The 230,686-nt window shown below is 38.9% G+C and carries 211 protein-coding genes and 3 pseudogenes; 152 read left to right on the plus strand and 62 right to left on the minus strand.

Annotation, left to right across the window (positions count from 1 at the left end):
- The 15 genes and pseudogenes from ACS604_RS00005 to ACS604_RS00075 all read left to right on the plus strand — a co-directional run.
- Positions 1 to 211 (plus strand): annotated as a pseudogene (locus ACS604_RS00005) (acetyl-CoA C-acyltransferase); the annotation flags it as partial.
- A gap of 2 nt (positions 212 to 213) precedes the next feature.
- Positions 214 to 1,572 carry a 3-carboxy-cis,cis-muconate cycloisomerase gene (pcaB, locus tag ACS604_RS00010; RefSeq protein WP_474769401.1) on the plus strand — a complete coding sequence of 453 codons (1,359 nt, stop codon included), beginning with the start codon at positions 214 to 216 and terminating at the stop codon, positions 1,570 to 1,572.
- Positions 1,569 to 2,354, plus strand: coding sequence for a 3-oxoadipate enol-lactonase (gene pcaD, locus ACS604_RS00015; RefSeq protein ID WP_004792023.1), 786 nt, complete (start codon positions 1,569 to 1,571; stop codon positions 2,352 to 2,354). Before pcaB ends, pcaD (ACS604_RS00015) begins: the two co-directional genes overlap by 4 nt.
- A gap of 42 nt (positions 2,355 to 2,396) precedes the next feature.
- Positions 2,397 to 3,752, plus strand: coding sequence for a 4-hydroxybenzoate transporter PcaK (pcaK, locus tag ACS604_RS00020; RefSeq protein ID WP_474769402.1), 1,356 nt, complete (start codon positions 2,397 to 2,399; stop codon positions 3,750 to 3,752).
- 15 nt (positions 3,753 to 3,767) lie between these two features.
- Positions 3,768 to 4,181, plus strand: a complete 414-nt coding sequence (pcaC, locus tag ACS604_RS00025) for a 4-carboxymuconolactone decarboxylase (RefSeq protein WP_004792026.1) — start codon at positions 3,768 to 3,770, stop codon at positions 4,179 to 4,181.
- Positions 4,182 to 4,191: 10 nt separating this feature from the next.
- Entirely contained in the window at positions 4,192 to 4,917 is a 726-nt protein-coding gene (pcaH, locus tag ACS604_RS00030; RefSeq protein WP_004792028.1) for a protocatechuate 3,4-dioxygenase subunit beta, read from the plus strand.
- 14 nt (positions 4,918 to 4,931) lie between these two features.
- Entirely contained in the window at positions 4,932 to 5,561 is a 630-nt protein-coding gene (gene pcaG, locus ACS604_RS00035; RefSeq protein ID WP_005306041.1) for a protocatechuate 3,4-dioxygenase subunit alpha, read from the plus strand.
- Between the two features lie 69 nt (positions 5,562 to 5,630).
- Entirely contained in the window at positions 5,631 to 6,458 is an 828-nt protein-coding gene (gene aroD, locus ACS604_RS00040; RefSeq protein WP_474770320.1) for a type I 3-dehydroquinate dehydratase, read from the plus strand.
- 19 nt (positions 6,459 to 6,477) lie between these two features.
- Positions 6,478 to 7,932, plus strand: a complete 1,455-nt coding sequence (locus tag ACS604_RS00045) for a right-handed parallel beta-helix repeat-containing protein (RefSeq protein ID WP_474769403.1) — start codon at positions 6,478 to 6,480, stop codon at positions 7,930 to 7,932.
- Between the two features lie 69 nt (positions 7,933 to 8,001).
- Positions 8,002 to 9,321, plus strand: a complete 1,320-nt coding sequence (locus ACS604_RS00050) for a carbohydrate porin (RefSeq protein WP_474769404.1) — start codon at positions 8,002 to 8,004, stop codon at positions 9,319 to 9,321.
- A gap of 81 nt (positions 9,322 to 9,402) precedes the next feature.
- On the plus strand, positions 9,403 to 11,832 hold the full coding sequence (locus ACS604_RS00055; protein ID WP_174739483.1) for a glucose/quinate/shikimate family membrane-bound PQQ-dependent dehydrogenase: 2,430 nt from the start codon (positions 9,403 to 9,405) through the stop codon (positions 11,830 to 11,832).
- Between the two features lie 651 nt (positions 11,833 to 12,483).
- Positions 12,484 to 12,942, plus strand: a complete 459-nt coding sequence (locus tag ACS604_RS00060) for a DUF6438 domain-containing protein (protein WP_080645698.1) — start codon at positions 12,484 to 12,486, stop codon at positions 12,940 to 12,942.
- 135 nt (positions 12,943 to 13,077) lie between these two features.
- On the plus strand, positions 13,078 to 13,491 hold the full coding sequence (locus tag ACS604_RS00065; RefSeq protein ID WP_474769405.1) for a YeeE/YedE family protein: 414 nt from the start codon (positions 13,078 to 13,080) through the stop codon (positions 13,489 to 13,491).
- Positions 13,492 to 13,495: 4 nt separating this feature from the next.
- Positions 13,496 to 13,909, plus strand: a complete 414-nt coding sequence (locus ACS604_RS00070; RefSeq protein ID WP_174740167.1) for a DUF6691 family protein — start codon at positions 13,496 to 13,498, stop codon at positions 13,907 to 13,909.
- A gap of 4 nt (positions 13,910 to 13,913) precedes the next feature.
- Positions 13,914 to 14,780, plus strand: coding sequence for an MBL fold metallo-hydrolase (locus tag ACS604_RS00075; protein ID WP_474769406.1), 867 nt, complete (start codon positions 13,914 to 13,916; stop codon positions 14,778 to 14,780).
- A gap of 94 nt (positions 14,781 to 14,874) precedes the next feature.
- On the opposite strand, the gene pcaU is transcribed toward ACS604_RS00075, so the two are convergent.
- Entirely contained in the window at positions 14,875 to 15,687 is an 813-nt protein-coding gene (pcaU, locus tag ACS604_RS00080; protein WP_004792039.1) for an IclR family transcriptional regulator PcaU, read from the minus strand.
- 42 nt (positions 15,688 to 15,729) lie between these two features.
- Positions 15,730 to 16,650 carry a LysR family transcriptional regulator gene (locus tag ACS604_RS00085; RefSeq protein WP_174758859.1) on the minus strand — a complete coding sequence of 307 codons (921 nt, stop codon included), beginning with the start codon at positions 16,648 to 16,650 and terminating at the stop codon, positions 15,730 to 15,732.
- An 88-nt stretch (positions 16,651 to 16,738) separates the two neighbouring features.
- Between ACS604_RS00085 and ACS604_RS00090 the strand changes: the two genes are divergently transcribed.
- The 4 genes from ACS604_RS00090 to ACS604_RS00105 are packed head-to-tail and all read left to right on the plus strand — an operon-like array spanning position 16,739 to position 20,576.
- Entirely contained in the window at positions 16,739 to 17,983 is a 1,245-nt protein-coding gene (locus tag ACS604_RS00090; protein WP_474769407.1) for an acyl-CoA dehydrogenase family protein, read from the plus strand.
- Between the two features lie 17 nt (positions 17,984 to 18,000).
- The gene (locus tag ACS604_RS00095; RefSeq protein WP_474769408.1) at positions 18,001 to 19,122 is read left to right on the plus strand and encodes a phosphotransferase family protein; all 1,122 of its coding nucleotides are present in this window, start codon (positions 18,001 to 18,003) and stop codon (positions 19,120 to 19,122) included.
- Positions 19,119 to 19,817: a histidine phosphatase family protein gene (locus ACS604_RS00100; RefSeq protein WP_009392107.1), complete on the plus strand. Its 699-nt coding sequence runs from the start codon at positions 19,119 to 19,121 to the stop codon at positions 19,815 to 19,817. Before ACS604_RS00095 ends, ACS604_RS00100 begins: the two co-directional genes overlap by 4 nt.
- Before the next feature lie 15 nt (positions 19,818 to 19,832).
- The gene (locus tag ACS604_RS00105) at positions 19,833 to 20,576 is read left to right on the plus strand and encodes an SDR family oxidoreductase (protein ID WP_474769409.1); all 744 of its coding nucleotides are present in this window, start codon (positions 19,833 to 19,835) and stop codon (positions 20,574 to 20,576) included.
- A 35-nt stretch (positions 20,577 to 20,611) separates the two neighbouring features.
- Here the strand turns inward: ACS604_RS00105 and ACS604_RS00110 are convergent, their stop codons facing one another.
- The 3 genes from ACS604_RS00110 to ACS604_RS00120 form a co-directional block, all read right to left on the minus strand.
- On the minus strand, positions 20,612 to 21,868 hold the full coding sequence (locus tag ACS604_RS00110; protein WP_474769410.1) for an OprD family outer membrane porin: 1,257 nt from the start codon (positions 21,866 to 21,868) through the stop codon (positions 20,612 to 20,614).
- Positions 21,869 to 21,977: 109 nt separating this feature from the next.
- A complete protein-coding gene (locus ACS604_RS00115; protein WP_100193540.1) occupies positions 21,978 to 23,327 on the minus strand; it encodes a spinster family MFS transporter in 1,350 nt (449 codons plus the stop codon).
- Between the two features lie 419 nt (positions 23,328 to 23,746).
- Entirely contained in the window at positions 23,747 to 24,214 is a 468-nt protein-coding gene (locus ACS604_RS00120) for a MarR family winged helix-turn-helix transcriptional regulator (RefSeq protein WP_009392094.1), read from the minus strand.
- A 149-nt stretch (positions 24,215 to 24,363) separates the two neighbouring features.
- On the opposite strand from ACS604_RS00120, the gene ACS604_RS00125 reads away from it, so the two are divergent.
- The 14 genes from ACS604_RS00125 to ACS604_RS00190 all read left to right on the plus strand — a co-directional run bounded on the left by ACS604_RS00125 (position 24,364) and on the right by ACS604_RS00190 (position 40,326).
- The gene (locus tag ACS604_RS00125; RefSeq protein WP_004792048.1) at positions 24,364 to 25,473 is read left to right on the plus strand and encodes an amidase; all 1,110 of its coding nucleotides are present in this window, start codon (positions 24,364 to 24,366) and stop codon (positions 25,471 to 25,473) included.
- Positions 25,474 to 25,509: 36 nt separating this feature from the next.
- The gene (locus ACS604_RS00130) at positions 25,510 to 26,658 is read left to right on the plus strand and encodes an acyl-CoA dehydrogenase family protein (protein WP_474770322.1); all 1,149 of its coding nucleotides are present in this window, start codon (positions 25,510 to 25,512) and stop codon (positions 26,656 to 26,658) included.
- 27 nt (positions 26,659 to 26,685) lie between these two features.
- Complete coding sequence (locus ACS604_RS00135) at positions 26,686 to 27,045, plus strand: hypothetical protein (protein ID WP_004792051.1); 360 nt, start codon at positions 26,686 to 26,688, stop codon at positions 27,043 to 27,045.
- A gap of 4 nt (positions 27,046 to 27,049) precedes the next feature.
- Positions 27,050 to 27,583: a nuclear transport factor 2 family protein gene (locus ACS604_RS00140; protein WP_081399504.1), complete on the plus strand. Its 534-nt coding sequence runs from the start codon at positions 27,050 to 27,052 to the stop codon at positions 27,581 to 27,583.
- A gap of 29 nt (positions 27,584 to 27,612) precedes the next feature.
- Positions 27,613 to 28,890 carry an aromatic ring-hydroxylating oxygenase subunit alpha gene (locus tag ACS604_RS00145; RefSeq protein WP_004792054.1) on the plus strand — a complete coding sequence of 426 codons (1,278 nt, stop codon included), beginning with the start codon at positions 27,613 to 27,615 and terminating at the stop codon, positions 28,888 to 28,890.
- Positions 28,891 to 28,900: 10 nt separating this feature from the next.
- Positions 28,901 to 29,386, plus strand: a complete 486-nt coding sequence (locus tag ACS604_RS00150; RefSeq protein WP_004792056.1) for an aromatic-ring-hydroxylating dioxygenase subunit beta — start codon at positions 28,901 to 28,903, stop codon at positions 29,384 to 29,386.
- 10 nt (positions 29,387 to 29,396) lie between these two features.
- Positions 29,397 to 30,134: an SDR family NAD(P)-dependent oxidoreductase gene (locus tag ACS604_RS00155; RefSeq protein WP_004792057.1), complete on the plus strand. Its 738-nt coding sequence runs from the start codon at positions 29,397 to 29,399 to the stop codon at positions 30,132 to 30,134.
- A 34-nt stretch (positions 30,135 to 30,168) separates the two neighbouring features.
- A complete protein-coding gene (locus ACS604_RS00160; RefSeq protein ID WP_474769411.1) occupies positions 30,169 to 31,122 on the plus strand; it encodes a PDR/VanB family oxidoreductase in 954 nt (317 codons plus the stop codon).
- A gap of 45 nt (positions 31,123 to 31,167) precedes the next feature.
- Positions 31,168 to 32,124, plus strand: coding sequence for a p-hydroxyphenylacetate 3-hydroxylase reductase component (locus tag ACS604_RS00165; RefSeq protein ID WP_174731631.1), 957 nt, complete (start codon positions 31,168 to 31,170; stop codon positions 32,122 to 32,124).
- A 198-nt stretch (positions 32,125 to 32,322) separates the two neighbouring features.
- A complete protein-coding gene (feaR, locus tag ACS604_RS00170) occupies positions 32,323 to 33,237 on the plus strand; it encodes a transcriptional regulator FeaR (RefSeq protein WP_151962956.1) in 915 nt (304 codons plus the stop codon).
- Positions 33,238 to 33,445: 208 nt separating this feature from the next.
- Positions 33,446 to 35,761 carry a primary-amine oxidase gene (gene tynA, locus ACS604_RS00175; RefSeq protein ID WP_474769412.1) on the plus strand — a complete coding sequence of 772 codons (2,316 nt, stop codon included), beginning with the start codon at positions 33,446 to 33,448 and terminating at the stop codon, positions 35,759 to 35,761.
- Between the two features lie 143 nt (positions 35,762 to 35,904).
- Positions 35,905 to 37,122, plus strand: a complete 1,218-nt coding sequence (locus ACS604_RS00180) for a hypothetical protein (protein WP_474770325.1) — start codon at positions 35,905 to 35,907, stop codon at positions 37,120 to 37,122.
- Between the two features lie 65 nt (positions 37,123 to 37,187).
- The gene (locus ACS604_RS00185) at positions 37,188 to 38,795 is read left to right on the plus strand and encodes a GMC family oxidoreductase (protein ID WP_474769413.1); all 1,608 of its coding nucleotides are present in this window, start codon (positions 37,188 to 37,190) and stop codon (positions 38,793 to 38,795) included.
- 43 nt (positions 38,796 to 38,838) lie between these two features.
- Positions 38,839 to 40,326, plus strand: a complete 1,488-nt coding sequence (locus tag ACS604_RS00190) for an NAD-dependent phenylacetaldehyde dehydrogenase (RefSeq protein WP_474769414.1) — start codon at positions 38,839 to 38,841, stop codon at positions 40,324 to 40,326.
- Between the two features lie 62 nt (positions 40,327 to 40,388).
- Here ACS604_RS00190 and pcaD (ACS604_RS00195) read toward each other — a convergent pair whose 3' ends face one another.
- The 7 genes from pcaD (ACS604_RS00195) to ACS604_RS00225 form a co-directional block, all read right to left on the minus strand.
- The gene (gene pcaD, locus ACS604_RS00195; protein WP_174759633.1) at positions 40,389 to 41,168 is read right to left on the minus strand and encodes a 3-oxoadipate enol-lactonase; all 780 of its coding nucleotides are present in this window, start codon (positions 41,166 to 41,168) and stop codon (positions 40,389 to 40,391) included.
- A gap of 10 nt (positions 41,169 to 41,178) precedes the next feature.
- The gene (pcaF, locus tag ACS604_RS00200) at positions 41,179 to 42,393 is read right to left on the minus strand and encodes a 3-oxoadipyl-CoA thiolase (protein ID WP_474769415.1); all 1,215 of its coding nucleotides are present in this window, start codon (positions 42,391 to 42,393) and stop codon (positions 41,179 to 41,181) included.
- Between the two features lie 470 nt (positions 42,394 to 42,863).
- Positions 42,864 to 43,517 (minus strand): 3-oxoacid CoA-transferase subunit B, encoded by a 654-nt coding sequence (locus tag ACS604_RS00205; RefSeq protein ID WP_474769416.1) that lies wholly within the window; start codon positions 43,515 to 43,517, stop codon positions 42,864 to 42,866.
- An 18-nt stretch (positions 43,518 to 43,535) separates the two neighbouring features.
- Positions 43,536 to 44,207 (minus strand): 3-oxoacid CoA-transferase subunit A, encoded by a 672-nt coding sequence (locus ACS604_RS00210; protein ID WP_005305950.1) that lies wholly within the window; start codon positions 44,205 to 44,207, stop codon positions 43,536 to 43,538.
- 134 nt (positions 44,208 to 44,341) lie between these two features.
- Positions 44,342 to 45,262 (minus strand): catechol 1,2-dioxygenase, encoded by a 921-nt coding sequence (gene catA, locus ACS604_RS00215; RefSeq protein WP_019458831.1) that lies wholly within the window; start codon positions 45,260 to 45,262, stop codon positions 44,342 to 44,344.
- Between the two features lie 160 nt (positions 45,263 to 45,422).
- A complete protein-coding gene (gene catC / locus ACS604_RS00220; protein ID WP_004701431.1) occupies positions 45,423 to 45,713 on the minus strand; it encodes a muconolactone Delta-isomerase in 291 nt (96 codons plus the stop codon).
- Between the two features lie 23 nt (positions 45,714 to 45,736).
- Entirely contained in the window at positions 45,737 to 46,843 is a 1,107-nt protein-coding gene (locus ACS604_RS00225; protein ID WP_039252198.1) for a muconate/chloromuconate family cycloisomerase, read from the minus strand.
- A 100-nt stretch (positions 46,844 to 46,943) separates the two neighbouring features.
- On the opposite strand from ACS604_RS00225, the gene ACS604_RS00230 reads away from it, so the two are divergent.
- Together ACS604_RS00230 and ACS604_RS00235 are read left to right on the plus strand one after the other, a co-directional pair.
- A complete protein-coding gene (locus ACS604_RS00230; protein ID WP_474769417.1) occupies positions 46,944 to 47,858 on the plus strand; it encodes a LysR substrate-binding domain-containing protein in 915 nt (304 codons plus the stop codon).
- Positions 47,859 to 47,939: 81 nt separating this feature from the next.
- On the plus strand, positions 47,940 to 48,734 hold the full coding sequence (locus tag ACS604_RS00235; protein WP_443272836.1) for a TorF family putative porin: 795 nt from the start codon (positions 47,940 to 47,942) through the stop codon (positions 48,732 to 48,734).
- Positions 48,735 to 48,802: 68 nt separating this feature from the next.
- Here the strand turns inward: ACS604_RS00235 and ACS604_RS00240 are convergent, their stop codons facing one another.
- Complete coding sequence (locus ACS604_RS00240; RefSeq protein ID WP_002113901.1) at positions 48,803 to 49,519, minus strand: FadR/GntR family transcriptional regulator; 717 nt, start codon at positions 49,517 to 49,519, stop codon at positions 48,803 to 48,805.
- An 83-nt stretch (positions 49,520 to 49,602) separates the two neighbouring features.
- On the minus strand, positions 49,603 to 51,336 hold the full coding sequence (locus tag ACS604_RS00245; RefSeq protein ID WP_474769418.1) for an IlvD/Edd family dehydratase: 1,734 nt from the start codon (positions 51,334 to 51,336) through the stop codon (positions 49,603 to 49,605).
- A 169-nt stretch (positions 51,337 to 51,505) separates the two neighbouring features.
- On the opposite strand from ACS604_RS00245, the gene abaQ reads away from it, so the two are divergent.
- The 6 genes from abaQ (at position 51,506) to ACS604_RS00275 (ending at position 59,033) form a co-directional block, all read left to right on the plus strand.
- Positions 51,506 to 52,810 (plus strand): multidrug efflux MFS transporter AbaQ, encoded by a 1,305-nt coding sequence (gene abaQ / locus ACS604_RS00250; protein WP_016140856.1) that lies wholly within the window; start codon positions 51,506 to 51,508, stop codon positions 52,808 to 52,810.
- Between the two features lie 10 nt (positions 52,811 to 52,820).
- On the plus strand, positions 52,821 to 53,819 hold the full coding sequence (gene araD1 / locus ACS604_RS00255) for an AraD1 family protein (RefSeq protein ID WP_016145444.1): 999 nt from the start codon (positions 52,821 to 52,823) through the stop codon (positions 53,817 to 53,819).
- 10 nt (positions 53,820 to 53,829) lie between these two features.
- Complete coding sequence (locus tag ACS604_RS00260; RefSeq protein WP_474769419.1) at positions 53,830 to 55,404, plus strand: aldehyde dehydrogenase (NADP(+)); 1,575 nt, start codon at positions 53,830 to 53,832, stop codon at positions 55,402 to 55,404.
- Positions 55,405 to 55,801: 397 nt separating this feature from the next.
- Positions 55,802 to 56,137, plus strand: coding sequence for a hydroxyisourate hydrolase (gene uraH / locus ACS604_RS00265; protein ID WP_474770328.1), 336 nt, complete (start codon positions 55,802 to 55,804; stop codon positions 56,135 to 56,137).
- A 50-nt stretch (positions 56,138 to 56,187) separates the two neighbouring features.
- Positions 56,188 to 57,561: a nucleobase:cation symporter-2 family protein gene (locus tag ACS604_RS00270; protein ID WP_474769420.1), complete on the plus strand. Its 1,374-nt coding sequence runs from the start codon at positions 56,188 to 56,190 to the stop codon at positions 57,559 to 57,561.
- Positions 57,562 to 57,737: 176 nt separating this feature from the next.
- Positions 57,738 to 59,033, plus strand: a complete 1,296-nt coding sequence (locus ACS604_RS00275) for a hypothetical protein (protein WP_474769421.1) — start codon at positions 57,738 to 57,740, stop codon at positions 59,031 to 59,033.
- 96 nt (positions 59,034 to 59,129) lie between these two features.
- Here ACS604_RS00275 and hpxO read toward each other — a convergent pair.
- The 3 genes and pseudogenes from hpxO to ACS604_RS00290 all read right to left on the minus strand — a co-directional run bounded on the left by hpxO (position 59,130) and on the right by ACS604_RS00290 (position 62,438).
- Positions 59,130 to 60,286, minus strand: a pseudogene (gene hpxO / locus ACS604_RS00280) (FAD-dependent urate hydroxylase HpxO).
- A gap of 192 nt (positions 60,287 to 60,478) precedes the next feature.
- Complete coding sequence (locus tag ACS604_RS00285) at positions 60,479 to 61,195, minus strand: FadR/GntR family transcriptional regulator (protein ID WP_474769422.1); 717 nt, start codon at positions 61,193 to 61,195, stop codon at positions 60,479 to 60,481.
- 229 nt (positions 61,196 to 61,424) lie between these two features.
- On the minus strand, positions 61,425 to 62,438 hold the full coding sequence (locus ACS604_RS00290; RefSeq protein ID WP_474769423.1) for an isopenicillin N synthase family dioxygenase: 1,014 nt from the start codon (positions 62,436 to 62,438) through the stop codon (positions 61,425 to 61,427).
- A 660-nt stretch (positions 62,439 to 63,098) separates the two neighbouring features.
- Here ACS604_RS00290 and ACS604_RS00295 point away from each other — a divergent pair.
- From ACS604_RS00295 to ACS604_RS00315, 5 genes and pseudogenes are all read left to right on the plus strand, one after another.
- Positions 63,099 to 64,091 (plus strand): ABC transporter substrate-binding protein, encoded by a 993-nt coding sequence (locus ACS604_RS00295; RefSeq protein WP_474769424.1) that lies wholly within the window; start codon positions 63,099 to 63,101, stop codon positions 64,089 to 64,091.
- A 50-nt stretch (positions 64,092 to 64,141) separates the two neighbouring features.
- Positions 64,142 to 64,963, plus strand: a complete 822-nt coding sequence (locus ACS604_RS00300) for an ABC transporter ATP-binding protein (protein ID WP_474769425.1) — start codon at positions 64,142 to 64,144, stop codon at positions 64,961 to 64,963.
- A complete protein-coding gene (locus ACS604_RS00305; protein ID WP_002113674.1) occupies positions 64,956 to 65,750 on the plus strand; it encodes an ABC transporter permease in 795 nt (264 codons plus the stop codon). The genes ACS604_RS00300 and ACS604_RS00305 overlap by 8 nt, the downstream gene beginning before the upstream one ends.
- Positions 65,747 to 67,216: an amidohydrolase family protein gene (locus ACS604_RS00310; RefSeq protein ID WP_474769426.1), complete on the plus strand. Its 1,470-nt coding sequence runs from the start codon at positions 65,747 to 65,749 to the stop codon at positions 67,214 to 67,216. The genes ACS604_RS00305 and ACS604_RS00310 overlap by 4 nt, the downstream gene beginning before the upstream one ends.
- A gap of 40 nt (positions 67,217 to 67,256) precedes the next feature.
- Positions 67,257 to 67,331: pseudogene (locus tag ACS604_RS00315) on the plus strand (hypothetical protein); the annotation flags it as partial.
- Positions 67,332 to 67,665: 334 nt separating this feature from the next.
- On the opposite strand, the gene ACS604_RS00320 reads toward ACS604_RS00315, so the two are convergent.
- Positions 67,666 to 68,406, minus strand: coding sequence for an SDR family NAD(P)-dependent oxidoreductase (locus ACS604_RS00320; RefSeq protein ID WP_474769427.1), 741 nt, complete (start codon positions 68,404 to 68,406; stop codon positions 67,666 to 67,668).
- Positions 68,407 to 68,596: 190 nt separating this feature from the next.
- Between ACS604_RS00320 and ACS604_RS00325 the strand changes: the two genes are divergently transcribed.
- The 5 genes from ACS604_RS00325 to ACS604_RS00345 all read left to right on the plus strand — a co-directional run bounded on the left by ACS604_RS00325 (position 68,597) and on the right by ACS604_RS00345 (position 74,805).
- Positions 68,597 to 69,403, plus strand: a complete 807-nt coding sequence (locus tag ACS604_RS00325) for an IclR family transcriptional regulator domain-containing protein (protein WP_474769428.1) — start codon at positions 68,597 to 68,599, stop codon at positions 69,401 to 69,403.
- A 311-nt stretch (positions 69,404 to 69,714) separates the two neighbouring features.
- Complete coding sequence (locus ACS604_RS00330; RefSeq protein WP_474769429.1) at positions 69,715 to 71,499, plus strand: FAD-dependent oxidoreductase; 1,785 nt, start codon at positions 69,715 to 69,717, stop codon at positions 71,497 to 71,499.
- Positions 71,489 to 71,821 carry an NIPSNAP family protein gene (locus tag ACS604_RS00335; RefSeq protein ID WP_081173719.1) on the plus strand — a complete coding sequence of 111 codons (333 nt, stop codon included), beginning with the start codon at positions 71,489 to 71,491 and terminating at the stop codon, positions 71,819 to 71,821. Before ACS604_RS00330 ends, ACS604_RS00335 begins: the two co-directional genes overlap by 11 nt.
- Positions 71,822 to 71,907: 86 nt before the next feature.
- Positions 71,908 to 73,260, plus strand: coding sequence for an MFS transporter (locus tag ACS604_RS00340; RefSeq protein WP_474769430.1), 1,353 nt, complete (start codon positions 71,908 to 71,910; stop codon positions 73,258 to 73,260).
- 210 nt (positions 73,261 to 73,470) lie between these two features.
- Positions 73,471 to 74,805, plus strand: a complete 1,335-nt coding sequence (locus ACS604_RS00345) for a carbohydrate porin (protein ID WP_474770329.1) — start codon at positions 73,471 to 73,473, stop codon at positions 74,803 to 74,805.
- Between the two features lie 38 nt (positions 74,806 to 74,843).
- Here the strand turns inward: ACS604_RS00345 and ACS604_RS00350 are convergent, their stop codons facing one another.
- Positions 74,844 to 75,461: a TetR/AcrR family transcriptional regulator gene (locus ACS604_RS00350; RefSeq protein ID WP_474769432.1), complete on the minus strand. Its 618-nt coding sequence runs from the start codon at positions 75,459 to 75,461 to the stop codon at positions 74,844 to 74,846.
- A gap of 101 nt (positions 75,462 to 75,562) precedes the next feature.
- Between ACS604_RS00350 and ACS604_RS00355 the strand changes: the two genes are divergently transcribed.
- On the plus strand, positions 75,563 to 76,771 hold the full coding sequence (locus tag ACS604_RS00355; protein WP_474769433.1) for an MFS transporter: 1,209 nt from the start codon (positions 75,563 to 75,565) through the stop codon (positions 76,769 to 76,771).
- A gap of 88 nt (positions 76,772 to 76,859) precedes the next feature.
- Here ACS604_RS00355 and ACS604_RS00360 read toward each other — a convergent pair whose 3' ends face one another.
- Positions 76,860 to 77,630, minus strand: coding sequence for an IclR family transcriptional regulator (locus tag ACS604_RS00360; RefSeq protein ID WP_174765151.1), 771 nt, complete (start codon positions 77,628 to 77,630; stop codon positions 76,860 to 76,862).
- Positions 77,631 to 77,839: 209 nt separating this feature from the next.
- Here ACS604_RS00360 and ACS604_RS00365 point away from each other — a divergent pair, with 209 nt between their 5' ends.
- The 6 genes from ACS604_RS00365 to ACS604_RS00390 are packed head-to-tail and all read left to right on the plus strand — an operon-like array spanning position 77,840 to position 85,009.
- Positions 77,840 to 79,195 carry an MFS transporter gene (locus ACS604_RS00365; protein WP_474769434.1) on the plus strand — a complete coding sequence of 452 codons (1,356 nt, stop codon included), beginning with the start codon at positions 77,840 to 77,842 and terminating at the stop codon, positions 79,193 to 79,195.
- A 37-nt stretch (positions 79,196 to 79,232) separates the two neighbouring features.
- Entirely contained in the window at positions 79,233 to 80,048 is an 816-nt protein-coding gene (locus ACS604_RS00370; protein ID WP_474769435.1) for a shikimate dehydrogenase family protein, read from the plus strand.
- Positions 80,038 to 80,865: a sugar phosphate isomerase/epimerase family protein gene (locus ACS604_RS00375; RefSeq protein ID WP_474769436.1), complete on the plus strand. Its 828-nt coding sequence runs from the start codon at positions 80,038 to 80,040 to the stop codon at positions 80,863 to 80,865. The genes ACS604_RS00370 and ACS604_RS00375 overlap by 11 nt, the downstream gene beginning before the upstream one ends.
- A gap of 5 nt (positions 80,866 to 80,870) precedes the next feature.
- Positions 80,871 to 82,646, plus strand: a complete 1,776-nt coding sequence (locus ACS604_RS00380) for an FAD-dependent oxidoreductase (protein ID WP_474769437.1) — start codon at positions 80,871 to 80,873, stop codon at positions 82,644 to 82,646.
- 12 nt (positions 82,647 to 82,658) lie between these two features.
- On the plus strand, positions 82,659 to 84,395 hold the full coding sequence (locus ACS604_RS00385; protein ID WP_474769438.1) for an FAD-dependent oxidoreductase: 1,737 nt from the start codon (positions 82,659 to 82,661) through the stop codon (positions 84,393 to 84,395).
- On the plus strand, positions 84,392 to 85,009 hold the full coding sequence (locus ACS604_RS00390; RefSeq protein WP_474769439.1) for an NIPSNAP family protein: 618 nt from the start codon (positions 84,392 to 84,394) through the stop codon (positions 85,007 to 85,009). Before ACS604_RS00385 ends, ACS604_RS00390 begins: the two co-directional genes overlap by 4 nt.
- 230 nt (positions 85,010 to 85,239) lie before the next feature.
- On the opposite strand, the gene ACS604_RS00395 is transcribed toward ACS604_RS00390, so the two are convergent.
- A complete protein-coding gene (locus ACS604_RS00395) occupies positions 85,240 to 85,716 on the minus strand; it encodes a MarR family winged helix-turn-helix transcriptional regulator (protein ID WP_474769440.1) in 477 nt (158 codons plus the stop codon).
- Between the two features lie 196 nt (positions 85,717 to 85,912).
- Positions 85,913 to 86,683, minus strand: a complete 771-nt coding sequence (locus ACS604_RS00400) for an enoyl-CoA hydratase/isomerase family protein (RefSeq protein WP_474769441.1) — start codon at positions 86,681 to 86,683, stop codon at positions 85,913 to 85,915.
- A gap of 277 nt (positions 86,684 to 86,960) precedes the next feature.
- On the opposite strand from ACS604_RS00400, the gene ACS604_RS00405 reads away from it, so the two are divergent.
- From ACS604_RS00405 to ACS604_RS00415, 3 genes are all read left to right on the plus strand, one after another.
- Complete coding sequence (locus tag ACS604_RS00405; RefSeq protein ID WP_474769442.1) at positions 86,961 to 88,268, plus strand: MFS transporter; 1,308 nt, start codon at positions 86,961 to 86,963, stop codon at positions 88,266 to 88,268.
- Between the two features lie 71 nt (positions 88,269 to 88,339).
- Positions 88,340 to 89,089, plus strand: a complete 750-nt coding sequence (locus tag ACS604_RS00410; protein ID WP_474769443.1) for an electron transfer flavoprotein subunit beta/FixA family protein — start codon at positions 88,340 to 88,342, stop codon at positions 89,087 to 89,089.
- A 17-nt stretch (positions 89,090 to 89,106) separates the two neighbouring features.
- The gene (locus ACS604_RS00415; RefSeq protein ID WP_474769444.1) at positions 89,107 to 90,039 is read left to right on the plus strand and encodes an electron transfer flavoprotein subunit alpha/FixB family protein; all 933 of its coding nucleotides are present in this window, start codon (positions 89,107 to 89,109) and stop codon (positions 90,037 to 90,039) included.
- A 51-nt stretch (positions 90,040 to 90,090) separates the two neighbouring features.
- Here ACS604_RS00415 and ACS604_RS00420 read toward each other — a convergent pair whose 3' ends face one another.
- The 3 genes from ACS604_RS00420 to ACS604_RS00430 form a co-directional block, all read right to left on the minus strand.
- Entirely contained in the window at positions 90,091 to 91,308 is a 1,218-nt protein-coding gene (locus ACS604_RS00420) for a CaiB/BaiF CoA transferase family protein (protein WP_474769445.1), read from the minus strand.
- A gap of 234 nt (positions 91,309 to 91,542) precedes the next feature.
- The gene (locus ACS604_RS00425; protein ID WP_474769446.1) at positions 91,543 to 93,255 is read right to left on the minus strand and encodes an electron transfer flavoprotein-ubiquinone oxidoreductase; all 1,713 of its coding nucleotides are present in this window, start codon (positions 93,253 to 93,255) and stop codon (positions 91,543 to 91,545) included.
- A 73-nt stretch (positions 93,256 to 93,328) separates the two neighbouring features.
- The gene (locus ACS604_RS00430; RefSeq protein ID WP_081173755.1) at positions 93,329 to 94,189 is read right to left on the minus strand and encodes an IclR family transcriptional regulator; all 861 of its coding nucleotides are present in this window, start codon (positions 94,187 to 94,189) and stop codon (positions 93,329 to 93,331) included.
- 393 nt (positions 94,190 to 94,582) lie between these two features.
- Here ACS604_RS00430 and ACS604_RS00435 point away from each other — a divergent pair, with 393 nt between their 5' ends.
- From ACS604_RS00435 to ACS604_RS00480, 10 genes are all read left to right on the plus strand, one after another.
- On the plus strand, positions 94,583 to 95,737 hold the full coding sequence (locus ACS604_RS00435) for an acyl-CoA dehydrogenase family protein (protein ID WP_144729761.1): 1,155 nt from the start codon (positions 94,583 to 94,585) through the stop codon (positions 95,735 to 95,737).
- A gap of 33 nt (positions 95,738 to 95,770) precedes the next feature.
- Positions 95,771 to 96,967 (plus strand): acyl-CoA dehydrogenase, encoded by a 1,197-nt coding sequence (locus ACS604_RS00440; protein ID WP_474769447.1) that lies wholly within the window; start codon positions 95,771 to 95,773, stop codon positions 96,965 to 96,967.
- 471 nt (positions 96,968 to 97,438) lie between these two features.
- On the plus strand, positions 97,439 to 98,206 hold the full coding sequence (gene badH, locus ACS604_RS00445) for a 2-hydroxycyclohexanecarboxyl-CoA dehydrogenase (protein WP_474769448.1): 768 nt from the start codon (positions 97,439 to 97,441) through the stop codon (positions 98,204 to 98,206).
- 48 nt (positions 98,207 to 98,254) lie between these two features.
- The gene (gene badI, locus ACS604_RS00450) at positions 98,255 to 99,037 is read left to right on the plus strand and encodes a 2-ketocyclohexanecarboxyl-CoA hydrolase (RefSeq protein ID WP_081173763.1); all 783 of its coding nucleotides are present in this window, start codon (positions 98,255 to 98,257) and stop codon (positions 99,035 to 99,037) included.
- Positions 99,038 to 99,051: 14 nt separating this feature from the next.
- Positions 99,052 to 100,209 carry a cyclohexanecarboxyl-CoA dehydrogenase gene (aliB, locus tag ACS604_RS00455; RefSeq protein ID WP_144729771.1) on the plus strand — a complete coding sequence of 386 codons (1,158 nt, stop codon included), beginning with the start codon at positions 99,052 to 99,054 and terminating at the stop codon, positions 100,207 to 100,209.
- A gap of 140 nt (positions 100,210 to 100,349) precedes the next feature.
- Entirely contained in the window at positions 100,350 to 101,990 is a 1,641-nt protein-coding gene (gene aliA / locus ACS604_RS00460; RefSeq protein ID WP_474769449.1) for a cyclohexanecarboxylate-CoA ligase, read from the plus strand.
- A 149-nt stretch (positions 101,991 to 102,139) separates the two neighbouring features.
- On the plus strand, positions 102,140 to 103,435 hold the full coding sequence (locus ACS604_RS00465) for a DcaP family trimeric outer membrane transporter (RefSeq protein WP_474769450.1): 1,296 nt from the start codon (positions 102,140 to 102,142) through the stop codon (positions 103,433 to 103,435).
- A gap of 564 nt (positions 103,436 to 103,999) precedes the next feature.
- The gene (locus ACS604_RS00470) at positions 104,000 to 105,736 is read left to right on the plus strand and encodes an arylsulfatase (RefSeq protein WP_474769451.1); all 1,737 of its coding nucleotides are present in this window, start codon (positions 104,000 to 104,002) and stop codon (positions 105,734 to 105,736) included.
- Positions 105,737 to 105,845: 109 nt separating this feature from the next.
- On the plus strand, positions 105,846 to 106,826 hold the full coding sequence (locus tag ACS604_RS00475) for a formylglycine-generating enzyme family protein (RefSeq protein WP_474769452.1): 981 nt from the start codon (positions 105,846 to 105,848) through the stop codon (positions 106,824 to 106,826).
- A gap of 15 nt (positions 106,827 to 106,841) precedes the next feature.
- Positions 106,842 to 108,050: an OprD family outer membrane porin gene (locus ACS604_RS00480; RefSeq protein ID WP_474769453.1), complete on the plus strand. Its 1,209-nt coding sequence runs from the start codon at positions 106,842 to 106,844 to the stop codon at positions 108,048 to 108,050.
- 114 nt (positions 108,051 to 108,164) lie between these two features.
- On the opposite strand, the gene ACS604_RS00485 is transcribed toward ACS604_RS00480, so the two are convergent.
- Complete coding sequence (locus tag ACS604_RS00485; RefSeq protein ID WP_474769455.1) at positions 108,165 to 109,115, minus strand: LysR family transcriptional regulator; 951 nt, start codon at positions 109,113 to 109,115, stop codon at positions 108,165 to 108,167.
- A 238-nt stretch (positions 109,116 to 109,353) separates the two neighbouring features.
- A complete protein-coding gene (locus ACS604_RS00490; protein ID WP_474769456.1) occupies positions 109,354 to 110,622 on the minus strand; it encodes an MFS transporter in 1,269 nt (422 codons plus the stop codon).
- Positions 110,623 to 110,982: 360 nt separating this feature from the next.
- On the opposite strand from ACS604_RS00490, the gene ACS604_RS00495 reads away from it, so the two are divergent.
- The 6 genes from ACS604_RS00495 (at position 110,983) to ACS604_RS00520 (ending at position 116,387) form a co-directional block, all read left to right on the plus strand.
- The gene (locus tag ACS604_RS00495) at positions 110,983 to 111,477 is read left to right on the plus strand and encodes a cupin domain-containing protein (RefSeq protein ID WP_474769457.1); all 495 of its coding nucleotides are present in this window, start codon (positions 110,983 to 110,985) and stop codon (positions 111,475 to 111,477) included.
- Positions 111,478 to 111,493: 16 nt separating this feature from the next.
- On the plus strand, positions 111,494 to 112,501 hold the full coding sequence (locus tag ACS604_RS00500) for a hypothetical protein (RefSeq protein WP_000993229.1): 1,008 nt from the start codon (positions 111,494 to 111,496) through the stop codon (positions 112,499 to 112,501).
- Between the two features lie 64 nt (positions 112,502 to 112,565).
- Complete coding sequence (locus ACS604_RS00505; RefSeq protein ID WP_474769458.1) at positions 112,566 to 114,032, plus strand: aldehyde dehydrogenase family protein; 1,467 nt, start codon at positions 112,566 to 112,568, stop codon at positions 114,030 to 114,032.
- A 5-nt stretch (positions 114,033 to 114,037) separates the two neighbouring features.
- A complete protein-coding gene (locus ACS604_RS00510; RefSeq protein ID WP_474769459.1) occupies positions 114,038 to 115,105 on the plus strand; it encodes a maleylacetate reductase in 1,068 nt (355 codons plus the stop codon).
- A 92-nt stretch (positions 115,106 to 115,197) separates the two neighbouring features.
- Positions 115,198 to 116,049, plus strand: a complete 852-nt coding sequence (locus ACS604_RS00515) for a dioxygenase family protein (protein ID WP_474769460.1) — start codon at positions 115,198 to 115,200, stop codon at positions 116,047 to 116,049.
- 2 nt (positions 116,050 to 116,051) lie between these two features.
- Positions 116,052 to 116,387, plus strand: coding sequence for a Rieske (2Fe-2S) protein (locus tag ACS604_RS00520; protein WP_474769461.1), 336 nt, complete (start codon positions 116,052 to 116,054; stop codon positions 116,385 to 116,387).
- A gap of 32 nt (positions 116,388 to 116,419) precedes the next feature.
- Here the strand turns inward: ACS604_RS00520 and ACS604_RS00525 are convergent, their stop codons facing one another.
- Positions 116,420 to 116,785, minus strand: a complete 366-nt coding sequence (locus ACS604_RS00525; RefSeq protein WP_474769462.1) for a nuclear transport factor 2 family protein — start codon at positions 116,783 to 116,785, stop codon at positions 116,420 to 116,422.
- A 160-nt stretch (positions 116,786 to 116,945) separates the two neighbouring features.
- On the opposite strand from ACS604_RS00525, the gene ACS604_RS00530 reads away from it, so the two are divergent.
- The 3 genes from ACS604_RS00530 to pcaF (ACS604_RS00540) all read left to right on the plus strand — a co-directional run bounded on the left by ACS604_RS00530 (position 116,946) and on the right by pcaF (ACS604_RS00540) (position 119,915).
- Complete coding sequence (locus ACS604_RS00530) at positions 116,946 to 117,617, plus strand: 3-oxoacid CoA-transferase subunit A (protein ID WP_474769463.1); 672 nt, start codon at positions 116,946 to 116,948, stop codon at positions 117,615 to 117,617.
- 18 nt (positions 117,618 to 117,635) lie between these two features.
- A complete protein-coding gene (locus tag ACS604_RS00535; RefSeq protein ID WP_174730018.1) occupies positions 117,636 to 118,289 on the plus strand; it encodes a 3-oxoacid CoA-transferase subunit B in 654 nt (217 codons plus the stop codon).
- A 417-nt stretch (positions 118,290 to 118,706) separates the two neighbouring features.
- On the plus strand, positions 118,707 to 119,915 hold the full coding sequence (gene pcaF / locus ACS604_RS00540) for a 3-oxoadipyl-CoA thiolase (RefSeq protein ID WP_474769464.1): 1,209 nt from the start codon (positions 118,707 to 118,709) through the stop codon (positions 119,913 to 119,915).
- Between the two features lie 130 nt (positions 119,916 to 120,045).
- Here the strand turns inward: pcaF (ACS604_RS00540) and ACS604_RS00545 are convergent, their stop codons facing one another.
- The gene (locus ACS604_RS00545; RefSeq protein ID WP_081173795.1) at positions 120,046 to 121,038 is read right to left on the minus strand and encodes an AraC family transcriptional regulator; all 993 of its coding nucleotides are present in this window, start codon (positions 121,036 to 121,038) and stop codon (positions 120,046 to 120,048) included.
- Positions 121,039 to 121,533: 495 nt separating this feature from the next.
- Positions 121,534 to 121,884, minus strand: coding sequence for a YidH family protein (locus tag ACS604_RS00550; RefSeq protein ID WP_474769465.1), 351 nt, complete (start codon positions 121,882 to 121,884; stop codon positions 121,534 to 121,536).
- Between the two features lie 212 nt (positions 121,885 to 122,096).
- Between ACS604_RS00550 and ACS604_RS00555 the strand changes: the two genes are divergently transcribed.
- The 3 genes from ACS604_RS00555 to ACS604_RS00565 all read left to right on the plus strand — a co-directional run bounded on the left by ACS604_RS00555 (position 122,097) and on the right by ACS604_RS00565 (position 125,231).
- Positions 122,097 to 122,588: a cupin domain-containing protein gene (locus ACS604_RS00555; RefSeq protein WP_174766383.1), complete on the plus strand. Its 492-nt coding sequence runs from the start codon at positions 122,097 to 122,099 to the stop codon at positions 122,586 to 122,588.
- Between the two features lie 160 nt (positions 122,589 to 122,748).
- Complete coding sequence (locus ACS604_RS00560; protein WP_474769466.1) at positions 122,749 to 123,819, plus strand: MBL fold metallo-hydrolase; 1,071 nt, start codon at positions 122,749 to 122,751, stop codon at positions 123,817 to 123,819.
- Complete coding sequence (locus ACS604_RS00565; RefSeq protein WP_474769467.1) at positions 123,816 to 125,231, plus strand: MFS transporter; 1,416 nt, start codon at positions 123,816 to 123,818, stop codon at positions 125,229 to 125,231. The genes ACS604_RS00560 and ACS604_RS00565 overlap by 4 nt, the downstream gene beginning before the upstream one ends.
- Before the next feature lie 49 nt (positions 125,232 to 125,280).
- Here ACS604_RS00565 and ACS604_RS00570 read toward each other — a convergent pair whose 3' ends face one another.
- Positions 125,281 to 126,102 carry an alpha/beta hydrolase gene (locus ACS604_RS00570; protein WP_474769468.1) on the minus strand — a complete coding sequence of 274 codons (822 nt, stop codon included), beginning with the start codon at positions 126,100 to 126,102 and terminating at the stop codon, positions 125,281 to 125,283.
- 516 nt (positions 126,103 to 126,618) lie between these two features.
- Between ACS604_RS00570 and ACS604_RS00575 the strand changes: the two genes are divergently transcribed.
- The 5 genes from ACS604_RS00575 (at position 126,619) to ACS604_RS00595 (ending at position 132,127) form a co-directional block, all read left to right on the plus strand.
- Entirely contained in the window at positions 126,619 to 127,416 is a 798-nt protein-coding gene (locus ACS604_RS00575) for a fumarylacetoacetate hydrolase family protein (protein ID WP_474769469.1), read from the plus strand.
- A gap of 11 nt (positions 127,417 to 127,427) precedes the next feature.
- The gene (locus ACS604_RS00580) at positions 127,428 to 128,333 is read left to right on the plus strand and encodes an acetaldehyde dehydrogenase (acetylating) (protein WP_474769470.1); all 906 of its coding nucleotides are present in this window, start codon (positions 127,428 to 127,430) and stop codon (positions 128,331 to 128,333) included.
- An 11-nt stretch (positions 128,334 to 128,344) separates the two neighbouring features.
- Positions 128,345 to 129,364 (plus strand): 4-hydroxy-2-oxovalerate aldolase, encoded by a 1,020-nt coding sequence (gene dmpG, locus ACS604_RS00585; protein WP_474769471.1) that lies wholly within the window; start codon positions 128,345 to 128,347, stop codon positions 129,362 to 129,364.
- A gap of 416 nt (positions 129,365 to 129,780) precedes the next feature.
- Entirely contained in the window at positions 129,781 to 131,091 is a 1,311-nt protein-coding gene (locus tag ACS604_RS00590) for an OprD family outer membrane porin (RefSeq protein ID WP_474769472.1), read from the plus strand.
- Between the two features lie 175 nt (positions 131,092 to 131,266).
- Entirely contained in the window at positions 131,267 to 132,127 is an 861-nt protein-coding gene (locus tag ACS604_RS00595; RefSeq protein ID WP_474769473.1) for an alpha/beta fold hydrolase, read from the plus strand.
- 119 nt (positions 132,128 to 132,246) lie between these two features.
- On the opposite strand, the gene hcaR is transcribed toward ACS604_RS00595, so the two are convergent.
- Positions 132,247 to 133,140, minus strand: coding sequence for a DNA-binding transcriptional regulator HcaR (gene hcaR / locus ACS604_RS00600; protein WP_474769474.1), 894 nt, complete (start codon positions 133,138 to 133,140; stop codon positions 132,247 to 132,249).
- A 266-nt stretch (positions 133,141 to 133,406) separates the two neighbouring features.
- On the opposite strand from hcaR, the gene hcaE reads away from it, so the two are divergent.
- From hcaE to ACS604_RS00645, 9 genes are all read left to right on the plus strand, one after another.
- Complete coding sequence (gene hcaE / locus ACS604_RS00605; RefSeq protein ID WP_474769475.1) at positions 133,407 to 134,810, plus strand: 3-phenylpropionate/cinnamic acid dioxygenase subunit alpha; 1,404 nt, start codon at positions 133,407 to 133,409, stop codon at positions 134,808 to 134,810.
- Positions 134,807 to 135,367 (plus strand): 3-phenylpropionate/cinnamic acid dioxygenase subunit beta, encoded by a 561-nt coding sequence (gene hcaF, locus ACS604_RS00610; RefSeq protein ID WP_474769476.1) that lies wholly within the window; start codon positions 134,807 to 134,809, stop codon positions 135,365 to 135,367. Before hcaE ends, hcaF begins: the two co-directional genes overlap by 4 nt.
- Positions 135,367 to 135,693 (plus strand): 3-phenylpropionate/cinnamic acid dioxygenase ferredoxin subunit, encoded by a 327-nt coding sequence (hcaC, locus tag ACS604_RS00615; protein ID WP_474769477.1) that lies wholly within the window; start codon positions 135,367 to 135,369, stop codon positions 135,691 to 135,693. Before hcaF ends, hcaC begins: the two co-directional genes overlap by 1 nt.
- 2 nt (positions 135,694 to 135,695) lie before the next feature.
- Positions 135,696 to 136,505 (plus strand): 3-phenylpropionate-dihydrodiol/cinnamic acid-dihydrodiol dehydrogenase, encoded by an 810-nt coding sequence (gene hcaB, locus ACS604_RS00620; RefSeq protein WP_474769478.1) that lies wholly within the window; start codon positions 135,696 to 135,698, stop codon positions 136,503 to 136,505.
- Between the two features lie 69 nt (positions 136,506 to 136,574).
- A complete protein-coding gene (locus ACS604_RS00625) occupies positions 136,575 to 137,531 on the plus strand; it encodes a 3-carboxyethylcatechol 2,3-dioxygenase (protein ID WP_474769480.1) in 957 nt (318 codons plus the stop codon).
- A gap of 10 nt (positions 137,532 to 137,541) precedes the next feature.
- Complete coding sequence (hcaD, locus tag ACS604_RS00630; RefSeq protein WP_474769481.1) at positions 137,542 to 138,762, plus strand: 3-phenylpropionate/cinnamic acid dioxygenase ferredoxin--NAD(+) reductase subunit; 1,221 nt, start codon at positions 137,542 to 137,544, stop codon at positions 138,760 to 138,762.
- A gap of 419 nt (positions 138,763 to 139,181) precedes the next feature.
- Positions 139,182 to 140,384, plus strand: coding sequence for a 3-(3-hydroxy-phenyl)propionate transporter MhpT (gene mhpT / locus ACS604_RS00635; RefSeq protein WP_474769482.1), 1,203 nt, complete (start codon positions 139,182 to 139,184; stop codon positions 140,382 to 140,384).
- A 172-nt stretch (positions 140,385 to 140,556) separates the two neighbouring features.
- Positions 140,557 to 141,747, plus strand: a complete 1,191-nt coding sequence (locus tag ACS604_RS00640; RefSeq protein WP_474769483.1) for an MFS transporter — start codon at positions 140,557 to 140,559, stop codon at positions 141,745 to 141,747.
- Between the two features lies 1 nt (position 141,748).
- A complete protein-coding gene (locus ACS604_RS00645; protein WP_125699384.1) occupies positions 141,749 to 142,645 on the plus strand; it encodes a LysR substrate-binding domain-containing protein in 897 nt (298 codons plus the stop codon).
- A gap of 33 nt (positions 142,646 to 142,678) precedes the next feature.
- On the opposite strand, the gene ACS604_RS00650 is transcribed toward ACS604_RS00645, so the two are convergent.
- The gene (locus ACS604_RS00650) at positions 142,679 to 144,289 is read right to left on the minus strand and encodes a bifunctional 3-(3-hydroxy-phenyl)propionate/3-hydroxycinnamic acid hydroxylase (protein ID WP_474769484.1); all 1,611 of its coding nucleotides are present in this window, start codon (positions 144,287 to 144,289) and stop codon (positions 142,679 to 142,681) included.
- 434 nt (positions 144,290 to 144,723) lie between these two features.
- Positions 144,724 to 145,572: an acetoacetate decarboxylase gene (locus ACS604_RS00655; protein WP_474769485.1), complete on the minus strand. Its 849-nt coding sequence runs from the start codon at positions 145,570 to 145,572 to the stop codon at positions 144,724 to 144,726.
- 331 nt (positions 145,573 to 145,903) lie between these two features.
- Here ACS604_RS00655 and ACS604_RS00660 point away from each other — a divergent pair, with 331 nt between their 5' ends.
- The 4 genes from ACS604_RS00660 (at position 145,904) to ACS604_RS00675 (ending at position 149,995) form a co-directional block, all read left to right on the plus strand.
- Positions 145,904 to 146,734: an alpha/beta fold hydrolase gene (locus ACS604_RS00660; protein ID WP_474769486.1), complete on the plus strand. Its 831-nt coding sequence runs from the start codon at positions 145,904 to 145,906 to the stop codon at positions 146,732 to 146,734.
- Between the two features lie 161 nt (positions 146,735 to 146,895).
- Positions 146,896 to 148,134 (plus strand): NADH:flavin oxidoreductase/NADH oxidase family protein, encoded by a 1,239-nt coding sequence (locus ACS604_RS00665; protein WP_474769487.1) that lies wholly within the window; start codon positions 146,896 to 146,898, stop codon positions 148,132 to 148,134.
- 15 nt (positions 148,135 to 148,149) lie between these two features.
- The gene (locus ACS604_RS00670; RefSeq protein WP_474769488.1) at positions 148,150 to 149,217 is read left to right on the plus strand and encodes a saccharopine dehydrogenase family protein; all 1,068 of its coding nucleotides are present in this window, start codon (positions 148,150 to 148,152) and stop codon (positions 149,215 to 149,217) included.
- A gap of 202 nt (positions 149,218 to 149,419) precedes the next feature.
- Positions 149,420 to 149,995, plus strand: coding sequence for a dihydrofolate reductase family protein (locus tag ACS604_RS00675; RefSeq protein ID WP_474769489.1), 576 nt, complete (start codon positions 149,420 to 149,422; stop codon positions 149,993 to 149,995).
- Positions 149,996 to 150,061: 66 nt separating this feature from the next.
- Here ACS604_RS00675 and ACS604_RS00680 read toward each other — a convergent pair whose 3' ends face one another.
- Positions 150,062 to 150,868, minus strand: a complete 807-nt coding sequence (locus ACS604_RS00680) for a type 1 glutamine amidotransferase domain-containing protein (RefSeq protein WP_474769490.1) — start codon at positions 150,866 to 150,868, stop codon at positions 150,062 to 150,064.
- Positions 150,869 to 150,944: 76 nt separating this feature from the next.
- Positions 150,945 to 151,361: a MerR family transcriptional regulator gene (locus ACS604_RS00685; RefSeq protein WP_081173846.1), complete on the minus strand. Its 417-nt coding sequence runs from the start codon at positions 151,359 to 151,361 to the stop codon at positions 150,945 to 150,947.
- Positions 151,362 to 151,512: 151 nt separating this feature from the next.
- On the opposite strand from ACS604_RS00685, the gene ACS604_RS00690 reads away from it, so the two are divergent.
- Positions 151,513 to 152,205 carry a type 1 glutamine amidotransferase domain-containing protein gene (locus tag ACS604_RS00690; protein ID WP_474769491.1) on the plus strand — a complete coding sequence of 231 codons (693 nt, stop codon included), beginning with the start codon at positions 151,513 to 151,515 and terminating at the stop codon, positions 152,203 to 152,205.
- Positions 152,206 to 152,300: 95 nt separating this feature from the next.
- Here the strand turns inward: ACS604_RS00690 and ACS604_RS00695 are convergent, their stop codons facing one another.
- The gene (locus tag ACS604_RS00695) at positions 152,301 to 153,506 is read right to left on the minus strand and encodes an NAD(P)/FAD-dependent oxidoreductase (RefSeq protein WP_474769492.1); all 1,206 of its coding nucleotides are present in this window, start codon (positions 153,504 to 153,506) and stop codon (positions 152,301 to 152,303) included.
- 158 nt (positions 153,507 to 153,664) lie between these two features.
- On the minus strand, positions 153,665 to 154,213 hold the full coding sequence (locus ACS604_RS00700; RefSeq protein WP_474769493.1) for an RrF2 family transcriptional regulator: 549 nt from the start codon (positions 154,211 to 154,213) through the stop codon (positions 153,665 to 153,667).
- Between the two features lie 405 nt (positions 154,214 to 154,618).
- Between ACS604_RS00700 and ACS604_RS00705 the strand changes: the two genes are divergently transcribed.
- Positions 154,619 to 154,987: a hypothetical protein gene (locus ACS604_RS00705; RefSeq protein WP_474769494.1), complete on the plus strand. Its 369-nt coding sequence runs from the start codon at positions 154,619 to 154,621 to the stop codon at positions 154,985 to 154,987.
- A 57-nt stretch (positions 154,988 to 155,044) separates the two neighbouring features.
- Here the strand turns inward: ACS604_RS00705 and ACS604_RS00710 are convergent, their stop codons facing one another.
- From ACS604_RS00710 to ACS604_RS00725, 4 genes are all read right to left on the minus strand, one after another.
- Complete coding sequence (locus ACS604_RS00710; RefSeq protein ID WP_474769495.1) at positions 155,045 to 156,064, minus strand: MBL fold metallo-hydrolase; 1,020 nt, start codon at positions 156,062 to 156,064, stop codon at positions 155,045 to 155,047.
- A 140-nt stretch (positions 156,065 to 156,204) separates the two neighbouring features.
- Positions 156,205 to 156,774 (minus strand): TetR/AcrR family transcriptional regulator, encoded by a 570-nt coding sequence (locus ACS604_RS00715; RefSeq protein WP_474769496.1) that lies wholly within the window; start codon positions 156,772 to 156,774, stop codon positions 156,205 to 156,207.
- A gap of 100 nt (positions 156,775 to 156,874) precedes the next feature.
- Complete coding sequence (locus ACS604_RS00720; RefSeq protein WP_474769497.1) at positions 156,875 to 157,873, minus strand: NADP-dependent oxidoreductase; 999 nt, start codon at positions 157,871 to 157,873, stop codon at positions 156,875 to 156,877.
- Positions 157,874 to 157,924: 51 nt separating this feature from the next.
- Positions 157,925 to 158,728: an oxidoreductase gene (locus tag ACS604_RS00725; protein ID WP_474769498.1), complete on the minus strand. Its 804-nt coding sequence runs from the start codon at positions 158,726 to 158,728 to the stop codon at positions 157,925 to 157,927.
- A gap of 230 nt (positions 158,729 to 158,958) precedes the next feature.
- Here ACS604_RS00725 and ACS604_RS00730 point away from each other — a divergent pair, with 230 nt between their 5' ends.
- Genes ACS604_RS00730 through ACS604_RS00745 form a run of 4 tightly spaced genes read left to right on the plus strand, consistent with a single transcriptional unit; the run spans position 158,959 to position 162,553 of the window.
- Entirely contained in the window at positions 158,959 to 159,972 is a 1,014-nt protein-coding gene (locus ACS604_RS00730; protein WP_474769499.1) for an alpha/beta fold hydrolase, read from the plus strand.
- A gap of 24 nt (positions 159,973 to 159,996) precedes the next feature.
- Positions 159,997 to 160,860 carry an alpha/beta fold hydrolase gene (locus ACS604_RS00735; protein ID WP_151962922.1) on the plus strand — a complete coding sequence of 288 codons (864 nt, stop codon included), beginning with the start codon at positions 159,997 to 159,999 and terminating at the stop codon, positions 160,858 to 160,860.
- A gap of 46 nt (positions 160,861 to 160,906) precedes the next feature.
- Complete coding sequence (locus ACS604_RS00740; RefSeq protein WP_004792125.1) at positions 160,907 to 161,293, plus strand: hypothetical protein; 387 nt, start codon at positions 160,907 to 160,909, stop codon at positions 161,291 to 161,293.
- A 9-nt stretch (positions 161,294 to 161,302) separates the two neighbouring features.
- On the plus strand, positions 161,303 to 162,553 hold the full coding sequence (locus tag ACS604_RS00745; protein WP_474769500.1) for an NADH:flavin oxidoreductase/NADH oxidase family protein: 1,251 nt from the start codon (positions 161,303 to 161,305) through the stop codon (positions 162,551 to 162,553).
- A gap of 62 nt (positions 162,554 to 162,615) precedes the next feature.
- On the opposite strand, the gene ACS604_RS00750 is transcribed toward ACS604_RS00745, so the two are convergent.
- Positions 162,616 to 163,056 carry a winged helix-turn-helix transcriptional regulator gene (locus ACS604_RS00750; RefSeq protein WP_174739631.1) on the minus strand — a complete coding sequence of 147 codons (441 nt, stop codon included), beginning with the start codon at positions 163,054 to 163,056 and terminating at the stop codon, positions 162,616 to 162,618.
- A 134-nt stretch (positions 163,057 to 163,190) separates the two neighbouring features.
- Entirely contained in the window at positions 163,191 to 164,237 is a 1,047-nt protein-coding gene (locus ACS604_RS00755; RefSeq protein ID WP_107881416.1) for an AraC family transcriptional regulator, read from the minus strand.
- 107 nt (positions 164,238 to 164,344) lie between these two features.
- On the opposite strand from ACS604_RS00755, the gene ACS604_RS00760 reads away from it, so the two are divergent.
- The 5 genes from ACS604_RS00760 to ACS604_RS00780 are packed head-to-tail and all read left to right on the plus strand — an operon-like array spanning position 164,345 to position 168,919.
- Entirely contained in the window at positions 164,345 to 165,148 is an 804-nt protein-coding gene (locus ACS604_RS00760; RefSeq protein WP_107881414.1) for an SDR family NAD(P)-dependent oxidoreductase, read from the plus strand.
- The gene (locus tag ACS604_RS00765; protein ID WP_474769501.1) at positions 165,145 to 165,891 is read left to right on the plus strand and encodes an acetoacetate decarboxylase family protein; all 747 of its coding nucleotides are present in this window, start codon (positions 165,145 to 165,147) and stop codon (positions 165,889 to 165,891) included. The genes ACS604_RS00760 and ACS604_RS00765 overlap by 4 nt, the downstream gene beginning before the upstream one ends.
- A 13-nt stretch (positions 165,892 to 165,904) precedes the next feature.
- Positions 165,905 to 166,759 carry a metal-dependent hydrolase gene (locus ACS604_RS00770; protein ID WP_107881411.1) on the plus strand — a complete coding sequence of 285 codons (855 nt, stop codon included), beginning with the start codon at positions 165,905 to 165,907 and terminating at the stop codon, positions 166,757 to 166,759.
- 28 nt (positions 166,760 to 166,787) lie between these two features.
- Positions 166,788 to 168,014, plus strand: coding sequence for an NADH:flavin oxidoreductase/NADH oxidase family protein (locus tag ACS604_RS00775; protein WP_107881409.1), 1,227 nt, complete (start codon positions 166,788 to 166,790; stop codon positions 168,012 to 168,014).
- 35 nt (positions 168,015 to 168,049) lie between these two features.
- Complete coding sequence (locus ACS604_RS00780; protein ID WP_474769502.1) at positions 168,050 to 168,919, plus strand: metal-dependent hydrolase; 870 nt, start codon at positions 168,050 to 168,052, stop codon at positions 168,917 to 168,919.
- Positions 168,920 to 168,975: 56 nt separating this feature from the next.
- On the opposite strand, the gene ACS604_RS00785 is transcribed toward ACS604_RS00780, so the two are convergent.
- Entirely contained in the window at positions 168,976 to 169,908 is a 933-nt protein-coding gene (locus ACS604_RS00785) for a LysR family transcriptional regulator (protein ID WP_107881405.1), read from the minus strand.
- 99 nt (positions 169,909 to 170,007) lie between these two features.
- Here ACS604_RS00785 and ACS604_RS00790 point away from each other — a divergent pair, with 99 nt between their 5' ends.
- The 10 genes from ACS604_RS00790 (at position 170,008) to ACS604_RS00835 (ending at position 176,623) form a co-directional block, all read left to right on the plus strand.
- Positions 170,008 to 170,442 carry a DMT family transporter gene (locus ACS604_RS00790; RefSeq protein ID WP_004792134.1) on the plus strand — a complete coding sequence of 145 codons (435 nt, stop codon included), beginning with the start codon at positions 170,008 to 170,010 and terminating at the stop codon, positions 170,440 to 170,442.
- A 9-nt stretch (positions 170,443 to 170,451) separates the two neighbouring features.
- Positions 170,452 to 170,916, plus strand: a complete 465-nt coding sequence (locus tag ACS604_RS00795; RefSeq protein WP_474769503.1) for a DMT family transporter — start codon at positions 170,452 to 170,454, stop codon at positions 170,914 to 170,916.
- 150 nt (positions 170,917 to 171,066) lie between these two features.
- Positions 171,067 to 171,465, plus strand: a complete 399-nt coding sequence (locus tag ACS604_RS00800) for a CDI toxin immunity protein (RefSeq protein WP_238611463.1) — start codon at positions 171,067 to 171,069, stop codon at positions 171,463 to 171,465.
- A 579-nt stretch (positions 171,466 to 172,044) separates the two neighbouring features.
- Positions 172,045 to 172,599 carry a TetR/AcrR family transcriptional regulator gene (locus ACS604_RS00805; protein ID WP_474769504.1) on the plus strand — a complete coding sequence of 185 codons (555 nt, stop codon included), beginning with the start codon at positions 172,045 to 172,047 and terminating at the stop codon, positions 172,597 to 172,599.
- Positions 172,600 to 173,019: 420 nt separating this feature from the next.
- A complete protein-coding gene (locus tag ACS604_RS00810; protein WP_474769505.1) occupies positions 173,020 to 173,934 on the plus strand; it encodes an LPO_1073/Vpar_1526 family protein in 915 nt (304 codons plus the stop codon).
- Between the two features lie 169 nt (positions 173,935 to 174,103).
- On the plus strand, positions 174,104 to 174,772 hold the full coding sequence (locus tag ACS604_RS00815; RefSeq protein ID WP_474769506.1) for a hypothetical protein: 669 nt from the start codon (positions 174,104 to 174,106) through the stop codon (positions 174,770 to 174,772).
- 203 nt (positions 174,773 to 174,975) lie between these two features.
- Entirely contained in the window at positions 174,976 to 175,116 is a 141-nt protein-coding gene (locus tag ACS604_RS00820; RefSeq protein WP_107881382.1) for a hypothetical protein, read from the plus strand.
- A 161-nt stretch (positions 175,117 to 175,277) separates the two neighbouring features.
- Complete coding sequence (locus tag ACS604_RS00825) at positions 175,278 to 175,460, plus strand: hypothetical protein (RefSeq protein ID WP_004792145.1); 183 nt, start codon at positions 175,278 to 175,280, stop codon at positions 175,458 to 175,460.
- A gap of 207 nt (positions 175,461 to 175,667) precedes the next feature.
- Positions 175,668 to 176,126, plus strand: coding sequence for a hypothetical protein (locus ACS604_RS00830; protein WP_107881380.1), 459 nt, complete (start codon positions 175,668 to 175,670; stop codon positions 176,124 to 176,126).
- Positions 176,127 to 176,386: 260 nt separating this feature from the next.
- Positions 176,387 to 176,623 carry a hypothetical protein gene (locus tag ACS604_RS00835; protein ID WP_004792149.1) on the plus strand — a complete coding sequence of 79 codons (237 nt, stop codon included), beginning with the start codon at positions 176,387 to 176,389 and terminating at the stop codon, positions 176,621 to 176,623.
- A 255-nt stretch (positions 176,624 to 176,878) separates the two neighbouring features.
- On the opposite strand, the gene ACS604_RS00840 is transcribed toward ACS604_RS00835, so the two are convergent.
- On the minus strand, positions 176,879 to 177,055 hold the full coding sequence (locus ACS604_RS00840; protein ID WP_171293574.1) for a hypothetical protein: 177 nt from the start codon (positions 177,053 to 177,055) through the stop codon (positions 176,879 to 176,881).
- 353 nt (positions 177,056 to 177,408) lie between these two features.
- On the opposite strand from ACS604_RS00840, the gene ACS604_RS00845 reads away from it, so the two are divergent.
- Both ACS604_RS00845 and ACS604_RS00850 read left to right on the plus strand, forming a co-directional pair.
- Positions 177,409 to 177,624, plus strand: a complete 216-nt coding sequence (locus ACS604_RS00845; protein WP_004792153.1) for a hypothetical protein — start codon at positions 177,409 to 177,411, stop codon at positions 177,622 to 177,624.
- Between the two features lie 279 nt (positions 177,625 to 177,903).
- Positions 177,904 to 179,037, plus strand: a complete 1,134-nt coding sequence (locus ACS604_RS00850) for an OmpW/AlkL family protein (RefSeq protein WP_474769507.1) — start codon at positions 177,904 to 177,906, stop codon at positions 179,035 to 179,037.
- A 108-nt stretch (positions 179,038 to 179,145) separates the two neighbouring features.
- Here the strand turns inward: ACS604_RS00850 and ACS604_RS00855 are convergent, their stop codons facing one another.
- From ACS604_RS00855 to ACS604_RS00865, 3 genes are read right to left on the minus strand one after another with little or no spacing between them, the layout of a single operon-like run.
- Complete coding sequence (locus ACS604_RS00855; RefSeq protein ID WP_474769508.1) at positions 179,146 to 180,486, minus strand: MFS transporter; 1,341 nt, start codon at positions 180,484 to 180,486, stop codon at positions 179,146 to 179,148.
- A 9-nt stretch (positions 180,487 to 180,495) separates the two neighbouring features.
- Positions 180,496 to 181,308, minus strand: a complete 813-nt coding sequence (locus ACS604_RS00860) for an amidohydrolase family protein (RefSeq protein WP_474769509.1) — start codon at positions 181,306 to 181,308, stop codon at positions 180,496 to 180,498.
- 7 nt (positions 181,309 to 181,315) lie between these two features.
- Positions 181,316 to 182,605 carry an SLC13 family permease gene (locus ACS604_RS00865; protein ID WP_474769510.1) on the minus strand — a complete coding sequence of 430 codons (1,290 nt, stop codon included), beginning with the start codon at positions 182,603 to 182,605 and terminating at the stop codon, positions 181,316 to 181,318.
- A gap of 111 nt (positions 182,606 to 182,716) precedes the next feature.
- Between ACS604_RS00865 and ACS604_RS00870 the strand changes: the two genes are divergently transcribed.
- Positions 182,717 to 183,448 (plus strand): GntR family transcriptional regulator, encoded by a 732-nt coding sequence (locus ACS604_RS00870; RefSeq protein ID WP_151962906.1) that lies wholly within the window; start codon positions 182,717 to 182,719, stop codon positions 183,446 to 183,448.
- Positions 183,449 to 183,520: 72 nt separating this feature from the next.
- Here the strand turns inward: ACS604_RS00870 and ACS604_RS00875 are convergent, their stop codons facing one another.
- Positions 183,521 to 184,438, minus strand: a complete 918-nt coding sequence (locus ACS604_RS00875; RefSeq protein WP_474769511.1) for a LysR family transcriptional regulator — start codon at positions 184,436 to 184,438, stop codon at positions 183,521 to 183,523.
- Positions 184,439 to 184,534: 96 nt separating this feature from the next.
- Here ACS604_RS00875 and aptA point away from each other — a divergent pair, with 96 nt between their 5' ends.
- From aptA to ACS604_RS00890, 3 genes are all read left to right on the plus strand, one after another.
- Positions 184,535 to 185,917 carry an omega-aminotransferase AptA gene (aptA, locus tag ACS604_RS00880; RefSeq protein WP_474769512.1) on the plus strand — a complete coding sequence of 461 codons (1,383 nt, stop codon included), beginning with the start codon at positions 184,535 to 184,537 and terminating at the stop codon, positions 185,915 to 185,917.
- A gap of 54 nt (positions 185,918 to 185,971) precedes the next feature.
- Entirely contained in the window at positions 185,972 to 187,537 is a 1,566-nt protein-coding gene (locus ACS604_RS00885; RefSeq protein WP_474769513.1) for a CoA-acylating methylmalonate-semialdehyde dehydrogenase, read from the plus strand.
- A 109-nt stretch (positions 187,538 to 187,646) separates the two neighbouring features.
- Positions 187,647 to 189,038 carry an amino acid permease gene (locus tag ACS604_RS00890; RefSeq protein ID WP_199945777.1) on the plus strand — a complete coding sequence of 464 codons (1,392 nt, stop codon included), beginning with the start codon at positions 187,647 to 187,649 and terminating at the stop codon, positions 189,036 to 189,038.
- Between the two features lie 102 nt (positions 189,039 to 189,140).
- Here ACS604_RS00890 and ACS604_RS00895 read toward each other — a convergent pair whose 3' ends face one another.
- Complete coding sequence (locus tag ACS604_RS00895; protein WP_474769514.1) at positions 189,141 to 190,034, minus strand: LysR family transcriptional regulator; 894 nt, start codon at positions 190,032 to 190,034, stop codon at positions 189,141 to 189,143.
- Between the two features lie 154 nt (positions 190,035 to 190,188).
- Between ACS604_RS00895 and ACS604_RS00900 the strand changes: the two genes are divergently transcribed.
- The 6 genes from ACS604_RS00900 (at position 190,189) to ACS604_RS00925 (ending at position 196,633) form a co-directional block, all read left to right on the plus strand.
- The gene (locus ACS604_RS00900) at positions 190,189 to 191,226 is read left to right on the plus strand and encodes a cupin domain-containing protein (protein ID WP_474769515.1); all 1,038 of its coding nucleotides are present in this window, start codon (positions 190,189 to 190,191) and stop codon (positions 191,224 to 191,226) included.
- Positions 191,227 to 191,253: 27 nt separating this feature from the next.
- Positions 191,254 to 192,474, plus strand: a complete 1,221-nt coding sequence (locus tag ACS604_RS00905; RefSeq protein ID WP_474769516.1) for a 3-hydroxybenzoate 6-monooxygenase — start codon at positions 191,254 to 191,256, stop codon at positions 192,472 to 192,474.
- Complete coding sequence (gene maiA, locus ACS604_RS00910; protein WP_353154010.1) at positions 192,471 to 193,109, plus strand: maleylacetoacetate isomerase; 639 nt, start codon at positions 192,471 to 192,473, stop codon at positions 193,107 to 193,109. Before ACS604_RS00905 ends, maiA begins: the two co-directional genes overlap by 4 nt.
- Before the next feature lie 32 nt (positions 193,110 to 193,141).
- A complete protein-coding gene (locus tag ACS604_RS00915; RefSeq protein ID WP_167563540.1) occupies positions 193,142 to 193,843 on the plus strand; it encodes a fumarylacetoacetate hydrolase family protein in 702 nt (233 codons plus the stop codon).
- A 111-nt stretch (positions 193,844 to 193,954) separates the two neighbouring features.
- Positions 193,955 to 195,298 (plus strand): MFS transporter, encoded by a 1,344-nt coding sequence (locus ACS604_RS00920; RefSeq protein WP_353154005.1) that lies wholly within the window; start codon positions 193,955 to 193,957, stop codon positions 195,296 to 195,298.
- A gap of 78 nt (positions 195,299 to 195,376) precedes the next feature.
- Positions 195,377 to 196,633: an OprD family outer membrane porin gene (locus ACS604_RS00925; RefSeq protein ID WP_353154002.1), complete on the plus strand. Its 1,257-nt coding sequence runs from the start codon at positions 195,377 to 195,379 to the stop codon at positions 196,631 to 196,633.
- 77 nt (positions 196,634 to 196,710) lie between these two features.
- Here the strand turns inward: ACS604_RS00925 and ACS604_RS00930 are convergent, their stop codons facing one another.
- Both ACS604_RS00930 and ACS604_RS00935 read right to left on the minus strand, forming a co-directional pair.
- Positions 196,711 to 197,796 (minus strand): HlyD family secretion protein, encoded by a 1,086-nt coding sequence (locus ACS604_RS00930; RefSeq protein ID WP_353153999.1) that lies wholly within the window; start codon positions 197,794 to 197,796, stop codon positions 196,711 to 196,713.
- Positions 197,793 to 199,370 (minus strand): MFS transporter, encoded by a 1,578-nt coding sequence (locus ACS604_RS00935; protein WP_474769517.1) that lies wholly within the window; start codon positions 199,368 to 199,370, stop codon positions 197,793 to 197,795. Before ACS604_RS00935 ends, ACS604_RS00930 begins: the two co-directional genes overlap by 4 nt.
- A 166-nt stretch (positions 199,371 to 199,536) precedes the next feature.
- Between ACS604_RS00935 and ACS604_RS00940 the strand changes: the two genes are divergently transcribed.
- Positions 199,537 to 200,157 carry a TetR/AcrR family transcriptional regulator gene (locus ACS604_RS00940; RefSeq protein WP_107881337.1) on the plus strand — a complete coding sequence of 207 codons (621 nt, stop codon included), beginning with the start codon at positions 199,537 to 199,539 and terminating at the stop codon, positions 200,155 to 200,157.
- A gap of 80 nt (positions 200,158 to 200,237) precedes the next feature.
- Here ACS604_RS00940 and ACS604_RS00945 read toward each other — a convergent pair whose 3' ends face one another.
- From ACS604_RS00945 to ACS604_RS00955, 3 genes are all read right to left on the minus strand, one after another.
- Positions 200,238 to 201,815 (minus strand): aldehyde dehydrogenase (NADP(+)), encoded by a 1,578-nt coding sequence (locus tag ACS604_RS00945; RefSeq protein ID WP_474769518.1) that lies wholly within the window; start codon positions 201,813 to 201,815, stop codon positions 200,238 to 200,240.
- Positions 201,816 to 201,830: 15 nt separating this feature from the next.
- Positions 201,831 to 203,618 carry an IlvD/Edd family dehydratase gene (locus tag ACS604_RS00950; RefSeq protein ID WP_474769519.1) on the minus strand — a complete coding sequence of 596 codons (1,788 nt, stop codon included), beginning with the start codon at positions 203,616 to 203,618 and terminating at the stop codon, positions 201,831 to 201,833.
- Positions 203,619 to 203,705: 87 nt separating this feature from the next.
- A complete protein-coding gene (locus tag ACS604_RS00955; protein ID WP_474769520.1) occupies positions 203,706 to 204,881 on the minus strand; it encodes a fumarylacetoacetate hydrolase family protein in 1,176 nt (391 codons plus the stop codon).
- A gap of 111 nt (positions 204,882 to 204,992) precedes the next feature.
- Here ACS604_RS00955 and ACS604_RS00960 point away from each other — a divergent pair, with 111 nt between their 5' ends.
- The 4 genes from ACS604_RS00960 to ACS604_RS00975 all read left to right on the plus strand — a co-directional run bounded on the left by ACS604_RS00960 (position 204,993) and on the right by ACS604_RS00975 (position 209,397).
- Positions 204,993 to 205,928: a LysR family transcriptional regulator gene (locus tag ACS604_RS00960; protein ID WP_224991959.1), complete on the plus strand. Its 936-nt coding sequence runs from the start codon at positions 204,993 to 204,995 to the stop codon at positions 205,926 to 205,928.
- Positions 205,929 to 206,143: 215 nt separating this feature from the next.
- Positions 206,144 to 207,115: a D-erythronate dehydrogenase gene (gene denD, locus ACS604_RS00965; RefSeq protein WP_474769521.1), complete on the plus strand. Its 972-nt coding sequence runs from the start codon at positions 206,144 to 206,146 to the stop codon at positions 207,113 to 207,115.
- A 33-nt stretch (positions 207,116 to 207,148) separates the two neighbouring features.
- Entirely contained in the window at positions 207,149 to 208,525 is a 1,377-nt protein-coding gene (locus tag ACS604_RS00970) for an MFS transporter (RefSeq protein WP_174759734.1), read from the plus strand.
- Entirely contained in the window at positions 208,525 to 209,397 is an 873-nt protein-coding gene (locus tag ACS604_RS00975) for an NAD(P)-dependent oxidoreductase (RefSeq protein ID WP_474769522.1), read from the plus strand. The genes ACS604_RS00970 and ACS604_RS00975 overlap by 1 nt, the downstream gene beginning before the upstream one ends.
- Positions 209,398 to 209,497: 100 nt before the next feature.
- Here the strand turns inward: ACS604_RS00975 and ACS604_RS00980 are convergent, their stop codons facing one another.
- On the minus strand, positions 209,498 to 210,385 hold the full coding sequence (locus ACS604_RS00980) for an AraC family transcriptional regulator (RefSeq protein ID WP_474769523.1): 888 nt from the start codon (positions 210,383 to 210,385) through the stop codon (positions 209,498 to 209,500).
- 279 nt (positions 210,386 to 210,664) lie between these two features.
- On the opposite strand from ACS604_RS00980, the gene ACS604_RS00985 reads away from it, so the two are divergent.
- Positions 210,665 to 211,717 carry an NAD(P)-dependent alcohol dehydrogenase gene (locus tag ACS604_RS00985; RefSeq protein ID WP_057074829.1) on the plus strand — a complete coding sequence of 351 codons (1,053 nt, stop codon included), beginning with the start codon at positions 210,665 to 210,667 and terminating at the stop codon, positions 211,715 to 211,717.
- A gap of 72 nt (positions 211,718 to 211,789) precedes the next feature.
- Here the strand turns inward: ACS604_RS00985 and ACS604_RS00990 are convergent, their stop codons facing one another.
- The 3 genes from ACS604_RS00990 to ACS604_RS01000 all read right to left on the minus strand — a co-directional run bounded on the left by ACS604_RS00990 (position 211,790) and on the right by ACS604_RS01000 (position 217,042).
- Positions 211,790 to 213,133, minus strand: coding sequence for a PepSY-associated TM helix domain-containing protein (locus ACS604_RS00990; RefSeq protein ID WP_474769524.1), 1,344 nt, complete (start codon positions 213,131 to 213,133; stop codon positions 211,790 to 211,792).
- A gap of 354 nt (positions 213,134 to 213,487) precedes the next feature.
- Positions 213,488 to 215,452 carry a multicopper oxidase family protein gene (locus ACS604_RS00995; protein WP_474769525.1) on the minus strand — a complete coding sequence of 655 codons (1,965 nt, stop codon included), beginning with the start codon at positions 215,450 to 215,452 and terminating at the stop codon, positions 213,488 to 213,490.
- A gap of 42 nt (positions 215,453 to 215,494) precedes the next feature.
- On the minus strand, positions 215,495 to 217,042 hold the full coding sequence (locus ACS604_RS01000; protein ID WP_474769526.1) for a tyrosinase family protein: 1,548 nt from the start codon (positions 217,040 to 217,042) through the stop codon (positions 215,495 to 215,497).
- A gap of 649 nt (positions 217,043 to 217,691) precedes the next feature.
- Here ACS604_RS01000 and ACS604_RS01005 point away from each other — a divergent pair.
- The 4 genes from ACS604_RS01005 to ACS604_RS01020 are packed head-to-tail and all read left to right on the plus strand — an operon-like array spanning position 217,692 to position 220,976.
- Positions 217,692 to 218,711 (plus strand): ABC transporter substrate-binding protein, encoded by a 1,020-nt coding sequence (locus tag ACS604_RS01005; protein WP_474769527.1) that lies wholly within the window; start codon positions 217,692 to 217,694, stop codon positions 218,709 to 218,711.
- Positions 218,712 to 218,713: 2 nt separating this feature from the next.
- Entirely contained in the window at positions 218,714 to 219,724 is a 1,011-nt protein-coding gene (locus ACS604_RS01010) for a FecCD family ABC transporter permease (RefSeq protein ID WP_474769528.1), read from the plus strand.
- A complete protein-coding gene (locus ACS604_RS01015) occupies positions 219,721 to 220,485 on the plus strand; it encodes an ABC transporter ATP-binding protein (RefSeq protein ID WP_474769529.1) in 765 nt (254 codons plus the stop codon). The genes ACS604_RS01010 and ACS604_RS01015 overlap by 4 nt, the downstream gene beginning before the upstream one ends.
- A 2-nt stretch (positions 220,486 to 220,487) precedes the next feature.
- Complete coding sequence (locus ACS604_RS01020) at positions 220,488 to 220,976, plus strand: GNAT family N-acetyltransferase (protein WP_474769530.1); 489 nt, start codon at positions 220,488 to 220,490, stop codon at positions 220,974 to 220,976.
- On the opposite strand, the gene ACS604_RS01025 is transcribed toward ACS604_RS01020, so the two are convergent.
- Entirely contained in the window at positions 220,971 to 221,759 is a 789-nt protein-coding gene (locus ACS604_RS01025) for an AraC family transcriptional regulator (RefSeq protein ID WP_474769531.1), read from the minus strand. The genes ACS604_RS01020 and ACS604_RS01025 overlap by 6 nt on opposite strands.
- A gap of 98 nt (positions 221,760 to 221,857) precedes the next feature.
- Here ACS604_RS01025 and ACS604_RS01030 point away from each other — a divergent pair, with 98 nt between their 5' ends.
- The 5 genes from ACS604_RS01030 to ACS604_RS01050 all read left to right on the plus strand — a co-directional run bounded on the left by ACS604_RS01030 (position 221,858) and on the right by ACS604_RS01050 (position 227,526).
- Positions 221,858 to 222,661, plus strand: a complete 804-nt coding sequence (locus ACS604_RS01030) for a sulfite exporter TauE/SafE family protein (RefSeq protein ID WP_474770331.1) — start codon at positions 221,858 to 221,860, stop codon at positions 222,659 to 222,661.
- A 181-nt stretch (positions 222,662 to 222,842) separates the two neighbouring features.
- Positions 222,843 to 223,727, plus strand: coding sequence for a phosphoribosyltransferase family protein (locus ACS604_RS01035; protein ID WP_474769532.1), 885 nt, complete (start codon positions 222,843 to 222,845; stop codon positions 223,725 to 223,727).
- An 11-nt stretch (positions 223,728 to 223,738) separates the two neighbouring features.
- A complete protein-coding gene (locus tag ACS604_RS01040) occupies positions 223,739 to 225,232 on the plus strand; it encodes a nicotinate phosphoribosyltransferase (RefSeq protein ID WP_151962874.1) in 1,494 nt (497 codons plus the stop codon).
- A 60-nt stretch (positions 225,233 to 225,292) separates the two neighbouring features.
- Positions 225,293 to 226,054, plus strand: coding sequence for an ADPR responsive transcriptional repressor NtrR (ntrR, locus tag ACS604_RS01045; protein ID WP_474769533.1), 762 nt, complete (start codon positions 225,293 to 225,295; stop codon positions 226,052 to 226,054).
- 77 nt (positions 226,055 to 226,131) lie between these two features.
- Positions 226,132 to 227,526 carry a methylenetetrahydrofolate reductase C-terminal domain-containing protein gene (locus ACS604_RS01050; protein ID WP_474769534.1) on the plus strand — a complete coding sequence of 465 codons (1,395 nt, stop codon included), beginning with the start codon at positions 226,132 to 226,134 and terminating at the stop codon, positions 227,524 to 227,526.
- Between the two features lie 450 nt (positions 227,527 to 227,976).
- Here ACS604_RS01050 and ACS604_RS01055 read toward each other — a convergent pair whose 3' ends face one another.
- Complete coding sequence (locus ACS604_RS01055) at positions 227,977 to 228,438, minus strand: CC0125/CC1285 family lipoprotein (protein ID WP_474769535.1); 462 nt, start codon at positions 228,436 to 228,438, stop codon at positions 227,977 to 227,979.
- Positions 228,439 to 228,676: 238 nt separating this feature from the next.
- Between ACS604_RS01055 and ACS604_RS01060 the strand changes: the two genes are divergently transcribed.
- The 3 genes from ACS604_RS01060 (at position 228,677) to ACS604_RS01070 (ending at position 230,536) form a co-directional block, all read left to right on the plus strand.
- Positions 228,677 to 229,375, plus strand: a complete 699-nt coding sequence (locus ACS604_RS01060; RefSeq protein WP_474769536.1) for a DUF4882 family protein — start codon at positions 228,677 to 228,679, stop codon at positions 229,373 to 229,375.
- 166 nt (positions 229,376 to 229,541) lie between these two features.
- Positions 229,542 to 229,916 carry a hypothetical protein gene (locus ACS604_RS01065; protein WP_474769538.1) on the plus strand — a complete coding sequence of 125 codons (375 nt, stop codon included), beginning with the start codon at positions 229,542 to 229,544 and terminating at the stop codon, positions 229,914 to 229,916.
- Positions 229,917 to 230,107: 191 nt separating this feature from the next.
- A complete protein-coding gene (locus ACS604_RS01070) occupies positions 230,108 to 230,536 on the plus strand; it encodes a hypothetical protein (protein ID WP_174732539.1) in 429 nt (142 codons plus the stop codon).
- The last annotated feature ends 150 nt before the right edge of the window (positions 230,537 to 230,686 follow it).

Below are 230,686 nucleotides of genomic sequence, written 5' to 3' on the forward strand. Positions count from 1 at the left end.
AGTTACTCGTGATTTAGGCTTGCCAGATGACTCTGACAAGGTAAATCCAAACGGTGGTGCGATTGCCTTAGGCCATCCTCTCGGTGCATCAGGTGCACGCCTTGTGACCACAGCCTTAAACCAGCTTGAACAGACAGGTGGTCGTTATGCCTTATGTTCAATGTGTATTGGTGTAGGTCAAGGTATCGCATTGATTATTGAGAGAGTCTAATCATGAGCCAGTTATATGCCAGCTTGTTTTATCAAAAAGACGTCACTGACATCTTTAGTGACTCATCTTTAATCACATATATGATTCAGGTTGAAGTTGCGTTAGCTCAAGCACAGGCAAAAGTTGGCGTGATTCCTCAAAATGCAGCGAATGCAATTGCCCAAGTAGCTGAGCAGGCGCTAGAAAAGTTTGACTTTGCGGCCTTGGCAGAGGCAACTGGCTTAGCAGGAAATATTGCAATTCCATTTGTAAAACAACTTACGGCAATTGTTAAAGATGTAGATGAAGATGCTTCCCGTTATGTGCATTGGGGAGCTACTAGTCAAGATATTTTAGATACTGCATGTATTTTGCAATGCCGCGATGCGTTAAAGATTGTGGAAGCACAGCTTCAACAGTGTTACACCACAGCATTACAACAAGCCAAACAGTATCGTTATCAAGTCATGATTGGGCGTACATGGTTACAGCAAGCTTTGCCAGTTACTTTAGGACATAAGCTTGCTCGTTGGGCTTCTGCATTTAAACGTGATTTAGACCGTATCCAAGCCATGAAATCCCGTGTACTCACTGCTCAGCTAGGGGGTGCTGTGGGTTCATTAGCTTCTTTGCAAGATCAAGGTTCATTTGTAGTGAGTGCATTTGCTCAGCAACTGAATCTGACTGTACCGACAAGCACATGGCATGGTGAGCGCGACCGTATTGTAGAAATTGCAAGCGTGCTTGGCATGATTGTCGGGAATACCGGCAAGATGGCACGTGATTGGTCACTCATGATGCAAACCGAAATTGCCGAGTTGTTTGAGCCAACTGCGAAAGGTCGTGGTGGTTCATCGACCATGCCGCATAAACGTAATCCAGTCGCAGCGGCTTCAGTACTTGCAGCAGCAAATCGTGTACCAGCGCTTATGTCTAGCATTTATCAAAGCATGGTGCAGGAACATGAGCGTAGCCTAGGTGCATGGCATGCAGAATGGTTAGCAATTCCTGAAATTTTTCAGCTTTGTGCTGGAGCATTAAGTCGTACTGGTGAAGTTTTACAAGGTTTTGAAGTTAATGCTGAGCATATGCAACGTAATCTTGAATGTACCAACGGGTTGATTATGGCGGAAGCTGTCATGATGGCGCTTGCTCCAAAAATTGGACGTTTAAATGCACATCATGTCGTTGAAGCGGCTTGTAAAACAGCAGTAGCACAAAACCAGCATTTATCTGAAGTTGTTAGTCAGTTAGATGAAGTAAAAGAACATTTTAGTCAAACAGAAATTTTGGAAATATTTAAAGCAGAAAACTATTTGGGCAACATTCAAGCTCAAATTGATGCTGTTCTGCAAGAAGCACAAGGAGGAGACATAAAGTGAAACAGCTTATAACCAATCGACAAGGTAAACAGCTCGCTGTATATACCGACGGATTAAAAGATGCTCCAGCACTTGTGTTATCTAACTCGTTAGGAACAGATCATGGAATGTGGCAGCCACAAGTAGATGAGCTTAAAAGTCATTTTAATGTCATTACATACGACACACGTGGTCATGGCGAAAGTGATGTGATCGCTGAAACATCTTTACAAAATTTAGGTGAAGATGTTGCTGATATTTTAGATGCCTTAGATATTGAAAAAGCTCATTTTTGTGGCATTTCAATGGGCGGAATTACAGGGCTTTGGTTAGCTATCCATTACCCAGAGCGCTTTCTAAGCATTACTGTCGCAAATTCAGCGGCAAAAATTGGACAGGCTGAGGCGTGGTTGAGTCGCGCAGAATCAGTAGAACAAAATGGACTGGCTGAATTGGTTAAAACCACGCATACGCGTTGGTTTAGTGAAAAATTCGACTATCAACATAATGTGGTTGCACAAACGACGATTCAAAGTTTGGCAAACACACCAGCACAAGGTTATGCCAATGCGTGTCGTGCTTTAGCACATGCTGATTTAAGAGATGAAATTACGCAAATCCAAGTTCCGATATTGCTCATTGCAGGAACGGCAGATCCAGTGACAACAGTAGTAGATGCTGAGTTTATGCAGAATGCTATTAAGAACAGTCAAATTGCTAAATTGGAAGCATCTCATCTTTCTAATATTGAGCAACCGCAAAGATTTACTCAGGAATTGACTAGGTTTATTCAGCAAATCTAATAGCTTAGTAGTTTAAAAGGAATTGGCCTTAAGGAGGCAAATATGGCGTCTCAGGATTACGCTGCACCAAATAAAAGTATCGATGCTCAAGCATTAATTAATGATGCTCCACTCAGTAAGTATCAATGGATGATCGCAATCATCTGTTTCTTAATTATTTTTACTGATGGTATCGATACTGCTGCAATGGGTTTTATCGCTCCAGCTTTGGCTCAAGACTGGGGCGTTGATCGCTCTCAGTTAGGCCCAGTGATGAGTGCTGCCCTTGGTGGAATGATTATTGGAGCTTTGGTTTCTGGCCCAACAGCTGACCGTTTTGGTCGAAAAATCGTTTTAGCTTTTTCGATGCTTGTGTTTGGTGGTTTTACTTTAGCGTCTGCTTATGCAACCAACTTAGATAGTCTTGTCGTTTTACGCTTTTTGACAGGTATTGGTTTGGGGGCAGCGATGCCAAATGCCACCACATTATTCTCTGAATACTGTCCAACACGCATTCGTTCACTGTTGGTGACATGTATGTTCTGTGGCTACAACTTAGGTATGGCAACAGGTGGCTTTATTAGTAGTTGGCTCATCCCGACCTACGGTTGGCACAGTCTATTTTTACTTGGCGGCTGGTCACCTTTGATCTTAATGGTTTTAGTGATTTTTGTATTACCTGAGTCTTACCGCTTTTTAATTGTTAAAGGTAAGAACCCTGAAAAAGTACGCAAAATCTTAAATCATATCGCGCCAACTCAAGTTCAAAATGCGACTGCATTCCATGTACCTGAAGAGAAAACTGAAACAGCTCAAAAGAAAAATGTTTTTGGAATTATGTTTTCTAAACCATATGCAAAAGGAACACTTTTACTTTGGTTGACCTATTTCATGGGCTTAGTGGTTGTTTACTTGCTTACAAGCTGGTTGCCAACCCTCATGCGTGAAACAGGTGCTTCAATGGAGCGTGCTGCATTTATCGGTGGATTGTTCCAGTTTGGTGGTGTGGTGAGTGCGTTGTTTATTGGTTGGGCTATGGACAAATTTAACCCGAACCGAGTGATTGCCATTTTCTACTTTGCTGCCGGTCTGTTCGCAATTGCTGTGGGTCAAAGCTTAGGAAACTCAACATTACTTGCTGTATTGGTTCTTTGCGCAGGTATCGCGATTAATGGTGCGCAATCTTCAATGCCAGCGTTAAGTGCTCGTTTTTATCCAACGCAGTGCCGTGCAACGGGTGTGTCTTGGATGACCGGAATTGGGCGTTTTGGCGCGGTATTTGGTGCTTGGATTGGGGCTGTATTACTTGGCAATGATTGGTCGTTTACTGCCATTCTCAGTTTATTACTAATTCCAGCGACTGCTGCGGCTGTTGCTGTATTTATTAAATCACTTGTTGCGCATACCGATGCAACTTAATAGAGGTCTATCACAATGAATGATGAACAACGCTATAAACAAGGCATTGAAGTGCGGACTGAAGTTTTGGGTGAAAAGCATGTTGGTCGGTCTTTGCAAAACCTAAATGACTTTAACCAAGATTTCCAAAATTTTATTAGCCGTTACGCATGGGGTGAGGTGTGGTCTCGTCCAGGCCTGCCACGTCATACACGTAGTTTAGTGACGATCGCAATTTTATTGGCACTTGGCCGTGAAGACGAACTGCGCATGCATTTACGTGCTTGCTTCAACAATGGCGTAACCAAAGACGATTTAAAAGAGTTGATCTTACACAGTTCACTCTATGCGGGTTTACCTGCTGCAAACGCTGCAATGCATATGGCTGAAGAAGTCTTTAAAGAGTTGGGAATAGAAGTCAACTCAGTTGCAGCGAAAGAACAGGATTAAGGAGATAAAGATGTCACAACATAGCTGGGGTGCTTACGCCCAACGTAATACAGAAGATCATCCACCTGCATATGCAGAAGGTTATAAGACAAGTGTTTTACGTTCGCCAAAAAATGCATTGATTTCTATTAATGAGACTTTAACTGAAGTTACTGCGCCGCATTTTTCTTCAAATTTGTTTGGCCCAAAAGATAATGATTTGATTTTGAACTATGCCAAAGATGGTTTACCAATTGGTGAGCGTGTCATTGTTCATGGTTATGTACGTGACCAGTTTGGTCGTCCTGTAAAAAATGCACTTTTAGAAGTATGGCAAGCCAATGCTTCTGGTCGTTATCGCCATCCAAACGATAAGTTTATTGGTGCAATGGATCCTAACTTTGGTGGTTGTGGTCGTACATTAACTGACGAAAATGGTTTTTATATTTTCCGTACCATTAAACCAGGTCCTTATCCGTGGCGTAACCGTATCAATGAGTGGCGTCCGGCTCATATTCACTTCTCTTTAATTGCTGATGGTTGGGCTCAGCGCCTAATTTCGCAGTTTTATTTTGAAGGCGATACGCTCATTGACACTTGCCCGATTTTAAAAACGATTCCTTCTGAAGATCAACGTCGTGCACTAATTGCACTAGAAGATAAAAACAACTTTATCGAAGCAGATAGCCGTTGTTACCGTTTTGACATCACTTTACGTGGTCGTCGAGCGACTTACTTCGAAAATGATTTGACTTAATCGGGAGCACGAGCATGAATAACTGGAATTTTCAGGAATTAAAAGAAACTCCATCTCAAACAGGTGGTCCTTACGTTCACATTGGTTTATTGCCACAACAAGCAAATATTGAAGTGTTTGAAAACAACTTTAATAACCAGTTAGTACAAGACCAAACCAAAGGCGAGCGTATTCGTCTTGAAGGTCAGGTATTTGACGGATTAGGTTTACCACTGCGCGACGTACTGATCGAAATTTGGCAGGCCGATGCGAACGGTATTTACCCGAGTCAGGCAGATACGCGTGAGCAAAAAGCTGATCCTGCATTTCAGGGCTGGGGCCGTACAGGTGCAGACTTTGAAACGGGTGTTTGGAGCTTTAATACAATTAAACCGGGTGCTACAGCAGGCCGTAAAGGTTCAACTCAAGCACCTCATATTGCATTAGTCATTTTCGCTCGCGGTATTAACTTAGGTCTTCACACACGTGTTTATTTTGAAGATGAAGCTGAGGCAAATGGCAATGATCCAATTTTAAATAGCATTGAATGGGCACCTCGTCGTCAAACTCTTATTGCAAAACGCTTTGAAGAAAATGGTGAAATTGTTTACCGCTTTGATATTCGTATTCAAGGCGATAACGAAACAGTATTTTTTGATATTTAAGAAACACCTAAGGCTACACATGATCGGCCATGGATGCGTGTAGCCTTTTTAAGGATGAATGATATGAACATGAAAACATTATTAAGCCTAAGTTTGCTTGCACTCCCATTTTTTGCAGCACAGACAAATGCTGAACCTGTTGCTTTAGCTGCTCAAACACAACCTGCCGCTACAGCCGTTAAAACGATTGTTCCAATTACTGCAAAAACTAAAGAACAAGCATTAGCACAGGCTCAAGTCATTGCAAATACAGCAGATGCTGATTTAGCAGAATTTCGTATCGACTTACTCAGTTTTGCGAGTGATACAAAACAAGTGATTGCCTTGGGTCATGAATTGAAAAAGATTTTAGGCAATAAGCCGATGATTGCCACAATTCGTACTAAAAACGAAGGTGGACAGCTTGAAATTAGCGATGCTGATTATGGCAAGACATATCAGGCTTATTTAAAAAATCCGTTCATGGACTGGTTGGATGTTGAAATGTTCCGTGATCAAAAAGTAGTTTCAGACATTGTTCAAAAAGCACATCAAAAGAAAGTGTTAGTGGTAATGTCTAATCATGACTTTCAAAAAACACCAAGCCAAGATGAAATTGAAAAACGCTTGTTAAAACAAGATCAAATGGGCGCAGATATTCTAAAAATTGCTGTAATGCCAAAATCTAAACAAGACGTTTTCACTTTAATGAACGCAACTTTAAAAGTAAGTCAGCAAACAACTAAACCATTGTTAACGATGTCGATGGGACAATTAGGTACGATTTCTCGTGTTGCCACAGCCAATATGGGCGGAAGTTATAGCTTTGGCATGATTGGTGAGGCGTCAGCACCAGGACAAATTGATGTGACTAAGCTCAAACAGATTTTAAAAACTGTTCAACCAACAAACCCATAAATCATAAGGACATGATGAAATGAATACATTACGTTTAACTACTCTTGCATTAGGTTTGATGGTTTCAGGTGTAGCCGCGGCACAAACTTATGTTGTTGACCGTTATCAGGACGACAGCAATAAAGGTTCTTTACGTTGGGCAATTGAGCAAGCCAATGCTAACCCAGCCGATGCGAGCGAAATCTTGATTCAGGCAGTGGGCAAAGCACCCTATGCAATTAAATTAAACAGCGCGCTTCCTGAGATTAAAGCACCGGTCAAAATCATTGGTACCCAGTGGGATAAAACGGGTGAATACATCGCAATTGATGGATCAAATTACATTAAAGGCGAAGGGGCAAAAGCTTGCCCAGGTGCAAACCCTGAACAATACGGAACAAATGTCCGTACCATGACTTTACCCGGATTGGTACTACGTGACGTCAACAATGTCACTTTAAAAGGTTTAGACATTCATCGTTTCTGTATTGGTGTATTGGTTAACCGTTCAAGCAATAACCTTATTCAACATAACCGTATTAGTAATAATTATGGTGGTGCTGGTGTCATGCTTACTGGTGATGACGGACAAGGTAACCCAACTGCAACCACGACCAATAACAACAAAGTCTTAGACAACATTTTCCAAGACAATGGTGATGGCTTAGAACTGACCCGTGGTGCAGCATTTAACTTAATTGCGAATAACCATTTTGTTTCAACGAAAGCAAACCCAGAGCCATCACAAGGTATTGAAATTTTGTGGGGTAATGACAATGCCGTAGTTGGTAATAAATTCGAAAACTACTCGGATGGCTTACAGATTAACTGGGGTAAGCGTAACTATATTGCCTACAACGAAATGACCAATAACTCGATTGGTTTCAACATGACAGGCGATGGCAACATTCTTGATAGCAATAGAGTGCATGGTAACCGTATTGGTGTTGCTATTCGTTCGGAAAAAGATGCAAACGCAAAAATTACATTGACTAAAAATCTAATTTGGGACAATGGTAAAGATATTAAACGCTGTGAAGCTGGCGGTTCATGTGTACCAAATCAGCGTTTAGGTGCAATTGTATTTGGTGTACCTGCACTTGAGCATGAAGGTTTTGTCGGTTCTCGTGGCGGCGGTGTAGTTGTTGATCCATCTAAGCAACAAAAGACATGTACTCAACCAAATCAACAAAACTGTAATGCTCAGCCGAATCAGGGCATTAAAGCACCTAAGTTAACCGCTACTAAAAGTTCAGTTGCTATAGAAATTAATGGTTTACCAAACCAACGCTATCAAGTTGAGTTCTTTGGAAATCAAAATGCTGCATCAAAAGAAGCTGAGCAATATTTAGGAGCTGTTACCGTTGCTACAGATGCCGAAGGCAATGCAAAAGCGAATTGGAAGCCGACTGTAAAAGTTGCCTCAATTACAGCGAATATCACTGATCGCTTTGGAGCGACGTCTGAACTTAGTTCGGCCGTACAAATTAAATAACAACTATAAGGGAAGCGCCTCAAACCGAGGCGCAGCATAGAAATATAGAAATGATAAAAGGGACTTGAAATGCTAAATGTAATGAAACTGAGTGTGTTAACAATCGCTGTAATAGGCAGCCAATTTGCGCTTGCGAATGAACCATGGTCACAAGACAGACAATGGTTGCTAGGTGACTGGAATGGTGAACGCCAGCAGCTAGAACAACAGGGCTATAAATTTACAGCTTCTATCATGAGCCAAGCGGCCACAAATTTAGATGGTGGATACAACGACAGTAATACTTTTGAAAATGCTGCGCAGCTTTCTTTAGGTGCAAACTTCGATTTAGAAAAGATTGCTGGATGGAAAGATACAACAGCGAGCCTAGTCGTGACTAAACGTGACGGTAATGCACTTACGCTAGAACGTATTAAAGACCCACGTTCTAGCCAGTTAGGCAATGCTCAAGAAATTTATGGTCGAGGTAAAATCTGGCGTTTATCTCAAGCATGGGTGAAAAAAGGCTTCGCTGATAACACCGTACAGGTCAAATTTGGTCGTATGGGTATGTCAGAAGACTTTAATGGTTCTCAATGCGAGTTCCAGAATTTATTGCTTTGCGGTGGGCAGTTAGGAAAATCAATCGGTTCAATTTGGTACAACTCGCCAGTCGGTGTTTGGGCGACAAACGTTAAATATCAATTTGCCCCTGAGTGGACTCTGGGTGTTGGTGTGTATGAAGTAAACCCAGATAACATTAAAACCGAATCAAATAGTGATGGTTTTAATCTGGATATGAACAACGTGAAGGGTGCAACCATACCCGTTGAGCTTGCATGGAAACCAAAACTTGCTGCATTTAATGGCTTACCGGGTGAATATAAAGTAGGTGCGCTGTACTCAACCGCAGAAGCGAATGATATTAAAACTGCGGATAAAGTTCATGACGGGAAACAAAGTTTCTGGATTAATGCACAACAACAACTTACGCATAAAGGCGAAGACCCTAAGCGTGGTTTATATATCAGTGTGAACGGTGTGGTGAACGATAAAGCGACCACCTTTGTCCAAAGTACGCAACAACTTGCTCTTTGGTATAAGGGGCCATTTGATAGCCGTCCAAATGACTCGATTGGTTTTGGTATTGCCAATTATGTGGTCAATGATCGCGCTAAAGATAAGCAGATCGCAACAAACGAAAGTCGTGGATATTATAACTACGATGCACTTGCATCTGACTATATTCCAATTCAAGACGACGAACTAAATGTTGAGTTGAACTATACCTATCAATGGTCTCCGGCCGTTATGTTACGTCCAAACATTCAATATATCCATCAACCTGCTGGTGTAAAAGCAGTCGATGATGCTTGGGTCGCGGGCTTAAGTGTCAAAGTCAATTTTTAACAATATTGATGGCTGGTTAGACATGGTTTAACTGGCCCAAATGCTTGAACTATTGTGTTCAGTATATGTGGAGTAGGATCTATGTCTGAGTCAGATTCTAAGTTTCATATCTTATTCAAAATATGGTGTTTTCTATTAGGCCTAGTTTTATTGGCTACTGGTGTTTTTTACATCGTAGGCGGTGGCAAGCTAGTTTCATTAGGTGGATCTTGGTATTTCCTAGTCGCAGGACTGTTAATTACCATTTCTGCGTTTAGTATTTTTCGTAAAAAGGCACTTGGTGTCTGGATTTTTGCGGCTGTTTTTGTTGGCACAGTCATTTGGTCATTTGTTGATGCTGGATGGGAATTTTGGCCGTTATTTTCGCGGTTAATGTTTCCTGCGGGTCTTTTTGCCGCATTGTTATTTACCTTGCCTTCAATTCGACGTTACCAATTTCAAACTAGTTTGGCCTCCTCATCTTATGCAGTGGGTGGGTTAGTTGTTGTCGGTATGTTGATTGCGTTCTATCAAATGTTCCAACCGCATCCAACAGTAGCAAGTTCAGGTGAAAAGCTGCCTTTAGTACCAGTTGACCCTGCTAAAAAGCAGGTGAATTGGGAAAATTATGGAAATGATGCAGGTGGTAGTCGCTTTGTTGCTCTCGATCAAATTAACCGAGATAACGTTCATAAATTAAAAGAAGCTTGGCGTTTTAGAACAGGTGATTTTACAACAGGTAGTGGTAATGGTGCAGAAGACCAAATGACCCCGCTACAAGTTGGAAATAAAGTTTTTTTATGTACACCACATAACAACATTTTTGCGATAGATGCTGACTCGGGTAAACAACTCTGGAAAGCTGAAGTGAACTCTAAAGCCGATGCTTGGGAGCGTTGCCGTGGGGTCGCATACTTTGATTCGACCAAGCCACTTGTACAACCAACTTTGGCTGGTGCAAATGCAGTAACCACAGTTGCAACCAATACAGCATGTCCACGCCGTTTATATACCAATACACCTGATGGTCGTTTAATTGCAGTCAATGCAGATAACGGTCAGCGCTGTGCTGATTTTGGTGTAAATGGAACGGTTGATCTGTTAGAAGGTCTGGGAGCTGGAACTAAAGCTCCACGTTTTGAAGTGACTTCTGCACCGACTATTGCTGGAACAACCATTGTGGTGGGTAGCCGTATTGCCGATAACGTAGCAGCAGATATGCCGGGTGGTGTTATCCGTGGTTATGACGTTATTACGGGTAAACTTCGCTGGGCGTTTGATGCACGTAATCCAGATCCTAACTATGTTCTTAAACCGGGTGAAACCTATAAACGTAGTTCGGCAAACTCTTGGGCTGCGATGTCATATGATCCGCAAATGAATACGGTGTTCTTACCTATGGGTAGCTCATCTGTCGACATTTGGGGTGGTAACCGTAATCCGTTAGATCATAAATACAATACTTCTGTTTTGGCACTTGATGCGACAACAGGTAAAGAAAAGTGGGTATATCAAACTGTTCATAACGATTTATGGGACTTTGATTTACCAATGCAACCAAGTTTAGTTGATTTCCCATTGAAAGATGGTACGACTAAACCTGCTGTTGTGATTGGAACCAAATCAGGTCAATTCTTTGTGCTTGACCGCGTAACTGGTAAACCACTGACTAAAGTAATTGAACAGCCAGTTAAGCCTGCCAATATTCCGGGTGAGCAATACAGTGCAACTCAACCACGTTCAGTTGAAATGCCTCAAATTGGTAATCAGACTTTAACTGAATCAGATATGTGGGGTGCAACGCCGTTTGATCAACTTATGTGCCGTATTAACTTCAAGTCAATGCGTTACGAAGGTCTATTTACTGCACCGGGTACTGACGTTTCATTAAGCTTCCCAGGTTCTTTGGGTGGCATGAACTGGGGTAGCATTGCTTTTGATCCGACTCATCGTTATATGTTTGTGAACGATATGCGCCTTGGCTTATGGGTTCAATTGATGGAGCAAACTCCTGAAGATATTAAGATTCAGGCGAGTGGCGGTGAAAAAGTAAATACAGGTATGGGTGCTGTACCAATGAAAGGTACACCATATAAAGTGAATAAAAACCGCTTTATGTCTGCTTTAAGCATTCCTTGTCAGAAACCACCATTCGGTACTATGACTGCAATTGACATGAAAACTCGTCAAGTCGCATGGCAAGTCCCACTGGGTACGGTTGAAGACACAGGACCTATGGGCATCAAAATGGGCTTAAAAGCACCGATCGGTATGCCAACAATTGGTGGGCCGATGGCAACTCAAGGTGGTTTGGTTTTCTTTGCTGCAACACAAGATTACTACTTACGTGCATTTGATTCATCTACAGGTAAAGAACTGTGGAAATCACGTATGCCAGTAGGCAGTCAAGGAACTCCGATAAGCTATGTTTCACCGAAAACAGGTAAACAATTTGTTGTTGTTACGGCGGGCGGAGCACGTCAATCACCTGATCATGGTGATTATGTAATCGCTTATAGTTTAGAGAAGTAACTTAATGGGCAAAAGAAGAGTATTCTTCTTTTGCCTTTAACTTTAATATATTTTTTATATTAAAATGATTGAGTAAATTCTATTGTTTTAACTAGATAGCTTTACCAAATAGTAAAAAAGTGTTTTAAATCATTGCAAAACCTAAAATATTCCTCAGATTGATAATGCTTGAACACTAGATGTAGCCGAACGATTAGATGTTTTTTCACAATGTTTTACCTATAAATAAATCTTCTTTGTTTGTTAAGTTTTGTTTAACTTAAAGTTGTGAATTTTAATTAGAAATAAACATTATTGACTTTTTAGTCCTGAAAAGTAGGATTTTTTTGCTGAAAAAACAAGCGTAAATATATATTTATATTATATTTATATAATTTATAGCATTACGTTAGAATAGTCATCGCAGGTTATTACTACCCAGTAATAATTTGTATTTCAGGAATTTAAGCTTTTATTGGCTTAAGGCTCATCGCAAGATGGGCCTTTTTTTATGTGATTGAAATCGTAATATTTGATTATTATAAAAATAGTCTAAGTATTAAGACATATAAATTTATGAAAACAATCACATAAAATAGTCTTTAATGACAAGAAGTGTATGATTTGTTAAATTAAACCTACTTGATAATAATAGGTGATGTAATGAGATTTTTGGTTCTTGCAACTTTATCTGGTTTAGCTTTGATGGGTTGTGCTTCTGTTCAGCAAGCACCGAATACACAAGAAACAATTCGTTATGCTTCTAGCCCATGCTTTGGTGCATGCCCAATCTATTCTGTAGAAGTAACACCTACAGGTTTAATTCGTTTTGAAGGCAAGCAATACACTAAAGCTATTGGTGTTAAAGAAATTCAAGGTAGCGTAAAAGACTATAAAAAACTTGCAGATGATCTAAAAGCTTATCGTCCTGAAACAGGCACACAATCTAAAACTGCGGGTTGTCAGCAAACAGCAACTGATATGTCTAGCTATTACATTTCATGGATTCAACCAAATGGCACGGAAACAAAATTAAGCCATTACACAGGTTGTATGTCTCCTGCAAATAATAGATTAAATAAAGTCATGGAAAAACTGCCAGAACAATTAGGCATTAAAGATCTAATTTAATGACAAAAGCCCCAAAACCTTGGGGCTTTTTCTTGTTAAGAAGAATTATAAACTCAAAAGTTTTATTTTAAGTATTTCTAAAGGAATAAGCGTATAATACACATTATAAAAACATATATTGTTAAGAGTGGTTATATGTCAAATATTGTCTATGCCTTTTTAGGTGGTTTGTTACTCGGAATCGCAACAGTTGGCTATTTATATATAAATGGCCGTATCGCTGGAATTAGTGGATTGCTTGCTCAAGTCGTTAATCCTACTAAAGATACTTTTAAAAATTCTGCATTCTGGTTTATTGCCGGACTCGTCATTACACCTTTCATATATGGCTATTTTTATCAGCCTGAAATTGAAATTAAAGCCAATACATTTGCACTTATTTTAGCAGGTGTACTTGTTGGTTTTGGTACCCGCTTAGGTTCGGGCTGTACAAGTGGTCATGGTATTTGTGGGATGAGCAGGCTATCAAAACGCTCCATGATAGCTACAGCAGTTTTTATGTTTGCTGGCATGTTAACCGTTTATATTATTCGTCATGTGCTGGGGTAATCCTATGAAAAACATTTTAGCTTTTATATTTGGTGGTTTGTTTTCATTAGGCTTAATGATTTCTGGCATGTCTAATCCTGAAAAGGTATTAGGTTTTTTAGATATCTTTGGGCAGTGGGATATTAGCTTAATGTTTGTGATGTTAGGCGCGATTGCTGTGGCATTTATTCCATTTCAAAAGGCGATGAAAAGCCCTAAAACGCTTTTTAATGAGAAAATTCAATTACCAATGAATACACAGATTGACCAAAGGTTAATTGTTGGTGCTTTTATTTTCGGTATAGGCTGGGGAATAGCAGGGATATGTCCAGCGCCCGCTTTAACGCTTGTTGGATTAGGACATTTTGAAGCGCTTTATTTTATTGTGGCAATGTTATTCGGAATGTTTATTTACCGAGTCTTAAATAAAGGAAATTAAACCTATGCAACAACCTCTAGTAAAAGATTTTTTTGATGAAAACACCAATACTTTTAGCTATGTTGTTGCGGATTTAGCGACTCGTCAATGCGCTATTATTGATAGTGTGCTTGACTACGATGCAGCTTCAGCAACTACAAAAACAACCAATGCTGATCTGATTGTCGATTATGTCTTGGCTCAAAACTTTAAAGTGCAATGGATTTTAGAAACTCATGTCCATGCCGACCATATGACCGCAGCCCAATATTTAAAATCTAAATTGGGCGGTACAGTTGCGATTAGCAAGAAAATTTCTGTTGTACAGGAAACATTTTCGGCTATCTATAATTTTGACTTTAAGAAATTTAATGAAAATCAACCTTTTGACTATCTATTTGAAGATAATGAGCACTTTAAAATAGGGAATATAGAAGCATATAACATTCCTACACCAGGACATACACCAGCTTGTCTCAGCTATGTAATTGATGATGCTGTTTTTGTGGGTGATACTCTATTTATGCCCGATTATGGCTCAGCCAGATGCGACTTTCCGAAAGGAAGTGCGGCTGCACTTTATGATTCGGTACAAAAGCTTTATACACTTCCTGACAACATGCGTATGTTCTTATGCCATGACTATAAACCCGAAGGCCGTGATGAATATGTCTGTCAAACAGATATAAAAACCCAAAAGCAAAGCAATATTCATTTAAACCGACGTGTTTCCAAAGACTCATTCATAAAAATGCGTCAAGAACGAGATGCAACTTTGGCAATGCCAAAATTAATTCTGCCTTCAATTCAAATTAATATGAACGGTGGAAATTTTCCGGAGCCAGAATCAAACGGCATTCGTTATTTGAAAATTCCTTTCAACTACTTCTAGAAATAGCCTAAGCGTTTATTTTGAATCGTATTCATGCTCTAAATAGCCTAAGCGAATAATGAAATTTATCCTATCAAAATAGCCTAAGTAAAATTTAAAGAACTTGTCTTAAGTCCCGCGAAGTCTCTTGCAATAGCGGTAAAATATGTTGAACTAAATATTCTTCAGTTGTTTTCATAGTCGGAGAGACAATATTTAAAGCTGCAACAACTTTAAAGTCTTGTCCATAAATTGGTACGGCGAGCGCATGAACACCTAATTCGTGTTCTTCACGTGAGTAACACCAATCTTGTTCTCGAATCTCTTGTAGTAACTCTAAAAACTTATCATTTTCGACATGCGTATATTTAGTTAAACGTTGGAGAGGATATTTTTGAAGCCAGTCCAATTGTTCTTGTTGGCTTAAATGTGCCAATAAAATTTTACCCGCAGATGTCGCATGAGCAGGCAGGCGGTTACCTAAGTGCAAACCATATGGATTTACACGGTCAGTTTGTTGGTGGGCAGCACTACGGGCAATAGTAATGGCTTCATAACCATCAAGTACCATTACCGAATAAATAAGAGAAGTTTGGTTAGTTAAAAGATTTAATAAAGGCTGAGATACTTTTGGAAGCTGAGCTGCACCTAAATAAGCTCCTGAAAATTTAAGAACTTTCGGAGTTAAATAGTAATAGTGTCCATCAGACTCAAGATAACCTAAATATTCTAAAGTTAATAAATGACGTCTTGCTGCCGCTCGGGTAAGTCCAGTTTTTTCAGCAGCCATAGAAATATTTAGGCGATGTTGATTACTGCTAAAGCTATCTAAGATTGACATGCCTTTACCGATGCCAGCAATGTAATCTTCATGACGAATCGTTTTTTTGTTGTCCTGATTCTGGATTATCCGTTCATCTTTACTCATTACTGGTCCTTGTACGATAGAAGCTTAGTCAATCAATTTGCTTTACTGAAAAAGTTTAATAATTTCATGTCGCAAAAATTGATGTCTTAAATTATCCCTTAAATCTTCGTGCCAAAACATACCCATTTTAATATTGGTTATCTCAAAAGGCAGAGAATGTAAGCAAATTTCAGGACTATAAGACAAATGCTGCAAAATCATACGAGGCATGGTCAATATTGCGTTGGCTTGAGCTCCCAAAACTTGTAGTGCCGTTGAGTAATTTTGACAGCGCATAAATACATTTCTTGAAATTTTTTGGTGTTGATTTAAATAAATATCTTCAAGCAAAGCGCCCGTACGGCGTGACGAAACACCGATATGTCGACCACTGATATAACTCGATAAATCGACTTCTTTAAGTTGACTGCAAATAACAAACTCATCTGTTACTAAATGGTCAAATGTAATTTTTGGAGATAAGTACTGTTCTAGGTCAATCACGAAATCGAGCTGCTGTGTTGCCAAGTCCGCCGTAATATGTTTTCGATCTAGCTTCATACTGACAAATTGCAAATCTAAATTAAGATTTTGAAAGTGTTGAGCGAGTCTTGGAAGAATAATCGGCTCAATTTCATCATGCACGGCGATTTTTAAATTTTTTAGACTTGTTGGATCAAAGACATGTTTTTGCTGGCTAATATTTTGAATCGTTAAAAGTGCCTGTTTCACTGTCGGATAAATTTGTTCTGCAAAAGGAGTGGCAGACATTTTATTGCCTACTCGTATAAATACATCATCTTCAAGTTGCTGACGTAATCTCTGCAAGGCGTGACTTGCCGCCGACTGCGTAATATTAAGACTACTTGCTGCATTTGAAATACTTTTTTGCTCATAAATCGCGATAAATAGCGGATATAAATTGATATCGATTCGGTGAAAAAAACTTAAGTCTAGTCCATGCAGGTTATGAATATTATTCATGAGGTGTTATTTAATAAAATCATTTCATTCATATTAAGTTTCAAGTTATGTTGATGTAAAGACCAGATAATGATGTAAAGGAAAAAGAATGTTTGAACTCTCAAAAAAAGCTCAGGACTTCACCGAGCGAACTAGAAAATTTATTTTAGAAGAAATAGAACCTGTTGAAGCAAAATTTTGGGAAGAAGTTCATGAGTTAAATCCAGATGGAAACTGGAAAAAATGGCAATGGCCAGAGCTCTTAGAAACTCTGAAATCTAAAGCGAAGCAAGCTGGCCTTTGGAATATGTTTTTACCCGATGAAAATCTGGGTGCTGGGTTAACTGTTCAAGAATATGCGCATATAGCCGAATTAACTGGTCGTAGTTTATTGGCGCCTACGGTTTTTAACTGTAATGCACCAGATACGGGAAATATGGAATTGTTATGGCGCTATGGTAGTGAGCAGCAAAAACAACACTGGTTACAGCCTTTATTGGACGGCAAAATCCGTTCGGTTTTTTGTATGACTGAACCCGAGGTTGCTTCAAGTGATGCAACCAATATGCAAGCGACTGCCTTAATCGAAGGTAATGAAATTGTTTTAAATGGAAAAAAGTGGTGGTCTTCTGGTTTAGGTGATCCAAATGCCAAAGTCATTATTTTTATGGCGCACACCCCAGATGAAACCAAAGACCGCCATCATCAACACTCTATGGTTTTAGTACCGATTGATACGGCAGGTGTTGAAATTCAGCGGATGTTACCTGTGTTTGGTGACTACGATGCACCGCATGGACATGGTGAAGTTCATTTTAATAATGTTCGAGTGCCTATCGAAAACTTTATTGGTGGTGCGGGCCAAGGTTTTGAAATTGCCCAAGGTCGATTAGGACCAGGACGTATTCACCATTGCATGCGTTGCATTGGGGCTGCTGAAAAAGCTCTAGAACTTATGATTGATCGCGGCATGTCTAGAACGGCGTTTGGCAAAGAAATTTTGAAACTCGGTGGAAACCTTGAGCGTGTAGCCGATGCGCGAGTCGCCATAGACCAAGCCAGACTTTTAACCTTGTATGCTGCTTATAAAATGGATACTTTAGGAAATATGGCCGCTTTAACAGAAATATCTGCAATTAAAGTGGTCGCTCCGAGTGTTTTAGAAAAAGTAGTCGATATGGCGATTCAGCTACATGGCGGTGCGGGTGTTTCAAGAGATACACCATTAACAGGTTTCTTTGCCCAAGCACGTAGCTTGCGTTTAGCTGATGGCCCAGATGAAGTACATAAAGGCATGATTGCCAAATTAGAGTTGGCCAAACGTGGTTATTTCGGTCGTCATAAGAAAGTATAAGTTTAAAGGAAGTGAATATGTCGGTAATTGATATAGGCGGTGAAGTACGTGAAGGTGAAGAGCTTGATATTGGGGCAGTTGAAAACTGGTTAAAAAGCCAAGGTGTTGAGTTGGTTGGTCCAGCAGTTGTTACTCAATATACAGGTGGGGCGTCGAATTGGACTTATCGTTTAAAGTATGAAAATACCGATTTAATTTTACGGCGTCCCCCAAAAGGAACAAAAGCGAAGTCAGCTCATGATATGGCCCGTGAATATATGGTGCAGAAAAATCTTGCGCCTTATTATCCAGTGCTTCCTAAAATGGTGGCACTTTGTCAGGATGAATCGGTCATTGGCTGTGATTTTTATGTTATGGAACGCATTGAAGGCATTATTCCTCGTGCAAAACTACCGCCTGAACTTGGTTTTAATGAAGAAGATGTTCATGAGCTTTGTGTAAATGTCATTGATAAGTTGATTGAGCTACATCAAGTTCCTTATGAGAACACGCCTTTAGCTGAACTTGGCAAAGGTACAGGATATTGCCGTAGACAAGTTGAAGGATGGGATAAACGTTACGTGAAAGTCCGCACAATTAATGTTCCTTCATTTAAATATGTTCGAAAATGGCTAAACGATAATATCCCTCAAGACTCGACGACTTGTATTATTCACAATGATTGGCGTTTTGATAATGTGATTTTAGATCCAGAGCATCCAACAGAAGTGATTGGTGTGCTCGATTGGGAAATGGCGACCTTGGGTGATCCATTAATGGATTTAGGTAGTGCTTTGGCCTACTGGGTTGAGCCTACGGATAACATGATTTTTAGATCAACACGCCGTCAGCCGACTCACTTAAAGGGAATGTTCTCTCGAAAAGAAGTGGTTGAGTATTATTTGCAAAAAACAGGATTGGAACCTCAAAACTGGGCTTTTTATGAAGTGTTTGGTGTATTCCGTTTAGCAGTGATTGCTCAGCAAATCTATTACCGCTATTACCATAAACAAACCCGAAACCCTGCTTTTAAAGATTTCTGGATTGTCATTCATGCGCTACATATCCGAGCTTTAAAACTTATCGCACAGCAAAAATTGCAAGAATCTGAATTTGCTCAGCAATCTCTACAGAAAATACAGGGTATTTTAAGAAGATGACCACAATTTATCTGGTAAGACATGGACAGGCATCATTTGGTAAAAGTAACTACGATGAACTGTCTGAAAATGGTGAGGCTCAGGCGACTTTGTTAGGTCGTTATTTTAAGCAAATATTGAAAGAACAACCTTATGTGGTTGCTGGAACTATGCAGCGCCATGAGCAAACTGCAAAGCTCGCACTCAATGAATGCTTTCCAGATGCGGTAATTCATCATAATAATTTATGGAATGAGTTTAACCATCAACAGGTTTTTGCACGTTATGAACCACGTTTTGAACAGCCTGAACTTTTAAAAGCTGATGTTGCACAAGAACAAAACCCACGTGCTTATCTTGCCAAAATATTTGAAGGTGCCATTGGACGATGGACAGATGGTGATTTTCATCATGAGTATGATGAGTCTTGGCCGCACTTTAAAGAAAGAGTTGAAACAGCATTGCAGCAACTTTGTGATGAATTGGCAAAAACCAAGCCTCGCTATGCAGTTGTTTTTACTTCTGGTGGTGTGATTTCTGTAGCAATTGGAAAACTGCTTGAACTTAGCCCCAATCGAACTTTTGCTTTGAATTGGGCAATTGCTAATACAAGCCTCACCACTTTGCGTTTGGTTGGAAATGAAGCTCAGGTTTTAAGCTTAAATGAACACCATTTTATAAAAGCTGAACGTCCAGATTTACTGACATGGATTTAAAATAAGGATAAAAGCATGGCAAAGACAATTTTAATTACAGGTGCAAGTTCAGGTTTGGGTGCGGGTATGGCTCATGAATTTGCAGCCAAAGGCTATAACTTAGCAATTTGTGCACGCCGTTTAGACAGATTGGAAGATTTAAAAACTGAACTTGAAAATGAGTACGGTATAAAAGTCATTGCAAAAAGTCTCGATGTCACGAATTACGATCAGGTCTTTGAAGTATTTCGCGCCTTTAAACAAGAGTTTGGCTATTTAGACCGAATTATTGTAAATGCGGGAGTCGGAAATGGCCATCGTATTGGTAAAGGTAATTTTGAAATTAATAAGGCAACAGCTGAAACGAACTTTATTTCTGCTTTAGCGCAATGTGAAGCAGCGGTTGAAATTTTTAGAGCACAAAACGCCGGTCATTTGGTGGTGATGTCATCCATGAGTGCTATGCGCGGATTACCAAAACACTTATCGACCTATGCGGCGAGTAAAGCTGCGGTGGCTCACTTGGCCGAAGGTATTCGTGCTGAATTATTGGATACACCAATTAAAGTCTCAACCATTTTCCCGGGTTACATCCGTACTGAAATGAATGAGGGTGCTAAACATCTACCTTTTGAAGTAGATGCCAAAACAGGATGTAAGGCTTTGGTCAAAGCCATCGAAAAACAACCAGTGAAAGCTTATGTACCGCAGTGGCCATGGTTACCAATGAGTATTGCCATGAAGGTTCTGCCTTTAAGACTGGTCAATAAACTAGGATAAAAAATACCCCCTAAATTTTAGGGGGTAATTTTTATTTAGAATTTTTTGGTGTAATTGACGAATAAACGGTCTTCACCAAAGTCATTGCCGTGTTTAACGTTGTAATCAATACGAATATATTGCAGGGCCACGCCTTTTAGGAAGGGTTGCTGGAGCGCATAGTTTAGAATAACGTTTGACTCGGTTTCATGATTTTTCTCACCATTTGCTGCTTTAAAGTCATGGCCATAAACATATTTCACCATCGCATTTAGGCCCGGTACATAATCTTTAAAGTCATAGCCGTACATCACATGGTAAGACTTTTCATATTCTTTAAAGAATCCAGTAGCGTTCCAGTTGATGAAATAAGTTTCTGGTAAGAAGCCATCTGGTAGCGGGTAAGCCGACTCACCGATAATTTGCTGGTAACCCAAACCAAAGGTATGGTTTTTTACTTTAAAGGTTTCAAGTAATCCAATGTTCTGCGCATCAATATCAAAGGTATTGCCGTCATCTTTTGCATTAAAGTACTTAAACTTAGAAGTAAGAGCGAAAGTTGGCTGCTTCCACGTATGTTCAAGCCCAACATAATGCTTGTTATACAGATCTTCTAAATTACCAAAATAATATTCACCCTTTAAAGACGGCGTAAATTGATAGCGCAAGTCAATGTAGTTAAGGCCATCAGATTCTTTGGTAATTCCATTTGACGTGAAAGAAAACTTTTTAAAGTCTTCTTCATTTCGGGGAGAAACTTTTTCCACTCGGCCAATTTCGGCATAGAGCTGATCTGAAAGTTGTGACTTTAGGTTGGTTCCCCAATAAGAAGTGAGTAGCTGACGACTAGCATCTACCGCCGTTACAGGTAAATCGAGCCAGAGTTCACCAACACTCAAAAGAGTTTTGTCATAACCCAGTTTTAAGGTTGCACCATATTTTAAATAGTCTGAAGCCTGAGATTGCGTTTCTTTGTTAAAAGGCAAAACTGTGTCAGCGACATGTTTGTCTGAACTCAAGCGCACGGCGTATTGAACAGAAGCATCGGCCCCAATCGTGATTGGTTTGTCTGCAATTTGCAGTGGGGTGTCATGCATTTTCGATTTATAAAATAAAGATGCTGCCTGAGACCAACTGCCGGTATCTTTTAAGGCATCATTATCAAAATCACGGTTGATATAAGCATTCTTTAGCGTGAATTTCCATTCATCTTCAGTTTGCTGATTTGGATTTGCGGCCCATGAGTTGCTGCACATCAGTAATAAAGTGGCAACGGCTAAAGTGTGTGGTTTAAAACGGTGAAATAATTCCATAATCCATTTCCCAGATGTATGCCAGTCCTCGGCACTACGTAATTTTGAATATTTCGGTACTCTCTAAGCGTTTGGTTAGAGAGTACATTTTTGCAATTTGTGAGATCTATTAATTTAATTTTTCAAGCTTCATACTTTCACTAAAGAATTTGCAGCCTTTAAAAAGCAGAATTAGAGCCAGTACACACGACAGACCACCCACAATAGATAAAGAAGAACCCACCATTAACGGACTACCAAAAACTTTATCTGTAATAATGGCTACCAATGTTGTACCAATACCGAGTCCAATTAAGTTGCTCACCAAAAGGAATAGGGCAGAAAGGCGTGCTCTAAATTGGTTTGGGGCTAACATTTGTAATGCTGTTGCCGAAATTACTAGAGGGAAAGATGCGAAAAACATTGCAGGAATCAGTAAGCTGACTGAAAGCCATAGCTGATCTGTTTGGGTAAAAAATGCAATTGGAATAATCAGGCCAACAATTCCAATCACACCAGTGAACATCGGTGCATCTTGGCGCCCTTTTTTAATAAACCAATCATTTAACCAACCTGCACAAAACACCCCTAATGTATTTGCAATTAACAGAATTGTGCCGAGCATATAACCTGTTTCAGTCGGCGCGAGTTGAAACTTTCGAATATAAAATGCAGGTGTCCAGCTAGTCAGGCTGTAGAGTGCCATTGCATAAAAGGTAAAACCTAAATAATGACAAGCAAATGTTTTCGAATGCTTTTTAATAAACTGAAGACATTGTGAGAATTTAACTTGGTCAACTTGTCCATTTTGGTTGAGCTGTTGGCCTTTACGTGCAGGGTCTTTAACGGTCAAAATAAACAGCAGACCAATAATGATGCCAGGTAAACCTACTACAAAAAAGGCAATTTGCCATGCTTTAAGTGCGCCTAATAGTGGAACTTCAATGAGTGTCACGCCTTTAAGCAAGTTAATGACATAACCGCCAACTAAAAAGGCGATACCACCACCTAAAAAAGCGCCAATTGAATAAATTCCGACAGCACGACCTAGTTTATCTTTACTAAACATGTCGCTGAACATTGAATAAGCGGCTGGAGATAACGCAGCTTCACCTACGCCGACCGCCATACGGCTCAAGAACAGTTGAATAAAGTTTTTACTTAAACCACAAGTTGCCGTTGCTAGGCTCCAAACAATAATCCCGATTGAAATCAATTTTGGTCGTGAAAAACGATCGGCAATATAAGCTAAGGGTAAACCCATAACAGCGTAAAACAGTGAGAAGGCAAGGCCATGTAACAGGCTAAATTGTGTATCTGAAAGTTGGAGATCTGCTTTAATGGGTTCAATCATCAGCGCCAGAATTTGGCGGTCAATAAATGAAAATATATATGCCAACATACAAAGTGTGACGACATACCATGCATACGCATTGCTTTTCTTTTGTGTCCTTTCAACAGCGATATTACTTTGGTTCATACACTTAATCCTTATGTATAAAACGCTTAAAGAAATTGATATCTAACTTTTATTATTCCTCTGAAGTTTTTGATATTTCCCCCTTTAGATAAGAATAATAAATAGGCTAGAAATGAGTAGTTTGGTCTCGTACAGACCGGAAGAGTGTGTCTAAACCCGATTAGGAGTTAATGGGTTTTTAAATATCATGGAATTATTATTTTCTTTTTATATGTAAAATTCCATTACTTATTGAGTATGTTAGAATACCTAAAAAGTATGTTAAGTAAACAGATAGTAATAATTTATTGAATTAAGAAACTGATTTTTATTTTATTTTTTAATATTGAAACTTCTTTTGATAAAGAGCAGCGAGAAAGGAAGAACTATTTCCTCCATGCTGCTCTTGAGCGTATCTAACCCGATATCAAGTCAAATAATTAACTTGATGGCATGAGGTCAAATAATTTTTTTAACTGGTGATTTAAATTGTGAAGCTCATCTTCTGAAAAGGCATTCAGGATGCCTGCTAAGGTGACCACACTAATTTGATTAATCTGTTCTACCAGCTCAACACCTTTGGCCGTTAATTTCACCATCGAAATTCGTTCATCAGTGGTAGAAGAGTAGACCTCGACAATTCCATCTTCTACTAATCGATATACAGCTTTTGTTGCTGTCGTTAACTTTAAGGTAGAAAGATTAGCGATATCGGTAATACTGGCTTCACCCAAAGCATTAGTACTTAAAATGATTTTACGGCGTGTATTATCAATACCTAGTTTTTTTATTGATTTTTCAATGAGTTGTGAATATTTTCCATTCACTTGGGAAACCCAAAAAAAAGGGAAATTTTGAATACTCGACGGTTCTTTATTAGGAAGAAATTGTTCTAAATGATCAAGCATAGCTAAGCAATAACTTAGTGAAAAAAGGGTAATCCTATTATAAACAAAATTTTGCATATTTCCTTGAGAACAAATTATAAAAAATACTTGACAATTCCATTAAATTTTCTCATATTTTAATTAATAGATAAAAATACATGGAAAAGTGAATGAATATTATTAGCCAAAGCGTGCATAAAGGAAGTGGCAAGCTCAAGGTGATGGTCAAGGACACAATTGATATTCAAGGTCTAAAAACCATTGCTGGTAGTCGAGCTTTATTAAATGTTGAACCTGCGCATGATGATGCTGAGGTGGTTAAAAACATTTTAAAAGCTGACTGTGAAATTATTGCGAAAACAAATTTGCATGAGTTGGCTTTTGGTATTACAGGCATTAACCATGCTTTTGGTACACCCATCAATCCTAAATATCCTGAACTTATTCCAGGCGGCTCTTCGAGTGGTTCGGCTGCGGCAGTTGCTGCTAAACAAGCTGACTTTACTTTAGGTACAGATACGGGCGGCTCTATCCGTATGCCTGCTGCGTGCTGCGGAGTTTTTGGATTAAAGCCAACTTTCGGTCGCGTGAGCAGAAAAGGCGTTTATCCACCGTCAAGTTCTTTAGATTGTGTTGGCCCTTTTGCAAATTCAGTCGAGATGATTGAAAAAGCCATGCAAATTATTGATCCAACTTTTAACCCTACCCCATGTATTAGCACACCGAAACTCGCTGTGCTGGATGTACAAGCAGATGAGGTTGTTTGGAACTGTATTTATCAAGCACTTCAAAAAGCCAATTTACAGACCACTTTAGAAAAAGTTGAACATTTTGAAGCTGCTTTTGATGCAGGCATGCAGATTATTAATTATGAAAATTGGCAAGCTTTTGGTGAGTTAACTCAAACAGGGTTAGTTGGTTCTGATGTAAATGGTCGTTTATTAAAAGCTGCCGCAACAACTTTAGAGCAAGTGAAACAAGCAGAAGTTGTGAAAGCGCAGCTGACCCAAGAACTTGATGCACTACTAGAAAAATATGATGCATTGGTTTTACCGACACTTCCACAAATTCCACCGAAAGTTTCTGAAGCTGAAAACACGGTCGCTTTTTTAAATCTTACGGGTTTAGTTCGACCATTTAATTTATCAGGACATCCAGCCATTTCAGTGCCACTTGAAACCAGTGAAGGGTTACCCGTGGGCCTACAGATCATATCAAAGCATCAAAAAGATGAGCAATTATGCGCTATAGCTAAATTTTGTGTTGATGCAATGCAATAAATTACAAGGAGTTAGATGATGAATAAGTTGTCTAAAATGGAGTTTGCTTCTCAAGACAAAGCAGTTGACTTAGATGATTTGTGCCAAGAAATACGTGAGCGTGCCTGTACAGGTGAATTCGATAATCAGGCCTACGTGAGCCAAGACATTATCGAAAAACTTAAACAAATTGGCGTTTACCGTGCCTTGGTGCCTAAACGTTTTGGTGGTGAAGAATGGTCACCACGGCAGTTTTGCGAATTGATCGAAACTTTATCTAAAGCTGATGGTTCGGTGGGCTGGGTAGCAAGTTTCGGCATGAGCCCTGCTTATTTAGGAAGTTTGCCAGAAGAAACGCTTAAAGAATTGTATCAAAACGGACCAGATGTGGTATTTGCTGGAGGTATTTTTCCACCACAACCTGCTGAAATTACTGATGAAGGTGTTGTGGTTCGTGGACGTTGGAAATTCTCAAGTGGCTGCATGGGGGCCGACATTGTGGGTGTAGGGATTTCACCACTTAAAAACAATGAAATGCAGGGCTTACCACGTATGGCCGTGATGCCTGCGAAAAAAGCCAAAATTGAAATGACTTGGGACACCGTTGGCCTAAAAGGTACGGGAAGCCATGATTTGGTGGTCGAAGATGTATTGGTCGAAAAGAAATGGACCTTTGTACGTGGTGAACCTTCAAAACTAAGTGAGCCATTTTTTAAATATCCGTCACTGTCTTTAGCGACTCAAGTATTAACTGTGGTAGGTATTGGTGTTGCTGCTGCTGCACTAGAAGAATTTGAAAAATTAGCGCCGGGCAAAGCATCTATTACAGGCGGGTCAGAAATTGCAAACCGCCCAGTGACTCAATATGAGTTTGCTCAAGCTGATGCAGAGTTTCAGTCTGCAAAATCTTGGTTTTATCAAACCATGGATATTGTCTGGAATGAAATTATTGCTGGGCGTGAAGCCACTGCTGAACAAATTAGTGATATGCGTCTGGCATGTACCCATGCAGCGCGAGTTTGCGCCAAAGTCACCCGAAAAATGCAAATGCTCGCGGGTATGACGGCAATCTATACCAACAATCCATTTAGCCGTTTTGTAAATGACACCAACGTGGTGACTCAACATGCCTTTATGGGGGATGCGACCTTACAAAATGCAGCCTCAATTAGTTTCGGGTTAAAGCCAACCCCTGGTTATTTATAAGTTTTAATTTTTAAAAAGGATATTGAGATGGAAGCTAAAAAATCATTACGTGTTTTGTTCTGCATGGGTATTAACCAGAACTTTTTTGACGCCGAACCTGCTGAAGCAAAAGCAGTTTGGGCAGCGTTTGGTGAAATGTGGAACGGCATTCATGACTTACCGGGCGTACATGTTTTTGGAAATCTTGATGATGACCAAAGCATGGTTGGCCCAAGTGGTGGCTGGCCTTGGACAACGTACTTGCTTGCCGATGTTCCGGATATTGAAACAGTACATGCAGCTTGTAACTTGTTTAGAACGACGGTGGTGGGTGAAGGTCCATACAAACTTTGGAAATATTGCAAAGTTGAAGCTCGTGTTGGGCGCGAATTGATTATCCAGCGTTAAGGCGATGGCAATGAATGACAAAGTGAATATTGCAGAAATCTTAGAGCGGTTAGAACAGTTAGAAGCGCACAACGCGATTCGTAACTGTCTGAACCGTTATATGGAAATTTGCGATGAGCTCAATGCAAATACAGATCTTGACGAGTTGATGAATCTTTTTGATCAAGACTGTATTTGGGAAGGTATTGGCGAGAAATATGCCAAATCTTTTGGCCGTTATGATTCTTGGCAGTCGATTTACGACATGTTTAAAAGCTATACCCAAAAAGAATCTCACTTTGTTATGAATGCACACTTTGTCAATTCAGAACAAATTTATGTAAATCAAAATGATGCAAATGCTTCTTGGCTCATGTTGCAAACTTCAACCTTTAAAGATGGCCGTAGTCATCTGAATGCAGCAAAGCTCAATGTGAAGTTTCAAAAGCAAGCAGATGGAACATGGAAAATTAAACATTTCCAAACACAGAATATTTTCAGTCGTCCCGTATCGCATTGGCACAGTGAAGCTGAATTGCCGGTACCTTCCCAGGAATGACCCAGGACATATTTAAAAGGACTATTGATATGAACAGTATTATCCCGACGCATAACATTGGCATTGATTACGATGCTTTGGTTCAAAGTGACCGTGCTCATACTTCTCTTTATAAAGATGAACGCATTTTTGATGAAGAAATGGAAAAAATCTTTTATAGCACTTGGGTGTGGGTTGCACATGCCAGCGAAATTCCAGAAGGCGGAAGCTATAAAACCATTAATATCGGTAAACAGCCTGTGGTTGTGGTACGTGACCGTAAAAAGAAAGTCCATGTACTTTTAAACCGTTGCCGTCACCGTGCAGCAACTGTATGCGAACATAAGAAAGGAAAAACCAACAGTTTTGTATGTCCGTACCACGGTTGGAGTTATGCACTTGACGGTAGTTTGCGCGGTGTGCCATCTCCGGAAAGTTACGGCGATTGTTTAGATAAATCAGAGTTACCGTTGGTGAGTCTACGTGTAGAAGAATATAACGGCATGATCTTCGCTTCATTTAAAGAAGACATTCAACCGCTTGAAGAGTTCCTTGGGCCAGCAAAAAAATGGATTGACCTGTTTATGAAACAAGGTGCAGGTTATCCAATTAAAGTGTTGGGTGAACACCGCTTCCGTTTCCCGGGTAACTGGAAAATCCAGCTTGAAAATACAACCGATGCTTATCACTTCCCATTGGTACACAAGTCATTTTTAAGTTCTGTCGATGAAAAAACCGAAGAACTCTTTAACTTCGAAAACCAACCGGGCTTTGTTGAAGACTTAGGTAATGGTCACAGTGTGATGGTGATGATTCCTGAATTGGTTGATCTAGACGAAGAGCTTATGGAGCGACCAATTCAAGAGCGCTTTGAAGAGTTGGCTCAAGCATTGCGTGACGAAGGGCATGAAGAATTAGAAGTACGCCGTATTGTTCGCGCAGTGGGTGGTTCTGGCTTTAACTTAAATTTATTCCCAAATATTGCATGTTCAATGGCGTTCTTCCGTGTATTACAGCCAATTTCAGTTGCTGAAACAGAAATTCATCACTCGGTAATTACCATGGACGGTGGACCACAAATTGCCAACCAATACCGCCTACGTTTGCATGAACATTTCCAAGGTCCATTTGGCTTTGGTACGCCAGATGACTCAGAAGCTTGGGAGCGCGTACAACACGGCGCTAATGCTGGCAATGATTTATGGATCATGCTCAACCGCGGTTTACCGGGCGAAGTCAAAACCGAAGATGGCTTAAAAAGTGATGTCAGTGCTGAAACAGGTATGCGTGCAGCCTATCAGCAGTGGAAAAAGATGATGACGGCTTAAGGAGAGAGCAATGAATATGAATCTGCAATTATTAAATGAAGTCACTGCTTTCATCTGGGCTGAAGCAGATATGTTAGATCACAGTGAATACCGTGAATGGCTCAATTTATGGAATGAAAAAGGCGTTTATATCATTCCAATTGACCCAAACCTAACGGACTATGAAAACAACTTAAATTATGCCTATGACGATAATCATATGCGTACTTTACGTGTAGAGCGTCTTGAAAATGGTGAAGCAATTTCTACAGCACCTAAAGCAAATACTGTGCGTAGTGTTTCTCGTGTACGTGTTATTCAAGACCAAGATAATGAAATCGTTTTGCGTTGTGCTCAAAACTTACGTGAATTCCGTAAAGAAAACCTCAAGCATTACACCGCAGATATTACTTACCATTTGACTCGTGATGCGGCTACAGGCTTTAAGATTAACCGTAAAATCATTAACTTGGTTAACTCAACCGATACCTTAGCTGGTATTAGCTACATTCTTTAGGAGCGGTAACATGAAACAAGTTGTTTTAGTGACAGGTGCTGCTTCTGGACTCGGTAATGTGATTGCTGAATATTTTGCGAGCCAAGGCCATCAAGTGATTTTGTCAGCGAGTACGCTTGAAAAAGCCGAAAACGCCAAGGCACAAAGTCAAAATGCACAAAATATGTTTCCCTTGAAATTAGATATTTCTGTCGAAGCAGATTTTCATGCTGCCGTGAAATGGATTGAAGAGAAATTTTCTAAACTTGATGTGTTGATTAACAATGCCACCGTCACCAAAGCAACGCCAGTATTAGAAATTACCGCAGCAGATTTTGATTGGGTGACCCAAGTCAACCAACGTGGCACCTTTCAAGCTTGTCAAATTATTGGCCAATATATGGCTAAAAAAGGCCATGGACGCATCATTAATATGGCGTCTTTAGCTGGACAAAATGGCGGTACTGCAACGGGTGCGCACTATGCGGCAACCAAAGGTGCCATTGTGACGTTAACCAAAATTTTTGCCAAAGAGTTTGCGGCAAAAGGGGTGACCGTCAATGCAGTTGCACCGGGACCGATGGAATCACCAATCGTTCATAGCGTGGTGTCTGACGAAAAAATGGAACAGTTCATCCAGAATATTCCAGTTAAAGCCTTAGGAAGTATGCACTTTATTGCTGAAACTTGTGGCTTGCTCGCGAGTCCAAATGCGGGGTTTGTGACTGGTGCAACATGGGATATTAACGGTGGTTTATTCATGCGTTAAGCCACGAGCTTAACCATGAAAAGGGAGTTGAATCATGACTACACTTTATGATGTTGTCGTTAAAAATCGCCATGTGGAAGGTGGAAATATTGCAGTCATGGAATTTGAATCTGCAACTTCTGCAACCTTGCCAAAAGTTGAAGCGGGTGCACATATTGATGTGCACTTACCAAATGGCATGGTACGCCAGTATTCACTTTGCCAAAATCCAAATGACAAAGGTAAGTTTCGCCTTGGAATTTTACGTGACCCTGAATCACGTGGTGGCTCAGTCTCGGCTTTTGATGAAATTAAAGATGGCATGCAAATTCAGGTCAGTGAACCAAAAAATTTATTTCCACTTTTAAAAGCCAAACACAGTGTATTGATTGGCGGTGGAATTGGAATTACGCCGTTAATCACGATGGCATATCAACTTGCACACGAAGGCGAATCGTTTGAGCTTCACTACTGCGGTGCTAGCCCTCAAAACTGCGCTTTTGTTGATGAAATTAAAAATGGTGAGTTAGCCAAGTACACAACTTTCCATTTTAAATCCGAAGGTGCAAGCCACAGAGCATTTTTTGAATCTGCCATTAAAGATATTGATCTTGAGAGCCATATTTACACCTGTGGTCCAGTCGGCTTTATGGACTGGGTAATTAACCTTGCCACGACTCACAATTTTCCTGAGCAGCAAATCCACAAAGAATATTTCCAAGTCGAAACCGACACTTCTGGAGATTCATTCGAGGTGGTGGCTGAGCGTAGTGGAAAAATCATTATGGTAGAAGCAGGTGAAACCATTTTGCAGGCTTTGGCTAAGGAAGGCATCGAGATTGAAATGTCTTGTGAGCAAGGCGTATGCGGAACCTGTATGTGCGATGTGATTGAAGGTGAACCTGACCATCGAGATGTTTATTTTACTGATGAAGAAAAAGCCAGCAATGAACAAATATTGGTGTGCTGTTCGCGCTCTAAAACACCGAGACTAGTTTTAGATATCTAATGCTCTCGCGATTTATATGGATGTAAGAGAAGGTTTAGGAGAAAGATGATGAATGTATTACAACAAATAGATGAGTTTACGGTCGATCCACTACAGTTCCGAAGAGCATTAGGAAATTTTGCAACAGGCGTTACCATTATTACCGCACAAAATGCACAAGGTGAGAAAGTCGGTGTAACTGCAAATAGCTTTAACTCGGTATCACTCGACCCACCACTTATTTTGTGGAGCATTGATAAAAAATCTTCAAGTTTTTCAGTATTTGAAGAAGCAACTCATTTTGCGGTCAATATTTTATCGGGCACGCAAATTGAGCTGTCTAATAAGTTTTCGAGACGCAATATTGATAAATTTGCAGACACCAATTTTCAACTTGGTGCAGGAAGCTCACCGATTTTAGAAAATTGTTCTGCGGTGTTTGAGTGCGAACGCTATCAGGTTATTGAGGGCGGTGATCACTGGATTATTGTTGGTAAAGTGGTCCGTTTCCATGACCAAGGTAGAAGTCCATTGGTTTACCATCAAGGTGCATATTCTTGTGTCATGCCGCATCCAAGCCTTCAAGTTAAACAAACTGAAGAGAACGGCATAGACCAAACACATTATGGGCACTTATATAATAATGTCTGCTACTTGATGAGTCGTGCATTTAAAGCCTATCAAACCGACTATATTCCTAAGCAAATGGCTTCTGGTTTCCGTACCAGTGAATCACGTCTTTTGCTCGTTTTAGCCAGCGGTACTGCTTCTAGTAAAGAAGATTTACCGCGCGATATCGCCATGCCAATGCAAGAAGTTGAAAGATCGGCTGAAATTTTAAAATTTGAAGGGTTATTGGTCGATCACGATAATTTGTATGCACTGACCGAGAAAGGTAAACAAACGGCGCAGTATTTATTTGATATTGCCGACAGTCATCAAAATGAGGTGTTTAAAAAGTATTCTGAGGAACAAAAGGATATTTTTATTACCATGCTGCGAGATTTTGCAGGAGTAGCATAAGTCCCATTAAGCTGATAAATTGAATTGATTTATCAGCTTCTTTACATCTAGCTGACTATCATCAAAACAATTCCATGGATAAGGAATTTTTGGCACACAATTTGTTTATCAATAAAACAAGATTGCAAATAAGCCAAGACAGTGCACCACCACAAACGCAAAAATTTGGGCGGTGGCACATGTATAGAGAGGTAAGGGATGAACCAATATGTAAGCGATGCATTACTCACATGGACGCATCATATTAAAAGTGTGTGCGGCAATTTTGAAACCGATTTTGACGGAACCCGTAATTTATTCATTGGTGAAGTTCAGTGCTTTTTATTGGGTGACACCGAAATTGCTTTTATCAAAAACAATGCCAATAAAATTGTCCGAAAAGCCGATGAAATCGATCGAGTGAATAATCGTTTTTGTTTTTTGATTTTGCAGTATTCGGGAAAAATGCTGCTTGAGTATAAAAATGAAACCTTAAGCCTGAATGAAGGCGATATTGTGTTGGTCGACCCAGTCGAAACAATTTCAATGTATCCGCAAGGCTTGGTGAGTCAGATTTCAGTACACCTGTCGCGTGAAAAATTACTTAAAGAAAATATTAGTACCGAATATTTTGGAAAACTGATTACGCAAAATATGAGTGGTTTTTTACTCAAAAATATTTTGAAAAATATGTCTCCTGAAAATATCAAACTTTGGTATGCAACCGAAGATGGTAACGCTTTTGAAGATGCGCTAATTGCCTTAATCAAACCCACAATTAATTATAAAAATATTAATAGCTCCAATAACCTGATGGAAAAAGCCGAGCGTTATATTATAGAGAACTTAGCAAAACCCGATCTAACCCCTAAATTAATTGCAGAGCATATCGGTGTATCACTACGTCATCTCTACCGCTTATTCCTTCAAGAAAATTTATCTATTAACAAATATATACAGCTCAAACGCCTAGAAAAAGTCAAAGCAGATTTACTCGATAAAAGAAATAAACAAAGCTCAATTACCCAAATTGCCTTGAAGTGGGGTTTTTGGGATGGCGCTCATTTTTCAAAAATCTTTAAAAAGGCTTATGGCATTTCTCCTAAAGAATTTAGAGAGGGGATGACAGCTTAAACTTTCCTCTCTTGATGTCATTTTTAGACAAGTTCTAGGTCATTCTTAAACAAGCTAGCCCCATGCAAGTGTGTTGAAATTAAATTAATTAGAACAGGTTAGATGAGCTTAATAAGTTTAAAACTATTAAGTTGGTCTAATAAATTTCACACATAGGAAAGTGCATATTAACTGTCTGATTCAGATAGTTCAGGGATAGATGAAAAGGATGAAACCAATGCGTAAACAACGATTATTGAATGACATACAAAAGATACTAGCGCTTAATTTATCAATAGCTGCAAGCTTTTGGGGATTAAATACTCAAGCTTTTGCTCATGGTGGAAAGGCCGAAATGGTATCTCTTTACCAAAACATGAGTGAGCAGGGCGCTAAAGTTGTAAAAGATGATTTTACGAATACTTATATGATTACCAAAGGCTCTATGGTTGTGAGAGCGAAGCCAAATTCAAATCAGGTTTTAGTGAATGGAAAACCTTTAAAATTAAGCGTCCCACTATTAATTAAAGATAATAAACCTGTGATCGGAAAAGACTTCTTTAATGAGGTATTTCAGTCTGGTTTAGATCAAACTTTTAAAGTTGAAAATACGTTTCATCCGCTCAATAGTTTAAATTCTGACGAAATTAAAAAGACATTTGATGTGATTAACCGCTCAAAATACGCCTATAAAAATATGCGTTTTGCCGAGTTAAAGCTAAAAGAGCCAGAAAAAGCAAAAGTTTGGGATTACTTTATTAATCACAAAGAATATAAAGACGCTCGAATTGCATCTTTCATTTTGTTAAAAGGCAACCAAGCGATTGAAGGTGAAGTTAATCTTAATACTCAGCAAGTCACAAAATGGAATGTACTTAAAGACACTCATGGAATGGTTTTGCTCGATAACTTTGAAACTGTACAGCGTGTGATTGAAGCGAGTAAAGAATATCAGGATGCTTTACGCAAACGTGGTGTAACCGATGTTAAGAAAGTCATTACCAATCCATTAACCGTGGGATATTTCGGTGGTAAAGATGGCTTGGATAAACAGCTTAACGTTTTAAAAGTTGTGTCGTATCTAGATACTGGTGATGGTAACTATTGGGCGCATCCAATTGAAAACTTGGTGGCTGTGGTTGATTTAGATAAAGAAAAAATTATTAAAATCGAAGAAGGAGCGATGATTCCTGTTCCGATGACGGATCGACCTTATGCCACTAAAAATACCAAACCACCGAAAATCAAACCGTTGAATATTAGTGAACCCGAAGGTAAGAACTTCTCTATTACAGGACAAACGGTACATTGGGGCAATTGGTGTTTCCATGTCGCACTAGACTCTCGTGTTGGCTTACAGCTTTCAACCGTGACGTATAAAGATAAAGGCGTAAAACGTAAAGTCATGTATGAAGGTAACCTTGGTGGAATGGTGGTTCCATATGGTGACCCTGACATGGGATGGTACTTTAAGTCTTATCTGGACTCAGGTGAGTACGGAATGGGAACACTCACATCAGCCATTCAGCTTGGGACCGATGCACCAGAAAATGCGGTTTTACTTGATGCTGTTATTGCAGACTATAAAGGCCAGCCACAAGTGATTCCAAATGCGATTGCAATTTTTGAGCGTTATGCTGGGCCTGAATATAAACACCAAGAAATATTTGGTGATCAAGATGCAAGTGAAGCACGCCGTGAACTTGTAGTGCGCTGGATTAGTACAGTGGGTAATTACGATTACATGTTTGACTGGGTATTTGCTCAAAATGGCGTGATTGGCATTAATGCGGGTGCTACAGGGATTGAAGCGGTTAAAGGCGTTAAAGCACGTACTATGCATGACAGTACTGCGAAAGAAGACACCAAATATGGCACTTTAATTGACCATAATATTGTGGGTACAACCCATCAACATATCTATAACTTCCGCTTAGATATGGATGTAGATGGCGAAAATAATAGTTTCATGCATATGGACCCTGTGGTGAAGACCAATGATCGAGGCGGTGTGCGTACAAGTACCATGCAAATTGACAGTAAAGTCATTACCAATGAGCAGAATGCGGCTGAAAAATTTGATCCATCTACCATTCGTTTACTGATTAATTTCAATAAGGAAAATAAATTAGGTAATCCTGTTTCTTACCAGCTCATTCCTTTTGCAGGTGGAACACACCCTGTGGCGAAGGGTGCTAATTTTTCTAAAGATGAATGGTTATTTAAACGTTTGAACTTTATGGATAAGCAAATTTGGGTGACTCAGTACAATCCAGACGAACGCTATCCTGAAGGAAAATATTCAAACCGTTCGACTCATGACACAGGTTTAGGTCAGTTCATTGGCAACAATGAAAATATTGAAAATAAAGATCTTGTGGTGTGGATGACAACAGGCACAACCCATGTGGCACGTGCAGAAGAATGGCCAATCATGCCGACAGAGTGGGTGAATACACTGATCAAACCGTGGAACTTTTTTGACAATACGCCGACTTTAAACTTGGGTGAAGAAGAGCAAAACACGCAGCACGACCATCACTAAAGACGTGTATCACGCGAGATGGGTAACGAATTGGTTACCCACTCTTAGCGTCTGGTAGACCATTCACAAAAAAGGAATTTTGTATGAAAACTCTACTTTCTCAAGTTATGAGAGGGACTCTCTTTGTCTCATTTTTTTCAACTGTGCATGCTGGCGAGCTTGAAATTAAACCGACTTTTGAAGCAACTTTCGGGGCTTTTAGTAGCGGTAAAAGCTATAACGGCGAAAACCTAGATGACGAAAGAATTAATTGGCAAGAAGGCCATCTTAAATATGGTGCTAAAGGACAATACACCTTTAAAAACAATCAACTCTATGCAAGCTTGAGTGGTATTAGCTCAGCAACATTTGGCGATGGCGATGCAGGCCAAAATAGTAATGGTAAAGAACGCAAAACAGATGTAAATGAATGGATTATTGGTTTTAAAGATGGCACTAATAAAGATGAGTTAACGACCTATGATTTAAGTATTGGTCGACAAAATATCATGATTGGTGACGGTTTTTTTATTGCGGGTGATGCATTAAACCTCGGTAAACCACCTGCGGATGGCGCACTTGATCGGGGTGGAGCATATTATCTGGCAGCCCGTCGAAGTTTTGATTTTACAAGTTTGCTTCAATACAAACCGCAAGAGAATACAACGCTAAAACTGGCTTATTTAAAATCGGATAATAAAGCACAATTTTCACCTGAACTCTTTGTAACCGATCTGATGTATCAGCTTAAAGATAAGGGTGTTGGGTTTACCTATTTAAATGTATTAGACCTTGAAGATACTGAGCAAGTTTCAGGGCGCGAAGATCTTAAAAATTATGCTTTACGTTTGAATTATCAACCTTTGCCTGAGCTACAAGTTAAGACTGAGTTTGTTGTGCAAGATAAAAAAGATAGTCAAGAAAATGCAGGCTACTTGGCGCTGAACTATAACTTTTTATCTTCAAAATATACGCCTTCATTAGGCTACCGTTTTAGCCATTTTTCAGACCGATACGATCCGATGTTTTATGGAAATACAGTCGGGTTCGGTACGTGGTTTCAAGGTGAAGTTGCAGGAAATTATGCTGGTCCATTTAACAAAAATGCAGATATTCACCAAGTTTCTTACAGTATGAATCTAAAAGAAAATTTTATGTTAGGTGCTTTGGCCTATAAGTTCAAAACAGTTAATGAATCTTTAATTAATGTAGATGGACATGAACTAGATGTGTTTTCGGTTTGGTCGGTTAATAAAAAATTCAACGTTATTCCTTTAGTAGGACTCTATAAACCAAAACACGATATCCATAGTGGTGGTACTCAAAATTACGATGACAAAACTAATGTGTATGCACAGTTAATTTTGCAATACATCTATTAAATCAGAGCAAAGGAGACCGTGTTTATTGACGGTGCATTCATAAAAATAAACTTAGGTGAAATCAGATGAATAAACAATATGACTATATCGTGATTGGTGCGGGCTCGGCAGGCTGTGTGGTTGCAGCACGGCTGTTACAGGCCAAAGCAGGGCGCGTTCTTGTTTTAGAGGCAGGAAGCCGAGATAGCAGTATGTTTCATACCATACCTGCCACGGTGGTTAAAGTATTCCAGCAAAAATCATGGCAATACATGACTGTCCCTCAGAAATATTGTAATCATCGTGAAATGATCCTTGCACAAGGAAAAGTGTTGGGAGGCGGAAGCTCGGTCAACGGAATGATCTATTGCCGAGGCCAACGTCAGGATTATGATTTATGGGCCACCGAATGGGGATGCAATCAGTGGTCTTATCAACATGTACTGCCTTTTTTTAAAAAAGCAGAAAAAAATGAAAGTCTTGCTAATGAATATCACGGACAAGATGGCATTTTACCTGTCAGTGAAAACCGCTATCGCCATCCTTTGACGCTTGCTTGTATTAAAGCAGGTCAACAAATGGGCATGAATTACGTCAATGATATTAATGGTTGGGATCAGGCAGGTGTAGGGTTTTATCAAACCACCACTCAAAATGGCTCACGGGCGAGTACCTCAAAAACCTATTTAAAGTCAGTCGAAAACCACTCAGATCTCACGGTGATTACTGATGCCTTGGTCCATAAAATTGAAACTCAAGGTGATCAAGTTACTGGGGTGACTTATAGCGTTGGAGGAAAATCACCGATTACTGTACAAGCTCAAAAAGAAGTCATTCTAAGTGCTGGTGCAATTGGTAGTCCTAAAGTTTTATTACTTTCGGGGATTGGCCCAAAACAGCATTTAGATGAGCTCGGCATTGAATGTATCCGTGACCTACCCGTAGGTGAGAATTTTCACGACCATTTGCATATGTCGGTTAATGCAACGGTAACAACCAATAATAGTCTGCTCGGTGAAGACCAAGGTTTAACCGCAGTACGGCACTTTTTACAGTGGTGTTTTACACGTTCAGGATTGTTAACCACCAATATTCTAGAAGGTGGTGGTTTTATTGACACCAACAACAACGGTCGGCCTGATGTCCAATTTCATTTTTTGCCTGTGCTGGATAATTTCGATAATACCCCGGGTGAAAAATCAGTGGCTCAAGCACATGGCCTTACGATTAAGGTCGGACATGTACAGCCAAAAGCACGTGGGACTTTACGTTTAAGTAGTAAAGATCCTAAAGATTTACCTGTCATTGATCCTAATTATTTAGGTCATCAAGAAGATATTGACGCCAATATCCGTGCGGTACAGGCTGGACTTCGCCTATTACAACAGCCCGCATTAAAAGCAATTGTCAAAGAAGTGATTGAGCCTGCAAATATCGATCCTGATGATATTGAAGCGATTGATAAATGGATGCGCCAGAACATTAAAACGGTTTATCACCCCGCTGGTAGTTGCAAAATGGGCAATACTCCGCAAGATTCGGTCACGGATCAGACCCTAAAAGTCCATGGTTTTAAAAATTTACGTGTGGTGGATTGTTCTATTTGCCCACAAGTTCCAAGCGGTAATACCAACGCAATTGCCATCATGATTGGTGAACGTGGTGCAGACTTTATTTTGAATCAGGTCGCGTAGTTGCTGTCATATCACTATTTAGAAATGAAAAGAGGAAAAGAAAATGAGTGAAGTTCAGATTTTAGAAAGCGTACAGCAATTTATGGCGCGACAACATGGACATTTTATTAATGGAAAACTAGTTGCTGCCGAGCTTTTAGATAAAGTGGATATTGTAAATCCATCTACTGAACAAGTCGTTGCTCAAATTAGTGTTGGTAGTCAACAAGATGTTGAAAATGCGGTGAAAAGTGCTGAACATGCTTTTCAAAATGCTTGGGCTGAAACGACACCGTATGAACGTGGCGTTAAACTAAATAAGTTGGCAGATTTAATTGAGCAACATGGTGAAGAACTTGCACAGCTTGAAACTTTATCTACCGGAAAACTTATCAATATTTCACGACATCTTGAAGTCGCACAATCCGTTATTTTCTTAAGATATTTTGCGGGTTGGGCAACCAAAATTAATGGTCAAACCATGCAACCCTCTATTCCTTCTATGCAAGGTGAGAAATATACAGCCTTTACTTTAAGACAACCAATTGGCGTGGTTGCAGGGATTGTGCCTTGGAATTTTTCACTAATGATTGGTGTTTGGAAAATTGGTTCAGCTTTAACAACTGGCTGTACCATTGTACTTAAACCAAGTGAGTTTGCCAGCTTATCTTTATTACGTTTAGCTGAACTTGCCATTGAAGCAGGTATTCCAGCTGGTGTGATTAATGTGGTTACGGGTAAGGGTGATACAGGACAATATTTAATTGAATCGCCGTTAGTTAAGAAAGTCTCATTTACAGGTTCAGTACCAACAGGTATTGCGATTGGTAAGCTCGCGATGAGCAGTGATTTAACTAGGGTAAGTCTGGAGCTGGGCGGTAAAAATGCTATAGCTGTTTTGGCTGATGCGAATATCGATGAGATTTTACCAACTTTGTTGCAAGCAACTTTTGTGCATCAAGGTCAAGTTTGCGCATCTCCAGAGCGTTTTTTTGTACACCACACAAAATATGATGAACTGGTCGAGAAACTTTCTAAAGCACTATCTCAATTCAAAATTGGATCTGCTATGGATGAAGGAAGTATGTTTGGCCCACTGTCTAATCAGCCACATTTTCATAAAGTGAAACATTATTTAGATATGGCAAAAGCAAACAACCAGATTATTGCAGGGGGTGAGGCCTTAGATCAGACAGGATATTTTGTGCAGCCGACTTTGATTTCCTTTAAAAATACGGATGATCCATTATTTTCAGAAGAGACGTTTGGTCCAGTGGTCGGGTTAATGCCATTCGACACTGATGAAGAACTCGTTCAACTGATGAATCAGTCGCGCTTTGGTTTAACCGCAAGTATTTGGACAAATGACTTATCTAAAGCTTTGCGTTTAATTCCTAAGATTGAAGCAGGCACCTTGTGGGTCAATATGCATACATTCTTAGATCCGTCAGTTCCATTTGGCGGGGTGAAAGCTTCTGGCATTGGAAGAGAGTTTTCAGATGCATTTATTGAAGATTACACTGAATTAAAATCGGTCATGATTCGGTATTAATTTAAAGAAGTAAATGCAGATATAAAAAATGGCCTTTATAGGCCATTTTTTGAATCATTAAATTAACCTAATAAAAAATCCTTTAGGATTTTATTAAAGGCTTCTGGCTGTTCTGCGTTTGAAATATGTGAGGCATCTATTTCTGCAAGTTTTGATTGCGGAATCTGTTGCTGCATAAATTCACCATCTGCAACTGTAGTTATAGGGTCTTGAGTTCCAGCAATCACTAATACTGGAACTTTGATGTCTTTCAACTGCTCACGGACATCCGCTTTAGCCAAAGCCTCACAACAATTGGCATAACCCATTGCGCTGCCAGCACTTAAGTCGTTACACAGGTTGTTGACAATTGAAGCGTGACTTTGGATAAAGGGATCTGTAAACCATCGCGAAGCTGCTGTGGCTGCGATCGGTTGTAAACCTTGCTCACGTACTAATTTTGCACGGTCAAGCCATGCCTGTTCTTGTCCAATTTTAGCGGCAGTATTTGCCACAATCACATGACTAAAACGGTCAGGGTAGTGAATTGCCAGCCATTGTCCCGTTAAACCGCCCATAGAAATTCCACAAAAAGCAGCTTTGCTAATATTTAAATGGTCGAGTAAACGGACAACATCTTGACCTAATTGCTCTACAGTGTATGGGCCGTCAGGTGTAGATGATGAACCGTGACCACGGGTGTCATAGCAGATCACAAAAAATTGATCTTTTAACTCATTAAACTGCTTTTGCCACATGCCATAGTTGGTGCCCAAAGAGTTGGAAAATACCAAAGCAGGGGAAGATGACTCACCAAAAGTTTGATAGTTAATTTGTGCATCGGCAGATTGAAAAGATGGCATTTGTTTCTCCTTAAAGTGCTTCAACACGTTCAATAATCAAAGCGATGCCTTGACCTACACCAATACACATTGAACACAAAGCGTAACGACCACCTGTCTGTTCAAGCTGGTTTAAGGCTGTGGTCACTAAACGTGCACCTGATGCACCAAGCGGATGACCCAATGCAATTGCACCACCGTTTGGATTTACCTTGTTGCTGTCGTCTGGCAAGCCTAAATCACGGGTGACTGCCAAAGCTTGTGCAGCAAAGGCTTCATTCAGTTCAATTACATCCATCTGATCTAAAGTCAGGTTGGCTTGTTTAAGTAATTTTTTAATGGCTGGTGCAGGAGCAAAACCCATGATGCGTGGTTCTACACCCACAGCTGTTGAAGCAATGATCTTGGCACGTGGTTTTAAATTGTAAGCTTGAACTGCCTCATCAGAAGCAATCAGCAGAGCCGCAGCACCATCGTTAATGCCCGAAGCATTCCCCGCAGTGACGGTGCCGTCTGCTTTGACCACAGGTTTAAGTTTGCTTAAAGCTTCAAGCGTAGTTGATGCACGTGGGTGCTCATCGGTATCAATCACAACAGCATCACCCTTACGCTGAGGGATTTCAACTGCCACGATTTCTTTAGAAAAAAAGCCTTTGGCTTGCGCGCTTGCGGTGCGTTGTTGGCTCACCAAGGCAAACTGGTCCTGATCTGCACGATTAACGTTGAACTGTTCAGCCACGTTTTCGGCAGTCTGGGGCATGGTGTCTACACCATATAATTCTTTAAGTTTAGGGTTAATGAAGCGCCAGCCCATGGTGGTGTCTTCAATCTTCTGGCTACGACCAAAAGCACTATCTGACTTACCCATCACATAAGGTGCACGGCTCATGCTTTCTACACCACCTGCAATCACCAAGTTTGCTTCACCTGCTTTAATGGCACGGGCAGCAATGGCAATCGCATCGAGTGAAGAACCACAGAGACGGTTAATGGTGGTGGCTGGAACCTGATACGGTAAACCTGCAAGCAGTGCTGACATACGGCCAACGTTACGGTTATCTTCACCGGCTTGGTTGGCGCAGCCATAGATCACATCATCGACCTGTTCCCAATCTACATTCGGGTTACGTTGGATTAAGGCTTTAATCGGCACAGCGCCAAGGTCATCGGCACGGACAGGTGCAAGGCCACCGGCGTAACGGCCGAATGGAGTACGGATGGCATCGATGATATAAGCGTTTTTCATTCTTACATTTCCATTTTGAAATCTGTTGCTGTCATTGCCACATCGTTAGACTCTTTTTCAGTATTTACTGGTGCTCATCGTCACCACTAAATTAAGAGTAGTCATGAGGGAGTCTTATCGCGTTGAGCCAAATGCCAGTAGCTAATTCTTGTCACTTTTTTGAAAAAGTAACCAAAAACCTTTGTTGAACAGAGGAGGCTTCCATGCCTCCCTGTCCAACGGGCGACATCCCTGTCGCCTGTCACAATAGCGAATTACGATAAAAACCAAATTAATAAGTAAGAACCGTATTCAAAGAGTTCCATTCAGTGTTTCGCGTTGGCGACATGGATGTCGCATCGTTGCTCAGCACAACAGGGATGTTGTGTCTGAGTAACAAAGGATTTTTGTTACTTTTTATCCTTAAAAAGTAAGGCATTACTTATACAAAAAACTTTGGCTTTAACTCGTAATTTGGGGCTATATAAACCTTATCCTTGAGTCGCATCAATCAAAGTTGCACCCGTCAAAGCCTGTAACTCCTCAAAGCTAAGACCGTCTACTTTCTCAAGTACCTTTAAACCATCTTTGGTCACATCAATTACACACAGGTCTGTGTAAATACGGTCAACGCAGTGTTTACCCGTAACTGGATAGCTCAGCTCAGCAACAATCTTCGGTTCACCTTGCTTGGTTACATGGTCAGTAGTGATAAATACTTTTTTAGCGCCTACAGCTAAATCCATCGCACCACCTACCGCAGGAATTGCATCCGGTGCACCTGTGTGCCAGTTGGCCAAGTCACCATTGGCTGCAACCTGAAATGCTCCAAGTACTGCAATATCAAGGTGTCCACCACGCATCATCGCAAATGAGTCGCCATGGTGGAAAAAGCTGCCACCTTCAAGCATGGTTACAAACTCTTTACCCGCATTAATCAGTTCAGGGTCTTCTTCACCTGCCGCTGGTGGTGGGCCAAAAGCTAATAAGCCATTTTCAGAATGAAGGAAAATATCTTTGTCGTTAGGTAGGTAGCTTGCAATCTTGGTTGGCAAGCCAATGCCCAAGTTCACATAGGCACCATCTGGAATGTCTTGTGCTACACGTTTTGCAATCTGGTCACGGCTGAGTTTCTGGTAGCTCATGTTATTTCTCCTTATTGCTTACTGTGCGGGCTGTACTTGTACAACGTGCTGTACAAAAATACCTGGGGTGATGATGTGCTCTGGATCTAATCCACCTAGCTCAACCACTTCAGAAACCTGAACAATCGTGACATCAGCAGCCATGGCCATAATCGGTCCAAAGTTACGTGCAGATTTACGGTAAACCAGATTGCCCCAGCGGTCGCCCTTATAGGCTTTAATCAAGGCAAAGTCAGCTTTAATCGGATATTCAAGTACATAATCTTTACCATCAATTTGGCGGGTTTCTTTGCCTTCAGCTAAAAGTGTTCCAAAGCCAGTTGGGGTAAACACAGCACCTAATCCCATGCCTGCTGCCTGAATACGGCAAGCCAGATTGCCTTGTGGCACCACTTCAAGCTCAACTTTTCCGGCACGGTAAAGTTCATCAAACACATAAGAGTCTGACTGACGCGGGAAAGAACAAATCACTTTTTTAACTGAGCCGGCTTTAAGTAGTTTAGCCAAGCCATAATCGCCATTACCGGCATTGTTGCTGACAATTGTTAAATCTTTTATACCTAGTTCAATTAGTCCGTCAATGAGTTCAGCGGGTTGTCCTGCGGTACCAAAACCACCAATCAGAATGGTTGCACCATCTTTAATTTGCGATAGAACCTCGCTTAGTGAGGACTTACTTTTGTCAATCATGTGAGAAACCTTAGAGCATGAGGTAACGTGATGTATTACTACCGCTAAAAATTTATTGAAATTCTTAATGGTAGTAATAAATGGAATAAATTTTGTGAGTCAAAAGCGAACTTTTAACTCACATACACTTTCAATTAAGCACTAGCGCGACGACGTTCAACTTCAGTTGAAGGAGCGGCAGCGGCATCTTTAACAAGTTCGATGTTAAATGTGATGTGTTTGAAAGCGTGATCTAAACCACGGCGTTGGATTTCAGCTGGGTCAGTTACATCAACTGCTGTTGCCACTAAACCGTCACGAGTTGCGAAGGCAAAGTCGTCCCATAAGTACTCATCACCCTCAATGTTGAATTGAGTAGTCAGCTTGCGGAAACCTGGCGCAGAAACGAAGTAGTGAACGTGAGATGGACGGTTACCATGACGGCCTAATTTGTTAAGAAGGGCTTGAGTTGTACCTTCTGGCGGGCAACCATAACCAACAGGCATCGTGGTTAATGCAACATATTTACCATCAGCATCAGTCAAAATACTACGGCGTAAATTGAAGTCAGATTGAGACTTATCAAAGAATGAATAGTTACCCAAACTGTTGGCATGCCATACTTCAACTTTGGCATTTTCAATGATATTGCCATCAGTATCGGTTACAGTACCTTCAATAATTAAGGTATCGATTTTGCCAGATTCTGTACCATCATCCATACGCGCAAAACCAACAGATTCAGGCGCGCCAGCGACATAAAGTGGGCCTTCGATGGTACGTGGTGTGCCACCCGTAACGCCAGCTTTTGCATCAGCTTCATCAGCACGTAAATCAAGATAGTGCTCTAAACCTAAGCCAGCTGCTAAAAGACCAAGTTCGTTTGCTTGGCCTGCATCGGTAAAATATTCCAAACCTTTCCATACTTCTGAAGGTTGGATGTCTAAATCTTCGATGGCTTGAAATAAATCCCCGAGAAGGCGCACAACAATTTGTTGAACACGTGCATCGACTTCACCTTTAGCAGTGTCGACATTCATTTGTTTTACAAGCGCATCAATTTGTTGACGGTTCATACTAAAACTCCTTAAGTATGCAATACGGTTTTGGGTGGTAGCACTGCGGGCATTTTGTTTTGCTAGCGAATAAGTGCCGCCACGTTCCTTGTTACCTTCTGAATAATCTGCTTGGTTTTTAAATGGACTTCAGAGATCACATTTAAAAAATTCTTTTGGTTTACGAATCATCATCACGAACAGAAGATGGGTGACGGTTCATTGCCATCACTTCAATGTCCATATATGGATAGAGAGGTAAGCCCTGTAAAATGTTGTGCAATTCCTCATTGCTCTCAACATCAAAAATACTGATATTTGAATACTGGCCTGTAATACGCCAGATGTGACGCCATTTACCTTGGCGTTGTAAATCTTGTGAATAAGCCTTTTCAACGGCCTTAATTTCATTTGCTTTGTCGGCTGGCATATCAAGTGGAATATGCACATCCATACGTACATGAAATAACATGGGAAACTCCTTATCCTGTTGCCTTAACGACGTAATTTCTCAATCTTATCTTCATCAATTTCAATGCCTAAGCCCGGAGCTGTTGGCAAATGCAATTCAAAGTTTTCGTAACGTAGCGGCTCTTTTAAAATTTCTTCGGTCAGTAATAACGGACCAAATAATTCAGTACCGAACGCTAACGTTTCAAAAGTTGCAAATGCATGAGCAGAAGCAATACTTCCTACAGGGCCTTCAAGCATGGTACCGCCATATAGGTCGATTCCAGCTAAACCAGCAATTTTGCCAACTTCACAAGCTTCGATCAGGCCACCAGATTGTTCAATTTTCACGGCAAATACATCTGCACCATGATTTTTTGCAATACGGTATGCGCTGTCAGGACCAGTTAAGGCTTCATCTGCCATAATTGCGACATCAAAACGATGGGTGAGGCGAGCAAGTGCTTCGGTATTTTGAATTGCACATGGCTGTTCAATTAAATCGATTCCACCATCTTGGAGCTGTTGAATACCATGAATACATTCAAGTTCTGACCATGCACGGTTTACATCTACACGTACACTAACATCAGCACCTAATGCTTTTTTAATCGCAATCACATGGTCAACATCTTGCTGTAAAGGACGCGCACCAATTTTAAGTTTGAACGTGTTGTGGCGCTTCAGCTCTATCATTTTGCGAGCTTCAGCAATATCTTTTTCCGTGTCACCAGACGCAAGCGTCCAAAGTACAGGTAAACTATTACGCAGACGTCCACCTAAAACTTCGCTTAATGGCACTCCTAAACGTTTGGCCTGAATATCAAGTAGGGCAGTCTGAATGGCACACTTGGCAAAGCGGTTACCATTAATATTTTTACGAATCAGTTTGAGCGTTTGTGCAACATTTAAATCTTTAACTGATGTCAGTAATGGTGCAAAGTAAGTATCAATGTTGGCTTTGACACTCTCAGGACTTTCTTCACCATAGTTCAGCCCACCAATGGTGGTGGCTTCACCCCAACCGACAATACCATCCGTGGTCGTAATTTTAACGAGTACCAAAGTCTGGGTACGCATAGTAGTCACAGACAACTGGTGAGGACGGATAGTTGGAATATCCACAAGTATGGTTTCTATGGTTCTATACATGAAGTTTCAACTATTACGAACTTGTTTGTATACCATAGAAGAATGTAATAGCCTAAAATAGATATAGAACGGTATTTTAAGATACTAAAAAGGTATATTAATGGAATTAAGACATCTACGTTATTTTGTTACCGTGGTTGAAGAACAGAGCCTGACCAAAGCCGCAGAAAAGCTTTTTATTGCCCAGCCGCCTTTAACACGCCAAATCAAAAAACTAGAAGAAGAATTAGGGATCGATTTATTCGAAAAAGGCTCTCGTCCATTAAAAGTGACGGAAGCAGGGCTGTTTTTTTACCAACATGCGGTGCAAATTTTGACGCATACAGCTCAAGCTGCTTCGATGGCTAAAAAAATGAAGCTGGTCGAGAATGTTGTTAAAGTTGGCTATGTGAGTTCGCTTCTTTATGGGCGATTACCGCAGGTCATTTATCTATTTAGACAAAAAAACCCTGATATTCATGTCGAGCTTATTGAATGTGGTACACGAGATCAGGTTGAGGCTTTAAAGTTAGGTAAAATTGATTTAGGTTTTGGTCGGTTGCCGATTAGTGATCCTGCCATTAAGAGACTTCTACTTCGAAAAGAAAAATTAAAACTGGCGATTCATAAAAAACATCCTTTAAGTGAGTACCAAGAATCAGGAATTTATTTATCTCAAATTATCAATGAGACGATTTTTTCTTATCCAACCACCCCTAAGCCGAATTTTTCGACCACTATTCAAGCTTTATTTACCAAATTAGGTCTTGTTCCTGCCAAACTGACTGAAGTCCGCGAAATTCATATGGCGCTTGGTTTAGTGGCATCGGGTGAGGGTATTTGTATTATTCCTGAAAGTGCCTGTGATATTGGAATGAAAAATCTAATTTATTTAAATATCTTGGACTTAGAAGCGTATAGCCCTATTTCTCTATCCATGCGTAACATGGACCAAAGTTCTTATATTCCTAAAATTTTAGATTGTATTGAAGAGATCTATAGCCAAGAAGAAGTGTCGAGAAATCTAAATTTATAACTTTTTAATACGTTTTAAATTGAATTATCATGTTATTTTAAAACTTTAAGATTATAGGTAATATTTAAAAGGAATTATTGAATGAGAAAAATTTTAGGGATAGCTTCTCTCATTATATCTACTGGTGTTGTACATGCTGAACAATTAAATGAACAAGAAAAAATTTCTCCATACAGTGCTAATGTCACCTTCGCAAGTCAATATATATCACGTGGTTTTCAACAAACTTGGGGCAAGCCGGCATTACAAATAGGTTTCGATTATACCAATCCAAATGGATTATTTGTGGGAACTTGGGCATCGAATGTAAGTTCTAACTATCTTAGAGATGCTTCAGTTGAGTGGGATTTTTATACAGGTTATATCAAAACTTTCGATAAGTTTTCGGCCGGAATGACGGTTTTTTATTACTACTATCCGGGAGCTGAAAGCACGCCTGAAACGGGGAGTACCAGTTATAACTATGGCGAAATTGTACCTCAAATTGGTTATGGACCTTTGACATTTAAATATTATATTACCTATACCCCAGATTATGCAGGCTATAACTCCGATACGATGGGTGGCCCAGCAGGTAAACGTTCACGAGGAACAACTTATTTAGATCTAACTTTTACTCAGCCTATCAATGAGACTTGGATTTTTGGTGCTCATTATGGCTATGAAAGAATTAAAAATTTCTCGGAAGCTAATTTTCAGGATATGAAAGTCGAGCTGATTAAAGATTTAGGTGATGGCTGGACTACTAGTTTAGCCTATACCAAAGCTTGGGATAAAGATGGGTTCTATAAGAAGTATAGTAATGGTGAACCCGATGCACCCATTTCAAACCCGATTGATTCGACATTTACTGTCTCAGTTAAAAAAGTGTTCTAATTTATAAATAAAAAAGCCTGATAGCTTTATTTTGAATTATCAGGCTTTAAGTAATGAATATATAAAAATTATTTTTTAATTAAATCGTAAGCCATTTTGGTGTCGTCCAGCTGAACAAGTGAAGCATGGCGAGCAGAAAGCGGATCTTTATTTTCAATTGCGGTTAAAATCGCTTTATGTCTAGGTAACGAATGGCCTTGTAAATTTGGGCGTAGACTGGTGACTTGAATTGATTGTTGTAAAGGTAAAACTAGCATTTTCGACATATAAGCCAGCAAATCATTATGGGTTGCTTTAGCAATTGCTAAGTGAAATTGAATATCTGGCTCTATAAATTCTTCAACTGTTGTCGCTTTTTCCATCCCATCATAGGCATGTTTAATGCGTTCAATATCTTCTTCGTTTGCCGTACTTGCCGCAATATAAGCAAGCTCAGGTTCCAAAACGCGTCGTACGGTAGAAAGGGTTTTAAAAAACTCATGTTCAGGCGTCGTTTGAATCAACCAAAACAATACATCCGGATCGAGCAAATGCCATTCTTCTTTAGGCCTTACTACAGTTCCAATTTTTGGTCTTGAGTAAGTTAAGCCTTTAGCGTTTAAAACACGAATTGCTTCGCGAAAGACAGGGCGGCTGACTTTATATTCCTCACATAAATCAACTTCACTCGGGAGCTTTTCATTTTCTGAGATTTCACCAGAAACAATTTTTAATCCCAATTGTTGAACAATTAATGCATGTTGGCTTTTGCTTGGAATAGGATTTTTATAGTCAGCTTTACTCATATTTCACTATTACGACATGTTGAATATCCTATGGTATAGATGACCTTGTGTTTTAACAAGATCATCTTTTTCAAGAATAAATATTAATGGGAATGACGTGGAACTTCTGAGCCTCGACAACCGACCAAGAAATCAAAATCACAACCTTCATCTGCTTGTAGAACATGTTCTACATAGAGTTTGCGGTAGCCTCCAATAAAACTTGGCGGTGCTGGAGGCGCTAAATTCTCAAGACGTTGCTTAAGTTCTTCATCACTCACTTCCAGATGAAGTTTTCCTTCATAGGCATCGAGTTCGATAAAGTCACCATTTTGAACTACGGCTAAAGGCCCACCAGCCATAGCTTCAGGGGCAACATGTAAAACCACGGTGCCATACGCTGTACCGCTCATCCGTGCATCGGAAATACGGACCATGTCGGTAATGCCTTTAGCTAAAATCTTTGGTGGCAACCCCATATTTCCAACTTCTGCCATGCCCGGATAGCCTTTAGGGCCTGCATTTTTCATGACTAGAATGCAAGTTTCATCGACATCTAGATCTGGATCATTAATGCGGGTTTTATAATCATCAAAGTTTTCAAATACGACTGCACGACCACGGTGTTTCATCAGTTCAGGTGTTGCAGCAGAAGGTTTAAGCACCGCACCTTTAGGCGCTAAATTACCGCGTAAAATACACATGCCGCCATCTTGGCGAATTGGATTGTCTATTTTCCGAATCACTTCATCGTTATAAATAGGTGACTGCTGGCAATTTTCCCAAATGTCTTGACCATTTACGGTTAAAGCGTGTGGATGTGGTAAGAGATTGGCTTCGCCCATACGACGAATCACGGCCGGTAAGCCACCGCTATAATAGAACTCTTCCATGAGAAAACGACCCGAAGGCTGTAAGTCAACAATCGTTGGCATGCCTCGGCCGACACGGTTCCAGTCATCGAGTTGTAAATCAACCCCAATACGTCCAGCAATGGCCTTTAAATGAATCACGGCATTGGTTGAACCACCAATAGCGGCATTGACTTTAATGGCATTTTCGAAAGCTTCTTTGGTTAAGATTTTAGAAAGACGTAAATCTTCATGAACCATGTCAACAATACGCATGCCAGAAAGATGAGCTAGCACATAACGACGAGAATCTACTGCTGGAATGGCTGCATTGTGTGGTAAAGAAGTGCCTAAGGCTTCAGCCATACACGCCATGGTAGAAGCAGTGCCCATGGTGTTACATGTACCCGCTGAGCGTGACATACCAGATTCGGCTGACAGAAATTCATTTAAATCAATTTTGCCTGCTTTAAGTTCTTCATGCATTTGCCAGACAATTGTACCCGCACCAATATCTTTACCTTTGTGCTTACCATTCAGCATTGGCCCACCAGTTACTACAATGGCAGGAATATCACAGCTTGCTGCACCCATTAATAATGCAGGTGTAGTTTTATCACAACCTGTTAGTAACACCACACCGTCAATAGGATTACCACGGATAGCTTCTTCTACATCCATACTGGCCAAGTTACGTGTAAACATGGCAGTAGGACGTAAATTCGACTCACCATTTGAAAACACAGGAAACTCAACAGGGTAGCCGCCAGCTTCTAAAATCCCTTTTTTTACATGTTCGGCAATTTTTCGAAAATGGGCATTACATGGTGTGAGTTCAGACCACGTATTACAAATCCCAATAATCGGTTTGCCTTGAAACTCATGATCTGGAATTCCTTGGTTCTTCATCCAGCTACGATACATAAAGCCATTTTTATCCGTTGTACCAAACCAGGCAGCCGAACGAAGAGCTTGTTTGTTATTCATACAAATTTCCCTATATAGTATTACTATTGGAATTAATTAAATTAAAAATACACCATAAATTTTATTTTTAAAAGGTTTGAAATTTAAATAGTATTACTATATTTTAAATTGAAAGGATAATTTACGAGCAAGATGCTCTATAAGTAAATAATAGGAAATGGAGTCGAACATGGATTTCGAAAAGGATGTAATACGGACGGTCACGTTTAAGCTGATACCTGCATTAGTCATACTATATCTGGTGGCATACATTGATCGTGCCGCTGTTGGGTTCGCTCATTTGCATATGGGTGCCGATGTCGGAATTGGTGATGCAGCCTATGGTCTAGGAGCAGGCTTATTTTTTATTGGTTATTTTCTTTTTGAAGTTCCAAGTAATTTGCTTTTAGACAAATTTGGTGCCCGTAAATGGTTTACCCGCATTTTATTGACATGGGGTTTAATCACTATGGCCATGGCGCTCATTGAAGGGCCGAAAAGCTTTTATCTCTTACGGTTTTTACTTGGTGTAGCGGAGGCAGGGTTTTTCCCGGGTGTTTTATACCTCATCACTCAGTGGTATCCCGTGCGTCATCGCGGAAAAATTATGGGAATGTTTGTGCTTTCACAACCCATTGCCATGATGATTGCGGGGCCTTTAGCTGGTCTATTACTTGGAATGGATGGCATTGCAAACTTACATGGTTGGCAATGGTTATTCATTGCAGTCGGCTTACCTGCGGTTTTATTGGCTCTACCAACATTCCTGTGGTTACCCGATAATATTGATAAAGTGAAATGGTTAAGCATTGAACAAAAACAATGGCTTAAAAATGAACTTGTTAAAGATGAAGCCGAATATGACCAAACTCGACATGCCAATCCATTACATGCTTTAAAAGACAAACGCGTACTTTTATTAGCATTGTATTACTTACCAGTGACTTTAAGTATTTACGGTTTAAATCTCTGGTTGCCTTCTATTATCAAGCAATTTGGAGGCGGTACTGATCTTCAAATTGGGTTCTTATCTAGCATTCCCTACGTTTTTGGAATTATTGGACTTCTTATTATTCCACGTAGTACCGATCGTCTAAATGATCGCTATGGACATTTAAGTTTTCTCTACGCACTAGGCGCTTGCGCAATGTTTTTAAGTGCTTGGCTAAATTCTCCAGTCATGCAGTTGGCTGCTTTGGCTGTGGTTGCGTTCTGCCTATTTTCATCAACTGCTGTGTTTTGGACATTACCGGGCCGTTTCTTAACAGGCGCAAGTGCAGCGGCTGGCATTGCCTTAATCAATTCTGTCGGAAATTTAGGTGGCTATGTTGGGCCATTTGGCATCGGACTTTTAAAAGAATACACAGGAAATATGGCTGCAGGCTTGTATTTCTTATCTATCGTCATGCTTTTTGGTCTGATTTTGACATACATCGTCTATGCCAAGCTCGAACGTCAAAAAACTCAAACAGTGAATATTCAAAAGCCTTTGTAAGGAATAAAACATGCAAATTATTCAATTTGAAAATCGTGCAAATCAACGTGCTGTTGCCAAAGTAGAAGGCAACATGGCATATCCGGTTAAAAATATTCAATCGGTTCGTGATTTAGCACTTCTGGCAATCCGCAATAAAGTTTCATTAGAGCAACAAGTTGAGACATTAGGGTTTGAATCAGAGACCTATGATTATTCATCTTTATTAGCAGATTTAAAGGTACTGCCGCCTTTAGACCATCCAGATCCAACGCATTGTTTAGTTTCCGGTACAGGTTTAACTCATTTAGGTTCGGCATCAGCACGCGACAAAATGCATCAGCAAAATTTAAGTGATGACAGCTCAGTGACCGACACCATGCGGATATTTCAATGGGGGCTACAAAAGGGCCGTCCACCAGAAGGTCAGATCGGTGCGCAGCCAGAATGGTTTTATAAAGGCGATGGTTCAATTGTGGTGAGACCGGGAGCGGAGTTGCCTTTACCTCCATTTGCTGAAGACGGTGGCGAAGAACCTGAAATCGCAGGTCTATATGTGATTGGAGAAGACTTAAAGCCTTACCGAATTGGGTTTGCACTGGGTAATGAATATTCTGACCATGTAATGGAGCGTCGTAATTATTTATATCTGGCCCATTCAAAATTACGTTTTTGTAGTTTTGGTCCAGCTTTACGAACTGGCGAATTACCGAAACATTTAGTGGGAACCAGCCGCTTGCGCCGTGATGGACAAATCATTTGGGAAAAAGAGTTTTTGTCGGGTGAGGACAATATGTGTCATAGCTTGGCAAATCTGGAATATCACCACTTTAAGTATCAACAATTCTTAAAAGCAGGGGATGTTCATATTCACTACTTCGGTACAGCCACTTTATCTTTTGCCGATGGTATTCAGGCACAAGTCAACGATGAGTTTGAAATTGAAATGAAAGAATTCGGTCTTCCTCTTAAAAACAAACTTGCTCATACACAACCAGAACTACCTATTGGTTCAGTTATAACACTCTAAGGAATTTAAAATGGTTATTGGACACAACTTTATTGGCGGTTCACGTAGTGCACAAAGTACAACTTTATTAAAAAGTCTGAATGCAACAACTGGTGAGGCTTTGCCTTATGAGTTTCACCATGCAACCGAACAGGAAATTAATCACGCCTGTGAAGCAGCTAGTCAAGCCTTTAAAACTTACCGTCATACTTCACCTGAACAGCGTGCTACTTTTTTAGAAAATATTGCCGATGAGCTCGATGCTTTGGGTACAGATTTTCTAGAGACTATTTCGCAAGAAACCGCTTTGCCACTTGCACGCTTGCAAGGTGAACGGGGCCGTACCAGTGGGCAAATGCGCCTGTTTGCTAAAGTGTTGCGCCGTGGTGACTTTTTAGGGGCCCGTATTGATACTGCTTTGCCTGAGCGCCAGCCTTTACCTCGTCCAGACCTACGCCAGATTAAAATCGGTGTTGGCCCTGTGGCAGTCTTTGGGGCAAGTAACTTTCCACTCGCTTTTTCAACTGCGGGTGGCGATACTGCTTCGGCACTCGCCGCAGGCTGCTCTGTAGTGGTGAAAGCGCATAGTGGTCACATGGCGACAGCAGACTTTGTGGCTCAGGCAATTGAACGTGCCGTAGAAAAATCAAATATGCCTAAAGGTGTATTTAACATGATCTATGGTAATGGTGTGGGTGAACCACTGGTTAAGCATCCTTTAATTCAGGCTGTGGGTTTTACTGGTTCTCTTCGCGGTGGCAGAGCTTTATGTGACATGGCCGCAGCCCGTCCACAACCGATTCCAGTGTTTGCTGAAATGAGCAGTATCAACCCGATGCTGATGCTGCCCGAAGCCTTGAAAAACCGTGGCGATAAAATTGCGCAGGACTTGGCCGACTCAGTTGTTTTAGGCTGTGGTCAGTTCTGTACCAACCCGGGTTTAATTTTAGGTATTAAATCAGCTGAATTTAGCCAGCTCATTAGTAACCTAACCGAAATTATGGGTGGTAAACCTGCACAAACCATGTTGAATGCAGGTACTTTAACCAGCTATGCAGCAGGTCTTGAGCATTTAACCCAGCATCAAGGTATTAAACACTTGGCAGGTCAAACCCAGCAAGGCAATCAGGCACAGCCACAACTATTTAAAGCTGATGTGGAGCTATTACTTGCAGGTGATCAGCTTCTGCAAGAAGAAATCTTTGGGCCAGCGACAGTGGTAATTGAAGTTGAAGATAAAGCCCAACTTCTTCAAGCCTTACAAAGCATGAATGGTCAGCTCACTGCAACTTTAATTGCCGATGAAGCAGACTTAACCGAGTTTGCAGATGTGGTTCCTGTACTAGAAGAAAAAGCAGGCCGTTTACTTTTAAATGGTTATCCAACAGGTGTTGAAGTATGTGATGCCATGGTACACGGCGGGCCATACCCAGCAACTTCAGATGCACGAGGCACCTCAGTCGGAACCTTGGCCATTGACCGTTACTTAAGACCTGTGTGTTACCAAAACTATCCGCAAAGCTTATTGCCAGAGGCTTTAAAAGATAGCAATCCATTGCAAATTTTAAGGTTGGTGAATGGTGAGATGACCAGAGAGGCTATCTAATCAATTTAAAAAAGAGACCACAAACTGGTCTCTTTTTTTATTCTTCTTTTCTATCCCTAAGGATACTGTTCAAAAGTCTACATAAATTTCTTTTAAAAGAATTTTATTTCTTTTATTCGCATTTAAATAATGCCTGAATTAGTCTTAAACCGATTGTATGTATAACTATTAGAAAGCCTATCTCATTTAAACTGGCATATTTGTTGCTTAATTCAATGTGTCTGGTCAGACCAGTCAGACAGTGCATTAAATTGGAGCGGATATGCAGCTCGAAACTTTTAATCAACTAGCTTCTAGTCAGGCTCGGCTGGTATTACAAGCTTGTGTGCATATCCCAACTTGGGTTTTTGAATTGATTCAGAAACGTCCTTCTTCGCTCAACTCAGGAGATTCAATAATGGCGGGTATCAGCACACATATTTTAAATGCATCACTCGGCCAGCCAGCAACTCAAGTATTGGTGAAATTATTCGAGGAAACGAGCCATGGATATATTTTAATCGATGAACAGTTCACTGATGCAGATGGACGTATTCAAGCATTTAATGTCGACTCATTTATTCGTGGTCATTATCAATTGGTTTTTGAAGTAGGGGATTATTTTCAGGCCCTAAATACCAATAGCTTTTATCCGAGAGTCTGTATTGATTTTAAGGTCAATGATACTCACCAGCACTATCACGTGCCCCTATTGATCAGTCCTTTTTCATATTCAACATATCGTGGTAGCTAAATTAACCCAAGCAATATGGACATCATGAATTTAATTTGAGGAATTAACCCATGCATCAAGACAGCATAAATCCAGAGCGAGATCCGCATATCTCAGCAGAACATCAATATTTAGGGATGAATAAAAACATCTTATATGGTTTGCAGCATGTGTTGACCATGTACGGTGGGATTATTGCACCGCCATTGATTATTGGTGCAGCTGCAGGTCTAGATGCTTCAGAAATTGGCTTGTTGGTGGCTGCGGCCTTATTTGTGGGAGGTCTCGCAACAGTTATACAAACCATGGGTTTTAAATATTTCGGTGCAAAACTACCGATTGTGCAAGGCGTATCTTTCGCAGGGGTTGCCACTATTTTGGCAATTGTGAGTACCGGTGGTGGTTTAGCATCTGCGTTTGGTGCTGTGATTGTTGCATCTCTAATTGGTTTGTTGATCACGCCATTCTTTGCAAAAATCATCCGCTTCTTTCCACCTGTGGTTACAGGGTGTGTCATTACCATGATTGGTATTTCGCTTACACCTGTTGCGATCCGTTGGATTATGGGGGGGAATCCGAAAGCTGAAAATTGGGGAGATCCAGCCAATACGGGTTTGGCTGTAATTACGCTGGCAATTGTGATTTTTTTCAGTATGTTGCGAAATCAGGTTCTACGCCGACTTGCAATTCTTGCAGCAATCGTTTTAGGCACCGTGATTGCCTATATTGCTGGCTTTACTGATTTTTCCAGAGTGAGTACGGGGCCTATTTTTGCTTTTCCAAGTTTCTTCCATTTTGGTTCTCCTGTATTTGAATTTTCTGCCATTCTTTCCATGGTAATTGTTACTTTGGTAATCATGACTGAAACCACGGCCGATATTATTGCGATTGGTGAAATCGTTGGAACCAAAGTTGATTCCAAACGAATTGGTGATGGTTTACGTGCCGACATGCTATCGAGTGCAATTTCGCCAATCTTTGGTTCATTTATGCAAACAGCTTTTGCTCAAAATGTAGGTCTGGTTGCAATTACAGGCATTAAAAGCCGTTTTGTAGTCGCAACAGCTGGTGGAATTTTAATTGTCTTGGGCTTATTACCTGTTATTGGCCGCTTTGTTGCATCAATTCCGATGCCAGTTTTAGGTGGAGCAGGCATTGTATTATTCGGTACTGTTGCTGCCAGCGGAATACGAACACTAGCCAAAGTAGATTATAACGATCATAAAAACCTGATTATTGTCGCTACTTCACTAACAATCGGCATGATTCCAATCGTAAACCAAGAGTTCTATGCGCAATTTCCGATATGGGTAAAAACCCTATTACATTCAGGTATTAGTTCTGCCTGTATCACTGCCATTTTGCTCAATATTATTTTTAACCACTTACCATTTAACAAGAAGTCCGTTGATGTTGTAACTACGCCCATAAATTCAGGGCATTGATTGACATCGGTTAGGGACTGGATGTTCTAACTTAGCCACATTTTTCATTCGCAAAAATTTAAAGGTCGCTTATTCAATGATGAATAGGTTAGGGGGATTTTGACTTTAAAAAGGTCAAAACAGGTCTTTGGGAAGACCGTAAGCGATTTTTGAACCAAATCTTACAGGGGAATTTTATGAGAAATTTTAAATTAAAATCAGCATTACTCATGGCGAGTATGGCTACTACTGTGCCGGTATGGGCTGCTGATACCAGTCTAAATGGTCTGTTTAATCTACAGCAGGATTGTCAGGCGAGTAATGATTCAATTGACCGTTTAGGTGCAGCATTTGCGTGTGGCAGTATTCATGGGGTAGTGAAATCAGCATATTACTCACTTAATAATGGCTATTTTGTGAATAATTTAAATCAGGATACCACCGTTATTGGTGGGTATATTAAATATGAAACAGCTCCTTTTTATGGCATACAGGCAGCTGTGGGGTACGACATCCAACGCCGACTAGATGATAAAAATGAAAATGATGAAGTGTCAGAGTTACAAGAAGATAGGGATGGTCTAGCAGAAGCTTATGTAAGCTGGAAAAACGATTTGGCCAGAGTGACGATTGGTAATCAACGGCTAAATTTACCTTTTATGGGCGATTATGCTGACCGTCGTGTATTGATGTTTTTATATCAAGCTGCCGATGTACAGATCGGGAACAATCAAGATTTCTTGCGTCTGACTAAAGTAAACAAATATAAAAGTTATGGTGAGGATGAGTTCAACAAAACTTCTCGTCAAAATTCAAATTTAGAAACCAATGGTGTTTGGTCTGTGGGTGCAGGAAAGCATTTTAACTTAGCCAATGATAAAAGTTTAAAAACGCAATTTTGGTATCAAAATTATGACGACTACACTCGTCTAATCTATACCCAAGCTGATTTAGCAATTCCAAAGCTTAATTATAGTCCTGAATTTTCAATCCAATATATTTCGGGTAAAGATCAGGGCAAAGCACTTGCAGGAGAGGTCAATAGCCAAATTTTCGGTGTGCAGGCTGCGTTTAAAGTAATGCCTACCGCCAGTCTAAAAGTCGCGTATAACTATATAAAACCAGATCAGGGCAGTTATTTGAATGGGGCATTATTAACCCCCTACGCTGCTAAAACCTCTTCAGGTGAGATTTTTGCTCAGCCATTTTTTACCAGTACTCAAGATTTAGGTGCGGGTAATGCATTGATGTTGTCCTTAGAAGGTAAATTAACAGATCAGTTGATAGCAGGGGCGCGTTATTCATTTATGGACTTAAAAGAATCGGAAAATGTCGCGAGTCGAAATCAATCTGAATATATGTTGTTTGGTATTTATAATTTTACGGGAGCTTTAAAAGGTTTCAGCGTCAGTAATTTTGCAGGTATCCAGACATCACCTCGCTATGACAAAAATTTCTTACAAAACCGCTTTGCACTGTCTTATAAATTTTAACTGTGTTTTATAGCATCGAGTGCATATTTTAATCGAAATATGCACTTTTTATGGGTTAAAAAAATTCCCCTATATAGGGGGAGAACATTTAAATATTTAGTCGAGAGGATTACCAATGATATTACTGATGATCCCTTGCATGATATGCTTGCCTTGTTCTTGATATAGAGATTCATACCAATCTTGCGTGATTTTCGGGTCTTTCATATGTGTCACATCGCAACGTTTACGGGCTCTTAACACCATTTCCTTAGTACGATCATTGCGTTTATTTTGATAGCGATTCAAAGCATCTTACAAACCAAAAGTATTGATTTGTAAGGCACGAGCAAGATAGATCGCGTCTTCCATGGCTTGGCAGCCACCTTGTCCAATATCCGGTGTAGTACTATGCGCAGCATCCCCTAATAACACTACACGTCCTTTATAAAAATTCATAAAAGGCTCGATATCATGAATTTCGACACGATTAGTTTTTTGCTCATCTAAACGCTCAATGAGTTTTTGTACTGGTTCACACCAACCACTAAAATGCATTTTAAGGTCTTGCTTATAACATTCACGCTGATTTGACAGTCCAGCCTCAAGGGGGACATCAAAGAAGAAATAAAAACGATTTTGTGCAACAGGCATGAGTGATACACGTTTACCTTCACCAATATATGTGGTCCATTGCATGGCCGGTGCAATTTGCTCATCAATATCAACCAATCCATTCCAATTTACATAACCAGCATAGCGACGTTCGACTTGATGACCCAGTACAAACTGCCGCGTAAGTGAATGTGTACCATCTGCACCAATCAGTAGATCAGCTGTAATTTGAGAACCATCCTGAAAATGAATGGTGACATCATCTTGATGTGCTTCAATTGCAGTCATTTTCATACCGAGTTTGATGTCTTCCAGACCAAATTGCTGCATTAATAATTGTTGTAGATCCGCTCGAGCCACAGGATAGGCACGTTGTCCTACTTCTTTATATAAAGGTAACAAACTAAATTGGGTCATGGTGTGTTGGCTGAGCCCATCGACGTAGGCCAAAGACTCCATTTGTCCACCGAGTGCTTGGAGTTCATGTGTTAAGCCAAGATAATTAAGACACTTGACGCCATTTGACCAAAGCGAGATAGCAGCACCAACGGGTAATATTTCGGCTGCTTGCTCATAGATTGTGACCTGATGACCAAATTTTTTAAAGCGATACCAGCAGTTAAACCGCCCATACCTGCACCTACAATCGCGATATTCATTGTTCAGATCCTAAATATTTAAATAAGTTTCTAAACGGTTCTAAGCGAGAAGTGTGCCAATTTTAATGGCTGGTTTTACTGGTCATACCAGTAATATTGCCTCATTAAAAAGCAATCCTAACAAGGTGGTATTCATGTGGTTCAAAGTATGGAGCAAAGTGGTGCATAGCAATACAACTTTGGAGCTTATGATTATATTGTGCTGTCATGTCTTGAAAAATACACACCAGCACGTTGTGCAGCCCCAATAATGTGTGCTTGCATGGCTTTTTCAGCTGCTGCTGAGTCTTGATTAAATAAAGCTTGCAGAATTAATTCATGTTCATGAATGGTTTTAAATGCCAGATTGGGTTGAACAAACGGTAGGATCTGACTCTTTTTGATCCATTCTGTATGTATTTTAAGTGTTTGAATAATTGATTGATTATGACTAAGTTCAATAATATGTTGATGAAATGCATAATCAAATTCAGAGGCTGCTTGCCAATTTTGTTCTTTGATTGCACTCGCTAATGATTGGTAATGTTGCTGTAAGATCGATTTATCGTTTTCGGTTAAATACTCACATGCGAGTAATGCGCAAAAGCTTTCTAATACATAGCGTAATTGATAGAAATCTTTAAGTGATACACGATGTTCACCATCCCATTGTTCTGCGGCTTGGCTATGCTTTGAAATAACGTAAACACCTTTACCTGCTTTGATTTCTAATAATCCTAAAGCGGCAAGGCGAGTTAATGCTTCACGCAAAGATGCACGGCTGATTCCTAATTGAATTGCAAGCTCACGTTGTGAGGGTAAGGCAGACCCGACTGCATAAGTGTTTTGTTGAATGCGTTGATAAATGATTTCCACCGCTTGCTCAGTCACCTGAGATGATTTTCCATTGAGCATAGCTTGTGGGCTCATAAGCAACACACCGTAAATATATAAATAGTTTGATTCTACACAAAATTTATCTATTTGTTGGCGCACGTGCTTAAAATTAGCCGTATTTTTAATAACAGATCAGACCAGTTGAATGGGATATTACGTCAGTGAATAAGAATAAAATGTTCAGGAGTGATTAATGACAATATATATTGCTGAAACTTTAGAACGGTCAGAGATGATCTATCTCTGACCGTACACAGTTCTTTTAATACTTTCCTTTGAAATTTGCGCTAATTCTTTGTTTTAAATATTCTTTAGCTGTAATTGCTGGATATTTCTTTTGTGGTCCTTCAATGATCATATCTTCATTGGCTTGGCAGAAAAAAGCCAAACTATAACGTGCTCCTTGATATTCATTTATTTCAGGATTTTTAACACGATGAAAATTAGAAGGCAGTTGGTCATCGCTCCAACGCGTGAGCATATCACCGATATTACAGGTAATTACATCATCACGTGGCTCAATGCTGGTCCATTGTTGTTGTTCCATATCTTTACCCGGACAAACTTGCAGGCCACCTTGTCCTTTACGTTGGAACAGTAGCGTTAAACAGTCAAAATCTGTATGCGCTCCTGCACGCCATAGACCTAATTGATCTTTAAGAGCAGGGTTAATTGCATAGTAGTGCAGCATTCTTAAGGTACTTTGGTAGCTTTCTTGGTCAGGGTCATGTGCGAGAGTAAAGAAGTTATCGGCAAAACCTAGTTTATAAGCAAAGCAAGATAAAATTTTCATACCGACTTGCCAGCAGGCATGTTCAAACTCCAGCATGATCTCTTTAAAATGAGGTAACTCCTGTTGACTAGGATAAAGACCTTCCATACGTGGGCGGGTAATTTGATAAGATTCTTTCTGGTCTGGCGTGCTGGTCGATGGGCGAACCTGTGCCTTACTTTCCCAACCTGCATTGCGATTGAGTGGGTAGCGAGCTTTAATAGATTCTGGCAGATTAAAAAACTGTTGCGTCATTTCAAATGCAGTTTGAATCTGCTCAAGTGGAATCCCATGATTCGATACTTGAAAGAAACCAATATCGGTAGCTGCGGCCCAAAGTTGGTCCGCAATTTCATATTTACGTTGTTCAAAATTAGATAAATCAATGACCCGGACTTCCCGTTCAAAGGTCTCTTGACCGAAAGCTCCCATACGGGCTTCTTTTTGCAGTTCTTCTAAGCTGTAGTCATTTTCAGCTAAAGGAGTCATGTTGGCGCTATTCATATTTCAACCTCATATTTTGGATAATCGTGACCCAATCAAATAGATTGAAAGAGATGGGTCACATTCAAAAAAGAGCTGCACGTTCCTAATAAAAGATAACTTTATATAAAGAACATGAGCTGTTTTCTGAGCAATGACCCACATAGCAATTGATATAAATACTATGCTGAACGCTTCTACTCTGACAGAAAGCATGTAGCACTTTTTATGCCAATTTATAAAGATAAATTTTGAAGTTGGGATGGGGGGAGTATTGATATTGCATTTATGGGGAAATCAGCGATAAATGATCAAAAAGTCCTTATGTCAGAAAAGCACCTGTGGAGTGCATTAATGATGACTTTGTGCACCACTAAGCCGCATATAAAACAAAATAATTAATACAGTTTATTCATTTAGGCATGATTAAAAATAAGCCTAAATTAGATTATTACTATGAAAAACAAAATGAAATCAAAATTGGCACAGAGCTTGCTAAATCATTCCTGAGTATAAGCGGTCAGTGTGTGGTAAACATGCGGGACATTGCTCTACAGCGTTTGCTGTTCCTCTTTTGGGGACAAAACCATCTGGTTTTGAGAGAAATGTGCATTTGATACATTGATTGCCCCCCTAAAAAGAATAGCAAAATAAATCAATACAGATTTAGGGGGCTTTTTTATGAATATTCAGCACTATGTAGGCAAAGGGCGACGTACTGTTATTGTGGGCGCATTATTGGGGGTAGGAGCAATTTTCAGTTCAACCAGTTATGCTGCCGATAAACTTGTTCTACAAACCACGTGGTATGCACAAGCCGAGCAAGGTGGATATTATCAGGCACTTGCACAAGGGATTTATAAAAAATACGGGCTCGATGTCGATATTAAAATTGGTGGGCCACAGGTCAATAATATGACCTTATTATTGTCCAAACGTGCCGACATTATAATTAATTATGATCTACAGGTCTTAAAAGGCATTGAAAGTAATTTCCCAATAAAAGCAGTTGCAGCACCATTCCAGTTCGATCCACAAGGTGTATTAACCCACAGCGATGTAAAGTCTTTGGCTGACTTAAAAGGAAAAACTATTCTTGTTTCGACCAGTGGGCAAGCAAGCTGGTGGCCGTGGTTAAAAGGGAAATATAAATTAAATGCAGCGCAGGCTCGCCCGTATACCTTCAATATGCAGCCATTTTTAGCTGGCAAAAATGTGGCACAGCAAGCCTATGCAACCTCTGAAGTCTTTCAGGCAAAAAAAGCTGACCCTTCAAGTAATTTCTTTTTATTTGCTGATGCAGGCTATCCAGCTTATGGCGGCATTTTAGTCACACGTAATGATCTGATTCAAAGCAAACCAGATGTTGTGCGCCGTTTTGTTCAGGCATCCATGGAGGGGTGGAAAAACTATTTAGTTGATCCTCGATTAGGTAATAGTCTGATTAAAAAAGAAAACCCAAATATGAAAGATGATCTGCTGGCCTTTGCCGTAGGTCAAATGCGCAAACTAAAACTGATTGATGGAGGGGATGCCAAGACACAAGGAATTGGGGTTATGACCGATGCGCGTTGGAAAGCTACACGAGATTTTATGGTGAACGCTGGTTTGTTAAAAGCTCAAACCAACTGGAAAACTGCTTACACCACACAGTTTGTTAAAACTGCCAAGTAGTCAGGGTTATAGGGTTAACAAAATAGGCACTCGCGCGAAGGGGAAACCATATGAATTCTGCTTTAACAATTGATACACCTATACATGAATCTTCAAATTTTATTACGCCCATGATTATGGTCCGAGGGGTGGAGAAGACCTATCCAAATGGCACTAATGCTTTACAACGTTTGGATTTAAATATTGCACGTGGTGAGATTGTTTCATTACTTGGACCATCAGGTTGCGGAAAAAGTACTTTACTGAAAATGTTCGCCGATCTGGAGCAACCTTCTGCGGGACTAGTGCGTTGGAATGGCAAGGCTGAGATTCAATCACAATGCAAAATGGCAATGGTCTTTCAAGAAGCAACGCTGATGCCTTGGGCTAATATTGCAGAAAATGTACGTTTACCTTTGGATTTACAGCATATTTCGAAATCGACTAGCACACCAAAAGTTATGGCTGCGTTAAAGGCAGTTGGTTTAGAAAACTTTAGCAGTGCTTATCCGCGCGAACTTTCGGGTGGTATGCAAATGCGTGCCTCTTTGGCTCGCGCCCTAGTGACTGAACCAGACCTACTATTAATGGATGAGCCTTTTGGGGCTTTAGATGAATTTACTCGCCATAAACTTGATAGTGATATTCGTCAATTATGGTCTGAACGAGATTTAACTGTGGTTTTTGTCACTCATAGTATCTATGAGGCAGTGTATCTATCTTCGCGGGTCATTGTGATGGGGGCACGACCAGGGCGTGTGGTGGCCGATCTAAAAATTGAAGGGCCTTATGTACGTGATGAAGCTTTTCGTAGTTCGGAAGTCTTTATTCAACAATGCTCATATCTATCTCAATTATTAGCTGAGGCAAGTGGAGGACATAGCTATGATTAAACCATTAATGGAACATCCAAAGGTACAACGTATTGCAGCTCCACTAGGGTTAGGTCTGATTTTCCTACTGGTTTGGCAGTTGAGTTTTCAACAGCTTGAAGTACCTGTATATGTCGTGCCAAAACCCAGCGATATTGTTATGGCAATGATTAAAGAGTCCAGTGTGTTATTTGGAAGCCTCTTGATCACGCTAAAAATTACCTTATTGGCTTTTGTCTGCGCTGTGGTTATTGGCACCTTGATCGCTTTTGTCTTTGTACAAAGCCGTGTAGTCGAAGCCTGTTTTATGCCCTACGCCATTTTGTTTCAGGTGACTCCAATTGTCGCTATTGCCCCACTGGTGATTATCTGGATTCAAAATACGACATTAGCATTGGTTGTCTGCGCCATGTTGGTCGCAGTATTTCCGATATTGACCAATACTACTTTAGGTTTACGTAGTGTTAACAAAGGTTTGCTCAATCTCTTCCAGATCAATAAAGCCAGTCGTTGGCAAATTTTAATGCGCTTACGTGTGCCGAATGCTTTGCCTTATTTCTTTGGTGGATTGCGTATTTCCTCTGGCTTGGCACTTATTGGCGCCGTGGTTTCCGAGTTTGTGGCTGGCGCGGGTGGCACTAGTGCAGGTCTGGCTTATCAAATCTTGCAAGCAGGTTTTCAACTCGATTTACCATTAATGTTTGCAGCATTATTCCTTATCACCTGCACAGGCTTGGGTCTATTTGTGCTGATGTCTTTATTAAGTCATTTCTTTTTAAGTAAATGGCATGAGAGTGAACAAGTATGAGTTCTGATCTTTCAACAAATGGTTCTTTAAATCATCGCTATTTAATCAAAAATGCTTATGCCATTTTGACGGGGTTATCGGGGGATGCAGCACGTTCATCATTTACCGATATTCGTATTCAAGAAGGTAAAATTATTGAATTGGGACAACTGACCGCGCAGCCGAATGAACAGATTGTCGATGCGAAAGATTGTGTAATTTATCCAGCATGGGTAAATACTCATCATCATTTATTTCAATCTTTATTGAAAGGCGAGCCACAAGGGTTGAATCAAAACTTAACCTCATGGCTTGCTAGTACGCCATATCGATTTCGTGGTGCATTCGATGAAACCACATTTCGAGTGGCAGTACGCATTGGCTTAATTGAATTATTACGTTCGGGTTGTGCAACGGTGGCGGATCATCATTATTTATACTGGCCACAAATGCCGTTTGATGGTGCCGCGATTTTATTTGATGAAGCTGAAAAATTAGGCATGCGTTTTGTATTATGCCGAGGTGGTGCAACTCTAACGCGTGGCTTGGAAAGTGAACTGCCACAAGCACTGCGTCCAGAGAAATTTGAAGATTATATGGAGGATATCGAGCGTCTAGTACAGCGATATCATCAACCGAGTTCAGATGCATTTCGGAAAATCGTAATGGCACCCACCACAGCTTTGCATTCGACTACGGCACAGCAATTACGGGAAAGTGCCAAGATTGCCAGACAATTAGGTATTCGGATGCATAGCCATTTATCTGAAACAGTGGATTATCTGGATGCAGCTAGAGTCAAATTTGGCATGACACCTGTACAGTTTTGTGCAGAGCAAGATTGGGTAGGAAGCGATGTGTGGTTTGCCCATTTGGTTAAGCTATTACCTGACGAAATCCAGTTGTTGGGTCAAACCCAAACAGGAATTGCACATTGCCCTCAGAGTAATGGACGTTTGGGCAGTGGCATTGCTGATCTGGTCAGTCTAGAGCAGGCAGGTATGACTATTTCGATTGGAGTGGATGGTGCGGGCTCCAATGAAGCTGCAGATATGTTATCTGAAACTCATGCCGCATGGCTGTTACAAAGGGCCAGAAAGGGCATGTCGGCTATACCTCAATATGAGGGCGGATTGTTTGAGGGTGGTGCAGATGCCGCAACTATTGAGGATATTATTCGTTGGGGAACAGTAGGTGGGGCTAAGATTTTAGGTTTAGATCAAGTCGGTTCAATTGAGGTTGGGCAACAGGCAGATTTAGTAGTTTATCAATTGGATGATCCGCGTTATTTCGGCTTGCATGATATGGCGATTGGGCCAGTGGCAAGTGGTGGGCGAGCACATATTAAAGCCATGTTTGTGGCAGGAAAAATGGTGATGGAAAATGATCAGATTCCTGATGTTGATATGATGGAGTTAGCTTGGCAAGCGAAACAATCGGTGAAGCTGTTGCAGCAGCGGAGTATAGAAATGGCGAAAATAGCCTAACCGAAATAACTGATTAGACTATGATCTATTGATAGCTTTAAGTGTATTACCTGAAGCTTTAAAAGACAGCAACCGGTTGCAGATTTTAAGGTTGGTCAATGGTGAGATGACCTGAAAGGTGATCTAAAAATAAAAAAGAGACCAACACATGGTCTCTTTTTATATTCTGAATAATAAATCTATAAGGGAGTAGGCAAATTAAGCACGACTTGAGCATCTTCAATAACATCTAAGCGGAGAATTATCTAGCGTAGTTTTTATATATAAAAAAGGTCAAAGAAGATGAGATATTTGGTATTTTTCTAGATTCTAAAAAACTTATCTAGAGTACTAAACTTGTATAAATAGTTTCTTAAAAGTAAATAAAGATGAAATCCCCTAAAAGTAGTTACTATTGTTTTTAAAACTAATCTAATAGATATCTCTATTAGATTAGTAAAAATATTTTATTAAATAATAGTATATCCACCATCAATTGTAATACATGAGCCATTCATAAAAAGGGCTTCATCGGAAGCTAGAAAAATAGCTAACTCAGCAACTTCAGACGCTTCTCCAAAACGATCCAATGGAATTTTATCAGTCGGACGAGTTTCTAGCATTTTGGCAGTCATTGGCGTACGAATAGTACCTGGGCAAATAGCATTAATTTTGATGCCATGTTTGGCATACACTGCTGCTAGATGTTTTGTATAACCAATTACAGCATGTTTTGAGGCTGTATAAGAAGCGCCTCCCATTTGAGCAACTAGGCCCGCAATAGATGCAATATTGATAATTGCACCAGAACCTTGTTCAATCATTTTTGGTAGAACCAAATTACTTAAATTGAATACGGCTTTTACATTAATGGCGAACATTGCATCCCAAAGTTCTTCGGTCGTATCTAAGCTATTGGTATATTTGTCGAAAATACCTGCATTATTAAGTAGTACATCAATTCGTCCAAACTTCTCTAAAGTGAATTCAACTAACTGTTTGAGCTGATCAAATTGAGTGACATCAACTTGAAAAGCAAAGGCTTCTCCACCTGCAATGATGATCTTCTCGGCAACGTGGTTAGCCTGTTCTAAATTCATGTCGGCAATAATTAATTTTGCTCCTTGTTGTGCAAAAGCAATTGCTTCCGACTCACCCATACCAGAGGCTGCACCTGTGATAATACAGACTTTATTTTGTAGTCTAGACATAATACATTTCCTAAATCCTAAGTTTTGATCTAAGCTCTCTTTGTGAAATAGATGCTTAAATATTGAAGTTCTCCTGTAAGACTTAAAATACGTATTTAGCCAAACGAGCTCTAGATACAATCTGGGAATGAAGACGATATTCAGACATACTGAGCGAATATCGGACAGGGAATTTAGAAAAGGGAAAATGATGAGGGATCAGATTATTCAACATCCGCTCTCAGAAGAGACGATTAAATACGATGACTATATTGCAGGTTTAGCAAAGGGCCTAAATATTCTTGAAGCATTTGGCACAGATCGACAGCGTTTAAATGTTACTCAGGTCGCAGAACGAACTAATATTACTCGTACAGCAGCACGTAGATATCTAAAGACACTTAAGTTTTTAGGTTATCTTGAAACTGATGAATATTATTACTGGTTGACACATAAGGTACTTAAGTTTTCAGGGGCTTTTTTAAGTACAGCACATTTGCCAAAAATATCGCAGTCTGTGTTAAATCATTTATCTGAAAAAACGACATTAGTTTTCTCAGTGGTGGTTCAAGATAATTATGAGGTTGTTCCGATTGCTAGAAGTGTCCCGCAGAACGATCATTTCCGGGTAAGTCCTTTTGGTATCCATCTAGGTAACCGAATTCCTGCTCATGCTTCATCAACGGGTAAAGTTTTATTAGCGCATAAATCCTTAGAAGAGCAGAAAAATTGGATTAAGTTATATGGACTCAAACGATTTACTGCATATACATATACAGAAGAAGCCAGTTTTCTAGCTGCATTACAGACCATTAAGGACAATGGTTATTGTATTTCCGCTGAAGAATATGAGCTGGGTGTAACAGCAATTGCGATACCGATTATTAATCAGACTGGTGATATTATTGCCGGATTAAATGCTGTTGCTCCGATCTCGAAAGTAAATGATAGCTATCTGATTAATACGGTTTTGCCATTATTAAGAGAGGCAGCCAAAGAAATTCGAGACATGATTTAGTTTATTGTTCTGTGGTTTCAATCAAACGTCCTCATTGGGCGTTTTTTTATATTTAAAATAATTTTATCAATATTTTAAGACTATTCATTTTATCTTATATAACCGTTGGGAGAGACGATTCTATAAACAGTGAACGATATAAGATGTGTTTGCGCGATCATCGTTCAATTTAAAAGAAAGTGATCTAGTCGGAACTGTGATAGCCCCGTAGTTTAATAAAAAGAAAAGCGTTCGATACAACACTATCAGGATGGTGTAGCCAGCTATTTTAGGCAAGTGAACGCATGGATCTGTCGCAAGGAGTGACAACAATGAATACCAAATTACCACAACAGCTTGAATGCGATTTGGTTGTAGTGGGTGCAGGTGCAGGCGGTTTGTCGACTGCGATTACTGCTAAGAAAAAAGGCTTAAATGTTATTGTCCTTGAAAAAGACGATGTGTTCGGAGGTACAACAGCTTTTTCTGGTGGAGTACTCTGGGTTCCAGGAAATCACCATGCAAAACAAAATGGTATACAAGATAGCCGTGAAGCAGCATTGACCTATTTAAAGCATGAAACCAAAGAGTTTTTTAATGCTGAGGCTGTAAATGCGTTTTTGGATTATGCACCTGAAATGCTAAATTTTTTCGAACAATACACCTCAGTTAAATTTATTCCGACACTTTATCCAGACTATCATCCAGATGCTCCTGGTGGAGTTGATATTGGTCGCTCTGTACTAGCTGTACCTTATGATATTCGTGGTTTGGGCGATAATATGAAGCGCCTACGTCCACCTCTTAAAACCATTACCTTTATTGGCATGATGTTTAATTCATCTAATGCGGATTTAAAGCATTTTTTTAATGCCACTAAATCGCTTACTTCATTTATCTATGTGGCAAAGCGATTAGCTATTCATTTAAAAGAACTGGTTATCTATGGTCGTGGTACTAATGTCACAAGTGGTAATGCTTTGGCTGCACGTTTGGCTAAATCTGCATTTGATTTAGATATTCCAATCTATACAGAAGCTGAAGTTAAGCAGCTAAATTTTGAAAATGGCAAAGTTGTTGGTGTACAAGTTCAACAACAAGATCAGCACTGCCAGATTAAATCTAAAAACGGAGTCGTGCTGGCATGTGGCGGTTTTTCACATGATATTGCAAGACTCAAACAAGTTTACGCGCACCTGAAACGTGGTGGTGAACACATCTCACCTGTACCAAAGACCAATACAGGAGATGGTTGTCGCCTTGCAGAATCGGTTGGTGGTGTAGTGGATATTCAATATGCGGATTCTGCTGCATGGATGCCTGTGTCAAAAGTCCCTTATACAGATGGCTATGGCGTGTTCCCACATTTATTAGACCGTTATAAGCCTGGAATTATTGGTGTGCTTAAAAACGGTAAACGTTTTACCAATGAATCAAACTCTTATCATGATGTAGGTGCAGATTTATTTAGGGCTTGTGAGGAGTTTGATGAAACAGCCATGTGGTTGATATGTGATCATAAAACGATTAGCAAATACGGTTTAGGTTATGCAAAACCAGCCCCAATGCCACTTTCATCTTTAATCAAAAAAGGCTATCTCTTTAAAGGTAATAGTTTAAAGGAACTGGCACAGCAGGTGGGAATTAATGCTGAGCAGTTGGTTAAAACAGTACAGCGTTATAACGAAGGGGCTGTTAAAGGCCAAGATCCAGAATTCCACCGTGGTTCTACTTCATTTAACCGATATTTGGCCGATCCAGATCACAAACCAAATCCATGTGTAGCACCAATTGAGCAAGGCCCATTTTATGCTGTGAAGGTGTTTATGGGCGATTTAGGAACATTTGACGGAATCAGAACAGCTGTTACTGGTGAAGTTTTAAATCAGTTTCATCAACCCATTCAAGGTTTATTCGCAGTTGGTAATGACCGTGCGAGTATTATGGGTGGAAACTATCCAGGTGCAGGAATTACTTTAGGGCCAATCATGACTTTTGGTTATATCACAGGATCACATATTGCCGATTTAGCTAAAGGAGGCAACGGTTTTATATCATCTAAAAATTCTAATTCTGCCAACTTTCAATCTGTTAAGGAGACTTTTCATGTTTCATAAACCGATTGTTGATCATCGAATTTATAATATTACTCCAAGATGTATGCCTAAATTTCTTGAGGTATTCGATCAGCTGGCGATGCCTATTTTGAAAAAGCACTTGGGTGAGCCACTTGGTTTTTATATTAGTCATATCGGTACGTTAAATCAGGTCGTACATTTGTGGGGTTATGACAGTCTGGATGACTATGAAAAGCGTAGTTATGCCCGAGATACAGATCCTGACTTCCAAATTTATTTGAAAGCCTCTGAAGGTTTAGTGATGTCACAGGTGAATCAAATTTTAAGGCCAGTGAACTTAGCTTCATTAATTAAGCCTTAAACAGCAGTTATTTAAAAATTCCCTTAAGGAACGGTGTTTTGAGAAAAACACTGAGGGAAACTTCGTGCTTTTATAAGGAGAAACTCATGAGCACAAGTCAAATACAAAGGAAAGATGTAAAAAGCATATTAAATGAAAATAAGATGGGTAGACTACAAAAACTCATTCTATTTTTTTGCTTTGCTATTATTGCCCTAGATGGTCTGGATGTCGTAGTCATGGGATTGATTGCTCCTCAGATTATTCAGGAGTGGGGCATTAGTGCACAAGAATTAGCACCAGTTTTAAGTGCAGCATTGGTTGGATTAGCAATAGGTGCACTAGTTTCTGGGCCTTTATCAGATAAATTTGGCCGAAAACCAGTGCTAATTTTAAGCGTACTTGGCTTTGGTATTTTTACTTTGCTGACAGCGTTTTCAACTGATATCACACATCTCTTAATTTATCGCTTTCTTACAGGATTAGGTGCAGGTGCTGCTGCTCCCAATGCAGCAACTTTAGTTTCAGAATATGCAGCAGATCATCGCCGTTCATTTTCAGTTACTGTTGCCTACTGTGGTTTTTCTTTAGGCGCAGCAGCAGGTGGTTTTTTAGCAGCATGGCTGATTCCTGAGTTTGGCTGGCGTAGTATGTTGATATTAGGCGGCGTATTGCCTTTGATTTTAGTACCATTTTTATATTGGAAGATGCCTGAGTCAGTTACATATCTAGTCAAGCAATCGTACTCACAAGATAAAATCAAAGCGATTTTAAAACGCTTATTTCCACAATCCTCTTTTTTAAATCAAGAAATTTATCTGAATGAAGTAAAAACCGAGAAATCTGGTCTAGGTCTGATTTTATCTAGTAAATACCGCTATGGCACGATTATGCTCTGGATCAGTTATTTCATGGCATTATTTTTAATCTATCTATGCAGTAGCTGGTTGCCAACCTTAATTAAGTCTAATCAATTTACGATTTCTCAAGCTGCCATTGTAACCTCGTTCTTTCAAATTGGTGGTCCTGTTGGGAGTATCACTCTTGGCTGGTGTATGGATCATTATCGTCCACGTTTGGTTCTTTTTATTGCCATGTTGATTGGTGCACTTGCAACTTTTGGGTTAGGGCATTTTGGCCATGATATGGTGCTTATGTGTGTTTTTGCATGGATTCTTGGTTTTACCTTTAATGGTGGGGCCGTTGGTTTGAGTGCTTTAGCGACTGGATATTATCCGACTTCTGCTCGCGCAACCGGAGCAAGCTGGATGAATGGTATTGGGCGCTTTGGTGCAATATTAAGTGCGTTCGCTGGAGCTGCAATGATCAGTTCGGGTATGCCATTTTCTATGATGTTCTCATTGTTAATGATTCCTGCTGTACTTTCTGGTTTTGCTGTTTTAATTCAGGGTATTAAAACGAAACAGTCTGTTGTGCAAACTAAAACACAGTTGAGTTAAATCAGTAGTAAAGCAAGTTGATTAACAATTTTAAAATCTATCTTTGCTTCTTAAATATTTTCTATGGCTTTGAATTAGCTTGATCAGCATGCTGGTCAGGTAGGGATAAATACATTTAAAAATGTATAGCAGTTGATTCAGCTGAAATAATTCAAGGCATTATGTTCATAATAAACAATGTGCTAAGGAACAGCATTAATGAAATTTTCTATGACTTCGCTTGCGATGATTTCAACTTTTACATTAGCAAGTAATGCGGTATTCGCCTTCGATCCTTTAGCTCAGGATCAAAAATGGATATTGGGCAATTGGAACGGAAAACGGACTCAACTCGAACAGCAAGGTTATCAATTTACTGCCGCTTTTCAAAATGAAAGTGCTGTTAATTTGATTGGAGGATATGACGATTCACCACGACTATTTAATGCAAACCAATGGACATTTGGTACACGTCTAGATTTAGAGAAAATCACAGGTTGGAAAAATACTCAAGCACAGTTGAGCCTCACGAAACGAGATGGACAACCACTTTCTACTGATCGGATTAGTGATCCTAGAGCACCGCAATTTAGTAGTGCTCTAGAGATTTATGGCCGTGGACAATGGTGGCGTTTAACCAGTGCATGGGTTAAAAAAGGATTTTTGAATAATGATCTACAAATTAAGGTAGGTCGTATGGGGCTTTCAGATGATTTTAATGCATCGCATTGTGAGTTTCAGAACTTAATGTTATGCGGAGGTCAGTTAGGTAAAACAGTAGGAGATATTTGGTTTAATAGTCCTGTAAGCCAATGGGGAATTAACGCCAAATATCAATTTTTACCTTCGCTCTGGTTTGGAACAGGGATTTATGAGGTCAATCCTGAAAATGCTTTAGAGCAACATGGTTTTAATTTGGATATGGATCAACGTAAAGGTATTTTAATTCCTGTGGAACTATCGTGGAAACCCAATCTTGCATTTTTCGATGGCTTAAGTGGTGAATATAAAGTCGGTGCATTTTTGTCAACGGCAGATGCACATAATGTTAGTACAGATGAAAAAGGTAATATTGAGCCAAATGCAGCAGATCGGAAATGGCAAAATAATAAACATAGTGTTTGGCTTAATGCGCAACAACAGGTTTTTGCGTCTGCGGACGACCCTAAGCGTGGTTTATTTATTTCAGCAAACTTTACTTTTAACGATAAATCTACAACTGTTGTTGAAAGCACACAGCAACTAGCGCTTTGGTATAAGGGCATATTCGAGCATCGACCAAATGATACCATTGGTTTAGGTCTGGCTCGTTTTGATGTGAATGATCGTGTCCGAGAACGCCAAAATGCATCTAATCAATTGCTGGGATTAACCGAAGCTGACTATACGAATCCGAAATATACACCGATTCAGCATGACGAATTGAATATTGAATTGAACTATAACTTTCAATGGTCACCTAGTATTGCTTTACGACCAAATATTCAATATGTGCATCAAGCTGGGGGTGTAAAACAAGTGGATGATGCTTGGGTAGCCGGTATGACCATGAAGCTTAATTTTTAAATATGTATAACTAAAAAGGCAAATAGACATTTGCCTTTTTATTTTCCAAACAAGATTTTTAGATTTTCTTGAAAAAGCGTTTCAAGTGATAAAACTTCATTTGGATTCAGGATGCCATTGTGAATCATACCCATCCACATAGGGCTCACAATAAGCAATGCAAATTGCTGTGGGGAAGTCGTGGCTGATAATTCTCCACGTTGAATCGCTAAACTGGTTAATTGCTGAAGCTCATACTGAATAGGTAAAAAAATCTTATTCACGTAAGTTTGACGGATATGCGGAAAATTATTTCCTTCACGTAAAATTAGGAGTGCCATATCAGCACGACCCGTCGTTTCAAGCGTTAAAACGCTGGGAATAATCTTTTTACAAATAAACTCGTAAACGGTTTCATTTTGAGTGATTTCAGAGGCGCGAATAGGACGAAATGAATCGTTGATGAGAGCATCAATTACGGCTTCAAATAGCTGATCTTTAGTTTCAAAATAAGAATAAATTGTACCTTTGCCTAATTCAGCATGTTTAGCAATATCTGAAATTTTTGCTCTTGCAAAACCCACTTCAATAAAATGTTGTAGAGCAGAGTCAATAATTTTCTTTTTAGTTTCTTGCGTCTTTTCTAGACTTGGGCCGCGTGTTTTAGATTTTGTCATATTGAACTAGATTTCATTGTTACCAAGATTATTCTAACATAAATTGACCTATGGGTCATATTTGAATTAAAATCGACTTAAAAGTCACTTTTGGTTGAATTATGCAGACACCAAAGTCCAGTGTTCAATATTGCATCATTAGTTTTGCGCTGTGTCTTGCTGCTTTAAGCACCGCTCTGGCAAGCCCTCTATATGCAATCTATGAACAACAGTGGGGAGTTTCAACATCTCAAATAGGTTATATCTTCATTTCCTATATGTTAGGTGTAGTTTTTTCACTCCTGTTTTTAAATAAACTCAATGCGATTTATCACTATAAAAATGTGATTTTGGTCAGTTTGGCTTTAACCATTTTAGGTTTAATGTTGTCTGCATTGGCAAGTTCTGTTTGGTTACTGGGCTTTTCAAGGTTTCTGATTGGAATTGCCTCAGGACTTATTACCACAGCTGCTATGGTGGGACTCAAAGACCAATATCCGTTTCGTAATAAGGCATTAGCTGAAAAGCTTACTTCGATAATTACTGTATTGGGTTTTGGTTTGGGACCTTTGATCGGTGGTGTATTGGCTGATCATACCGCGCGACCATTGGCGGATCCTTATTGGATTATTATCTTTTTTTCACTTCTAATATTTATCAGTGTGTTTTGGGTTAAACCCAGATTTAAAATTGAGAAAAAATATCAGTTAAATGAGTTATTAAAGTTACAAGGTTTAGCATTACCACAGATAGTTTCACGTAAAATTTTCTGGGTCTGTAGTGTGGCTGCACTTTGTAGTTTCGGGGCCTTCAGCTTATATGCAGCTTTGGCTGGGACTTTTATTAAAGAATTACCCATTAAATCATCAGCCACCTTAACCGGTGTATCAATTTCAATCATTTTATTTGTGTCAGTGCTGAGTCAATTATTTTGTAAATCGTTTAAAGAATTGCATGTGTTGTATGCAGGACTATTAGCCTTATTGCTTGGAACCATTAGTTTGGTGATGGCAGAAATCGAACACATAGTTTGGTTTTTATTGATCAGTATTTTACTGACGGGTATGGGGCATGGTTTTACACTAAGTGCTGTTTACCACTTTATTGGCAAAATGATGGATCGAGAAAAAAATCCGCTGATCTTTTCTAGTTATTTGTTTATTGCTTATCAAGGTACGATCTGGCCTGTCATCCTTTCCAGTTATTTTATTGAATATTTCGGGGTGGTCATCACATTAGGGCTGATTGCAGCATTATTAATGGTGACTATCGTGTGGTTGATGCATCAACTTAAATTTAAGGTGGCGCCTATATTAGCTTGTCATAAATAACGATTGATCAATTTTTGGAACTTAAAAGTCTGTTTAAAGGGAATTTAGGCAATCGAAATATGATTTTGATTGCCTTAAAAGCTAAAAATTAGATATGGATTAAATTGATGATGGATGCAATTTTTTCGGAAGTCGCCATGAGTGCTGGTGCTAACTCTTCAATACGTTTGGGACTTAAGCGTACAGAAGGTCCTGCAATACTGACTGTGCCAAAAGGCTCACCTGTCTGTGGATTGAGAATGATTTTAGCCATAGCAGACATACCTAGCTCATAGGTATCACTAATCACACCATAACCTCGCTCTCTAGAAGCTTCAATCATTTGCTCTAGTTCAGTAAGGTCTTTTGGTGAGTTTGGTCCAAAGTTTTTGGCTTTATCGAAACCTTCACGCTCCACAATTCGTGAAAAGTCATTTTGATCAAGAGTAGATAAATACGCTAAACCACAAGCTGAAGCTGGTAAATAGGCCACGTTGCCAGAGTCAGGATCATATTTTAGACCTGATTTGGCTCCTTGAGCTTTACCAATCCAGATAATTTTTTCGTCTTCGATTAAACCGAGGCGAACCAGTTCAGAAGAGGTTTCTGCCAGTTCATCAAGATAAGGCTGAAATGTTTCGGTAATCGAACGCGATGACAGAAAACTCAAACCCATTGAGGCAATTTTAAGAGTGAGCTTGTAGTGCTGCGTGATTTCATCTTGATAGATGTATCCCATGTCTTTCATTGCAGTCAGGATGCGATGCATTGCAGACTTTGGGATATCAAGATCAACAGAAAGCTGACTAAGTGCACATCCATCCACTTCTTTTAGTAGTGCTTCGAGGATGAGCAAAGAACGATCGGTATTGCTGAGCATAAAAATCCTAATATTATTTTTTGGAACAGTGTTCCAAAAAAATTAAAAACAGATTATAGTTGTTTTAGATTCTATCTCAAATGCTGTACAGATGAATCATTCAGATACGGAGTTTCCTAATTATTCAGCTTTTGAGAATAAGTAGGGAGCAAAACTGAATAAGCGATGGAAAACGCATATTTGCTGATACACACTAATGGAGTAAGTGTATGACTCAACAGGTAAATTTAAGGGAGTTTATTGATGAAAATCGTATATCCCCAATACAAAAACTAGTCATCTTTTTATGTTTAATGATTGTCGTTGTTGATGGTATCGATATATCAATCATGGGATTTGTAGCTCCCGTCATTAAGCAACAATGGGGAATTACTACAACTGATCTTGCACCCGTAATGAGTGCAGCTTTAATAGGTTTAGCTGTAGGCGCAGTGATTTCAGGGCCTTTGGCAGACAAGTTCGGACGTAAAAAACTACTCATTATTAACTTAATTGGTTTTGGTGTATTTACATTATGTGCAGCAGTTTCTTCCAATGTGACTGAGCTGATGATGTTTCGTTTTATTGCTGGTTTATTTATGGGAGGAGTAATGCCGCAAGCTGTTACGTTGGTAACGGATTACTCACCCATGAAAATGAATGGCCGTATGGTTACCATCATTTTAAGTGGATTCACAATTGGTGCTGCTATTGGAGGCTTTTTGGCTGCTTGGGTGATTCCACATTTTAACTGGCATGCCATGATGATTATTGGTGGAGTTCTTCCACTTATTCTAGCTGTTATCGCAGTATTTAAACTACCTGAATCTATTGGTTATAAAGTCCTGAAGGAACATCCAAAAGTAGAGATTGATGCCATTATCCATAAAATGGCACCAGATTTTGATACAACTGACACTGTTTTTGTTTTACCTAAAGCAAAAACCAATACGGTCGATAATCCAGTAAAAGCAGTCCTCAGTCCTTTTTATTTTCTAGGGAGCTTTTTGCTTTGGTGGAGCTATGCATCTGGTTTGTTTGTGGTGTATTTACTTGGAAGTTGGTTACCAATGATGAGCCATGAATTTGGTTTCAGCATTAGTGAAGCTTCAATTATTACTGCGATTTATCAGCTAGGGGGCCCTGTGGGTTGTATCGCATGTGGTTATTTGATGGACAAGTTGAATCCACACCTTGGTTTAGTGATTGCATATCTTTTAGCGATTGGCTTCATGTTCTTTCTAGGTGCAGTGGGCCATAACTTTGTAATGTATAGCATGATGTGTTTCTTCATCGGTATGTGGATGAATGGTGCGAATGCAGGTCTGAACAGTGTTTCAAGTTCATTCTATCCAGTTTTTGCTCGTGCAACAGGAAACAGCTGGATGCATGGTATAGGCCGATTAGGAGCTGTGGGTAGCGCATTTGCCGGAGCATATTTTTTAAGCCTAGGTTGGGAGACAAGCAAAATTTTCCTTGTACTTTGCCTACCAACCGCCGGGATGGTCGCAGCATTAATTATTATGAAACTGGTTTATTCACCAACAAAGATACGTCAGCACGAACTTAAAAAAGTTCAAATCTAAAATTTTCTAACTCATCGATTTTTAAGGAGATTGAATAATGGATATTCAATTGAATGGATCAACTCGTCTTTATTTTGTGGTCGGACATCCGATTGTACAGGTCAAATCACCTGAGGGTGTAACGATGGAACTGCTTAAAAAGGATCTAAATGCGATTGTTATACCTGCTGATGTAGCACCAGAACACTTCCCGAATTTTGTTCAGCAAAATTTGTATTTAAATAATAGTGACGGCTTGATTGTCACTGTACCCCATAAAATTTCGGCTTTGAATTGCTGCCAAAAATTAACTTCACGCGCACAGTTCATTGGGGCGGTAAATACGATTCGTCGCTGTAAAGAAGGGTGGGAAGGAGACATGCTTGATGGTAAGGGTATGGTACAAGCGATACGAAATAAGTTAATCGAGCTAAAAGATAAACGTGCCATTTTGGCGGGAGCTGGTGGAGCAGGTAAAGCGATTGCTTATGAACTACTTCTTGCTGAGGTAGCAGAACTAGCAATTTTTGATGTAGATCAAACGCGTCAACAACAACTGGTTGAACAACTTCAACAACTAGGTAAAGGCAAAGTTGTTGCACATAACAATGATCCAACAGGATTCGACGTTGTGGTCAATGCGACACCTATGGGAATGAATGGCGATCCTTCAGCAGCTTTTCAATTAGAAAAAATAACTGCACAAATGTCGGTTGCAGATGTTGTGACTAGTCCTGAAAACACACCATTTATTCAACATGCATCGACTTTGGGATGTAACTCAGTCAAAGGAACGGACATGTTTATTGAGGTTCGCGACTTAATGATTGCTTATTTACTTGAGAAAGAGCAGGAGCAACAAGATGTCGCGTGAATATTCACTTTCATTTTTGACCGTTGCAGATGTGAGTCCTGTAGAAGCAGTCAAAATTGCAGCAAAGTGTGGTTATGCAGCGGTGGGCTTACGCCTGCTGCCAGCAGCACCTAATGAGGTAGATTATCCAATTTTAAATGATAGCAAGCTGATTAAGGAAACAAGGGCTGCTTTGGATGACACAGGTATTCGTATTGCTGATGTTGAAATTGTACGAATTAGTTCTGACTTTGAACCAGATACATATTTACAGTTTTTAAGTACTGCTGAGCAGCTCGGTGCTAGGCATATTTTAGTTGCAGGAAATGATCCTGAGCAGTCACGACTGATACATCACTTCGCACAATTTTGTGAATTAAGTAAACAGTTTGGCTTGAGTTGTGACCTAGAGTTCATGCCGTGGACTAATGTGAAAAATTTGGCGCAGGCTGAATATATCGTAAATCAATCAGGGCAAGAAAATGCCGCCATTTTAATTGATGCATTACATTTTGACCGATCAGATTCAACACTTGAGCAAGTCAAAGCACTTGATCCAAAGCAATTGAACTATGTTCAGCTTTGCGATGGTCTTGCTGAATATGATCCGAGTGATGAAGGCTTAATTAAGATTGCACGTTCTAATCGATTAGTACCAGGGCAAGGCGAAATTGATCTTATAGGGTTAATTCGTGCTTTGCCTAAAGAAATTATGTTAGCTGCAGAAGTCCCCAATTTAGTACTAGCTGAACGTCCTGCTCTCGAACGCGCTGAAATTAATTTACAAGCAATGAAGCAGCTCGTTGCGCTCGATCAATTGGGCACTGTTACGGGGTAAGAAGTATGAACGCAAAAACCCAACAACCATTTCAGATGATTCCGATGCCAATTCGTGAATGCTACGAATGTGATGTTTTAGTCATTGGCTCAGGTGCAGGTGGGCTTTCAAGCGCCGTGACCGCAGCATTTGAAGGATTAAAGGTTATTGTCGCAGAGAAAGCATCCGTATTTGGTGGAACTACTGCTGTATCGGGAGGATGGTTATGGATTCCTAATACACCTCATGCTGTACGTGAAGGGCAAGCCGAACCAATTGAGATACCTAAGCTATATTTAAAAAATATTTTGGGTGAAAAGTATGATGAAACTAAAATCCATACTTATTTAACTCAAGCACCAAAAATGGTGGAATTTTTCGAAGCCAAAACTGAGGTTAAGTTTAATATTGGTGCCGCAGTACCTGACTTTTTCAATATTGAAGGTGCTAGGGTTGGGTGGCGTTCGATTGTTGCTGCACCTTACGATGGCCGTTTACTTGGTCAGAAACTAAATATCCTACGTCCGCCAATTCCTGAAACTACGCTTTGGGGAATGGGTATCGCTTCTGGCGCAGATATGAAGCATTTCATTAATACTTTTTATGCAATTCCATCCTTTATCTATGCGACCAAACGAGTATTACGACATTTTTTTGATCTAATTTTTACTAAGCGCTCCACTCAAATTGTGAATGGTAATGCTTTGGTAGCTCGCTTACTCAAATCTGCACTCGATTACAAAGTAAAACTATTGGCAAATCATGCCATGACTGAATTAGTTGAAGAAAATGGTCGAGTAATTGGAGCATTATTTAAAACACCAGCTGGCATCGTCAAGATAATAGCAAAACATGGCGTGATACTAGCGACTGGTGGTTTTCCGCATGATGAAAAACGTAAGCAAGCTTTATTCAAACATGTGAGTGAAGGAACACCCCATCATTCAGCTGCTCCCGAAACAAATATAGGTGATGGCTTAAGTGTGGCAGAAGCAATTGGTGCAACTGTTGACCAAACCTTGCTTTGGTCTGGCGCATGGGCACCTGTTTCACTAATGCCACGTTCAGATGGAACTTTAGGTCGTTTTCCACATTTGGTTGAACGAGGTAAACCAGGATTAATTGCAGTTTTAAAAAATGGATGCCGTTTCACAAATGAAGGTGATTCCTATCCTGCATTTATTAAAGATTTATTCAATCATACACCGCAAGGCGAACAAGCACATTGCTGGTTGATTTGTGATCATAAGTTTATTCGCCGTTATGGTTTAGGTGCTGTTAAACCTTTTCCAATTTCTCTAAAGCCTTGGCTAGATAATGGTTACTTAAAACAAGGACACACTATTCAAGAGCTGGCTGTGGCATGCGGTATAGATCCAGTTCAGTTTTTAAAAACAGTAGAGCAGTACAACCAATATGCCTATTTAGGCCAAGACCCAGAGTTTCAACGTGGTACTACTCCTTATCAAAAAGCGCAGGGTGATGCCGATCATCATCCGAACCCATGTATTGCTCCAATTGAAAATGGACCATTTTATGCAGTTGAAGTGGTGCCAGGAAGTCTAGGGACATTTGCAGGACTGGTTACAGATGAATATGCCCAAGTTCTAAATAAAGCAGGGCAACCGATTAATGGATTATTTGCGGCTGGAAATGATCTCAATAGCATCATGGGGGGCCAATATCCGAGTGGTGGAATTACCTTAGGTCCAGCCATGACATTTGGTTATCTTGCTGCAAAAAAAATTGCTGAACAAGCTCGAACTGAAACAGCAGCGTTTATGCCGAATAAGCAAGATTAAGGAGAATTGAACATGGATAAAGAAGTTGATTTATTGGTTATTGGCGGTGGTGCAGCAGGGATGTCTGCGGCACTATTTGCCAAGCTTAATGGATTAGATGTTTTACTTTGTGAAAAGGCTTCCCAAGTAGGTGGTACTTCAGCAACATCTGGTGGAACAATTTGGGCACCAGGATCACATTTAAGTGTTCAAGCAGGTGTTCCTGATGATATTGAGCAAGCGCGAATTTTTCTTAAATCTGTAGTGGGTGAACGTGGTAGTGAAGAACTTCGCGAAGCATTTTTAGCCTCATGTGCTGATATGATTCGTGAATTAGATGAAAAAACAACAGTTAAGCTTAATGCTTGTTTAGCACATCCCGATTATGTGAAAAATCAGCCAGGTGAAGCATTTGGCGGTCGTGCGCTTGCACCTGCTGAATTTGATGCAAGTGTTTTAGGTGCTGACTTTAAATATGTACGTCCTCCACGGGCCGAGTTTATGGGCTTAGGCGGCATGATGGTCAATCGTAGTGAGTTAAATGCACTATTAAATCCTATACATAGTTTTCAGAACTTTATGACCACTTTGAAAGTTGTGGTGCCTTATTTGCTTTCAAGGTTACGTTTTAATCGGGGTACACGCCTTGTTATGGGCAACGCTCTGGTGGGTAGCTTATTTTACAACCTTAAACAAAAGAATGTACCAGTTTGGTTTAATGCGCCACTGCAAGAGCTGCTAGTCGAAGAAGGCAAAGTGGTAGGAGCTAAAATTAAAACTGAACAAGGTGTAAAAGTCATTCATGCCCGAAAAGGTGTAGTTTTAGCCACAGGGGGTGTGGGGTGGAATACAAATTTACGTCAACAATTGTTCCCAAATGGTTTAATCGCAGACTCATTGTCTCCCGACTCAAACACAGGTGATGGGCTCAGTAAAGCCCTTGAAAAGGGTGCAAAACTTGACCCCTCTGTGGATAGTAGTGTGCTGTATTTTCCATGTTCCATTCATGTTCATACCAATGGCTATAAAGCTATTTGGCCACACATTATTTTAGACCGTGCCAAACCAGGTGTGATAGCTGTCAATGACGATGGTAACCGCTTTGTCAATGAGTCAGATTCGTACCACGACTTTTGTATGGCGCAGCTCAAAACTAATCAAGGTAAAGCAAAAATTCAGTCCTATCTGATTTGCGACCAAACTGCGATTCAAAAATATGGGTTAGGTTTTGTTCTGCCTGGTGCAAAAAAACTCGATTACTATCTCAAGGCAAAATATTTATTCGCCGCAAATTCACTAGAGGAGCTTGCTCAAAAAGTTGGAATCAATGCCCAAGGATTAGTGAGTACTGTTCAGCGTTTTAATCAATTGGTTGAACAAGGTACAGACACCGACTTTGGTAAAGGTAGTGGTGTGATGAACCGTTTTAACGGGGATCCTGAGGTAAAACCAAATCCATGTTTGGGCAAACTTGAGCAAGGACCATTTTACGCTTTACCCGTTATTCCAATGGACTGTGCAAGTAGCGGTGGATTAGCTGGTGATATTTATGGTCGAGTGCTTGATCAGAATAATCAGGTGATCACTGGGCTATTTGCTTGTGGCAATGACCTGTCTTCAATTTTTAAAGGAACATACCCAGGTCCCGGAACAACGTTAGGGCCAGGGATGGTATTTGCTTGGCGAATTGCTCAATTTGCCGCAGGAAAACTAAATAAACAAGTGACTGAACAACCTACACAAATGACACAACCACGGAGAACCGCATGAAGCTTTATCAACTGATTAATATCACTATCAAAATGGGTACAACCGCAACTGTTGCGACAGGTATTCAAAGTTTTTACCAAGATACGGCAGCTAAAGGTAAGCTACTTGGAGTTTTTTTCTCTGATATAGGTCAACTCAATCAAGTTGTCGTATTACGTAGCTACTCTTCACAACAAGAACTTGACGATGAAAATGCACGTTTAGCAGCACAAGAAAACTTATTTGATACATCAGAAAATATCATCAAATATTCAGTTGAAAATTTTGCTGGTTTCGACTTCTTACCAGAAGTTGAGGTAGGTGAATTTGGTCCTGTCTATGAAATTCGTACTTATGAGTTGAAACATGGTGGTGTCCCTCATATCCTTGAGGCATGGAAAAATGCAGTGCCAACTCGTACTCAATACTCAAAATTAACAATAGCGATGTATGCTCTTGATGGCACGCCGCGTATTGTAAGTATTTGGCCATACTCATCATTGAATGAGCGTTCAGAAGTTCGTGCTAAATCGGTTGCAGATGGTATTTGGCCACCAAAAGGTGGTCCACAGTGGTTAACCCATGAGATGCAGTCAATGATTGCTCTGCCAACTTCGGTATCACCACTGAAATAAAGTTTGGTAATAATGTATTGAAAACTAGCCTACTAAATTAGTGGGCTGGTTCTAAAAAAGAGGTAATAGATAAATGCACGTTACTTTTTAAAAAATTAAACTAAAAAATATTCTAACTAATTGCGTGTAAAATTCTCTTGTACAACAATTACTATTAAATTCCCCAAATTGTACAATTAGGAAAACAATATTTCCTAATTTATTAGTTAATCTTAATAGACCATTCTAGCTTAACCGTTTATTTTAATATCATTCAAACCATTTGTTAATTTATTTGCTAAATGAGTAAATGTAATCATATCGTCAAGTGTAAAGCCATTTAGAGCCTGCTTATAAAAATTATAAATATTTTCTTGTAATTGTTCCCATCGAGCAATTCCTTCTTTGGTCAACATGATATTTTTTGCACGACGATCTGTTGTGTCAATTTGGCGTATTACATAGCCTTCGCGTTCGAGTCGCTTCAAAACACCATCTAAATTTTGTCTACTTACATCTAGGTATTCAGTTAACTCAGTAAATGACATAACCCAATTAGTTTGTGGCCTTGATAATGCACCTAAAACTGCCCAATGTACTGACGAAATTCCTAGCTCATTTACACATTGACGATCTAATGAGTTTCCAAGTTGAAACAATCTGAAGAATAATCTGTTGTGAATTGGATAAAGAGAATGATCATAACTTTGTTGATCTTTTTGGGTCATAATCTAAACTGCTAAGTATTGAGGATTTATCTATATTATATACTTATAACCAGATGCATTTATTGAAAATAAAAAATGGAATATTGATGATTTATGTAATGTTGGTATCGATTTAGATAGTCTGATTTGATAGTTTTTACCGAAAATTATCAAATCAGCTATATATTAGGCAATATTTAAAGTTGGTTTAGTAGCATCATTGATTCGTAAATTCTGCTTTACGCTTTTCAATAAATGCTTGTATACCTTCAGTCGCATCTTTAGTTTGGGTACTAGCAAGAAACATTTCACTTTCCAGTGCTAATCCATCAGTAATATTCAAATCTAATGCAGATTGAACAGCTTTTATGATAAATGCTGTGGATGCAGGAAATGATTCTCCAAAACTTGATAAAAAATCTAAGCCAGCTTGAACTGAATCTTCAGTCGCTGTAATTTGTGTGATTAGACCTATTTCTTTTGCTTCAAGCGCATCAAAAATTCTTCCACTTAGAGTTAACTCTAATGCTTTTGCACAGCCTACGATACGAGGTAAGCGTTGAGTTCCTCCATAACCTGGAAGTAGGCCTAATTTAATTTCAGGTAAACCAAACTTAGAATTAAGACTACAGATACGAAAAGTACAAGCCATTGCTAATTCTAAGCCGCCACCTAGAGCTGCGCCCTTAATTACGGCTAGTGTAGGGAATGATAAATTACTAATCTTATTGAAAAAATTTTGCCCTTTACGTGAAAGCTCTAGATATTCTGTAGGGGTTTTATTTTGTAGTTCAGTGATATCTGCTCCAGCACAAAAAGCTTTTTCTCCTTGACCAGTAAAAATGAGAACACGAGGAGGGCTTTGAATGACTCTGTTAAGTAAGTTATCAATAGTTTGAATCATCTCTTTATTTAGAGCATTTCTTGCTTCTGGTCGGCAAAGAGTAATTATGGCGATATCGTCCTGATAATTAAGGGTTGCGTTCATCTTTTAAACTCCTTTTTTGATAGTTAAAAGCATATTGGATTATTTATTTGTGTCAACATATTTGCATTTTTTGTTAATTTTTTTAATTTAAAAATATAATAAACAATAAGTTATATATTTTATTATTTAATTTATATCAATATATTGACATAAATTATTGCAATGATTACTCTTGGTCGAAATGAAGTATTACTGCTTCAACCAATAAATAAGGGCAAAAATGTAATTAACAAAATTCAAGAAAATATAAAGAGCCATGAATATCAAGGAGATGATCATGCAGTACATTGATGTACACAAAATTGCTAATGATGCGAAGTTTAATAAGTTCCATGCCAAAGTGTTAGTTTGGTGTTTCATTATTATTATCATTGATGGCTATGACATTGCTGTTGCTGGTATAGCTATTCCTTCAATCATGGAAGAAATGGGTGTCAGTGCTTCGACAGCTGGCTTTATGGCTAGTTCTGCATTATTTGGCATGATGGTGGGGGCCATTTTTTTAGGAGCTATATCCGATAAAATTGGCAGACGTTTGACGATCGCAATCTGCGTATTTCTTTTTAGCGTATTCACTGCACTAGCTGGAATGACGAATGATCCTATTAGTTTTAGTATTATGCGTTTTATTGCCGGTTTGGGGATTGGTGGGGTGATGCCAAATGTCGTAGCACAAATGACTGAGTATGCTCCCAAAAAAATACGTAATTTCATGACCGCCTTGATGTTCTCTGGGTACGCTATAGGCGGTATATTGGCAGCTTTACTGGGTAAACAATTTATTGTGGAATTTGGTTGGCAAGTCGTATTTTTTGCGGCTGGTATTCCTGTATTGCTCATACCTTTTATTATGAAGTCAATGCCAGAGTCATTGGCATATCTGAGTAAAAACAAGAAAGATCTAGAACTAAAACAGACTATTCGATTGATTGAACCCAATATTCAAATAGATGATGTAGCACTGCTCAATATTACAGATCCAACCCATGCGGGCTCTTCTGTTTCTTATTTATTCGCGAATGGACGTGGTTTTAGCACAATCATGTTTTGGGTAGCATTCTTTACTGGGCTATTTATGGTCTATTCACTGAGTACGTGGCTGACTAAGTTAATGGCGATGTCGGGTTATACGCTTGGCTCAGCATTAAGCTTCGTGATTGCTCTCAATATTGGCGGGATCATTGGTGCCGTAGGTGGAGGTTGGTTGGCTGACCGTATGCATATCAAATGGGTCTTGGTGTTTATGTACAGTTTGGGAAGCCTATTTTTGTACTTGATGACTTTGCCAATGCCAATACACATGTTGTATATCACTATTGCAGTGGTTGGAGCTTGCTCTACAGGCGCTCAGATTGTTGCTTATTCATATTGTGGTCAGTTTTATCCTAGTGAGATTCGTTCAACGGGTATAGGTTTGGCATCTGGCATTGGTCGTTTAGGCGCTATAGGAGCACCATTACTGATAGGAATGATTATGGCCTTGAATTTACCGATTGAACAAAACTTTATGGTAATTGCGGCAGCAGGTTTAATCGGTGCAATTGCTTTATCACTTATTAATCATAATCGTTCATTTTCAAAATAATTCACTATGGCATGGTCTATCACATGAATATGAAGTAATAGACCATTTTTTATCTTTACTCGAGGAACTACATGAAGGCTCTTGTTGCTGTAAAACGCGTGGTTGATGCCAACGTCAAAGTTCGTGTTAAGCCGGACAATAGTTGGGTTGACCTAACTAACGTTAAAATGTCAATTAACCCATTTTGTGAAATCGCAGTGGAAGAAGCGGTTCGCTTAAAAGAAAAAGGAACAGTATCAGAAATCGTTGTTGTTTCTGTGGGTCCTAAAGAAGCTCAAGAACAAATCCGTTCTGCAATGGCTTTGGGTGCAGACCGCGGTATTTTAGTTGAAACCACTGATGAAATTGGCGCTTTAGAAGTTGCTAAAATTTTAAAAGGTGTTGTTGACGCTGAAAAACCAGAACTTATCCTTCTTGGTAAACAAGCAATTGATGATGACTCTAACCAAGTAGGTCAAATGCTTGGTGCTTTACTAGGTGCTGGTCAAGGTACATTTGCTTCTGAAGTGAAAGTTGATGGCGGTAAAGTACAAGTAACTCGTGAAGTTGACGGTGGTTTACAAACTGTTGAACTGGCACTTCCTGCAATCATCACGACTGACTTGCGTCTGAACGAGCCACGTTATGCAGCATTGCCTAACATCATGAAAGCTCGTAAGAAGCCACTTGATACTAAATCTCCTGCTGATTATGGCGTTACAGCTGGTACTAAGCTTAAAACTGTTAAAGTTGAAGCTCCGGCAGAACGTAAAGCTGGCGTACAAGTGAAATCTGTAGATGAGCTTGTTGAAAAATTGAAAAATGAAGCGAAAGTGATCTAATACGGAAGGATAAAATCATGAGTATTTTAGTTATCGCTGACCACAACAACCAAGTACTTAACGGTGCTACTTTAAACGTTGTTGCTGCAGCACAAAAAATCGGTGGTGATATTACTGTATTAGTTGCTGGTTCTGGTGCTCAAGCAGTTGCTGATGCTGCTGCTAAAGTTGCTGGTGTAAGCAAAGTTTTACTTGCTGACAACGCTGCTTATGCAAACCAATTAGCTGAAAACGTAGCTGGCTTAGTTGCTGACTTGGCTAAAGGGTACAAATACGTTTTAGCTGCTTCTACAACAACTGGTAAGAACATTCTTCCACGTGTTGCTGCTCTTCTTGATGTAAGCATGATCACAGATATTATTTCTGTTGAATCTGCAAACACATTCAAGCGTCCTATCTACGCTGGTAACGCGATTGCAACTGTTCAATCTGACGAAGCAATCATTGTTGGTACTGTTCGTGGTACAGCATTTGATCCAGTTGCTGCGGAAGGTGGTTCAGCTGCGGTTGAAACAGTTGGCGAAGTAAAAGATGCAGGTATTTCTAATTTCGTATCTGAAGAAATCGTTAAACTTGACCGTCCAGAATTAACTGCGGCTCGTATCGTAGTTTCTGGTGGTCGTGGTGTTGGTTCTGGTGAGAACTACCATAAAGTACTTGATCCATTAGCTGACAATCTTGGTGCAGCACAAGGTGCTTCACGTGCGGCAGTTGATGCGGGCTTCGTACCTAACGACTTCCAAGTAGGTCAAACTGGTAAAATCGTTGCGCCTGACCTTTACGTTGCTGTAGGTATTTCTGGTGCGATCCAGCATTTAGCCGGTATGAAAGATTCTAAAGTTATTGTTGCAATCAACAAAGACGAAGAAGCGCCAATCAACAGTGTTGCTGACTACTGTTTAGTTGGTGATTTGAACACTGTAGTACCAGAGTTGGTATCTAAACTTTAATCTTCATTGATTAAAGTCGAAAAACCCTTAGTAAACACTAAGGGTTTTTTATTATTGAACAATTCTTTTATTTTTCAAAGCAGTAAATTCATCTTCGTTAAGATAACGCTGCAAAATTAAATTACTATCCTCTGCTAGAAGAGGAGGAGTTTTTTTATATTCAACAGGTGTTTTTGAAAGCTTAATTGGTGACCCAATCATTTGGTAGTTACTTTGTAGAGGATGGGGGATTTTGACTACCATGTTGCGTGCTATAGCCTGTGGTTCCGAGAGAGCTTGTTGAATATTATTAATCATGCCAACAGGAACTTGAACCGCGTGAATTTTAGCAACCCAATTCTCCGCGGTATCACTTAAAAAGTGTGACTGTAATATCTGTATCAAAGCATCTCGATGAATTACACGTTGGGCGTTAGTTGAAAATTTAGGGTTATGCAGTAATTCAGCTAAGCCAATACTTTGGCACAATGAAGTAAATTGATTGTCATTACCACAGGCAATAATGAATTCACCTTGAAGAGCTTTGAAAACCTGATAAGGCACAATATTAGCGTGAGCATTTCCATAACGCCCAGGAATTTTTTCTGATACTAAGTAATTTGTTCCAAGCTGGGACATGCAAGCGATTTGAGTATCTAGTAATGCCATATCAATATATTGGCCTTCACCTGTTTGATGGCGTGAAAGAAGAGCAGCTTGAATTGCGATATTGGAATATAAGCCAGTAGTTAAATCGGCAAGAGCAATGCCAGCTTTTTGCGGGCCTCCGCCTAGTAAATCATCACGTTCTCCCGTGACACTCATCATTCCTCCCATGCCTTGAATGATAAAATCATATCCAGGTTCTTTAGAACGGGGGCCAGTTTGCCCAAAACCTGTAATAGAACAATATACTAAACGAGGGTTGATTTTGGATAAGCTCTCATAATCTAGTCCATAGCGCTTAAGGGTGCCTGTTTTATAGTTTTCAATGAGAACATCTGTATCTAAAACCATTTTTTTAATCAGGGCTTGGCCTTCAAACGTTGAAATATCAATAGCGACTGAAAATTTATTTCGATTTGCTGATAGATAATAAGCAGCCTCTTGAGTATCTAGTTTTTTATTATCTTTTAACCAAGGTGGTCCCCACTGTCGAGTATCATCTCCACAATAAGGACGTTCAACTTTTATAACCTCTGCACCAAGGTCTGCCAAGATTTGACTGCACCAAGGGCCGGCTAATATACGACTTAAATCTAATACTTTATATCCTGTTAATGCACCCATTAGATTATCCTTTTTTATATCTTGCTTTATTGATCAATTGAAACTCTGCTATATCGTCCGATATTACAATTAGGGTAATTCGGACCACCACTACCTGAGGCAGGAAGAAGAAAGCAGCGCTTTGTCCTGCCGCAAGTGCAAAAGCTATGCTTTTGCAGAGAAGGTGGCTGTTCTATTACATGTATGGATATGAGACACGGCTAGCAAAGCAACGCTTTGCCGTGTCGCAAGGAATTACATATTAGGGTAATTCGGACCACCACCACCTTCTGGCACTACCCATGTGATGTTTTGAGATGGGTCTTTAATGTCACAGGTCTTACAGTGAACACAGTTTGCTGCGTTAATCTGGAAGCGTTTAGAGCCATCATTCTCTTCCATGATTTCGTAAACACCAGCAGGGCAGTAGCGCTGTGCAGGCTCATCCCATTTCGGTAAGTTTACGTTCACTGGAATTGAAGGATCAGTAAGCTTCAAGTGAGCTGGCTGATTTTCTTCATGAACAGTGTTTGAGATAAACACAGAAGATAAACGGTCAAATGTAAGCTTGCCATCTGGTTTTGGATAGTTTGGCTTGAAGCTGGTTGCATCGACAGTTTTCAATACAGCAAAGTCTTGCTTCAAGTCATGTAAAGTGAATGGCACTTTAAAGACATTTTGGTCGATAAAGTTAAATGCACCACCTATCCATTGACCAAATTTATGCATTGCTGGGCCAAAGTTACGAGAGTTATAAAGCTCTTCTTTTAACCAGCTGTTGTTGAATTTGTCAGTGTATGAAGTTAATTCTTTAGTGAATAAATCTTCGCCTTCGGTAACGCGTGCAATCGCAAGGTCACCGCCTTTTTCTACACCAGCAGCAATCGCCTCAAATACAGCTTCACCACATAACATGCCTGATTTCATGGCAGTGTGTGAGCCTTTGATTTTTGCAAAGTTTAAGAAACCTGCATCATCACCAATCAAGCAGCCGCCTGGGAAAGTCAATTTAGGCAATGAGTTGAAACCGCCTTTCACTACAGCACGTGCGCCGTAAGAAATACGCTTACCACCTTCTAAATACTGTTTAATCAGTGGGTGAGTTTTCCAGCGCTGCATTTCCATGAATGGATACATGTGTGGATTTTCATAAGACAAGTCCACGATCATACCCAAAGTCACTTGGTTGTTTTCAGCGTGGTATAACCACCAACCACCAGAAGAACCAGTTTCAGCCAATGGCCAACCAGCACCGTGCATCACTAAGCCCGGCTTATGTTTTGCTGGGTCAATTTCCCAAAGCTCTTTAATCCCGATACCGTAGTGCTGTGGATCAGCATCTTTATCGAGATTGTATTTTGCAATGAGACATTTGCCTAAGTGACCACGGCAACCTTCAGCAAAGAGGGTGTATTTAGCGTGAAGCTCATAACCTGGAGTAAAGTTATGCGTTGGTTCGCCATCTTTACCAACACCCATGTCGCCAGTTTGAATCCCTTTTACAGTACCGTCTTCATGGTAAAGCACTTCAGATGCAGCAAAACCAGGGAAGATCGAAACTTCTAGTTCTTCAGCTTTTTGACCTAACCAACGAACAACGTTACCTAACGAGATAACGTAGTTACCATCATTGTGCATGGTTTTAGGAACCATCCAGTGAGGTGCTTCTTTAGAAGTGGTTTCTGAAAGTAAGAAGAATGTCTTGTCTTCAGTTACAGGGACATTAAGAGGCGCGCCTTCATCTTTCCAGTTCGGGAAAAGTTCATTGATGGCACGTGGCTCAAGCACAGCACCAGACAAGATATGCGCACCTACTTCAGAGCCTTTTTCAACTACACAAACAGAAAGATCGGGTAAGTTATTTTCAATCGCTAATTGACGGATCTTAATCGCAGCAGACAGACCGGCAGGTCCTGCACCTACGATGACAACGTCAAACTCCATCGATTCACGTTCTAAATTTTCCATATTACGAAATCCAGTTTCATTATTAAAATTACTCCCAAAAAAACTGAACTATAGTTCAGTTTTGAATGGTTATTCAGTGCAAAGTGTTCAGAGCATCTTGAATATTTTGAACCATATGAATTAATCTCGGTCCGATTTCATTTTCAAGTTTTTCTTGATTAACTAAGTAGCTTGGTGCTCCGCAGTTAAAGACTAATAAACCGTATATTGGATGTATTAAGGGAACTGCAACAGAGTTCACTTCTTTATGCCATTCGCTTAAAGATAAACAATACCCATAGTTTTGATAATCATGAAAGGCTCGATCTAAACTACGTTTAATTGCTGGCCATTCTTCAGCAGTGTGCTTCTTTTCTAATGCTTTTAAAATAAATTCACGTTCATTTTCAGGAAGAGCTGCTAAACAGGCTCTTCCCATAGATGTGTTATGTAAGGGTAAAGTCGAACCAATTGGTCTGCGCATAGTTAAATTGGTTTCGGTTTGAACCACATCTAGATACATCATGTTTAACCGGTCTCTCATTGCCATAGCAACTGGAGCTTGTGCATATCTGGACATTTCTTCCATGTAAGAATGGGCAATTGATCGTATAGATATACTCGATAATGCGGCGTAACCAAGTGCCAGCACCCCAATATCTAAAGTGTATTTAGTAGAATTTGGAAGTTGCTTTAAGTAACCAAGGGACACTAATGTACTCGTAATTCTTGCAATTGTTGGCCTAGGTAAGCCTGTAAGATGAGATAGTTCCTGATTACCTAGAACTTGGTTGGATGCTGAAAAACAACGTAATATCTCTAATCCACGCGCTAAGGAAGCAATAAATTGAGGATTATTTTCGCGGTGAATATGAGAAATCGGATCTAAACGGATTTCATCAAAGTTCACTTTTTTTTCGACTTGTTCTTTTAGTTGATTATATTCTAAATGCATACCATTCCCGTATTTGATCAAACACTATTCTTGATCATATCAATTATATTTCGCTATACAAAAAAAATTAGAATAGTTGATGCTTTTTTAAATGATTCACTAAGTCAACAGCAATATTGGCTAAAAAACTGAAAAGAAGAATCAACCAATCATAAACCTTAATTTCGTATAACAAAATAAATATTCATTTAAATTTAGCTTTATTTGAGAGTTAAATCAATATATTTATGCAATTTAATGAACATTAATTCTGTATTGCGAAATTTTAAGTAAAAAATTCTTGTTTGTTGAGGGTTGTGCTGCTATTTTATTTCGTATAACGAAATTGCTTGTGGTTTTGTATTACAAAATGGTGCTTTGGATAGCATTGTATAAGGATATAAGGAGAGAAAGATGATTCGTGATCAACAGACATTAGAACAGTTGTTATCTACAATTCGAAGTTTTGTTAAGAATACATTGAGACCTTTAGAGCATGAGGTCGATGAAACTGATGCTATACCAGATCATATTGTCCAACAAATGAAGGAATTAGGCTTATTTGGTTTAACAATTCCCGAAGAGTACGGCGGTCTGGGAATTACGATGGAAGAAGAGGTGTTGGTTGCATTTGAGTTGGGGCAAACTTCTGCTGCATTTCGTTCTTTGATTGGTACAAATAACGGGATCGGCTCAAGTGGAATTATTATTGATGGTACTGAAGAACAAAAGCAAAAATATTTACCAGGTTATGCTAGCGGAGAAATTATAGGTTCTTTCTGCCTAACGGAACCTGACTCTGGTTCAGATGCCGCTGCTTTAAAGACTTCTGCATTTAAAGATGGCGATTATTATATTTTAAACGGTACCAAGCGTTTTATTACTAATGCACCTCGCGCATCAACTTTTACTGTTATGGCTAGGACTAATCCAGATATTAAAGGTGCTGGAGGCATTTCAGCTTTTTTGGTTGAGGCCGGCACAGTTGGGCTCACTTTAGGAAAAATTGATAAAAAAATGGGACAAAAGGGTTCTTATACCTGTGATGTCATTTTTGATAATTGTCGTGTGCATAAAGACCAATTGATCGGTGGTATTGAAGGTATTGGTTTTAAAACAGCAATGAAAGTACTTGATAAAGGCCGTTTACATATAGCTGCTTACAGTGCAGGAATGGCAGAGCGTATGTTAGAAGATGCCTTGCAATATGCAATAGAACGTAAACAATTTGGTCAATCAATTGCTAATTTTCAGCTTATTCAAGCGATGTTAGCGGATTCAAAAACAGAGATTTATGCTGCGAAATGCATGGTATTAGATGCAGCACGTCGTCGTGATCTGGGGGAAAATATTAGTACCGAGGCATCGTGTGCAAAAATGTTTGCTACAGAAATGTGTGGCCGAGTAGCTGATCGTTGTTTACAGATACATGGTGGGGCTGGATACATCAGTGAATATTCAATTGAACGATTTTATCGAGATGTTCGTTTATTCCGTCTCTATGAGGGAACAACACAAATTCAGCAAATCATTATTGCTCGAGACATGATTAAACAAGCTACAACTTAATAGATGGATGTTTTTACCTAAAGGAATGAGAAAATGAGTAGAGTTCAATTTAATTGGCAAGATCCTTTTTTATTAGAAAATCAGTTAACTGAAGAAGAGCGAATGATTCGGGATACTGCATTTAATTATAGTCAAAATAAGCTAATGCCACGTGTATTAGAACAGTTCCGTCATGAGCAAACAGATGCTTCTATTTTTCGTGAAATGGGCGAGCTAGGTCTTTTAGGACCTACAATTCCTGAACAATATGGTGGCTCAGGGTTGAATTATGTGAGTTATGGGTTAATTGCTCGTGAAATTGAACGAGTAGACTCAGGTTATCGTTCAATGGCCAGCGTTCAAAGTTCTTTAGTTATGGTTCCTATTAATGAATTTGGTACTGAAGAGCAAAAGCAAAAATATTTACCTAAACTCGCTACAGGTGAATACATTGGTTGTTTTGGACTAACCGAACCTGACCATGGCTCGGACCCTGGCAGTATGATTACTCGCGCTAAAAAAGTTGAGGGTGGTTATCGTTTAACTGGCGCTAAAATGTGGATTACTAATAGTCCTATTGCTGATGTATTCGTAGTATGGGCAAAAGAAGTTTCACCTGAAGGTAATGTTGGTGATATTCGAGGCTTCATTTTAGAAAAAGGTTGGGATGGTCTTTCTGCACCTGCAATTCATGGAAAAGTGGGATTGAGGGCTTCCATTACTGGTGAAATAGTAATGGATAACGTATTTGTTCCAGAGGAAAATGTATTTCCAGAGATTCGGGGTTTAAAAGGTCCGTTTACATGTTTGAATAGTGCGCGATATGGTATTGCATGGGGTGCAATGGGGGCAGCCGAGTTTTGCTGGCATACAGCACATCAATATACGATGGATCGTAAGCAGTTTGGGCGTCCTTTAGCAGCAAATCAGTTAATTCAAAAGAAACTTGCAGATATGCAAACTGAAATTTCTTTGGGTTTACAAGTGGCTTTACGTTTTGGACGTATGAAAGATGAAGGTATTGCATCTGTTGAAGGTACATCCCTAATTAAGCGTAATAACTGTGGTAAGGCTCTTGATATTGCTCGGCTAGCTAGGGATATGCTGGGAGGAAATGGGATCAGTGATGAGTTTGGTGTAGCCCGACATCTTGTAAATTTAGAGGTTGTAAATACTTATGAGGGAACACACGATGTCCATGCTCTTATCCTTGGGCGCGCTCAGACGGGTATAGCTGCATTTTCTAATTAAGATTTGACTTTCTGAAGGTCTTATTTCTTAAACCATATATAGTTTAAGAAATAGTGTTTATTACTATCTTTTTCAAAAAATAAAATCGAAAAAAAGCCTTTATTTGTGGATTACACGAATAAGGGCTTTTTTTTGAAAAATTATATCTGCTCAATTTATTAAATAATCTAAAAATTAATATTACTAATTATTCTTTTGGAATATTTCCAATCTTGTATTTTTAATTCTTGAAATTGACGGTTAAGCATCTTGTTTTTGCGTAATAAATGTAACTAATTATTTCATTATTTTTGCCAAAATAAATATATTTTTATTTAAAAACATATTTTTATTAAAATATGTCAACTTGTTTATATATTTCGCATAGTGAGCTTTGTTATTTAGTAATTGAAATTAATTTTCTTGTTAGCTATTTTGAAATTATCAACAAGGAATGAAAAATTTAGCTCACTAAATGGACAAGGAAAACTTATGAAAGGACTAAAAGACAAAGTAATTATCGTGACAGGCGGTGCTGGTGGAATTGGTTCAGCAACTTGTAAACGCTTAGCTGAAGAAGGTGCGAAAGTTGCGGTATTTGATATGAATTTAGAAGCAGCGAAGACTCTGGTTGCGGAAATTGAAGCAAATAATGGTCAGGCAATTGCAATTGAGTGTGATATTACAGATCGTCAGATTGTTGATTCCGCAGTTAAATCTACCCAAGAACAATTGGGGCCAATTGATGCTTTGGTAAATAATGCAGGTTGGGATGTATTTAAACCATTTTTGAAAACATCTGCGAATGAGTGGGAAAAATTAATTCAGATCAATTTAATTGGCATGTTGAACATGCACCATGCTGTTTTACCGGTAATGGTTGAACGAAATCATGGGCGTGTAGTGAATATTGCATCTGATGCTGCAAGAGTTGGTTCATCTGGTGAAGCTGTATATGCAGCATGTAAGGGTGGATTACTTTCTTTTTCTAAAACACTGGCGCGTGAGCATTCACGCAATAACATTACTTTCAATGTTATTTGTCCAGGACCAACTGATACGGCTTTATTGGCTGGCGTAACCGAAGGCGCTTCGAATCCAGAAAAACTTCGTGAAGCTTTTACACGTGCTATACCCCTTGGCCGATTGGGTCAACCAGATGATTTAGCATCGGCTATTACATTCTTCTTAAGTGATGATGCTGGATTTGTTACTGGTCAAGTATTAAGTGTTTCTGGTGGATTAACCATGAATGGTTAATTCCAATTTTGGAATAAATAACGAATAACAGTTCAAGGAAATGAAAAAATGAATTTTGAAGATATTTTATACGAAGTTAGAAATGGTGTGGCATGGATCATCATTAACCGTCCTGAAAAAATGAACGCTTTCCGTGGGCAGACTTGTGATGAAATTATTAAAGCACTAAATAAAGCTGGTTATGATCGAGATGTGGGGGCAATTGTTTTAACTGGTGCAGGTGATCGCGCATTCTGTACAGGTGGAGATCAGTCTGCTCATAATGGAAACTATGACGGACGTGGCACAATTGGTTTGCCAATGGAAGAACTACATACAGCTGTTCGCGATGTTCCTAAGCCTGTAATCGCACGTGTACAGGGTTATGCGATTGGCGGTGGGAATGTTTTGGCAACCATCTGTGATTTAACAATTTGCTCTGATAAAGCAATCTTTGGTCAAGTTGGTCCTAAAATGGGGTCTGTTGATCCAGGTTATGGAACTGCATTCTTGGCTCGAGTTGTGGGGGAGAAAAAAGCTCGTGAAATTTGGTATATGTGTCGTCGTTATACTGGAGAAGAAGCTGTATCGATGGGCTTGGCAAATAAATGCGTTCCAGCTGATCAACTCGATGCTGAAGTTCAAGCATGGGGAGAAGAACTTTGCGAACGTAGTCCAACAGCATTAGCAATCGCAAAGCGTAGTTTCAATATGGATACTGCACATCAAGCCGGAATTGCTGGTATGGGTATGTACGCCTTGAAGCTTTATTATGATACAGAGGAATCTCGTGAAGGGGTAAATGCCCTTAAAGATAAACGTAAGCCAGAATTCCGCAAATATTTCAAATAATTAAGGAGAATGAGATGAGTAAAAATCCTTATATTACAGAAGATTTGGAATATCTAGCTGAAACAGTTGAGAAATTTGCCCAAAAATATATCGCTCCCGGTTTTTTAGAACGTGACCAGACTAGAACTTTTGACCGAGATTTAGTTAAAAAAATGGGAGAGATGGGTTTTATCGCACCTGAGTTACCTGAAGAATATGGTGGGCAGGGTATGGGACGTCTGGCGGCAGGTGTCATTCATGAAGCGATTGCTAAAGCTGATTTGAGTTTTTCATATATTAATTTACTCGCTTCTTTAAATGGTCAGATTCTAGCTGAACATGGTGAGCCAGAAGTTGTCCGTCCATGGTTGGCAAAACTTACGGCGGGAGAGGCTATTTTTTCAATTGGTTTAACTGAACCACGAGGTGGATCTGACGCGGCAAATTTACGTTTGAAAATTGAGCGTGATGGAGATGAATATATTCTTAATGGAGAAAAAACTTCAATTTCAGCCGCTGATCAAGCCGATGCATCTGTTATTTTCGGCCGTACTGGTTCAATTGAGTCTGGTGCACATGGTGTAACTGCTTTATTGGTACCTATGAATTTACCAGGAATTAGTACTACACGATTTGATTGTCATGGTCAGCGTGCTATTGGGCGAGGTTCAATTTTCTTTGATAACGTACGAGTTCCTGTAAATCACCGCTTAGGGGAAGAAAATAAAGGTTTTGTACAAGTCATGCAAGGTTTTGACTTTTCACGTGCACTGATTGGTTTACAAGTCTTAGCTGTAGCAAGGGTTTCACTTGATGAAGCTTGGGAATATGCAGCTCAGCGTGAAGCTTTTGGGAAACCATTAACTGCATTTCAAGGTGTTTCTCATCCTTTGGCAGATTATGAAACCCAAGTTGAAGCTGCTCGATTATTGTGTTTACAGACTTTATGGTTGAAAGATAATCATCTTCCTCATACTTCTGAAGCTGGGATGTGTAAATGGTGGGGACCTAAACTTGCTTATGATGTGGTACATCAATGCTTATTAACCTTTGGTCATGCTGGATACGATCGTGGAGTTATGGAGCAGCGTCTACGAGATGTACTCGGTTTTCAAATTGGTGATGGTACGGCCCAGATTATGAAAACAATTATTGCCAGACACAAAGCAGGTCGCAAGGCTGTGCCAGCTTAAATTTAATTTATTTATTATTATCAATTGATTATTGAAGGTGGCTAAACAAAATGTTTAGTCACTTGGTGGGCTTCAACTTTAAAAAATGATCTTGGTAGTAGTCTATAAATCAAGGAAAGAATATAACAAGGAGTTAAAGAATGGATTTCGATGCAGTACTTTTGCCACAGCGAAGAGCAAGAATGATTCAACAGGGATATTGGTTGGATAAAACCATTCTTCAATCGCTAAATGATGCTGTTCATCAATATCCGGATAAAACAGCATTAGTCAGTATAAAAGATGATCAGCCAGAGAGAAGTTTTACATATCGTGAGTTATTACACACTTCTAATCAGATTGCTCTGGGATTAAGAAAATTAGGCATACAAAAAAATGATATTGTTTCTTGCCAATTACCTAACTGGTGGGAATTCAGTTTACTTTATATTGCATGCCGACGTATTGGTGCAGTTTTAAATCCGTTAATGCCAATTTTTCGTGAACGTGAACTTACATTTATGTTAAAGCATAGTGAAAGTAAGGTTTTTATTGTTCCCAAAGTATTTCGTAAATTTGATTATGAACAGTTGGCTTATCAACTTCAAAAGAATATCAATAGCTTACAACATATTATTGTGATTGATGGAAATGGAGAAAATAACTTTGCTGATGTTTTACTCAATCACGGATTAGATAAAGATCCTCAAATCCTAAATACGCTTAATGACATAAAAATTAATGCTGATGATATCGCACAATTAATTTTTACATCTGGAACCACAGGTGAACCAAAAGGTGTAATGCATACCGCAAATACACTGTTTGCAAATATAGTGCCTTATGCGGAACGATTGCATTTAAATCATGAGGATGTAATTTTGATGGCGTCACCAATGGCACATCAGACTGGCTTTATGTATGGCCTTATCATGCCAGTTATTTTAAAAGCTAAGGTTATTCTTCAGGATATTTGGGATGTAGATAAAGCTATAGATTTGATAGATAAATACAAAATTACATTTACCATGGCATCAACTCCCTTTTTAAATGACTTATCCAATGCTGCATCACAAGGCGACAAAAAATTTCATTCATTAAAAACTTTCCTTTGTGCAGGCGCACCGATCCCAGGTCCTTTAGTAAAGAAAGCAAGAGAAAATCTTGGAGTAAAAGTAATTTCGGCATGGGGCATGTCTGAGTGTGGTGCTGTGACCATGACAAGGCCTGAAGATGATGATGAAAGATCCTTTAATACAGATGGATTACCGTTACCGGGTGTTGAAATTAAAATCATTGATCAAGATGGTAAAGAGAAAGGAAACAATGAACCAGGCTCTTTAATGATTCGGACATGTTCAAATTTTGGGGGATATCTTAAGCGTCCTTATTTGAATGCTACTGATCATGATGATTGGTTTGATACTGGCGATTTAGCATATCAAGATGAGCAAGGTTATATACGAATTTGCGGAAGAAATAAGGACGTCATTATTCGTGGTGGTGAGAATATTCCGGTTGCTGAAATTGAGTCATTACTTTACCAACATCCAGATATCGCTATCGTTGCTTTAGTTTCATATCCAGATGAACGTCTTGGAGAGCGCGCTTGTGCAGTTATCAAATTAAAAGAACATAGGGAATCTATAGAGCTTCCAGAAATTGTTGATTTTCTTAAACAGCATAAACTTGCTGTGCAGTATATCCCAGAGCGCCTAGAGGTTTGGAATGAGATTCCAATGACACCTTCGGGGAAAATTCAAAAATTTAAATTAAGAGAAATGATTACGTCTAATTCTTAATAATCGACTCATCTTTAATAAATATAAGGAAAACATAAGCTGCTTGTGGTGAGAGGCCTATGTTCCTTATTAAAACCAAAAAGCAAGCTCTTAGGCATGATGCCTAAAACTGCTTTACGGATGACTATTCACAAAAAATGGAGTTTAACATGAATAAATCAGTAAGATTATTCTATAGAAGTACACTAAGCCTTGCAATATTTGCTGTGGCTACATCGAGTTATGCAGAAGTGACTCAAGAGCAGATTGCAAAACTTCAGCAGCAAATACAAGAATTACAAGCAAAGTTCGATAAACAAAATGAAGATAAAAAAGTAATAGCTACGTCATCAACTAGCTCCTCGGACCTTAAGCACCTTGTGACCAAAGGTGGCGCGGAATTTGAGTTGTATGGAAATATTCGTGCCGATGCTTCATATCAAATTAAGGGTCCTAGTGCGATGTATAACAATATCAGTACCGTACCTTTGAAGCATACCGAAGCTGAAACACATAATTCAGATAAATTCCAAAGTACCTTAAATGCGACCCGTTTTGGTTTTAATTTTACTGCGCCTAGTACTTGGGATCACAAAGTGGGTGGTAAATTAGAGATGGATTTCTTTGGTGGAGCGGGGCGTGATACATTCCGCCTCCGTCATGCTTATATTACCTTTGATGACTGGTTAATCGGTCAAACTTGGTCAAACTTTAATGCCATTGAGTATTTCCCAGAAACAGTAGATGCAGCACTTTCTGTAGGTGGTTCTTTAACACGTGTATCTCAAATAAAATATAGTCATCCTGTGGATTCACATTTGAATTTTGCAGTTAGCCTTGAAGATCCTAAGTCTGAAACTGTTACGACTACAGGTACACAGAACTTTACAACGGATGCTAATGCAAAGTTGAAACTACCATCAGCAACAGGACGTATAAATTACAAGTTTGATAATGGATCTGCACTTTCTGGTCGAGTTTTTATAACTCAAAAAGCAACATCAGCAGGTGATCATGATGAATTTATCGCTTGGGGAGCAGCTTTAGGCGGCAAGTGGCAAGTCACTCCAAATACTTTAATTCGAGCTGATTACAATCATATTAAGGGTGATACTAAAAATTTACTGTGGTCTAACTATGCTTATGTATTTGATGGAAATGGTCATATTAAACCAAATGAATTTGACACAGTAACAGTTGGGTTAACTCAAAAATTTACGCCTAAGATACGATCCTCAGTCGGGTTAGGCTATATGCGTGCTAATAGTAGTAATTCATTTTCTGAACTCGTACAAAATGATTCGACGCAAAATAAAGAGTTAATAGAAGGATGGATTAATGCCTTTTATACACCAGTGAAAGCAATAAATATTGGTTTTGAATATATGTATGGGCAAAGGACAACTTTTAATGATCGAGAAGGAATTGATAATCGTATAAATGCTACAATTATCTACGATTTCTAAAGTGTTTCATGCTAAAGGTAGGGTGAGGTTACCTTTAGTATTTTTTACAAAAAGAATTTGGCTAATTTTATATAATTAAAAGTAATAAGTTTATTTAAATGTATTTTTAATTATCTTCTTGATGGATATATGCTAAAAATAAAGTAAGTGAGAGATTATTATTATTTCTAATTTACTTTATTATCTATACAAGTAGGAAAATACAAATTGAAGTGCGGTTTTTGACTAATAGAAATGAATAAATGCTGGCACCATGATATAACAAGAATAGTAATAATAAATTTATTAAGATCTAGAGACTCATCCGATATTTTTTGAAGTTATGCTCGATCACTCTCAGAATGTTGACAAAACTTTTAATTTGAATACTTATGAAAAAGAGTGGATGATTTAGTTATAAAATTATATAAAATGTTAATATATTGATATGTAATAAAATATTGTTCGAAATATGAGAACACACAATTTGTAGTTTTGATTGTATTCACTAAAGCTTATGAGTGTATATTCCTTAGAGGCAAGGATTTGTCGCATAAAATTGGAACCGTTCATAAGGATTTTGTTATGGTTATAAAAAAACTAGCAATTGCTTCATTATTTGTACCAACAATGCTGTGTACAGCTTTGACAAATGCTGCTGATATTGGGAAACCTAATGTATTGGTTATCGTTGCAGATGATTTGGGTTTTTCTGATACAGAACCGTTTGGTAGTGAAATACGTACCCCGAATATTAAAAAACTAGCTAAAGAGGGTGCTGTATTAACTAATTTTCATGCGGGTCCAACTTGTTCAGTAACTCGTTCCATGCTTTTGACTGGTAATGACAGTCATCAGGCTGGATTTGGGACTATGGCGGAGTATTTACAGCCTGAACAAAAAGGTAAACCTGGTTATGAAGGCCGTTTAAATAAAAGAGTAATTACATTACCTGAAATCTTAAAAGATCAAGGCTATGCTTCATTTGTAGCAGGTAAATGGCATTTAGGTTCAACTGAAGACAGTAATGCAAAAGCTCGAGGTTTTGACCGCTCATTTACACTAATGCCAGGTGGTGCTGCACATATGGATGCAAGCCAAATGTTCCCTGGTAATTATAAAGCTCGTTATCTTGAAGATGGTAAAGATGTAAATTTGCCTAAGGATTTTTATTCAAGTGATTTTTTTACAACTAAGATGATTTCTTATATAGAAAATGATCGAAAAAAAGGACAACCTTTTTTTGGATATTTGGCTTTTACTGCTCCCCATTGGCCGTTACAAGCACCTGATCAGTATTTGAAAAAGTATGAAGGACATTATAAAGAAGGGTATGAAAAAATTCGTCAAGCCCGTTTAGCGCGTATGATTAAGCTTGGAATCATGCCAAAGGGAACGAAAATTAATAATCCATTAATGAATGTTTTCCCTGCATGGGATCAGTTAACAGAAAGCCAAAAACAAGATCAAATAAAAACAATGCAAATTTATGCAGCAATGATTGATAACCTAGATCACAATATTGGGCGTGTAATTGATTACTTAAAGCGCAGTGGTGAGTTAGATAATACGTTGATTTTATTTATGTCTGATAACGGTGCTGAGTCTGCAACTCCTGAATCATTGGGAACAACTGAGGATAAGAATGGTATCCGAGAGTGGGTAAATGCTACATTTGATAACAGCCCTAAAAACATGGGGCGTAAGGGTTCGTATGTAACCTTAGGACCTCAATGGGCACAAGTTGCTTCAACACCACTTCCCTATTTCAAAAGCTTCTTGGCGAATGGGGGAATCCATGTTCCTGCCATAATTCGTTATCCGGCTAAAGTTAAAGCTGGGCAAATTAATAGTGAAACACTGCATGTTATAGATTTCGTACCTTCAGTTTTAGAGCTTACAAATACTAAACGCCCAGAAATTTTTGAAGGAAATCCGGTTTTAAAGCTAGAGGGACGTTCATTCTTACCTATTTTTAGCGGTGAAAAATTACCAGAACGATCATTAGGATGGGAATTCAATACACGCCGTGCACTTTATAAGGGTGATTGGGCTGTGCAATATCAGGCACCACCTTACGGTACGGGACAATGGGAGTTATATAACCGTAAAGCTGATCCTTCTTACCGTATTAATTTAGCCCTTCAACATCCTGAAAAAGTCAAAGAATTATCCGCGGATTGGGAGGTATATGCCAAACGTGTAGGAGTCACAGAAGCTCCAGTGCGATATAAATATGGGCAAATGAATTGTTTTTATGATAAATGCATTCAACCTGAATTTTTAAAACAGCTAGCTAATCAGTCAACTGCTACACATTAAAGAATGAGTTAGTTTTGAGGATTTAAAGTATGAGCTTATTCATTTGGGTAAGCTCAGCTCATTCTTGGAATATGATATTTATTGGTTTGAATCTCAAAAGGAAATTGGTATGAGAACTATTCAATGTGTAGTAGTTTTTGTGTGTATTATGGGGGTCACAGGATGTAATAAGCCTTCCAAAAAACAAATACAGGAATCTAAATTACAACAATTAGGAAGTTTGAATACATGCAAAGAGTATTCGGGTCTACCTGATACCTGGCAAAAAGATGCCAATGCTGGGATGATAAAAATACCTAGTGGAACTTTTAAAATTGGAAACAATAATAGTTATCCTGAAGAAAAAGCACTCTATAAAAGTGATCGTACAATTAAAGAATTCTGGATTGATGCGACTGAAGTGACAAATTCACAATTTCAAAGTTTTGTAAAAGCTACAGGCTATTTAACGGAAGCAGAGTCACAAGGAGAAGCTGCTGTATTTACTCCCCCAAAAGAACAAGTTGCTGAACTGGCTTGGTGGTCTTTGATAAAAGGAGCAAATTGGCAACATCCTTGGGGGCCAGATGCTAAACGGCACATTCTTCCTAATGAGCCTGTCCGCATGATTACATTGAAAGATGCCATGGCCTATGCCGATTGGTTAGGAAGAGAACTGCCTAGTGAAGAACAGTGGGAATATGCAGCTAAAGGCTTCAGTAAAGAGAGGGATATTAGTGCGAATCTTGAGCATATAGATGCAAATGTTTGGGAAGGGCAATTCCCTTATCAAAATGAAAATAAAGATGGATTTGCAGATGTCGCACCAGTAGGTTGTTTTCCATCAAATGGATTTGGTCTGTATGACATGATCGGTAATGTATGGGAATACACAAGTAGCCCATTTACAGGGACTCATGATGACCATATGGGAGAACAACAATTACACAAAGGTCATCCTCAAGTTTTTAACAGTTATACGATAAAGGGTGGCTCATTTTTATGTGCCTCTAATTATTGTATGCGTTATCGAGCTTCAGCACGCCATTCACAAGAGGCAGATTTAGGAATCAGTCATGTAGGATTCAGGACTGTAAAAAATATTAAATAAATTAATGGATTAAAAATGAGTAAACTTATTTACATTGTGCCATGTCTTCTGGGCATGGCGGCAAAGGGTAACGTCGTCTTCGCAAAAGACATAAACATAGATTTAACATTCAAAAATCTTTATGCAGATCGAAATTATAACGATGATAATAAACCTTCAATTGGAAGTTGGAGTCAGGGAATAATTGCTCGATCAAGTGCTAAACAGAATTTAGCTCAAGATACAAATTTATTAATAACGGGATCCGTACAGTATGCGCAGCGTTTAAGTAGTGATAAGCATTTAAATGATTTAATTTTACCATTCGATAAAGAGTCTCAAAAGCAAGCTTCAAGTTATAACAAAATTGCAGGATCAATTGGCTTGCAGCATAAGCAACATAAAATAAGTTGGGGAGAGCAATGGGTGGATACGCCTCTAGCTACTACGGATTATAGTCGTCAGCTAATGACGATTTATCAAGGTTTTTTATACTCAGGGCAGATTAATAAAGATTTAAATATAGATGTCGGCTATTTAAATAAATATTCGATAAGAAATGAGGAAAAATTTAAAAAATTATCTGTAAAAAATCATGAATCAGATGGTTTAACATACATCGATCTAAAATATAAATCCTTTCAAGGAAAACTCGATACACAGTTATTTGTTAGCGAGCTCGAAGATTTATACAATCAGTATTCATTGGGGCTAAATTTAAAAGAAGATTTTGATCAATTTAGATTAAAAACTAAATTCCGGTATTACTATACAGAAGAGACTGGACGTCAATTATTAGGAAAAATTGATAATCAATACTTTGGTTTGATGCAAGAGATTGGGTATGGACCAAATACTTTCGGGATAGGAGTTCAAAAAATTCAAGGGAATACTGATTTTCCTATGTTAGATGGGGCTATTCCTGTTCTTAGTTATATTAATTGGACGCAAGGCACTTTCAATAAAGCTAATGAGCTTTCATACCACTTTACTTTTAATCATGACGCTGGCTGGTTAATGCCTGGTTTGAGCTTTTTACTTCGTTATATAGATGGGAAAAATTATCTGATTAATAATAAAAAAGGATTTGATGAAAGTGAATTTGATTTCATTATGAGTTACAAAATAAAAGAAGGAAAATTCAAAGGGCTTGGCCTGCAATGGCTTAACTTAAATTATAAAAATGATATTGGAGGCGACTATATGGAAAACCGGATTATTACCTCATATACGCTTAACTTTTAAAGACGTAAATAAAGATAATTTCTATTCTTTCTTACTATCATGAATAGAAGATTTGAAGAGCTGCCTGGTTGAGGCAGTTCTTTTCTTAATTGAAGTAATGAGGATAATGATTAATTATTGAAACAACTTAACCATAGGTGATAAATACCCTTTTTCTATGAGCTGTTGATCCCATTCTGGTACGAGATCAAGTTTTTCAACTAGAAAATCAATCATGCAACGAATCTTAGTTAAATTTCTAGAGTTTGAAGGGAATACTGCTCTTAATCCATAATTAGGCAGTGGGTAGTCTATAAGTACAGGAGTCAGTTTTTTATCTAAAAGGCTTTCTCGGGCCACAATTGTAGGTAAACAAACAATTCCTCCTCCTGTTAATGCAAAATCATGAAGTAAATGAATTGAGCTTGATGAAACCCTCGCATGAATAGAAAACTCTTGGAACTTATTATTAATCATAAATCTGATCTTATTTCTTTCTGGATATCCCGAATAATAGCCTAATTCAAATTGTTGAAGTTGTTGTGGATTACTAGGTTGACCATGTCTTGCTATAAATTCTGGCGAAGCACACATCACACGGTTTACATTAAAAATTTTTCTCTCAATTAGACTTTCACCTTTTGGGGGAAACATCTGAAAAGCGATATCAAATCCAGAAGAAATTGGATCAATGACTTTGTCATATACAACAATATCTAATTCAATATCTCTGTATTGTTTGGTGAATTGAGATAAAAGTTTACTGAAGTAACTTAAAGCAAAACCTGGTGCCATATAAATACGTAAGCGACCATGCAACTCATTTTTTGCATGTGACATCTCATCGGCTAGTTGCTCGAAACGACTAATTAGCTCTACACATTCAGGATAATACTTTTCACCAATAGCTGATAATCTTACTGATCGTGTACTACGATGAAATAATGGAGCATCTACAAATTTTTCAAGCTGCTGAATGCGTGTACTGATCACTGAGCGTGTAACACCAAGAGATTCTGCGGCCTGAATAAAACTTCCACTTTGTGCGACTCTCACAAAGGCTTCCATGCATTGTAATTTATCCATGAGTTAATCCATCAACTATGAAAATAAAGGTATTGATTTTATACCTAATGAAATTTACAGATTTACTTAAATTACCTAAATAACTAGTTATACATTGAGAAAAACTAAAGCATGCCTTATAGACAAGTAAAAGTGTATCAATAATAAGGGTGCTAAAAGTTTGAAAAGTTATATGTTTTTTAACACGATAGAGCAAAAAAAGCACTCCTTAAGAATGCTTTTTAATAAATGATGTTAACTATTTTTGAGTTGGCTCAATTTCAAATACTTGGATATTCTGTACTTTACGAGGAGCTGTTTCAAGAATAAAGAAACTAATGAACATACCTATAATTGCTCCAATTAAACTTAGATAGAAAATATTTTGAATACCATAGTTTTCAGCAATTATTCCTGAAATTACGGGAGCAATACCTCCACCAAATATTTCCCCAGCTCCAACGACAAGGCCAATTGCAGATGCAACTAAGCCAACAGGGGCAGACTCAGCAGCTAATGGACCGGAAAGTAAAGCAATTAGGCCTAAGCTAAAGAATGAGAGTACAAATAGGAGTCCGAATAGAATAGACACGGATGCTGAAGCATTCGCAAATAAATAAATGAATATAGCTGAACCTAGAAATCCTAAAATAGAAGCCATTCGGCGACCAATCCAGTCAGAAATTGCAGGGACAAGAAACTGACCTAAGAAACCACCAAATCCAATTGCAGAAACAATTATTCCCATATCTTGTGGGTTCATTTTTAAAAAGTTTTCAAGGTATAAAGGGACCATTGCACTAATCACGAAAACACATGACATTGTACAAAATAGACCGATCATGCTTAGCAAAATATTACGTGTCTTTAATAATTCAATCCAATTAACTTTTACATGAGCTTCAGTATGTTTCTGAGCAAGTAGTAGTTGTCCACCTTGAGTATTTTGAGGTTCTCTTAATACAAAGAAAAGACAAGCAGCTAAAATGAATCCGGGTATTGCGACTACCCAAAATACCTCACGCCAAGATGGTACTATTAAAAGCAGTTGTGTTGCGATAAGGGGGCCTAAACCGAGACCAAATAAAGCAAAACCACTTTGTTGTAACCCTTGTAAAGCTCCACGGCGTGAAGGTTTTGCTGCCACAGCTGTTGCTGCAAAACTAGTTGGACAAAATGCTCCTTCTGAAATTCCCATTAGTGCTCGAATTAAAATTAAGCTTGTAAGTCCCATTGCTGAACCAGAAAAACCAGAAGCTAAAGAGAAAATAAGTAATGATGCTATTAAGATTTTGCGATGACCAATTTTATCTGAGAGGCTACCAGCAAAAATTGCAAAAACACCCCACGTAATACCTAATGCTCCAAATATTAGGCCAACGTCTTGATAGCTTAGAGATAGATCTCTCATAATTGAGGGAAGTAATGGTGCAATAATCCAGCGATCTAAACCGACCAACCCAAAACCGAGCGTAAGCAAGAGAACAACCTTCCATTCGTAGGAAGTATCCCATTTTTGTATATTCATCTTTATATCCTTTTAAATGAATTTAAAAAAGAGAGTTAAATCAATTGATTATGATAATTTTCTATCTTCAATTCCATTGAGTAGTGATCGTAAATAGTTTTTGCTACGATGGCATATGTTCTTTATCCGAACGTTTTTTATTCAAGTGCAAAGTGTGCTGGGCTGTCAATGTGACTAAAACAGATGATAGTCGTGGAAAATAACTATAAGAGTTTGTTTTTTATATTTATTTTTTCCATTGTTTGCAGATTGCAAACATTCATGTTGCTGCTTTCTTCATTGTCTTCAACAAGAGATTGGCGTAATTTCAAACTGTCGAGGAAAGACCATACACGAAGAATTTCAGTAAGGAATATGGAAATGAGTGCTTATACAACAAAGCTCGGTAGTTTGGAAAACTACGAAAAAGGTTCAATCCAGATTATTCAGGGTGAAGCTACTAATTATGCCTTTTCAAATATTTTTGAAGTGGCAGCAATGAGCAAACCTTATGAAAAAACAGTTGTTGGGATGAACCTCAAATTTGTCATCGAATCTGTTCTGGCAGAAGGGCAATCTGCTTGGTATACCGCATCACATGATGAATTTGTGATTGTAATGGATGGTGAAGTTCGTGTCGATTATTTGAAATTAAAAGACCCTATAATCTCCCAAGATCAAGAGGGTACTCATCTTGCAGGAGAAAGACCAGATGGGGTACCAATGGGGTATGTTGTCTTGAAAAAAGGCCACCAAGCAATTTTACCAGTCGGATCAGCATATCGTTTTGAGGCATCAAAGAAATCAGTGATGTTAATACAAACAATTAAAGGTCCACTTTCTGTCGAAAAATGGAATGAAATTTGTATTAAATAATCAAGGAGAGATAAAAATGAATGCTATGCAAAATAAATTTGTTGAAGATGACGGTGTAACGATTACTGGATATGATGAAATTTCAGGTTATTCAACTTTCCAGTTAGGTAATTTTAAGTTTAGTCGTGATGAATACTTTGCCAAAGTAACATGGGAAGCAAAAGGTCAGGAGCATTCTCATTTAATGTCTGTTGATGCATTTTTACGGGCTTTGATGAGAGATGTTGCTTGGGGGTTTTTCTATGGTTGGGTGAACTTCGACCATGTTATTGGTACTCAAAACCACTATGGTAATGTCGATTTATACGCTGGCACTTTCAATGGTGTATTAAAAGCAGCAGGCGTAGATTATGTTGAGAACTTTGAAACTCCACTAATCATGGCGACTTTTAAAGCTATTTTACATGATTGGGTAAGTGAAGGATTTGATCCATTTGCTGCTCCAGAAGAAACAGGTTCTGCTTTTGGTCGTAAGCATGGTGATAACTCAGAAGCGATTGACCGTTATCGGATTGCCACGAAGCGTATGCCTGGGTTGCCTGATGATTCACCTTTACGTGATGATTTACCAGTTAACCGTCAGTTTGAAGATGTCGCTCAAGATGATCCCCTTATATATTGTGAACCTGGTTTTGAAGGTCAACTTAGTGGTTTTAACTTGTTTAAATATCTGTCGCGTTCAGATGTGACTTGGAACCCCTCTGTAACTTCTGTTTGTAAACAAAGTTTATTCTGTCCTACTACAGAAGAATATATTTTACCAATTTTTCATGGCAATGATCGCGTAGAGTGGTTCTTACAATTATCAGATGAAATCACTTGGGATATTGGCGATAAAGTAGATGGTAGTCCTATTGCCCGCGTCATTATGAAAGCGGGGGATATTGCAGCTATGCCAGCCAATATTCGTCATCAAGGATACTCAACTAAACGTTCAATGTTACTTGTTTGGGAGAATGCAACTCCAAATCTACCTGAACGTTATGAGTCAGGCGAATTATCTCCTTATCCAATCCAATTCTAAGCATTCAGCTAGACGCTGTTAACTTTCTACATTTAACAGCCTCTAATACTCATTAGGTAAAATTATGAATACTCAATTATTTATTGATGGCCAATTCGTGCCTGCAAAAAATGGTGGCACCATTGATGTACTCAACCCATCTAATGGCGAGTTAATTACTACAATTGCAGCAGCTGAAGCAGAGGATATAGATATTGCAGTTGCTGTTGCCAAGCAAGCTTTCCCATCTTGGGCAGCGACCCCCGCGGCTGAGCGAGGCCGATTGCTTCTTAAACTCGCTGATTTAATTGAAGAACACACTGAGGAATTAGCACAACTTGAATCTTTAGATACAGGACATCCTATTCGTGACTCACGCCGTTTAGATGTACCTCGTACTGCTGCCTGTTTCCGTTATTTTGGTGGAATTGCCGATAAAATTGAAGGCTCAGTTATTCCAGTTGAACAAGGTTTTTTAAACTATGTTGTTCGTGAGCCAATTGGTGTAGTAGGACAGATTGTACCCTGGAACTTCCCATTAATGTTTACGAGTTGGAAACTTGGACCTGCATTAGCTGCTGGTAATACCGTGGTAATGAAACCATCTGAACTCACTCCTTTATCTACGTTGAAAATTGCTGAATTAATTAAAAAAGCTGGTTTTCCAGATGGCGTTGTCAATATCGTAGCTGGTTATGGACATACGGCGGGGCAACGACTGGCAGAGCATGAGGACGTGGGTAAAATTGCTTTTACCGGATCAACTTTAACTGGTCAAAATATTGTTCGTTCATCAGTAGGCAATCTGAAACGTGTTCAGCTTGAACTGGGCGGTAAAGGTGCCAATATCGTTTTTGAAGATGCCAATATTGATGCTGCTGTTAATGGTGCAGCGTGGGCAATTTTTCACAATCAAGGGCAAGCCTGTATTGCAGGTTCTCGTTTAGTTTTGCATGAAGCAATCGCAGATGAGTTTTTAGAAAAATTTATCAAGCTAGCTGAATCAATTCGATTAGGTGACCCTCTTGATCCAGAAACGGAAATGGGGCCACTCACGTCAGAAGCTCATCGCAATAAAGTGTTGTCATATGTTGAGGTTGCTAAAGAACAAGGTGGGCGTGTGTTAACAGGTGGTAAAGCACCTGAAGATATTAACTTGCAAAAAGGTTATTACGTTTTACCAACTGTGGTTGAAGCCAAACCAATGGATCGTGTAGCTCAAGAAGAGGTATTTGGCCCCTTTGTAACAGTATTGCGCTTTAAAACGGACCAAGAGGCTTTGGAAATTGCGAATTGCACTGAATATGGTTTAGGTAGTGGTTTATGGACACAGAATCTACAACGTGCTCATCAGTTTGCTAAAAACATTAAAGCTGGTATGTGTTGGATTAATAGTTATAAACGTGTGAATCCAGGGAGTCCATTTGGTGGTGTAGGTAAATCAGGTTATGGCCGCGAAATGGGTTTTGAAGCTATTCATGATTATACGGATGCTAAATCTATTTGGGTTAACGTGGATGCCAATATTCCACCTCATTTTCAGCGAGGATGAGTTGTATGAACGCATTTCATTATAAAGCTTTGCCCTTAGATGTCTATTTTGACAATGGTAAATCAAAAGAAATAAAAGAAATTTTAAATCAGCATGGTTATCAAAAAGTTTTAGTGTTAACTACACCAGAACAGGAAGATGCTGGTCAAGAATTGGTGCAACAATTGGGCGATATTGCTGTGGGGGGGTATCCTCATGCCGTAATGCATGTGCCGGTTGAAGTTGCAAACAAAGCTATTGATTTTGTTCAAGAGAATAATATTGATTGTTGTCTAGCATTAGGTGGTGGCTCGACCATTGGGTTGGCTAAAGCTATTGCCTTAAAAATTCATACCCCAATTGTGGCAATACCCACTACTTATGCTGGTAGTGAAATGACCACAGTCTATGGTCTAACTGAAAACAATTTAAAAACGACTGGTAAAGACATTCATGTGTTACCCAAAGTGGTGATTTATGACCCTGAACTGAGCGTAACTTTACCCGCAGAAATTTCAGCTTGTTCCGGTATGAATGCGATGGCACATGCGGTGGAAGCGCTATATGCACAGGATAAAAATCCGATCATTAGTCTGATGGCCACGGATTCGATTCAGGCGTTAAAAGCCGCGTTACCAGCGATTGTTAAAGATACACATGACCTTGAAGCACGTCAAAAAGCGACTTATGGCGCATGGTTGGCGGGTATTTGTTTAGGTTCTGTTGGCATGGCAATTCACCATAAAATCTGCCATACCTTAGGTGGAACCTTTAACCTACCGCATGCACAGGCACATGCCATTACTCTGGCGTACTCGGTACATTACAACCGTAATGCTGATGTTGAAGCTATGGATCGATTGGCAGGGGCGTTAGGCGTAGCAAGCCGTGAAGACGTTGGTATGGCAATTTATCGATTAAACCAGTCTTTAAATATTCCATTGGCACTGAAAGATATTGGCCTGCCAGAACAAGGGCCAGCTGAAGTGACAAGAATTATTTGCGACAGTCCGTACTACAACCCACGTGCCTATGACTACGACGAGTTACTTGATTTGCTCACCAAAGCTTATCAAGGGCTGCCACCAGTTTAAGACAAACCGAACTTCATCATGAAGATAGACCTGCCCGCAGCACTTTGTTTGCTGTGGGCGGGCGATTCGCGCCGTAAAAAAAGGAATTGATCATGAGCGTAACAACCCAAGCTGTTCAAAGCTTCCAGCGTATAGACGATGCTCGTCACCGGACTTTAATCACAGCACTCGTACAAAAGTTGCATGACTATATCAATGAAGTTCAACTGACCGAAGCTGAATGGATGCAAGCTATCCAGTTTTTAACCCAAACTGGGCAACTTTGTCATGAGCAACGACAAGAATATATTTTGCTCTCTGATGTACTCGGTATTTCTATGTTGGTCGATCAAATTAACCATCAAAAAAGTGAAGTTCAAACGCCGTCCACTGTTTTCGGGCCATTCTTCATTGCCGATATGCCAGTTCGCAACTTTGCAGATAGCATTGTGATCGAAAATGCTGAGCAATGCCGCCCTTTATTGATTAAAGGCAATATTCGTAATACACAAGGCGAAGCAATTGCCAATGCTTATATTGATGTCTGGCAAACAGCCGACAATGGCATGTATTCTGGACAAGACCCTGAACAGCAAATTGATAACCTGCGTGGAGTGTTTGTGAGTCAAGCTGATGGCTCGTATGCAATTAAATCTATCATACCCGTCAGTTATGAAATTCCTTCGGATGGTACGGTGGGGCAACTGCTGAACTATGCCAAACGAACCTTTTGGCGACCTGCACATATTCATTTCAAAATCGTTGCCGAAGGTTATCAACCTCTTGTAACGCATATCTTTTTAGAGAATGATGAATACTTGCAAAATGACGCGGTATTTGGCGTAAAAGATCGATTAATTGTCGGCCATGAATCGAAACAAGCAGATCCTCAAAGCCAAGCTATATATGGTTTAGACTGTGATTATGACCTGATGGAATACGATTTTATTCTTTCGGAGGCTTGAACATGGTTACTTTAATTAAGCTTTGTGAGCAGACCGATTTTCAGGAGAAAATCTGCTTTCGGGTGCTTCATCCAGAGGATGAGAGTAAAAGTATTGTGGTAATCAAAGGGCAGAATGGTTTTTATGCTTATGAAAATGTTTGTCCACATTTTTCAGTACAACTGGATTATAAGGATGGGGTGTTTAGTACTTACAAGAATAAGTTGATCATGTGTGCCCATCATTCTGCCATGTTTGACATTACCACTGGAGAATGTGTGGATGGGCCTTGTAAAGGACATTACCTTAAGGCTGTACCTGTCGATGTAAAAGATGGTGCTGTATTTTTAAAACGTTAGCGCTGATTTGTCGCTAACGTTTTATACATTGATTAAATACTAAAAGGAGTTGCTTGATACATCATCAACTTCAATTGATCCCGCTGCTTTTTCCAAATTGACAATGCCCGATTTTGTAAGGTACGTGGTTGCTTATCGACCAGTAACTTTGCATGAAAATTGGCAGTAACAATCACACAATCCTGCATATCAACCACATTAATAATATCGTAATCAATGTGTTGATAATCATAATAACCCGCCTGTAATTTATTCATAAAAGCAGACAAATCATCGACTGTGCCACTGGTGTGTACATAACGTAAATGTTGGTCACACATTGCAGCAAAATGATCATATTGTTTATTAATTAGACTGTTAAAGCGCTGTTTTTCCATTTCACGGACTTGGTTTTCCATGTCGTTGACTCCTTATGATTGATCATCCCTTTATCATATTGAGTTTAGAGCAGTGGGATTGTTCTAAATTACAGAATATTGTATTTGCAGTTTCAAAGGCTATTTATGTGGGCGAACGCAATACAATAGAGGGAAGAGATTTTAAAATAATGGATGAATTATGATCGATAAAAGTTCGACCTCAATGGCTGAGGTCTTGTCCCAGATTAAAGATGGTGCAACCATTCTGATTGGTGGTTTTGGTACCGCAGGGCAACCCGCTGAACTCATTGACGGACTGATTGAACTGGGTGTTAAAGATTTAACGATTGTCAGCAACAATGCCGGTAACGGTAATTACGGCCTGGCGAAACTGCTTAAAGCCGGTTCAGTTAAAAAAGTGATTTGTTCTTTCCCACGTCAGGCAGACTCTTATGTGTTTGATGAACTGTACCGTGCCGGAAAGGTTGAACTTGAAGTGGTACCGCAAGGTAATCTGGCGTGTCGTATTCAGGCAGCAGGTATGGGATTAGGTGCTGTGTTTACCCCAACAGGCTTTGGAACACTATTGGCTGAAGGCAAAGAAACCCGTGAGATTGATGGGAAAGATTACGTACTTGAATATCCGATCAAGGCGGACTTTGCCTTGATTAAGGCTTACAAGGGCGACCGCTGGGGCAATCTGGTTTACCGTAAATCTGCACGTAACTTTGGCCCGATCATGGCGATGGCTGCTGATGTCACCATTGCTCAGGTTTCTGAGGTTGTAGAACTGGGGGGATTAGACCCGGAACACATCATCACCCCAGGTATTTTTGTACAGCACGTTGTACAAGTACAGCCCGCACAGTAAGCAATAAGGAGAAATAACATGAGCTACCAGAAACTCAGCCGTGACCAGATTGCAAAACGTGTGGCACAAGATATTCCAGATGGTGCCTATGTGAACTTGGGTATTGGTTTACCAACCAAGATCGCAAGCTACTTACCGAACGATAAAGATATTTTTCTCCATTCTGAAAATGGCCTGTTGGCATTTGGCCCACCGCCAGCGGCAGGTGAAGAAGACCCTGAACTGATTAATGCGGGTAAAGAATTTGTGACCATGCTTGAAGGCGGCAGCTTTTTCCACCATGGCGACTCATTTGCGATGATGCGTGGAGGTCACCTTGATATTGCCGTGCTTGGGGCATTTCAGGTTGCAGCGAATGGTGACTTGGCCAACTGGCACACGGGTGCACCGGATGCGATTCCTGCGGTGGGTGGTGCGATGGATTTGGCTGTGGGTGCTAAAAAAGTATTTATCACCACAGACCATGTGACCAAGCAAGGTGAACCAAAGATTGTGGCTGAGCTGAGCTATCCGGTAACTGGAAAAAACTGTGTTGATCGTATTTACACTGACCTGTGTGTGATTGATGTGACCAAAGATGGTTTAAAGGTGCTTGAGAAAGTGGAAGGTCTAAGCTTTGATGAGTTACAGGCTTTGACTGGTGCAACTTTGATTGATGCGACTCAAGGGTAAGGTTTATACGGCAAAGAATTACTACAACATTCACTATGGTGACAGGCGACATGGATGTCGCCCGTTGGACAGGGAGGCAAGGAAGCCTCCTCTGTTCAACAAAGGTTTTTGTTACTTTTGACCTTTCAAAAGTAAGGTAACGCTTATACAACAGATCTATGGATATCACAGTAAATTACAGCCGTGATGTTATTCGTTGATATGAAAATTTATAAATCATCACAACGGAGTCTTATCTGTTTAAGCCAGCTGCCACCAGCTAATTCGTGTCACTTTGTTAAAAAAGTAACCAAAAACCTTTGTTACTCAGACACATCCTCCCTGTTGTGCTGAGCAACGAGGCGACATCCATGTCGCCACTGCGAAATACTTACGGAAAATGGCTAAAAAGGCCTGAAGTAAAGGACAAAAGTTAGAATGAAAAACGCTTATATCATCGATGCCATCCGTACTCCATTCGGCCGTTATGCCGGTGGCCTTGCACCTGTCCGTGCCGATGACCTTGGCGCTGTACCGATTAAAGCTCTCATGCAACGCAATCCAAATGTAGATTGGGAACAGGTCGATGATGTGATCTACGGCTGTGCTAACCAAGCCGGTGAAGATAACCGTAATGTCGGCCGTATGTCAGCACTACTTGCAGGTTTACCGTATCAGGTGCCTGCAACCACCATTAACCGTCTATGTGGTTCTTCTCTCGATGCGATTGCCATTGCGGCCCGTGCCATTAAGGCAGGTGAAGCGAACTTGGTGATTGCAGGTGGTGTGGAAAGCATGAGCCGTGCACCTTATGTGATGGGCAAGTCAGATAGTGCTTTTGGCCGAAGCCAGAAGATTGAAGACACCACCATGGGCTGGCGCTTTATCAACCCAAAACTTAAAGAATTGTATGGTGTAGACACCATGCCCCAGACTGCCGAGAACGTGGCTGAACAGTTTAACGTTAATCGTGCAGATCAGGACCAGTTTGCCTTGGTGAGCCAACAACGCACCGCAAGCGCGCAAGCCAAAGGCTTTTTTTCTAAAGAAATCGTCGCAGTTGAAATCCCTCAGCGTAAGGGCGATGCTGTTGTGATTGATACCGATGAACATCCTCGTGCATCGACTACGCTTGAAGGTTTAAGCAAACTTAAGCCAGTGGTTAAAGTAGACGGCACCGTCACTGCGGGAAATGCTTCAGGCATTAACGATGGTGCAGCCGCTCTACTTATTGCTTCTGATGAGGCAGTTCAGGCCTATAACCTCAAACCACGTGCCAAGATCATTGCTTCAACAGCAGTGGGTGTAGAACCACGCATTATGGGTTTTGCTCCGGCACCAGCGATTAAAAAACTACTTAAACAAGCCAACCTGACTTTAGAGCAGATGGATGTGATTGAACTAAATGAAGCCTTTGCTGCACAGGCTTTGGCAGTGACCCGTGATTTAGGTTTGCCAGACGATTCTGACAAGGTAAATCCAAATGGTGGTGCAATTGCATTGGGCCATCCACTTGGTGCGTCAGGTGCACGTTTAGTCACCACAGCACTAAACCAGCTTGAACAAACGGGTGGTCGTTATGCCTTATGTTCAATGTGTATTGGTGTAGGTCAAGGCATCGCTTTGATTATTGAGAGAATAATATGAGTATTACAGATGCAGGGGTAATTAAAAAACACTCATAGAGTATAATGGGTGTTTTTTAATTAAAAGAAATAATTAATATTATGTTTAGCATTAATTATTTTAAGTTAATATTTTTTACGTAATCTCAAAATTAATTGATGTGTTTAAAACGTAGTAGTGTTTCTGAGGGAAGTTCACCAAACTTTCTCTTATACTCATTTGAAAATCTACCTAATTGTTGAAAACCACAGTCTAGAGCAACACTAGATACATTTTCCCAAGGGCGAATTTGTTGAAGGCGTTTATGAACAGCTTCGAAACGTAAATCACGAAAATAGGCAATAGGGGACTGACCAAAGTATAAATGAAAATCTCTATATAAACGTTCTCTAGATACACCTAAAATTTTTTCTAATTCTCTAAGATTTAAAGGTTGATCTAAACAATCTGTTAAAACTTGCTCTACTTTTGATAAATAAGTTGGACGACCTTGCTGACGTAATTTCAGTTCTTGAGAATAGTTATGGGGTTGAGCATTTAAAAGCATAATCACAAGATTTGATTCAAAATTATTCCAAACCCCAGAACTATCGCATAAGGAATAATCATCACTGACCATTTCTTGTAAATTCATTGCAAGTTGAAACCATTGTTTTATTTGTCCTTGCAAAGGGGCTTGAACATCAAAAACTAATGGTCGTTGTAATTTGTAACCTAATAATCGAATAAGATGTTCTTCTACGAGTTTTTTTGAAATCCTGATAACTTGTTTCGTACATCCTTCGTTTACAGTCATCACAAGAGGAAGATGTGGAGAAAGGAGCGTAGCAATTTCAGTATTAGACTCAATATTTAAATTACCTATTTTTAGAGTTTGCTGTCCTTGCACTGGGATATTAAAAATATAACTTTTTTGCAAGTCATCTAGCTTGACCTGTACTTCTGTTGAATAAGATACTTGGCCAAAAGTAATATCTCCAAGACTTAAACCTTCATGCGAAAAATCCATATGTTTTGGTGATGGCACATCTAACTGATGAGGGCCATTAATTTTTCCCATCCACTGAATAGTTCTGGAAATTTCAGTGTGATGAACAAAAAATTTATTTCTAAAAGGCCCAACTTTTCTAATTGTCTCGATCATCTTCATCTCCTTAAAGTCCGTTTAGTTCAGATAAAAGATATTTATAAAAAACAAATCTATGCTTTATGATAAAACTAAGTTAATTCAATATTTTGTCTTATCCTGTTTTCCTTTATTATGATTTTAGTAGATTACAACACTCTATTGAAATCAATTCCTTACAACTAAAAGTAAGCGATTTTATTTTCATAGGTTTTTTGCCCAAAAGCAAATAACACTTAGCACAAAAACCATGAATGCATGTGTTAAAAAAATATAACTTCGTCTAGTTGTTTCCAAATTCTGTATTTGAATATGGAAAGAAAAAAATAAATGACAGTTAAAATAAAGGCAAGTGGTGATTAGAATCAATAAACTAATTAAGGGTGAGTTTGCAAGAATTTTACTAATGAAAAAACTGGTGGCTAAAATTGAAAAAAGAGTTCGTTCATTAGCTAAATAAGTACGTTGAGGTTGTAATCCAGAATCATCTTTTAACATTTTTATTCAACTTATTTAAAAGAAAAAAATGAATAAAATGAAAATGGTTAGGAGTGTTAGTAAAGGTGTCATAAGCGGAAAAGGTAGTGGCTTCTTTAATCTTAGAGCAATTTCTACTCGATACCAGCGAAGGAGAGCGGAAGAACTAATGATTAAAGACGCTATCACTAATACATTAAAAATTTGTTGAGCTTTTTTAAGTTGATGATAATGCTCAGAAAATGTAATTACCGCTACTGCAACAGCAAGTAAAGCTAGAGCAGTACGTGTCCAAGCTAAAAAAGTTCGTTCATTCGCTAGACTAAATCGAGGATCTGGCTCATCACCTACTTTTAGTAATAACCATTTTATAAATGTATTAATCATAGTTCAGACTTGAAAGTATTCCTTCGAAATAACTTCTTTACCGTAAAAATAAATCAAAGAAAGGACTATGCAAATTTTAATGTTTTAGTATTCATTTTTTATAAAACTTAAATATTCTAAAAAATAGACATGCTTTACCCAATAAATGCATAGAAATAGTAATAAATTTTTTGGTTGACTAAAGGCGATAAAAATAGCCGGAGTTTATCTTTATGAATCAATTAATTTTATCAGAATTACAAAATAATTTTGAATTTGGTGAGATTAGATTAAAGGAAGGAAGTGAAAAAACAGCATGGAATGTTTTAGGACATGTCTATGAACCAATGGTAGGAGGAGATCAAAAATCTAGTTTTGCTTGGATATCTAATGATCCTCCAGGTACTTTTGTACCTCCTCATATGCACCCTGTTCAGGATGAGCATGCATTTATTATTGAAGGTGAATATGCTCTATATCTTGATGGAGAATGGAGTATTGCAAGAGCTGGTGACTATTTGTATTGGCCAAGGGGGACAGTACATGGCTATAAAATTGTTTCAGAAACACCAGGCAAAGGAATTTTTTGGGTGAGCCCAGGAAATGATTTAGCTAGTTTGTTTTCTGAGCTACACAATTTAACTGAGCCAGAAGAAGTTGTACGTGTTTCTGCGCTAAGAAATATTCGGTTTATTGCACCTGACAAGCTAGAAAATTATGAATAACCTAATAAGTTAAAGAGCGCCTTAAGGCGCTCTTTTTATAGATGCATATTAAACTTACAGAATAAAAGCATAGTTATTCATGAATACACGGATATTTACATTGGGGACTCGTCGAATAATTTAGAGGAGCGGGATCAATTTTATGACGAGGAAAATTCAAATGTCGAATAATGTAGCAAAAGGAATGAAGATTTACGCACTTGGAACAGGAGGTGGACCAATTGTTTCAAGCAGCCGAGCTGGTATTTCAACAGCTATTTGTGTTGATGGAGCCACCTATGTTGTAGATTGTGGAATGGGGAGCATTCGTAATTATAGAAATCATGCATCTTGGGGACAGTTACGTAGTATTTTTATAACTCATCATCATTCTGACCATATTTATGATCTAGGGGCTTATCTCTTTACAGGGTGGCAAGTTCCTGGGGAATCTTTTAGCCAGCCTATAAAAGTATTTGGACCAGGTAAACCTCCTAAAAATCCAGCCTTGGTTGAGAAAGAGCATGTGCATATAAAAGGATGTTGTGGAGGCGATCATCCTATGGTTGGTACTAAAGAGATGGTAGAAGCTTTAATGCATGGCGTATTTGCTTCAGATATTGCAATTAGAATGGCGGATGAAGAAAGAACAAGTCCTAGCGAATGGATAGAAACCTATGATATTGAAATTCCTAAGGAAGCAAAAGCAGATCCGATATATGCACGGCATCCTAAAATGGAACCTTTCGTTATTTATGAAGATGAAAATGTTAAAGTAAGTACAATTTTGGTTGATCATCGTTTGTGTTATCCAGCTTTTGGATTCCGTTTCGACTCTAAATACGGTTCAGTTGTAATATCAGGAGATACTACATATTCAGAAAATTGTATTCGATTAGCAAGCAATGCAGATGTGTTATTACATGAAGTAATTGATCTAGAAGCCATATTACAAACTTTTCCTGAAGGTCCTACTAGAGAAGGGATCGCTGTACACCTTGAAGAATCTCATACCTCTTATAAGCAAGTTGGTAAAGTTGCAGCCAAGGCAAATGTCAAGCATTTGATTTTGCATCATATTGTTCCTAATTTACCAAATATTGCAGATATAGAAAAAATGGTCTCACAAGCACAGACAGATTTCTATGGAGTTGTGAGTGCAGCAGAAGATAATGATATTTTTGAAGTTAATAACCTACAAGTACTTCAAAAAGATGAAGCTGTATTAAAAAATCAGGAGGAGTTATTATGAAAAGCTCTAGTATTGAGTTGTTAGCCCCCTCTCAGATAATAGATAAAGGTATACAAAAAAAAGCATGGATTATCACAGGCTTATTAATCATTTTTCAAATGATTAATTTTGCTGATAAGGCTGTCTTAGGACTAGTCGCAGAACCTGCTATGCAAGAATTGGCACTTTCAGGTAGTCAATTTGGGTTTATTGGTAGTGCTTTTTTTTTCTTATTTGCAATTTCGGCAATTTTAGTTGGTTTTATTGCCATGAAAGTTCAAACAAGATGGTTAATTTTTTTTATGGGAGTTGCTTGGGCAGTTTTAATGTTTCCAATGTTATGGGGCGGAGCTGCGTTATTGCTGATCTCAAGAATATTATTGGGTGCGGCTGAAGGTCCAGCGACTCCTATTACATTACAACATGTACATGGTTGGTATGAACCAAAAGAAAGGGGGTTACCTAGTAGTTTGGTAGCAATAGGTTCTACTCTAGGACCAATTATTGCTGCTCCAATTTTGGCTTGGATTATTGCCCATCCAAATTATGGTTGGCGTTGGGCTTTTGGTTTTTTAGGAATTGTTGGGTTAATTTGGACATTCTTATGGTTTTTTATTGCCAAAGAGGGACCATATAGTCATATCCGATCTGAAAAAGAGCTGATTCGTCCTCTGACTAAACGTCTAGATGTAGATAAAAAGCAAAGTATTGTCGACATGTGTGATGATTTAACTCCAATACCACTCAGAAAGTTATTTTTTTCTCCAATGTTTATTGTAGCTTTTCTGGCGGGTGCTGGTTGTTTCTGGGCAATGGGTTTTCTGACAACTTGGTCTCCACGTTATTTATCTGCTGTTGTAAAAGTCACTCCGGAATCATTGGGCATTTTAGTTACTCTTCCTTGGATTTGTGGTGCACTTGTGCTTTTTTTTGCGGGAATTTTGTCTAGAAAGTTAATGGCACAAGGACGATCTGTACATGTATCTTTAGGGGTTTTATTAGGAGTAATCTTAATAATTTCAGGTGCTTTATTTCAGATTCTTCCATTTTTAAACGGTGAAACAGCCGTAGCCGTTTTAATTTTTGCTGCTGGCTTTGCTATGACTTTTCCTTTAGTCCCTACAGCAGTTGCCTATAGTATTTGCTCTAAACAAAGAGCTGCAGTAATGGCGACAGTAACAGCTCTTGCTTCTTGTGGAGGTATGGTATCACCTATGATGGTGGGAATACTGATGGATGCAGCTGGATATATTCAACCTAAAAAGGGTGAACCATTATTACCTGAAATGATGAATCATTTACTAACTGGCATGAATGTTGGTTTCCAATATATTGGAATATATTTATTAGTCATAGGTATAGCTACAGTAATATTTCTCAATCCAGATAAAACAGCTAAGTACTTACAAAATTTAATTAAAGTTAAAAGCTAAATCATAAATTAAAAGTGCCCATGGGCACTTTTAATTTATTCTATTTTATTCATTTTGAAATAAGATCATACATCATTTCAATATGTTGAAAGATACGTCCTTTTTTAAAGAACTCTTGTAATAAACTGAAGTGGTCATGCTCTAAAAGTTCTTCTTTCTTAACTATTCTTGAAGCAGGTAAAAGTTTCGCCATATTCTGATTTTGTTGAATGAAAGCGTTAGTTTCTTTTTGGCCTACTAGAAAAGTAAATGGCAAATCTATCAATAAGCTATTTTTATAAACTGGTGAATAATATTGAATTTCACTTTCCGTTAATTGCAATGCCTGGTTTAGGCTAGTATCTTTTAGAGGAGCTAGATCATAAATACCACTAATTGCTATCACGCCATGAAAAAGTTTTGAGTGTACTGATTTACTATTTTGAATAGCTAGTTCAGTTACTAGGTGAGCACCTGCTGAATGACCACACAAAATGATAGGGAGATCGATTTCTTTATATTTAAAATAATTTTTTATAGAATGAAGAGCATATTTTGTAGATTGGATAATGTCTCCAATTTTTGCAATAGGACAAAGAGGATAGTTGACTAAAACAAAATGGTACCCTTGAGAACTGAGATCTTGGGCAATAAAGCGAAACTGACTTTTATCTCTTGACTGCCAATACCCTGCATGAAAATATATAATAATTGCCTTAGCTGAACCCTCTGCATAGCAAATATCAAATAATTCACGTTCGTGAAAACCATATGATTGATCTAATGTCCATTGCTTTTCTTGAAGTATTTCTTGATTTAATTTTTCATAATAAACAAACAGATCAGCAAAGCTAGAATGTCTTTGCCCATCGACATATTCATATTCATTCATGTTCATAACTATTACTTAATATAATTACAGGAATTCCATCATAAAACGTCATGAAATATTAGAAATACACTTCTTTAATATTTCATATACACCTTTTAAGGGATTTTAAAATGTACTTCCTCGGAGATTAGGAAAATGGATAATTCTATATAAGTCTATTAGAATTATATTAGATGGATAAATTTTTAGGGATGCACTGATTGAAAATTATAAAAATTAAAGAACTTCTAGAGGTAGAGGTTGTAGATTAACATAGCTCTCGTAGGCCTAATATAAACACTTAAAGGCCTTCAGTTCTGATTATAAATAAAAACTATTGTGTGAAACAAAATAAGTATTGGCATTTAATTAGGGTTTTTCCCATTCTTAAGCTGTTTTATGTACACGTTCCAGTAGGTAGCTATCTCGGAAAACACAAGGGATTTGTTGTGTCTAACTTTGCCTGAACTTCGTATTCCGTTTTTATACCTTCAGTAACGCAGTATACGTTCAATTTTGCAGTTTAAGGAAATATTGATGTCGAATTCTGCTGTTGTTGATTCAGTTGCTTTTGCCTTAAGACAAGCTGAACTATCACAAACTGCGATTATTCCTATTCGTGCTGAACTCGGTGGTGAACAGGCAAATGTGGATATCGCTTATGCAGTACAGGAAATCAATACTGTACGTGCACTCTCGGAAGGGCGCCGTTTAGTAGGTCGAAAAATTGGTCTAACTTCTAAAGTGGTACAAGCTCAACTCGGCGTAGATCAACCTGACTTTGGGATGTTATTTGCCGATATGGCATATGGTGATGGTGAAGTGATTCCAGCGGGTAAGTTGATTCAGCCAAAAGTTGAAGCTGAAATTGGGCTTGTACTCAAACATGATTTAACTCAAACCCGACATACATATGCAGACATTATTAGTGCAACTGACTATGCCTTACCGGCTATTGAAATAGTCGATAGTCGCATTGAGAACTGGAAAATCTCATTGATTGACACAGTTGCTGATAATGCTTCAAGTGCAGCTTTTGTTTTGGGCTCACGTCCAGTACAACTTGATCAACTTGATTTAGTTAACTGCAAAATGATTATGACTCGTGGTGATGAAGTCGTTTCGCAAGGTGTTGGTAAAGCTTGTTTAGCTAATCCATTGAATGCAGCAGTTTGGTTAGCTGACGAAATGGTACGACGCGGACGTCCATTACAAGCAGGAGATATTGTCCTGACTGGGGCATTGGGTCCAATGGTGGTGGCTCATCCTGGGGATGAGTTTAAAGTTGAAATTGAAGGCTTCAATTCAGTTGTTGCATGCTTTGCTGCTGAATAAAGGATAAGGAAATGAAAAAGATAAAATGTGCCTTAATTGGTCCAGGAAATATTGGAACAGATTTGCTGTATAAATTGCAGCGTAGTGAAGTTTTAGAGCCAGTATGGATGGTTGGAATTGATCCTACTTCTGAAGGCTTAGCTCGTGCTGCAAAAATGGGTTTAAAAACGACATCAGACGGAGTTGACGGTTTATTACCTCATATACTTGAAGATGATATCAAAATTGCTTTTGATGCAACTTCTGCTTATGTGCATGCAGAGAACAGCCGTAAGCTTAATGAGCTTGGCGTGTTAATGATTGATATGACTCCTGCAGCAATAGGTCCATTTTGTGTTCCACCAGTGAACTTGGAAGCTTTGCTAGACGCGGGTGAAGTACCTAATGTGAATATGGTAACTTGTGGTGGGCAAGCAACTATTCCAATGGTTGCTGCAATTTCACGTGTACAAACAGTTGATTATGCTGAAATCATCGCGACTGTATCGACCAAATCGGTTGGCCCTGGTACGCGTAAAAATATTGATGAGTTTACTCGTACTACTGCTGGCGCAATTGAAAAAGTTGGTGGTGCAAAACAAGGTAAAGCCATCATTATTATTAATCCAGCTGAACCACCATTAATGATGCGCGACACAGTACATTGTTTAGTTGAGGGAGAGCCTGACCAAGTAGCAATTACTGAATCTGTCAATGCCATGATCAAAGAAGTGCAAAAGTATGTACCAGGTTACAAACTAGTGAATGGACCTGTTTTTGATGGCAATCGTGTTTCTATGTTTCTTGAAGTAGAAGGCTTAGGGGATTATTTACCTAAATATGCCGGTAACCTTGACATTATGACTGCGGCAGCTGCGCGTACAGCAGAAATGTTTGCAGAACGTGTTTTATCTAATCAAAAAGTAGAAGCTGTTTAAGGAGAAACCGTATGTCTAAGATTATTGTGCATGATATGACACTACGTGATGGAATGCATCCTCAACGCCATCAAACTACAGTTGAGCAAATGATTGCTATTTCAACTGCTTTAGATGAGGCGGGTGTACCCTTGATTGAAGTCACTCATGGTGATGGTTTAGGTGGTAGTTCCGTTAACTATGGTTTCGCTGCTGCAACAGATGAAGAATATTTGTCTGCGGTTGTGCCACGTATGAAGAATGCTAAGGTATCCGCTCTTTTATTACCAGGTATTGGAACTGTAGATCATTTGAAAATGGCACACGAGATCGGTGTTTCAACGATTCGTGTTGCGACGCACTGTACAGAAGCAGATGTATCTGAACAGCATATTACTGCTGCTCGTAAATTGGGAATGGATACAGTAGGCTTTTTAATGCTGGCTCATATGGCTACACCAGAACATTTGCTAGAAGAAGCAAAAAAAATGGTGTCTTACGGTGCTAACTGTATTTATGTCACTGACTCTGCTGGTTATATGTTGCCACAAGATGTTACCGATCGGGTTGGGTTACTTCGTCAAGAACTTGATAGCAGTATTGAGTTAGGTTTCCATGGTCACCATAACTTGGGTATGGGGGTTGCCAATACCGTTGCTGCAGTTGAAGCTGGTGCAATTCGGGTTGATTTGGCTGCTGCTGGTCTAGGAGCTGGAGCAGGCAATACGCCACTTGAGTTATTTATTGCAGTTGCAAATCGTATGCAGATAGATACAGGCGTAGACTTGTTTAAAGTACAGGATATTGCAGAAGATCTCGTGATTCCAATGATGCTAAACCCAATTCGTGCAGATCGTGATGCAGCAACATTAGGTTATGCAGGTGTATATTCTTCTTTCTTATTGTTTGCAAAACGTGCTGAAGCTAAATATGGTGTTTCTGCGCGTGAAATTTTATTAGAACTTGGTCGCCGTGGTACGGTTGGGGGACAGGAGGATATGATTGAAGATCTTGCCTTAACCATGTCAAAAGCGAAAGTACTGAGCTCATAAGTTTTTTACAAGTGAAAAAGAGCACTCCGCGAGAGTGCTTTTTTATATCTAATGATTTGATCTAGATGAAATAACTTGGATATAAGCGTTATTTTCTATAAATAGATGAATATCATTTTTGATTAAATAATTCTCTATTTAAATAAAAAAACGATTAGAAAAATAAAAATATCAAATTTAAATAATATTATTTCAATAATAAATATATATATAACAAAGGTTTATTGTGTTTTCTGGGTGATGATTAATCGTTTTTAGTGATCTGTTAAAAATCCTTATTACTGGAAAAGTAACATTTTTTTAAAGCATTGAGTTTAAAAAGAAAAATATCTTAATACTCTAGTCGAATTTTTCATAAAAATAGAGTTGAGCATGATAGGGCTTGGTTTCATGGATTGATTGAAAGGAAGTACGCAATGCGTCGTCAAACGTTATGGATCGCAATGGCTTGCGCAATAGCAACAATAGGGGCTACTGGCACATATGCTGGCTTTGTTGAAGATAGTCAGGTTCAGCTGAAATTTAAAAACTTCTATTTAGATCGTCAGTATGATGACACCCCTGCAAAAAACTGGGGGAGTTGGTCGCAAGCTGTGACACTGGATGCAAAATCGGGCTATGCAGAGTTTGGGGCGTTACAACTCGGTGTTGACGTGTTAGCACAGTATGCTGTGCGTCTGGATGGCCGTGACCGTAATGCCGATTGGGTTCTGCCGTACAGTGGGATTTCTGGTACAGGCACAGGAAAACAAGAGCGCCAGTTTGGAAAAATAGGAGCAACTCTTAAAGCGAAAATCAGCCAAACTGAATTAAGAGTTGGTGAAATTTTACCTGTAACACCAGTAATTCATTTTGATCCATCACGTCAATTATTGACCACTTATAATGGGGTATGGCTAGAGTCAAAAGATCTTAAAAACACCAAATTAACGTTAGGTTATTTGGATAGTATCAATGCCCGTTATGAAAATCAGCCAATGGATTTTGGTCTATGGCCTAAAGCATTAAATAATGATGGTAAAACTGATGGGATGTATGTTGCGGGCATAGATTATCAATTAAATAAAAACTGGTCTGCAAGTTACTTTTATGGTGATGTAACGAATATCTATCGTCAAAATTACTTGGGTGTGAACTATAAAAACAATTATGACAAGTTAAAAGTCGATTCACACATACGTTTTTTCGACAATGCAGAGTCGGGAGAAGCCTTGTATGGTGATATTGATAATCAGGCATTATCTATAGGCTCAACCTTAACTTATGGCTCACACAGCGTAGGTTTATCCTATCAGCAAATGTTTGGTGACCATGGTAGTAACCCGAGTCCAGCAACTGGTGCACCATATTTCCCATCCCTCGCAGGTTGGGTACCTCAGCCTTATTTGGATAACTGGTCAGTTGCGAGCTTTATCCGTAAAGATGAAAAATCGGTGGGTGTGGCTTATAGCTATGATTTTAGTGATCTCGGCATTAAAGGTTTAAAAACCACTGCAAAATATTGGCATGGTTGGGGCATTGATTCAGCTTATGAATCAAGTGCATTAACAGGCAAAGGCAAAGAAGATGAATTCAACTTTATTCTGAATTACGTTGTGCCAGAAGGAAAGTTAAAAGGCTTAGGTTTTCAGTGGATGTATATCGATGTGAACTTCGACAATATTGCAGGCCAAGCAAGCGATTTGCAGGAACATCGTATTGCAACGACATATACCTATAAATTTTAAATATTTATTTAAATAACAAGTGGTTATTAATATTTTTTTTGTATCACCTCATCGTAAACAAGTATCAGTTTAGGCGCTGTGAACAGGTAAGATAGGTGAGTAAAACATTTAAAATTTGGCCTATTAAAAGCAGCTTAATCTTGATTTGAGCTGTATAAATTGTAAGAGGAATGACATGGGCACAGTACAAATCCCCGAATATAAAACAGATCCATTTTTTGGTTTGGAAGATAAATGGATTGAAACGGCGACAGGTGAATTAACTCATTATCATGAGCTTGGAGAAGGTACTCCGATTTTATTTTTACATGGCTCTGGTACAGGTGTTTCAGCAGCAGCAAATTGGTGGTTAAACTTACCACAAATTGCTGAGCAAGGACGTTGTATCGCGATTGATTCAATTGGTTATGGTCAAACTGTTGTTGCGGACGGGACTGCTTACGGTATCCGTGCGTGGGTAGATCATGCGGTTCGCGTACTCGATGCGCTAGGCATTGAAAAAACTTGGATAGTAGGTAATTCTTTAGGTGGTTGGTTAGCATTCCAGTTTGTTTTAGATTATCCAGAGCGTGTACTCGGTATTGTATCAATGGGTACTGGTGGTGCTAAGCAGACAGCAGCGCTTAAAGCACATGCTAATCCTGAATTGACAGAAGCTGGTATCCGTAAAACTTTAGAAATGTTTGTAGTGAATAAGTCTTTAGTTACGGATGAGCTAGTTAAAGTTCGTTTTGAGGCTGCTAAAAATGACTATGCATCGGATCGATTGATGGAAGTAGTTGGAGCACGAGATCGTGACCGCTTTGAATTTCCTCTCGACTTCGAAAAAATGAAAGATATTCGGATTCCAGTATTACTGATTCATGGTGTGCAAGATGTAGTTATTCCTGTATCACGTACTTGGGATATTTTGAATATTGTACCTAATGCTGATGCACATATTTTTAGTCAATGTGGGCATTGGTCACAAGTTGAAAAAGCTGATGAGTTTAATCAGCTTATTAAGCAATATTTAGCAGTACATGATGTTAAATAAAATATAAAAAATACAGGAAGAATAATTTATTCTTCCTGTATTTAAATTAAAATTTTTAGTTTTTTGCTGAGCCTCGTCATTTGATCTTAGACTTTTGTATTAAATAAGATAAGTTAAATTTAATTAATATTTAAGTAAAAAACCTTACTTAATAAATCCATAAATTCTTTAACTCCTGAAGATTCTGCATCTTTGCGGTAGCTTACAAATAAATCTAAAAAAGGTAGATTGACATCAAGAGGTCTAGTGACAATATTGTTTAAAGTTAGCGGCTCTATATAGCTCGGTAAAATTCCGCAACCCAATCCCATTCCTATTGAATTAATATTAAATAAAATATTATGAGCAGTTTGCACAATATTAAATTTAATTTTATGAAGTTCAGCAAAATTAAGAATTGTATTATGTAAAATTGACGACTGTTCTGAGGATGGGATAATAAAATCAATATTGTTTAAAAGCTTCACTGGAATACGCTCGTACTGAGCAAGTGGGTGATCTCGAGGAAGTAAGAGCATTAGAGGCTCACGTAATACAAACTGACTCTGAATTTCATTGTTATTTAAGTTATCTCTCATAAAGGCAATGTCAATTTCACCTTTCTTTAAAGCTTCCATTTGTTCGGTATTATTCATGCTCCGTAATTCAATTTTTAAGTTTGGATTTTGTATGCGTAAACTGGGAAGAACAGACGGGAAAACTTTCATTTCTACTACCGGAACAAAACCAATGGTCAGTTGTTGTTTTTTAAATTTTGAAACTTGACGAGCCATTGCAATTGCTTTGTCCGCCTGAGCTAAAGTCAGACGGGCTTGTTCAAGAAATACACTACCTTCTTCAGTGAGTTCAACTTTACGTTTAGTACGATGTAGTAATGTAACGCCAACTTCATCCTCAAGATCTTTAATTTGTTGGCTGAGTGAAGGTTGAGCTGTGTAGAGACGAAGTGCTGCTTTACTAAAGTTGAGTTCTTCTGCGACCATTACAAAGTAGCGTAAATGACGTAATTCCATATTAATTGTGATCCAAAAATCCTATTACTAACTTTAGATAGTTAAGTAAGGTATGCTAACTGCTTGAAAACCATAAATCCGTTTATAAAATCACTGATCAGTATCAGTCGAATTTAATTTTAATATTTAAAATCTATAATGAATAATTCATAAAAAGTCTAATTTGAAACAAATAAAATATTTCACTTAAAACAGTTAAAAAATCATTATCCATTCAAATTGAATTTTAAGTTGTGCGCTTTTTGGTGGCAGCAGGAGAGCTTCTCATGAATGGAAAAATTGAAGTGTGTGAAATCGATGCTTTAGTCGATGCACAAAATGGACGTATCTCACCAACTATCTACACAGATCCACAATTATACGAACTAGAGTTAGAACGTGTTTTTGGGCGTTGCTGGTTATTTCTTTGTCACGGAAGTCAAATTCCAAAATCAGGAGACTTTTTCAACACATATATGGGAGAAGATCCCATTATTGTTACTCGTCAAAAAGATGGTTCTATTAAGGCATTATTAAATCAATGCCGTCATCGTTCTATGCGTGTGAGCTATGCTGACTGTGGTAATACACGCGCATTCACGTGTCCATATCATGGTTGGTCTTACGGAATTGATGGTTCTCTTAAAGATATTCCATTAGAAGGTATTGCTTTCCCACATGGTGCTTGTAAAGAAGAATGGGGATTGCAAGAAGTTCCACGTGTTGCTAGCTACAAAGGTTTAATTTTTGGTTGCTGGGCTGAAGATACTCCTGAATTACTTGATTATATGGGTGATATTGCATGGTATCTCGATGCAATGATTGACCGCCGCGAAGGTGGCTCTGAAGTAATTGGTGGCATCCATAAATGGGAGATTAACTGTAACTGGAAATTTGCAGCAGAACAGTTCGCTTCTGACCAATACCATGCGCCTTACTCACATGCCTCAGCAGTACAAGTATTAGGTGGAAAACCAAATGATGATACTACTAAAGCATTAGGTAGCGCCCAAACTGCACGACCAGTTTGGGAAACTGCAGAAAGCTGTGTGCAATATGGTCAACGTGGCCATGGTTCAGGCTTCTTTCTGACCGAAAAACCAGATGCTAATTTCTGGGTGGATGGTCAGGTGGCAGATTATTTCCGCGAAACTTATGAAGAAACAAAAGAGCGTTTGGGCGACACTCGTGCTTTACGTTTGGCAGGCCATAACACCCTGTTCCCAACTTTGTCTTGGCTAAATGGTATGACGACCATGCGTATTTGGCATCCACGTGGACCAGATAAAACTGAAGTTTGGGCTTTCTGTATCACGGACAAAGCAGCGCCACAGCACATCAAAGAAGCGATGGAGTTGAATGCTTGTCGAGCATTTGGTCCGGCTGGTTTTGCGGAAGCCGATGACGGTGAAAACTGGATTGAAATCCAGAAAGTTTTACGGGGATATAAAGCGCGTAAGAGCAAACTCATCATGGAAATGGGCCTTGGTAATGAAAAATACCGTGAAGATGGTATCCCTGGTATTACCAACCATGTTTTCTCTGAAACAGCTGCACGTGGCATGTATCGTCATTGGGCAAACTTGTTGATGCATGAAAAATGGGAAGACGTACAACGGGCAGATGAGGCTTATGAGCAAGAGCTTTTGAAAAAAGCGGCTAAAAAGGATGAGAAGGAGCTTGTGAAATGAACCAGATCATTGACTCATTAAAACAACAGCCAGTATGGCGTTCTATCGGATTAGAACTTCACCACGACATTAGCCAGTTTCTATATGCAGAAGCACAGTTGCTAGATGACTGGAAATTCCGTGATTGGTTAGACATCTTAAGCGAAGACATTTTATATGTGCTCAAAACGACTACAAATGCGCAAACACGTGATCGTCGTAAATGTATAGCACCCCCATCAACATGGATTTATCACGACGATAAATTTGTACTAGAGCGTCGTGTAGCCAAATTAGAAACCGGTATGTCATGGTCAGAAGAACCTCCATCACGTACACGTCATTTGATTACCAATATTCGGGTCGAAGCAACAGAACAGGCGAATGAATATCAGGTTTTTAGTAACTATTTGCTTTATCGCTCACAGAAAGAAAAAGACGTGCTGGTCTATGTGGGTAAACGTGTTGACCTGATTCGAAAAGATGATAGTAGCAGCTTGGGTTGGAAAATTGCTAAACGCGATATCACTCTCGATCAAGCGACTTTGATTTCTCACAATATTACGGTGTTTTTCTAATGACTAAAATTTTTGTTTGTCAGATTGATGAATTAGATGAAGGCGAAGCGCTGAAAGTAGATTGTAATGTAGGCGATATTGCTGCACTTGCAGTGTTCAATTTCAATGGTGAATTTTTTGCCCTGAATGATAAATGCAGTCATGGTAATGCTTCTATGTCAGAAGGCTATCTAGAAGATGATGGCACGGTTGAATGTCCACTTCATGCATCACGTTTTTGTTTGAAAACGGGTGTACCACAATGTGTACCCGCGACTGATTCGATTCAGACATTTCCTGTCGTGATTGAAGACGGCGCACTCTATGTCGAAATGGTAGGAGCGTAATTATGGGATGGCTAGAGGGTGAAGTTGCGCTGATTACTGGTGGTGGTTCAGGGCTAGGGCTTGCGTTAGTTGAGCGCTTTTTACAAGAGGGTGCACATGTTGGCGTGTTGCAACGTTCACAATCGAAAGTAGATGAATTGATTGCACGCTATGGTGACAAAATTGTAGCGGTTACCGGAGACGTAGCTAGTTTTCAGGATAACGTTCGTGCCGTGCAGGCCACAGTGGAGCGCTTTGGAAAGCTAGATTGCTTTATTGGTAACGCTGGTATTTGGGATCATTATGCTGACATCGTCAACATGAGTGGCGAACAGTTAGATAAAGCCTTTGATGAAATCATGAGTATTAACACGAAAGGTTATTTGCTTGGTGCAAAAGCTGCTTTAGATGAGTTACTCAAAACTGAAGGCTCGATGATTTTTACATTATCTAACTCAGCGTTTTATTCATCTGGTGGTGGTCCAATTTATACCGCATCAAAACATGCTGGTGTGGGTTTGGTGCGTGAACTGGCCTATGAGCTGGCACCGAAAGTACGTGTGAATGCAGTTGCTCCATCTGGCATGAATGTCAATGTGAAAGGCGCCGCATCCCTTGGGCAGAAAAATCTAGGATTACTTGATGCACGCGATCCCCAAAAAATTGGGCAGGGTATGCCATTGAGATTCTTACCCGAACCAGAAGACATGACGGGTTCTTATGTATTGCTCGCATCACGTCAAAATAACCGACCATTATCCGGTGTTTTCATTAATGCTGACTGTGGTTTAGGCATTCGTGGCTTACGCCAAGCGAACGCTGGTTTTTTTTAATGCTTAATTTTAATCCGATATTAATGGACTAATAAGGCAGCCAAAAACTGTCTTATTTCGGAGCTAACCATGACTGTTAAACTTATTTGTGCTTCTCATAGCCCGCTAATGGAATTTGCGTCTCCGGCAGAACAACAGCAAGAACAAAGGGTGCGTAAGACTTTTGAAAAACTTGCTGCAGAAGTCAAAGCATACAACCCAACCTTAATTATTGCTTTTGGACCAGATCATTTTAATGGCTTCTTTTATGACCTGATGCCTAGTTTCTGTGTTGGTATACGTGCGACAGCAGCAGGTGATTGGAATTATGGTCCTGGTGAGCTTAATGTGCCGGAAAGCACAGCATTAAGCTTAATCCGAAAGGTACTTGATGAAGGCGTAGATGTGGCTTATTCATATCGGATGCAAGCAGATCATGGGGTAACCCAACCGCTTCATTTTTTATGTGATGGTCAACTGAACCGTTATCCAACGATTCCTATATTTATTAATGGCGCTGCTGCACCAATGCCTACAACAAAGCGAACGCTTGCTTTAGGTCGTGCAATTGGAGCGTTCATCAAATCAATTAATCAGGAAAATAAACGTATTCTAATTTTGGGTACAGGTGGACTTTCACATGATCCACCAACGCCTCAAATGGGTTCAGTGCCACCAGAAGTCGAAGAGTTTCTAATTGCTGGACGTAACCCGACGACTGAAGCTCGAAATGCGCGTCAGGCTAAAATCATTTCAGTTGGACAGCGTTTGGCTGCAGGAGACAAAAGTGTAGCTGTTCCACTTAATCCGGAATGGGATGAACAGTTATTGGAAAAATTCAAAAATGCAGACTTTGCTGCACTTGAAGCAATGACCGAAGATGAAATCCGCCGTGAAGGTGGGCGTGGGGGACAAGAAGTCCGTACTTGGATGGCTGCTTTTGCTGCATTACAGACTGTAGGTGATTATGAAATGACCTTACATTGCTATGAACCAATCAGTGAATGGATTGCTGGCTTTGGCATAGTGTCTGCCGAGTTGAAATAAAGGGTAAGCAATGAATATTCAAACTATTGTCATCATTGGTGCTGGACAAGCTGGTGCAAGTGCTATTTTAGACTTACGTGGTAATAAATATGAGGGTCGAATCATCCTGATAGGGGATGAACCTCATTTACCTTACGAACGCCCACCATTGTCTAAAGACATGATTCTACGACCAGAACAGACTAAGATTGAAATACTGTCACAACAGAAATTAGAAGACTTAGGCGTAGAGTTTATTAAAGATAATGCTGTTGTAAAGATTGTACCTGAACAATATCAAGTGATTTTGAAAAATGGCGAACATCTCCATTATGACAAATTATTGTTAGCAACAGGTGGTGCACCTCGCCGTCTTCCAGTTTTAGATGCATTGGGTAAAAATGTTTATACCTTACGGAATTTAGAAGATTCGCAGGCATTAATTCCAGTATTACAGCCGGGTAAGCGTATTTTATTGGTCGGCGGTGGCGTGATTGGTCTTGAGTTAGCATCTAGTGCTCGATTTAAAGACTGTCATGTGACTGTGCTAGAACAAACTCCAATGATTATGGGGCGTTCACCAGAAATTATTAGTGAGTTTTTACTTAATCAGCACCGTAGCCGAGGTGTTGATATTCGACTAAATGTGAAAATTTCTGAAACCCAACTGCGCGGTGAAGAGATTGTCATCACTTTGGAAAGCGGTGAGGAACTCATTGCTGATGCAGTTGTTTATGGTATTGGAATTGTACCAAATGCCCAGTTGGCTATAGACGCTGGCTTGGACGTCGATTTCGCTGTTAAAGTGAATGAAAATTGTCAGACTTCTCATCCGGATATTTATGCTGCTGGTGATGTAGCAACTCAGTTGCGTGCAGATGGTAATTATGTCCGTATTGAAACTTGGGAAAATGCCAATAATCAAGCAGGCATTTTTGCTCGTCATGTCATGGGATTAGCACAACCTAAAGCTAATCCATCATGGTTCTGGACAGATCAATATGATATTAACTTTCAATTCGTTGGCGATATGTCTGCAAAAGAATGGCATATACGAGGCAATATGACCCCGCAAGAAGACAAAAATGTTGGATTCACTTTATTTGGCTTAGACCAAGGTATCGTTGTAGCGGGTATTGCAGTCAATCAGGCGCGTGATGTTAGGCATTTAAAAAAATTGGTTTCTAGTTCTAGCGCCTTTGATAAAGATAAGTTGCTAGATGTATCTATTGAATTACGCAAATTAATTTAATTAGGATTGTTATACTAAAGGCCTATTTAATGTTGAAAAGAAAAACCGTCATGATTATATGACGGTTTTTTTATTTTGATTATATATATTTCTTATAAATCAATAGAATTAATAGTTAATTTGGACTGCATTATAACTTTTAACTATTGCTGAAGCAGTTTTGTTTCATCATGATTAATAAATTTTTTAGATATATAAATTTTGAAATCCGATTTTTTTTATTATAAGTTTTTGAAATTTAATTTAATTTTTTATTTCATTATAAGCAATTTGTCTAAGAATAAAATGTTTGAAAGAAATATAAGAATTTTCATTTTTTATTTTTTATGAATTTATAAAACTTAAGGCTAATGTAGAAATAAAAGCGGTTCATAAATGATGTGCTGTGATTTTTCAAACTGATAGAAAAGGATTTTTCTATGAACCGTGCAGGAAATAAGCACTCTATTATTACGATCGTCATTTGTTTTTTAATAGCTGTGATTGAAGGAATTGATATTCAGGCAGCAGGTATTGCGGCGGCTGGTATTCGAGAATCCTTTGGTTTAAATAGTTCTCAACTCGGTATTTTTTTTAGTGCAGGAATATTAGGTCTATTACCTGGTGCGTTAATTGGTGGACGTTATGCAGACCGCATTGGTCGTAAGATGGTATTGATTGGGGCCGTAACTATTTTTGCAGTATTTACCCTTTTTACAGTCTGGGTAAACACTTTCTATACTTTGTTATTGGTACGTTTTCTAGCTGGAGCAGGTTTAGGGGCTGCAATGCCAAATTTAATTGCTCTAGTTTCAGAAGCTGTTTCTAGCGAAAATCGTGGGCGTGCTGTAGGTCTGATGTATTGCGGTATGCCAATAGGAGCCATCTTAGTATCTTTATTGGCAGCCTATGATGTAAGTGGACACTGGCAAACTATTTTCTATGTAGGAGGCGTGGTTCCACTTTTGGTGCTTCCTCTTATGATCAAATTTTTACCAGAGTCACGGGAGTTTTTACAAACTAGATTTCAGGATAAATCTATTACACGTATAGAAAGCTCTTTTAAAAATTTATTTAGAAATAACTATGCAGGGCAGACTCTATTACTTTGGGCAAGCTATTTTTTTACCTTGATGGTTGTATACATCATGTTGAGTTGGTTGCCATCTCTCTTTATGGAGTTGGGATTCTCTCGTCAACAGGGTAGTTTAGCTCAAGTCTTTTTCCAAATGGGCGCTGCACTAGGCACGGTTGTTTTGGGTATTCTGATTGATCGCTGGAATAAAGCTTATGTCATTATATTGATGTACATAGGTATTTTAGCTGGTTTATTTAGTTTAAATGGAGCCGGTAGCCTTACTGCGATGTATGCAGCCGCAGCATTAATGGGAACATTTACAATTGGTGGGCAAGGCGTTTTATATGCATTTGGTAGCATTGTATATCCAACTGAGATTCGGGCAACGGGTGTGGGCAGTGCCGCAGCGGTTGGGCGTATTGGTGCAATGTTAGGACCTGCGATTGCTGGACAATTACTCGCGATGGGAAGTGGTGCTACAGGCGTAATTTCTGCTGCCATTCCTGGAATTATCATTTCGGCATTACTGATGCTTTTGGTGATTCGCAAATTACATCAGGCCTAATAATCTGAATATCACAATGAAAAAAGCTCATATTTAGGAGCTTTTTTCATATTTGGCATTATTTGAATGAAATTTCAAATTTGATCATCCGAATGTTTTAGTAAGTTCATAATTGTATCGAGCATATGAGTCGAATTCTGGTTTTACTAATCATCTATATTGAGTAAGAAAAATGTACCCAGTTGCCAAGGAAAAGCTTTGGAATCGTTCATTTATCCTCTGTATATTGAACAACCTTTTTTTATTCATTTATTACTATGCTTTGCTCACCATATTACCTCTTTATATTTTAAAAGAATTATCTGGTTCAATTAGTCAGGCAGGTTTAGCATTAACCCTATTCTTGATTTCATCGATTGCCATTCGTCCTTTTGCCGGTCTAATTATTGATTGGTTGGGTGAAAAAAATGCATTACGAGGTTCAGCATTACTGTTTGCATTTTTGGCCTTTGGTTATTTATGGGTCAATCAACTATGGATATTGCTGCTGATTCGTTTCTTGCATGGAATCTGGTTTAGTATTTTGACTACGGTAACAGTACCCATTGTGAATGAATTCATACCAGAGCAGAGAAAGGGTGAAGGTATGGGGTATTTCGTCATGTCTACGAATTTAGCAGTAGTATTTGGACCGATGATTGCTTTAGCCACGGTACGCTACACCAGTTTTTATAACCTATTTATTCTTCTCACTTTAATTGTTTGTTTAGGTTTAGTTTTTTGCTTCCTTATACCTGTGTCTTCGTTAAAAGATAAACCTTTGGTTCACACAACCCGCAAGATTACTTTAAACGATATTATCGAAAGAAGAGTGGTTCCTATGGGTGTGATTGCATTATTTGTTGCAATGGCTTATTCAAGTATTATGAGTTTTATAAGTATCTATAGTGAAACTAAAAACTTACTCACTGCGACAAGTATATTTTTTATTATCTTTGCAATATCAATGATTATCGCACGTCCATGGGTTGGCTATTCATATGATAAAAGAGGGGCTAACTCAGTAGTTTATCCTTCGTTTATTCTTTTTGCGATAGGATTATTCTTGGTAAGTCAAATGCAAACACAGTGGGAATATTGGTTTGCAGCGGCTTTAATCGGTGCAGGGTATGGATCACTTTTTCCTATTTTTCAAACGATGGCTATGCAAACGGTTGAGAAAAAAAGAATTGGTTATGCGGTTTCAACATTTTTTACTTTATTTGATTTAGGGATGGCAATTGGTTCAGTTCTGGTAGGATTTATTATTGCCCAAATAGGCTATGAAAAAACTTACCAACTGTGTGCATGGGTGACGATAATGACTTTATTTTTATATCGTTGGCTATGTGATCGAGATATAAAGAAAAAAATTGGGATATGACATGGAATTACGTCACTTACGTTACTTTGTTGCGGTCGCTGAAGAGCTAAATTTTACAAAAGCTGCACTGCGCATGCATACGGTACAGCCTTCGCTAAGTCAACAGATTAAAGACTTAGAAGATGAAGTCGGTGTTCAGCTTTTTATACGCAGCAAACGAAAAGTGGAACTTACGAAAGCAGGGGAAGTCTTTTTTAAAGAAGCTCTCATTATTTTAGAACACACCGAGAAAGCCATTAGTTTGGCTAGACAAACTGCGAAAATTGAGCAAGAGCAATTAAATATTGGTTTTGTTCCCGTAGCTGAAATGAAAGTTTTCCCTTACATCATGCCGAATATTAGAGCACATTTCCCCGAGCTTACAATTGATTTTCAAAGCTTAACCGATGATGCTCAACTACAGGCGCTTAAGAAGGGAGAGATAGATATTGCTTTTACACGTTACGGAGCTAATACCGATGAACTGGTTTCTATTCAAATCTTTCAAGAACCGTTGACTTTAATTATTCCTAAAAACTCGCCAGATATTCAACAGGAACGCATTAGTATAAAAAGTTTTGAGAACCATAACTTTGTGATGTGTAATGAAGATGCTTCACCTGAACTTTATCGAATTATTGATGGTTTCTTTAAAAAATCTAAACTTAATGTCAATGTTGTGCAGTACTCAACTAACATTTTATTGAATGTTAACTTGGTTGGAATGGAAATTGGATGGAGTCTCGTTCCTCAGTATGTCATTCCCCTTTTGGGAGACAAAATTGTAGTGAAAAAGACCATAGAACCTTTGCCTATGATAGGTTTATATGTTTCTTATAGAAAAGATCATGTTAACAAAGCGATAGATTTGATATTGGATGTACTCAAAAAACAATTTCATCTAAATTTTGCCTTTTAAAAAAAGCCATTCTAAAGAATGGCTTAATTACTTTTAGTTAACCAAATGCATTTTTTGGAACAACTCTTCACTTATACTGTTTACTGTTTGAGGTATAGCGAGTCCTGCTATAAAACGATCAGGTCTTAAAATCACCATAGATTGATTCGTTTGACTAAACCAAGAGCGAATTTCAGTATCTACATCGCCAATAGTAATTACATGCTCATGAGAAGAACGGTTCGGTGCATCTAACTGAACAGCAGGTACGACTTGAATAAACTTAATTCCTAACTTGCCCCATTTTTTCATTACATTTGGTGATATACCCCAAGTAGGATTAACTCCCCAAGCAAGTATGGCAAAGTTATTGCCAATCACTTCGTCCAGTAAAACTTTGTCTTTATTTTCAAGCTGAACATGCGGTTGAATGAACATCTTTCCGACAGGTGTATTCTTTTCTGGAAAGGGCGCCAAGATGCCTTGATGATATTTCGGCATAGGTTTAAAACGCATTTCTAATAAATAGCGTTTTATCGGTTGTATGTAATTTAATACATAAGCAATACCATCACGCATGGCACCTTGCCATTTTTTTGGTGGAGCAAGTACATGACCTGCCAGAACAGATAAATTAATCATGGCTTGAGCGTGGTCTTTTCTCTCCAGTTGATAACTGTCTAGAATTTCTGGGTCTGCAACTTTTTTAACGACTAAGGCCATTTTCCAAGCAAGATTAAAAGCATCACGCATGCCACTATTGTAACCTTGACCTTGCCATACGGGCATAATATGGGCTGCATCTCCAGCTAATAAAATACGATCTACACGGAAACGGTCTGCAATACGTGCATTGTGGGTATAAACGCGCTGACGAATCACTTCAATATTGTCCGTATGAGGTAAAACTTTACCTAATAATCGGTTGATATTTTCGGGTTTACTTAGTTCTTCCTGAGTTTCTCCAGGCATTACCATAAACTCAAAACGACGAATACCATGTGGTAAAGCTGCTGATACATAAGGACGAACAGGGTCACAGCATAAATATACATGAGGAGTCGCGAGTGGATCGTTAGCAAGATCAATAACAATCCATTGGTTAGGTGCAGTTTCTCCCTCAAAATTAATGTTAAGCGTGCGTCGTACAAATGAATTTCCACCGTCACAAGCAATTAAATATTGTGCTTGAACAACTTCCTGTTTTTGATCTTTTGTCGTTAGGCTTAACGTCACGTAGTCGTTGTCTTGAGTAAAGCTATTTAATTGACGTGAAAAACGTACCTCTGTTTTTGGATAGGCCGCTAAACCTTCTAATAAAACACGGTCAACTTGAGGTTGGATAAATGCATTACGACGTGGCCAACCAAATTCGCGAGTCATAGGTTGAATATCTGCAAAACACCGTCCTTTAGGGGTTAAAAAGCGCATTGCATGATTTGGGGTGGTATGCGGTAAAACTTGTTTGATCAGACCTACTGACTGAATTGTTCTTAATGATTCATCATCAATACCAATAGCTCTTGGATAATCAATAAGCTGATCTAATTGTTCAATAACAGTAACTTGTACACCTTGCTTACTTAAGTAATTTGCAATTGTTAATCCAACAGGTCCTGCCCCTAAAATTGCAACTTCCGTGGTGTGATGCTGAGTCTGATTCACAGTAAATATCCCTTACTATCAAGTTTCCTTATTAATAGCAAAATTGAAAGAAGGTGGAATCTAATCAATAGTTTAATAACTCAGGTTTTTGACGATTAATATATTCATCTTTTATTTTAATGAACTGTATTTAAAAGATTTTTAATTTTTTTATAATAGATTTTTTTAATCCAATCATTGTTTTAAATTATATATAATTGTATGGAAATTGGGGAGAATGTTTAATCAACCTCTGATTAATCACAGATTCGGATATTACATTTTTCTTAAGCATGATATTTTTTATAACTCATGAATGGTGAGATGACCAAAGAAGCAATCTAATAAAATAAAAAAAGAGACCACTAGCTGGTCTCTTTTCATATTTTAAAAATAAAAAATTATTTATATTATTGAAATATATAATTTAATTATTGTTTTATATATTATCTATGCTAGATAAAGCATCTTCTTGAGGCACCTAGCTCATTTAACAATGTAGTTAAAGGGCCCTGATTTTTCTCGAGTTGAACATTCTTTGGGAAAAGCTTTTGAGCGAAAGAAAGAATGTTGGACTGAACTTCTGTTTGATGCCATTTCCCATCAACAACATGTAACATAGTGGCTTTATTAATATGTGTTTCAGAAGCGACATGTTTTAAAGTCGGTACTAAGGTTTTCAAGCTTAAATCTAATTTTCCATTAACATCGAAAATTTTAGCTTGAACCTCTTTTGAAGTAATGTTGACGTCAATTTTAGTCAGCCATTTTGGTAGTTGGTAACCATATACACCACGAACTCTGGCAATTTCTGTATCGACAGGTAAAGCTAAAACATGCGCATGAAAATGACGTTGACGCATCGATTTCATCAACTCTGCAATATGTGGACCACGAGCATTAGGTTGACGTACAACAATCGCAATGGATACTTCGTTATAAGGGTCATTATCACAAACTGAATAGGTAAAGAACGTAACGGCGACCAACCCATAACCCGGAAATGGTTGTAATGGAGTTAAAGCCGCAGGAAGTTTTGCCTTAATGAGCTTAATTGGAGCAAGCATTAAAAGCTGTACATTTGCACTACGATAATAAAAGTTAGGTGCCCAGACAGGGCCTACACGTGACTCTACAATTTTTTTAGGAATATGGCGGAAAAAATCGATGTTGCCCGCAGCAGGGTCTTGAGCGACTTCGTTTAGATCAGGGTTCATTCTAAAACGGTCGTAATAACCATCTTTGGGTACTTTGACTTTTTGTTGCCCAAACTCAACCTCAGTAAACTGTTGTTTTATATTCATGAGCGTTCACCTTTCATATTTAATGACCGAGTAGCTACGGTTGTCTTTATCAAGACGTGTTAATTAATAGCCAATGTGGGCACTATAAGATTAAAGCTAACTTTAAGGTCAAGGCTTTAATTTTTAATATATCAAATCTTTGACATTTAAAAGAAATAAAATAAAAACAATTCAAGATTAAAAAGATACAAAGTTGATTAGAGTCTTCATATAAATTTTATTTTTAAAATATGATTTAAGATGATTGACCTTAAAGTTAACTTCAAGCTTAGTATAAATATTCAAATCTTTATAACGAATCAACAAGCAGTTTTTCAGCAGGAGAACAAAGATGGGATATGTAACGACAAAAGATGGTGTAGAAATTTTCTATAAAGATTGGGGACCTCGTGATGCCCAAGTATTATTTTTTCATCATGGTTGGCCTTTAAGTTCAGATGATTGGGACACACAGTTGCTTTTTTTCCTTAAAGAAGGTTTTCGTGTAGTTGCTCATGACCGACGTGGACATGGCCGTTCGAGTCAAGTATGGGATGGTCACGATATGGACCATTACGCAGACGATGTTGCAGAAGTGGTCAAGCATCTGAACATTAAAAATGCAATTCATATTGGCCACTCAACTGGCGGCGGTGAAGTAGCCCATTATATTGCGCGTCACGGCGAAGAAAATGTTGCAAAAGCTGTACTTGTGAGTGCAGTACCACCACTTATGGTTAAAACTGAAAATAATCCTGAAGGGTTACCAAAAGAAGTTTTTGATGACCTGCAAAATCAAGTTCTCAACAACCGTGCACAATTTTTCCGTGATTTACCATCTGGCCCATTTTATGGTTTTAACCGACCGGATGCGAAACCATCGGAGGGTATCATTAATAACTGGTGGCGTCAGGGCATGACAGGCAGCGCAAAAGCTCATTACGACGGTATTGTGGCATTCTCACAAACTGACTTCACCGAAGATTTAAAGAAAATCACGGTTCCTGTTTTGGTGTTGCATGGTGACGATGATCAGATCGTGCCTTATAAAACTTCTGGCGTGAAATCTGCTGAGTTACTTCAAAATAGCCAACTCAAAATCTATCCAGGTTTTTCTCATGGCATGTTAACTGTTAACCATGAAGTAATTAATGCGGACTTGTTGGCTTTTATTCGCGAATAATTAAAAGCGTTTAAACTTCAAAAAAGAGGCCTAAAGAGTGCCTCTTTTTTTATATAAAAAATTAATAAAGTCAAAATATTAAATATAGAAATACTAAAAGGTATTGACATTAAAGTTAGCTTTAATCTTAAAGTATAGCCATACTGAATGAGGTCATTCCAATGAAAGTGTTCGAAAAATTAGTATTTCCAAATGGCTCAAATGTTCCTAACCGTATTGCTAAAGCGGCAATGGAAGAAAACATGGCTGATTTAAACCACGCACCATCAGAAGAATTGATGCGTCTATATCAAGCTTGGGCAAATGGTGGTGTAGGTTTAATCATTACCGGAAATGTAATGGTAGATCGCCGCGCAATGACTGGACCGGGCGGTGTCGTGCTTGAAGATGAAAAACATCTAGATACTTTTAAAAAATGGGCGCAAATTAGCCGTTCAAAAGGCGCTCAGGTTTGGCTTCAAATTAACCATCCCGGTCGTCAAATGCAGTCAAATTTAGGGCAACAAACGTGGGCACCTTCTGCTGTTGCTTTAGATTTAGGGAAAATGTCAAATCGCTTTAATACGCCAATCGAAATGACTGAATCTATGATTACAGAGGTGATTCAGCGTTTTGCAAACACAGCACGTTTAGGTGAAAAAGCAGGGTTTACTGGTGTAGAAATTCATGCAGCGCATGGTTATTTATTAAGCCAGTTTCTTTCTCCACTGAGTAATAAACGCCAAGATCAATGGGGTGGTTCTTTAGAAAACCGCGCTCGCATTTTAATTGAGATTGTAGAAGCAGTTCGTAAAGTGGTTTCTCCTGAATTTACTGTCGCGATAAAACTAAATTCAGCCGATTTCCAGCGTGGCGGGTTTAGTGCTGAAGACGCTCAACAAGTGGTTAAAATGTTAAATGAGCATGCAGTCGATTTGGTGGAGCTTTCAGGCGGTAGTTACGAAGCGCCAGCAATGCAGGGTCAAGCACGTGATGGCCGAACACTTGCCCGTGAAGCTTACTTTTTAGAGTTTGCACAAGAAATCCGAAAAGTTGCCAAAATGCCTGTTATGGTAACAGGTGGCATACGTCGTAAGCAGGTAGCAGAGCAAGTGGTTGAAAGCGGTGTAGATATGGTCGGTATTGCCACAGCACTAGCAATTGAACCTAATTTGCCAAATGCTTGGGAACAAGGCCACAATGTTTCACCTGAACTTAAGCCGATTACTTGGGAAAATAAAACATTCGCTTCACTTGCGAATATGGCTGTGGTCAAATTTCAGTTACGTAATTTAAGTTCTGGCAAAAAAACAAAACCAAATGTTTCACCAGCTTGGGCTTTAATTTTGCAACAATCAGCGATGTCATGCCGTACCCGCCAATACAAAAAAGGTATGCGTGATTATTCATTTGCTTCTTAATAAAAGAGTAGTGCTATGACAAATCCTAACGATTCAAATTGGATAATCTATGGAGCAAATGGCTACACGGGTGAGTTAATCGCTCGTGAAGCTGTACGCCAAGGTCTAAAACCAACTTTGGCTGGTCGTAACAAAGCCAAGGTTGAAACACTCGCTCAAGAGTTGGGGCTCAACTATAAAGCTTTTGGACTTGATAGCGTAGATGCAGTAAGTGAGCAAATCCAAGGCTTTAAGTTGGTCATGCACTGCGCAGGACCATTTTCAGCGACCTCGAAGCCCATGATGGAAGCTTGTATAAAAGCAGGTGCTCACTATCTCGATATTACTGGTGAAATTGCAGTTTTTGAATTAGCGCAGTCACTTAACAGCCAAGCCGAAAAAGCCGATATCGTGCTTTGTCCGGGTGTTGGTTTCGATGTGATTCCGACAGACTGTGTGGCAGCTGCCTTGAAAGAAGCACTGCCAGATGCGACTCATTTAGCACTTGGTTTCGACTCAAGAACAGGACTTTCACCGGGTACTGCCAAAACCAGTACAGAAGGTATGGCAGAGGGTGGAAAAATTCGTAAAAACGGAAAAATTACTACGGTTCCATTGGCACACTACGTCCGAACTATTGATTTTGGGGACGGTAAAAAAAGTGCTATGAGCGTTCCGTGGGGAGACGTATCTACAGCGTTCTATACAACAGGTATTCCAAACATTGAAGTGTTTGTACCTGCATTTCCCAAAATGATTATGGGCGCGAAAATGATGAACTATGTACGCCCAGTATTAAAACTAAAAGCCGTACAGAAGTTTATTAAGTCGCGTATTGAAAAAACGGTCGTTGGGCCAAATGAGGAACTCCGTGCGAAAGTACCTACCTATGTTTGGGGTGAAGCAAGAAATATGCGTGGGGAAATAAAAACCGCCCGTATCCAAACAGAAAATGCGTATAGCCTTACCGTAAATGGCTCTCTGACTGTGGTGAATTATTTACTCAAAAATACCGTTAAAGGCGGTACATATACACCTGCAAAACTGATGGGCTATAAGCTAGTGACCGAGTTGCCGGGTTCTGGTCCGCTGGTCATTAATTAAAAGTCTTTATTAAAACAGCATGTTTATAAATAATCCCGAACAAGGAGTCATTCTTGTTTGGGTTATTTTTTTAAATATTTCAAGTAAATACAGCTTTATATGGGTGAAAGAAAAACAGCAAACAAAACACTCCATAAGAAATAATTCAAATTGAATATACTAAAAATCGATAAATATTTTTCATAACAAAGGAATGAGAATAATGAGAAAACTCATACTGTTTCTACATGCATCGCTTGACAGTTTTGTCGAAGGTCCAAATGGGGCAATGGACATAGGTTGGATTGCTTACGACGCCGATTTAGCAAATCATGCCAAAGAAGTTTTGAGCACTGCCGATACGGTTATTTGGGGGCGTGCGACTTACCAAATGATGCATAATTACTGGCCAACCATGCTTTCAAGCCCAGCCGCTTCAGAGCACGAGCGAAATCATGCGGAGTGGATTGAAAAGACAGAAAAAATTGTTTTTTCAACTACTTTAGATACAGTTGAATGGAATAATTCCAGACTTGTAAAAGACCATGTCGAAGAAGAAATTAATAAACTTAAACAGAAGCAGGGCAAGGATATGGTAATTCTGGGGAGTCTTCGATTCGCACACTACCTGATGCAACTTGGTTTAATTGATGAATACAAAATTACGGTTTCGCCTGTGCTGATTGGTAGTGGCTTGCCACTATTCCAAGGTATTCAAGAAAAGACTAATTTTAAACTCATTGAAAATAAAACTTTTGCTTCAGGCGTAATAGGTCTTCATTATCAAAAGATTGGCTAATTTTTTTATAGTATTTATATGAAAAAGACGAATTACAGCCCTATTCTGTAATTCGTCTTTTTAGATTTATTGAATGCTAGTTAAACGCTTAACAACTGCCTCAGCAATTTCCTTACTCGACTGTGGGTTTTGTCCAGTAATAATTCTGTCGTCCGAAACCACATAAGATGTAAATGGAACAAATGCTTGTTTGTAGTTTGCTCTACGTTCAATGAGTCCATTTTGTAGAGAAAAAGGAACTTGAGACTTAATACCAGATAGCGTTTCTTCAATATTTGCGAAACCAGTAACGGTTCTACCTGCAATTAAAGGTTTGCCATTTTCATCCTGCAAAGGTAATAAACCACCCACGCCGTGACATACTGCTGAAACGACTCCACCTTGGCGATAGATCTGTTCACTAATGTTTTGCAGAGCTTTATTGGTTGGGAAATCCCACATGGTGCCGTGGCCACCAGTATAGTAAATGGCTTTGTACTGGGTCGGATTAATCGAGCTCGGAGCTAACGTTGTTTTTAACCGCTGCATAAACGCGGGATCAGCTAAATGATCTCGTGCCGATTTGTCTAAATAAATAGACTTTAAGCTACGTTCATCCAGAGGAACTTGACCGCCTAAAGGACTTACAAAATCCATATCATAGCCAGCAGCCAAAGCGACATCATAAAAATGAGTGAGCTCTGTTAGCCAAAGTCCAGTTTTATCCGAACGGGAAGGGTAAGCCGAGTGATTGGTCATCACGACTAAAATTTTTCCATTTGCTTTGCTAAGGTTTTGAGCCTTATCTGACTCTGCGGCGTGTGCCACATTGGCAGTCAAAAAAATAGCAAAAATAATTGTTAGCCAACGCTGAAAATCCCAAACTTTAAACATCACAGGTTCCTCATCTATCACCTGTTATCCATCGTATGTTTAAAGTGTACTTTAAGGTCAATAGTCCTTTAAGAAATTACGGTGTTTTTGCTTTGTCGTAATAGAGGTTCATGAGTCGTTCTGCATTTTCTTCGCAAGTAATTTCATCTGGTTTGTTATTAATCGCTTCAACCATGGTTCGTAAATTTTGCTTACTCACTTTTAGTTTTTGTTCTAAAAGTTCAATTTCTTGAATTTTTGATTCAAGTGTTTGGATGAGTGCGTCATGGTTCCAAGTAGCAACTTTTGAAGGAAGAAAGGCTTTAATTTCTGCTAAAGAAAATCCAACTTGCTGGGCTTGTTGAATTAAAGAAAGCTGCTTTAAATCATTATCGGTATATTCACGGTAGCCATTCGATTTTCTTTTGGCTTTAGGCAAGAGTTTGATTTGCTCGTAGTAACGAATTGTAGGGGTACTTAAACCACTTAGTTTAGATAACTCACTAATATTCATAGCTACATACTCTATTGACATTAAAGTTAACTTTAGACTTATAGTCATGTAAAAGCAAGGTTCATAACTTTACTAAGCGCACACTTTCAGTAACAGCTTTCTATGCTTTGATAGATGAAAGAATTATAAATATGAACAATGAGGTGATGAAATGTCTAAACGTATATTACATGTCGTGACCAATGTTTCACGCTATAAAGATATCGATGAACCAACAGGGCTGTGGCTAGGCGAGCTTACCCATGCCTATGACGAATTTGAAAAGCAAGGGTATATACAAGATATTGTTAGTCCTAATGGTGGAAAAACTCCGATTGAACCAAAATCATTAGGAGCTTTGGTTTCTGATAAGTCTGTAAAAGCGAGGGAAGATGATCAAGCTTTTATGACTTTATTGGCTAATACTTTTAAGCCTTCCGATATTAATTGGCAAGATTATGATGTGATCTATTACACAGGCGGTCACGGTGTTATGTGGGATTTTTTAGATAATCCTGAACTGCAAGAAATCACCAAAAATATTTATGAAAAAGGTGGCATTGTTTCGAGTGTTTGTCATGGCTATTGTGGCTTACTCAATGTACGGCTTTCAAATGGCGAAAGACTGATAAAAGATAAAAAGTTAACTGGCTTTGCTTGGAGTGAGGAAGTTTTGGCAGGGGTCGCGAAAAAGGTCCCATACAATGCTGAAGAGTTGGCTAAGGAATATGGTGCACATTATGATAAGGCCTTTATTCCATTTGCACCGCACGTGGTTCAAGACGGCAATTTAATTACAGGACAAAACCCGTTTTCTGCTAAAAAAACAGCTTTAGCGATAATAGAAGAGTTAGAAAAGTTATAACTTAATGTCTCAAAAATAAACCCTAAAAGCAAAACCAGCGACGGCTTTGCTTTTAGGGTATCTAAATAAAGTAGTTTGTCCTAGAAAAGCTAATATTAAGGAACAATAACAAAATCAGGGTTTGCGATTGCAAAAATTGCTTCGCGATCTGCAACTGGCGGATAAATCCAGACCGTATTAATTTCTTGTTTAATTTTTTTCGCCTCTTCACGTACAAACTGAACTTTTCGATCCCATCCTTCAGTATAAAGTGCGCCCCACGGACCTAAATCAACACAAGTCACATACTTTGGTTGGCTATAGGCATGTAGTGGTAAGTCAACCAATTCTGCGGCAGCATTGTAACCAGCTACACGACCTAGGCTCATCGCGTGCTGACATGACATCACGTTAAAATTACCTAAATCGTCGGTTGGAACTTTTACCGTATCACCCGTCACAAAAATATTTTTTGCCTCAGGTGCATGTAAATAAGCATCACCTAAAATACGACCTAAATTATCTTTTTCACCTGCAATTTGAGTGGTAAGCGAGTTTGCTCGCATGCCCGCAGTCCAAATAACCGTTTCTGCTTCAATTCTTTCACCGTTAGAAAGAGTTACGCCAGAAGCATCAAGAGCAGTAACGCGTAGCCCAGCTTTACCTTCCACGCCTAGCTCGTCGAGAGCTTCACGAATGATAGCCGCAGCTTCGTCACCCAAGGCTGCACCAATTTCTGCTGATGAATCGACTAAAACCACACGAATATCAGTTTCACCTAAAATGTTACGCAGACGTTCAGGCATTTCGGTAACCGTTTCAAGCCCAGTCAGTCCACCACCAGCGACAACTACAGTATTACGAGCTGCATTTGTAGGTTTGTTGGCTAAGTTTTTAAGATGCTGGTCTAATTTCTCCGCATCTTCTAATGTGCTTACGCTAAATCCATACTCGGTAAGACCTGGTATTGGTGGCATAAACGTGGTGCTTCCAGTTGCCAGAATAAAACGGTCATAGCTTAAAGTCTGTTTATCGCCCTGAGTTGTGGTAATCACAAGATTTTGGGCAGCAGCATCAATTTCATTTACCCAGCCAGCTACATATTTAACATCAACTACGCTTAATACTTCTGAAATATCAGGGTACATATTTTCAAGTACAGCTTCATAAAGACGAGGACGAATATCCACATTTGGACTAGGGGAAACCATTACCAATTCAATGTTTTGTTCTTGCGATGCTAAGTGAATTACCCTTTGTGCAGCAAGTGCAGCCCATAAACCAGCAAAGCCAGAACCTGCAATAATAATACGTTTACTCATTTGATTATCCTTTTGATAAGTTTTCGGACAACACATTCCAGCTCATCACAAAATTTAGGGTGAGCGAATCCATTCTCTGATTGTCCGAAAAAATCTGAGAAGGCGTTTAAAAAGGATTAGGGGGAGTTTACTTTAGGGCGCGGAGCCCTATCAGCTTATTAGTCGGGCATATCCCGTGATATTCTACTTTTCCGCATTTTTGCTGTTCTTCCTTCAATGCGTTCACTGATCCAACCATTTACATCACTAAAAAATACGTCGGGTGCATAACGGCCAAAACGGTCTGCAATATCGCCAAGTGTATGAGCACCTAAAGCGTCTTGCATGGCTTTTTCAGCCTGTAGCATGACTGCATGCACTGCGCACACACCACTGGTTGCCCAATCGGGTGGGGCATTGTTAAATACTGCACATTTTCCACGGACTTCTTGGCACTCAAAAAGTGGTTTTTCACCCTCAATTGCATTCACGATATCTAAAAAACTAATTTCGTGCGCAGAGCGAGCCAGTAAATATCCGCCGCGAACACCTTCTTGTGCTACAACAAGTCCAGCCTTTTCAAGTTTAGGAAAAATCTTGGCCATAAAACTTGGAGAAACTCCTTGTAATTCGGCAAGATCCTTACTACTCAAAGGTTTATCTTCATTGTTCACAAGAAAAAGAAGACAGTGAATCGCATACTCGACGCTACTAGTGATATAAGCCATTTAGTTTCATAATTGATCAACTACAAACACAGACTAATGTAGTCTGTGTTTTAAGTCAACAATAAAACTAAGACAAAGTTAGTCCTAGTTTTGAGTGGGCTTTGTTAAAGTGTTATTTTTGAGTCTATCTATTTGAATAATTTAAATTTTAATAAAATAAAAAGATTTTAATAATTTATAAAAATTTATTTATTTCTCTTGAGCGTAAAAATATCTAATAGATGTTTAATGAGGTAGTTCGCAACTTATAAGTAAGATAGATGAAAAGGGGGATAGGCATTTATCATTTATTTATAGAGTCTTTTAAATTATATTTATATAGATTGTTTAAATTAAAATATTGAATAGCTTTAGCTGAATAAAAATATTTTTTACATAGCCTGATGAATGAATAAGAGAGTTGTTTTGAAAACTGAATTTATTATTAGATGTATTTATGCGCTTTGTCTTATAGGTGCAGGGTTTAACCATTTACAAACAGTTCTAATGCACGGTTTGTTTTGGGATTATAACAATGCACCACTATTTACCTGTATTTATTGGACATCTTTAACGTTTATTGATCCACTTGCAGCAATTCTTCTATTTTATAGGCCACGTATTGGCTTAATTATAACTTTTCTTATTATATTTAGTGATGTCATTCACAACACTTGGATTACATTAAAAGTGGGCCGAGACTTGCTCAACTATATGTATATTTGCCAATTTTTATTTCTGGTTTTTGTTTTGTGCACAATTAAGTTTCCTTGGAAGGCACATAAAACAAGTTAAAATTTAAAGATTGGAGAGCAAAAGCACTCTTTTACTCTCCAAATAATTTCTTCAAACTTAAGAACGCCACCAATAATTTTCGACATTTGGCTCGTTTAAGTTCAAGATTTCACCCATTTGCGGTGTGCTAATCGCTAACGCATTCTCTTTAGCCAAACCAACAATACGTTCAAACGGGTCATCCCAAGCATGAAGTGCCAAGTCAAAAGTCCCATTGTGCACAGGCAACAAATGACGACCTTTTAAATCGATATGTGCTTGTAAAGTTTGCTCTGGTTGCATGTGAACATCTGGCCATTCAGGGTCATAAGCGCCAGTTTCTAACATAGTGAGATCGAAAGGTCCATAGCGATGTCCAATCTCTTTAAACCCATCAAAATATCCCGTGTCACCGCTAAAAAATACACGTAAGTCACTATCAATAATCACCCATGAAGCCCAAAGCGTCGAATTGCTATCGCCCATGCCGCGGCCTGAAAAGTGATGGGCAGGGGTAGCAACCAATTTTAGTCCATCGACATGGGTAGTATCCCACCAATCAAGTTGTTGAACCTTTTCCGCTGGAATTCCCCATTTAATGAGCGTATCACCCACACCAAGCGGTGTTAAGAAATGCTCAACTTTATCGTTAAGTTGCATAACCGCATGGTAGTCGAGGTGGTCGTAGTGGTTATGCGACAAAATCACGCCTTTAATAGGCGGTAAGTCCACAATGCTAATCGGTGGCTGGTGAAAACGTTTCGGGCCAATCCACTGAAAAGGCGAGGCACGCTCTGAAAAAACAGGGTCGGTTAACCAAAACTCATTACGTAATTTTAACAAGATGGTTGAATGCCCAAGACGAAATAGGGAGCGGTCAGGCGCACTTAAAAGTTGTTCTTTTGACAAACTTAAAACAGGAATCTCTTTATTAGGTACCGTGTCTTTGGGTTTGTTAAATAAAAATTTCCACATTAACCCCAGTGTTTTTCCGAAAGAAGGCTGATGCTGGTTCGGGCGGGTATTTCTAAATTTGCCATTTTGCTGCTGAGATGGCATTAAGGGAGAAGGCAAGTCTGTTGTGTTTGAAATAGTCATCTTGTTTTTCCTTATTGGAACAAACCTATATGTGCAAATAAGAACTTGGGCTAAGTGCTTATTTTGATTTATTTAAATGAGTATTTACTCACTCATTAATTGCTTTAAAAATAAGGACGCCGCGCATCCTTAACTTTTGTCTAAATTGAAACGGCCTGCCAAAACGCTTCAAAACCAGATTTACGATAACGCTCGGCTTGGGAAGAGTCTTGGGCAATAAAATTAAGTGTAACTTCGGCAAGCGCACCTAAAATTGAAGCAATAAATAACGGTGGATAATCTCTTAATTTGCCATCGTTAATACGTTCTTGAATGTTTTGGGTGAGGTCACAAAAGGTTTGCATGCCAATTTGTTTGCTTTGCTCAGTAATTTGTTCTGATGTTGAAAGCTGTGCCATGACTTTACGTTTGAGTGGAGCTTCTAAACTCCAGTCCAAATAGCTTTGCCAGATATGCCACATTTGTGTTTGCAGGTCTGATTGAGTAGGGTAACCAAGCATCATGACCTGACGCAATTCGGCCTTGAGTGAAAGATATAACTGATTAAGCAGTTCTTCTTTATTACTAAAATAAGTAAATAAAGTGCCTTCTGCTACGCCAGCGACTTTGGCAATTTTTGAGGTAGACGCACGTTCGCCAAGCTCTGCTAATGTTTCAATAGCAGCGTTTAAAATAGCATTACGTTTATCTTCACTACGAGGACGAGCCATATATAAATATATTAATTGAGTGATTACTCAATCATACATTAAAATAATGAGAGAGCAATCATATTTTGCATAAAAGCTTAACAATAAGATGAAAAAAATATTACGAGTCAAATTGTAGAACGACTTTCCCTTTTGATCGGCCAGCATTTACATATTGAAGCGCTTCTTTGATTTGAACAAAGCCATAGGTCTGGTCAACCACAGGTTTAATTTTTCTAGCTTCTACTAGTTCAGTAATTTTTGAGAGCTGTTGACCATTGGGCTGCATAAATAAAAATATATAAGTAATGCCGCGTTTTTTTGCTTTATGTCGAATTGACCAGCTTAACATCGGGATGACACATTTTAGGAACCAGTTCGGATTAATTGCCTCTGCAAAAGCATGGTCAGGTGGTCCTGAAATACTAATAAGACGTCCACCGCGTTTAAGAACGTTTAATGATTTTTCTAAGGTTTTCCCGCCTTGTGTATCTAAAACTACGTCGTAGTCTTTAAGCTCCTGCTCAAAGTCCATTGTTTTATAGTCAATGATGATGTCGGCGCCTAGCTCTTTCACCCAACCACTATTTTTGCCACTAGTTGTGGTTGCAACCGTAGCGCCAAGAGACTTAGCAAGTTGAATTGCAATTGAACCCACACCACCTGAACCTGCATGAATAAGTACTTTTTGACCAGCTTTAACTTTTGCAATTTCAACCAGCGCTTGCCATGAAGTTAAGGCAACTAAAGGTAGAGCCGCTGCCTGTTCCATCGAAATATTTTGCGGTTTAAGCGCCAGTGAAGACTCTTGAACGACCGTATATTCAGCAAAAGCACCGTTTAAATCGGTCTTGGCATAGACTTCATCTCCGACTTTAAACTGAGAAACCTTCGAGCCTACTTCTACAACTGTACCTGCAAAATCATTGCCTAAGATGAAAGGAAATGGGACGGGCAGAATTGCCTTAAAATCACCCTCTAAAACTCGTATGTCTAGAGGGTTAATACTGGCTGCATGAACTTTAACAAGTACCGCATTTTCTGACACAGATGGTTTAGGCTGTTCATCGACCTGCACATCACTAATATTGCCGTAGCGGGTTATATAAGCTGCTTTCATTTCGAACCTCTATTTTTTTGAAATTTTTAATGTTTTAATTTTTGTTCTGTACTACACCTTCATGCTTCGCTGAATTAACTTGTCAAAGATTTTTACAGGAGCAAAGCGTCGTAATGCTTTTAAGCTTTTTGCAGTTTTTCCTGCTGTGTAACGTGGTACAACATGTTGACTCTTAATGACATTTAAAATGGTATGGGCAACCACACTTGGGTCATCTGACTTATTCATAGCGTTAATCATTTGTCGGTGTAACTTTTCACGCGTTTGATCGTAAAAAGAAACTTTATTGTCTGCTTCAAGTAAGTTTACTCCTAAAGAAGTATTCGTATAAGCAGGTTCAATCAAAGACACACGAATTCCTTGTGATCTTCGCTCGTGGTCTAAAGACTCAGAATAGCCTTCAAGTGCATGTTTAGACGCCGAATAAAGAGCGCCAAAAGGCATAGGCACAAGTCCAAGAATTGAACTGATATTTAAAATAAGTCCTGATTTTTTCTGACGCATGTGCGGAATAACTGCGCGAGTCATTCGAACGGCACCAAAAAAGTTAGTATCAAAAATAGCTTGTGCTTGTTGCATTGAGCTTTCTTCAGCACCAGCAGGTGATATTGCAAACCCAGCATTGTTAATTAAGACATCAATTCGGCCTTCATTTGCAATTACTTTTTCAATGGCTTGAGTTACCGAGTCGTCTTGATTTACATCTAATTCGATCAGATGAAATTTATAGTTTGATGAATTTTTCGCTTGGCGGCTTGTTCCATAAACAATAAATCCTGCCTCATGTAAAAGGTCTGCGGTCGCTAAACCAATACCCGAAGATGCGCCTGTAATGAGAACTACTTTGCTGGTCATATCATGTTCCTTACTTAAACTTTGTCGCCTGAACGAATGAATTCCGGCTTGATTTTTTCATCATAATCTAAAAATAAAATAGTTACTACTAAAAAGATAGTGACAAATAAGTATTGTGGTCGTATAGTAAGTATTAAATGAGTAGTAACTGTGGTGAATGTCGTTAATCTCAATAGATTGCTCATCGAAACAGTTAAATCAGTTGAATGAATAGAATTAGGATCAGAGAAATGAAATTTCTATTAAATACAATTGCGATGGGGTTAACGGTGGCATCTATTTTTAGCGCTCCCTTAACTCAAGCAGAGACGGTGGCATCTATTTCTTTTAGTGACCACGTGACTCAGGAGAATAAAATGTCATCAAATATTGTTAGCAATCCGCAAGCAGGTTCAATCTCTCAGCAAGATACAAATTGGAAGAATGTACCGACTCAATTTATTCGTGCCGGTGACGTTAACTTCGCTTACCGAGAATATGGTCAACAAAACGGTGGAACGCCTGTCATTTTTTTAAATCATTTAGCGGCTGTTCTAGATAACTGGGACCCACGAATTATTGATGGAATTGCGGCTAAACATCATGTGGTGGTGTTTGATAATCGTGGTGTTGGTGCTTCTACAGGTAAACCAGCTCAGTCGATTGAGCAAATGGCAGACGATGCGATTGCATTCATTCAAGCAAAAGGCTTTAAGCAAGTTGATTTATTTGGCTTCTCGATGGGTGGCATGATTTCACAAGAGATTGCTTTGAAGCAGCCGAATTTAGTTCGAAAAATGATTTTGTCGGGAACTGGTCCTGCGGGTGGTACAGGCATTAGTACGGTTGGACGAATTTCTAATTGGGATTTAGTTCGTGGAATGGTGACTGGCCAAGACCCTAAGGTTTATCTTTTCTTTACGCGTACTGAAAATGGTAAATCTGCTGCAAAACAGTTTATTCAACGTATTAATGAACGTACCGAAAACCGCGATAAAGAAATCACCATTTCTGCCTATCGTGCCCAGCTTAAAGCACTCAAAAAATGGGGAAGTAAGAAACCTTCCGACCTTTCTGTGATTCAACAACCTGTGTTAGTTGCTAATGGTGATCATGACCGAATGGTTCCAACCGTGAATACCTATGATTTGGCAAAACGTTTGCCAAATAGCGCTCTCGTTATTTACCCAGATGCTGGTCATGGTGGAATTTTTCAATTCAATGAAGATTTTGTAAAACAATCACTTACATTCTTAGCGAAATAAGAACTTAAATTTAGGACAATGACGATGACAACAATTACACATCAAACAGCCGAGACCCAATTCATTGAAGTAGATGGAGCAAAATTTGCCTATCGTCGATGGGGTAACTCAAATACAGGGCAGCCACCGCTATTTTTTCTTCAGCACTTTCGAGGCGGTTTAGACAATTGGGACCCAATCATTACCAATGGTTTGGCACAAGGGCGTGAAGTCATTTTATTTAATGGTCGAGGCATTGCTTCATCTACAGGTCAACCTCGTACCCGTATTGAAGATATGGCAGATGATGCAGCCGCAGTCATTCGTGCATTGGGCCTAAAACAAGTTGATTTATTAGGCTTTTCACTCGGTGGCTTTCAGGCACAAGATTTAGTACGCCGTCATCCTGAACTTGTAAGAAGACTTATGCTTTTAGGTACAGGACCACGAGGTGGTAAACCACGCGGTGACGACCCAGAAGTGGCGACATTAGTATTGAAACATGCCACAACTGCTGTGCCATCTGAAGAAGACTTTCTCTTTTTATTTTTTGGCCGATCTGAAGCTGCTATTCAAGCGGGCCGTGAATTTTGGCAACGTCGACATGAACGCAAAGATCAAGATACCCCAAGCTCAGTTGAAGTCATGCAGGCACAAATCGAGGCCAATATGCATTTCTTACCTAAACTTGATGAACAAGATCCATTTGCGCATTTACGTGAGATTAAACAACCTACTTTTATTTTAAATGGTGTTGATGATGTGATGATTCCGACCATCAACGCCTATCACATGGCACTTAACATTCCAAACGCGCAGCTATTTATCTATCCAGATGCAGGACATGGCGCTCAATTTCAATACCCTGAACGCTTTGTAAAGCATGCAAGCCAGTTTTTAGATGAATAAATGCATGAGTTCGAGCTAATCAATTTGATGAATCAAGAAGGCAAAAATCATGAAATTTAAATTGTTGCTGTGGATGCTCACTAAGCTCATGCAGCGTGCGGTAAAAAAGAATCCGAAATGTGCAGCGTTTGTGAATGATAAAAATGTCACCTTTCAGATTCAGACGGCAAGTGGTGAAGGGCGATATTTTGAAGTCAAGAATGGCAAGATTAACTCTTATTCAGGGCTAACCAAGTCGCCAAGTTTTATCTTTACATTTAAGACTGCGAGTAAAGGATTCGCCGTATTGTCTGCTAAAGACAGCGTGAATACGTTTTTAACTGCACTAAAAACACAAGACCTCGTCATTAGTGGAAATTTTGTAGATGTAATGTGGTTTCAAAGTTTAGTGGACTTTATTCAACCTCATTCAAAATCATCTTTAACTGTGTGAGATAAGACCATGGCTCAACCGCAATTAAAAACTAATCTCTTAAATCAGCCATTAATGTTACCCAATGGCTTTAGCATTCCAAACCGACTAGCGAAGGCTTCAACCAGCGAAACCTTAGCCACCTATTCAAATAATCCAACTGAAAAACATGTGCGGTTATATCAGCGCTGGGCTGCATCAGGAATTGGGATGATCATTAGTGGCAACATTATGATTGACCGACGTGCCTTGGGTGAGGCGGGTAATGTGGTTGTTGAAGATGAACGTGATTTTGCGATTTTACAAAAATGGGCAAAATCGGTGACCGAGCAAGGTTCTCAGTTGTGGGCACAGTTAAATCACCCAGGGAAACAGTCAACCAAAGGGTTAAATGTCCGTACTATTTCTGCATCGGCAGTGCCGTTTGGGCCAGAAATGCAATCTTTATTTGCGACGCCTGATGAAGCTGCACAAGCAGAGATTATAGATATTATTCAGCGTTTTGGTCGTAGCGCAGCGATCTGTAAAAAGGCTGGATTTAGTGGCGTTGAGATTCATGCTGCACATGGTTATCTGATTAATCAGTTCTTGTCGCCCTTACATAATTTAAGAAATGATGAATGGGGTGGTACACCTGAAAAACGCCGTCGTTTCTTAATGGAAGTGTATGCAGAAATCCGCAAACAAGTCGGTAAAGAGTTTCCGATTGCGATTAAGCTTAACTCGGCAGACTTTCAAAAAGGCGGTTTTACCGAACAGGACTCCTTAGAAACCATTCAGGCTTTAGCAGAGGCAGGCATTGACCTGATTGAAATATCAGGCGGCACCTATGAATCTGGTGTAGCCAAAGCGCCTCAAAAAGCATCGACCATTGCCCGTGAAGCTTTCTTTATTGATTTTGCTGAAAAAGTAAGAAAACTTGTAAAAACGCCACTCATGGTTACAGGTGGTTTTCGGACCGTAGAAGGCATGAATCAAGCTTTGCAGTCTCAAGCGTGTGATGTTATTGGGATTGCACGAATTATGGCGATTGAACCTGATGTACCCAAACTTTTACTAGCAGGCAAAAATGGTCTTCAGTCGGTGCATCCAATTAAAACAGGCATTAAGAAGATTGATAGTCTGGGGGTTATGGAAGTACTTTGGTACACCCAACAACTAAAACGTATGGGGAAAGGTCGAGAGCCAAAACCTCATGAAAGTGGTTTATGGGCATTTATTAAATCGATTTTACGTAGTGGTTGGGGAACATATGCAACCCGACGGGCACGGGCAAAATAACCGATTTACTTTACATGAACCCAATAAAAAGCACTCTAATTGAGTGCTTTTATCTATTTAAGTTATCCGATTTTTTGACTAATCGGGCGAGTACCAATTTCGGCACCAGTGATTTGATCAATCACAATTGGCTTAATTTCAGTGCCTTGTTCTGCATCAAGAAAAGTCACCATTTTTTCGGGTTGTTCAAAGGGTTTATGTTTTCTACCCCATGCACCAATCACAAATAAAGCTGGTAAAAAATCTTTACCCGCTTCAGTTAATAGGTACTCTTCACGTGGCGGATGTTCAGAATATTGTCTTTTTTCGAGTAAGCCTTCCTCTACTAAAACAGACAAACGTTTAGTTAGCATGGTTGGTGCAATACCTAAACTTTTACGGAACTGATCAAAACGTGTAAAACCCGCATGAGCATCACGTAAAATCAACATACTCCACGCATCACCTAGAACAGAAAGACTTCTAGCGATTGGGCAGACTTCAAGATTGCTATTTTTACTCATATCGAATTTATAAACCCAATAGTAACTACTAAAAAAATACTAACACAATTCCACTAAATAAGCCATTACACTCTTTTGTATGAGACAAGAAAATTACTGCTTTTGAGACTTAGTAATTTGTAGGGATCATTTCCTTATTTATTCTTTCTAAATGTAATTGGTGTTTCGCCAGTCCATTTTTTAAAAGCTCGTGTGAAATTCGTAGGTTGTATATAGCCCAGATAAAGCGCAATTTCTTGTATATCCATATCACTATGGAGTAACAAATGTTCAGCTTCTTTTTGTTGAGCTTCTTCAAGCAGTTGCAGATATGAAGAACCGACTTGGCTCAAATGGCGTCGTAATGTTCGGCTAGACATATTTAAGCGAGTCGCAATTTCATCAAATGAGGGATAACCCACCTGTGGTTTTAGGTTTAATTCAGCCTTTACAGTCAGACATATATCTTTAATTTTTTCAGAAAAACGGATTTGTTCAACTTCACATTGTGCCAGAGCTTGTTTAAAAGCGATCGGATCTGCCATTTTAATGGGTAAATCTAGAAGCCGTTTTTTATATCGAATTTGATTAGTTGCTTGGTTAAAGTGAATAGTCGGCAATAAATGTTGATACACTTTGTGATAAGTAGGTTCGGGCCAATCTACCCATAACTCAAGTTCAGTAAAGTCATGCGCTATTAGAAATTGGCCAGTTTGAATCACGCCAATCATCAAGCATTCATAAAAAAATCGTCTAAGCGTTTCTGCTTGTTCGGGTTGATTGCTAACAATTGGGTGAGTTTCATTAATTTCAATAATAGAAAACTCATTATTTTCTAGCAGAGTAATACGATAATCTTTTAATCGCATGTTAAAGAATTGAGTTGAAACCTCAGTGGCTTGACGTAAGTTTGTGCTACTCATTAAGGCGTATCCCATTGGACCATGAGCAGTTAAACGCAGTTTCAGTCCGTATTCATATCCCAAACCAGAATCTTTCGACAATAACAAGCTTTCCCATGCCAGTTTAGACCACTGCACAGGGGTAATACGTGCATCTAGTTGATCTAAAAGATTTAAAGGGATTTTACTTTTCTTCAAAATTTCAAGTGCAGAAAATCCTTTGTCGACCATGATTTCTAATAACAAATGCGCATAAGAAATAGGAATGCTGGCTTTGGAAAGCCCATAAGGATCTTTCATATTGTTTTTTATTGTGGCCGAAAATGATTAGCAGTATGTCTGATCCACATCTCACGCTCAAGTTAAAAGTTCGGAATAATCAATTTATTCTATTTTGAGCATTAATTATGAGCTTACCTATTCCACAAGTTTCCTCTCGAGTTGTGATTACTGGTGCTTCATCGGGCATTGGTGAACAGCTAGCAAAACAATTTGCTTTACGAGGCTATTCGTTAGTTTTAGTGGCTCGCCGTGTAGAAAAATTAGAGACACTTGCTGAGAAATTAAAAGCCGAATATCAAATATCAGTAGATTTATATCCATGTGACTTGGGTGATCGAGAGGCAAGAGCTAAATTTCGTGATTATTTAGAAAATATTGAAGTAACCATTCTTTGCAATAACGCTGGATTTGCGACTTTTGGTTGCCTACAAGACCTAGAACCGGACCGAGAGCGTGAAGAAGTTGAAGTTAATTCGGTGGCAATTCATGACCTGACCTTAACTGTGCTGCCACAAATGATTAAAAGAAAAGCTGGAGCGATACTCATTGTAGGGTCTACTTCTGGCCATCAGCCGACTCCTGCAAATGCAACTTATGCAGCAACCAAGGCATTTGCCAACTCTTTTGCCGAGTCATTACATAGTGAACTTAAAGGGACAGGGGTTAGTTGTACGCTACTTGCTCCGGGCCCGACCAAAACCGGTTTTAATGAAGTAGCAGGCATTACAAAAATTGATGGTGTTGGTGGTGGTCTCGTTTGGGTAACCGCTGAGCGAGTCGCTAAAGAAGCCATTCAAGGAATGGAGCGTAATTGTCGAATTGTGATTCCAGGGTTCGTGGCACAGGCCCAAACTTTTGGAGGACGTTACACGCCGCGCATTATTTTGTTGCCCATTCTTAAACAAGTATTTTCGAGATTAAGCCCATGAAACAGTTGATTAATGACTTACGTGTGCCTGTGAGTTTAGCCAATCTTGGCAATAAGCTTTATCACAATGCTCAATATTTGACTGCTGTGGTTGAAGTCGATGAAAAAGCGATGGCGCGCTGGTTACCGGCTGGAATGACACTGGTTAAACCTGCCAGAGCCGATTTGTTTTGTGCGTATTTCCCAGAAAATGTTTATACAGGCGCTTACCATGAAGCTGGTTTATTTGTTCATATTAAAGTTGGCAATAAGACAGGAATCTTTTGTCCTTGGATGATTTTGGACGATGACCGCGCCATGATTATTGGCCGTGAGTTATTAGGCTACCCTAAAAAGATGGGTGAAATTAGCTGGGAAAATGATGGCAAACGCATTTTAAGCAAAGCTTCACGTCGAGGCACAACCTTGATTGAAATGGAAGCCACGTTTGGTGAAGTCATTCATGATGCACCTCCAATTTTAGGACTACCACATCGGAATATTACGGGTGGATTAGGAATTGGTTTACCGCGTGAAGTTCGATTTACGCCTAAAGAGCACCCAGTTGAAGTTCGTCAGGTTGAAATGAGCTTACGTTTTACTGGCACAGCAAACGATCCTTTACATGATATGGGGCTAGGCAAAGTTGTTGAAGCCAGATTACATCGAGTTGATTTATCGGGAGGGTTAATACCACCGATTCAAATACCTCGTTTACGTACGCCGTTATTTTTATTACGTCAGTTTAATCCACGTGTTTTATAACGGGAGAATAAACATGAATACATTCTTTCAGTCACAGCCAATCCAAGATTTTTCTAAAATTTCCGCATCAATTGACATTACCGTGCGCCAATTAGATTTATCTTTTCCAGATGAAATACCAGACTTTTGGTTTAAAGATAATCCTTTGCTGACTATGTTATTTACTGCCTTATCGAGTGCTTTTCCAGATGGTGAACGGCAGTTTATTTATAGTGTGCGTAATTATCAGGACAAAATTAGCGATCCTATTTTGCTTAAACAAGTCCGAGCTTTTATTGGTCAAGAAGCCCATCACGGCAAAGAGCACGATATGCTTAATGCTGTGATGCTTAAAAAAGGCTATCCGGTTGAACGCATTTATAAGCGCTTTAAAAAGATGAACCGTATGTTGCAGCAACGATTTTCTTTAGAGCATCAGTTAGCTTGCACGGTATGTATGGAGCATTTAACGGCAATTTTAGCGGACTATTTTATTCGTATCGCCCCCGAAGACTTAGAGTTATTTGATGTGCATTTGCGAAAAATTTGGGCTTGGCATGCCATTGAAGAAACAGAACATAAAGCTGTGGCGTTTGATGTCTACCAGTCTTTAGTAAATAGACCTTATTTCTTACGGTTGGTGATGTTAGAAACCACGTTTTCATTTCTCATAATTACCACCAGAGGAACAAAAGAGCTGTTAAAGGCTTCGGGCAAAAATAGAGATGTTAAAAGTCTATATGTGGGTTTGAAGTATTTGTTTGGCAGACAAGGTGTTGTTCGAAAAGTTAGCCGTACCTATTTAGATTTTTATTCTAAAGATTTTCATCCTTGGCAACACGATAACCGTGATCAAATGACGAAATTAAAAGACAAATATCTCAATTAATCATTTTATAAATTTAGGAATAGACAAAATGACAAAACCTAATCTAAAGCCCACCTTAGCAAGCCCATTAACTTTAGCTTGTGGCATTACCATTCAAAACCGTATTGCTAAATCTGCCATGAGTGAGCAACTTGCCGATCGACATGGTTCGCCTACAACTGATTTACAACAGTTATATGCAGTTTGGGCCAGAGGTGAAACAGGGTTGCTGATTACAGGTAATGTCATGATAGACAGTCGTGCTTTTGTGGAACCAAGAAATGTGGTTTTAGAGTCGGCAAAATTTTTGCAAGCAAATAAGTTATGGGCGCAGGCTGCTCAAGCCAATGGTAGCAAAATTATTATGCAGATTAACCACCCTGGCCGTGTTGCGGTTTTACCACTTTTGAAAAAACCTATAGCTCCTTCAGCAGTTGGTCTTGATTTACCTGCCATGAACATTATTCGTATACCGCGTGCGATGACCGAACGGGAAATATATGAACAGATCAATCGATTTGCCCACACCGCTCAGCTCGCTATTGAAGCAGGTTTTGATGGAGTACAGGTGCATGCAGCGCATGGCTATTTACTCTCACAGTTTTTATCGCCTTTGGCCAACGTTCGGACAGATGGGTGGGGCGGTACTCCTGAAAATCGACGCCGTATGCTTATTGAAACAGTTCGGGCTGTACGAGTTGCAATCGGCAAAGACAAAATATTAAGTGTAAAACTCAACTCTGCCGATTTTCAAAAAGGAGGTTTAAGTCAGGAAGAATCTCTACAAATTGCATTAGCTTTAGAAGCTGAAGGTATCGATCTATTAGAAATTTCAGGGGGGAATTATGAGTCTCCTGCTCAGCTTGGGTATACGCCAGAACGACAGGTAGAGCGTGACGCATATTTTATTAATTATGCCACCGCACTTCGTAAACAAAGCAAATTACCACTGATGTTAACAGGTGGGCTGCGAGATGTAGATTTCATGAACAATATTGTTGCCAATGGGACAGTTGATTTGGTTGGATTGGCTCGGCCTTTTGCAATACAGCCAGATTTAGCAAAGCAGCTATTAGCCGGAAAATCGGTATTAAAACCAGCAAAAATTCCAGCAATTGGATACAAACCTGTTGATGCTTATTTGCAACTTGCTTGGCATGCTTCGCAATTTCGCCGTATTAGCAGTGGCCAGCAACCGAAAGCAATTAAGGGTTTAGCGCGAACATTGATTGCCTTTGGTCCCCGTATGGGCTTTAACATTTTAACTCAGGATTAGTGGTAAAGCGCTTTTGATATATATGGAGTTTTATCATGAATAGTTTAATTAGACAAAACCATGTCATTGTTCCACGGCGTCCTGTATTTAATTTCACTGAAACACCAAGGCATTGGATTTATGACGACCCAATAGTTTCACAGATATTAAATTCAATTAACCCGATTACACCTGCACCAGAACGTTGGTTTTGCCAGACTTTTAGAGATGCGTTGCCTTACATTAAAGATGAAAAACTTAAAGAAGCAGCAATTGCTTTTATTAAACAAGAAGGTGCTCATAGTTATGGACATACTCTCGGAACTCGGCATATAGAGGCTTTAGGTATTGATTTAAGTCGTTATACCAAACTGATGAATTGGATATTTAATGACATGATTGGCCCAAAACCATTAGGTTATGAATTAAAGCATCCACGTTTAAAATCGATGTGGTTAAATACCAGACTAGCAATGGTTGCAGCAGCAGAGCATCTGACTGGGGTCTTAGGGCATTGGGTTCTCAATGCAGACGGCTTACAACAAGCACCGGTAGAAGTAGAAATGTTACGTCTACTGCAATGGCATGGGGCAGAAGAGGTAGAGCACCGTGAAGTAGCCGATGCAATGTTTAGATACTTTAGTAATAGCAATGTACTTCGAGTGGGGGCGGCAATTTTCACGTTCCCTCTATTTATTGTCTTGGCTTATATTGCTGTAGAAAATTTAGTACAACGAGATGCTCAATTACCGCATCGTTTTCGTTTCAAAGATTATTTCCGAGCAGCTCGACAAGACCGTGTACCTAAGGTTGAGGATATAATACGTGCCTGTTTACGATATTTTAATCCTCATCATAATCCTTTAAATGAAGGGTCAACTGAGCAAGCTTTAGCATTTTTAAACAACATGAATAAGCTTAATTAAAAAGAGGCTTAACGTGCAGGGTATTTTTTCTTTATAAATCCTGATTAAAAGAAAAATTAATCCTGCCAATAAGGTGTTTCACCATAGACCTCAGCAAAATAATCAATAATTACCCGAATATTTAAAGGCGGATGACGCACATTCGGATAAATTGCGGCGATGTGCTGAGGCTGCGATTTTATAGAGGCTTCATATTGCGGCAAAAGTTTGATTAATTTGCCATCCTTTAAAGCCTCACCAATTAACCAGTCTGGAAATAAAACAATTCCCATCCCATGGAGTGCAACCATCATTAAGCTTTCAGCATTATTTGAAGCAAGTAAGGGCACAATTGGATAATGTACCCATTCCTCATTGGGTTTTCTAACCAACCAACGGTTAGGGCCTTCAAAGCCTTTATAGACTAAACATTTATGGTCATGGAGTTCTTTAGGGTGATCAAGCGTGCCGTATTTAGCAATGTAGCTAGGCGAGGCTGCCAAATGATATTTTTGTGTACCGAAAATACGTGCATGAAAGGATGAGTCTGTCAGGGTTCCAATACGAAAAATTAAATCGGTACTATCCCGAAGAGGATCTATAAATTCGTCTGTCTGAATGAGTTCTATTAAAAGCCTTGGATAACGTTCTGATAAACCCGCTAACCAAGGGGCAATATGCCGTTGACCAAAAAATACGGGTGCATTAATTCGGACCAGTCCAGAGGGTTCTATTGTTTTATCTTGCAATGCCTTTTGAGCTTCATCAAATTGCTCTGTAATTCTTTTGGCATATTCAAAAAATAATTTGCCCGATTCGGTCGGAGTGATTGCTCTTGTATTTCGATAGAAAAGTTGTTGTCCCAACGCATCTTCTAACTGTTGAATGGTTCGAGAAATCATCGATGCCGACACATCTTCTTTTCTCGCCACAATAGAGAAGTTTTGAGCATTATATACACTGATAAAAAAGCGAAGGGTACGAATATCAATCGAATTGGTTAAATTCATCTGTGCAATTTCTGCAAAAGTGATTCATGAATTATGCTGTTTTTATAATGAATTGGCTACTCTAAGATTCGTTGTCTAAATAAAATGAGGCAATGTTTTATGCAAATTCTATTACTGTTCCTTACCATTTTGGGTGGAATGGGGCTATCCGTAGAGGCAGGGCTTTTAGGGCCATTAGGTACAGAAGTCGGAGAGTTATGGGCCACTTTTAGTATTTTTGGTGTAGGGGCCGCACTTACTTTTTTATTAATGTTGTTTTTTAGCCCACGTAACAGCCCTTCATTTTTTACTCTTCCATCTTGGCAGTTATTGGGAGGTGTTATTGGTCCCATCTACGTCATTATTCTCACTATTACCGCACCGATTATTGGCATTGCCATGACCATGATTGGGATTTTGGCGGGTCAAGTTTTTAAGAGCCTTATTATTGATCACTATGGACTACTCGGAACTCCACATAGAAAAGTAGATCGTAAACGTGTGCTTGCGCTTGTTTTTATTGTGGTTGCACTTTCATTAGTTGCAAAGGCATAAGAGGGTAATATGACAATATTCATGATTTTATTGGCTGTCATCGGTGGTGCTCTTTTAAGTGTTCAAGCCGCAATTAATGGTCAGCTTGGCAGTAAAGTAGGCGTATTTCGTAGTGCTTTTTTGACGTTTTCGGTAGGCGCTTTAATTACAGCATTGCTTATTTTTTACTTTGAGCCAAAACAAACTTTAACATTGCTAGACGTACCTAAATGGCAACTGCTTGGCGCAATGTGTGGCGTTCCCTATATTGTGATTATGGTCTTAGCTGTGCAAAGAATAGGGGCGGCTGTTGCTACGGTTGCGGTGATATTTGGACAACTCTTAATGAGTATGTTGATTGATAATTTTGGTTGGTTTGGCAATGAAATTCTGCCTTTTTCAATGTATCGATTAGGTGCACTCATCTGTTTAGCGATTGCCCTTTATTTTATCTATTCGAGTAGTAAAACGACTCAAGTTGAACCTAACAGCTAACATGCTTATAAAGCAGGAGGGATCTATTAAGTTAATATTTATTGTTTTTACTTAATTAATTAAGTAAAAACAATAAATTAATAGCTAAAAAGTTATACAATACATCTGAAAATAGATTATTAATCTTAAAAAGAAAACTAGGTAAAAGATATGTCTTTATTTGAAGAATGCAGAAGTGCATTACAAAATGATTTTCAAATTATTAATGATAAAAATACAGAGGAAGTTTTCACGAAGTTAAATGCGTATCCCATAAAACAAAACTATATTTTATGGACAGATATAGATTTTAAAGATTTTGATGACATGGAAGAGTTGTTAGAAAGCATGCAAACAATTCAGAATGAAAATGTCTATGTCGTTGCAGATGATCAGGATATTCCAGTCTTTACCTCTAAGCTGAAATCAATAATCGAAAATATATACGATGTTATGGCTTTGTGCCCTAAAGTTTTTATTTTTAATGAAACTATCCTATTAGAGCCACTTTTTCCAACTTATACCGTTAGAGTGGCTTTTAAGTCTAACTTAAATAAATCTCATATTTAAGGATACTCTTAATTATGTAATTAAATGAAAAACAATAATTAATTAAATAGTTTCTAGCCAATTTCACATTGACACCTTAATTTTTGAAGATTACCATTTGCGAGCTGGCCTACATTGCCAGACGGTTTTGACGGACCGTAATTCAACCACATCAGGATTATTTCTTCTGAGGAATAGTTTTGTGTGCACATCTCGTTCCCTCCCGTAGCGGTAGGACGGGAGTGGGACACTTTCGAGTGTGCTGGAGTTGAACCAGTCCGTCAACCTGCTTCCGTTCTGCCACCATAATTTATAATGTTTCGGCAGAACTCCCAAAAGAAGGAGTTGGCTATGCATATTCATAAATTATTGGCAGTCACTGTCAAAATCTATCTCGACACAACTTAAATCAATTTAAAGCAGTTTGATGGGCTATAGGCTTTTCAGGCTTTAATTCGTCACGACTAAAACTTAGCAACAATAAAACTTGAGATGTGCCAAGCACAGTCTTTACGGCTTTGCTGTGCCTTTTTTTCTCCCAGAGAAGGCACAGGCTTTTTAATCTCTTTCGAAACAACAAGAATTTATAACGGTAAAACTATGCCAACTTTAGAAAAATCTTCCAAAAAATTACAGGTTATTCATACTGCAATAGAGCTGTTTAATAACTATGGATTTCATACTGCGGGCGTGGACTTAATTGCCAAAGAATCTAAAATTCCTAAAGCCACTTTTTATAACTACTTTCACTCAAAAGAGCGGCTTATTGAAAGATGCATCTCTTTTCAAAAAAGCCGATTGAAAGAAGAAATGCTGGCAATTATTTACTCAAGCCGTTACAGAACCTCAAGCGATAAACTCAAAGAGATTATTGTTTTACATGTCAATTTTAATAGCCTGTACTACCTTTTACTGAAAGCCATTTTTGAAATTAAACAGATTTACCCTCAGGCCTACCAAATGGCAGTTGAGTATAGAAAATGGTTGCTTCGAGAAATTTTTGATCTGGTGTTTAGTTTAGAAACTCATGCCCTAAAACCTGAGGCCAACATGGTTTTAAACCTTATTGATGGTTTGATGTTCCAGATTTTAAGCTCAAATCGTTTGGATGAAAGGGATATGGTGGTGGAGAGGTTTTTTGGTGGGGACTGCTAATTGGTTCCGTTTTTAAATGGGAATAAGTTGCAAATTGATCAAAATTTTTTAATAAATACTGAGGAATCATTTAAAAAGGAAGTAAAATTCATAAGAAGTTATCTAAATTTGATATTCATAAATTTGTAAATTAGGTAAGATCAAAATGTTTCGACTAATTTCGACTAATTATAATATTATTTTCCTTTATAAGTATGCTTTTAGCTCTATGCTGGGGAATTACTAAACCAGGATTTGATTCATGGGGGGGATTTATAGTTGCAATTATTGCTTTACTGATGAGTTTTAGGATCCCAAAAAATGAGAGTAGTTCAGTAACCAAAATACAGAAGGTTTCTGATAATTCTATAGGAATTCAGGGTGAAAATATTACAGGTCTTACGATTAATCAGAGAGTTAATAAAGATGTGGACTCCTCAAATGGGTAATAATCAAAAACAGGATGTCAAAAATAATTCTACAGCTGTTCAAGCAGAAGTAATTGAAAATTTGACTATTGAAAGTGGTTTGAGTCCTAAAGAGGTTGAAATTTATTGTTTAGGTCTCTTTGAATGTAACTTTCCACGTTTAAGAGATGCGGCTGCTCAAAAGGCAGAAGAAAATATAAAAATTTTTGCGGAAAATTTAAAAAAAAATATAGAGAAAAATATTGAAACTATTGTAATTGATAAATTTTCTGACCCAGATGTTCAATTTTACTTAAATGATGTCATTCAAAATATTGCACGAAAAGGAGAAAAGGCTCATCCAGAAATATTGATTGAGTTGATTAAGAATAAAGTTTCAAAAAAAGCAGATGATTTTGATGATTTGATATGTAATCAATCAGTTAACTTAATCGATAAATTGACAGTAGAACATATTCAACTATTAGCTTTTATTAGAATAGTAAATAATATTTTACCTTCAGAAGATTTAATGAATATCAGTGATATGGATGAGCAGAAACTTATATTAATATTAAAAAAAATAAATAGAGGAATAGTTTTTTTTGAATCCATAGTAAATGCTTCATTTAATTTGAATTATATACAATCTAAATATCTAGAATCTATTGGGTTGATTCACTTTGATAATATGCCATTTGCTTATGAAGCTATTTCGATTTTAGAAGAAAAGATTAAAGAAAATAAAACTTTAGGTAAGAATTTAAAAGAAAATATAGAAAAATATGCTGAAAAATATCAGCTATTTTTGAAAAAGTATGATGAAATATTTAGATATAATTTTGTGACTTTATCTTTTATTGGAGAAAAAATTGCAAATAGTTATTTTAATAGTTTAGATCTATATGAAACCTTTGAAAAATACAGAAATTTTAATGATTTAAAATAGTATTATTGAGGAATAGCTTCAAATACTTCTGAGCACTAATATGAGAATTAAAACTACGTTTACATTTGTCTGTTTATTTCTGGCAAGCAATTTCTATACATCTTTTGTCTATGCAGGAGTATCAGTCCGTGGATATTATCGTAAAAATGGAACTTATGTGAGTCCACATATGCGTTCTAGTCCAGACGCTCGACTTTATAATAATTGGAGTACAGCTGGTAACGTCAATCCATATAATGGAAAGATAGGTACAAAAACAACACCTTCAAGTAGCAGTTATGTGTATAGTTATTCTCAACCAAAAACAATCTATGATCCGTCATCCTCTAGCAATCAATATGAAGTTCCGAAACAGGCAGTAGATGAAAATTCAAAAAAAAATATTAGTGAAGTAGATCATTCCAAGTTAGGTTTTGTCCAACAGGAAGTTAATAATGAATCTATTGCAACGTATCTTTCGAAAAATAAAGCTGAAGAAAAAACTATTATTGAAAATGATATTACATGGATATTTTTAACCAAAAACAATTCGGATGCCACGTATGTTAGACCAGGTGTACGTGAACATTACAGTGATGGGTACCCCATAATTTCTATGATGTTTACTGGAGTTATGAAGCCCAATGGTCGTCCCACTTGGCTAGGTAAAAGATTTATTAAAATGAAAATAAACTGTAATACTCAGCAAGCTGCATTGGTAGCGGATGCTGTTATTAACTCTGAGGGTACTGTTGTTAAAGATATAATTTATAGAGAGAAAGATAATGTAAAATGGGGAGAAATTAGTATGTTTTATAATACAAAAGAATTTTTTAAAGTGGCAAAAGTATGTAACTAAATTTAGTAGTTTATTGAAGCTCAATCGTAAGTAATACAAAGAAGGATAATTAATAGTTATGCTTCTTTTCTTGGGAAATAATTCTAATTTTTTTTATTACACATTGCTTAAAAAGTATACAGAAACCTCGCTAAAACGAGTTGGAACGCTACAAACGTGAATGATACTTTAAATTTCACTCTTCCCAATAACTGAGGTGAGCAATGAAATTGTTAGCTTTGTTCAGTATGGGAGTTGCAGCGAGTTATTGTTATAAAACTATAAAAAATAGCGAGCAAGCTCTTCTGAAACCAACTTTTGATGAAATAGTAAAAAACTTTGTATTAGCAGAATTTAACGACTAATACGTACCGTTATTTTTAATTAAATAAAAAGCTCATCGGAAGGTGGGCTTTTTTGTTGTTTGTTATAGAATTCAATTTTATTTTTTAGAAAAAATACACAAACTCTCTTGTTTATTTAGGTGTGTTGACATAACAATGCGATATAACAGGAGTGTCAAATTATGAAAACAAGAATTGGCTACATTCCTAATGAGGAAGAAGAAGAGGAATCTTTGCTTACGGCGAAAGTTGATTCTGAAATTGAAAAATTAAGAAAAAGAAGGGATGAACGAACACTAACCTATACTGATGAGGAAAACGATATTAAGCATAAAATTCAAATAGAATCTTCATTGAAGAGTTGATATTAAATCTTCACAACTATATTGCGAATTAATTAGCAAAACCATATTTTTTTAAGGGCATAAAGAATAATACTTACATAGAAACTATGGTAATTACATTTAATCATATTATTATTTCATTTTTTAACGTTAAATTTATCATAATTTCATAAAGAGGTACTGAAGCGTAAAAAGACTTTTGAATCTCATAACTATAAGGAGATGGAGATGCCAAGGTATTTAGCTATCGCAGATAAAGTATATGAAAAAATAAAAAATGATAAGTTATATACTGAAAATACAGTTGAGAACTTAAATTGTCTAATCAGTGAAATCCGTAAAGCTATTAAAGGTACTGAGTTTAAACTTAAACATAATTTTATCAATTTTGAAGAGTGTCTCTCAAAGCCATTAGCTGAGTGCGAAGTCAAAATTGATCTTTCTATCATGCCTAAGTTTCAAAATGAAGATGAGTTTATTTTGTGGCTGGCAGGCTTTATTGAAAGAATAACAATCGGTGGAAAGCCAAAACTTCCTCCTACCTCTCAGATGATACCAAAAGGTTTTGAATTTAATATAGATATCAAATCTGTACCAATAACCCCACAAAAAGAAGAAAGTGTTGAAATGATAATAAATTATTTTAAATCTGAGGATTACTTTAAAAAAACTAAAATATCTTCGTGAGAAGAATATGGAAGTGTAGGTGCATCATACTTCTTTACACTGCTGAAAAGATTACAGCGACCGCCTCTGGGGCGGTTTTTTAGTTGAATTTTTTTAGCTTTAAATGAGCTAAATCATTTAGGATTTTGAACAACATAAAAATTAACGACAGTAGAATTCGCCAAAATTAGATAAACAATTTTTTAGTCATAAAAAAGATAATACGGCATAAAGATCGACGTGATATGGTATGTGAACACCTCCAAAAATAAGGATTAGATATGTCGGGCAATACAACGAAGTGGCTTTGTGTGGGTGGTGTTCTAAGTGGAGAGTGGAGAGAGCAGCAATTAGAAGCTTTTGATGTTGATCCTAATGATTTAAATACTCATAGTTATGAACCAATGAAACTTATTAATCCTGTTACCAAGGCAGAACAACATTTCTACGTATATACGGAGCTACAGGAACAAGCATATGAAAGGGCAATAAATTTTGCCTTATATAAAAATCAATAAGGATGAGAGAGCACTTAAGTGCTCTTTTTCTTATGGGCAGATAAATACTAGTTAAGTTTAAAATCAATTAAAAAAGCCCCTCATATCTGAGAGACTAGTCATATCAATTTTCTAGAATGAATGGCTGTAATTTCTTAAATAACTAAACAAATCAAATTGATAAAAGTAGTTAATATTAAAATAAATCAGTGCACTAATTTATTTTTTATAGTAGCAGAGCCTCAAAACATCTTCCAAGGCACTGTTAATAAGAAATTATTTGTTATTTGGATCAGGTTGTTCATTATTCTCAGGCAGGTCTTTTACGGTGCCAGGAACCTCTGATGGTTCAGTTTCAGTAGGTGGTGTTGTCGCAGAATGCTTGTTCATTTGAGCTTTGATGATATTAGTGTTGTTAGTTGTATTTTGTGAAAAACTTTTAAAACCTGACATTTTTATCTTCTTATCTTCACTAGGGAGAGTTCATAGTACGCTTTAAACGCCTTTACATTGCGGTAGTTTTAAGACTGATATGTGTTGATATGTCCTAGAAAAGATCTTTATCTCGACGACTTATTTCATAAATAAAATCAATTATATATAACCTGTTGAGTTTTATCCTTTAAATTTTGAAATTACGCTTTCCAAATTTCAAGTAGGGGTACATAAAGCACACATATATAAATTATTTTAAGATAGTGGATTAATACAGTTTTAAAAATTAATTCAATCAAGTTGTCTACAAAATATTGATAGTATAAAAATATTGTTAGGCATAATATGCATGATTAAATTGGAGCATATTGATGCTAAAAGACATTACAATTATTGATTTCCAAGGTAAAGAAAAAAGAGCACAGGCAAACTATACGGAAGTAAATACTAATAAAATCAAACATTCATCTAGAGTTCAGAGACCAAAAGTTGAATATATTTTGTTAAAAGGTGAATTTATTTACCCTACTTCAAATTCTGTTTTCTACAGTTCCGATGGCAACAGCTATTATATAGAGTACAAATGACTCACTTGGGTGGGTTTTTTAATGGGTAAAATATAAAAAAAGTTGGATTTAATCTAATCAAAAATAAGCTCATCGGAAGGTGGGCTTTTTTTAATTTATAAATTTCCATAGAAAGTTCACTTGTATTGTATATTTTTCAATCAATTATAATAAATTAAGTAAACTTAATATATTGTTTTATAATACTTTTTATCGGAAAATTTTACCAAAAGTTAAAAAAATCTTTATTTTAAATGAAGAGGTTAATGGAAACCTCTTAAATAAAATAAAGGAAATAAAATGGATATTTTAAAATTAATAGGCGGAAATCTGCTTGCAGTGGCTTTTGTAACGGGAACTCAAACAGCACATGCAGAATTTAAACGGTTTTCTGTGTCTGCTGGGTGGTTGCATGTCATGCCACAAGGAAAGGCAAATCCATTCAACATCAATACTGCTGTAGCAAATGGAACCACTGCCAAAGTCGGAACTATTTCTACTTCAGCATTTATGAAATCAATAGACCCTAATGCAACATTATCAACTGGGGAAAATACCAAAGAAGTTCTCGATATGGTATTTAGTCATCCAGTCGATGAAAACGGCAATCAGCAACAATCGGTTGGTCAGTTATTAGGGCTTGTAGATGAAAATGACATGGTTTCGCCAGATATCACGGGTACAGCAACGATTAAAGGATTGGAGCAATGGGAAGCTCAAGGGTCAGGCCTTGAAGCTGATGATATAGATACTTTGGGATTAATGTTTAATTATTACGTTAACGAAAATGTGTCATTACAGCTCATCGGTGGGATTCCTCCAAAAGTTGATATTAAGGGGAAAGGAGAAATCAACGCTCCGTTATCTGGTTTTGCAAATCCTGAAGGGTTAGCTGCTTTGGTTATAGGGGATAAACTTGATTTATTACAAGACATTCCGATTACTAATCTTGGTAATAAATCGAAAGCAGCTACGGTACGTGCATGGACTCCAGCGTTAGAGGCTCAATATCAGTTCGGAAAGGCAGGAGTAAATAAATTTCGGCCATATATTGGTGCCGGAATTATGTATTCACGCTTTTCCAATATTAAGTTAAACGACCAAATTAATTCTGACTTAATTGCTGCGGGGCATATGATTCAGAATGTTCTAGATAACAATGCTGGTGCAGCTTTAGATGGTAAAACTTCGAGTGCAAATCCATATGTTCGAGTTAAAGCAACTGATGCGATTGCCCCAATTGTGAGTCTAGGAGCTACTTATGACATCACACCAAATTGGTATGCCGTTGGTTCAGTGTCCTATGCAAAGTTAAATAACCGCGCAAATATTGATGTGATTGATAGCAAAACAGGTAAGCAGTTAATTCATGCCTCAACCAAAGTTGATATTGATCCTTTAATTACATATCTAGGTGTGGGGTATCGTTTTTAATATTTGTCTTTAAATTAGAATCGTATTTACTACAGTAAAGAAAGCCCTGCTAAATATTGTTTTTAGTAGGGCTTTCTTAAATTATGAGAGCAAATTAAATATCATTGCTTAAACCACTTTTTGAACCTTTTGCGCCTTCGGCAAAGTTGGTTTCCTTCCCAAATATAACGCAATCATTGCACCCGTAAATGTAAGCATACATAGCGGTAAAAGAGAAATAGGGAAACTACCCGAGTAGTCTTTGACTATGCCCATGATAGAGTTCATAAGGCCAGTACCAATATGCGCGATAGTATTGACCGCCGCAATGCCCACAGCAACTAAAGTAGGTGGTAAACGTTCAGAAACCAAAGCCCAGAAAGGACCTTTAATGGCATAGTTACCCATCAAAACTAACGAGAATAAAAGCAAGCTTAATGTTAAAGATGAAGTAAAAATCGTAAGAAGCAAACCAAGACTCGTCACAAATAGCGGAATAGCTGTGTTCAAACTCTTATTACCACTTTTATCAGCATGTATGCCCCAAACAATCATAAACACAGCGGCTAAACCAAACGGAATCATATTTAACAGACCGGTTTGCATAGCAGTTAAATGAAAGGCTTTTAAAATTTGAGGCATCCATAACGATAAAATATTGCTGGTTGCTGAACTTCCTGCATAGATAATTGCGAAGAACCATAAATATTTATTGGTAATAAGAAGTTTAAACTTACTCTTTTTCTGCTCAGCACTGTCTTGTTTTTCAGAATTTAACAATTGGTTTTTTTCAAAAGTTAAGGTGTTTGAGAGCCATTCCTTTTCTTCTTGATTTAACCATTTAACATTATTTGCAGTGTTAGGCAGCCATACAAGACAAAATAAACCAAGAAGAATCGCGGGTAAGGCTTCTAAAATTAAAAGCACTTGCCATCCACTTAAACCCAGTAAACCATGTAAACCTAATAATAAAGCAGATAACGGTGAACCGATAAAGTTAGATAAAGGAATGGCAACCATAAATACAGCAACAATTCGAGCCATATATCGTTTTGGGAACCAGAGCGTTAAATACAGTAGTACGCCCGGGAAAAAACCAGCTTCGGCAGCGCCGAGTAAAAATCTTGAAATCGAATAAGAAATGGGGCCGGTAATGAAGGCGGTACAGCAACCCACAATTCCCCAAGTAATCATGATTCTTGCAATCCAGATACGTGCCCCCAGCTTTTCCATTGCCATGTTGCTGGGAATTTCAAATATAACGTAGGCAATAAAGAATAATGTCGCACCGAAACCAAAGGCGGTAGCAGTTAAACCAATTTCTTGGTTCATGGTTAAAGCGGCGAAACCAATATTCACCCGATCAATATAAGCGATGAAATAACAAAGAATGAGGAAGGGAAGAATACGAAAAGAAAGTTTACGGATCGTTGACTTTTCTACTTCCGATATAGATATATGATTGTTCATACATACTCCTTATGTACGTGAGAAACCAAAAAGCTCGGTAGGGTTCTGGTTTAAAATTAAACATTGCTCGTGTTTATCAAACACAATCTGTTTAAAGGTATGAATCGCATCTTCAAAAGTCACATGTGATTCATGTTGGGTATGTGGCCAGTCACTTCCCCAAATGAGCTTGTGTAAAAAACCTTTTTCTTTAAAAATGTTATAGGCCTGTTGGGCTGTATTTATGCTGTTGGGTATAGCGCCCAAACGGTAGAAACCAGACACTTTAATCCAGTGTTGTTGTACGTTAAGTAAGCTTAAAAACTTTTCATAATCGGGATCATCAATCCCTTTAATTGGATCAATTCGACCAAAATGGTCAATCACAACATCAAAGTTGTATTCACCCAATTGTGGTAAAAGCTGAATTAAATATTTCGGTGGCGCGTGTACTTCAACTTGCCAGTTGAGGCTTTCCAAATGCCGTAAAAACTTTTGCCATTCAGGCGCATTTAACGTAGGAGGGTTAAGACCGAATAGATTTAAGCGAATACCGACGATGCCTTGTTCTTTCAGTTGCAATAGCTCATCAAAAGCCGTCGTATGTTGAACAACGGCGATTCCTTTTAAACGCTCAGGGTATTGCTGAATCGCATTTAACATTGCTTGGTTATTGGTTCCCAAAAAGCTAGGTTGAACCAGAATGCCATGCGTGAAATTGTGCCGATCAAGATGAGAGACAAAACTTTGTACAGTTGCATCGTAATCAGGTGCGTATCGTGCTGTTTCGATACTGCGGTCCTGTATCGAAAAAACATGTGCATGTGTATCTATACAGTTCATTTCCATCTCACATTACAAATTTTAAAGCGAAAATAGCGATTAAAGCTGCGATTAGTCCTACAGGAATGGCTTTAAATAACAGTTGATTAAAGAATTTGGTTTTATCGATATCTGCTGGTGCTGAAGCCATAATGAGGCTACCGCCAGATGAGAAAGGAGAAATAGCTGTAGCTTGTGCCCCCACAACAATACAAATGAAGAGCACAAGTGGATTTAATCCAGACGTAATTGCAAGCGCTGGAACAATTGGAAATAGGGTTGGGGCAACAACACCAAGCGTGCTTGAAAAGACAGACATGATGGCACTAATCAGGCATAGCAGTACTGGAATAACCCAAACTGGAACGTTGTGTGCTAACCATTCTGAAAGTGTCGTAATAATGCCGAGTTTCACGCCTAATGCGATGAGCATACCGACACCACAAATCATGATAAGCGTTCCCCAAGGCACAAGTGCAACGACCTTTTTCTCATCGGCAAGTTTCATGGGTAAACTGATGAGTGAAAAGGTAATGGCAAGGAAAGCAATATCAATTTTGGAATTTAAAAAACTGATGGTTTTTGCATCTGGAAAAACAAGGTGCAATATGGGAAAAACCAAAACAATCGACATCATTAAAATAATGAGAAAAATTGATTGTTTCTGCTTTTTGTCGAATGGCTCAGGCTTTTGATCTTCAATGACAATTGAATTACTTTTTCTATTCCAGAGGGTGTAAATTCCCAATACTGCAATTGGAATAATTAAAGTTAAGACAAAAATTCCGCTACTATATGAAAAAGCGGTTTGAGAGCTAATGCCTGTATTTTCCATTAAGCTTCGGAAAATAATGCCACTTTGTGATGTCATAAAATTTGCGCCAGCTAAAGCGCCGTAATTTGCAGCCATCCCACCAATAATCATATTCATATTGGTTTTTTTACACAGCAGCAGGGTAATCGGTGCCATAAAAGCAAGCACCGTATAAAAACCTGCGCCTAGGCCGGCAATAATGGTCGCGGCGAAAAAAATCGCTAAAGGTAAAAACTGAGGAAACTTACGGCACTTATATAAAAGATGACTGGCGAGCTTTTCTAATGCGCCATTTGCCAGAGCAAAGTTATAAAACAGAGTAACAGATAAAATAATAAAGAAAATTTTGACAGGCCATAATTCAATAACTTCAGAAGGCTTAAGACCCATGCCAAAGCAACCAATCAGGTAGGCAAACGCTATTGTAAAAAATCCAATATTAATTTTCGTTTTATAACCTAAACCTATTGATACGGCTAAAGCCATCAGCATCAATGCAGTCATATTATCTTCCTTGATAAATATATAAACATCTAAACATATATATGTTTGGTTTTTTGTATTACACAGAACTATGCTAATATTGTCAAATCGATTTCATAATGTTTAACGCAAATGCTTGATGAGACTGCATTTAAAAATTTTAAATTGCCAAGATATGAAAAGGTCCGTTGGGAACTTCAAAAACTCCTGATTCAGTCAAAATGGACAGTTGAAGAGCCTATTCCAAGTGAACAAGAACTTGCGCAAATGTATAGCGTATCGGTAGGAACCGTTAGAAAGGCGGTTGAAGGATTGGTTGAGGACGGCTTGTTGGTTAAGTTGCAAGGAAAAGGCACTTTTTTAAAACAACCTAATTTTGAAAACTCACTTATTCGTTTTTTTAGACTTCGTAATAAAAAAGGCGAGTTCATTCAGCCACTAGGTCAAATTAAAAAAGTAGAAGTGTGTGATGCAATATCGGAAGTAAATGCAGAACTAGGGCTTGGCCTTACCGAAAAGTTGCTTTATATCGAGCGTGTGCGTAAGCATGAAGAAGTCGTTGTGTTAAGCGAAAGAATTTGGTTGCCTGAACATTTATTTAAAAATCTGGAAGAAATTCCGATCGCTGAGTTTGGTAATTTACTTTATCCTTTTTATTATCAGCACTGTGGCCAATTTATTTCTTCTGCAACAGAACGGTTAACTTTTGAGAAAAATATCAAAGATAGCTATTTAAATAATAAGCTGGAAGATCCTTTAGTTAAGGTATGCCGTATTGCAAAAAATCTTGAAGGGGTTGCAGTTGAATACCGTGAGTCGTTTGGCTTGGCTCATAATTTTCATTATGAAATAGCAATTAACTAATTCTTTTTATAATCTTTAATTTTGGTTTGTAGTGGATTTTTTTACGATCTGGCGGAGGTAGAAACTACCTCCCTAATGATTCAGCACCCGCTTCTCAAGCATTTCCATAAAAGTTTTTAAAATAATATTGTGGTTTTTGCCTTTGTGAGTAATTAAGCAAATGGGTGTGCTGTAATGCATTTTTTCCTTTGAAACGGCTTGCATAAAACCATCTTCAACCCATTTCTTTGCATAGTGGTCGGGTAAAAAACCTAAAAATTTTCCCGTTAAAATCAGAAATGCAATTCCTTCACGGTCACTGGCTGTCGCTTTACAGTCTAAAAGCTGGTGCAACTTTGCCGCTTCAGGTGTGATTGCATAATTAGGAAGTACAGCTTGCCATTTTTTTAATTCATCTAGTTTCATCTTGCTACATTTGCCAAACAAGGGATGGTTTTTACCGCAGTACAAAAATGAACTTTCGCTATATAAGTCAAAATAGTCTAGGCCAGACAGCGGAGTCACAAGGGGAATGGCTCCCGCATGTAAACGGTTATCTAGCACGCGGCATTCAATATCTGAAAGTGTGCTCATGCTAATGTTAATAATTACCTCAGAATGTTCTTCGGCAAGTTGTGCCAGCGTATTGGTAATGTAGCCACTTGGCATGGTCACAAGGTTATTAATAATACCTATATTAAATTCGCCTTTTAGACGGTTATGCATTTGATTGACTTTGGAGCGAAAGTCTTCGATAGAAGCCGTGAGCACTTCTATATATTCTAAAATTTCTCGTCCTTCATCAGTCAATGCAAACCCTGCGCGGCCGCGCTGACATAGCCGAATGCCCAAACGATTCTCTAAATCGCTCATATGCAAACTAATTGCAGAACGACTAATGCCAAGAATACTTTCGGCAGATGTAAAGCTGTGACAGTCACAAACCGTTTTAAATACTTTAAGTAATTTAATATCAAAATCAGTGACTTGATTTAATTTTTTAGGTTTCATTTAGTTTTGTTTTTTTAAATCTAAACTCAAGATAATTTGAATTTATCAAAACTATAGTGCTATGTACACTCAAAAAATAGCCTCAAAACAAGAAGAGTGATTATGTTTGATATCGACAAATTATCTGATGGAGATTCTGCATCGGAAACCGTTCAATCAAATGCTCAGATGAGCTTAAATTATCAAGCGCATTGGATGCCATTTTCTGCAAATCGTAATTTCCATAAAGATCCGCGCATGATTGTTAGTGCGAAAGGATCATATTTAATTGATAGTACTGGCCGTGAAGTCTACGACTCATTATCTGGACTGTGGACATGTGGTGCTGGGCATACGCTTCCTGAAATTCAGCAAGCCGTAAGTACTCAGTTAGCAAAGCTGGATTATTCACCAGCATTTCAGTTTGGTCATCCGTTGTCGTTTCAATTGGCTGAACGAATTATTCAACTTATGCCTGAAAAATTGCAGCATGTGTTCTTTACCGACTCGGGTTCAGAGTCTGCCGACACCGCAATTAAAATGGCGCGTGCCTATTGGCGAATTAAAGGCAAACCAAGTAAAACCAAACTGATTGGACGTGCCCGTGGCTACCATGGTGTAAACGTTGCGGGGACAAGTCTTGGTGGTATCGGTGGCAACAGAAAAATGTTTGGTCAGCTTATGGATGTAGACCACTTACCGCATACCTTGCAGCCCGATTTAAGTTTTACCAAAGGCTGTGCAGAAACAGGTGGGGTAGAGCTTGCCAATGAGATGCTTAAGTTAATTGAGCTACATGATGCTTCGAATATTGCTGCGGTTATTGTAGAGCCAGTGTCAGGTTCGGCAGGATGTATTGTGCCGCCGACTGGTTATTTAAAACGCTTGAGAGAAATCTGCGATCAACACGATATCTTACTTATTTTTGATGAAGTCATTACTGGTTTTGGGCGAATGGGGACTTGGACGGCTTCAGAATATTTTGACGTTACACCAGATATTTTAAATTTTGCCAAACAAATTACCAACGGCGCTATTCCACTGGGTGGCGTAGTGGCAAGCCATGAAATTTATGATGCCTTTATGCAGCAAGATTTACCTGAACATGCGGTTGAATTTACCCATGGCTATACCTATTCGGCGCACCCAGTGGCTTGTGCAGCGGCTTTAGCAACACTTGGTGTTTTAGAGAAGAAAAATTTAATTCATCAATCAGCTGCTTTAGCTCCAAACTTTGAAAAGCTTTTACATGAATTAAAAGGCGCTCCAAACATTCTTGATATACGCAACTGCGGGCTGATTGGTGCTGTGCAATTAGCACCGCGTGATGGCGATGCGACGATTCGTGGTTTTGAAATTGGCATGCAACTTTGGAAAGCAGGTTTCTATGTCCGTTTTGGCGGAGATACGCTTCAGTTTGGCCCAATGTTTAATAGCACTGAGGCAGAGTTACAACGACTCATGAATGCCGTGGGTGAGGCAATTTATCAAGTGAAATAACACTGATCGACTTAGAACTTAATTGGACAAGATGAATAGACACAAGGAATAAAGATGAACACTTTAGAGAATTTTGACAGTAACGCGGTTGCCAACACAGAAACAGATTCAAGTCAGCAAGCCATTAACGTGGTAGGGCATTTTATTGATGGTGGTCTCGTCACTAAAACCACCAAGAAACAACCTATTTATAACCCAGCGACAGGTGAGAGTACAAAAGAAGTTGCACTTGCAGACGCAGAGTTGGTCAACAAAGTGGTTCAAATTGCAGAGCAGGCTTTTCCAGCATGGCGTGATACACCAGTGATTAAACGCGCACGTGTGATGTTTAAATTTAAGCAATTACTTGAAGAAAATGCTGACAAGCTTTGCCAACTCATTGGTGAAGAACACGGAAAAATTTGCCACGATGCTAAAGGTGAATTACAACGTGGTATTGAAAATGTTGAATATGCATGTGGTGCGCCTGAGTTTTTAAAAGGCGAATATTCAAAAAATGTGGGTCCAGATATTGATTCGTGGAGCGAATTTCAACCGCTAGGTGTAGTGGCGGGGATTACGCCTTTTAACTTTCCTGCAATGGTTCCATTATGGATGTTCCCAATGGCGATTGTTTGCGGTAACTGTTTTATTTTAAAACCTTCGGAAAAAGCGCCTTCTGCTGCTTTATTTTTAGCGGAGCTTTTAAAACAAGCTGGATTACCTGATGGTGTTTTCAATGTTGTAAATGGTGATAAAGAAGCAGTTGATACCTTGCTACATCATCCTAAAATTCAGGCAGTTAGTTTTGTGGGTTCAACCCCTATTGCAGAGTACATATACCGTACGGCAACGGCGAGTGGTAAGCGCTGCCAAGCTTTAGGCGGAGCAAAAAATCATGCGATTATTATGCCTGATGCCGATGTTGATAATGTCGTGACTTCTTTATTAGGTGCTGCATTTGGCTCATCTGGTGAACGTTGTATGGCATTATCAGTCGCAGTTGCTATTGGCGATGAAGTTGCCGATATTGTGATAGAAAAATTAAAACAAGAAATGAAGCAATTAAAGTTTGGGCACTATGCAGATGAGCGTAATGACTTCGGACCGCTCATTACACAAGCACATAAAGACAAAGTACAAGCTTTTATCCAAAGTGCAGAGCAACAAGGTGCTAAAATTGTTGTAGATGGTCGTGATGCAAAACCGGCAGGTTATGAAAACGGTTTTTTTGTTGGGCCGACTTTAATTGATCAAGTTTCACCAGACATGACAAGTTACCAGCAAGAAATATTTGGTCCTGTTTTACAGGTCATTCGTGTACAAACCATGCAAGATGCAATGCAACTCATTAATGACCATGAATATGGTAATGGAACGTGTATTTACACTCGTGATGGCGAGGCTGCACGTTATTTTACCAGCAATATTCAAGTTGGTATGGTTGGGGTCAATGTGCCATTACCTGTACCAGTTGCATATCATAGCTTTGGTGGTTGGAAGCGTTCGTTGTTCGGTGATTTATATGCGTATGGGCCAGATGGGGTGCGTTTTTATACACGTCGTAAAACCATTACCCAACGTTGGCCTTCAACACAAGTTCGTGAAGCCAAACAATTTGCTATGCCTACATTAAATTAATCAATAAAAAGGGAAAACTCTGATTTTCCCTTTTTTGTTTCGTACAAGTTGGAGAAGTACATTTTTAAGACGGTTTTAAAATCAGTTTGTCAATTTGAAGGAATCGAATATGAACAATGATAAAACAATAAAATTAAGTGAAGGACTTTCTAATCGACATGTCACCATGATTAGTATTGGTGGTGTTATTGGTGCAGGTTTATTTGTAGGCTCTTCTGCGGCAATTGCAAAAGCAGGGCCTGCCGCCGTACTCGCTTATATAATTACAAGTATTTTAGTTTTTCTGGTTATGCGCATGCTGGGAGAAATGGCGGTCGCGCAACCTGATACAGGTTCATTTTCTACATATGCCCGTAAAGCTATTGGTCCTTGGGCTGGGTTTACCATTGGATGGTTATATTGGTGGTTTTGGGTGTTGGTGATTCCAATCGAAGCCATTGCAGGAGCTGAAATTTTACACGCTTGGTTCCCGCAAATTTCTAGTGCCGTTTATGCGTTTGCCTTTATTATTTTACTCAGTCTAGCTAACTTTTTTAGTACCAAAAGCTTTGGTGAATTTGAGTTTTGGTTTGCACTCATTAAAGTCATTGCGATTGTAGTGTTTATTATCATTGGAGCAATGGCTGTATTTGGAATGTGGCCTTTAGCAACAAATGTCAGTGGTGTTGGCAACCTATTTTCAAATGGTGGATTTATGCCACACGGAATGGGCGGTGTTTTGTCAGCCATTTTAATCTCGGCATTTTCATTTTTTGGAATAGAAATTCTTTCTATTGCAGCGGCAGAATCTAAAAATCCGGAAGAAAAAATTAAACGTGCAACCAATTTAGTGCTTTATCGAATTATTTTATTCTTTGTTGTTTCGATTTTTCTTGCGGTTGCTTTGGTCGATTGGCGTTCACCTGACTTACAAAAATTCGGCACCTTTCAGTTTGTATTAATGAGTTTAAATGTACCTGAAACTAAATTGATTATGGATGCTGTTGTTTTTATTGCGGTTGCAAGCTGTATGAATGCCGCGGTTTATACCTCATCTCGAATGTTATTTGCTTTAGGTACACGCCACGAAGCACCGAGTATTGTGACAAAAATTAATAGGGCAGGTGTACCGACTTCCGCCGTATTTTTATCGACTTTAGTTGGTGTGATCTGCTGTGCGGTGAACTATATGTTTCCTGGGCAAGTCTTTGGGTTCTTGTTATCCACCACAGGTTCAATCGCATTACTGGTTTATCTTGTAATCGCATTTTCACAATTACGTTTAAGACATAAATTGGAAAAAGAGGGCGCAGCTATATCTTTTAAAATGTGGTTGTTCCCATGGTTAACGTGGTTTGTGATTTTGGTCATTATGACAGTTTTAGGTTATATGTTCTTATCACCAACCTATAGTTATGAAACCACTTTATCTTTAGGCGTAACTTTGCTGGTGGTCATTTGCGGGTTGTTTGTCACGCGAAAGCGTAAAGCAACCAGATCGGTTGCCATGAATTTAGATTAATTAAAAAAAGAGTTTATAAAGACTTTGTGTAGTGAGATTTTATTCATCTATGTAAAGTCTTTTTGTTTTTATTCAATTTTTAATGGTGTCTGTTTAAATATTCTATTCAGAAAAAAGTTCAAAGCATACTCTTCTTAACCATTGGTTGCTTGGTGTTTGATGAACTCGTGCATGCCAATGCTGCTTTACGCTATAAGTCGGAAAATGATAAGGCGGTTCTAAAACTTTTAAGCCACCTCTAACTAAAAGCACCTGACTTAAATAATGAGGAATGGTCGCAATCGCGTCTGTGTCTTGAACAACCAAGCCAACCCCTAAATAGCTTGGCAAACGAACCAGAATATTTCGGTTTACTCCCAGTTTTTGTAACTCATGCTCCAGCACGTAGTGTCCACCCGTTGCAAAAATATCGACATGTAGTTCTTGGCGAAATTCTTGGTCTGAAAGCGTTGTGCCTGTAAGCCTCGGATGTTCTTTACTAGCAATACAAATATAACGTTGCTGGAAAAGTGTTTGCTGATAAAAACCTGCTTCGAGCTGAGGCAAAAAACCAATGGCTAAATCAATCTCTCCATTTGACATCATTACTGGCGTATTGGCATCAATGGGGACAATTTCTAAGCGGATATTGGGGGCATGGGCACGTAAATAATTGATCAGTTTAGGTAATAAAACCAGATGGCTAATATCAGTCATGCTGATTTTAAATTGATAATTTGAAGTCTGTGGATCAAATTCAATATTGTAGTTTTGAACCAATTTCAGGCGGTTCAGAATTTCTACAACCAGCGGATATATTTGTTTCGATAACTCAGTAGGTTGCATCTTATTTTCAATACGGACAAAAAGTGGGTCCTGAAAATGCTCACGTAATTTATTTAACGCAATACTTAAAGTCGGTTGTCCAATTTCAAGCTGTTCGGCAGCTTTAGACACACTGCTATATTTATAAATTTCAAAGAAAATTTGTAACAGCCGAGTATCAAGATCAAACACTTTAATTTCCTTGTATTGATTTTATCAATACAGACTATTGTTTTTTGTGCATGGATTCAACAATTTTCGATTGTTACATTGATGATCAAGGAAGAATAGGCCGTAAAAGTACAAAGCATTCTTGTACAAATTGGCCTTAAATAGAGGATCTGAAATGGAACAGTTAGCAACACTAGATGACTTGCCGAAACGTTATCTTGGTCAACTTGAAGAATCAAATTTAGTCCCTTTGTGGCCAAGTTTACGCAATGTATTGCCCCCGCATAAACCGATGCCGCAGACCGTAGCAACTGCTTGGTATTTTCAGAATATTAAACCTTTATTGCTCGAAGCAGGTGAGTTAACACCGATTGAAAAAGCTGAACGTCGTGTATTGGTTTTAGCCAATCCCGGACATGGTCTGGAAAATATGAAAGCCAGTTCAGTCATGTATCTTGGCATGCAGCTTTTGTTGCCAAAAGAGTGGGCGCCATCGCATCGACACACCCCAAATGCAGTGCGCCTGATTGTTGAAGGTGAAGGTGCTTATACAACGGTTGAAGGTCAAAAATGCAAGATGGAGCATGGAGATTTAATCCTTACACCATCTGGACTTTGGCATGAACATGGACATGATGGCGATGAACCTGTGATCTGGTTAGATGTACTGGATTTGCCTTTGGTTTATTACATGGAAGCTTCTTATGTACAACCGGGTGAAATCCAAAAAGTGACCAGTGCTGGAAATGCTCATCATTATGGAACGGGCATTGTACCAACTGCACATTTTACCCGTGAAAATGCCTCGTATCCGATCATGCGCTACTCTTGGAAAGAAACCAAAAAAGTTTTGCACGCGCTTGCAGATGATAAAAACCATCAAGCCCCAATTCAGGTGACTTACATCAATCCTGAAACTGGCGATGACTGTCAAAATATTATTGGTTACTCAGCTTTAATGCTCAGACCAAATGAAACTTTACAGCTCCAACCGCGCTCTACTGCCCAAATTTTTCATGTGATTGACGGTCAGCTCCAAGTCAAAATTGATCAGAAAGATTTCAATTTAAATAACGCTGATACGGCATGTGCGCCATGTTTTGCTCATATTGATTTAATCAATACCTCAGATCAACCATGCTATTTGTTTATTGCAGATGAAGCACCCTTACAACGGAAACTGGGTTTGTACTCTGTGCGTGAGCGCCAGTAAATAGAATATTTTATAAGGATATAAATCATGTCAAATACTCAACAACCGATATTAATTGCTGGTGGCGGCGTTGGCGGGTTTGCAGCTGCACTGGCTTTGGCAAAACAAGGTTTTAAGGTACAGGTTTTTGAACAAGCCCCTGAAATTGGTGAGATCGGAGCAGGTATTCAACTAGGCCCGAATGCTTTTCATGCCTTTGATGCGCTAGGAATTGGTGAAATTGCTCGCAGTAAAGCGGTCTATACCGACTATATGGTCATGCATGATGCGATTGATGAATATCAGGTCGGCAAAATTCCAACCGATGAAAAATTCCGTGAACGTTTTGGTAACCCATATGCGGTGATTCACCGTGCCGATATTCATGGTTCATTGGTGGAAGGTGCAAAACAATACGGCAACTTGGAAATTATCACTAATTGTCATATTCAAAAGGTTGACCAAGATGATGCTGGCGTAACGATTACCGATCAAAACGGTACGCAATATCATGGTCAGGCACTTATCGGTGCGGACGGTGTTAAATCTGTTGTGCGTGATACCTATGTGGGTGACCCTGCACTGGTTACAGGTCATGTGGTTTACCGTGCTGTTGTACCTGAAAGCGAGTTTCCTGAAGACTTGAAATGGAATGCAGCCAGTATTTGGGTAGGACCAAATTGCCACCTTGTGCATTATCCACTGCGCGGCGGAAAGGAATATAACGTTGTGGTTACGTTCCATAGCCGTGAGCAAGAACAGTGGGGCGTAACCGATGGTTCCAAAGAAGAAGTGCTGTCTTATTTTCAAGGAATTTGCCCGAAAGCCCGTCAATTGATTGAGTTACCTAAAAGCTGGCGCCGCTGGGCAACCGCAGATCGTGAACCGATTGAAACATGGACTTTTGGCCGTGTGACATTACTTGGCGATGCAGCACATCCAACCACGCAATATATGGCGCAAGGTGCATGTATGGCGATGGAAGACGCTGTAACTTTAGGTGAAGCGTTACGTGTTACCGACCATGACATTTTAAAAGCTTTTGATATCTACCAAAAAGCACGTGTGGCACGTACAGCACGCATTGTTTTGTCTTCACGTGAAATGGGCAAAATTTACCATGCTAAAGGAGTGCAACGCTTGGTTCGCAACGACTTGTGGCGTGGACGTCCTACTGAACGTTTTTATGATGCAATGGAATGGTTGTATGGCTGGAATGTCAACAACTGCCTTGATGCAGTGAAAAACTATCAAGGAAATGTGGCATGAAACTTTATAGCTTTTTCCGTAGCGGTACATCACATCGAACCCGCATTGTGTTGAACCTAAAGGGTTTGGCTTACGAACCAGCTTATATCTCGCTCGCTAAAAACGAACACCATCAAGCTGCTTTTAAAGCTTTAAATCCGCAAGGGTTTGTACCCGTACTTGAAACTGAATCGGGAAACTTGTTGCAAAGTCCAGCCATTATCGAATGGCTAGAAGAGCAATATCCCGAACCCGCTTTATTACCTACAGATGCATTGGGTCGTGAAAAAGTCCGTGCCATTGCTGCTTTAGTTGGATGCGATGTTCACCCATTAAACAACAAGCGTGTTCTTGAATATTTACGCCAGAACTTAGGGCTGGATGATGCACAAATCAATGCATGGTGTGCCAAGTGGATTCAGGATGGATTTGCTGCTTTAGAACATATTTTGGAACAAGACCAGAGTCGCGAAAAGTTCTGCTATGGCAAGCAACCTACCATTGCAGATGCTTATTTAGTTCCACAAGTAGTTTCTGCCGAGCGTTTTAAAGTCGATTTATCGGCTTATCCAAACATTAATGAAATTTACCAACATTGCATGACCTTAGAAGCATTTCAAAAAGCAGCACCTGAACAGCAGGCTGATGCATTTTGAGTCGTGATTAACTTAATAGAAGGAATTCATATATGTCATTTATTTTTGAACCAATGACCACTGCGGGTCTATTTATTCACGGCTCAGAGCATAAATTTCCAGTACGCCGTGTGTATTGCGTTGGCCGTAACTATGCTGCTCATGCACGTGAAATGGGTTTTGACCCAGACCGTGAACCACCATTTTTCTTTTGTAAGCCAAATGATCTTGAGTCGGTTGTTCCAGTAAATACAGATGCGGTTGATATTCCATACCCATCTGAAACTTCAAATTTTCATTATGAAATTGAGTTGGTTGTTGCAATTGGTAAAGATGCCAAAAATGTCTCAGTTGAGGATGCAGTGAACTATATCTATGGCTATGCCGTTGGTTTAGATATGACACGCCGTGACTTACAGATGGCAATGCGTGAAAAAGGCCGCCCATGGGAAATCGGTAAGGCTTTTGATTTTTCTGCACCAGTTGGCCCAATTCATCCGATTACTCAAACGGGTGAAATCAATAATGCCGATATTCATTTAACGGTAAATGGTAAAACCGAACAGCACAGCGATGTTAGTCACCTAATTTGGTCTGTGGCCGAAACGATTGCCAATTTATCTACGTTATTTGAATTAAAAGCAGGTGATTTGATTTTTACAGGAACTCCAGAAGGCGTGGGTGCTGTAGTGAAAGGTGATGTTATGCGTGCAGACATTACTGGACTGACTGGAATTACGGTGAATGTGAAATAAATCAAATTGATCTGATTTATTGAAATAGGTGCTCAACCTAAATAAAAAATACAGTTGGGCACCTTTGCTAAGGATTGCATATACGCCAATGTATTGGCGAAAGGAGCTCTCATGTCTCAAAATTCTATAGACGTACAAAGTTTCATTGATGAAATACCACTATCGTCTTTGCAAAAATTAATCATGTGGTTGTGTTTTTTGATTGTTGCGATTGATGGATTTGATACCGCAGCAGTTGGATTTATTGCACCTGCTTTAAAGGCAGAATGGGGGTTGCAAGCAACCGATTTGGCACCTTTATTTGGCGCTGGCTTGTTTGGACTGATGGCCGGCGCACTCATTTTTGGGCCGTTATCCGATAAATTAGGCCGTAAACCGATTTTGATTGGTTCGGTTATTATGTTTGGAATTGCCAGTGTTTTTGCCTCTTTTTCAGCAGATTTACAAACCCTGATTAATTGGAGATTTCTCACTGGTTTGGGTCTAGGTGGGGCTTTACCCAATGCAATTACTTTAACCTCTGAATATGCGCCTACATCTCGTCGCTCTAATCTTGTAACCATGATGTTCTGTGGTTTTACTGTGGGTTCTGCTCTTGGTGGCATTTTTTCGGCTCAGCTACTTCCTCATATTGGCTGGCACGGTATCTTGCTCATTGGGGGCGTATTGCCTTTAGCGACTGTACCTTTCTTATATTTTTTATTACCTGAATCTATTCGATTTTTAGTACTTAAAAAGAAGGGCACCGAGAAAATTGAAAAGATTATTCACCGTATTGCACCGCATTTAAATAGTACTCCTACGTTGGTTCCAACAGTCAATGAAGTCGAAAAATCAAGTTTGAAAGATTTGTTTAATAAAGGCTTTGCTTTGGGCACTTTTTTGATTTGGTTTACCTTTTTTATGAGCCTTCTCATTATTTATATGATTTCAAGTTGGATGCCTACTTTATTAACCAATGAGGGCTTTAATTTATCCAACGCGTCATGGCTGACTTCAATTTTTCAAATAGGTGGAACGATTGGTGCGATTGTCTTAGGCCTGCTAATGGATAAGATGGATGCAACCAAAATTTTAAGTACGGCTTATGTTTTTGGTGGTTTTTTCCTGATTTGTTTAGGGTTTGGAATTGAACAGGCAAATACGGCTTTATTGATGTTTGCCATGTTTGGTGTAGGTGCAGGAATTAGTGGTTCGCAAGTGGGAGCAAATGCTTTTGCATCTAGTTTTTATCCAACACATTGCCGTGCAACAGGGGTAAGTTGGGCCAATGCAGTAGGGCGCTCAGGATCGATTGTGGGGTCAATTATGGGCGGCTGGTTAATGTCATTAAATCTCTCCAGTTTTGAAATTTTAAGCATTTTAGCGATACCTGCATTTTGTGCCGCGGTTTCGTTGTTACTCATTAAACGTTTAAAGAAAAATCGGTCTCAAGTTTTAGTTGCTTCGAATTGAGATAACACGATTCCACTGAACAAATATATGTCTGTGCCAAAGGATGGCGCAGACAATAATTAAAGGATGATTTGTTTCATGAAATATTTAAAAACACCATATTTAAAGTTTTCTACTCTTTTATTTATCTGTAGTGGTCATTCATTGTTGTGGGCAGCAGATACCACTCAACAAAGCGAAGATGAATGGAAGTTCACGCTAAAGAATGCCTATATTAACCGTAATTTTGTTAATGATGCACTCAAAGATACGGGTAGCTGGTCTCAGGCAGCATCTTTATTTTATAAATCGAAAATGCATGACACTCCGCTGCAAATTGCAGATAAGCCGATTACGATTGGGGCTGATGCTTCTGTTCAATACGCCGTTCGCTTAAGTTCAGACAAACATGTTGCTGACACAGTTTTGCCTTTTAATAAGGAAACACAATCTCAAGCATCGGACTTTTTAAAATACGGCGCCACTTTAAAACTGGGTTATGACAAAACACTTTTAAGTGTCGGTGAACTCTGGTTAGACCTGCCCGTAACAGCTGTGGATGCAAGCCGACAATTGCTTGCTTCTTATTGGGGAACCAATCTTAAGTCGCAACTTTCAGATCAGCTCTATGCTGAAATTGGTCGGGTTGAAAAAGTATCACCACGTAATGAAGAAGACTTTAAAAAGTTTTCCTTTACGGCAAATGGAATGACGAAAGAATCTGATGGCTTAAATTATATTGACCTGCGCTATCAATTTACGCCGTCACTCAAGGGTGAATATTACTTTGGTAATTTAGAAGACCTCTACAATAAACACTATGTAGGACTTGAGCATAATTGGAAACAACCTAATTTTGCGCTTACTTCTAAGTTTAAATACTTCAATGCAAAAGATGACGGCAATACTTTTGATATTGATGCGCAAAACATTGGCGTGCTAGAGGCTCTTAAAGTAAAAAATCATACCTTTGGCTTAGGTTACCAACAAATTATCGGTGAATCAGCTTACCCATTACCAGATGGTTTCTTGCCAGAAACTTACTTCATTAACTGGAATGCCACCGGATTCTTTAAAGAAGACGAAAAGTCTTACCATGTCATGTACGGCTATGACTTTAAAGATTACGTTCCGGGCTTAAATGCGATGGTGAAATACGTTTATGGAAATGACTTTAAAGCAGCCAATGGTGAGAAAAACCATGAAACCGAGTCAAATGTGATTTTAAACTATGCATTTCAACAACCGCTCTTAAAAGGTTTTGCCCTGCAATACATTCGTATTGATTACAACGTAAAACACGGCAATGACTTTGGTGAAGACCGATTGTTTGTAAACTACACTAAAAAGTATTAAAGACTTTTAAAACTCATCATTAAAAAAGAGACCATTTACGGTCTCTTTTTTCTCTCATATTTTGAAATCTAGACTATCTACTTATTGGTATCAATAGAGACCAAAACCGATAAGCCGGGACGCAATAATTTAACGTCTTTTTGATTTTCAATGAGCTTGATTCGTAAAGGTAGACGCTGAACAATTTTGGTAAAGTTACCAGTTGCATTGGTCGCAGAGATCGGAGAGAAAAATGCGCCAGTAGATGGAGAGAAACTATCTACCACGCCTTTTAGCTCAACGTTATAAGCATCTACATAGACATTAACAGGTTGTCCGATCTTAATTTGTTTTAGCTCAATTTCACGGAAGTTTGCTTCTACATAGACTTGGTCTAAAGGCACAACCACCATGAGTGGATTACCAGCGTTCACAAAGTTACCTACGTTAGCTGACTTTTGACCAATCATGCCATCAATAGGTGCTCGAACTTCTGTATAACTCAAATTCAGTTTTGCTTTATCAAGTGCCGCTTGTGCTTGTTTAAGAGCAGCTTGTTTGGCTTTTACCTGAATTTTGTATTGGTTGAGCTGATACTGTGCATCAATCACTTTTTCTTTACTACTGTCTAAGTCAGCATATTGTTCAGTCAATGTAGTCTTAGATTGCTGTGTAATTAATCTAGACTCCGCTCCAAGTGCCTGTAGTTGCTCATAACGCGCCGTATTATCTTTTGTGAGTTTGATTCCAGCTTCTACTTTTCTCAGCTGTGCTTCAGTTTCTCGAATAACAGTGGGTTGTCTATCAACTGCCAGCATCGCTTCACTCACGTCAGCTTGTGCTTTTGCATAATTAGATTCAGCTTCTGCCAAAGCAGCTTGATAATCACGTGCATCGATTCGCGCTAAAAGTTGGCCTTTTTTTACGGTCTGATGATCTTTAATATAAATCTCTTCAATATTGCCAGAGACTTTAGGAGCAATGGTTGAGTACTCTACATCCACACGTGCATCGTCTGTTTCAATAGTCGAAGATGGTAAAAATATAAGTTTTAAAACCCATAAAATAGAAACTAAAACAATAATGAACGCAATAACCATAACCCAATGCTTTTTGAGATATTGCACCTTTGTTAATTTGGCTGACTCGGTCGCAGAGTGATCTTGGGCTTCTAGAGTACTCATAAAGATTTTCCTGAGTTATGACTATTCATTAACTTAATGAGAGCAATGCGTGGTGGATAAGTTCTAACGGGTAAAATCAGCATAACGATAAATAAAATTGCAGTAAGGCCAGCTAAAATTAGATATTGATCGCTAATTACTAAAACAGATTGTTGCGCTTGAATCGCAGAATTGAGGGCAGATAAACCGCCTGAAACACGATCTGCACCATTTGCGGTAAGCACAGGGGGAGTAAGCGGATTAATGACAGGGCCTTGAATATTTTGGAAAACATGTTTTGCGGTATTTTCAATCAACCGTGTTGAATGGTATTCACCACGTACGCGATTGACCCAATCCAATATGCACACACCTAGTACACCGCTAATCGCACGCGGAGTGTTAATCATCGGTGATGCATAAATTGCCATGGTTGGATGAACACTGTTTGTACCCATCATTAAGAGTGAGAGCACGACACAGGTTTGGCCCAAACATGAGATGGCGTGCCAAAAGTAAAATTGGTCTTGATTCCAAGTGGTATCGAGTTGACTCGCACCTAGGCAACCAGCAATAACCAGAAGTAAACCAAAACCGTGTACATATCGGCTATCGACCCAAGCTTGATTTAAAAGCTTCACAACAATAGGAATATAGATAAATTGCAATGCCGCAATTTGTAAGCCAATCCACATGGTCTGAGTGGGTTTATAGCCATGCACAGCACTTAAGTAATTCAGTGGTAATGTACTGGTAGACATACCAATAATGACAAAGCAAAACAGGGCAATAACAGCGTAGGCAAAATTTCGGATTTCAAGCATTTGCGGTTTAATTAATGGTGATGGATAACGCCATTCATGTATGAAAAACCAAGGTAAAGTTATTGCACTAATTAAGGCTAATAAACAAATTAATTGAGAATGGAACCAGTCTAAATGGTTGCCATGCAATAACATGGTGCTCAGGCTGGCTAAGCTAATAATCGCTAAAATCGCCCCCATCCAATCGTAAGTTTTTATTCTTGAATAATTCAATGGATCTTGGGGAATACCAAAATAAACCAGTGCAGCACTTAGCGCACAAAAAGGAATGGTTTGGAAAAATATCATTTTCCAGCCAACCACATCTAAATAAAACGCAGAGAGTGCAGCACTTAGGTTAGGAAAGAATGTTGCAGTTAATGCGTAGCAGGCGAGACCCCATAGCCGAATGTCAGGTCCTAAAAATCTAAGCGCACAGGCCATGAGTAAAGGAATGGTTAAACCGTTGGCGAGCCCTTGTAAGCCACGCAATAAATAAAAGATTTCGATATTTGGACTAAAAGGAATTAAAACGCTAGAAAAGAGACAAAGTCCTATAGCAAAAAGCAGAACTCTGCGCATAGAAAAAATTACCGCCCAACTGGTAGACAGAATCATGCCAATAATCATGGCACTCGCGTAAATACTGTTGACCCAATAACCAGAGTCAACACTAATTCCCATCGCGCCACGAATGTCGACTAAGGTAATGCTCGTGATTCGGTTATTAAATTCAACAGTCATTGCAGCAAAAATTGCACCTGCTAAACCGATGAGTGGCTTTGTATTCATTTTTTACCTTAAGTCTTAAACATCCATTTATTGCATGGAGCAGATATTTACTGTACTGTACCGATCGGTACTCTACTCTCTAATTAAATTTCCGTCAATTCTCGATTTTGAACTTTTCGATGAGTTACACTTAGAACGAAATCGCTAAAATTTTTATAAGGTCAATATGTCAGTTTCAACTAAAGCTAATGAAAAAGATCAAAAAATTCTGGATGCGGCAACCAAGTTTTTTTTGATTCACGGTTTTAGTGGGACAACGACAGACATGATTCAGAAGGAAGCGGGTGTTTCAAAAGCAACGATGTATGGGTGCTATAAAAATAAAGAAGCGATGTTTGCCGCGGTGATTGAACGTCAATGCAGAAACATGCAAGAGCAAATCATTTTAGTCGAGACAAAAGCTGAAAATTTACGCTCGGCTTTAACCGAGATGGGGAAAACCTATCTGTGTTTTATATTGTCGCATTCAGGATTGGCATTTTTTAGAGTTTGTATTGCAGAAGCAGTTAGATTTCCCGAGTTATCTGAAAAATTCTTTGAAGTAGGTCCTCAAAAGCTTGCAAATATTATTGCGGGTTATCTTGAAAAATCTCAAAAAAATAAAGAGATTGAGTTAAATTCTTCTGCTGATATAGCAGCAAATATCTTCTTGGCATTATTACGAAGTGATGCCCATCTAAAGTGTCTGACACATCCTAATTATGCAATTTCTGATAGTGAAATTAGTACTTGGGTTGAGTACGCAGTTGATTTATTTTTAAAAAATATCAATTACAAACCAAGTTGATTTAGAGGATTTTATTTTATCTATAAGCTCTGGATGTAGAAATTAAAAAGAGACCCACTAGGAGTCTCTTTTTTAATTGATTAGATCGCTTCTTTGGTCATCTCACCATTTATCAGTCTTAAAATCTGCAAGGGGTTGCTGTCTTTTAAAGCCTCTGGCAATAAACCTTGCGGATAGTTTTGGTAACACACAGGTCTTAAGTAACGGTCAATGGCCAAGGTTCCAACTGAAGTACCTCGGGCATCTGAAGTGGCCGGATATGGTCCGCCGTGTACCATGGCATCACAAACTTCAACACCCGTTGGATAGCCATTTATAAGTAATCGCCCAGCTTTCTCTTCTAACACAGGAACAACTTCTGCAAACTCTGTTAAATCTGTTTCATCAGCAATTAACGTCGCAGTCAGCTGACCATTCATGCTTTGTAGCGCCTGAATGAGTTGGGCTGTATCTGCCACTTCAATGACCACTGTAGCTGGTCCAAAGATTTCTTCTTGCAGAAGCTGGTCACCTGCTAATAAGAGTTCAATATCCGCTTTAAAAAGTTGTGGCTGCGCCTGATTGCCTTGCTGGGTTTGACCTGCCAAATGTTCAATGCCTTGATGCTGGGTTAAGTGCTCAAGACCAGCGGTATAGCTTTTTAATGTTCCAGCATTCAGCATAGTTTGTGGAGGTTTGCCACCCATAATTTCGGTTAGGTTGCTAATAAGCTGAGTAAACTCGGCTGATTTAATTCCCAAGACTAAACCTGGATTGGTACAGAACTGACCACAGCCTAAAACGACTGAATCTGCTAAGTCCTGTGCAATTTTTTTACCACGGTTTTTTAAGGCTTCTGGCAACATCAGCATTGGATTAATACTGCTCATTTCAGCGAACACTGGAATCGGTTGGAGGCGGGCTGCTGCCATGTCACATAAAGCGCGACCACCACGCAGTGAACCTGTAAATCCAACCGCCTGTATTAAAGGATGCTTAACCAGTGGTCCACCCACACCATTGCCATAAATCATGTTAAATACACCTTTAGGCATATTTGATTTTGCTACGGCACGTTCAATTGCCTGAGCTACGAAGTCTGCTGTTGCCATGTGGCCACTATGCGCTTTCACCACTACAGAGCAGCCTGCGGCGAGTGCCGAAGCAGTATCGCCACCAGCGGTTGAAAAAGCGAGTGGAAAGTTACTTGCCCCAAAGACTGCAACAGGGCCAACACCAATTTTAATCTGGCGTAGGTCTGGGCGAGGTAAAGGCTGACGCTCAGGCAAAGCTGTATCAATACGAGCACCTAAAAAGTCACCACGGCGCAACACTTTAGCAAACAGACGCATTTGTCCACTGGTACGGCCCCGTTCACCTTGCAAACGTGCAAGTGGCAAAGCGGTTTCTTGCGAAATAGTCTCTAGAAAATCGGTGCCCAAGGCATCGAGTTCATCGGCAATATTTTCTAAAAATGTAGCGCGCTGTTCAGGTGATGTATGGCGGTAAGTTTTAAAGGCTTGACTGGCCGCTTCGCAGGCCTGATTGATCTCTTGCTCGGTTGCATGATGAAATTCATAAGGTAAAGCTTCACCAGTTGTTGCATCCACACTTTTTAATAAAGTTGTACTTTGTGCGCTGCGTAAACCGCCAATAAAGTTGTGTCCGATAATGGTCATAATAAAATCCTGAAATTAATGAGAATGCCGTGGAAGGTTATTTTGATTGATCACACGCATGTATAACGTTGCAGGCTCTAAGCAGCCACCCGTTGATAATTGACCAACCATGTTGCGATACATTTCTTGCCAAGGCGTTTGAGATGTAGAGACAGTTGGTTTCCATTCCTGACGGCGTTTGTCTAACTCTTCGTCTGAAATGAGAACATTTACGGAGCGTTTATTTAAATCAATGCGTAAACGGTCATTGGTCTTTAATAATGCAATTCCACCGCCTACCGCCGCTTCGGGTGACATATTTAAAATAGAAGGGCTAGCAGATGTTCCGCTTTGGCGGCCATCTCCTAAGCAAGGCAGTGAATCAATCCCTTTTTTAATTAACTCCGCTGGAGGAGCCATATTAACGACTTCTGCGCTGCCCGGATAGCCAACAGTGCCAGCACCACGGATGACCAAAATACAATGTTCATCAATGTTTAAAGCAGTATCATTAATTCGTGCATGGTAGTCTTCGGGACCTTCAAAAACGATTGCACGTGCTTCAAAGCTATTTTCACTATTTGGGTCAGATAAATAGGTTTTCTTAAATGCTTCACCGACGACAGACATTTTCATAATGGCGCTGTCAAAGAAATTGCCGCTAAGCACGATAAAACCTGCACCATGTTTCAATGGTTGTTCATAAGGGAAGATGACATCTGCATTTGAGGTTTTTGCATTTTTAGCAATTTCCCCAATTGTTTTACCGCTGACTGATGCACAGTCTTCATGTAAAACACCTGCTTTTTGTAATTCATGCAAAACAGCAGGAACACCTCCCGCACGGTGGAAACCTTCACCCAAATATTTGCCCGCTGGCATACAGTTTACAATCAGCGGAATGCTTTCCCCAACACGTTGCCAGTCTTCTAAACTCAGCTCAATCCCCATATGACGGGCAATTGCAATGAGGTGAGGAGGGCAATTACTTGATGCCCCTAATGCTGAAGCTACCGCGATGGCATTTTCAAATGATTGTTTGTTCATGATTTTAGAAGGGCGTAAATCTTCTAAAACCATTTCACAAATTCTTTTGCCTGTCATATAGGCCATTTGCCCACGTTCACGATACGGTGCTGGAATACTTGCACATGTCGGCAAAGACATGCCCAAAGCTTCTGCTAATGCATTCATAGAAAGTGCAGTGCCCATGGTGTTGCAATGCCCGACCGAAGGCGATGCTGAAGTGGTCATTTCCATGAACCCTTCATAATCAATTTCACCCGTGGCAAGTAAATTTCTCGCATGCCAAAGCACAGTACCAGAACCAATTAACTCACCCTTAAAGTGACCATCTAGCATTGGTCCACCAGACAATACAATGGCTGGTATATCTGTTGTTGCGGCAGCCATTAAACAAGCAGGTGTAGTTTTGTCACAACCTGTGGTTAGCACTACACCATCAAGCGGATAGCCATGTAATATTTCAACTAAACCTAAGTAAGCTAAATTTCTATCAAGTGCAGCAGTAGGGCGACGGGTTTGTTCTGCAATTGGATGAACGGGGAATTCCATGGGAATACCACCCGCATCTCGAATACCTGCTTTAACCCGTTCAGCAAGTTCTTTGTGGTGACGGTTACATGGAGTTAAATCACTGCCAGTTTGTGCAATACCAATAATTGGGCGACCTGATTGTAGTTCGGCACGGGTCAGGCCATAATTCATATAACGCTCAACATAGAGTGCTGTCATGTCGGCATGTTCAGGATCATCAAACCATTCTTGGCTACGTAAAAAAATCCTTTTATTTTGATCATTCATTTTTTGATCCTTTCACTCATACTTTTTGAAATTTAGTTTATTCACGAGATGAATCTTACAATTCAGCCGATCGATAGTACGTGAAAATTATAGTAATTCACGTTGCTTTAAATTACGCATCAAAGCATTTATTCCAAAATTCCACGGCGTTGCTTTGTCACTGGTCATAACCGTGTTGTATAAAGTACCAAGTTTAGGTGAATGAATACGGACCACATCTCCGACTTTATGGGTAAAGCCAGCCCCAGCTTGTTCACGATCTTGAGTAGGCGCAAACAAAGTACCCAAAAACAGAACAAAACCATCTGGATATTGATGATTTTCATTCAGGGTTTGTTGAATTAAATCTTCCGGATCACGGCTAATTTGAGACATAGAACTCACACCATTGAGCACAAAGTTATCTGTACCTTCAATTTTCAGTTCAACATCACAAGCACGAATGTCATTTAAAGTAAAAGTATGATCAAAAAGGCGAATAAACGGTCCGATTGCACAAGATGCATTGTTATCTTTGGCTTTACTCAACAGTAAGGCGCTACGGCCTTCAAAGTCCCGTAAATTCACATCGTTTCCTAAAGTCGCGCCTAAAATTTTACCGTGGCTATTTGCAACCAATACAACTTCTGGTTCCGGATTATTCCATTCAGATTTCGGGTGAATACCAATATTTTGACCAGTTCCCACAGCCGCTAAAACGGGTGCTTTAGTAAAAATTTCAGCGTCAGTACCAATGCCCACCTCAAGATATTGAGACCACATTTTTTGCTCAATTAAATATTCTTTGAGTTGAAGGGCTTTTTCCGAGCCGGGTTCGATTGTTTTTAAATTATCACCGATTACCCCTTGTACCACTTCACGGATCGCTTGAGCTTTTTGTGCATCGCCACCAGCTTGTTCTTCAATCACACGCTCTAACATGCTTGCTGCAAAAGTAACACCTGCCGCTTTAATCACTTGTAAATCAATGGGGGCTAAAAAATATGCCTTATTTGTATCTGGTTTAGCGACTGTATTTGCAAATAACTCATCAATTGACCCAACTAATTTTCCTTCAATTTCAGACAAAGCTTTTAAAGGATCTGAGCTTTCAAGCAACTGGGAAATCGTGTGAAACTTTTCTGAAATATCAAAAACCTGATCACCTTTTAAAAGAATCGGAGATGGGCCGGAAATTTGATTTGGAATCCACGCGCGACCAATTAAGCATCCTTGAGTTGCATCGTCTGGTAATGAGTTCTGGGAATTTAACGTAAAGTTCATTTAAAGCATCCTTCTTTTATTTGAAATCATGATATGTTTCTTATTTAATAAACACCAATCGTAATAATTTAATTATTAATAACGAATAGTTATCAAAAAGGATTTTTATAAATGGCGGATTTGACTTATACAAGCCTAAATAATTGGTTGAAATTCAAACATTTGGTTTTGCTGGAAACTTTAGCACGAACCAATAATATGCATTTGGCAGCCGAGCAGATGAACTTAAGTCAGCCTGCGGTGAGTAAAATGCTAAAAGAAATTGAGAGCCTTCTCGGATTTCAGGTTTTTGAACGTCTGCCTCGCAATATGCCAGTAACAGCTTTGGGCGAGCAGGTGATTCGATATGCGCAGCGTGTTTTAAATGATGCAAAGCATTTTGTCGAAGACATAGAAATTTTACGGTTGGGTGGTCACGGTTTTTTAAAAGTAGGCGGTATTTTTGCCGCAACCGCTGTGGTGATTCCAAACTCCATTATTGAGATTAAGAAACAATGGCCATTACTTTCTATCGATGTTGTTGAGCAAACCAGTGACCATTTAATGGAAATGCTAAGTGAACATACTCTAGATTTAGCCGTAGGTCGTTTTACCGCGGTGACGCAAAGTCAATTTTTTGATTTCCAACCTTTAGGCCCGGAGCCGTTTTGCATAGTGGTAAATAATGCTCATCCATGTGCCCATAAAAAGTTTTGTACATTAGAAGAATTACTAAATTGGCCATGGGTACTTTATCCGAAAGGCACGCCAATTCGAGAACGTATGGAAGGCGCATTTGCCCGAGCAAAAGTCAAAATTCCTTTAAATACGGTAAATACCATGTCGATGCAGACCTTTTTGCAGATCTTAAAAGGTGCACCTATGGTGGGAATGTTGCCCGAAGCGATGGTGATTGATCAGGTAAAAGAGGGGCAATTACAGATTTTAGAAACAGATCTAATTTTAGATGCGCAGGATTATGGAATTTTGACGCGCAAAGATGAACCAGTGTCTGATATTGCAGCAGCGTTTATTAATATCTTACTTAAAAATGCAAAACGTAAATAAAATATTCAGCCTCAATCCATAGTTGGGTTTGAGGCTTTAAAATCAAAAAGAAAAACCTGCTTTGTTTAGTAAATTTATAAACATAAAATTGATATTAAAAAGTTATCAATATTTAGAAATTATTCATTGGAAATTATTAAAAGGAGTCCTTATCGTTTAATTCACGACAATTACAAAAGTTTTTAAGTGAATAAAAACTAGGAAAGGACCTCTATATGAATGTGCTAATCACTGGTGGAACAGGTTTTATTGGAAAACAAATCGCTAAAGAGATCTTAAAAACTGGCAGTTTGACTTTAGAGGACAATAAATCTGAACCCATCGATAAAATTATTCTATTTGATGCATTTGCAGGCGATGATTTGCCGCAAGACCCGAGAATTGAAGTGATTGTCGGTGATATTACCGATAAAACTACAGTTGCTCATATTACAGAAAATATTGATGTCGTTTGGCATTTGGCCGCTGTGGTGAGCTCAGCAGCAGAGGCCGATTTTGATTTAGGTATGGATGTTAATTTATATGGACTCTTAAATTTATTAGAAGAATTAAGAAAGAAACAAACCATGCCTCGGGTTATTTTTGCCAGTGGCTGTGCTGTATTTGGTGGCCAATTACCAGAAGTTGTGACAGATGAGACAGTAGTTACACCAAAGTCTTCTTACGGCATGCAAAAAGCAGTAGGAGAATTACTGGTTTCAGATTATTCACGTAAAGGCTTTATTGATGGCCGTGTTTTAAGATTACCGACGATTGTGGTTCGTCCAGGCAAACCAAATAAAGCTGCATCAACATTTTTTAGTTCAATCATCCGTGAACCATTAAAAGGCGAAACGACTGTTTGCCCAGTCCAGTCAGATACTCCAGTTTTTGTTACTTCACCACGACGTTGTGTTGAATCAATGATTAAAGCTGCGTCAATTTCTTCAGATGTACTTCAAGATAACCGAATTATTCCTCTACCAGGATTAACAGTTACGGTTAAAGAAATGCTTGAGGCGCTTGAAAAAGTTGCAGGCAAACAAGCAACTGATTTAGTGCAATGGCAAGAAGACAAAACTATTCAACGTATTGTTCAAAGTTGGCCTGTTCAAGTGAAAGCTGAATATGCCGAATCTTTAGGTTTCCAAGCAGACGAAAATTTTGAAAGCGTGATTCAGGCACATATAGAAGATACCCAAAATTAATGGCAGTGATCGCCAATTGATGTGAGAGTTATTATGGAAGATATCAAAAATGTAACTGCTCTCGAAGAGCAGACAATCAAACGTATTTCGAATCGAATTATCCCGTTTCTTATTATTTTATTCATTATGGCATTTCTAGACAGGACCAATATTGGTTTTGCTGCGCTACACATGAATGATGCACTTGGAATTACTCAAACGATTTTTGGTCTAGGTGCGGGTGTTTTTTTTCTAGGTTATTTTATTGCCGAAGTGCCAAGTAATATCTTGCTTCATCGTTTTGGAGCGCGAATCTGGATTGCCCGAATCATGATTACTTGGGGAATTATTGCCGGACTCATGGGTTTTATTCATAGCGGCACGCAGTTTATTGTTTTACGGTTTTTACTTGGTATTGCAGAAGCGGGTTTCTTTCCGGGCGTTATCTTTTATTTAACCTTGTGGTTTCCCGCAAAATATCGTGCTCGTGTTTTTGCCACGTTCTATCTTGGATTACCAATTGCTCAAATTATTGGGGCGCCAATTTCAGTTGGTCTCATGCAATGGGGCAATACCATTGGTTATGAAGGTTGGCGTTTGATGTATATCCTAGAAGGTATTCCATCCATTATTTTGGGATTAATCTGTCTAAAATATTTAACCAATAATCCAAAAGAAGCACAGTGGTTAACGGCTGATCAGCGCCAATGGTTAATGTCTACACTAGAACGTGAAGAAAGAGAAAAAGAGCAATCTGCCGATGCTGCTTTAACTAAAGGTGAACTCATTAAACAAGTGTTTAAAAATCCTTTAGTGTGGATTATGGCAATTGTGTACTTTGGAATTACTTCTGGTTCAAATGCAATGTTCTTCTTCTTACCAAGTGTTTTAGAGTCATTCCGTAATACGTTTGGTATGCAAATCAGTCTTATTCAAAATGGTTTACTCACCGCAATTCCATATGCATTTGCAGCAGTCGGAATGGTTTTATGGAGCCGCCGTTCTGACCGTAAACAAGAGCGTTATAAACACGGCGCTTGTGCTGCACTTATGGCTGCATTAGCAATTGCGATTGCACTACTTGTAAATCAACCGTGGGCCATTATTGTGGGCTTTATCTTTCTTGCCATTGGTGTGTTTAGCGCAATTAACATTTTCTGGACCATTCCTGGGCAAACTCTCACGGGAGTAGGGGCCGCAGCCGGAATTGGATTAATTAACTCAGTGGGTAATTTAAGCGGTTTTACGGGTCCATATTTAACTGGATATTTATATACAACTACCGGCACCTATACAGTAGCTTTCCTGGCCATTGCAGGCTTTGTAGCGATGGGTGGCTTAGGACTGCTGCTATTAGCAAAGTTAAAATCGAATAGCTTAAAAGTAGAAAAACAGCAACTTAAAGTTCGAGCAGCTGCGGAGATAAAATAATGGCGACCATCGGGTTTGTGGGTACAGGCATTATGGGAATGCCAATGGCTATGAATTTACTTAAGGCAGGTCATCAGCTAAAAGTCTGGAATAGAACCTCCTCTAAAGCAGATAGCTTAAAAGAGGCGGGTGCTCATGTTTGCTCTGAACTTGAACAAGTAGGGAAAGATGTAGATTTTCTGATTTGTATGCTCAGCGATGGAAAAACTTGTGATGAGATTCTGTTTAAACAGCATGGTGCCATCTCTCAGCTAAAACCTGAAAGCACGGTTATCGTCATGAGTTCGATAGCGGTTGAGGTTGCAAAAGCACAAAGTGAAAAGTGTAAAGAAAGAGGACTTAGATACTTAGATGCTCCTGTGTCCGGTGGAGAAAAAGGTGCCCAAAATGCAAGTCTTGCCATTATGGTTGGTGGTGAAGCTGAAACATTTTCACAAGCTGAAACTATTTTAACTGCAATGGGTCGACCAATTTTAGTGGGCGGGGCTAGCTGCGGAATGCTCGCAAAACTTGTAAATCAAATGATTGTAGCCACCACCATTGCAACAGTAAGTGAAGGTTTATTGCTTGCCAGTAAAGCTGGCGCCGATCCTATTAAGCTAAAACAGGCACTCACGGGAGGCTTTGCCGATTCTCCAATTTTACAGCAGCATGGCGAGCGTATGTTAAATCGAGATTTTAAACCAGGTGGCACTGCTCGAAACCAGCATAAAGATATTCATACAGCCGTTAGCTATGCCAAATCACTTGAATTGAATTTACCCGTCGCCCAACAAGTGAGTCAGTTATTTGAAAATATGCTTGCTGCCGGAGACGGTGAGTTGGATCATTCTGGTTTAATTCGTGAACTTGAGCGAATGAATCCAGTGTGATTTTGCTTTGATTTAAATTTAGCGGTACTTGATGAATAGACATAATCAAGTACCGCTTTTTTTTCTGGTATTAATTTTTTAAGGTCTGCATTTATTGCTTTTATATATTCTTAATATCTACGGACGGAGAAACCCCAAAAAAACGTTTATATTCTCGGGAGAATTGCGACAAACTTTCATAACCGACTTGAATACTGGTCGTTGAAATATCATATTCTTCGGTCATTAATAAACGCCGTGCTTCGGTTAACTTCATTCTCTTTTGATACTGTAAGGGACTCATCGAGGTTATATCCCTAAAATGTTGATGAAAACTAGAAGCACTCATACCCATTGTGCTTGCAAGTTCTTCAACGCTAAAGGATTTTGCAAAATTTGTTTTCAGCCATTCAATCGCTTTCACAATTCGATGGCCGGTAGTTCCGGCCGCTACAATGCGTTTAAGTCGATCGCCTTGTGGGCTCATCAATAAACGATAAAAAATTTCTTTAATAATCAGTGGAGACAAGATGGGGATGTCTTGGGGTGTATCTAATAGTTTTATTAACCGTATAAAAGCATCATTCAGCTCTGAATTGACTACTCCAACAGCCATTCCTTTTTTCTCAGTATTTACATCTTTAAAAGGTATGTGGGCCTCAAGCATGATTTGGGCGAGTACATACGGGTCTAGGCGTAAAACTATTGAAAGATAAGGTCGCTCAACTGAAGCTTCAAGAACTTGAGCAATTACAGGTAGGTCAATTGCCGTAAAAAGGAAATGGTTAGAGTCGTACGTATAGGTTTCTTCGCTAAGAATCACCTGTTTTTTACCTTGAGCAATCATACATAGACTCGCATCCATCATGCTGCTACTTGGTTGGGTCAATGTTTCCGCACGATATAAAGTCAGTCCCATAATAGGCGTTTCGAATGTACCTTTCTCACGTGTCCATTGATCGATAAGTTGAGCTAATTCTTGATTATGGTTTAGAGACCTATTCGCCATTTAGATTGTACCGATTACCCTCTGTGTTTTTATTGTAGGCATTTCAAATCAGAAAAATAGAGAGAAGTGCAACAATTCGGAGGATTAGGCAAATCTGTGAGAGGAATTGAACAACAGCTTACGATTTTCATTTTTATACTGATCTACATGGCACAAAGTCGATGAGTTGGAACTTAGTGGGCCAGAACATATTTATGGGTTTTTCAAAATCTATAGCCATCAATGAATGTCCAGTGAAGAAATCGTCTTTATTTAAACATTAAACATGAGAGAAAAAATATGACAATTGAAGTTTTAGGTTATGCCGCGCTGTCATCAGAAACTCCTTTAGTTCCGTTTAAGTTTGAACGTAGAACCCCACGTGAAGATGATGTTGTCATTCAAATTGAATATTGTGGTGTTTGCCATTCCGATCTTCATCAAGCTAAAAACGATTGGGGATTTAGTGCTTATCCAATCGTTCCGGGCCATGAAATTGTAGGGCGTGTCACTTCAATTGGTCCTAAAGTTACAAAATATAAGGTTGGTGATTTAGTGGGAATTGGCTGTATGGTCGATTCATGCCGTACTTGTTCGGCTTGTCATTCAGGGCTAGAGCAATATTGTGAAGAAGGTAACATTCAGACTTATGGCGGCGTAGATCGCCACGACCAACGACCAACCTATGGTGGATATTCACAAAGTATTACGTGTAGCCAAGATTTTGTATTAAAAGTACCTGAAAATCTGGATGCTCAAGCTGTACCACCGTTACTGTGTGCGGGTATTACCACTTGGTCGCCGCTGCGTCACTGGAATGTTGGAAAGGGTAGTAAAGTCGCTGTAGTCGGTTTAGGTGGTTTAGGACACATGGCGATTAAACTTGCCAATGCTCTAGGTGCAGAAGTGACATTATTCACCCGCTCAGCAAACAAAGAACAGGATGCAAAACAACTCGGAGCGCATCATGTTGTGTTATCAACAGATGAAGCTCAAATGAAATCAGTGTTAAATCAATTTGATTTGATTATTGATACGGTGCCTTATAACCATGACTTGAAGCCTTATATTCCAACACTAGCTTTAAATGGAACAATTGTGCTGGTCGGATATTTAGGTGAAATTAGCGCAAATTCAGTACCTATGATTTTAGGAAGAAAATCAATTGCAGGGTCGGTGATTGGCGGAATTAAGGAAACACAAGAGCTACTCGATTTTTGTGGTGAGCATAATATTGTGTCTGAAGTAGAGATGATTGATATGCAAAACATTAATGAAGCTTTTGAACGTATGCTAAAGAGCGACGTGAAGTATCGTTTTGTAATTGATATGAAAACACTGTCTGAAGATTAATTTAGTAATGACTTTGGCTGTGCATACGATGAGTAGTGTGCACAGCTCAAAGATTTAATACCAATGTGAGTGTTATGATTTAGAAGGAAGGTATTTACGCATAGCAAAGATAAATAGCGTAAATAAAATACTGAAACCAAAAACAGGTAAGCTTAGCCCTAACACGAGACCCACCAATATTAACCCTATTTTTTGTGAGCCAGTTGCACGGTTCCAAATCAATAAGCTTTGCTCAACAAAGTGGCTCGTCATGAGTTTTAAATTCGAGTTTTTAAACGCAGCCCTATATGCATAAATAATCATAATGCACAGCACGAAAGCATAAAGTGCTAGTACCAATTGATTTATCCAGCCAAATAAAACACCAATATGCGCATCAACTCCCCAACGAGTGAGCTTTGCCACCAGTGAATAGTCTTTAAAAGCAAGTTGATCGATGACTTTATGTTGTTCCATATCAATTGCGATACTGTCTGCTTGAGTTGGCCATTTACGCTGAATCTCGGCTATCGTCCAAGCTTGATTTCCACTGGTTGGTGGCTTGATTTGTATTTGTGCTGCATCAATGCCATGTGCTCTGGCTATTGCAAGAGCGCTATCATACTCATTTGAAATAATATTTAAATTCAGGTTTTCACTATGTGGCATTTCGTGATGCTCATGGTGCATCACTGTAGGTAAATTATCTTCTTGAAGAGAAGTTGCCAATGTTGGGGTTTGCCAGTTAAGCCATTGACGAGCAACTCGAATATTATCTCCAGCCCATTCAGACCATGTAAGACCTGTAATGGCGATGATTAATAAGAGAGGGAATAACGCTAAACCCAACGAGCTATGCCATTTCAGTAATCTATTTTTTTGTGTTTGTCTGATTTTAAGATTTTGACGACGTTTCCACCAATTATATAGTCCAGTTAAAGTCAAAATAGCTAACCAGCTTGCTGCCAGTTCACTATAAAAGCGTCCCCACTTTCCTAGTAATAAATTGCTATGTAGCTGGTCGAGTGTAGTCCGAAACGGCAGAACCCCACTGGTACCATAAACCGCTAGATGGCCTTTGGCTTTAAGTGTAAAAGGATCAATAAAAACGGCTTCACTCGTAAAATCATGTATAGGATCTGAAAAAATTACACGAGTTGTTTGGTCAGCACTTGGAGCTGGTCTAACTTCAATCACCTGTGCAGACTTAGGCATTACTTGCTTTGCGGCTTCAATTTGCTGGCTCAGCTTATGTGGCGGTTGCTTCAGTGGCTCAATATATAGAACATCTTTATAAATCGCTTGCTCTATTTGAGGTGTAATTGCATAGAGTAAACCAGTGATTGCTGCGAACAAGATAAATGGCGCAATAAAAATACCAGCATAAATATGAATTAAACGGTAAAGACTACGCCAGAAGGATGATTGGGTCAGCATCAGAAAAGAATGTTTGTCAGGTGGTGGGCGGATTATAACGACTTATTTATCTTGATGCTGATTGAGCTGTAACCAGTATTAAATTATTTGAGTAGCTCTTAGGCATATCGTCTGGTTTGATAATTAAATGGTTTTTATTACTTGGTAAATTATATATTTTTTACTTACGCCTTAAGATCTTATTTACATGACATATTTAATAATGGAACAACTTATTATTTAAATAATCTTGATTCTTTAGCATACCTTTCGCTACAAGAATGGAAGATATGCAAATATCAGAATTAAAATGTTAAAAACCGCTTATTTTAGGATAAGCGGTTTTATTAGAATAAAATTGTATACAGTCCCAAATTAATGATGGCCTTGGGAAGTACCACCATTTCCATCTGAAAGACTAATTCGAATATTTTGCATCATGCCTTGATCTTCATGATCTAAAATATGGCAGTGCAATACAAAGTCACCGATGTAGCGTTCGTACTTGGTTCTAAGAATGACTTTATAACTGGCTCCTTGTACGTTTTTAACCCAGATTGTATCTTTCCATGTCCCTTTTAGACCGCGGTATTGTGGGTCAGGGGCAGCTGTTTTGTCATAGTCATCCACGGCGTTTATATCACTGACATCTTTACCGTTAGGGTCATACACTGCCACGACTTGAAATGGGTTTACATGAATATGAAAAGGATGGCTGGCTAATTTAGAGGTGAGTATCCATTCATCGGTTTTGCCTAACTCGAGTGTACGGTCAATTCGATCTGGTTGATACGGTTTTCCATTCACCTGAAACTGAACTGGATTAGCATTTGTATCAATATTAAATTCTAAAAATTGTTTATAGGGAGTAGCTGGTAAGTCCTGATGAGGAATAAAGTGGCTGAATTTCAGATTTTGTTGTAAATCTTGAAGCACAGCAGGACGCATATCTGGGGCAATATTGCGTGCTGCATTATTGCTTAACGCCGTTGTTAATGACTGAGGTGCTGAAGTGGCTTTATTAACTTGAATGATACCCAGCAAGCGTCTTTGCGAAAACGTACGGTCTACGTTAGCCGAAGCTGACGCCGCTTCATCAATTAAACAATAACGGCCTTCTTGCGGGAATTGCATTAATGCATCATAACGGTAACCCGGTTGAAAAACGGTAACTGTTTTATCCATAACCTGTTTAAAGGTTAGACCATCTGCTGCAATCAGGTGTTGGTTCACAATAGGCCCTGTACAGCTCTCACTTAATAATTTCTTTTCACCCATTGGGGTCAAATCGAGTTTGGAAGGAATATTTTGCATTTGACGAACGCTTAAGTTGATACTGTCGCGGACACCTGCATGTACCATTCGCCAACGCTCAACTTGTCCTGCAACCGCTTGAGTAATGAACGGTTGTACTTCACCATTAATGCTTGTATATCGGCCTGATTTCCCCCAATCCCCCGGGCCAAAACCCTGATAATCCCTAATTTCACCAATTTGATTGTTTTGGCAAATATAGTTGCCATTTTTATCAGTTTCAATTTTTCCGTTAGCATCATAGCAAGCATATTGGATTTGTTGAAAAACTAGCGTTCTTTCTTTAAAACCATAAGTGAGTAAATCTAAATCACCTGTGTTGTTTGGAGTAGGCTGACGATATCCACGAATGATTAAAGCACCTGCCATACCACTTGCAACTTGAATTGCGGTTGAACCATGTCGATGTGGGTGATACCAAAATGTTCCGGCTGGATGATCGGGTGGAATGTTGTATTCATATTGGAAATTAACACCCGGATTAATCGAAATTAAAACGTTATCACTATTTCCTGCTGGGTTAATCCATAAACCGTGAGTGTGCATGTTAGTGCCATCAAAACAATGGGGTTTATTCACATCAAAATGATCGCCAGTACAACTTGGGTCTTTAGGAAATTTTTTGTGAGTAATCGGGTCTATATCAAGTTGATTATCTAAGTTTGCTCGTACAGTTTCTCCCGGAAATACTTCAATCGTCGGAGCAATATAAGGTGTATTGGGCTGTGTATCTGTACCTTGATAACTACGTAAAACAACTTCGTCATAACGATTTGTCGCTGGGTTCCATAGTTTGTTCCTCGTTTTTTTAACCTCCCATGTAAATAATGCTTCATTAGAAGATTGCATTTGCGGCGTATTTGTTGATGAAACTTTCAGGTTGGGGGCAGCAAGTAACGCAATATGTTTACGCGCAACAGTCATATCGGGTGGGTCTTCTAATATACGTTCAGAAGAATCATTTGCTGATACACACCAACTTACTAAAGTTAGAGGCGTGCATAATATTAAATGAGCTATTTTCATAATGAATATAGGCCTGAAAAAATCAGGCCTCTCCCTTAATTATTATTTTGACGTTTCTAAGCGAACTTGAGAAATACTCAAGCCTTGAGAGCTTACTTTTTCTTTCACTTGATCAAGCGTTAAATCAGTAGCAACAAACTGAACTTCTAAGTCTTCAGCAGCCATGCCTAATTGCTTAACTTGATCACTGACTTGATAGACCAATTGGCCAATATGACCTGGGTGTCCGCCGTGGTCATGGTCTAACACACCGAAGTAGTTAATTGTGGCAACATAAATTTTTTGGTCAGGTTTATTTTTTGGAGATAGATAAATCTTATAGGTTAGATTTGGATTACCAATCATTTGGACATTATCTAATATTAAATAAGTTTGTCCTGATGAGAGCTTTGTTTGAGTAAGTTGACTTGAGTTTTCTAGGAAACTTGCAGTTTGAGGGGCTAAAGCTACTTTTTGAGTTACACCCATAAGCTTAATGCTTTTATTACTGCTAACTGGTTTATGATTCATTTTAAATAGGTTTGCTTTTTCAGCACCTTTACTACTCATGACATTAGCTTCAACTTTACAAGCATTTTCATTGGTATATCGCACTGGAATTTTACCGGGGGTGAATACATCTGCAATGGTCATGGTGACTTTGTTGCCGTTTTCATCTGCAAAAGTATATCGGGTGTCATACCAACTATCTGGCATACCTAAATTTTTCTTGGCCCATTCAAGGGTAATTGGTTGCCCATTCGCTTTTTTATTTAACCAGCATTGCCACAAGCGGTCGATATTGGCATGGTGCATATAAAATACGGGGTCTAAGCCTGCAATAGGTACAAATCCCATATCGGGTAGTACACAGTTTTTACCTACTGCACAGTGCATTACACCATGGGGTTGAGACTGTAATTGGTTAGAGAAGTCTGTGAAGTTATCCCATTTAAATGCTTGAGCAGCGCTGGCATTATCTGGATCTATGGCGCTGATATTTGCATTTAAACCGGGTGTACGGAACTGATCATATAAGGTACCTGCTTGTTTACCACGGACTAATTGAGGGAGTGCTAAGCCTTTACCATTAGCAGCTTTTTCTTGGTAATAATCCCAATAAGGAAGGGAATAATCTTGCCCAACATATTTACGAACTGTTCGCTCATAGAAATAAAGCATCATACGGTGCCAAGGTAAGAAATTTAGATTGCCATGTTGGCATGTACCCCAAACTTCATCGGTAAAGCCATCATTTGGGACTGGTGAATTTTGGATATGCTTATAGTAACTGTCACATACTGCTTTACTGTATATCTGTAAACACTGTGGCATACGGTATTGATTAACATAATAATCTTTGTCTGTTGCATGTGTACCTGTACCAAAATAGCCATGCGTATTGGCCCAGTAATTAAAGCTTGTACGAAACTCAGGTGATAAAGGGGGAGCATTATTATTTGCTCGCATTTTTTCCAAACCCTTTTGTAATGCGCTTACTTTGGCTGGATCTTTTGCGAACTCCATAGCACTCATTCGTAGCGAGTCAGCATGAGTTGCTAAACTCATGCTAAACAAGAGAGTGCCTAAAATATAATAATTTCTCTTCATAATTTTAAATCCTTGTCATGTTTAATGTTTTTATATTTGATTATTTGTAATGTATGAATTTACCTTTGTTTGGGTAATTCTTAATCTAATCTAGCATATAAAGAAGTTTTTATTAAAGGTTTATATCTAATATTAATAATGAAAAAATTTAATTTTAAATCCTGTAATTTTTTAGAAAAACTTAAATGTTTAGTATATTATTTATAATAGTTTTTTATTAATAATTAAAAGGTTTTTAAAATAAAAAATAATTATATTTTTGCTTAATTTGTTTTGTTTTTTAAAATTTATGGGTTTAAAGTCTCATTATTAAATAAAATGTTAGATATGAAGATTTTTGATTAAAATTAAATATTAAAAATTATTTTATTTGAATGGTTAGCATGCATGCTCTAAAGGTTTTGTATAGGGCTATCTATATTTTGAGTTTTAAAATACAAATTACAATTGCATGATTATTAAGTTTATTTTGTAATTTTGGCATTTTTATTGCTTAATTACTCTTATCTTTAGTACAACATTTGATTTACTAACTTATAAATGATGATTCAAACCGTCTTGCTCTCTTATGGTGTCTTTTTCATATGAAAAATGCACCAAATAGACACGTCTTTTTATTTTGCACTATATTTGTGCGTTGGATGCTGTAATGAAGTCATTGGTTTCAATACTCACTTTACTCATTCTATGTGGATGCTCTTCATCCGAACAAAGTAGAAAAACTAAAGAAAACTTAGCACCCCATTCGATATGTGTTTTTGATAGTACAAATACAAAAGTTTGTGTAGCCGAACCAGCACAAAGAATTGTTTCTTTATTTGAGTCGGGTTTAGATGGCTTATATATGCTAGGGCAAGGTCACAAAGTGATTGGTATACCAGCCGAAGTATACATCCAGCCTTTATTATTCAATGCTTATTCAAAAATAGATAAGCGTATTGCTAATAAACAGCTTGCGGCGCCTTCACAAGGGGCAAATGCAACCAATATTGAAAGTCTTGTGTTGTTAAAACCTGATCTGGTGATTGTAGGGAGCGGGCAGACTCAAACGATTGAATTGCTACGACAGTTTGGCATTGCTGTATATGTCATGGAGTCAGGTACTTACCAGCAAGTAAAAGAAGAGTTATCTGAAATTGCTATTCTGAGTGGTGCCCAAAAGCGTGCTCAGGAAATTTTAAATTTCTCTGATGAAATTGTGGCAGAAGTTGCAGCAAAAACGGCACGTCAATCAAATAAGCAATCGATTTATTATGCGTGGTCAGGAGGGCGTATTTTTTCTACCTCTGGACGTCAGTCGATTACCAATGATTTTATTGAACTCGCTGGTGCTTACAACATTGTTCAGACCGATGCTAACCAGCCCAATGTAAATCCCGAGACTTTAATTGAATGGAACCCCGATAATATTGTGCTTTGGAATACCAACCCAAAACTGATTTATGAACGAAAAGAATTACAAGGCTTAAGTGCCGTACAAAACCGTAAGGTATTTAATTTGAGTCCTGCATTTATATATAACCCCCATACCATCAAAATCATTATTACGGCGATTTATTTGAATCATAGTATTTATCCTGAACAGTCTGATTTACCTGTAAGTGCTTTACAACAGCGTATTTTAACTAAGTTGTATGGTGAGCAGCTTGCCAAAGCGTTGGTGCAATGAATATGCAAAAGCTCAAATATTATTGGTTTTACCCGTTACCATTCGTGATGATTTTTATGTCTTTGCTCATCGGGCCAACTCAAACCTTGAGTGCATGGGATTATTTGCGGTGGAGTGTACAAGCAGTGTTTGGTACACCATATTTTGATGCGGAACAATTTAGGCTGATGCAAAACATTCTGGTCAATGTCAGATTACCCAGAATTTTATTGACCTTTATGGTGGGAGCTGCATTAGCAACTGCGGGAAATGGTTTACAGGCATTGTTTCGTAACCCTTTGGTTGACTCGTATGTGCTCGGTATTTCATCTGGTGCGGCGTTTGGTGCAGCTTTGGCACTTTCTTTAAGTTGGTTTTCACCAAATCTATCCGCCTTTATTTTTGGTGTTTGTGCTGTTGCCTTAACGTATTTATTTGCCCATCAAAAACATGAAAGCCAGACATCTTTAGTGATGGTAATTTTATCGGGCATGATTGTTTCGGGGCTGTTTTTGGCAGGACTTACAGTTATTCAATACTTAAGTGATCCATTTAAACTGCAAGCCATTGTGCAATGGACGATGGGCAACTTACATCAGGCTTCTTGGCAAAAAGTTCAATACGCCGTGCTACCAATCTGTATTGGTCTTGCTGGATTATTTGCGATGCGTTGGCGCCTAAACCTAATGGCACTCGGTGCCGAAGAAGCACAGGCGGTTGGTGTTAACCCAAGGTGGGAACAGCTGCTATTAATTGCGTTGGTGACTGTATGTACATCAACTTCTGTGGCAGCGGCTGGCATTATTAGTTTATATGGGCTGTTTATGCCGCATATTGTGAGAATGTTGGTTGGGCCAGATCACCGCTACAGTATTCCTGCCAATATGATTTTGGGCGGCAGTTTTCTACTGTTGATTGATAATTTTTCTCGGGTTTTACTGACATTTGAAATACCGATCGGCATTTTTACCATGTTACTTGGTGCACCATTTTTCTTATTATTAATGAAAACACAGAGGACTCATTGGGCATGATTCAAATTGATCAGTTAAATTATGCCTATGGGCACAAACAGGTCCTTAAAAATATTCATCTGGAGTTTCCTGAAAATCAGTTTTCAGTGATTTTAGGGCGTAATGGTTGCGGAAAATCGACACTTTTTAAATTGATGGCGGGCCTAGAACCTGTAAAAGATGGGTTGATTCGTTACTCTGGAAAACCACTATTGGACTTTAAAGGGAAAGATCGGGCAGCATTACTCGGTTTTTTACCGCAGTTTCATAAAACCGTATTTCCATTTTTGGTTAAAGATGTAGTGATTACGGGGCGTGCCGCTTTTAGCAGATATAGACCTTCAAAATCAGACTGGGAACGTGTAGACCAAGCTTTGCTTGATTTAGACATCGAGCATTTGCGTGACCGCCCTTATACCGAGCTATCGGGTGGTGAAAGGCAATTGGTTATGATTGCCCGCATTTTAGTACAAGCACCGAAAGTCATTTTGCTTGATGAGCCAACCAACCATCTCGATGTTTATTATCAGTCTTATTTAATGAAAAAATTGCGTCAGTTGTCGCGGCAAAATTTTACGGTGATTGCGATTATGCATGATCCCAATTTGGCCTTTTTATTTGCCGATCATTTGTTTTTTATGCGCCAACACGAAGTCGTTAAGCCTGAGTCAAAAACACGAATAACCGATCCGAAGTTTTTAAAAAGTGTCTATGATGTTGAGTTCCATGAAGCCATGATTCAAGACAAAACCATTGTTATCCCTGATCATTCTTGGCTATAAATATGACTTTTCACTATCATCTAGCAGACAAATCAGACTATGCATCTGCGGTAGAGTTTGCACTTTATACAAGACATTTATTATTTCCAGAAATCTATCATGGGCAAGTTCCCAAAGATTTAAAAAATTTTGGGCAATATTATGTTAATGATCCATTAGGTTGCTTTATTACGGTAAAAGACCAAAGCCGTATTATTGGCACTATTGCATATCGGGCGTATGACCATCGTTTTGATTTATATTTGCCATCTAAGACAGTGGAAGTGGTTAAGTTGTTTGTATTGCCTGAATACCGCCGCAATGGCATCGCAACCATGCTATGTAAAATGTTGTTTAACCATGCACAGAAGAATGAAATTACTACTTTGTATTTGCATACCCATCCATTTTTACCTGCGGCTGAAGAGTTTTGGCGGCTTCAAGGCTTTGACGTTATTAAACGAGAATGGATCGATACCTATGACACCATTCACATGAGTAAATCTTTATAGCGCTTTATCATGCGTATGAAATCTTTTTTGAAAATGGGTAGGTGGATAACCCATAATTTTACTGAACATTGCGGTAAAAGCTGCCGAGTGTTCATAGCCCAAACTAAAAGCAATTTCCGTAATTGAGATATTTGCTTTTAACGCATTTAAAGCATAGATGATGCAGACTCGATTACGCCAAGCCTGAAAGGACATGCCAGTTTCAGACTTAAACCAGCGGTGAAAAGTCCGTTCACTTTTATTGTGGTTCTGTGCCCAATCTTTAGGACTGCTATGAATGTCAGGATGCTGCATAAACTCAGCACACTGTTTAGATAACAATGTGTTGTGAGGTAATGGAATAAACAGAGGTAGGGCTGGTGCGGCTTCTAATTCATATAACAATAAATCGATAAGAGCGCCGTCACGACCTGCACGCTGGTAATCAATAGATAGCTGATTTGCCTGAATGAGCAGTTGATGTAGCAGAGGAGATACTTGCACAACCTCGCAATATGTTGCCTGTCTTGGGGCATGGCTCGCTTCTATATACAAACTATAAGTACTGACTTTAGATAGCCATACCCGATGTGGTTTGCCTGCGGGTATCCATACACCGCTGTACGGTAAAACGAGCCATTGACCATCTTCAGTTTCAACTTTCATGAGACCTTCGGGTGCATATAAGAACTGAGCACGACGATGGCTATGCGTATCTAATAAAGTATCAGCAGGATAGTCTGATCCTAATGCCAGAACCGCTTGCGGTAGATGGTCTACATCGTTAATTGGAATATTACGCATATATTTTTGGCTGAAATAAATAAAAAAATGGCTTTTCTACGTTAGTTTGCCATAGGGCTATTTTATATCATGCCTCTATAAACGTGAGGAAGATGATGATGTTATATGAGCTATTTTTATTTGGACTACTTTCAGGCATAACCACTTGGTTATTTGGCTTTGGTGGCGGATTTGTTGCTGTGCCTTTGCTTTATAGCGTCATTATTCAAAAGTGGAGCAGTGAAAGTAGTGTCGGCATACATGCTATGCAAATTGCAGTTGCCACATCCGCCTTTGTCATGCTGTGCTCGGCAAGTTTTGCAACCTTTCGGCACCATCGGTCTGGACATATAGATTGGCAAAAGATCCGCTTTTTATGGGGTGGTATCGCATTTGGCGGAATAGTCGGTGCGGTAATGGCCTCATTGTTTAATGGAAATTGGCTTCGCTGGATATTTATGGGCTATGTGTTCATAACGATTATTGATTGTTATTACCGAGCAGGTTTTATGGTGACATCAAGGCAGCAGCAAAACTATAGTCAAAATAGTGAACTCATTAAAGGGGGAATTATTGGCTGGGTTGCAGCGCTTTTAGGGGTTGGAGGAAGCGTAATGACAGTTCCTTTATTACGACGTCGGGGTAGTTCTATGGTAGAGGCCGCGGCTATTGCAAACATTCTCACGCTGCCTTTGTCTTTAACTGCAACGCTGACCTATTGTGTATTGTCACTTTGGCAATCTACACCCAACGGATTTATCGGTCTAATCTGGTTTAAAGCTGCTTTATTCTTGGTTGCTGGAACATGGATAGGGCTATATTTTTCAGAAAAATTTATTTCAAAACTACCTGATTTATGGCGGGCAAAGTTGTATCCGCTACTTTTAATAATAGTCCTACTAATCATGATTTTTGTAAATTAACTTTATATTTCAGTCGATTGGATAATAATTTCTCTTAAAAATAGAATCTCTAAATGCTCTAAAACTGCAAATTTTATGTCTCAAGTGGCTTTGAAAAAAGTTTGAAAAATAGACTTGAAATATATAGTGGCTTTATGCCACTATATATTCGTCGAAGGTCATCAGACAAAAAGAGGATGATATGGCTATCCAGCTTTTAGATGCGGCAAGAAATGAAATTCCAGTGAAATTCACGCAGTTTTCTGGTGGAGAGCGTCATGTTCAAATTGATGAGACAACGTTAGGTTCACTATCTGGCAAGGTATTGGTCCGCGCGCAAATGACCTCAAGTCACGATGTGATGGACTATTTGTTACTTGAAAATATATTGCTGAATCAGGGCTTAACCGTTGACCTAGAAATTCCGTATTTTCCATATGCACGTCAGGACCGTATTTGTGCAGTGGGCCAAGCATTCTCACTCGATGTGATGACCAAATTACTCAACATCAATGCAGACAAAAAAGCGGGCAAACAGGGCAAGATCACTGTTTGGGACTGTCATAGTGAAGTCACTACAGCCTTACTCGCTGCCAATACTTCTTTTAATGAAGTTGTAAATGTGAGTTCAGTAGACATCATCGCGAAGAGTGAAGCGCTGAGCACATTGTTAAAAGATGAAAAAACCGTACTGATTTGCCCAGACAAAGGCGCAAAAGCACGCACACAAATGGTTGCAGACGCTTTTAATGTTGAGCGCAAACAACCCATCACTATTGTTCAGTGTGATAAAAAACGTGACCCAGTGACTGGCAAAATTTTAGGTACGCATGTACATGCAACTGATTTATCAGGCCTAACAGCGGTCATTATCGATGACATTTGTGACGGTGGTGCAACCTTTATTGGTATTGCCAAAGAACTCCGTCGCCTTAATTGTCATAAGGTCGTTCTATATGTGACCCACGGTATTTTTAGTAAAGGAATAGAGGTTTTTGATGGACTGCTTGACCAGCTATTTACCTCGGACAGCTTTCCACAACCACCATCAGACAAAATTTCAGTAATTGCTTTTGCAGCAAAATAAAGAGAAAAAAGATGACTATTAAACTTAATCCATTAAACGCTATCGATTTTTATAAAGCCGATCACAGACGTCAGTATCCAGCAGGCACAGAGTACGTGTATGCAAACTTTACGCCGCGTTCATCTCGACTCGCTAAAATGCTACCGGACTTCGATGATAAAGTTGTGTTCTTTGGGCTTCAGGGTTTTATCAAACACTTTTTAATCGATACATGGAATGAAGGTTTTTTCAAACAACCTAAAGAAAAAGTAGTGGCTGCTTATAAACGCCGTATGGATAGTTCATTAGGTGAAGGCGCAGTACCTGTTGATCACATTGAAGCATTACACGACTTGGGCTATTTACCATTACGTATTAAAGCCTTGCCAGAAGGCAGCCGCGTCAATATGCGTGTACCTGTGCTCACCGTAATTAATACCGATCCGCGTTTCTTTTGGTTAACTAACTATATTGAAACTGTATTAAGTGCTGAGCTTTGGAAAAGCTGTACTACTGCAACTATTGCCTACGAATACAAACGTTTATTAACGCAATATGCTTTAAAAACTGGCGCACCACTAGATTTTGTACCTGTGCAAGGACACGATTTTAGTAGCCGTGGCATGAGTGGAATTTATGATGCGGCACAATCAGGAGTAGGCCACTTAACCAGTTTTATTGGAACAGACTCGGTTGCTTCAATCGACTACGCCGAAGAATATTACAATGCAACAGGTGTGATTGGAGTATCTGTACCTGCAACTGAACACAGTGTGATGTGTATGGGGACAGAAAACAGTGAGTTAGACACATTTAAGCGTTTAATCTGCGAGCTTTATCCGTCTGGTGTTGTCAGTGTCGTGTCTGATACTTGGGACTTTTGGCGAGTGATTACCGAGTTTACCGTGGCGTTAAAGCCTGAAATTCTGGCAAGAGAACCTAATGCTTTAGGCTTGGCTAAATTGGTTTTCCGTCCAGACTCTGGTGACCCTGTTAAAATTATTTGTGGTGACCCAGACGCCGAAGTCGGCAGCCCAGCTTATAAAGGCGCAGTTGAATGTTTATGGGGAGTGTTTGGTGGTACTACAACTGAGCAAGGCTATAAAGTGCTTAATGAACGTGTTGGTTTAATTTACGGTGACTCAATTACCCTAGATCGCGCACAGCGTATTTTGGAAGGGCTGGAAGCCAAAGGCTTTGCTTCAAATAACTTGGTGTTTGGGATCGGCAGCTTTACCTATAACTACTTAACTCGCGATACCTTTGGGTTTGCTGTGAAAGCAACTTGGGGACAGGTAAATGGAGTAGGCCGAGAGCTGTTTAAAGACCCGATTACTGACTCAGGCGTAAAAAAATCTGCGAAAGGTCTTTTACGCATCGAAGAAAGTGAAAATGGTTTTACCTTGTTTGATGAGCAAACAGCCGAACAAGAACAAGGCGGAGCACTAAAAACCGTCTTTGAAAATGGTAAACTTCAATATGAGTGTACTTTGGATCAAATTCGTGAGCGTTTATCCATCGCATAACTGAGTTTAGATGAGCCGTTGCGTGTGTATCGGCTCATCATTTTTATTGAGAGGCTGAACGTGACTATTCAAACTGAACAAGAATTCCTTGCCAGTTATGATCGCCGAGATTATGACGCACCTTTACTCACGGTCGATATGGCTATTTTCTCGGTTTTTAATGGTCAGTTGCAGGTATTACTCATTAAGCGCCCCAACTTTCCAGCCAAAGATCAATGGGCTTTACCGGGTGGTTTTGCCGATTTAAAGCATGATCAAGACCTGATGGCCACGGCTTATCGTAAGCTGGTCGAAAAAACAGGGATTGCTTCACCTTACTTGGAACAAGTTGCCTCTGTCGGCAATGCTAAACGTGACCCACGTGGCTGGGCTGTGACGATTTTATATTTTGCCTTAATTGATTTTAATGCTTATCAACATCAAGAGTTGGCTGAATACAGCGAATGGGTGCCTGTAGCAAAAGCTCAAGATTTAGCATTAGCTTTTGATCACAATGAATTGCTGACTTTGGCCTTAGAGCGTTTAACCAATAAAACTCGCTATACTGCATTGCCAGCTAGTCTAATGCCTGAATTATTTACGCTGACTGAACTACAAACCATTTATGAAATTATTCTTGGGCAATCTTTAGATAAAAAAGCGTTTAGACGCCGTATGATAGAAGCGGGCGCAGTTGAAGAAACCAACCACAGTAAAACCGTGGGTAAACGACCAGCTCAGCTTTACCGCTATGCACTCGATTCTTTCGATTTTATATTTCCTCGTTCACTCGAATTACCCAGAAATAAAGAGGGTGAAGATAAGCAAAACAATGAGCTCTGACTAGCGCATCTTGATGTACTTTTGATTTATAATGCCGCGCTTATGATTGATGTCATGTTTTGATCAGCACTTTGCCTATGTCACACGTTTCTCCCTGCTTCCAGCAAAACCAGTTTTTTGTGTTGGTGGAATATCTCACTTCACTGCATGAGATTTATCCTGTGAAACATGAGTTTGCGGGATATCCGGCTGCAATGACATTGGCAGATCGCGTACATTCCGATCATGATATTGCACCGCTTGAAGCCAGTAAAAGTTACCCCGACTCAATAGGGAAAGTCTTACACTTTTCAGGTAAGGCCCGAGATATACAAGACTTCGAGCAATTTTTAGCACAAGCTCAAGCAGCCAATATTCAAAACTTGTTATTGCTTACAGGCGATAAACTCAAAGAACATCATAATGGTCGAGATGGACAGCCGCGTAGTCGATATCTAGAGTCAGTAAACGCCGTAATGGCTGCCAAGCAACATGGCGGGTTTCGTATCGGGGTGGCTTTTAACCCATTTAAATATGTTGAAGCCGAGCGTGATGCACAATATTTAAAACTGCATAAGAAGATTAAAGCAGGTGCTGACTTTATCATTACCCAATTGGGCTATGACATTGAAGCCTTAAAGCAAGCTAAATCATTTTTAACCAAGCATGATTATTCGCAGCAAATACTCGCTTGCGTCATGCCACTGACTTTGGCACGTGCCAATTTTATGGTGAAACATAAAGTGGCAGGTATTGTCATTACTCCGCACATGTTAAAAGTCTTGGCAGACGAAAAACAGGCGGGACATACAGACCGAGTTTATTTACGCTGCGCTTTACAGATTTTGATATGTAAACATTTAGGGTTTGCAGGAATTCACTTATCTGCTTGTCATAAGCCAGAAGAACAAATGCTGCTTGAAAGCTACGTCGAGCAATATCGTCATCTGAAGCTTGAAGCTTTAGAAGAGCTTTGGAATTCACTGTGGCAAGTCACCACAGGCAAAGAGTTTGCACCTGAAATTACGCATTTTTCACGTCAGCCGACCTCTAAACAAATCATTAAATATCGCCAGCTACATGTTATGCATGAAGCAATGTTTGGATCAAAAATTGCTAAAGGCGTCGGACGTTTTATTTTCAAGGCATCTTTTTGGGAAAATGCTTTGGTCGCAAAACTCTTACTTAAAACAGAAGTACTGAGTAAACATAGCCTAGTGGGTTGTGAAAGCTGTGGTCAGTGTCGCCTAAGCGATACTTTATATATTTGCCCTGAAACGTGTCCAAAAGGTTTAGCCAACGGGCCTTGTGGCGGTACAACTTTAGACCGCTGTGAATTTGGTGACCGTGAGTGTATTCATTCAGTTAAAGCAAGACTTGCCAAAGCTGTTGAACAAACTGAAATATTAAAAGAAAAACTCATTCCAACTGTACCTATTGAAACTAGGGGAACCAGTTCTTGGAAAAATTGGTATTTAGCGACTGAGGCTTAAGATTTGTATAACTTCCTTGATTTTATTTTGTTAAAAAATTAATTCATATGCTAAAGCACGGCAATAATTTAAAAATAACAATCGTTTGCCTTAATTATGTCCAATCAAAGTGATCACCTAGGAGTATACTTAAAGCAAATCTTTTGCGTTAAAAGAAAGGCTGTCTCAATGAAAAAGTTGGTTGCTGCACTTACTGTAATTGTTATTTTAACTGGATGCGTTTACGACCCTGTTAATTACAACAAAATACACGACCAAGAGTTTCAAGATCACCTCAGGCAAAATGGTTAGTAATAAAAAAGCCCACTCAATGAGTGGGTTTTACAATGCTGCAAAGAATCTTTGTGATGAACTCATGCATTCCCACTTTGCAGACTGGTTGTAACGTATGTAATAAATATTAAACACGTGAACAGATAGATTTCTGGCTAACTATTCTTCATCAAGAAATTAATAGCTATATTTTAGCTCTAATGGCGTCAATTTATATCTAAGTCGATATTTAATTCTTAATGCTTTCGCTACTTTAATGGCATCTAGAACTTCAGTATCTGCTTCAGGTTCTTTTACTCCTACGATTTGAGCTTCAACCATAGGCTGATAGGTATCATTTCTTACCCCAGAAGCAATTTGATAGTTTGAGTTTACAAGCGTGCCTTGATTCATTTTTGGAATTTTAAAATAGCGAAAATCATTTTGCATGACTAACTCCGCCCCACGTAGAATGACAAAATCTCTTGCTTGTTCTGGTGAGCTACCACGATCACCTTTATAACTGACGTAGAAGGAATCTTTACTCGCTTGACCTTCTCTGAAATGTGACATCACAGCATCAGGATTATAAGCAGGTGGAAATAACACAGCGCACCCTGATAATGATAATAAAAGGACGGATAGGAAAATTTTATTCATCTATGGAGTTCTCTTTATTTGAGTTGATGAAGAGAGTTATTTTTATCTTCATGAATATTTCCTGATGAGTATATCGAAAAGTAATCAATATGCGAATTCTGGAATTTATAAATACCAAAAAATTAAAATTTGATAGTGCAGAGCCTTTTATCGTAATTTTTTTGTTTTATATAAATCTTATGCTAATTATTAGGTTTAAAAATTTAATAAAACTAAACTTAATCTATAGGTACTAAAAATGAAAAAAGAGATAATTTTAGCATTGTCTTGCTTACTTCCTTTTCCTGTTTTAGCTGATTGTAATGTTGGATCTATGACGTTAACAGGAGCTTCTAATAGTGGGCAATGGTCCAGTTTGGTTACACTCACAGGGCAGAAGTTAACTTCTTATACTCAAGCTAATAACTCTTTGGAAAGTCAAGCAGCAACTAATAGTCCAACCAATTTACCTGCATCAAATATCATTGCTTTCGAATATAGATCTGTAACACCTGCGAATTTGACAGGTAATGAAAAGACAGCAGGATGGCTTCTTCATAGCTCTAGCACGAATGGCACAGTTACTAGTGGAGCATTATTTACTCCGACATCGGATAGTACTGGTTTGAACCTCGTTTTAGTTGGGGTAGGCAACCCGACACCCAAATATCAATCCTTTGAAACTTTAAGTAGTGGAGTTAATAGAATTGGTGTGTATATCAACAGACAATCCAAGCAGATTGGGTATATTTTGAATGGAGTAAATAAAGGATATAAGTGGACCTTTACTGATCCAATCAATAATATTAGTTTTGCGTTATTAAATGGGTTCTCAGGTTTTACAAGTAGTTCTTCGAGCCTAGGAAAAGAAGTGACGATGGAATTAATTACCGATCATTCATTATTGCAATATACCTATCCTACAGGAGCTACAGATATATGTGGGAATTCTTTATAAGAACTTGGCCCTGTACTGGGTAAATGCTATTTTTGCGTTATAGTGGTCGAAGTGTAAATAAAGATCACATAAGATATTTAAAAGCTCATGGAAAGATGGGCTTTTTTGTTTATAAATATCTGATGTATTTTGGTAATATACTTTAAGTTAATTTATTAGATTAAAAATGAAAAGATATTTATTATTAACTTGTATCATCGCTTCAAATGGCTGTATGGCATATTCTGATACTCCTAGCCTTCAAACATCGTGTGAAAATATAAGCGTACAAGCAGTAAAAGTTATGGAAAGGAGACAAGCAGGTGTAACCTTAAGTCAGGAAAAAGAAGCGCTCAGAAAATTCATGGGAATACGTAAGTATAATTCTGAAAGAGTAAAAACCGCATTTGAAACAGTCATGAATAAAATTTTAATTGAAGTTTATAAGGAAAATATCAAAGAAAATGACTTTGAAAATGAAATGATGATCAGTCGCTTTAAAAAAAAATTCTCAATAAATGTTTATCTGGTGAGCTTATTGATGAGTCAATATAAACTCTAAAATTGAAAAATAAAAAGATTCCATTTTGAAAAGCCCGCATAGGCGAGCTTTTTTATTGATTCTACAAGCTTAACGAGTTTATTTACAAGTAAAGAAAAAACCAAAAGAATAAGATGTAGGACAATAGATTTTTTACTAAATTTATATAATATTTACGTATTCCAATATTTTGTAATGAGCACAAAAATTTTATGGGTAGAATATTATTAATTTTTATAAGTTTATTGATTATTAGTCCAGTGTACAGTGCTGATGATTTTTTCGAAAAAAAACCTTCTATCTTAATTGGTAAGGATGAAGGGATTCAAAATAATAACAGTCGTGAGAAAGTAGATTTTTTTGAGTTATCAAATCAACAAAAAATAGATCGTACAAATCAAATTTTTAAAAGGGCAGAGCGAGGTAATGACGCTCTATTCCAAACGGCGAATATGACTGATTATGATAAATCACAATATTACAGAGAAAATAAGTATGCTAATAATAGGGGTTATTCACCATACATTGAATCTACACCTAATAGAAAAGTAATTTCAGAAGAAGAATATCAACAGGAACTTGAGCAAAAAAGAAAAGAGAGAAAAGTTGATCGAACCCTTCTGTACCTATTAGATAAGTAATTTCACAAAAGGCATATCAACAGTTAAAAGAGCACCATATAGAGATGCAATTGGTTGATAGATGTATTCAATTTTGGCTACCAAATCAAAAAATGGATATGTTATAGAAAAGGATGAGATGGGTATTAAGTTCAAAGGAAGCACTTAACC

Source organism: Acinetobacter sp. Li1LvA2, assembly GCF_056156705.1.

Excerpts from the sequence above, each read along its gene's own strand:
- pcaB (WP_474769401.1), top strand. The coding sequence starts at position 214 with ATGAGCCAGTTATATGCCAGCTTGTTTTATCAAAAAGACGTCACTGAC.
- pcaK (WP_474769402.1), top strand. The coding sequence starts at position 2,397 with ATGGCGTCTCAGGATTACGCTGCACCAAATAAAAGTATCGATGCTCAA.
- pcaC (WP_004792026.1), top strand. The coding sequence starts at position 3,768 with ATGAATGATGAACAACGCTATAAACAAGGCATTGAAGTGCGGACTGAA.
- pcaH (WP_004792028.1), top strand. The coding sequence starts at position 4,192 with ATGTCACAACATAGCTGGGGTGCTTACGCCCAACGTAATACAGAAGAT.
- pcaG (WP_005306041.1), top strand. The coding sequence starts at position 4,932 with ATGAATAACTGGAATTTTCAGGAATTAAAAGAAACTCCATCTCAAACA.
- aroD (WP_474770320.1), top strand. The coding sequence starts at position 5,631 with ATGAAAACATTATTAAGCCTAAGTTTGCTTGCACTCCCATTTTTTGCA.
- ACS604_RS00045 (WP_474769403.1), top strand. The coding sequence starts at position 6,478 with ATGAATACATTACGTTTAACTACTCTTGCATTAGGTTTGATGGTTTCA.
- ACS604_RS00050 (WP_474769404.1), top strand. The coding sequence starts at position 8,002 with ATGCTAAATGTAATGAAACTGAGTGTGTTAACAATCGCTGTAATAGGC.
- ACS604_RS00055 (WP_174739483.1), top strand. The coding sequence starts at position 9,403 with ATGTCTGAGTCAGATTCTAAGTTTCATATCTTATTCAAAATATGGTGT.
- ACS604_RS00065 (WP_474769405.1), top strand. The coding sequence starts at position 13,078 with ATGTCAAATATTGTCTATGCCTTTTTAGGTGGTTTGTTACTCGGAATC.
- ACS604_RS00070 (WP_174740167.1), top strand. The coding sequence starts at position 13,496 with ATGAAAAACATTTTAGCTTTTATATTTGGTGGTTTGTTTTCATTAGGC.
- ACS604_RS00075 (WP_474769406.1), top strand. The coding sequence starts at position 13,914 with ATGCAACAACCTCTAGTAAAAGATTTTTTTGATGAAAACACCAATACT.
- pcaU (WP_004792039.1), bottom strand. The coding sequence starts at position 15,687 with ATGAGTAAAGATGAACGGATAATCCAGAATCAGGACAACAAAAAAACG.
- ACS604_RS00085 (WP_174758859.1), bottom strand. The coding sequence starts at position 16,650 with ATGAATAATATTCATAACCTGCATGGACTAGACTTAAGTTTTTTTCAC.
- ACS604_RS00090 (WP_474769407.1), top strand. The coding sequence starts at position 16,739 with ATGTTTGAACTCTCAAAAAAAGCTCAGGACTTCACCGAGCGAACTAGA.
- ACS604_RS00095 (WP_474769408.1), top strand. The coding sequence starts at position 18,001 with ATGTCGGTAATTGATATAGGCGGTGAAGTACGTGAAGGTGAAGAGCTT.
- ACS604_RS00100 (WP_009392107.1), top strand. The coding sequence starts at position 19,119 with ATGACCACAATTTATCTGGTAAGACATGGACAGGCATCATTTGGTAAA.
- ACS604_RS00105 (WP_474769409.1), top strand. The coding sequence starts at position 19,833 with ATGGCAAAGACAATTTTAATTACAGGTGCAAGTTCAGGTTTGGGTGCG.
- ACS604_RS00110 (WP_474769410.1), bottom strand. The coding sequence starts at position 21,868 with ATGGAATTATTTCACCGTTTTAAACCACACACTTTAGCCGTTGCCACT.
- ACS604_RS00115 (WP_100193540.1), bottom strand. The coding sequence starts at position 23,327 with ATGAACCAAAGTAATATCGCTGTTGAAAGGACACAAAAGAAAAGCAAT.
- ACS604_RS00120 (WP_009392094.1), bottom strand. The coding sequence starts at position 24,214 with ATGCTTGATCATTTAGAACAATTTCTTCCTAATAAAGAACCGTCGAGT.
- ACS604_RS00125 (WP_004792048.1), top strand. The coding sequence starts at position 24,364 with ATGAATATTATTAGCCAAAGCGTGCATAAAGGAAGTGGCAAGCTCAAG.
- ACS604_RS00130 (WP_474770322.1), top strand. The coding sequence starts at position 25,510 with ATGGAGTTTGCTTCTCAAGACAAAGCAGTTGACTTAGATGATTTGTGC.
- ACS604_RS00135 (WP_004792051.1), top strand. The coding sequence starts at position 26,686 with ATGGAAGCTAAAAAATCATTACGTGTTTTGTTCTGCATGGGTATTAAC.
- ACS604_RS00140 (WP_081399504.1), top strand. The coding sequence starts at position 27,050 with ATGGCAATGAATGACAAAGTGAATATTGCAGAAATCTTAGAGCGGTTA.
- ACS604_RS00145 (WP_004792054.1), top strand. The coding sequence starts at position 27,613 with ATGAACAGTATTATCCCGACGCATAACATTGGCATTGATTACGATGCT.
- ACS604_RS00150 (WP_004792056.1), top strand. The coding sequence starts at position 28,901 with ATGAATATGAATCTGCAATTATTAAATGAAGTCACTGCTTTCATCTGG.
- ACS604_RS00155 (WP_004792057.1), top strand. The coding sequence starts at position 29,397 with ATGAAACAAGTTGTTTTAGTGACAGGTGCTGCTTCTGGACTCGGTAAT.
- ACS604_RS00160 (WP_474769411.1), top strand. The coding sequence starts at position 30,169 with ATGACTACACTTTATGATGTTGTCGTTAAAAATCGCCATGTGGAAGGT.
- ACS604_RS00165 (WP_174731631.1), top strand. The coding sequence starts at position 31,168 with ATGATGAATGTATTACAACAAATAGATGAGTTTACGGTCGATCCACTA.
- feaR (WP_151962956.1), top strand. The coding sequence starts at position 32,323 with ATGAACCAATATGTAAGCGATGCATTACTCACATGGACGCATCATATT.
- tynA (WP_474769412.1), top strand. The coding sequence starts at position 33,446 with ATGAAACCAATGCGTAAACAACGATTATTGAATGACATACAAAAGATA.
- ACS604_RS00185 (WP_474769413.1), top strand. The coding sequence starts at position 37,188 with ATGAATAAACAATATGACTATATCGTGATTGGTGCGGGCTCGGCAGGC.
- ACS604_RS00190 (WP_474769414.1), top strand. The coding sequence starts at position 38,839 with ATGAGTGAAGTTCAGATTTTAGAAAGCGTACAGCAATTTATGGCGCGA.
- pcaD (WP_174759633.1), bottom strand. The coding sequence starts at position 41,168 with ATGCCATCTTTTCAATCTGCCGATGCACAAATTAACTATCAAACTTTT.
- pcaF (WP_474769415.1), bottom strand. The coding sequence starts at position 42,393 with ATGAAAAACGCTTATATCATCGATGCCATCCGTACTCCATTCGGCCGT.
- ACS604_RS00205 (WP_474769416.1), bottom strand. The coding sequence starts at position 43,517 with ATGAGCTACCAGAAACTCAGCCGTGACCAGATTGCAAAACGTGTAGCA.
- ACS604_RS00210 (WP_005305950.1), bottom strand. The coding sequence starts at position 44,207 with ATGATTGACAAAAGTAAGTCCTCACTAAGCGAGGTTCTATCGCAAATT.
- catA (WP_019458831.1), bottom strand. The coding sequence starts at position 45,262 with ATGAACCGTCAACAAATTGATGCGCTTGTAAAACAAATGAATGTCGAC.
- catC (WP_004701431.1), bottom strand. The coding sequence starts at position 45,713 with ATGTTATTTCATGTACGTATGGATGTGCATATTCCACTTGATATGCCA.
- ACS604_RS00225 (WP_039252198.1), bottom strand. The coding sequence starts at position 46,843 with ATGTATAGAACCATAGAAACCATACTTGTGGATATTCCAACTATCCGT.
- ACS604_RS00230 (WP_474769417.1), top strand. The coding sequence starts at position 46,944 with ATGGAATTAAGACATCTACGTTATTTTGTTACCGTGGTTGAAGAACAG.
- ACS604_RS00235 (WP_443272836.1), top strand. The coding sequence starts at position 47,940 with ATGAGAAAAATTTTAGGGATAGCTTCTCTCATTATATCTACTGGTGTT.
- ACS604_RS00240 (WP_002113901.1), bottom strand. The coding sequence starts at position 49,519 with ATGAGTAAAGCTGACTATAAAAATCCTATTCCAAGCAAAAGCCAACAT.
- ACS604_RS00245 (WP_474769418.1), bottom strand. The coding sequence starts at position 51,336 with ATGAATAACAAACAAGCTCTTCGTTCGGCTGCCTGGTTTGGTACAACG.
- abaQ (WP_016140856.1), top strand. The coding sequence starts at position 51,506 with ATGGATTTCGAAAAGGATGTAATACGGACGGTCACGTTTAAGCTGATA.
- araD1 (WP_016145444.1), top strand. The coding sequence starts at position 52,821 with ATGCAAATTATTCAATTTGAAAATCGTGCAAATCAACGTGCTGTTGCC.
- ACS604_RS00260 (WP_474769419.1), top strand. The coding sequence starts at position 53,830 with ATGGTTATTGGACACAACTTTATTGGCGGTTCACGTAGTGCACAAAGT.
- uraH (WP_474770328.1), top strand. The coding sequence starts at position 55,802 with ATGGCGGGTATCAGCACACATATTTTAAATGCATCACTCGGCCAGCCA.
- ACS604_RS00270 (WP_474769420.1), top strand. The coding sequence starts at position 56,188 with ATGCATCAAGACAGCATAAATCCAGAGCGAGATCCGCATATCTCAGCA.
- ACS604_RS00275 (WP_474769421.1), top strand. The coding sequence starts at position 57,738 with ATGAGAAATTTTAAATTAAAATCAGCATTACTCATGGCGAGTATGGCT.
- ACS604_RS00285 (WP_474769422.1), bottom strand. The coding sequence starts at position 61,195 with ATGAGCCCACAAGCTATGCTCAATGGAAAATCATCTCAGGTGACTGAG.
- ACS604_RS00290 (WP_474769423.1), bottom strand. The coding sequence starts at position 62,438 with ATGAATAGCGCCAACATGACTCCTTTAGCTGAAAATGACTACAGCTTA.
- ACS604_RS00295 (WP_474769424.1), top strand. The coding sequence starts at position 63,099 with ATGAATATTCAGCACTATGTAGGCAAAGGGCGACGTACTGTTATTGTG.
- ACS604_RS00300 (WP_474769425.1), top strand. The coding sequence starts at position 64,142 with ATGAATTCTGCTTTAACAATTGATACACCTATACATGAATCTTCAAAT.
- ACS604_RS00305 (WP_002113674.1), top strand. The coding sequence starts at position 64,956 with ATGATTAAACCATTAATGGAACATCCAAAGGTACAACGTATTGCAGCT.
- ACS604_RS00310 (WP_474769426.1), top strand. The coding sequence starts at position 65,747 with ATGAGTTCTGATCTTTCAACAAATGGTTCTTTAAATCATCGCTATTTA.
- ACS604_RS00320 (WP_474769427.1), bottom strand. The coding sequence starts at position 68,406 with ATGTCTAGACTACAAAATAAAGTCTGTATTATCACAGGTGCAGCCTCT.
- ACS604_RS00325 (WP_474769428.1), top strand. The coding sequence starts at position 68,597 with ATGAGGGATCAGATTATTCAACATCCGCTCTCAGAAGAGACGATTAAA.
- ACS604_RS00330 (WP_474769429.1), top strand. The coding sequence starts at position 69,715 with ATGAATACCAAATTACCACAACAGCTTGAATGCGATTTGGTTGTAGTG.
- ACS604_RS00335 (WP_081173719.1), top strand. The coding sequence starts at position 71,489 with ATGTTTCATAAACCGATTGTTGATCATCGAATTTATAATATTACTCCA.
- ACS604_RS00340 (WP_474769430.1), top strand. The coding sequence starts at position 71,908 with ATGAGCACAAGTCAAATACAAAGGAAAGATGTAAAAAGCATATTAAAT.
- ACS604_RS00345 (WP_474770329.1), top strand. The coding sequence starts at position 73,471 with ATGACTTCGCTTGCGATGATTTCAACTTTTACATTAGCAAGTAATGCG.
- ACS604_RS00350 (WP_474769432.1), bottom strand. The coding sequence starts at position 75,461 with ATGACAAAATCTAAAACACGCGGCCCAAGTCTAGAAAAGACGCAAGAA.
- ACS604_RS00355 (WP_474769433.1), top strand. The coding sequence starts at position 75,563 with ATGCAGACACCAAAGTCCAGTGTTCAATATTGCATCATTAGTTTTGCG.
- ACS604_RS00360 (WP_174765151.1), bottom strand. The coding sequence starts at position 77,630 with ATGCTCAGCAATACCGATCGTTCTTTGCTCATCCTCGAAGCACTACTA.
- ACS604_RS00365 (WP_474769434.1), top strand. The coding sequence starts at position 77,840 with ATGACTCAACAGGTAAATTTAAGGGAGTTTATTGATGAAAATCGTATA.
- ACS604_RS00370 (WP_474769435.1), top strand. The coding sequence starts at position 79,233 with ATGGATATTCAATTGAATGGATCAACTCGTCTTTATTTTGTGGTCGGA.
- ACS604_RS00375 (WP_474769436.1), top strand. The coding sequence starts at position 80,038 with ATGTCGCGTGAATATTCACTTTCATTTTTGACCGTTGCAGATGTGAGT.
- ACS604_RS00380 (WP_474769437.1), top strand. The coding sequence starts at position 80,871 with ATGAACGCAAAAACCCAACAACCATTTCAGATGATTCCGATGCCAATT.
- ACS604_RS00385 (WP_474769438.1), top strand. The coding sequence starts at position 82,659 with ATGGATAAAGAAGTTGATTTATTGGTTATTGGCGGTGGTGCAGCAGGG.
- ACS604_RS00390 (WP_474769439.1), top strand. The coding sequence starts at position 84,392 with ATGAAGCTTTATCAACTGATTAATATCACTATCAAAATGGGTACAACC.
- ACS604_RS00395 (WP_474769440.1), bottom strand. The coding sequence starts at position 85,716 with ATGACCCAAAAAGATCAACAAAGTTATGATCATTCTCTTTATCCAATT.
- ACS604_RS00400 (WP_474769441.1), bottom strand. The coding sequence starts at position 86,683 with ATGAACGCAACCCTTAATTATCAGGACGATATCGCCATAATTACTCTT.
- ACS604_RS00405 (WP_474769442.1), top strand. The coding sequence starts at position 86,961 with ATGCAGTACATTGATGTACACAAAATTGCTAATGATGCGAAGTTTAAT.
- ACS604_RS00410 (WP_474769443.1), top strand. The coding sequence starts at position 88,340 with ATGAAGGCTCTTGTTGCTGTAAAACGCGTGGTTGATGCCAACGTCAAA.
- ACS604_RS00415 (WP_474769444.1), top strand. The coding sequence starts at position 89,107 with ATGAGTATTTTAGTTATCGCTGACCACAACAACCAAGTACTTAACGGT.
- ACS604_RS00420 (WP_474769445.1), bottom strand. The coding sequence starts at position 91,308 with ATGGGTGCATTAACAGGATATAAAGTATTAGATTTAAGTCGTATATTA.
- ACS604_RS00425 (WP_474769446.1), bottom strand. The coding sequence starts at position 93,255 with ATGGAAAATTTAGAACGTGAATCGATGGAGTTTGACGTTGTCATCGTA.
- ACS604_RS00430 (WP_081173755.1), bottom strand. The coding sequence starts at position 94,189 with ATGCATTTAGAATATAATCAACTAAAAGAACAAGTCGAAAAAAAAGTG.
- ACS604_RS00435 (WP_144729761.1), top strand. The coding sequence starts at position 94,583 with ATGATTCGTGATCAACAGACATTAGAACAGTTGTTATCTACAATTCGA.
- ACS604_RS00440 (WP_474769447.1), top strand. The coding sequence starts at position 95,771 with ATGAGTAGAGTTCAATTTAATTGGCAAGATCCTTTTTTATTAGAAAAT.
- badH (WP_474769448.1), top strand. The coding sequence starts at position 97,439 with ATGAAAGGACTAAAAGACAAAGTAATTATCGTGACAGGCGGTGCTGGT.
- badI (WP_081173763.1), top strand. The coding sequence starts at position 98,255 with ATGAATTTTGAAGATATTTTATACGAAGTTAGAAATGGTGTGGCATGG.
- aliB (WP_144729771.1), top strand. The coding sequence starts at position 99,052 with ATGAGTAAAAATCCTTATATTACAGAAGATTTGGAATATCTAGCTGAA.
- aliA (WP_474769449.1), top strand. The coding sequence starts at position 100,350 with ATGGATTTCGATGCAGTACTTTTGCCACAGCGAAGAGCAAGAATGATT.
- ACS604_RS00465 (WP_474769450.1), top strand. The coding sequence starts at position 102,140 with ATGAATAAATCAGTAAGATTATTCTATAGAAGTACACTAAGCCTTGCA.
- ACS604_RS00470 (WP_474769451.1), top strand. The coding sequence starts at position 104,000 with ATGGTTATAAAAAAACTAGCAATTGCTTCATTATTTGTACCAACAATG.
- ACS604_RS00475 (WP_474769452.1), top strand. The coding sequence starts at position 105,846 with ATGAGAACTATTCAATGTGTAGTAGTTTTTGTGTGTATTATGGGGGTC.
- ACS604_RS00480 (WP_474769453.1), top strand. The coding sequence starts at position 106,842 with ATGAGTAAACTTATTTACATTGTGCCATGTCTTCTGGGCATGGCGGCA.
- ACS604_RS00485 (WP_474769455.1), bottom strand. The coding sequence starts at position 109,115 with ATGGATAAATTACAATGCATGGAAGCCTTTGTGAGAGTCGCACAAAGT.
- ACS604_RS00490 (WP_474769456.1), bottom strand. The coding sequence starts at position 110,622 with ATGAATATACAAAAATGGGATACTTCCTACGAATGGAAGGTTGTTCTC.
- ACS604_RS00495 (WP_474769457.1), top strand. The coding sequence starts at position 110,983 with ATGAGTGCTTATACAACAAAGCTCGGTAGTTTGGAAAACTACGAAAAA.
- ACS604_RS00500 (WP_000993229.1), top strand. The coding sequence starts at position 111,494 with ATGAATGCTATGCAAAATAAATTTGTTGAAGATGACGGTGTAACGATT.
- ACS604_RS00505 (WP_474769458.1), top strand. The coding sequence starts at position 112,566 with ATGAATACTCAATTATTTATTGATGGCCAATTCGTGCCTGCAAAAAAT.
- ACS604_RS00510 (WP_474769459.1), top strand. The coding sequence starts at position 114,038 with ATGAACGCATTTCATTATAAAGCTTTGCCCTTAGATGTCTATTTTGAC.
- ACS604_RS00515 (WP_474769460.1), top strand. The coding sequence starts at position 115,198 with ATGAGCGTAACAACCCAAGCTGTTCAAAGCTTCCAGCGTATAGACGAT.
- ACS604_RS00520 (WP_474769461.1), top strand. The coding sequence starts at position 116,052 with ATGGTTACTTTAATTAAGCTTTGTGAGCAGACCGATTTTCAGGAGAAA.
- ACS604_RS00525 (WP_474769462.1), bottom strand. The coding sequence starts at position 116,785 with ATGGAAAACCAAGTCCGTGAAATGGAAAAACAGCGCTTTAACAGTCTA.
- ACS604_RS00530 (WP_474769463.1), top strand. The coding sequence starts at position 116,946 with ATGATCGATAAAAGTTCGACCTCAATGGCTGAGGTCTTGTCCCAGATT.
- ACS604_RS00535 (WP_174730018.1), top strand. The coding sequence starts at position 117,636 with ATGAGCTACCAGAAACTCAGCCGTGACCAGATTGCAAAACGTGTGGCA.
- pcaF (WP_474769464.1), top strand. The coding sequence starts at position 118,707 with ATGAAAAACGCTTATATCATCGATGCCATCCGTACTCCATTCGGCCGT.
- ACS604_RS00545 (WP_081173795.1), bottom strand. The coding sequence starts at position 121,038 with ATGATCGAGACAATTAGAAAAGTTGGGCCTTTTAGAAATAAATTTTTT.
- ACS604_RS00550 (WP_474769465.1), bottom strand. The coding sequence starts at position 121,884 with ATGATTAATACATTTATAAAATGGTTATTACTAAAAGTAGGTGATGAG.
- ACS604_RS00555 (WP_174766383.1), top strand. The coding sequence starts at position 122,097 with ATGAATCAATTAATTTTATCAGAATTACAAAATAATTTTGAATTTGGT.
- ACS604_RS00560 (WP_474769466.1), top strand. The coding sequence starts at position 122,749 with ATGTCGAATAATGTAGCAAAAGGAATGAAGATTTACGCACTTGGAACA.
- ACS604_RS00565 (WP_474769467.1), top strand. The coding sequence starts at position 123,816 with ATGAAAAGCTCTAGTATTGAGTTGTTAGCCCCCTCTCAGATAATAGAT.
- ACS604_RS00570 (WP_474769468.1), bottom strand. The coding sequence starts at position 126,102 with ATGAATGAATATGAATATGTCGATGGGCAAAGACATTCTAGCTTTGCT.
- ACS604_RS00575 (WP_474769469.1), top strand. The coding sequence starts at position 126,619 with ATGTCGAATTCTGCTGTTGTTGATTCAGTTGCTTTTGCCTTAAGACAA.
- ACS604_RS00580 (WP_474769470.1), top strand. The coding sequence starts at position 127,428 with ATGAAAAAGATAAAATGTGCCTTAATTGGTCCAGGAAATATTGGAACA.
- dmpG (WP_474769471.1), top strand. The coding sequence starts at position 128,345 with ATGTCTAAGATTATTGTGCATGATATGACACTACGTGATGGAATGCAT.
- ACS604_RS00590 (WP_474769472.1), top strand. The coding sequence starts at position 129,781 with ATGCGTCGTCAAACGTTATGGATCGCAATGGCTTGCGCAATAGCAACA.
- ACS604_RS00595 (WP_474769473.1), top strand. The coding sequence starts at position 131,267 with ATGGGCACAGTACAAATCCCCGAATATAAAACAGATCCATTTTTTGGT.
- hcaR (WP_474769474.1), bottom strand. The coding sequence starts at position 133,140 with ATGGAATTACGTCATTTACGCTACTTTGTAATGGTCGCAGAAGAACTC.
- hcaE (WP_474769475.1), top strand. The coding sequence starts at position 133,407 with ATGAATGGAAAAATTGAAGTGTGTGAAATCGATGCTTTAGTCGATGCA.
- hcaF (WP_474769476.1), top strand. The coding sequence starts at position 134,807 with ATGAACCAGATCATTGACTCATTAAAACAACAGCCAGTATGGCGTTCT.
- hcaC (WP_474769477.1), top strand. The coding sequence starts at position 135,367 with ATGACTAAAATTTTTGTTTGTCAGATTGATGAATTAGATGAAGGCGAA.
- hcaB (WP_474769478.1), top strand. The coding sequence starts at position 135,696 with ATGGGATGGCTAGAGGGTGAAGTTGCGCTGATTACTGGTGGTGGTTCA.
- ACS604_RS00625 (WP_474769480.1), top strand. The coding sequence starts at position 136,575 with ATGACTGTTAAACTTATTTGTGCTTCTCATAGCCCGCTAATGGAATTT.
- hcaD (WP_474769481.1), top strand. The coding sequence starts at position 137,542 with ATGAATATTCAAACTATTGTCATCATTGGTGCTGGACAAGCTGGTGCA.
- mhpT (WP_474769482.1), top strand. The coding sequence starts at position 139,182 with ATGAACCGTGCAGGAAATAAGCACTCTATTATTACGATCGTCATTTGT.
- ACS604_RS00640 (WP_474769483.1), top strand. The coding sequence starts at position 140,557 with ATGTACCCAGTTGCCAAGGAAAAGCTTTGGAATCGTTCATTTATCCTC.
- ACS604_RS00645 (WP_125699384.1), top strand. The coding sequence starts at position 141,749 with ATGGAATTACGTCACTTACGTTACTTTGTTGCGGTCGCTGAAGAGCTA.
- ACS604_RS00655 (WP_474769485.1), bottom strand. The coding sequence starts at position 145,572 with ATGAATATAAAACAACAGTTTACTGAGGTTGAGTTTGGGCAACAAAAA.
- ACS604_RS00660 (WP_474769486.1), top strand. The coding sequence starts at position 145,904 with ATGGGATATGTAACGACAAAAGATGGTGTAGAAATTTTCTATAAAGAT.
- ACS604_RS00665 (WP_474769487.1), top strand. The coding sequence starts at position 146,896 with ATGAAAGTGTTCGAAAAATTAGTATTTCCAAATGGCTCAAATGTTCCT.
- ACS604_RS00670 (WP_474769488.1), top strand. The coding sequence starts at position 148,150 with ATGACAAATCCTAACGATTCAAATTGGATAATCTATGGAGCAAATGGC.
- ACS604_RS00675 (WP_474769489.1), top strand. The coding sequence starts at position 149,420 with ATGAGAAAACTCATACTGTTTCTACATGCATCGCTTGACAGTTTTGTC.
- ACS604_RS00680 (WP_474769490.1), bottom strand. The coding sequence starts at position 150,868 with ATGTTTAAAGTTTGGGATTTTCAGCGTTGGCTAACAATTATTTTTGCT.
- ACS604_RS00685 (WP_081173846.1), bottom strand. The coding sequence starts at position 151,361 with ATGAATATTAGTGAGTTATCTAAACTAAGTGGTTTAAGTACCCCTACA.
- ACS604_RS00690 (WP_474769491.1), top strand. The coding sequence starts at position 151,513 with ATGTCTAAACGTATATTACATGTCGTGACCAATGTTTCACGCTATAAA.
- ACS604_RS00695 (WP_474769492.1), bottom strand. The coding sequence starts at position 153,506 with ATGAGTAAACGTATTATTATTGCAGGTTCTGGCTTTGCTGGTTTATGG.
- ACS604_RS00700 (WP_474769493.1), bottom strand. The coding sequence starts at position 154,213 with ATGGCTTATATCACTAGTAGCGTCGAGTATGCGATTCACTGTCTTCTT.
- ACS604_RS00710 (WP_474769495.1), bottom strand. The coding sequence starts at position 156,064 with ATGACTATTTCAAACACAACAGACTTGCCTTCTCCCTTAATGCCATCT.
- ACS604_RS00715 (WP_474769496.1), bottom strand. The coding sequence starts at position 156,774 with ATGGCTCGTCCTCGTAGTGAAGATAAACGTAATGCTATTTTAAACGCT.
- ACS604_RS00720 (WP_474769497.1), bottom strand. The coding sequence starts at position 157,873 with ATGAAAGCAGCTTATATAACCCGCTACGGCAATATTAGTGATGTGCAG.
- ACS604_RS00725 (WP_474769498.1), bottom strand. The coding sequence starts at position 158,728 with ATGACCAGCAAAGTAGTTCTCATTACAGGCGCATCTTCGGGTATTGGT.
- ACS604_RS00730 (WP_474769499.1), top strand. The coding sequence starts at position 158,959 with ATGAAATTTCTATTAAATACAATTGCGATGGGGTTAACGGTGGCATCT.
- ACS604_RS00735 (WP_151962922.1), top strand. The coding sequence starts at position 159,997 with ATGACAACAATTACACATCAAACAGCCGAGACCCAATTCATTGAAGTA.
- ACS604_RS00745 (WP_474769500.1), top strand. The coding sequence starts at position 161,303 with ATGGCTCAACCGCAATTAAAAACTAATCTCTTAAATCAGCCATTAATG.
- ACS604_RS00750 (WP_174739631.1), bottom strand. The coding sequence starts at position 163,056 with ATGAGTAAAAATAGCAATCTTGAAGTCTGCCCAATCGCTAGAAGTCTT.
- ACS604_RS00755 (WP_107881416.1), bottom strand. The coding sequence starts at position 164,237 with ATGAAAGATCCTTATGGGCTTTCCAAAGCCAGCATTCCTATTTCTTAT.
- ACS604_RS00760 (WP_107881414.1), top strand. The coding sequence starts at position 164,345 with ATGAGCTTACCTATTCCACAAGTTTCCTCTCGAGTTGTGATTACTGGT.
- ACS604_RS00765 (WP_474769501.1), top strand. The coding sequence starts at position 165,145 with ATGAAACAGTTGATTAATGACTTACGTGTGCCTGTGAGTTTAGCCAAT.
- ACS604_RS00770 (WP_107881411.1), top strand. The coding sequence starts at position 165,905 with ATGAATACATTCTTTCAGTCACAGCCAATCCAAGATTTTTCTAAAATT.
- ACS604_RS00775 (WP_107881409.1), top strand. The coding sequence starts at position 166,788 with ATGACAAAACCTAATCTAAAGCCCACCTTAGCAAGCCCATTAACTTTA.
- ACS604_RS00780 (WP_474769502.1), top strand. The coding sequence starts at position 168,050 with ATGAATAGTTTAATTAGACAAAACCATGTCATTGTTCCACGGCGTCCT.
- ACS604_RS00785 (WP_107881405.1), bottom strand. The coding sequence starts at position 169,908 with ATGAATTTAACCAATTCGATTGATATTCGTACCCTTCGCTTTTTTATC.
- ACS604_RS00790 (WP_004792134.1), top strand. The coding sequence starts at position 170,008 with ATGCAAATTCTATTACTGTTCCTTACCATTTTGGGTGGAATGGGGCTA.
- ACS604_RS00795 (WP_474769503.1), top strand. The coding sequence starts at position 170,452 with ATGACAATATTCATGATTTTATTGGCTGTCATCGGTGGTGCTCTTTTA.
- ACS604_RS00800 (WP_238611463.1), top strand. The coding sequence starts at position 171,067 with ATGTCTTTATTTGAAGAATGCAGAAGTGCATTACAAAATGATTTTCAA.
- ACS604_RS00805 (WP_474769504.1), top strand. The coding sequence starts at position 172,045 with ATGCCAACTTTAGAAAAATCTTCCAAAAAATTACAGGTTATTCATACT.
- ACS604_RS00810 (WP_474769505.1), top strand. The coding sequence starts at position 173,020 with ATGGGTAATAATCAAAAACAGGATGTCAAAAATAATTCTACAGCTGTT.
- ACS604_RS00815 (WP_474769506.1), top strand. The coding sequence starts at position 174,104 with ATGCGTTCTAGTCCAGACGCTCGACTTTATAATAATTGGAGTACAGCT.
- ACS604_RS00820 (WP_107881382.1), top strand. The coding sequence starts at position 174,976 with ATGAAATTGTTAGCTTTGTTCAGTATGGGAGTTGCAGCGAGTTATTGT.
- ACS604_RS00825 (WP_004792145.1), top strand. The coding sequence starts at position 175,278 with ATGAAAACAAGAATTGGCTACATTCCTAATGAGGAAGAAGAAGAGGAA.
- ACS604_RS00830 (WP_107881380.1), top strand. The coding sequence starts at position 175,668 with ATGCCAAGGTATTTAGCTATCGCAGATAAAGTATATGAAAAAATAAAA.
- ACS604_RS00835 (WP_004792149.1), top strand. The coding sequence starts at position 176,387 with ATGTCGGGCAATACAACGAAGTGGCTTTGTGTGGGTGGTGTTCTAAGT.
- ACS604_RS00840 (WP_171293574.1), bottom strand. The coding sequence starts at position 177,055 with ATGTCAGGTTTTAAAAGTTTTTCACAAAATACAACTAACAACACTAAT.
- ACS604_RS00845 (WP_004792153.1), top strand. The coding sequence starts at position 177,409 with ATGCTAAAAGACATTACAATTATTGATTTCCAAGGTAAAGAAAAAAGA.
- ACS604_RS00850 (WP_474769507.1), top strand. The coding sequence starts at position 177,904 with ATGGATATTTTAAAATTAATAGGCGGAAATCTGCTTGCAGTGGCTTTT.
- ACS604_RS00855 (WP_474769508.1), bottom strand. The coding sequence starts at position 180,486 with ATGAACAATCATATATCTATATCGGAAGTAGAAAAGTCAACGATCCGT.
- ACS604_RS00860 (WP_474769509.1), bottom strand. The coding sequence starts at position 181,308 with ATGAACTGTATAGATACACATGCACATGTTTTTTCGATACAGGACCGC.
- ACS604_RS00865 (WP_474769510.1), bottom strand. The coding sequence starts at position 182,605 with ATGACTGCATTGATGCTGATGGCTTTAGCCGTATCAATAGGTTTAGGT.
- ACS604_RS00870 (WP_151962906.1), top strand. The coding sequence starts at position 182,717 with ATGCTTGATGAGACTGCATTTAAAAATTTTAAATTGCCAAGATATGAA.
- ACS604_RS00875 (WP_474769511.1), bottom strand. The coding sequence starts at position 184,438 with ATGAAACCTAAAAAATTAAATCAAGTCACTGATTTTGATATTAAATTA.
- ACS604_RS00885 (WP_474769513.1), top strand. The coding sequence starts at position 185,972 with ATGAACACTTTAGAGAATTTTGACAGTAACGCGGTTGCCAACACAGAA.
- ACS604_RS00890 (WP_199945777.1), top strand. The coding sequence starts at position 187,647 with ATGAACAATGATAAAACAATAAAATTAAGTGAAGGACTTTCTAATCGA.
- ACS604_RS00900 (WP_474769515.1), top strand. The coding sequence starts at position 190,189 with ATGGAACAGTTAGCAACACTAGATGACTTGCCGAAACGTTATCTTGGT.
- ACS604_RS00905 (WP_474769516.1), top strand. The coding sequence starts at position 191,254 with ATGTCAAATACTCAACAACCGATATTAATTGCTGGTGGCGGCGTTGGC.
- maiA (WP_353154010.1), top strand. The coding sequence starts at position 192,471 with ATGAAACTTTATAGCTTTTTCCGTAGCGGTACATCACATCGAACCCGC.
- ACS604_RS00915 (WP_167563540.1), top strand. The coding sequence starts at position 193,142 with ATGTCATTTATTTTTGAACCAATGACCACTGCGGGTCTATTTATTCAC.
- ACS604_RS00920 (WP_353154005.1), top strand. The coding sequence starts at position 193,955 with ATGTCTCAAAATTCTATAGACGTACAAAGTTTCATTGATGAAATACCA.
- ACS604_RS00925 (WP_353154002.1), top strand. The coding sequence starts at position 195,377 with ATGAAATATTTAAAAACACCATATTTAAAGTTTTCTACTCTTTTATTT.
- ACS604_RS00930 (WP_353153999.1), bottom strand. The coding sequence starts at position 197,796 with ATGAGTACTCTAGAAGCCCAAGATCACTCTGCGACCGAGTCAGCCAAA.
- ACS604_RS00935 (WP_474769517.1), bottom strand. The coding sequence starts at position 199,370 with ATGAATACAAAGCCACTCATCGGTTTAGCAGGTGCAATTTTTGCTGCA.
- ACS604_RS00940 (WP_107881337.1), top strand. The coding sequence starts at position 199,537 with ATGTCAGTTTCAACTAAAGCTAATGAAAAAGATCAAAAAATTCTGGAT.
- ACS604_RS00945 (WP_474769518.1), bottom strand. The coding sequence starts at position 201,815 with ATGACCATTATCGGACACAACTTTATTGGCGGTTTACGCAGCGCACAA.
- ACS604_RS00950 (WP_474769519.1), bottom strand. The coding sequence starts at position 203,618 with ATGAATGATCAAAATAAAAGGATTTTTTTACGTAGCCAAGAATGGTTT.
- ACS604_RS00955 (WP_474769520.1), bottom strand. The coding sequence starts at position 204,881 with ATGAACTTTACGTTAAATTCCCAGAACTCATTACCAGACGATGCAACT.
- ACS604_RS00960 (WP_224991959.1), top strand. The coding sequence starts at position 204,993 with ATGGCGGATTTGACTTATACAAGCCTAAATAATTGGTTGAAATTCAAA.
- denD (WP_474769521.1), top strand. The coding sequence starts at position 206,144 with ATGAATGTGCTAATCACTGGTGGAACAGGTTTTATTGGAAAACAAATC.
- ACS604_RS00970 (WP_174759734.1), top strand. The coding sequence starts at position 207,149 with ATGGAAGATATCAAAAATGTAACTGCTCTCGAAGAGCAGACAATCAAA.
- ACS604_RS00975 (WP_474769522.1), top strand. The coding sequence starts at position 208,525 with ATGGCGACCATCGGGTTTGTGGGTACAGGCATTATGGGAATGCCAATG.
- ACS604_RS00980 (WP_474769523.1), bottom strand. The coding sequence starts at position 210,385 with ATGGCGAATAGGTCTCTAAACCATAATCAAGAATTAGCTCAACTTATC.
- ACS604_RS00985 (WP_057074829.1), top strand. The coding sequence starts at position 210,665 with ATGACAATTGAAGTTTTAGGTTATGCCGCGCTGTCATCAGAAACTCCT.
- ACS604_RS00990 (WP_474769524.1), bottom strand. The coding sequence starts at position 213,133 with ATGCTGACCCAATCATCCTTCTGGCGTAGTCTTTACCGTTTAATTCAT.
- ACS604_RS00995 (WP_474769525.1), bottom strand. The coding sequence starts at position 215,452 with ATGAAAATAGCTCATTTAATATTATGCACGCCTCTAACTTTAGTAAGT.
- ACS604_RS01000 (WP_474769526.1), bottom strand. The coding sequence starts at position 217,042 with ATGAAGAGAAATTATTATATTTTAGGCACTCTCTTGTTTAGCATGAGT.
- ACS604_RS01005 (WP_474769527.1), top strand. The coding sequence starts at position 217,692 with ATGAAGTCATTGGTTTCAATACTCACTTTACTCATTCTATGTGGATGC.
- ACS604_RS01010 (WP_474769528.1), top strand. The coding sequence starts at position 218,714 with ATGCAAAAGCTCAAATATTATTGGTTTTACCCGTTACCATTCGTGATG.
- ACS604_RS01015 (WP_474769529.1), top strand. The coding sequence starts at position 219,721 with ATGATTCAAATTGATCAGTTAAATTATGCCTATGGGCACAAACAGGTC.
- ACS604_RS01020 (WP_474769530.1), top strand. The coding sequence starts at position 220,488 with ATGACTTTTCACTATCATCTAGCAGACAAATCAGACTATGCATCTGCG.
- ACS604_RS01025 (WP_474769531.1), bottom strand. The coding sequence starts at position 221,759 with ATGCGTAATATTCCAATTAACGATGTAGACCATCTACCGCAAGCGGTT.
- ACS604_RS01030 (WP_474770331.1), top strand. The coding sequence starts at position 221,858 with ATGTTATATGAGCTATTTTTATTTGGACTACTTTCAGGCATAACCACT.
- ACS604_RS01035 (WP_474769532.1), top strand. The coding sequence starts at position 222,843 with ATGGCTATCCAGCTTTTAGATGCGGCAAGAAATGAAATTCCAGTGAAA.
- ACS604_RS01040 (WP_151962874.1), top strand. The coding sequence starts at position 223,739 with ATGACTATTAAACTTAATCCATTAAACGCTATCGATTTTTATAAAGCC.
- ACS604_RS01050 (WP_474769534.1), top strand. The coding sequence starts at position 226,132 with ATGTCACACGTTTCTCCCTGCTTCCAGCAAAACCAGTTTTTTGTGTTG.
- ACS604_RS01055 (WP_474769535.1), bottom strand. The coding sequence starts at position 228,438 with ATGAATAAAATTTTCCTATCCGTCCTTTTATTATCATTATCAGGGTGC.
- ACS604_RS01060 (WP_474769536.1), top strand. The coding sequence starts at position 228,677 with ATGAAAAAAGAGATAATTTTAGCATTGTCTTGCTTACTTCCTTTTCCT.
- ACS604_RS01065 (WP_474769538.1), top strand. The coding sequence starts at position 229,542 with ATGAAAAGATATTTATTATTAACTTGTATCATCGCTTCAAATGGCTGT.
- ACS604_RS01070 (WP_174732539.1), top strand. The coding sequence starts at position 230,108 with ATGGGTAGAATATTATTAATTTTTATAAGTTTATTGATTATTAGTCCA.